This is a genomic window from Flavobacterium pasteuri (genome assembly GCF_048286615.1).
GTDB lineage: Bacteria > Bacteroidota > Bacteroidia > Flavobacteriales > Flavobacteriaceae > Flavobacterium.
The window spans coordinates 346029-576714 of record NZ_JBLVPN010000001.1 but is presented as its reverse complement, the minus strand read 5'-3'; the positions used below and the strand labels follow the sequence as shown (position 1 = coordinate 576714).

Genomic DNA, 230686 nt, shown 5'->3' with positions numbered 1-230686 from the left:
TCAATGGAGGACAACAAAGCAATATGCTTACATCCTAAATCAATTAAATGCTGAGTTGAATTTAAAGCCGAATCAAAATCATCAACAATTACTTTATCACAATCAACGCCGTCTGCAATTCGATCAAACATAACAATAGGAGTTCCATCATTAATGATTGCAGAGAAATGCTCGTAATCCTGGTTTTTTTGCGCTTCTTCGGAAACAGAAACAATAAATCCATCAATGGTTCCATTACTTAACATCTCCAGCGTATGGGCTTCTTTTTCTGATGATTCGTTAGAAATACACATAATAACGTTATACCCTTTTTCGTCTGCAATTTTTTCTATACCACTAAAAACTTTGGCAAAAAAAGAATTTAAAATATTTGGAATAATAACACCAATAGTCTTTGTTTTTCTGTTTTTAAGGTTCAGACCAATGACGTTAGGTTTGTAATTTTTAAGCTTCGCATATTCTTTAATCTTAATCTTCGTCTGCTCACTAATCTCTGGGCTATCGTTCAATGCTTTAGAAACTGTAGAAACAGAAACATTGAGTTCTTTAGCGATTTGTTTTAAAGTTGCTTTAGCTTTCATAAGGAGATATTTGAAGTAATTTTAATAATGTAAAAAAGTAACAAGATATGAATAAGCAGAATATTACCCACTTAAAAGACAAAAATAGCCAATAAAATGTAAAATTTGCTCCTAAAAAACAGAAATGTACAATAATATTAAATCAAAACGACAGCATATTGAGTTCAACTCATCAACAAGTACGAAACACAAATTCAATCTTAGAATATTATTTTAAATATCCATTTGATTATCAGAGTAAAAACAAGAAAAAAATATTCATTTAAGGTATTTGTATTTAAAATAATTAATTGTACTTTTGCAACCCCTTTATTGGGGACGGAATGTTTAATTAAAAATATATTATGGACGCATTAAGCTACAAGACACAATCAGCAAGCAAAGCCACCGTTACAAAAGAGTGGATTGTTGTAGATGCTGATGGTCACAACTTAGGTCGTCTTGCTTCAAAAGTCGCTATGATTTTGAGAGGTAAGTACAAACCAAGTTACACACCACACGTGGACTGCGGTGATAACGTAATCGTTATCAACTCAGAAAAAATCAACCTTACAGGTAACAAAATGGACGAGAAGACTTACATTCGTCACACAGGTTACCCAGGTGGTCAAAGAACTTTAACTGCTAAAGTATTGCAAGCTAAAAATCCTGCATTGTTAGTAGAGAAAGCTATTAAAGGGATGTTACCTAAAAATAAATTAGGAGCGGAGCTTTTTAGAAATTTAAATGTTGTTGTAGGATCAGAGCACAAACAAGGCGCTCAAAAACCTAAAACAGTTAACCTTAACGATCTTAAGTAATGGGAGTTATTCACAAAATCGGTAGAAGAAAAACCGCTGTTGCACGTGTTTATGTTTCAGAAGGAACAGGAGTAATCACTGTAAACAAAAAAGCATTCGAAACGTACTTCCCAACTGCAACTTTACAGTACAAAGTATTACAACCTATGTCTATGACAGAAAATGTAACAAACTTTGACGTAAAAGTTAACGTTTACGGAGGTGGTTCAACTGGTCAAGCAGAAGCTGTAAGAATGGCATTAGCACGCGTTATGTGTGAAGTAAATGCTGAAAACAGAGGGATATTGAAACCAGAAGGTTTATTGACAAGAGATCCAAGAATGGTTGAACGTAAGAAATTCGGTCAGAAGAAAGCTCGTAAGAGATTCCAATTCTCTAAACGTTAATATTACCTGTCTTGTTCAAATGGGACAAGACATCGTTCATTTATTATTGAATTTAAAAAAACAGTTGTTGTTGCTCTCCTACTGAGGTAGGAAATAGTTTAGCATCTAAATGTTTAAAGCCGAGAAATCGCCATTTATTCATTGCTAATCAACAGAACGTAAACTAGAACAAAATGGCAAACAAAGTAGAAGTAAAAGAATTACTAGAAGCAGGTGTTCACTTCGGACACATGACTAGAAAATGGGATCCAAACATGGCTCCTTACATTTATATGGAGCGTAATGGCATTCACATTATCAATCTATATAAAACTGCAGCAAAAATTGAAGAAGCGAATGACGCTTTGAAAAAAATAGCAGCATCAGGTAGAAAAATATTATTCGTTGCTACCAAAAAACAAGCAAAAGACATCGTTGCTGAAAAAGCAAAAGCTGCAAACATGCCTTACATCACTGAAAGATGGCCTGGTGGAATGCTAACTAACTTCGTAACTATCCGTAAAGCTGTAAAAAAAATGGCTACTATTGATAAAATGAAGAAAGATGGTACATTCATGACCCTTTCTAAAAAAGAGCGTTTGCAAGTTGACCGTCTTCGTGCTAAATTAGAGAAAAACTTAGGTTCAATCGCTGACATGTCAAGACTACCAGCTGCATTGTTCGTAGTTGATATCAAAGCGGAACATATCGCAATAAAAGAAGCTCAAAAATTAAACATTCCAGTTTTTGCAATGGTTGATACAAATTCTGATCCTCGTGAAGTAGAATATGTAATTCCTGCAAATGATGATGCTTCTAAATCAATTGATAAAATTTTATCTTTAGTTACAGCTGCAATTGTTGAAGGACTTTCTGATAGAGGTTCTGACAAAGAAACTGAAGCTACTGCTGAAGTTGTTGCCCCTACTACTGAAGCTGTAGAAGTAGTTCCTGCTGTAGAAGCTGCTGCTCCAACTGCAACTGAAGAATAAATAAACATTTAATTCCAAGTTTTAAATTCCTCTCCAAAAATAATTAGAAACAATATGTTGATAATTTAATAAAATTGGAAATTGGATTTAAAACTTGGAATTTTTTACTTTTAACCTTAAAAAATAATACAACATGGCAACAATTACTGCTGCAGACGTTAATAAATTAAGACAAACTACAGGTGCCGGAATGATGGACTGTAAAAAAGCTTTAGTTGAAGCTGAAGGAGATTTTGACAAAGCTATTCAAAACCTTAGAGAAAAAGGACAAAAAGTAGCTGCTAACCGTTCTGACCGTGAATCGTCTGAAGGAGCTGCTGTATCTTTTATTAATGCTGATAAAACTAAAGGAGCTATCATCACTTTAAACTGCGAAACAGATTTCGTGGGTAAAAATGAATCTTTCGTAACTTTAGCTAAAGAATTAGTTGAAAAAGCAATTAACTTCTCCTCTAAAGAAGAATTCTTAGCCTCAGATTTCAACGGAATGACTGTTGCTGAGAAATTGATCGAGCAAACTGGTGTTATCGGTGAAAAAATCGAAATTGGTGGTTTTGAAATTTTAGAAGGTGCTTTCGTTGGATCTTATGTTCACGTCAATAAAATTGCTGCATTAACGGCTATTTCTACTCCTGTTGCTAACGCAGAAGTTCTAACTAAAGATATCTCCATGCAAGTGGCTTCTATGGGAGCTGATACATTATCTTACAAAGATTTTGACCCATCTTTCGTTGATTCTGAACTTGCTGCTCGTATTGCTATCATCGAAAAAGAAAATGAAGAAGCAAAACGTTTAGGAAAAACATTGAAAAATGTTCCTAAATACATTTCTTTCTCTCAATTAACTGAAGAAGTTTTAAAACAAGCTGAAGAGGATGCTAAAGCTGAATTAAAAGCCGAAGGCAAACCAGAACAAATTTGGGATAAAATTATCCCTGGAAAAGTTCAACGTTTCATCTCTGACAACACTACTTTAGATCAAGAGAAAGCCTTATTAGATCAAAACTTCATCAAAGATGACAGTAAAAAAGTTAGCGATTATGTTAAAGGATTCAACGTTGAGATTACAGGTTTCAAAAGAGTTACTTTAGGATAATTTATTGCGAGGAACGAAAGCAATCACATTAGTGAATTTCACAACCCGAATTTATATAAAATCCCATCTTATTTGAAAAAATGAGATGGGATTTTTATTTTAGAAATAAAAAACTAAATTTGAATACTAATTATTTTTTATGTTTAAAACCAAAAAAGAACTTGTCTTTGTTATACTAGCCGGAATATTTATTACTAACGCTGTTACCGCAGAACTCATCGGTGGAAAACTAATACAGATAGGACCGTTTGTAATGAGTATCGGGATTTTACCTTGGCCAATTGTTTTCTTGACAACAGATTTAATCAATGAGTATTTTGGTGAAAAAGGAGTAAAAAAACTATCCCTAATTACAGCTGGATTGATTGCCTATTCCTTCCTTATTTTGCTTTTGGCTATAAGCATTCCCGCAGCAAAAGGAATAAGTCCGGTGAGTGACGCACAGTTTACTGCTGTTTTTGGCCAAAGCATGTGGATTATCGTGGGAAGTATTATTGCTTTTTTAGTTTCACAATTAATCGATGTGACTGTTTTTTGGTTTTTCAAAAATAAAACTGGAAATAATAAGATCTGGCTGAGAGCTACTGGTTCAACTATTATTTCTCAGTTATTCGACTCTTTTATTGTTTTAGGAATTGCTTTTTGGTTGCCCGGAAAAATAAATTTCGATACCTTTCTAACTTCAGCGCTTACGGGTTATACTTTTAAACTGGGTATTGCAATCCTATTGACCCCTTTAATTTATCTGGGTCACTATTTAATAAAAAACTATTTAGCCTCTGAACAGGAATAATTATGGAAGATAAAATAAGATGTGGTTGGTGTTCTTCGAGTAATTTGTACAAAAAATACCATGACGAAGAATGGGGTGTTCCCGTGTATGACGACGCTACTTTATATGAATTTTTGCTACTTGAAACGTTTCAAGCTGGACTCAGTTGGATTACCATCTTGAACAAAAGAGAAAATTTCAAAGCTGCTTTTGACCACTTTAATTATAAAAAAATTGCACAATATTCTGATGATAAAATCCTTGATTTATTGCAAGATGCGGGTATAATACGCAACAAACTTAAAGTCTATTCGGCAGTCACCAACGCACAAGCTTTCCTAAAAATCCAAGAAGAATTTGGTAGTTTTTCGCAATACATTTGGGCTTTTGTAAATCACACACCTGTTAACAACTTCCCAAGAAACTTAAAAGAAGTTCCTGCTACTTCACCAATTTCTGATGCTATAAGTAAGGATCTAAAAAAACGCGGATTCAAATTTGTAGGATCTACCGTTATGTATGCCTTCATGCAAGCCACAGGCATGGTCAATGATCATGTAGAAAATTGTTGGAAACGAAATTCATAATTTACAATTCATAATTCATAATTTTCATTATATTTGTTCCACACTTTAGGGGTGTCTACAACATTGTAGGCTGAGAATTACCCTCTGAACCTGATCTAGTTCATACTAGCGTAGGGAAAAGTAAGATGACTTCCGTGCATATTTATGTGCCATCGTAGCCATTCCTAAAGTATAACTGTATACTAAATTCAAAAGGAATGGAACTAAAAATCAACAACCAAACAAAACATTTTGCCGCAAAGAGCCTAACGGTTCAAGCACTTCTTGACTTGGAAATTCCCGAAAAACAAAACGGAATTGCCGTAGCCATTAACAATACTGTGATTCCACAATCCGATTGGAACTCTCACCTTATACAAGAAACCGACGACATTCTCATCATCTCTGCAACACAAGGAGGATAGTTTGGCTGCTCAGGCGGGCTATTCATTTCAAGTCCGCAGTTGCAATCCTATAAAACATAGTCTTAGTCAAAGCTTCCTTACGGTCGCTTCACTAATCCTTGTTTTATTTGGCTTTCCACTTTACGAGCTTTCCATTTCTATCCCTAGCAGAAGACAAACACTAATCAAAACATAAACTACTGAACAATGAATAACGAAGAAAAAATATCAAGAACTCCTTTCCCAAACTCTACAAAAATTTACGTAGACGGAATCCTTCATCCCATAAAAGTAGCGATGCGAGAAATTGCATTGGCAGATACTAAAATGTCAAACGGACGAATAGAAAAAAACCCGCCAGTAACCGTTTACGATACTTCGGGTCCATTTACCGACCCAAATATTGAAATCGACATTCGAAAAGGATTGCCACGTATTCGCGAACAATGGATTTTGGACCGTAATGATGTGGAAGAATTAACTGAAATCTCATCTGAATATGGAAAAAAACGTTTGCATGACGAAAGACTAAACGAATTGCGTTTTGAATATTTACACAAACCAATGCGTGCCAAAAAAGGAGCCAATGTATCTCAATTGTATTATGCAAAACAAGGAATCATCACTCCCGAAATGGAATACATTGCCATTCGTGAAAACCAACGCTTGGAGCTAATAAACGAACAAACCAAAGCCATGCAATGCCAACACGATGGAAATAGTTGGGGTGCAAACACTCCCTCCTTTTCGGGGAGGGCTGGGGTGGGGAAAATCACACCTGAATTTGTACGTAGCGAAGTTGCCAGAGGCCGTGCCATTATTCCGAATAACATCAACCATCCAGAAAGCGAACCGATGATTGTGGGACGTAACTTCTTGGTGAAAATTAATGCGAATATCGGGAACAGCGCCGTAACCTCAACTATCGAAGAAGAAGTAGAAAAAGCAGTCTGGGCTTGTCGTTGGGGAGCTGACACGATTATGGATTTATCAACAGGTAAAAACATTCACGAAACCAGAGAATGGATTATCCGAAATTCTCCAGTACCTATAGGAACGGTACCCATTTACCAAGCGCTAGAAAAAGTAAATGGCGTGGCCGAGGATCTCACTTGGGAAATCTATCGTGATACATTGATAGAACAAGCCGAACAAGGTGTTTCTTATTTCACTATTCATGCCGGCGTTTTATTGCGTTACATTCATTTAACTGCGGAACGCGTTACTGGTATTGTTTCCCGTGGTGGCTCTATCATGGCAAAATGGTGTCTGTATCACCACAAAGAAAACTTTCTTTACACACATTTTGAAGATATTTGCGAAATCATGAAACAATATGATGTAGCCTTTTCACTAGGAGACGGTTTGCGCCCAGGTTCTATTGCCGATGCTAATGATTCGGCTCAGTTTGCCGAATTAGAAACCCTTGGCGAACTGACAAAAATAGCTTGGAAACACGATGTTCAGGTATTTATTGAAGGTCCTGGTCACGTACCAATGCACATGATTAAGGAAAACATGGACAAACAATTAGAACATTGTGATGAAGCGCCATTTTATACTTTAGGACCATTAACAACTGATATCGCTCCAGGTTATGACCACATTACTTCTGCGATTGGAGCAGCAATGATTGGCTGGTATGGCTGTGCGATGTTGTGTTATGTTACGCCAAAAGAACACTTGGGCTTACCTAACAAAAAGGACGTAAAAGACGGAGTGATCACCTATAAAATTGCGGCTCACGCTGCCGATTTAGCCAAAGGACATCCCGGTTCACAATATCGTGACAATGCCTTGAGCAAAGCCCGTTTCGAATTCCGCTGGGAAGACCAGTTCAATTTATCGTTAGATCCAGACACAGCCCGTGAATTTCACGATGAAACTTTACCTGCTGATGGTGCAAAAATCGCTCATTTTTGCTCTATGTGTGGACCAAAATTTTGTTCTATGAAGATCTCACAAGAAATTCGTGATGTTGCCGAAGCCGAAAAAGGAATGGCAGCCAAATCAGAAGAGTTTATTGAACAAGGGAAAGAAATTTACATTTAAAACTACTAACCTGCAAGGTTTATAAAACCTTGTAGGTTTCTTTCAACAACCAAATTAATACTTTCAAGGTCAAAAAAGATCTTTTAGGAAATTCAGAACTATGATTATAATTTCTAGCCCAACTCCACAAGTCGGTGAAATCGAAACAATTCATTCTCTTTTTGAGAATGGACTGGAGATGCTTCATGTTCGAAAACCAGAATTTACTAAACTCGAGATGAAAGTTTTTGTTTCAGCAATTAGACCAGAATATAGAAACCTACTTTCATTGCACAATCATCATCAATTGGCAGAAGAAGTTGGAATTAATCGCATTCATTTTACAGAAAAAAAACGAAATGAAACATCCGAATATTGTTTGAAGGATTGGAAAGAACGAGGATTTAAACTCTCTACTTCCATTCACAGTATGAGTGACTTTGAAAAATTATCTAATGTTTTTGATTACGCATTTTTTGGACCCGTTTTCGAAAGTATTTCTAAACCAAAGTACGTTTCAGATATTGATTTTGAAAAAGAATTAAAACAAAGAAATAACAACAAAACTACATTAATTGCCCTTGGAGGAGTTACATCTGAGAGAATCAAAACTGCATTGAATTATGGTTTTGATGATGTGGCGCTTTTAGGTACCATTTGGAACAGCAACAACCCAATAGAAAATTATAAACTATGTCAGCAAATCGCCCTTTCGTATTAACAATTGCGGGTTTTGATCCTTCTGGAGGCGCAGGGATTCTGGCAGATGCGAAAACATTTGAGCAGCATCATGTATATGGATTTGCAGTGAATACAGGCAATACCATTCAAACTGAAAATGAGTTCTTCGAAATACAATGGACTGACTTAGATTTTGTTTTGAAATCCTTAGAAAAATTGTTCGAAAATCACACTATTAAAGCCGTCAAAATTGGAATTATTCCTTCATTAAATTATTTAAGAGAAATTGTTTGGGTAGTGAAAAAGCTTTCGCCAAAAACAAAAATCGTTTGGGATACCGTTCTGAAATCCACTACTGAATTCGATTTTATAAACATCAAAAACCAAGCTTTTTTGATTGAAATATTGAAGGAAGTTGATTTGATAACGCCCAATTACGATGAGATTTTACAACTGTCTTCGGAAGAAATTAATGCAGAAACAATTGCAAAAAACCTTTCGGAATATTGCGCGGTTTTACTAAAAGGAGGGCATAATCCGCACGAAATAGGTATTGATTATTTATATACCGGAAATGAAATCTTAAGGCTTGTGCCAAATAGCACTTTAGCTTACGGAAAACATGGCTCTGGCTGCGTATTATCATCCGCTATTACTGCCAATTTAGCCTTAGGACAAGACCTAAAAACAGCATGTAGCAACGCCAAAAAATATATAGAAACCTATTTACAATCGAACCAAACCAAATTAGGATACCATTATGAATAACCAATTACAATATATTTCGCAAGGAAACACTGTCGAAGAACAAGTATACAACATCCACAAAGCATTGGATAATGGTTGCGAATGGATACAAATGAGATTCAAAAAAAATTATTCAGATGATGCTTTCACTTTGGCGGAAGCCGTAAAAATGTTATGCAAAGAATATTTAGCCACTTTTATCATCAATGACAACGTCTATTTAGCAAAACAATTGGATGCGGATGGAGTTCATTTAGGTTTGAGTGACATGAGCGTTGAAGAAGCAAGACTCATTTTAGGAAACAGAAAAATCATTGGAGGCACCGCCAACACTTTTGAAGATGTGCTACAAAGAACAGCCGAGAATTGTGATTATATTGGTTTGGGTCCATTCCAATTTACAACTACCAAACAAAATTTAAGTCCAATTCTAGGACTGGAAGGATATCGATCGATTATCGAACAAATGAAGGCGAAAAATATCCAAATCCCCATTTATGCCATTGGAGGAATCACACTTGAAAATGTAGAAAGTCTAATGAAAACTGGAATTCACGGCATAGCCGTTTCCAGTTTGATTACACAAACCGAAAACGCAATACAACTTATCAATCAACTTAACGACAAATTATATGTTACCATTTAAAATAGGAGATAAAATCCTTGAATCCCGCTTATTTTTAGGGACAGGAAAATTTGGTTCAAATCAACAAATGGAAGAGGCCATTTTAGCATCCGGGAGTGAGTTAGTTACTGTCGCACTAAAACGTATCGATTTAGAAACCGAGACAGATGCTATTTTAGCACATCTTAAACACCCGAAAATTAATTTATTACCCAATACCTCTGGAGCAAGAACTGCTAAAGAAGCCATTTTTGCAGCACAATTAGCCCGCGAGGCATTAGAAACCAATTGGCTAAAACTCGAAATTCATCCTGATCCAAAATATTTACTACCTGATGCGATTGAAACCTTAAAAGCTACAGAGACATTAGCCAAATTAGGATTTATCATTTTGCCTTACATTCATGCGGACCCGGTTTTATGCAAACGTTTGGAAGATGCAGGAACTGCAGCGGTCATGCCTTTGGGCTCACCGATTGGCAGCAACAAAGGATTAAAAACTATCGATTTTTTAGAAATCATTATCGAACAAAGTAGAGTTCCAGTAATTATTGATGCAGGAATTGGCGCTCCTTCTGATGCTGCAAAAGCAATGGAACTTGGAGCTGATGCGGTTTTGATAAATACAGCGATTGCCGTGGCAGGAAATCCAATACTGATGGCAGAAGCTTTCAGAGAAGCTGTTATTGCAGGCCGAAAAGCCTACGAAGCGCAAATAGCACAAAAGGTTAATCGTGCAATAGCTTCAAGTCCTTTGACAGCGTTTTTATACGAATAATTACCAAAACTTAACCACAAAGCACACAAAGAAAGCACTGAGAACACTAAACTTTGTGAACTTCGCGCCTTCTTTGTGCAACTTGTGGTTAAAAACAAAAAACAATGAAAACATTTAAATCGGTTTTTGACAACTACGATTGGAATACCATCAAAACAAAAATATATAGCACAACAACAGTAGAAGTCGAACAGGCGTTAGCCAAAAATAAGCGCAGTCTCGATGATTTTCTAGCTTTACTTTCACCTGCTGCCCAACCCTATTTAGAGCAAATGGCGCAACAAGCCCATGAATTAACTAAAAAAAGATTCGGAAAAACGATTCAGATGTATGCTCCTTTGTATTTAAGTAATGAATGTCAGAACATTTGCACGTATTGTGGTTTTAGTTTAGATAACAAAATCAAGCGAAAAACACTTACCGAAAGTGAAATTACGCTAGAAATTGAGGTCTTAAAAAAAGCGGGATTTGATCACGTTTTGTTGGTGACTGGCGAAGCAAATCATACCGTAAACATTCATTATTTTCTGAGGACAATTGCTCAAATAAAAAATGACTTTTCCACCATTTCAGCCGAAGTGCAACCCTTGTCAACAGAAGAATACGAGCAATTACATGATGCTGGTGTCTATTCGATTTTAGTATACCAAGAAACGTATCATCGTGATGTTTATAAGCAATACCACACAAAAGGAAAAAAATCGAATTTCGATTTTCGCTTAGAAACGCCGGACCGAGTAGGAACTGCAGGTATTCATAAAATTGGATTGGGTGTTTTGTTAGGATTGGAAGATTGGCGTACGGACAGTTTTTTCAATGCCTTGCATTTAGATTATTTACAAAAAACGTATTGGCAAACTAAATATGCGGTTTCTTTCCCCAGATTACGACCAGCAGAAGGAGTTATTGAGCCCAACTTTATCATGGATGATACTGATTTGACCCAACTCATTTGCGCCTACCGTTTGTGGAATGAAGATTTAGAAATCTCCATGTCAACCCGTGAAAATGAAAAATTTCGTGATAATATTATTCCTATTGGTATTACCAGTATGAGTGCCGGTTCTAAAACTAATCCTGGCGGTTATGTTGTTGATCCGCAATCATTGGAACAATTTGAAATCAGTGACGAACGATCGGCTGCTGAGATTGCAAAAGTCATTTCTAGTAAAGGATACGAACCCGTTTGGAAAGACTGGGACAGAAGTTACACGAATATAGATTAACATTTTAGAATACAGAATTATGAGTATTATTCAGGATTTTTTACGCTATAACCGACAAATGATGTTACCGGAAATAGGTGATTCAGGACAGGAAAAACTCAAGAAAGCTAGAGTTCTAGTGATTGGTGCAGGTGGATTAGGGTGCCCTATTTTACAATATATAGCAACGGCCGGAATTGGGACCATAGGAATTGTAGATTTTGACACAATAGAATTACACAATCTGCACCGCCAAATTCTATATACTGAGGAGTACGTTGATCAATCAAAAGCAATTACTGCAAAATTGGTTTTAGAAACTTTAAATCCTTTGATTAAAGTTATTGCCTTTGAAGAAAAACTAACTATGGAAAACGCCACACAAATCATCATGAATTTTGATGTAGTTGTTGATGGGAGCGATAATTTTGCAACTCGTTATTTAGTAAACGATACTTGTGTGATGTTAGGTAAATCCTTAGTCTACGGCAGTATTTTAAACTTTGAGGGTCAAATGACGGTTTTTAATCATAATGGAAATAAAAACCTTCGTGACTTATTCCCTGAAGCACCAAATCCAAAAGATGTTCCCAATTGTAATTTGAATGGCGTACTGGGTACGCTTCCGGGGATGATTGGCACAATGATGGCGCATGAAACTTTAAAGCTGATTATGGATTTACCAACATTGGAAAATGAATTGATTCTTTTTAATACACTGAATTGGAGTTTTAAGAAACTGAAGTTTTAAATGCTAATTACTTTTCAATATTTCAATAAAATCGGTTCTTTCAATTTCTCTACAACCCAAACTTTCTAAATGTGGATTATAAACTTGGCAATCCAATAGCTTGTAATTTTCTTTTTTTAATTGGTTTACCAAAGTAATGAAAGCCACTTTAGAAGCATTCGAAACTTTTGAAAACATACTTTCACCACAAAAAATATGACCCAAATCGATTCCGTATAAACCGCCAACCAAAACCTCATCTTGCCAAACTTCAACTGATTTTGCAATGCCTAATTCATGTAGTTTACAATAGGCTTCAATCATGTCATTGGTAATCCAAGTACCATTTTGACCGTCTCGTTTTATGTTTTGACAATGCAAAATTACGTCCCTAAAATTTTGATTAAATGTAACCTTGAAAATATTTCTATTGAGAATGTTGCGCATACTCTTGGATACAATCAATTCACCCAGAAACAAAACCATTCTGGGATTAGGCGACCACCATGTAATAGGTTCACCATCTTCAAACCATGGAAAAATCCCATTCCTATAGGCAAGCTGTAAACGATCAGTCGACAAATCTCCTCCAAGAGCAAGAATACCTGTAGAATTAGTCTGAGAAACGGGTGGAAAAAATAATGCTGTAGTTAAATAATACATTCTTTATCAAAAAATAAAACCCGACAGTGTTTTGAATACCTGTCGGGTTTGTTTTACTATATCAATCGAAAATCAAATGATTAGAAAGGTAAATCGTCTGCTTCTTCTTCATTTAAGTTTGTTGCTGGTGCAAATGCTTCAGCAGCTGGCATTGGAGGCATTTGCGCAGCTGAAGGAGCTTCAGCTTGTAATTTACCTATTCTCCACCCTTGGATAGTATTAAAATAAACCGTTTCCCCTTGAGGATTTGTCCATTCTCTACCTCTTAAATTAATATCAATTTTCACAGGCTCACCTACTTGAAAACCGTTCAATAAGTCACATTTATCCTGAACAAACTGAACTAGAATATGTTGTGGATATTGCTCATCAGTTGTAACTACAACATCTCTTTTTTTGAAACCTCCAGATCCAACTTCCTTAGTTTGATCGATCATTTTAATTTTTCCTGTAACTTCCATCTTCTATGTTTTAATTGTTTTGCTCTATTTTTTTCTTTCTGCTAAAAGTACTTTCCATGCCGAAAACACATCATTACTATCTAAATATTTTTTAGCTTCTAAGTGTACTTTTAACTCATCATCGGAGCTTAAAACTCCTTTTACCGCGAAATTTTGTTTTACAAATATACTAACTTCTTCCTTGGTAGGCAAGGCTTCAATATTGCCTAAAATTCCTAAATCATTCCCATCAAAAACAGGACTTTCTTTTATAAAATCAGGAATAGCATCCACCCCAATTCCTAATGTGGATAATGGTTTTGGTACTTCAAAAAGACCTTGATTCGACCTGGAATACCAATTGCCGCCTAATCTGGAAACTAGATCAATCTTATGTTGATCAATCGCTCCGTTTTCGTCTAAAATAGATTCGTCAATATGAATGCGCACTACTTCACAAAATACTAAATTTCCGGCTCCTCCTTCAGTTCCCAATGGAATAATCTGAGTGACTTTGCATTCAAATTGAACGGGGGATTCTTTTACCCTAAAAGGCTTTACAACCTCTGAAGCAATTGGCGTCAAGCCAGATTTTATAAACTCATCTACTCCATCAGCATATTCCGTACTGGCCAGAGACGTTTGCTGCACTATATTATAATTTACCACATTAATCACCACTTCGCGAGTCGCTTCGGCATTGATTAAGGTGTGTTTTATCGAATTATCACGAACGCGTCTTGCTGGTGAAAATATCAGAATCGGAGGATTAGCACTGAACACATTGAAGAAACTAAAAGGCGATAAATTAGGATTCCCTTTAGCATCCATCGTACTGGCAAAAGCGATAGGCCTTGGCCCAACAGAACTTTGCAAATACCCTTGCAGTTTTGCTGTTTCGATACTTTTAGGATCAATAGTAATCATACGTTTTTAATTTATTGCTTAAAGATACAAAAGTAGACAAATGAATTAAGTCTAAGAAGTAGTAACCCTAAATTAGAGTAAAATAAAGATTTGATTTGTCTAAAAAAATTCTTTCCTTAAAACTAAAATACAGAAGCATTTATTTCGTTATATTTATACCTCTAAATTATATTTATGCAGTTTTCTGAAAGAAGAAATACGACTCGTTGGGTTATTATTTTCGCATCCTTTTTTATCATTTCATTAATTCTCTGGAACACTTATACTTTTTTTCAAATCTTCAAAAATGAAGAACGTTTAAAAATGAACCTTTGGGCAAAAGCTCAAAAAACGCTCAATAATGCCGGTGAAAATACCGATGTAGAACTTCCCCTTCAGATTTTCAGTAACAATACTTCCATTCCTATTATCGTTACGGAGAATGACCGTATCATAAACACTGTGAACATTGACGATGCAATTGTAAAAAATGAGCTCAAAGCCAAGGATTTTTTATCTAAATTAAAAAGCGAAAATGAACCAATAGTCATTGAATATGTACCAGGTAAATTTCAAAATTTATATTACGGTAATTCCGCATTACTAAATAAACTGAAATATTATCCTGTTGCTTTAGTGCTTATCATTGTACTTTTTGGAGCACTCGTTTACAATTTTTACAGAAGCACGAAAATGGCTACGCAAAATAAACTTTGGGCGGGAATGGCAAAAGAAACGGCACATCAGATAGGAACTCCGCTTTCTTCCTTGATTGGCTGGGTCGAACTCTTGAAATCTGAAAATGTGGACGAAAGCATCACTTTCGAAATTGAAAAAGACATTGAACGTTTACAAACCATAACCGATCGTTTCTCTAAAATAGGTTCAGAACCAAAATTAGAAAATAAAGACATCGTAGCAGAAACCTTTCAATCCTACGACTATTTACAATCCCGATTTTCGAAACAAATTGAATTTTCATTCAAGGCACCAAAATCACCTATCATTGTTTCTTTGAATCCTACTTTACACAGTTGGACCATTGAAAATCTTGTAAAAAATGCCATCGACGCTATGAAAGGAAAAGGGAAATTAGCACTTGAAATTGAACAAGAAGGTGATTCTGTAAAAATAAACGTTACCGATACTGGAAGCGGAATTCAAAAAAACCAATTCAAAAGCATCTTTGAACCAGGATTTACAACTAAAAAACGCGGTTGGGGATTAGGCCTTTCATTGACTAAAAGAATCGTGGAAGAATACCATAAAGGAACCATAAAAGTGTTAAATTCCGAGATTGGAAAAGGAACAACGATGCAAGTCAGTTTTAAAAAAAGCAATTTAGTTTAACGGAACACCAAACCAAGTAACTTTTGAAAACATTGTTTTTCTGACTATTTTAGACTTACTCAAATAATTTTTCACAAACAAGGAATGTTCTTCAGCTTGTGCCAGAGCTGCTCCAATCGATTTTTTAATCGATGCTACATTAGATGCATTTTTGCCGCCAACTGATCCCACGCTGTATATATCGTTTTGGCATTTCACCAGCTGTTCTCTTGGCGTTTCGATCATATTGCTAATTTCATCATCTGATAAAGCAGGCTTGAACTTATTGTTTCGATAATAAATAAAATCATTCAGTTGAACAACTGCCTGATTCATTTCATTCACAATGGAATTCAATTTCTCAATATTTGTATTGTGTCTTAAATAGGTCAATTGTTGCTTTTTCCCTTCATAGCGTTCGAGAATCATAGCATTTTTCAAGCCGTTTTTCTCTATTCTTTCTGCCGAAGCAAATAATTGATCAGCTTCAGACATGGCGCTGTTTTTATTGATTTCTTTCTCAAAATCAAAGTATTTTTTGGTTTTATTGATTTGGATTTTCCCTTCATAAAATTCACCATTGGTTATAGGATAATTCGAAAATTGCCATAAATAATCAAATGAAATGTGTGAAGCAATTATTTTAGCGGGCTCAGCCTTACAATAATAGTTGTTTATTTTTTTATAAAATCTCCCGTTATTGACATAACCAGAACCCCAAGTTGGATCAAATATATACCATTTTTTATCAATTTTTGCGGCTATCCAAGCGTGAGCCAAATCGCTTACTTTTCCGTTTTGCTTTGTATACCCATCAATTATATAGGATTGAATTCCTGTTTTTTGCGAAAGCTCATTAAAAACAACAGCATAATGAATACAAACCCCTTTTTTGGTTTTTAACGTCCTTGCGATTTTTTCCTGTTCGGTTTCATTGAAATTTACGGCAAACATATTAGCAACCTCATAGCTGATATTCGATGCGGTCCAGTAAAAAACAGCTCTGATTTTATCTGTTTCTGTTTTGAAATTACTATTGATATATTTGGCAATTGCATCGGTAGAAGTAGTTGAACTAGCAGGAATAACAGCCATTTTAGCATCAACCAAAGAATAACCTGTGTTGACTTGTCCAAAACTCAGAAACGAGATAAAGAAAAAAAGTACTAAATAAATATTTTTCATAATAATAATGTAGGCTCAAAAATTAAAAGGGGATAGGTTTTCACCTATCCCTTTCTAAACTAAAACCATACCAATTTATTTTATTTATTCAACTATTATAAATTGGTTTTTATGCTTTCTGCCAAAGCTTCAAATTCGTCTTTTGAGAGCGATACTTTATTTTGAAAACGCATTTCATCCATTTCATTCAAGGGAATCAAATGAACGTGAGCATGGGGAACTTCTAGTCCTACAACTGCCATTCCGATTCTTTTACACCGAACCGTTTTTTCCAGGGCAACTGCTATTTTTTTAGAAAACTGCATCAGTCCGATATACAAATCATCTTCCATCTCAAAAATCTTATTTATTTCTTGTTTCGGAATACAAAGTGTGTGTCCTTTTGCATTTGGATTTACATCCAAAAAAGCAAGAAAATTTTCATCCTCTGCAATTTTATAACACGGGATTTCTCCGTTTATAATTTTTGTAAATATACTTGACATTGTTGAATTGGTTAATTGTTTGAATCCGTTAAACCTTTAACTATTTAATCGCGGGAAATCTCTAAAATTTCAAATTTCAACACTCCGTTTGGAACCGTGATTTCTGCCACTTCTCCAACTGATTTCCCTAGTAAACCTTTCCCAATTGGAGAAGTCACCGAGATTTTTCCGGTTTTCAAGTCGGCTTCACTTTCAGCTACCAATGTGTATTTCATTTCCATTCCATTGGTTTGGTTTTTGATTTTCACATTAGACAATACCAATACTTTAGAAACATCTAGATGTGTTTCATCAATCAATCTGGCATTAGAGTGTACTTCTTCCAGTTTAGCAATGCGCATTTCCAGCATACCTTGTGCTTCTTTAGCAGCATCGTATTCAGCATTCTCTGAAAGGTCACCTTTATCTCTTGCTTCGGCTATATCTGCAGATGCTTTTGGACGCATTACGCTTTTTAAATAATCTAATTCTTCTCTTAATTTCTTTAACCCTTCTGCGGTGTAATACGATACTGTACTCATAACTTCATCATTTATATAAATAGAAAAAATCCCATCAGGACGGGATTTCTTTCCACAAAGATACTATTATTATTTTTTCGTCTATAAATATATGTTAATCATATATAAATCAAAGTTAAATAAATTAAATTTGTTTCACTAATACTTTGACACAATTTTAAAATGAAAAAAAACCTGCTGCTTTTCGTTATAATTACTTTCTATTTTTCGTGTAGTGATTCTGGTTTTGATAATACAAATCCATTTGTGCCTAATTATACTTTTACCGTAGATATTAATATGAATTTGCCAGCGTATTCTAATTTAAAATATCCCAGCAATGCAATTTATTATGCAGGAGTGGGCGCGCGCGGTATTATTGTTTTTAATACGGGAAGCGGTTACAATGCTTTTGATGCAGCTTGTCCCAATCAAGCTATAAGCTCTTGTTCTACTATGACCATAGATGGAATAAATGCAGTTTGTGGATGTGACAGTAAAGAATACAGCTTATTTACCGGACAGGGAACTTTACAATATCCTATGAAACAATATCGTGTTCAAGTAAACGGGACGGCACTTAGAGTTTATAATTAAACAAAAAATCCTGACAGCGAACCATCAGGATTTCATCCAATAACAAATAATTTATTTCTTTAAAACTTCAATGTCAAACCAGCAAGGAAATTAATTCCTGCTTGTGGGTAATAGTAAGGGTAAATATCATACATGTATCCATTTGACACGTATTTTTTATCTAAAAAATTATTCACTAAACCTGTCACAATAATCGATTTAAAAACCGATTTTGGTTTAAACTCATAAGCGATATTCAAATCATTGACAAAATATTCCGCCAACTTAGCAGCCGGTAATTCAATGTTATTCATGTATTGTTCGCCCACAAATTTTTGCAACCATGAAATATGAAGATTTTCCACTGGGGTATAGACCAAAATATTTCCGGCAATAATCGATGGTGAATATGCGATATCAGTTGTCCCATAATTCTGTCCCTCTATTGCTAAATCCGTATTTTTATTAGCACTCAAGGTAAAATTAGGGCGTATAATCAATTGATTTGTCAATGCTATTGTAGCATCTACTTCCAGTCCTAAACGGTAACTTTTTTCACTATTAGAACGTATCGGAGCGCCTACATCATCCAGATTTCCAGTCAAAATCAATTGATTTTTATAAGCCATATAATACACATTGGTATTGAATTGTACTTTCTCAGCAACATATCTCCAACCCAATTCAAAGTCATTCAATTTTTCTGGCTTTACGTTTCCGCCTTCATAATCAGTTCTGTTTGGTTCTCTGTTAGCTCTGGCATAGGAAAAATACAAAGCATTATTAGCATTGATGTCATACGTCAACCCAGTCTTTGGATTAAAAAAATTAAATGTATCATCTACTACATCTGCCTGAACCCCGTTGGCTTTATAATTAACCGTACGATATTGTAAATCTCCAAATAAACTTAATTTCTCTGTGATTTGGTAATTGGCTTTGGCAAAAATAGTTCCATCCGTTTTGACAGCATAATCGTCATAATAACGATCTCCTAATTCGCTCTGCGAAGCAAATCGTGCCCAAATAACTTTACCGAAATGGCTACCTTCATACTTATTCCATCCGCCACCAAAAATCATATCCAGTTTTTCTTTCTTGTAATTTGCAGAAAATGTTGTTCCGTAGAAATCGTTATCCAACCATTTTTGACGAATCAAATCAGATGTAGTCACGGTACCAACTGGTTGTAATCCATAATCAGCTAAATCAGCGTCTTCTTTGTAATTTTCATAAAACCCTTTGCCTTTTGTGTAATGCAACGCAAAATTAGTGCTCCAGTTTTCTGATATTTTTTCGTTCCAGTGTAATTGAGAATGATCTTGCTGGTAATTATCTGTTTCATTATCATAAAAACGAGCATTTCCTTGTTCGTCCGTAAAAGCTCCTGCTGAATTAAAAGTGCGATCATCGTTGAGTGTTTCGCCGTCAATTCCATTCCAAGACTGATATGTTTTCTCTTTTCCTCCAAATACCAAGGCTTTTATCAAAGTAGTTTTGCCTACATAGGTACCCTGAAGAAAATAGGATTTCAAATCAGATGCACCGCGGTCCACATACCCATCTGAATTTAAAGCAGACAAACGTCCCGCGATTTCGAAATGATCGTTCATCAAACCCGTACTGAATTTTACGGTGTGTTTTCGAGTATTAAAACTTCCAAAAGAGTTGGAGATTTCTCCAGTGCTTTCTTTGGCAAAATTATCGGTAAGCATATTCAAACTGGCTCCAAAAGCTCCTGCTCCGTTAGTAGAAGTTCCTACGCCGCGTTGCAATTGCAAACTCTCCAGTGATGAGGCAAAATCAGGCATATTTACCCAATACGTCCCATGACTTTCAGAATCATTGTAAGGAATTCCGTTGATAGTAACATTCACTCTTGTAGCATCACTACCACGGACACGAATTCCGGTATATCCCACACCATTTCCCGCATCAGAAGTTGTGACAACCGAAGGCAAATAATTCATCAGAATAGGAATATCCTGTCCTAAATTTCGAAATTTGATTTCCTTTTTGTCCAAATTGCTAAAACTAACAGGAGTTTTTGTCGTCACACGAACTGCCGAAACTAAAACTTCATCGAGTTGGTTTACCTTAGTAGTATCTTTTACTTGTGAGAAAGAGAAAAGTGAAAGGTGAAAGGTGAAGAGTAAAAAAATTACTCTAATTATTTTTTTTGGGTTCTCGGTCATTGACTCTTGACCAATTTTGTAAAATAAAATATTCATCCGTAAAAAGATTACGAATAAAAGGGGGAATTATTCTTTTGTTAAATTAAAAATGATTGTTTCCTATGATAAATAAAGTAGTGTGCACGCTATTTATTTGTCATTTTTTCCCTTGACAACATTACTTGTCCAGGTTCTTTGGGTATAATCTCAGCTCGTTATTTAGAGCACCCCTTTGAGACAGCGCAAAACTAATTATAAATTGTGAATTATAAATTATGAATTGAAATAAATTTTAAAAATCAGGTTTTCTACGTGTCTTTTTAATTTCAGAAACGTTCTTTTTATCCTTTATTCGCTTTCTAATGACAGACTTGGAAATTTTAGTAGGCTTACGTTCTTTAGGAATAAGCAATGCATTTTTTATAAGTTCCAAAAACCTTTTGGTTACAATTTCTTTGTTTCTAAACTGACTTCGATCTTCATCACAATTCAAGATTAATACAGCATCAATAGTCAATCTAGATGCTAATTTGTTCTCCACCAAAAGTTTATCTTCTTCAGTTAGAGCCTGAGAATTTTTCAAATCAAAAGTCAAAACCACTTTAGAGGAAACTTTGTTTACATTTTGTCCACCAGCACCACTACTACGAACAGCTTTGAAGCTCAACTCCGATATGATTTTTTGTTTTTCCAATTTTATTGAGGTTGGTGCGCTGATTTTAATAAATCATTCACGCTTTTCACAGGATTAAATGTAATTAATGGCACCTCAACAAATATAGTAATCCAGTTAGCCATAGCACCATTCCATAAACCCGGTAGTTCATACGATTTAATAGCTCGTCCAAAAGTAGTTTTCTCCACTACAAAACCACTATTGTGATCTACATATTGAATTAAATCAAATTTTTCCTTTTTATAATTTTTAATTCCACACACTAAATCAACGGGATTAAAATGTGTAGAAGCACTCAGTATTTCTCTTTGATTATCATCTGATAAATCTACTTGGGAACTCTCAACAATTTGTAACGAAATTAAACCTTTTTTATCTTTTACCCAAAATGGGCCACCACCGGCTTCACCTTCATTTTTAACCATTCCACAAACTCTAATAGGTCTATCTAAAAAAGCTTTTATTTCGGTGATTTTATCTTCAAAACTAAGCTTGTAAAAGCTGTTTGGGATACTAATATTTAGTTTTTCTTGTAAAAAAAGTAAAACTTCTTCGCTTTCCTCTTGTTGAATTTTATCCGTATCGATTGCATGTGAATATTTAAATACCTGCTGTTGCAATTCTATTAAAATTCCTGCCAATGCCTTTTTATACAAAGAGTTTTTTGCAATATTATTTTGGATAACGTTATCAATATTTTTTATAAAAATAATATCTGCATCAAGATTATTTAAGTTTTCTATCAAAGCTCCATGCCCTCCAGGTCTAAAAAACAACTTGCCGTTTTCATCTCTGAAGGGGTTATTTATAAAATCTACAGCAAGAGTATCCGTGCTCTCATTTTGACAAGAGTAACTAACGGGAATTGCTATTCCTGCATTTTTTTCCAGTTTCCCTTTAACGACATTAATCATAGTTTGAAATTGTGTCAAATGAGATTCTGACACCGTAAAATGCAAGTTTGATTTTGAATTTGAATTAGCATAATGAACACATTCATTGAGATGCTCTTCTACAGGTGTATAAATATGATTTTGATATTTATGAAAAGGAAGTACACCTTTGGGCTTGCCAGCAAAATTAAAATAATCCGGTGCCAAAAGTAATTTTATGAAATAATAATTTTTATAATCTCGATGAAGGAATTCAAAGTCAACAAATTCCTCTCTTAGTTTTTTATCAACTGCCTCGAAAAATGGAAATTTTTCTAAACCAACAATAAAAACAGGAAGTTCTGTTTCTTTTTTTCTATTTATATAAGCATTAATCGTTTCATTTTCGAGATCAAAATCCTTCAAAAAGGCAAGTAAAAACTTAAACATTCTTGTTGCTGCACCAGATGCGGGAACAAATTTCTCTAGTTTAAAATTTGACTTATTCTCATCAAAAAAAACTGCCTTTTCATGGAAATCAATTTCAGATAATTTCAAAATACCATTGAATAAAGTTGCCGGTCCTACCAGATTACTCTTTGTTATTCCATTTCTAAAAAAATCAAGTTGCTCTTGGATGTTTTTTAATGAAACTCCTTTTTCATAAATCTGAATAAAATCAAGCGACGAGAATCCCATTTCTTTAGCCTTTGTTAGATCATTGATAATGGCAACTGCTTTCTTCAGCCGTAATTTTTTATCTCCTGAAAGAATTACAAATGGTTTTTTATTATCGATTAAGGATTGTTTAAAATTTGCAAACACCGACTCTCTTTCGTCTGGACGATCTCTTAAATCATCTTTTTCCCATGGAATGTCAATGTCCGTAAGAAAAAACAGGTCATACTCATGTTCACGAGCTGCTTGATCTAATAATGGATGACAGTAATTATAATATACTTCCGAAAAAACTTTAGTCACCAATAAATTAGTATCACAAAAAAGGTAGTTATTAGCAATTAAAGCGCTTTCATTTTCTAATATGGTTTGGCCATACGCAATAGGAAGCATATCATCAACATTGCATATTTGCTGGTTTTCATCCCATTTTTTTTGAAGATATTCTCTTGCATATTCAGGAACCCATTTGGTTTTATAATATTCAGCAAGCTGTCTAGCCAATGTTGTTTTGCCAGTGCTTTCGGGACCAAATAAGGCTACTTTTATTATTTTTGTAGCTCCGTTTGAGAGCTGTCTGAGATTTTCTTCCATTCTAAATAGCCAAAAATGGCAACTATTGTAAATACTATGTATTGAAAACTTGTAAAAGTAAAACCTTTTGAAAAATATAATGGAATTGAAATTACATCTCCAATAATCCAAAATACCCAATTTTCTACTTTCCTTTTAGCCATGAGCCACATTCCTACAAAGAAAATTCCTGTGATAAATGTATCTACATAAGCAAACCAAGTGGTGAATTTTCCGAAATAATGATATACCGAAACCACAAAAGCGACTGTAAATATAAAAAGAATTATCGCAATTCGTTTTTCAGAACTGGAAATTTTTGAAATTGGGAACTCAACTCTATCACCTTTTTTTCGGGTCCAGTGGTACCAACCGTAAATACTCATTACAAAATAATATGCGTTGATCATCATATCACCCCACAAAGTCCATTTCCAAAGCAGATACACAAAGATGGATGTGCTTACTAATCCTGTTGGAAAAACTAAAATATTGTCTTTTTTGGCATACCAAACACTTAGTAGACCAAAAATGACCGCCACGATTTCTAAAACGATATCTAGGCTTGGGTAATCTCTATACTGAGAAAAAAAGTATTCTATCATTGAAGTATTTTAGGTTTGTGAATTTACGTCCTTATCCCTCGACTGCGCTCGGAATCAATGCCATTAAGTTGAGGAAGAATCCCATGATTGTGTCATTCCTATGAAGGAGGAATCGCAACAAACAGAGATTCCTCCTTCGTAGGAATGACAAATAAACACTCACTTAATGACGTTGCGCTCGAGATGCCAAATAAAACTAATGTCTGTCATTAAAAAAATTAGTATTTTTTTCAAAAGCTGTTCCTATAATCACTAAATCGGCACCGGCATGATACGCATCTTGAATGCCTTGCAAATCTACAATTCCGCCACCAACAAGTAACGGAATCTCAATATTTTGCGCTACTTTTTTAATCATGTCTAATGGTACAGCATGTTTTGCACCACTTCCCGCCTCTAAATAAATCAACTTATTGCCTAACATTTCGCCAGCTTGTGCCGTTTCCAATACTAAATCCAGATTATTTCTATCCAAAGGCTTGGTTTTACTAACGCGTTCAACAGCAGTTTCAGTTCCACTTTCTATCAAAATATACCCTGTAGAGATAATTTCTAAATCTGTTTGTTTTAGTAATGGAACGGCATTTACTTGATGTTCTATCAAATAATCAGGATTTCTTCCTGAAATTAATGACAGAAACAAAATTGCATCGGCTTTATCTGAAATTTGAGATGGATTGCCTGGGAATAAAACAATTGGTAGACTGCAGTTTTGTTTGATTTTTGAAATCAAATCGTCTATGTTAACATTTTCTACTAGGCTTCCGCCAATGAAAATATGACTTGCAGGCGATTGACTGATTTTTGAGACTAAATGATCCAAGTTGTCCAAGATCAATTTGTCTGGATCTAGTAGAATTGCCATCAGTTTTTGATTTTCAGCTTTCGATTGGATGATTTCGTTATAAATGTTTGTCATTTTTTGGCACGCTGATGACGCGGATTTTACAGATTTATACAGATTATTTAACTGATTACTGCGACTAACTATTGATTTTGTGATTACTCCTTCGTGGGAATGACAAACTGCTAGACGGAACACTGAGCATTATTTTCAAAAGCATAGACTAAAGTAAAATCTTCGATTTCTTCAAAATGAATAGTGAAATCCTTGACTAAATTATTAAAATGTAGTTCAGCGATTGTTTGTTTACTTTCTAATTTGAAAGAGGGTACTTTGATATGGTCTTTGAAGCTGATTCCTTTTTCGTTTCTAATTTTGAAAATGGCTTCTTTGGCGCCCCAAATGACTGTTAATTTTCGAATGTATTCGTCACTGTCCTTATCCAAAAATTGAAATTCAGAGTCACTGAATTTATCGGCGATTCGGAGGATTTTGTCTCGATGCAATTCCATATCGATTCCTACGGTTTCGTCACTGATGATAATTGCCGAAAAATTATGGGAATGTGTTATAGAAATATGGTTCTCTCCATGTAGATGTGGTTTCCCGAATTCGTCATAATACAAATCTAAATCAGTGTGGCCCGTTTCCTGTAATAACTTGCGAACACTCAGAAAGGCGCGTTGGTGCATTTCTGATTTCATTCCGTTTAGGCGGAGGCGATTGCTGTCGTTTAAGACCAATTGGTCTAATAATTCGGCATAGGATTCGGTTACTTTCCAAACAAGGATTTGGGTGGTGGTCCCTACGCTTCGGGAGAAATTTATCGTTTTGTAAAGTGGCATCGTATTGTGTTCTTGTTTTTTTAGCCCCGGTAGCAGCGGCATCCTTTTTTCACGCTTTTTTGCGTGGAAAAAGATATAGCGAATAACGGGAAATAGCTCCAGAAACTGAAATAAGTTCAGCTTAAAGAAATTATTTAGTTAATGTTCAAAAGATTAGCGAATTAAACAATTCATAAAACTTCAGGAAAACAGTAAAATTCTAAAGTTATTACGTAAATTTGCAAAAAATTTTACACTTACAAATATACTATAAATGAGTACTACAACTATGCCTTTTGTGGCTTTCAAAGTAAAAGACATTTCTCTAGCGGCTTGGGGAAGAAAAGAAATTGAACTAGCAGAAGCTGAAATGCCAGGTTTAATGGCGCTTCGTGCGGAATACAAAAATGAACAACCACTTGCTGGTGCTCGTATTGCAGGATGTTTGCACATGACAATCCAAACTGCGGTTTTGATTGAAACTTTAATTGCTCTTGGTGCTGAAGTGACTTGGAGTTCTTGCAACATTTTCTCTACTCAAGATCAGGCTGCTGCTGCAATTGCTGCTGCTGGAATTCAAGTTTATGCTTGGAAAGGTTTGAACGAGGAAGATTTTGACTGGTGTATTGAGCAAACTTTATTCTTTGGTGAAGACAGAAAACCATTGAACATGATTCTTGATGACGGTGGAGATTTGACTAATATGGTTATTGACCGTTTCCCGGAATTGGTATCTGGAATCAAAGGATTATCTGAAGAAACTACAACTGGTGTTCACAGATTGTACGAGAGAGTAAAAGCGGGAACATTGCCAATGCCTGCTATCAATGTGAATGACTCAGTTACTAAATCGAAATTTGATAACAAATACGGTTGCAAAGAATCGGCAGTTGATGCGGTTCGTCGTGCAACGGATGTTATGCTTGCTGCAAAAAGAGTAATCGTTTGTGGTTACGGTGACGTAGGTAAAGGAACTGCGGCTTCTTTTAGAGGTGCTGGTTCTATTGTTACGGTTACTGAAATTGATCCAATTTGTGCTTTACAAGCTGCAATGGACGGTTTTGAAGTTAAAAAATTAGATACTGTTATCGCAACTGCTGATATTATTATTACGACTACTGGAAACAAAGATATCGTTTTGGGTTCTCATTTCGAGAAAATGAAAGATAAAACTATCGTTTGTAACATCGGGCATTTTGATAACGAAATTGATATGGCTTGGTTGAACACAAACCACGGTGCATCAAAAATCGAAATCAAACCTCAAGTTGACAAATACACTATTGCTGGAAATGATATTATCGTTTTGGCAGAAGGTCGTTTAGTAAACCTTGGTTGTGCTACAGGTCACCCAAGTTTTGTAATGAGTAACTCATTTACAAACCAAACTCTTGCTCAAATCGAATTGTGGAAAAACAGCGCGGCATACAATAATGATGTGTACATGTTACCAAAACATTTAGATGAGAAAGTAGCAATGTTGCACTTAGCTAAATTAGGTGTTGAATTAGAGACTTTACGTGTTGATCAGGCTGATTATATTGGAGTTCCAGTTGAAGGTCCATTCAAACCAGAATATTACAGGTACTAGATTGCTGATTTTTGATTAGCGATTGCTGATTTTAGATTTAGAACCCTTGCAGTCCCAAAGTTTCGGGAGCAAGGGTTTTTTGTTTTTGGGCGTGACCCTTCGCAAAAACTTCGGGTCGGGCTATACGCTGTATCTTTTATTGCGCTGCGCTTCATAAAAGGATGCCGCTACTATCCCTCATGCAAATAAGCTAAATTTTTTTTAAATAGAAAGCTTTTCCAATACGCTTTACAAAAGCAAATTTAATATTGTAGTTTTTCGTAAAGTACAAAACTAAAAAACCATTGTGACTCCCATAAAACCCTATTTAGTCATACTATTGTCAATTGTTATTCAAAACATAGCAGCACAAGATAACGACAGAAGCTCATACCAAACTCAGTTGTATAAATTAGCAATAAAAACGAGTGAGGGTGGTGATTATTTAGAAGCAATAAGAACTTTTGCAATTAGCAACAACATCAACCCAAAAGCAGATGTTGCAACGCTTGCATTAAAAAAAGCAGATTCATTAAAATTTATCTTACGGCAAAACAAAATTAACGAACTAATTGGAAAATGGAAATGGATCCCCAAAGAAGGCAATTGGGCAATACGAGAAGATAATTTAGTTGGCAAAATGATCCATATTACTGTAGAAGAAATTCAGTTTTTTGAATTATATAAGAATACAAAAGAATGGAAACTAGTACAAACCGACAAGAACCGATTTTCAGAAAATCCAGAATCGTATTCCTTTACTGAATTTTTAAATTCTAATAATGAAGTGTGGGATTATAATATTGATTCCAATACTGGAGAATTAATTGCAACCTATATTGGAGAAAAAATCGAAAACAATTACACTGAATTAGTTTGCGGAAATCAAAAACTTAACTATTTCAAGTTACAATAGTTTCAAAACCTTCAATCCAACAAAAACCATTCGTTTTTTTACTCAAAAACAGTTTTTAAACTGCACTCACAAATAAAAATCACAAATCAATTAAAAACAAAAAATCCGTCTCACAAACAGTGGACGGATTTTTTAAATAATTGAGAAAATCAATTATGCTTCAACTTCGAAAGGAAGTATAGAAACGTATGATTTGTTATCTCTTTTCTTTTGGAAGAAAACAACTCCATCTACTCTTGCGTGTAGTGTGTGATCTTTACTAATGTAAACGTTTGCACCTGGATTATGTTTTGAACCTCTTTGTCTTACGATGATGTTCCCAGCAATAGCAGCTTGACCACCAAATATCTTAACGCCTAGACGTTTTGATTCTGATTCTCTACCATTCTTAGAACTACCGACACCTTTCTTGTGAGCCATGACGTATTAGTTTTATTTTGTTATTATTCTTTTGTATCTTCTTTTTTAGCTTTAGCTACCTTTTTCTTTGGAGCTTCAACTTCTTCTGTAGTGGCTTCAACTGCTGCTTTTTTAGGAGCTGCTTTCTTTGCACCAACACTAGTAATACCTTCAATTACAATTTGAGTAAGATATTGTCTATGACCGTTTCTCTTTTTGTATCCTTTTCTTCTTTTCTTTTTGAAAACGATAACTTTATCTCCTTTTAAGTGTTGTAACACTTTAGCTTCTACTGAAGCACCTTCTATAGCTGGGGCGCCTAAAGTGATTGTTCCGTTATCATCTAATAAAAGAACTTTGTCAAAAGAAACTTTTGAACCTTCTTCATTAGTTAAACGGTGAACATAAACCTTTAAGTCTTTGCTTACTTTGAACTGTTGCCCTGCTATCTCTACGATTGCATACATACTGAATTGTTTTAATAATTTTTAAGGTTGCAAATATACAATTAAATATTTAACCTGCAATTAGTAAAACAAAAAATATTCTTCATCTCTAATATCCTGATTTCTCATGCTTTTAAAGCCAATTAATAAAAAAATGAAATGAACAGTTGTTAAAGTTTTATTCTGTACTATTTTTGATGTAACAATAACTGTTTTTCCGTTACTAATAGAAAATAAAATTATTAATCCAATATGAAAAAATCAATAATGGCCTTAAGTACAGCGCTCATGCTTGGTGGAGTAGCTTCGGCTCAAAAAGTAGTTTTCGAAGAATATAATTTAGATAATGGCATGCATGTTATTTTACATAACGACCCTTCTGCTCCTGTCGTTGTCACTTCCGTGATGTATCATGTAGGTTCCAAAGACGAAAAACCGGACCGAACGGGTTTTGCCCATTTCTTTGAACATTTATTATTTGAAGGAACTGAAAACATAAAACGTGGCGAATGGATGAAAATTGTAAGTTCAAATGGAGGAACAAACAATGCGAACACTTCCGATGACAGAACGTATTATTACGAAGTATTTCCTTCTAATAATTTAGAATTAGCCCTTTGGATGGAATCCGAGAGATTGATGCATCCTGTAATCAATCAAATTGGTGTTGACACTCAAAATGAGGTTGTGAAAGAAGAGAAAAGAACCAGTTTTGACAATCGTCCTTATGGAAATATCCTTACGGTTGTAAAAGAAAATATGTTCAAGAAACATCCGTATCGATGGAACACCATTGGTTCAATGAAAGATTTGGATGCTGCAACCTTAGAAGAATTTCAGGCATTTAATAAAAAATTCTACATTCCAAACAACGCTGTTTTAGTTGTTGCCGGTGATTTCGAAAAAAATCAGGCCAAAGAATGGATTCAGAAATATTTTGGACCAATAAAAAAAGGAACTGCTGTAACGAAACAAACTTTTATTGAAGAACCAATTACTCAAACGTTAAAAGCAACGTATCAGGATGCTAACATCCAGATTCCAATGTTAGTTGCTTCATATAGAACGCCGTCAATGAAAACTAGAGACGCCAGAGTTTTAGATTTCATCTCTTCCTATTTAAGTGATGGAAAAAGTTCTAAATTGTATAAAAAAATAGTTGACGAGAAAAAAATGGCATTACAAATAGGTGCCGTAGGTTTTAGTCAAGAGGATTATGGAATGTATATCTTGTATGGTCTGCCAATGGGAACTAATACAGCTGCTGATGTATTAAAAGAAATTGACGAAGAAATTGTAAAAATTCAAACGGAATTAATTTCGGAGAACGACTTCCAAAAATTACAAAATAAGTTTGACAATAATTTTGTGAATGCAAATTCTAATGTAGAGGGAATTGCCGAAAATTTAGCAACCTATTATATGCTTTACGGCGATATCAATTTAATCAACACCGAAATAGAACTTTTACATTCTATCACTCGTGAGGAAATTAGAGACGTAGCGAAAAAATATTTAAATCCAAACCAAAGATTGCTTTTGGATTATATTCCTTCTACAGAACAGGCTAAAAACTAAGACATTCTAAATCATGAAAAAAACAAATATATTATTATTCATTTTGTTGGTAACAGGAATTATGCAGGCACAAGATCGCACACAACCAAAACCTGGAGCTTCACCAGTAGTAAACATAAAAAAACCACAAACTTTTGTTATGCCAAATGGCTTGAAGGTTATGATTGTTGAAAATCACAAGCTGCCAAAAGTTAGTTTCAGTCTTTCATTAGACAATGCTCCTTATGCTGAAGGCAATAAAAAAGGGGTTGACGAATTAACCAGCAGCATGATAGGAAATGGAAGTAAAAAATTAGCCAAAGATGCTTTCAATGAAGAGATTGATTTTCTGGGAGCTGACATTAGTTTCAACTCACAAGGAGCTTACGCAAGCACCCTTTCTAAATATTCTAAACGAATACTAGAATTGATGGCTGAGGGAGCTTTACATCCAAATTTTACTCAAGAAGAATTCGAGAAAGAGAAAGCAAAATTACTGGAAGGACTTAAATCTCAAGAAAAAAGTGTTCCTGCCATTGCAAACAGAGTTGTTGACGCACTTGCTTTTGGAAAAAACCACCCTTCTGGAGAGTACATGACCGAGGAAACGATTAAAAACGTAACTCTTACGGATATTCAAGCTAATTATGCTAATTATTTTGTTCCCGAAAATGCTTATCTAGTGATTATTGGAGACATCAAATACAAAGAAGCGAAACCAATTATAGAGAAACTATTTGGATCTTGGGAAAAAAGAAGCACGCCAAAACTGACGTACGCAGCACCGGAGAATGTACCTTTCACTCAAATCAATTTTGTTGATGTGCCTAATGCAGTACAATCAGAGATTTCATTAGTGAATACATTGAATTTAAAGATGAGTGACCCTGATTTCTTCCCAGCTGTAATCGCAACGTATATTCTTGGCGGTGACTTTAATAGTTACCTTAATATGAATCTAAGAGAAAAACACGCATGGACTTATGGCGCTAGTTCTGTAATAGGAAGTGGAAAATACGTAACTAAATTAAGATCGACTTCAGCGGTAAGAAACGTTGTTACAGACAGTGCAGTAGTTGAATTTATCAAAGAAATCAAAAAAATACGCACCGAAAAAGTAAGCGAGGAATTATTGAGTAATACTAAAGCAGGTTACATCGGACGATTTGTGATGCAGGTAGAAAAGCCGCAATCAATAGCACGATACGCATTGAATATAGAAACCGAAGATCTTCCAAAAGATTTCTATGAAAACTACATCAAAACCATCAATGCCGTAACTGCCGATGATGTACTTCGTGCAGCCAACAAATATTTCCTTTTGGACAACAAACGAATTATTATTGCCGGAAAAGGATCGGAAGTGATTCCAGCTTTGGAAAAACTAAAAATTCCAATGTTTTATTTTGACAAATATGGTAATCAGTTGGAAAAACCAGTTTTCAAAAAAGACATTCCTGTTGGCGTAACTGCAAAAAGTGTTATTGATAATTACATCAAAGCTATTGGTGGAGAAAAAGCAGCTTCTGCTGTAAAAACAATTGCGATGAATGGAACCACAACAATTCCGCAAGCACCTTCCCCTTTAAATTTTACTACAAAAATTGATGCTAAAGGCAAACTAATGGTTGAATTAGCGATGGGAACCATGAGCCTGATGAAACAAGTGGTAAATGAAAAAGGAGCTTATGTAATGCAACAAGGACAACGCCAGAACATCGAAGGAACAACGCTTACTGATATGAAAGCAAGCGCAACAACTTTTGAAGAATTATTACTTTCTAAAAAAGAAGGGTTAGTATTAAGCGGTATCGAGACAATAAGTGGAAAAGAGGCCTATGCAGTAAAAAACGGAAAAACAACATTCTATTACGATGTGACTTCAGGATTAAAACTGGCTGAATCCAAAATAATAGAACAAGGCGGTCAAACCATAACGCAAACCACAAATTACGGAGATTACAAGGATGTAAAAGGCGTTAAGATTCCTTTTAATATTATTCAAAATATAGGATTTGAATTGGATATTAAAATATCTGACGTTAAAATCAATGAAGGTGTTTCAGATGCTGATTTTCAATAATCAAAACTTGAATTAATAAACAAAGGCTGTCTTTTTAGACAGCCTTTGTTATTTTATACTCTTTAAATTTTTCATACTAAACACTGAATACTACTTCTTAGCCGATAAATACACTCCGATTAAAATAATGAAAGCCCCAAAAAACTGAACTGGCGTCAGCATTTCATTGTCTAATAATCCCCAACAAAATGCAACTACAGGAATCAAATACGTGACCGAAGTAGCAAAAACAGGTGAAGACATTTGGATAAGTTTAAAGAACAAAATATTGGCAATTCCCGTTCCTACAACCCCAAGAATTATAATGAACAAAACCGATTCCTGTACTTTTACATCATGAACCACTTCAAAGAAACCGGAGAAAAACAAGATGATAAATGCCGGAAAAAACAACACCATAAAGTTCCCTGTCGTAATGCTCAACGGACTCAAATCGTGTAAATATTTCTTGATTAAATTCACATTGACGGCATAACATATCGAAGCTATCAAAACCAAAATAGCATAATAATAGTTTTGCTCCGGATGATGAATAGCACCATTCAAAATCAACAAGGCACTTCCTATTAAACCAATTAGAATTCCAAAAATCTGATTCCTTTTAAATTGCAATCCAAAAACCAAAGCTCCTAAAATCAATGTATTCAAAGGAGTCAGAGAGTTCAAAATAGAACTCACGGAACTATCAATTTCCGTCTGTGCAATAGCAAACAGATAAGCGGGAATAAACGTCCCAAACAAAGAAGTTAAAGCAATAAATTTCCATTTATGCAATGGGATTTTAGGCAAACTTTTAAAACCTATCAATACTAAAAAAATAGCTGCAAAAATAATTCGCAACGATCCCAATTGTAAAGCTGTTAAACCAATAAGCCCTTTTTTAATTAATATAAATGAACTTCCCCAAACTAAGGCAAGAACCATCAAGTAAACCCATTTTAACTGCTTCGATTCCATAAAAATAATTTTACCCCAAAATTGTAATTATTTTATGAATTAGTCCTTCTTTTTTTAATTAATTTTGCAGTTCAGAAACACGCTTTTAATATTTAAAATTTATATCATAATGAATTTCAAAAAATCAATCGTAACTCTAGTGCTTACAAGTGTTTTATTTGTAGGTTGTAAAGAAAAAGAAACGAATTTAGTTTCAAAAGAAACTGCTGAAACAGCATCTCCAAAAGTTAAAAAGGAAATTGCTGCCGCTAATCTTCAAACAGCGAGTTTCTCTGTAGAAGGAATGACATGTGCTGTAGGTTGTGCCAAAACGATTCAAGAAGATTTGAACGGACTGGATGGCGTTCAAAAAGCAACTGTAGATTTTGATACAAAATTAGCCACCGTAACTTTTGACAAAACGGTTCAAACTCCAGAAAAACTGACTAAAGTTGTCGAAGCCGCTGCAGATGGTAAAACATACAAAGTTTCGAATATGAAGTCGTAATTCAGACTTTCAAATTGTATAAAAAAAGCATTCGTTACTGGCGAATGCTTTTTTTTGTGAAATATTATTTCCATTTCAAGGTTTCCATCAATCGCTGCATGTCATTTTTAATATAACTCGCGGCCGGCATAATAGAATCATAATTAGGTTTTGCATAAAAGTAAACGGAACCCGTCACAAAATGTTTGGTGCTGTCTGTAGCATAAAACTGTGAATTTGTTGCCGCATTTCCTTCAACCTGATAAAACATTCCATATACTTTTTTATCGGGATTCAAATACGGTTGTTCCAGAATATCATCTGCTTTTATCACGTGTTCATAAGTCAGTTTTTGCGCATCACGCAACAGTTCATTAATGTTTTTCGTGACTGGCTTATAGGTAAGATAAATAGTCGCTTTCATTTTTGGATACGTAATCGTAAAACCACAATTCGTTTCTTTTTTGATAATAGCATCTGAATTCATTTCAAAAGCAAAAGGACATTCGTTTTCAAAATTTACATATTTGGCTTCCGGATAATCCAATCGCAAATAGCTTGATGGTTTTGGTAAAACATCGTCTTTACAACTAAAACTCAACAATGATGTTATTACTATTCCTGAAAAAGCGATTATTTTTTTTAACATTTTTACTTATTCAATTGTTACTTTTATTTGCTTCACCCTTTTTTGGTCCACTGCTTCTATTGTAAACAGGCAGTTTTCGAATGAAATTTTTTGATTTTTTTTCGGAAAATTTCCCAAAATTTCAAGAATAAAACCAGCCAGTGTTTCGGCTTCCCCTTTTTTGACTTCGAATAATTCTTCATCGACATCAATTATTCTGTAGAAATCCTTGAGGTTTATTTTTCCTTCAAAAAGATAATTTCTATCGTCAATTTGGGAAAAATTAATATTTTCATCGTCAAATTCATCACTGATATCCCCTACAATTTCTTCAATAACGTCTTCCAAAGATACCAACCCGGAAGTTCCTCCATATTCATCGACCACAATCGCGAGATGACTTTTCATGCTCTGAAAGTCTTTCAGTAAATTGTCCAGTTTTTTATTTTCCGGGACAAAGAAAGGATCTCGCAACAACGATTTCCAGTCAAATTCATTTGTGTTAATATGCGGAAGCAAATCTTTGACATACAAAACGCCTTCTATCTGATCAATATTGTCTCGGTAAACCGGAATTCTGGAATACCCTTTTTCTATGATTTTGGGACAAATAACGGAAAAGGATTCGTCTATTTCTAAAGCAAAAATATCGATTCTGGGGCTCATCACTTGTCTCGTATCCGTATTTCCAAAGCTTACAATTCCTTCTAATATTTTTTGCTCTTCGGTAGAAGTTTCATCCGAAGCAGTTAATTCTAAGGCTTGTGATAGTTGATCAACAGAGAAATTTGTTTTTTGCTTTCCTAATTTATTATGCAAATAAATCGTGGCAGCGCGCATAGGCAAACTTATTGGCGAAAGCAATTTATCGAGAAAAGCAATCGGATATACAATCAGTTTGGCAAACTTTGTATTATTTCTGCTGGCATATACTTTTGGCAAGACCTGACCGAATAACAAAATTAAAAAGGTAGCAGTCACTACTTCCAGAATAAATTTTAAAAGTGGTGCTGTTACTGCAGAAAAAATAGTTTTCCCAACAACGGAAAACAATAATACTATGGAAATATTGATAAAATTATTAGCTACAAGAAGTGTCGCTACAAGTTTTTTTGGTTTTTCTAAAAGTTCCGAAATAATTTTTCCTTTGGAGTTATTTTCTTGTATCGTTTCATCGATGTCTTTTTGTGACAACGAAAACAAGGCTACTTCAGCACCTGAGATTAAAGCGGAACAAAACAGCAAAATGGCAATTCCTATAAAGCCAAATACTACATTAGCATCAATAGCGTAAGAAAAAAATAAACTGGGCTCTGGGTCCAAATTAGTTAAGATTAATTAAACAATCAAAATGGCAAGTCATTAATAGGCAGGACATTATTTTCCGGGTCAAAATTAGTGTTTTTAGGAACATCAGCTGCAGGAATTTGTTTGTTGTTTTCACTGTCTTGTTTTGTGGAAAGAAAAGTAAATTCGGTTACCTGAATTTCGGTGGTGTGTTTTGTACTTCCATCCTCTGATTGCCATTGACGGGACTTAATACGTCCTTCCACATATATTTTATCTCCTTTAGAAAGGTATTTTTCACAAAGTTCAGCCGCTTTATTGCGTACTACCAAATTATGCCACTCCGTAGAAGTGATTTTTTCATTGGTAGTTTTGTTGATATACACTTCGTTTGTTGCCAGCTGAAATCTTCCGATACAATTGCCTCCATCAAAATAATGCATTTTGATATCATCGCCAAGAAAACCAATTAGCATAACCTTATTTAATGTTCCGTTCATTGTAGGATTTGGTATTTCTACCAAAGATACATTTTTTTAGAAACTCTATAAATCCTTTTCAATAAAATTATGAATCACAATTGAAAGGATTTTAAACTTCTAAAACAAACAATACTCTACTGTTTGCTTGAAATTTTTGTTCTGACAATCGTAGTATTCCCTCTAATTTCAGTGGTAGTTCTGGGTCCTGAGTTAAACTCCCTAATTTTACCCTTAATATAACTCTCAACTTGCGCCATGGTAACGGTTTCTTTAGATATTTCGGGTTTTACTATTTCAATTGGAGTCTTTTCGATTTTCACTGCAGTAGCAAACGTCTCATAATATGCTGAGCCAACATACAATATAAGTCCAGGAAGTCCATCAAATTTTTCTGGTCCAGCATTGATGGCAATCTCCTCCGTAAACCAAGCGATAAAAAAATAACCAAAAGCATTTGACGTTGCTTTTTTACATTTAAAACCAAGAATTTTTTTAGTCTCGTTAGTAATTTTCCAATCCCATTTGAGTAAACTGTCCTTCCCATAAAAATATTTACCATTATAAAAATTAAATAACAGCTCATTCTTATTGAAATCTTTATAATACCATTTCTCTATTAAATAATTAGTTAAATTATATTGCGCTCCAGGTTCTTCAAAACCACCCTCTTCAATCTTTTCAATGTTTTTAGTTTCCGGGCTATTTTTATATAACGAAACACCGTCTTGATATTGCAAAATATAATTATAGGAAGCTAACTTCATTTTTCTTGCAAACTCAGGAGTTGCTTCTAAGCGTTCTTTAGTCAGGATATTCTTCTCAGCATAATCAACCGTGACCGTTTGAGAATATCCAATAATCGACAATAAAAAAAGTAGATACGTGATTTTCATTTTAAAAAGTTTAAAATTAATGATTAGGTTAATTTGGTATACCAAGCACAAATCAACAAAAAAAAAAAAATATTTTCACAAGTTTTTTCTTAAATATTTTAAATTAAATTAAAGAAATAACTTACTGACAATCATAAAAATATTCAAAGATAAGTAAGAAACATCTGTTATTGCTAAGTCTGCAACTCCTTTTCAATAAAATTATGAATCACAATTGGGAACGGAAAAGTTTTCAAAGTTTCTGTATCAATCCCGTTTTCAATTGTTCCTTCAATTTTCACTTTCCAAAACTTAATATGTAAATGCTGGTGCGACAATTTATGAATGATACTTTTCTCGTTATATTCTAACATACTTAAGACAATATTATCTTTAAAATAATCACCTTGAACAGCTTCGCTAACACAATCAAAATCTTCCTCTTTTTCAGTTTCCATCAAAGGAAATTCATATAAGTTGTGCCAAATCCCTTTGTCCGTTCGTTTCTGGATAATTGTATTTCCTATTTCATCGGCAACAACCAAATAATTAAAGTAACGGTTTCTCACTTTTAGTTTTTTGGACTTTACAGGCAATTGATCGACTTTATTTTTTTGCAAAGCAGCGCAACTTTCGTTGAAAACACAAATGCCGCAATTTGGACTTTTAGGAACGCATTGCAAAGCACCAAACTCCATAATGGCCTGATTGAAAGTTGCCGGATTATCCTTTGGCATCAGTTCAAAAGCCAGTGCTGCGAATTCTTTTTTGGCGGAAGCCTGAGCAATATCCGTATCGATATCAAAATAACGTGATAAAACCCGGAATACATTTCCATCAACAACCGGAACGGCTTCATCATAAGAGAAAGAAGCAATCGCCGCTGCGGTATATTCTCCTACTCCTTTTAATTTCAATAAGTCATTATAAGTCCCCGGAAAAATTCCCGATAAATCAAAAGCTATATGCTGTGCTGTTTTGTGCAAATTTCTAGCTCTGGAATAATATCCCAGTCCTTGCCAAAGTTTCAAAACTTGTTCTTCATTAGCTTTCGCCAAATCAAAAACAGTAGGAAAAGCGGTTGTAAAAGATAAAAAATAAGGCATTCCTTGTGCAACACGCGTTTGTTGTAACATGATTTCTGATAACCAAATAGGGTATGGATTAGTGGTATTCCTCCATGGTAAATCGCGTTTATTTTGTAAATACCATTGTATTAGCAAGTTAGAAAAAATCATGTTTTAATTATTTGTTAGCAAAAGTAAAAGTTTATGTGATTAAAATTTAATGAATTAGCTTGAATAATTGTTTTTTAAATTCCTATATTTGCAAACTCAAAAAAATAGTACAACATTATAAATAGGAAAGAAAATGACGAAAGCAGATATCGTAGCAAAAATTTCAGAAAAATTAGGTCTTGAAAAAGGAGATGTACAGGCAACTGTAGAGACCTTTATGAATGAAGTAAAAAATTCATTAGAAACTGGAGACAATGTTTATTTAAGAGGTTTTGGAAGTTTTATAGTGAAGACTAGAGCTGAGAAAACAGGAAGAAATATTTCCAAGAATACAACAATAAAAATTCCTGCACACAACATTCCTGCATTCAAACCTGCAAAAGTTTTTGTAGAAGGAGTGAAAACAAATAACGAAGCAAAATAACAATATTAATTAATCATAAAATCTACAAGATATGCCAAGTGGTAAAAAAAGAAAGAGACATAAGGTAGCAACGCACAAACGCAAGAAAAGAGCGAGAGCTAACCGTCACAAGAAGAAAAAGTAGTTTTAAACTACTTTTTTCTTTTTAAACGTTCATTGAAATTGAAAATTAGTAATCAGTATTCCATTTTTAGTATCCAGTCAACTGCGAACTTTACACTGCAAACTGCCAGCTAATTTTCCCCGGGTTCAATACCTGTTAAAATATTGTTTAATCCATTTGTTCGCCTTGGCGAATAGATAAAAATGTACAGCGTGAATAAAGAATTAATCATTAGATCTAGTTCTGAAGCCGTAGATTTTGCCTTATTAAAAGATGGAAAACTAATTGAATTACACAAAGAAGAAGAAAAAAGCAACTTCCAAGTTGGTGATATTTTTATCGCCAAAATCAGGAAACCAGTTGCCGGACTTAATGCTGCTTTTGTAAATGTAGGCTTCGAAAAAGATGCCTTTTTACATTATCATGATTTAGGCCCTAATTTATCTTCCCAACTGAAATTCATAAAACTTGTAAGCGCAGGTAAATTAAAAGATTTCTCCCTAAAAAACTTTCAGTTTGAAAAAGAAATAGACAAAGATGGCACCATTACTGATGTTTTGAGTTCCAATCAATCTGTTTTAGTACAAGTCGTCAAAGAACCTATATCTACAAAAGGACCAAGAATTAGCGCTGAGCTTTCTCTTGCCGGAAGATTTATAGTTTTGGTTCCGTTTTCTGACCGCGTTTCTATTTCACAAAAAATAGAAGACAAAAAAGAGAAAGAACGCTTGAAACGATTAGTACAATCCATCAAACCAAAAGGATTTGGTGTTATTGTTCGCACAGTAGCCGAAGGCAAAAATACAGCCGAATTAGAAAAAGATTTGCAGAACCTGCTCAGCAGATGGACTGCAATGTGTAAAAAATTACCAACTGCTCATCATCCGTCAAAAGTACTAGGAGAACTCAACAGAGCCTCTTCGATATTAAGAGACGTTTTCAACGATACCTTTAGCGGTATTCAGATAGATGACGAAGAGTTGTACAACCAAACAAAGGATTATTTGCAAGAAATTGCACCATCCAAACAATCAATTGTTAAGTTTTATCAATCAAAAGACACACCTATTTTTGAGAAATACAACATAGAGAGACAAATCAAAACTTCTTTTGGAAAAACAGTATCCATGAGTAAAGGAGCTTATCTTATTATCGAACACACTGAAGCTTTGCACGTTATAGACGTAAACAGCGGAAACCGTTCTAATAAAGCCACCAACCAGGAAGATACCGCCATGGAAGTCAATATGATTGCAGCTGCCGAAATCGCAAGACAATTACGTCTTCGTGATATGGGTGGTATAATTGTAATCGATTTTATCGATATGTCAAATCCTGAAAATCGTAAAGTGTTGTTCGATTTCTTGAAAGAAGAAATGAGCGATGATAAAGCTAAACACAAGATCTTACCCCCAAGTAAATTTGGATTAGTTCAAATTACAAGACAAAGAGTAAGACCAGAAGTAAATATTAAAACTAGAGAAGAAGATCCAAACAATGAAAGTGGCGAAATTGAAGCGCCAATTCAAATCATTGATAAAATTGCTTTTGATCTAGAAAGAGTATTAAAAAACCACAAAGATGTTGTGCTTAATGTACATCCTTTTGTGGCCGCATACCTTACCAAAGGTTTTCCATCATTACGTTCAAAATGGTTTCTTGAACATAAAAAATGGGTGAAAATTATACCTCGTGATGCTTACACGTATTTAGAATATCATTTCTACGACAAAAAAGAAAATGCTGTCATAGAATAAAAATAAAAACCGCCTTTCGTGAGATTGGCGGTTTTTTTGTGCGTCATTGCGAGATTCTTCGAAGCAATCTGTAATTTATAATTTATTTGTTTTTAGGAGCTATTTCCAGCTATCCATTACAATCTTTTCTTTTTTAAAGAAAAAAAGAAAAGGATTTTCACTGCTATCTGGGCTAGGGCATTCGTTTATAATATCACTTCCTTCTCTCCGCAAAAAATCGCTTCATCAACTCCGAAGCTTCATTTGCCAGAACTCCAGAAACAACGGTAGTTTTAGGATGCAATTGCGTTCCCATTTTTACAAAACCGCGATTTTCATCGCTGGCACCATACACAATTTTCGAAATTTGACTCCAGTACAAAGCGCCGGCACACATCTGACAAGGTTCCAGTGTGACATAGAGTGTACAACCTATTAAATATTTCCCACCAAGATAATTAGCAGCAGCAGTGATTGATTGCATTTCGGCGTGGGCCGTAACGTCATGTAATAATTCGGTTAAATTATGACTTCTGGCAATGACCTTATTATCAATGACAATTAGAGCGCCAACAGGAATTTCGCCTTTTTCAAAAGCCATTTCAGCTTCCTGCAAAGCTTTTTTCATGAAGTATTCGTCGGTAAATGAGTTTATCATACAGCAAAAGTAAGGATTTGAAATAATTTTCGTTAGTTTTATAATCAGAAACGTAAAGTATGGTAAGGAAATATAAAATCACAATTTCGGAACCTTGTCAAGAGGATTGGAACAAAATGACTCCAAATGACCAAGGTCGTTTTTGTATGAGTTGCGCTAAAACTGTTGTAGATTTTACTGCAATGTTACCTGAAGAAGTGCAGCATTTTTTCATCCAAAATCAAAACCAGAATATCTGTGGTAGAATGAGAAAATCGCAATTAGATTCGACTACCATTCAAATCCCGAGTCGTGCACTTTATATTCAAACTCAGTATCACAAAATGTTTTTGTTAGCATTGTTTATCACAATGGGAACCACTTTGTTTAGTTGTGCCGATAAAAATGGAAACAAACAAAAAATTGATGCTGTTGAAGTGGTTAAAGACAGTACAAAAGCATCTCGTATAACTGTTGGCATGATGTTGCCAGAAAAAAACAATACCCAAAACCATGTTCAACCTCCAGCACCAGCAACCAAGGTAAATCATGTAAAATTTATAAATCCCCAAACAATTGCTTGCGAAGAAACAACAAAGAACGAGACTGCTGTTGAAGATTTAATTTACAATGGAGGTATTGGTTTCGAATTCCCTCCAGAATACAATGGCGGGATTGAAAAATTTTATACTTTTTTTAAAGAAGAGTTCAAACATCCAGAAAACATAAAAAATAAAATTACCGAAATCTCAATCTCATTCGTTGTCGATAAAGACGGCTCATTAACCTATGTCAAACCCCAATCCGAAATTGACGAAGCTTTAGAAAGTGAAATTGTTAGAGTTTTGAAATTGTGTCCTAAATGGAAACCAGGTGAACAAAATGGTAAAAAAACACGAACATTATACACTGCACCTATTTCTTTGATCCAAACAAAATAGTTTTGACAAAACATATTTATCATAACTAATCGTAGCTGTTTCAAAAAACAGCCAATCTAGCCTTAGTTGACCTATTTAATTAACTACCTCTATATCGTAAGACTGGTATTAGAATCGTCTTAAATTGAAAAAAAGATTCCAATTTAAAACCGTAAATTTGCTTTTTATAAAACAATGAAAAACAGTTTACTTTCAAACATCGATAACCCAACCGATTTACGCCTTCTCGACGAAGCGCAACTTCCTCAAGTTGCCCAAGAATTACGCGATTTTATTATCGACATTGTGGCTGTAAAAGAAGGTCATCTCGGCGCAAGCCTAGGAGTTGTAGAATTGACCATTGCGTTGCATTATGTTTTTGACACACCGAACGATTTATTGATTTGGGACGTAGGCCATCAAGCATATGGACATAAAATACTCACCGGTCGAAGAGAAAATTTTCATACCAATCGTCAACTCGGCGGTATTTCCGGTTTCCCAAAAAGAAGTGAGAGTCTTTACGATGCTTTTGGCGTAGGCCACTCCTCTACTTCTATTTCGGCAGCTTTAGGAATGGCAATTGCTTCTAATTTGAAAGGTGATTTCAACAAACAGCACATTGCAGTGATTGGAGACGCTTCTATCGCTTCAGGAATGGCTTTTGAAGGCTTAAATCACGCCGGGGTTACTGATGCTAATTTACTGGTAATTCTCAATGATAACGCTATCGGGATTGATCCAAGCGTAGGCGCATTAAAACAATACCTCACTGCTGTAAAAGAAGGAAAAAATCCGAGGCAAAACAACATGATTAAGTCTTTGAATTTTAATTATTCAGGACCAATAGACGGTCACGATATTTCTGCAGTAATCAAGGAATTAAAACGATTGCAAAAAATTAAAGGCCCAAAATTCCTTCATATCATTACCACAAAAGGAAAAGGACTGCAACAAGCCGAGGACGATCAGGTGAAATACCATGCTCCTGGAAAATTTGATGCTGCAACAGGAGAAATACATGTTAAATCAGAAGAAAATTTACCTCCAAAATATCAAGATGTTTTTGGCTTGACCGTTTTAGATTTGGCCAGAAAAAACGAAAAAATAATAGGAATTACACCTGCAATGCCGTCAGGAAGTTCGTTGAAATTTATGATGGACGCTTTCCCAAGTCGTGCTTTTGATGTAGGAATTGCTGAACAGCACGCGGTAACTTTAGCCGCCGGAATGGCAACACAAGGAATCGTAGTTTATTGCAATATTTACTCGACATTTTTACAAAGAGCATACGACCAAATAATCCACGATGTGGCGCTACAAAATCTTCCGGTAATTTTCTGTTTGGACAGAGCAGGTTTAGTGGGAGAAGACGGAGCAACGCATCATGGTGTTTTCGATTTGGCTTATTTGCGTTGCATTCCTAACATGATTATTTATGCCCCAATGAATGAAATAGCGTTGCAAAATATTTTATATACTGCTCAATTAGGATTAGATAACCCTATAGCCATTCGCTATCCGAGAGGTCGCGGAGTCATTCAAGATTGGCAAACGAAACATCTTGGGAAGTATGAAAAAATAGCAATTGGAAAAAGTATTTGCATAAAACAAGGTTCAAAAGTTGCTGTTTTATCCAATGGAACTATTGGAAATAATGTCTCTTTGGCTATAGCCAAAATGAAACATCCAGAAACTATTGCGCATTATGATTTTTCCTTTGTTAAACCGATAGACGAAAAGGCATTAAAAGATATAATTAATACCTTTAAAACCATCATTACAATTGAAGACGGAACTGTAAAAGGCGGTTTTGGAAGTGCGATTCTCGAGTTTGCCTCAGAAAATAATTATGCTTCAAAAATTACGGTTATGGGTATTCCTGATGAGTTTATTGAACATGGAACCGTAGCTGAATTGCAACAATATTGCAAAATTGACGTTAAAAGTCTTGAAATACTTTTTTCGAGTTATTAAATAATTGTATCGCAATCTCAAACACAACTAGTACAAAATGAAACTATTAACCTACACATTCTTTTTACTTACCTTTACAATCTCTTTTACTTGTTTCTCTCAAGAAGCAAGAATTACACCGCTATTAGACACCCTTAGACCAATAACAACACTATCAACATCAAACGAACCGTTGAAAGTAACACTGAAAATTCAAACCTTGACACATTATCTTCCATTATCCTATTGGAGTAAAAAAAACAGCTTAGGCTTTGACATCTCTGAGGTAGCCTTTGTAAACTGGAGCGCAGGAGGAACAAGTTCGATTTCAGGATTGTTTAAAGGAAAATTTCATCGAGTTTATGCCAGAAGTAATTACAACTGGTCAAATGAGTTAATCGTTAAATATGGTTTGAATAAACAAGACGGAATTGATATACGAAAAACAGAAGATGCGATACAATTAAACTCTACATTTGGCTATAGAAAAGATACTCTATCTAACTGGTATCATTCGGCTAAATTCAATTTTAATACGCAATTCACAAACGGTTACGCCTATCCAAATACTGAAAAAGCAATCTCAAAACCCTTTGCACCAGCTTATATTTTTATGGGTGTAGGAGCCGAAAATATCGATAAGGACAAAAAAAGAACATTTTACATCTCTCCGTTTACATTTAAAACCACCTTAGTTTTAGATCAAAGATTAGCAAATCAAGGTGCTTTTGGAGTTGCTAAAGCCACCTACGACTTGGATGGAAATTTACTTACCGAAGGAGAAACATCAAAAATGGAACTTGGATTCTTAGTTACCAATAAATACAAAAAAGAAATCTTCAAAAACATTAATCTGGAAAATCGCTTAAGCTTATATTCTGATTATATAAACCGTTTTGGAAATATAGATGTAGATTGTGACTTTCTAGTAGAGCTTGTGGTAAATCAATATGTGAAAGCAAATATTGGAGCTCATGTTATTTATGATGACGATATCAAATCTAAAAGAGAAATCGAAGGAATACAAGTAACAGAGGGTCCAAAAACACAAGTCCGACAAGCTATTGGTGTTGGAATCGAATATATATTCTAAAAATTAATTCTTTTTTCTACCATTAATAGTTTCAAACAATTCAAGTGCATTCCCGTCAGTCAGAAGCGATACATAATGGCAAATATGAAGTAATCTTCCATAAAGATTTTCTTTTTCCAAATGGTGTTTCTCAGGCAACATTTTCATGATTAAAGAGTCGTAATTAGAAGCGGTTCCGTTGAATTTATTATTGAAAGCCGTTATGAATTTATCCAACAAAGTTTGAATAATCTGATAGCCGACAATTTCTTTCTCGATGACTTCTCGGCTTTGGTAAATGTTTTTAACACTGATATTAATAATATCATCCATCTGCGCTTTGTACTTACTTTTATCCATAATTGCAAACGGGAATTTACCTTCCATAATTAATGCTTCATTTTCGATAAAAACTTTCACTGCATCATTAATTAAACTACCAATTGCCAAAGCACGCAAATAACTGATTCTATCTTCTTTGGTTTCTAAAGTCTTGTATTTTGAAGTATCAATGCTGTCTTTTACCAATTTTATCAAATATTCCAACGCAAAATCTTCGGAAACCAATCCTAAATTAATACCGTCTTCAAAATCAATAATGGTGTAACAAATATCATCTGCAGCTTCGACTAAATATGCCAAGGGATGTCTTTCGTAACCTATATTTTCTCCTGATTTATTTGGAATCAAACCCATATCAGAAGCTACATCTTGAAAAAAGGCTTTTTCAGTTTGGAAGAAACCGTATTTTTTATCGGCAATGTCTTTGGTTGGTTTTTTAGGTAAACTTTCTTTTGGATATTTCGTGAAAGCACCAAGAGTTGCATACGAAATTCGAAGTCCGCCTTCAATTCCGGGACGACTGGCCGTCAGTACCGAAAATCCATTTGCATTCCCTTCAAAATCAATCAAATCTTGCCATTCTTTTGCCGTAAGTTGGTCTTTGTATTGCTGTCCTTTTCCAATGGAGAAATATTCGCCAATTGCTTTTTCACCGGAATGTCCAAAAGGCGGATTCCCAATGTCATGCGCTAAAGACGCTGCTGCAACTATAGCCCCAAAATCATTCATATGATAGCCATGAACTTCTTTCAGATGTGGATATTTTTCGATGATTTTTTTACCAACTAATCGTCCTAAAGAACGCCCAACAACCGAGACTTCTAAACTATGAGTCAATCTGGTGTGTACAAAATCAGTTTTTGACAAGGGAATAACTTGTGTTTTATCCTGCAAACTTCTAAAAGCGGACGAGAAAATAATACGGTCATAATCAACTTCAAAACCCAATCGGGTGTCGTCTTGTTCTACACGCAATCTTTTGCCTTTGTCGCCTTGTCGTCTTAGTGATAAAAGTTGTTCCCAGTTCATGATTTCTTTTTAAAATTTCTTTTCAAAGATAGAAGAAATAGACACATTATCAAGTGAAATAAAGTCAGGTATGGCTTTATTTATATGAAAAATATAAAGTATCTCATCCTATTAATACAATATCCTAAAAATAACAAATTAACAAACCTATCGAAAAAAACTTCAAAGGATTAGTGTTACTTTTGTACCGAATTTAAGTTCTTAATTTATTTCTTCATCAACCGATAAAGGTTTTACTTAACTGTAGATTAATAGGGAATCGTGTGTAAATCACGAACTGTCGCGCAACTGTAAGTAACACAAAAAGTTTTTATCTGAAAAAAGATCCACTGTATGCCAATGGCAAATGGGAAGGATGATAAAAATGTTACAAGTCAGGAGACCTGCCTTTTATCGAATTGACAATGCTTTCGCGATTTGAAGCAATAGTCAGGTATGGTGCGTTCTGAACACAATGAGCATGACTATTTATGCCTTATTGTGCATTTCTCTTTTGCAACGTATTCTCCTTTCTACTTTTCATTTCTAACGAGCATTCTGAAATGCATCAAGAGCTTTTAATTGATTTATTCATCATTTAAAAAGCAACAAAATGCTAACAAACAATCTTGGCTACCCGCGAATTGGTAGCAACAGAGAATTAAAAAAAGCCTGTGAATCGTACTGGGCAGGAAAAATTTCAGTAGACGAACTTTTGGCTACAGGCGCAACTATCCGCAAGGAAAACTGGCAATTACAAGTCGAGGCTGGAATCGATTTAATCCCCTCTAACGACTTTTCGTTTTACGATCAAGTACTGGATTTATCACTCACATTAGGTGTTATTCCAAAGCGCTATCAAGAATTAGCAAAAACTAACTCCACTATCGATTTGTATTTTGCCATGGCAAGAGGTTCACAAAAAGATGGACAAGATGTCGTTGCTATGGAAATGACAAAATGGTTTGACACCAATTACCATTACATCGTACCGGAATTTACAAAAGATCAAGAATTCAAATTATTCTCCGAAAAATTAATCAACGAGTTCAAAGAAGCCAATGCCTTAGGAATCGCAACAAAACCAGTTCTAATAGGACCCGTTACTTATTTACTTCTTGGAAAAGAAAAAGAAGTAGGTTTTCATAGAATTGATCTTATCGAAAAATTACTTCCTGTATATTTTGAAATTCTTCAAAAACTGGAAAATGAAAAAGTAGAGTGGATTCAATTTGACGAACCATTTTTAGCTTTGAATCTAACTGATAAAGAAAGAAGTGCCATCACTTATGTCTATACCGAAATCAACAAACGTTTCCCGAAAATCAAATTGATTCTTGCTAATTATTTTGATTGTTTTGGCGAAAATCTCGACACTGTACTCGCCTTACCTGTTCATACTTTGCATTTAGACTTGGTGCGTTGTCATTCTCAATTGGATGACATTCTGGAATCAGGGCAATTATCAGCTAATGTAAATCTTTCGCTTGGTGTTATAGATGGCAGAAATATCTGGAAAAATGATTTCAAAAAATCTTTAGCCCTTATCAAAAAAGCAACGGACGCACTTGGCGAAAACAGAATACTTATTGCGCCATCATGCTCTCTTATTCACTCTCCGTGTGATTTGGAATTAGAAACCAACAACGCAACACTAACTCCTGAAATTAAGCAATGGTTGGCTTTCGCCAAACAAAAAACAGAGGAAATAGTACTGCTTAAATATTTTGCTTCAAATGAAATAGACATCAGTAATTCTATCCGTTTTGAAGAAAACACGATTGCCAATGAAAACCGAAAAACATCAAAATTAATCCATAACGATGCGGTAAAAAATCGTGTTGCCAGCATTACAACCGGCGATGATCAAAGACAAAATCCATTTTCCATTCGTAGAGAAAAACAAATAGACGTATTGAATCTTCCTTTGTTTCCAACAACAACTATTGGTTCTTTCCCTCAAACTGCCGAAGTGCGCAGCTGGAGAGCAAAGTTTAAAAAAGGCGTATTAAATCAACAGCAATACGATGATTTACTCCAAAAAGAAACTGAAGAAACGATTCGCTTTCAAGAAGAAACTGGCATTGATGTTTTGGTTCATGGAGAATTTGAACGCAATGACATGGTGGAATATTTTGGAGAGCAACTCGATGGATTTACGTTTACCAAAAACGGCTGGGTACAAAGTTACGGCAGCCGTTGTGTAAAACCTCCAGTTATTTATGGCGATGTTTCGCGTCCAAATCCAATGACTGTAAAATGGTCTGCTTTTGCACAATCGCTTACACCAAAATGGGTAAAAGGAATGCTAACTGGCCCCGTAACTATTTTGCAATGGTCCTTTGTCCGCAACGATCAACCGCGTTCAGAAACCTGTACTCAAATTGCATTGGCGATTAGAGACGAAGTTGTCGACTTAGAAAATGCAGGAATTAAGATTATCCAAATTGATGAACCTGCTATTCGAGAAGGCTTGCCTTTACGTAAAGAAGAATGGGTAACCTATTTGGATTGGGCAGTAAAAGCGTTTAGAATTTCGGCAAGTGGCGTAAAAGATGACACACAGATTCATACGCACATGTGTTACAGCGAATTCAACGATATCATCCAGAATATTGCCGACATGGATGCCGATGTAATCACCATAGAATGTTCGCGTTCGCAAATGGAATTACTGGATGCCTTTGCCGATTTCAATTATCCAAACGAAATAGGACCTGGCGTATATGACATTCACTCGCCTCGTGTCCCTTCCAGTACCGAAATGGTAAAATTATTAGAAAAAGCTTCAGCAGTGATTCCTGTTGACCAACTTTGGGTTAATCCGGATTGTGGTTTAAAAACCCGTCATTGGGACGAAACTAAAAAGGCTTTAATCGAAATGGTAGCCGCAGCCCAAGAGATGAGAATTGCCGTAGAAAACATTGCAACTATTTAATCATTAAAATAAAAAACCTAGTAAATTTAAAAATTTACTAGGTTTTGTTTTTAAGGGATACTATTGTTAAACTATAATCTCATCAGATGGATCAAGCAATTTCTTTTTTGCAACAAATTCATGCTTTTTCACCACATACGTAACCGATAATGTATCGTGCCATCCTCGATCAGCAGTTAAAAAAGAAAAAGGTTCTAAAGGAATTAATCTAGAAAGTGTTCGTATAATAATGCTTTTCATATTGGGTCTTGAACCATCATGCTTTACAACTAGTGTTTTCGTAAAATACTTCCCGAAGGTTCTGGAGAAATACATTTCAGTCAATCCGTAGTAAAAAAAGAGTATAACTAATCCAAAAAAGAAACTTTCAACTGCGCTTAATGAGGAAACCCAATTTGACGCTGTATCACTTCGAGTCAAATCTCCAATTAGAATTATGGTTGTACCAATAGTGATTTCAATAATATAGATAATCAACACATCGATTATAAAATTCAGCAGACGTTGGCTTTTGGAAGCTAATAAATCATCTGTAACAGTAAATTTTTTATTTTCCATAATAGTTAGTATAAAAACAATTACTTATAATCACTAGTGTCTCAAATATAGTGAATTATTCTTATATTTTTAATCAAAATATCGATGAATATAAATAAAAAGGGAGTACTTGAAAACTCAAATACTCCCTTAACTTTAAAAAAATCAGATGCTAAGCTGCAAAATTTATTAACTCTAGAGAAATTTTTATTAAAGATTCGAAAGTAGCTTCTCCATCTTCAAATTCCACCATAGAACTCACATCAACACTAGTCCGAATTTTCTCTTTATCTTTAATATAAAAGGTCTTTGAAATACCTCTATAACCTATTACAAAAATTATCTCATCAAATTCTCCTTGATTCATAAAAGGAACTTTATCTTCTGAAGAAAAATTATCAAATAACTCAACCAATACATTTTTTATGTTTTCATTATTTGCAGAATTATTCAACTTTATTACACGTTCTTCTCTGCCTAAATTTGAATTTAACGATTCTATACTAGATTGAATTGTAGAATCTATTAATCTAAATTCCTTTAGCTTCCCTAATTTTAAAAAATTATTAATTAGGTATCTAGCTGGCGCTTGTTTCAATTGTAGAAAATAATTTGAAACACCTTTTAATCTCATAAAACTATTAAAGGCATTTTCAAAAACTATCTTTACACCGTGATTTTCTTTTTTCTGAAAAATTAAAAACCCAAACTTGGAATTTTTCGGAACATGAATAAGAAAAAAGAAATCTTTAGAAAATAAATCTTTTTTAGAAATATCATACTTCAAATCATTAGTTGTGCTATCTTTTATCTTACCCTTTTCTCCAGTATATGCAGAATCAAAATAACCAGTAATAATTCTTTTATTTGTATCTTTCTTTTGAACATTAGCAAGTGAGAAAGTTCTAAATTTTCCTTGATTATCTGTATAAGTCTTAATATTTCTATGAATATAACTACAGAAGTCATTCATTGTATCTAATAAGTCTTCTTCTTCGTTATAAAAACTCAAGACTTGTTGTTCTTTTACTTTATTTAAAAGTGAAAATTTGTATATACTTAAATTTGTCATCATCTTCTTATTTAAAAGTTATTAAATTTTATTGTTAATAAATCACAATACTAGAATTCACAACTACTAACGAGTTTTTTTTCGTGAAAAAGGTATTGCCGTGAAAAATTTAACTTGGAAAGAAGATTCAAATTTTATACTTTTGAAGTATAAAATAAGTAGGTGAGGTAACCTCATCATCTTTATAACTTAATTTTTTAAAAGCTTGCCGGCCGTTTTAATTTTAAGTTTCTAAGTTAGGGATGTCACAGATATCCCTTTTTTTATGCGCATTATTTTTTTTCTTTACCTCAGCAAAATAAATTAAAGATTAGTATATTCTTATAAAAGGCTTCAATTAAGAAGCCTTTATTATTTCTATTATAAATTAAGACCCACACATTTCACATTCGTCTGGACCGGCATTTTTAGCTAATTCAATCATTGCTTTGTATTCTTCGGTAGTCATTTCTACCTGTTCTGCTACTACAGGAACAGAGATTGGTTGTTCTTTAATTTCGATTGGCTCCGCTTTTTTATCATTGTTCAATGTAAATTTAATTGCATCCACCGCAGCTTTTGTTCTTAAATAATACATTCCCGTTTTCAATCCGGATTGCCAAGCGTAGAAATGCATCGATGTCAATTTAGAATAATTGGCATTTTGCATGAATAAGTTCAATGATTGTGATTGATCCACAAAATAACCACGTTGACGGGACATATCGATAATGTCTTTCATAGACATTTCCCAAACGGTTTTGTACAATTCTTTCAAGTCCTGCGGAATGTTTAGGTCTTGAACGGAACCGTTATTTCGCATTAATTCTTGTTTCAATGTTTCGTTCCACAAACCACGCTCCACTAAATCGTGTAACAAGTGTTTGTTTACCACAATAAATTCTCCCGAAAGGACTCTTCTGGTGTAAATATTAGAAGTATATGGCTCGAATGCTTCGTTATTACCCAAGATTTGAGAAGTCGAAGCTGTTGGCATTGGCGCCACTAACAATGAGTTTCTCACCCCGTGTTGCATCACTTCTTTTCTCAATGAAGCCCAGTCCCAACGACCTGATAATTCCTCATCTTTCATTCCCCACAAATTGTATTGAAATTCCCCTTGTGACATTGGCGAACCTTCAAAAGTAGAATAAGGCCCTTCTTCTTTGGCCATTTCCATTGAAGCGGTAACGGCTGCAAAATATAAAGTTTCGAAAATTTCTTGGTTCAGTTTCTTCGCTTCGTCGCTCGTAAATGGCAAACGCAACATAATGAAAGCATCGGCCAATCCTTGCACTCCAAGACCAACTGGTCTGTGACGCATATTCGAGTTTTCAGCTTCTTGTACCGGATAATAATTTCTGTCAATAACTTTATTCAAGTTTCTGGTAACGCGTTTTGTAACGGTGTACAACAATTCGTGATTGAATTTTTTATTTTCCACAAACATTGGCAATGAAAGTGAAGCCAAGTTACAAACCGCAATTTCATCTTTCGAAGTGTATTCCATAATCTCGGTACACAAATTCGAAGAACGAATCGTACCTAGATTTTTTTGGTTTGATTTTCTGTTGGCTGCATCTTTGTACAACATGTAAGGCGTTCCAGTTTCAATTTGTGATTCCAGAATTTTCTCCCATAATTCATGTGCTTTGATGGTTTTTCTACCTTTTCCACGTTTCTCGTAATCAATGTACATCGCCTCAAATTCTTCGCCATACACATCATACAATCCTGGACATTCATTAGGACACATCAACGTCCAATAACTGTCTTCTTGTACACGTTTCATGAACAAATCCGAAGTCCACATCGCAAAAAATAAATCTCGTGCACGCATTTCTTCTTTTCCGGTATTCTTTTTCAAGTCCAGGAATTCAAAGATATCCGCATGCCAAGTTTCGATATAAATAGCAAAACTACCTTTACGTTTTCCTCCTCCTTGATCCACATAACGAGCGGTATCATTGAAAACACGTAACATAGGAACAATTCCGTTTGACGTTCCGTTTGTCCCACGTATGTAAGAACCTGTAGCCCTTACATTGTGAATAGAAAGTCCAACTCCACCTGCAGATTGAGAGATTTTAGCCGTTTGTTTCAACGTGTCATAAATACCGTCAATACTATCATCTTGCATTGCCAAAAGGAAACAAGAAGACATTTGAGGTTTTGGCGTTCCGGCGTTGAACAATGTTGGCGTTGCATGCGTAAAGAATTTTTTCGACATTAAGTCGTACGTTTCTATCACAGATTTTAAATCGTCTAAGTGAATCCCGACAGACACACGCATCAACATGTGTTGCGGACGCTCCACGATTTTACCGTTTATTTTCAGCAAATACGATCTTTCCAAGGTTTTAAATCCAAAATAATCGTAATTGAAATCTCTATTGTATATAATATGTGAGTCTAAAAACTCTGCATTATCCATAATCACTTTATGTACTTCCTCAGAAAGTAAAGGAGCATATTGACCGTTTCTTGGGTTTACATAATTGAACATATCACTCATCGTTTCCGAAAATGATTTTTTTGTATTCGAATGTAAATTTGAGATTGCAATACGAGCGGCTAATTGAGCATAATCAGGATGCGCAATAGTCATTGACGCGGCAGTTTCGGCAGCAAGATTATCCAATTCAGATGTTGAAACACCATCATAAAGTCCTTCAATTACGCGCATTGCCACTTTCACGGCATCAACCAAATCATTCAAACCATAACATAGTTTTTTAATTCTATCTGTGATTTTGTCGAACATTACCGGCTCTTTGTGCCCATCTCTCTTAATTACATACATACTTTTGTTTGTTTTTTTAAAACAGAAAATCCCTTCACTGTTTTTCGTTATTTGTAAATTATACTGAACTTATTTCAGCATTTTTTTTGGAGCTTTTCCAGCTATCCATTGCAATCTTTTTATTTTTTAAAGAAAAAATCAAAAAGGATTTTCATTACTATCTGGGCTAATCAGCACCTGAAACATAAAAAAAATCAGTAAATCATTAAGATTTAAAAAATAAAAATGTTTCTTTAACATTAAAATATTTAGAAAAATTAAGACAAACCTTAATAACCCTTAATTCCTTAATGGTTTAAAAAAATCAAAAATCAGCGTCAAAAGATATTTTTTGAGCATCTTCATCGGTATTCATAACACCGGCTTTTTGATATTCGGCGACTTTCTTTTCAAAGAAGTTTGTTTTTCCTTGAAGTGAGATCATGTCCATAAAATCAAAAGGGTTTGAGGTATTGTATTCTCTGTCGCACCCTAATTCCACTAATAATCTATCGGCAACAAATTCTAAATATTGTGTCATTAATACCGCATTCATACCTATTAAACTCACAGGAAGGGATTCAGTGATAAATTCTCTTTCAATATTCAAAGCATCAACAATAATACTTCTAATTCTTTCTTTTGGAACTTTATTTACTAAATGGTGGTTGTGTAAATGCACTGCAAAATCACAATGAACCCCTTCATCTCTAGAAATCAATTCGTTAGAAAAAGTCAATCCTGGCATTAATCCACGTTTTTTCAACCAATAAATAGAACAAAACGCTCCCGAAAAGAAGATTCCTTCCACAGCTGCAAAAGCAATCAAACGTTCCGCAAACGAATCAGATTCAATCCATTTCAAAGCCCAGTCCGCTTTTTTCTTAATTGCCGGAAAAACTTCTAAAGCATTGAATAATTCATCTTTCTCAGCTTCATCTTTCACATAGGTATCAATCAACAACGAATACGTTTCACTATGAATGTTCTCCATCATAATTTGAAAACCGTAAAAGAATTTTGCCTCAGCATATTGCACTTCGTTCACAAAATTTTCAGCTAAATTCTCATTTACAATTCCGTCAGAAGCAGCAAAAAAAGCAAGAATATGTTTTACAAAATAACGTTCCTCATCAGAAAGCTTGTTATTCCAGTCATTTAAATCTTGTGACAAATCGATTTCTTCAGCAGTCCAGAAACTAGCTTCCATACTTTTATAAAATTCCCAAATATCATGGTGTTTAATTGGAAAAATTACGAAACGATTTTTATTTTCTTGTAAAATTGGTTCAAGTTGTGCCATTATAGTAGTTTGTTTTTTTGAGATTTTAACGAAATTTTATGCTTTCTGTGGATTACAAAGATTGTGAAATATTGCCGAAATTAAAAGTCAAACTTATTCACAATCAGCCATAGTTTTTAACAAACGAAAAAAATTGAGGTATTTTTCATGTGGATTTTAAACACTTAATAATCAGTATTTTAAAATTTAAAAAAAGAGTTGAAGTACCGTAAAATATAGGATTTTAAAAACAGCAAACAAGAAAATTTACATTTATTTTAGATTATTTTTTGAGTTCCTGTGCGATTATTTCAAGCTCTGCATACCAGTCCTCTCCAAACTTTCTAACCAATGCTTCTTTGACAAATTTATACACTGGCACCTCAAGCTCCTGGCCTAAAGAACAGGCTGGATCACAAATGTCCCATTTGTCATAATTAACGGCAGCAAACTCCGTGAAATCCTTCACACGAATAGGATATAAATGACATGAAACAGGTTTTTTCCAGTCAATCACACCTTGATTGTACGCTTGCTCGATACCGCACAAAGCTGTTTTACCGTCAAACATTACATAAGCACAATCTTTATTATCAATCAGCGGTGTTTCAAGATCACCATCAGTTCCTTTTGTCCAAGTTCCTTGCGCTTCGATAGCTGCAATCCCTTGTTTACGTAAAAATGGTTTTACTTTGGGATAGATTTCTTCTAATATCTTAGTTTCCTCAACGCTCAATGGAGCTCCCGCATCGCCATCAACACAACAAGCCCCTTTACAGGCTGACAAATTGCAAACAAAATCTTTTTCGAGTATGTCTTCTGAGACGATGGTTTTTCCTAATTGAAACATTATTTTGGGGTACTGAGATTATAAAGCGCAAAGGTAGTCAAAGTAAATTGTAATTTTTTAGATAAAAACCAACTTTAACTTTTCGGAAAACCAACGAAACAACTGACTCTTTTAATACCATAACAAACTAATATTAAACAAGATAGAATTAAAACAAACAAGAAATCAATTGAAAACCAGTATATAAAAAAATGAATCAGAATTGTTGTAATAAAATTTAATTTTAATCAAAAATCTACCGAAAAGTTTAACTTTGCAAACAAAAAAATTATGTTTGAAATCGATTTTAGAGAAATAATCACGGTTGGAATGGTCCTTTTTGCCGTAATTGATATCGTGGGAACCATTCCTATTATTGTTGATTTAAGATCAAAACATGGACACATAGAATCTGAAAAAGCTTCAATAGTAGCTGGTATAATCATGATTGTTTTCCTTTTTGTGGGAGAAGAATTATTGAATTTAATTGGAATTGATGTAAACTCATTTGCAGTTGCGGGTTCATTTGTTTTATTCTTCCTAGCATTAGAAATGATTTTAGGGATTCGCATTTACCGCGATGAAGAAGCGAGTTCAGCATCAATTGTTCCTTTGGCGTTTCCTTTGATAGCCGGAGCCGGAACAATGACTACTTTACTCTCTTTACGCTCCCAGTTTTCTACTATAAATATTGTTATCGCAATAATTTTGAATATTATTCTGGTATATATCGTTTTGAAATCATCCTCTAAAATTGAAAAAATACTAGGAGAAAATGGACTTGGAGTCATTAGAAAGACTTTTGGCGTAGTACTTCTTGCCATTGCTGTTAAATTATTCGCTGCGAATGTTAAAGGTTTGTTCGTCTAAAATAAATTTTCATAAATTTACTCCCTAAGATAATTTTAAAAGACAACCTGATTTTCTTAAAAAAATCTGTTTCTTTTATATCAAAAACAAAAACGTATTATGAAAATTTTCACTAACATCTTGGTGTTTTTAGCAATAGCGCTAATCATATTTAATGTTACTTTGTTGGATTTTAGAAATCCATTTAAAGGAGATAGCGTAGTTGCATTTATTGGAATTGCTGCTTCTTTTTGTGCCGTTTTAATTCTTCTGATTTTTAAAATGGCAAAAAAGATTGAAGAGAAATCAAACGACCAACTGTAATAATGTTTGATGTTCTCATCGTTGGTGGTGGCGTTTCTGGAATTTCATGCGCACTCGTTTTGGGCTCTGCAAAAAACAAATCCTTTGTCACTGACAAAAGAATTGGTATTTTTACCCATCAAAAAACATCAGCTCTTCAAGAGGCACTGTTTAATAATGCTTATGGAATTCCTCCAGGGAAATTAGGTTCTGAATTATTGGAGGAAAGCACCGAACATCTTTCGAAAGCATATCCCCATATCACTCAAATTTTAGATGAAAAAGTACTAAAAATTGAAGGGCAATTTCCGGAATTCATAGTCATTACAAACAGGAATTCTTACCAAACAAAAACAATCGTCATGGGCATAGGTTCCGCAAATACTTTTGCAATTGATGGATTGATGCATTATATAGAGCCTCATCAAAAATCCCTTCCCGAAAAACAACGGATCCAACTTAAAAATAACGACCACAAAGTCGCCGATGGAATTTATGTAATAGGAACTTTGGCAGGATGGAGAAGCCAACTAGCTATTGCTTCCGGAAGTGGTGCCGCTGTTGCAACAGATATTCTGACCCTATGGAATGACGGGGTGCAGACTCATGCTCACGATAGTATCAGGTAAATAGAATTTCATTCTGTAAAATCTCTAGAAAAATAGTGGTAGGTTTACATTTTCAATACACTATTTTATGTTATCACTATTATTGGGCTTGACCAGACTCATCATTTTTATAGTATTTGTTTCCTTTTTTTCTATTATTTTCTATTTGATGAGCTTCTTTTGCAGCAAAGAAATGAATTCCAAAAGAGCACTTCAACTACGCGATTTTTTAATAAGAGGACTTAATGTCATTTTAGGTATTCGCACCATTATTTATGGAGAAAAACCCAATATACAAGGACTTATTGTAGCCAATCATCGTTCCTATTTTGACCCAATCGTTATTGTAAATCAAATACATGCATTTCCTGTAGGCAAAAAAGAAGTTTCATCATGGCCAATGATTGGCTACATCTGTAAAATATCGGGCGTTTTATTTGTAGATAGAAAATGCACAAAAAGCAGACAAGAAACTGCCGAAAATATTCGAGATGTTCTAACCAAAGGATATTCTATTATTAATTTCCCGGAAGGCACTACCGATGTTTTACCAACGACTGTAGCTTTCAATTACGGTTCCTTTGTGATGGCCACGAAGATTAAATCTGCCGTTATTCCTATTGCCATTGATTATAAAGAAAAAACGGATGCCTTTGTGGGAGATGACACTTTCATTCCGCATTTTTTAAAGTGTTTTGGAAAATGGACTACTGAAATTAAAATAACTTTTTTTTCGCCTATTTATTCTGAAGATGCAACCTATTTATTAAACACATCTAAAAAAATGATAGACGAAGAACTAATTCGGTACAGGAAAGATTGGGACAGTGAAAATTAGTTGTTTTTAAAACGAGTTTTTACTTCACAGTCACTTTCTTGGAAATCGCCTTAATCATCGCATCTTCTTTCAATACAATCTCATAATAATAGCTTTCTCCATACAATTGTCGGGCAAATTCAGCAGCCAAGTATCTTTTTACCAATGACTTGCTTTTTCCAAAATTCAGATCCAATCCGTTTCCAAAAATAAATTTTTGAAACGAATTAAAATACAAATCCGTTTCATTCATTTTAGTTTTAAATTGTTCGAAATTAAGTCCTTTAAAAGCGCTTCTATTTTTATCTAATTGTTCGAAAACAAAATTACCCACGATTCCGGATTGCAATAAATAAGCGGTACTTTCATTTCCATGCTCTACTTCTAGCGGTACAAAAACATCAGGAACAATTCCACCACCGCCGTATACAATTTTACCTTTTTTAGTTTTGAATTTTAAAGTATCCGAAACTTTTATACTGTCTTTTTCATACAACTCACCATTTCCAAAACGAGCTTCTGATTCTTTAAAATACGCCTCATTCCCTTTCGAGTATGGTTTTTGAATCGAGCGACCCGTTGGCGTATAATACCTGGCAATAGTCAATCGAACGGCCGAACCATCGGCAAAATCCATTTCACGTTGCACCAATCCTTTTCCAAAAGAACGGCGGCCAACAATAGTTCCACGATCATTATCCTGAATGGCGCCCGCTAGAATTTCACTGGCAGAAGCGCTGTTTTCATTGATTATAACAAATACGTTTCCGGTTTCAAAACTACCTTTTGCAGTTGCAAATGTCTTGTCTATATTCCCATTTTTATTTTTAGTAAAAACAATCAACTGCTTATCTGTCAATAATTCATCGGCAATAGCAATAGCTTCTTCCGTATAACCGCCACCATTATCACGAACATCAATTACAAGTGATTTTGCACCTTGTTTTTTCAGTTTAGTTAAACCCGCCATAAACTCTCTATAGGTAGTTTCGGCAAATCTATTTATTTTTAAATAGCCCGTTTTATTACTCAAAAGTAAAGCGGCATCAACGCTTTTTAGAGGAATAACATCCCTTTTTATTTTTACTTTTAATTTTTTGCCTTCGGATTTTCTGTAGATAGTAAGCTCAATATCAGAACCTATTGTTCCTTTTAATTTTGAATACAAACTGTCACTTGGCAATTTTCGACCAAATAATTTTGTTTTATCAGCATATAAAATTCGGTCGCCTGCCTTTATTCCTGCTTTTGCCGAAGGGCCGTTCTCAACAGGCTTTATAACAGCAACTGAATCATTGTACATGTAAAAATTTACGCCTATTCCCACGAAATTACCTTTCATGCTTTCTAACACTTCCAGCTGATCGCTTGGTGGAATATAAACAGAATGTGGGTCGAGTTGCGCCAGAATATTATCTACGGTAAGGTTTACAATAGAATCCGTATTGACATCATCGACATATTCATTGTCAATAAAATCAATCAGTTTATTGAGTTTGCTCCTAGAATTATTTCTGTCTGCGAAATCAACTGCATTAGGAAAATTCAACATTCCTCCCAGCACAACACCCAGAGCGAGTGTTGAGAAAATAATTATGGGCAAATATTTTACGTTATATTTCATACGAAGACACTAATTACTCTTCTAATACTGGGATATGTTCTACCTCTACTCCTGCTTTTATCAGGAACTGAATTCCTGAATCATCACGGTATCCATTCTGATATACCACTCTTTTTATTCCGGATTGATGAATCAATTTACTGCACTCTTTACAAGGCGATAGCGTAATATACAAAGTTGCTCCTTCACAGGATTGCGTAGATCGTGCCACTTTCAGAATCGCATTTGCTTCAGCATGTAAAACATCCCAACGCGTTAATCCTTCTTCATCTTCACAGCAATTTTCAAAACCAGATGGCGTTCCGTTATAGCCGTCAGAGATTATCATTCTATCTCGCACAATAATCGCACCAACTTGTTTGCGTTTACAATAAGACAGTAAACTCCATTCTTTGGCAATTCTAAGATACGCTTTATCGTATTTATTTAATTTTTTTTCGTTCATTTTTATCTAATCCAGATTTCACTTTCAACAATTAATGGTATCACTACTCCAATTATAAATGCCGACATTACCAATGTCCAATCGCGTTTCGAAAATCTAAAAACGGTTTGAACAATATACGACAGACTCAAAACCACAAAAACCACTACAATCTGTGCCGCTTCGACTCCTAATGCAAATTCCGATAAGGGTACTATTTTAGAAACAGCATCGCCTCCAAGAATCGATTTAAAATAATTTGAAAAACCCAATCCATGAATTATTCCAAAGAAAAGCGTGATAAAAAACACCAAATTTATACTTTCTTTCTTGCTTGATTTTCCCGCCGTAAAAAGATTAAACAACGCCGTTATCAATATGGTTATAGGAATTAATAGTTCTACAACATTTACTTTTATTGCAATTATACCAAAAACAGAAAGCATTAAAGCCATTGTGTGTCCAATCGTAAAAAGTGTCACAAGAAGCACAATTCTCTTCCAATCTTTAAAAGAGAAAGGAATTGCCAAGGCAATCAAAAATAAAACATGATCATATGCATGAATATCTAAAACGTGTTTTAATCCTATTTGAAAGTAAATCCAAAATTCTGACATGGGTAGTTTATTAGGTTGCTAAAGGGGTTGTAAACTTACGATTAATTTTGAAAATGATTGATTTGATTATTTAAATAAATACAATTCAAAAGAGACCAAATTCAATGAAAAAATATAAAAAAATTAAAATCATTAATTTAAAAATAGATTTATCTTTGTAAGATAAAAAAACAATAATTATGTCATTTTCAGATTTATTTGATAGCGAATTCAAACAAAGAAATAAAGGTCATTTTTCAGCTATTGTTCGTGTAGCACTTGCTGACGATACGTTTGCTCCAGAAGAAAAACTATTTTTAGACAAACTGGCCGTTCGATTAGAAATTTCTCAAGCAGAATATGAAGAAATTTTAGAAAATCCATTAAAATATCCTATAAATCCTCCTTATTTACATGAGCAAAGACTGGAGCGTTTGTTTGATTTAGCAAGAATGGTTCATGTAGATCATCAGTTAGGTGACAAACAAGAATTATTATTAAGAAAAATTGGAGTAGCACTAGGCTTTAATGCTGAAAACGTAGACTACATTGTGCACAAAGCACTTAAATTAGTAGATAAAAAAGTAGATTTAGATACTTTCCTTTTCGAAATGCAAAACATGAACAAGTAATTGTAAAGTATAAAAAAAGCTCTCAGATATCTGGGAGCTTTTTTATTAAACCTACGTTTTTAGTATTTACTTAATTTTGCTTTATGCATAAATTCTTCGGCTTTTTCGACCATGTTATAGCTTCCGCAAAAGAACGACACTCTTTCATGTAATTCTGTCGGTTCAATTTCCATGATTCTTTTAAATCCATCCGAAGCTTTTCCTCCGGCTTGTTCAGCAATAAAAGCTAAAGGATTGCATTCATATAATAATCGTAATTTTCCTTTTGGTGCTTTTGAACTTGTAGGATATAAATAGATTCCGCCTTTAATCATATTTCTATGAATATCAGAGACCAAACTTCCTATATATCTTGAAGTATAAGGTCTGTCTCCTTCTTCTAACTGGCAATATTTTATATAATCTTTTACTCCTTGCGGAAAATGAACATAGTTCCCTTCGTTAATGGAATAAATATGACCGTCAGTTGGGAATTGCATTTTTGGGTGTGATAAATAAAAAGTTCCAATGGCCGGATTCAGCGTAAATCCATTTACTCCATGTCCCGTAGTATAAACTAACATCGTCGAGGTTCCATAAATAACATAACCTGCCGCAACCTGATTGATTCCCGGCTGTAAAAAATCTTCAATGGTAACTGGAGTTCCTATTGGAGTAACTCTTCTATAAACCGAAAATATAGTTCCAACCGAAACATTGACATCAATATTTGATGAGCCGTCCAGCGGATCCATTAAAACCACATATTTGTTGTTATGACTGTTGTCACTTCCTTCTACAGTGATAAAATCATCATTCTCTTCGGAAGCGATTCCACATACAATTTCACGATTGATTAAAGTTTGAATAAAAACTTCATTGGCATAAACGTCTAGTTTTTGCTGATCTTCACCCTGTATGTTTTGCTCACCGGCTGCCCCAACAATATCAACTAATCCTGCTTTGTTTACTTTATAATTGACTACTTTGGCAGCCAATCGGATAGAGTTGATGATTCGTGATAATTCGCCTGACGAATATTGAAAAGCATTTTGGTTTTCAATGATAAATTCTCCTAGTGTTTTGTTGCGTTCTTCCATTACGAAATCGTTGTAGTTATTTTGAAGTCACAAATATCGTTTTTTTTGTGAAAACAATTTGAATACTAATTATTTAGTTTGACAGTATTGTATATTTGCTAAATAAAACACAAAATAAATACGTAAAAGTGCAGTTTTATTGCATTTTTGAATCATTAAAATAAAGATTTATGAATATTAGAAAAGGAAACTCGCAGGATATGCAAGCTGTTTTAGGTCTTATCCAAGAGTTGGCTGAATTTGAAAAGGAGCCAGATGCTGTTCTTGTAACTGTTGACGATTTAGTTCGTGATGGTTTTGGTCCTGTTCCTCTATTTCATGTTTTTGTTGCCGAAGTTGATGACGAAATCGTTGGTATTGCTTTGTGGTATTACCGCTATTCAACCTGGAAAGGGAAAACAATTCATTTAGAAGATTTAGTGGTAAAAGACAAAATGCGTGGAACCGGACTTGGATATGCTTTATATTCTGAAATTATAAAACAGGGTAAAAAAGATCAGGTTCGAAGAGTGGAATGGAATGTATTGGACTGGAATACTCCAGCAATAGATTTCTATGAAAAATCAGGTGCAAAAGTGCTAAAAGATTGGCATGTAGTTCAAATGGATGAAATAGGAATCAACCATTTTGTAGAAAATAAATTGAAATAAAGTATAAAGAACAATTTTTGTTTAAAACTATGAGAGTATTTAAATTTGGAGGAGCTTCTGTAAAAGATGCCGCAGGGATTAAAAACGTATATGACGTTTTACAAAAAGTGGGTTACGAAGATGTATTGTTAGTTGTTTCTGCAATGGGAAAAACGACCAATGCACTGGAAATTGTCATAAAAAACTATTTTGACAAATCGGCTGAGTTGAATTCATCAGTCCAAGAAGTAAAAAAATACCACAATCAAATTTTGATGGATTTATTTGAAGATGACAAAAACGAAGTTTTTGCTGCTGTAAACACTCAATTTACTGATTTAGAATATTTCTTGACACATAATAAATCTCCTAATTATAATTTTGTTTACGATCAAATTGTAAGTTATGGCGAATTAATTTCGACAACTATTCTTAGTCATTTCATGAATTTCATGGGAATAAAAACGCAATGGCTGGATGTTCGTAATTTCATAAAAACAGACGCTAATTATAGAGATGCGGAAGTAGATTGGGAATTGACACAAAAAAACATTGCCAAGAACGTAAAACGAAAAATCTTAAATATTACACAAGGGTTCTTGGGTTCTGATGAAAATAATTTCACCACTACTCTAGGCCGTGAAGGTTCTGATTATACTGCTGCAATTTTTGCCTATTGCTTAAATGCTGAAAGTGTAACTATCTGGAAAGATGTTCCTGGAGTAATGAATGCCGACCCAAGATATTTTGAAAACGCCAGTTTATTAAATCAAATTTCGTATCGCGAAGCCATTGAATTAGCTTTTTACGGCGCAACGGTTATTCACCCAAAAACGCTGCAACCTTTACAAAAAAAGGAAATTCCTTTGTATGTAAAATCATTTATAAACCCATTATTAAAAGGAACAAGTGTTTCTAAAGGGGTCGATTTAGAACCGTATTTACCTTGTTTTATTGTCAAAAGAAACCAGCTTTTAATTTCTCTTTCATCAATAGATTTCTCTTTCATCATGGAAGAAAACATCAGCGAGATTTTTGCGTTGTTTCACCAATTCAAAATAAAAGTAAACTTAATTCAGAATTCTGCCATTAGTTTCTCTGTATGTGTAGAGGATAAATTTGATAATTTTAAAGCGCTAAATGCCATTTTATCTAAAAAATTCAAAGTTGAATTTGACGAAAATGTAACCTTATATACTATCCGACATTTCAATGACAAGGCAGCACAAACTGTCGAAGAAAATAAAGTAGTTTTATTGAAACAAGTCAGCCGTGAAACCATGCAAGTGATCACTAAAGAAGTTTAAAACTGTTTCAACAATATTAAAATGGGAATCGAAATTTAATTTTGGTTCCCATTTTTTTTTGATGTTACAAAGCATGAAATCAAGAGTCAAAACCAGAATATATTGATTTAACTTTTCCTTAATTTTCTGATTGGCACATTTTCTAATTATCGAATTATAAATACTACTTTTGGTACTTTCGAGTTATAGTATTTATGTTAAAAAAATTACTTTTTTGGATTGTAATAGGCTGTTTTTCTGCGCTCCATGCTCAGGAAATTAATTCGCTGTACAAAACCAAAAAAATCCTTCTTTCCCGCGACACGATTTATATCGAAAAAGAAAGTATTAATTCCAGCTTTTTCAAACTGCTTGACGCCAATGGCAAATCCATCGACAGTACTTTATTTAAAATAAATTTCAAAAAGGGAACTCTGATTTTAAAGGAAGACAGTTCTTTTACCTCCGATTCACTTACAGTACAGTATCTTAAATTTCCTGAAATACTAACCAAAGAATACCGCATTTACGATCCCAGCAGAGTCGTCAGTAATGAAGTCGGAAATGGGAATTTGTATAAAATTGAAGAGAAAAATCTAAAGAAAAACGTTCCTTTTGACGGGTTGAATACATCAGGAAGTATTACTCGTGGCATAACCATCGGAAACAATCAAAATGCAGTTTTGAATTCTAATTTAGATTTACAAATCACAGGAAAGATTTCCGAAAAAGTAAGTTTGAGAGCCTCCATTCAAGACAGTAATATTCCATTGCAGGAGGGCGGCTATTCTCAAAAACTGGACCAGTTTGACAATGTTTTTATGGAATTGTTCAGCGACGAATGGAACATTCGTGCAGGAGATATTTTTCTAGAAAACAAGAGAACCCAATTCCTGAATTTCAACAAAAAGGTACAAGGACTGGCAACTAATTTCAACTTTGGAACCGAAGAAAATAAAACGAATGTATTTGCATCAGCGGCATTAGTTCGAGGACAATATGCCAAAAGCAATTTTGTGGGACAAGAAGGGAATCAAGGTCCTTATAAATTAAAAGGGCAAAATGGAGAATTATATGTTCTGGTTGTCTCAGGTTCAGAGCGGGTTTATGTAAATGGAATTTTACAGAAACGTGGCGAAAACAATGATTATACGATAGACTACAATGCCGGCGAAATTGTATTTACACCTCTTTTTACCATCACTTCCGAAATGCGTATTGCGATAGAATATCAATATTCCGACAGGAATTACACTCGCTTTGTGACGTATGCCGGCGCTACGCATGAAAATGAAAAATGGAGTTTTGGAGGCTATTTATATTCTGAAAATGACTTGAAAAATCAACCGTTACAACAAAATTTATCACAAGAACAAGCCCAGATATTAGTCAATTCAGGAGACAATCCTAATTTAATGACAGCACCTTCTGCTTATGCTGATTCCTATTCAGAAAACAAAGTATTGTATAGAAAAACGATATTTAACGCCGTAGAAATTTTCGAATATGCAAATGATGCTCAACAGGAATTATTCAACGTCCGTTTCACTTTGGTCGGAGTAAATAATGGGAATTATATCGTGACAAATTCGGCTACCATTACGCGAGTTTATGAATATATTGAACCCATAAACGGTATTCCTCAAGGAAATTACGAACCCATAATTCAGCTTATTGCGCCAACAAAAATTCAAGTCGCCACCTTTTTGGGAAAATACAAACCCAGCGAAAAAACGGCTGTCGATTTTGAAATTGGCCTGAGTAACAATGATCAAAATTTATTTTCATCCATTGATGACCGCAATAATCAAGGCTTGGCCGGAAAAATCAATGCCAAGCAAAGGCTTTTTTCAAAAAAATGGCAGTTAGATGCTTTTACAAATTATCAATTCATTCAGAAAGATTTCAGATCAGTGGAACGACTGTACAATATAGAATTTGACAGAGATTGGAATTTAGGAACTGCGGCTGTTGGGAATCAGAGTTTATTAGTTTCCGGATTACAATTAGACTTAAATCCAAAACCCAAATCCACCAACAAAGGATTAGTAGTGTATCAATTTGAAAAACTGGATTTCTCTGAAAATTTTTCAGGTAGCAGACATATTTTAAATGGTTTGTTTCGAATAAAAAAATGGACTTTTCAAAACCAAGGCAGTTTCCTAAAAAGTGACGGTACTGTTTTATCTTCTAAATTTTTAAGAAACCAATCTCAAATGCGTTTTCATTTTGATAAAAATTGGGTTGGTTCCAGCTTACGATTAGAAGACAATCAAGAAAAAAACAAAGCAACTAATCAGTTTTCGGCTCTAAGCCAAAAATTTACGGAGTATGGTTTTTTTACAGGTCGTGGTGACAGTACTAAAGTTTTTGTAGAATTAGGCTATTTAAGAAGAAACAATGACAGCTTACAATCCCGAAGTGTTGGGAGTTTGATTCAGCGGGTAAATTCCTCCCAGACTTTCATGTTAAAATCTAAATTGATACAAACCAACAGAAGTGATTTATCTATTTATGCAAATTATAGAATCTTGGATTTTGTGGATGCAACCAGAAAAAAAGAACCTACATTAAATTCCAGAATAGTGTACACGGATCGTTTTTTCAATCAATTAATCCAAAGCACAACGGTTTATGAAACGAATTCCGGAACCATTCCGCAACAAGAATTTACGTATCTAGAAGTCTCCGCAGGTCAAGGCGTTTATACCTGGAATGATTATAACGGCAATGGAATTCAAGAATTGCAGGAGTTTGAAGTTGCTCCGTTTATTGATCAGGCAAAATTCATCAGAGTATTTTTACCCAACCGGATTTATATAAAAACACATCAAAATAAGTTCTCCCAATCCGTGACCTTAAACCCGAATCAATGGCAAAATGAAAAAGGATTAAAAAAATTACTTTCCTATTTCTATAATCAAACCGCATTTATAATTGACCGGAAAACGAGAAGTGACGGAGACAATTTTAAATTAAACCCGTTTAGCGGTTCTAATGAAAATGTACTCGGATTGAATTCCAGCTTGAGGAATAGCTTGTTTTACAATCGGGGAAAGCAAAACCATTCGATTACCTATTCTTATCTTCAGAATAAAACAAAAAACTTGTTATCGATAGGTACGCAAGAAGCCACCAACAGTTCGCATCAATTGCAATATGGACATTTATACCAAAAAAGCTGGTTGTTCGGTTTTTTTGCCAAAACAATCCAGACCACTATTCAATCAGAGAATTTCCCAGAAAAAAATTTTGACATAAACGGATATCAATTGGCGCCGAAAGTCAGTTATATATTCTCTAAAAACACCAGCTTGGATCTCTTTTATGAATTGCAAAGCAAAGAAAACCAAATTGGAGTTTTCGAAACATTGTTACAAAACCGTTTTGGAACTTCCTTTTCCTACGCAAGCAATAAAAAAATAACGCTAAATGGCGAAGTCTCTTTTTACCAAAATAAATTTAAAGGAAATGAATTTTCTTCAGTTGGATTTCAAATGCTGGAAGGATTACAAACTGGGCAAAACCTTACTTGGAGATTGCTTCTGCAAAAAAACATCACACAATTTTTAGACATCAATTTCAATTATCAAGGACGAAAAAGCGAATCAAGCCAAACCATTCATACCGGAAATGTTCAATTAAGAGCTTATTTTTAGTACTGGAATTTGGAATAATTTCATTGAACGACTTTCTAAATATGATTATTTTTTATTAATTTTATTACATAAAATTTAAAACCAAACTATTATGAAAAAATTACTGTTGTTATGTTTTGTAATTATTTTATCAGCAAACTTGTATGCACAAGAAACTGCTGCTGAAAACAAAGCTGCAAAAGCTAAAACCGAAAAATTAGCTAAAGCCAAAAAAGAAAAAGCAGAAGCTGCCAAAGACAAGGCTATTATAACCAAAGAAAAAGCAGCCACGGCTAAAAAAACCGCTAAAGACAAAGCGGAAGATGCCAAAGACAAAGCAACTACAGCTAAAGAAAAAACAACAAAAGGTAAAGCAAAAACTGCAAAAGATAAAGCTGCAACTTCTAAAAAAATAGCAAAAGACAAAGCTGAAGCTGCAAAAGACAAAGCGACTACAGCTAAAGAAAAAGCGGAAACTGCTAAAGATAAAGTAGTCAAAGATAAAGCCGAAACCGCAAAAGATAAAGCTGCCATAACTAAAGAAAAAGCAACTGCATCTAAAAAAACTGCTAAAGAAAAAGCAGAAACAGCTAAAGACAAAGCAGCAACGGCTAAAACAACTGTAAAAGAAAAATCTTCAAGTGCAAAATCAATAAAAAACATCAAGGAAACTAACGAAAAAGCACCTAAAGTAGCCGACAAAATAACAGGGGAATACAATGGTAAAAAAGTGTATACTGGTCCTCGAGGCGGAAAATACTATATTAACTCAAACGGAAATAAAACCTATATACAAGAATAATTTGTATTGAAAATATATTTGAAAGGCTATCTTTTTTAGATAGCCTTTATTTATTTTAGTCCATTGTTGCGTCCTGAAATAGTATTTGATAACTTAATGGTTTAGTAATATTTTGCAAATACAAAAAAGGGCTTAACTTATGTATCTTTCAACTATAAAAAACATTTGATACAATTAGAAATGGATATAAAAACCGCCCCTAAAACTATTTTGATTGCGCCTTTAAACTGGGGTTTAGGTCATGCCACCCGTTGCATTCCAATCATCAGGGCTTTACAAGAGAACAACTATATTCCCATAATTGCCTCTGATGGCATTGCTCTTGAATTACTCCGAAAAGAGTTTCCCAACATACAAACTTTGGAACTCCCATCCTATCAAATTGAATATGCTAAAAATGGCGCTAATTTTAAATGGAAACTAATAAAAAATGGCCCAAAAATGATCAGAGCCATTCTGGAAGAAAAAAAAATAATCCAAAATTGGGTTGAAAAATATGCAATAAACGGCATTATTTCAGACAACAGATTAGGCGTTTTTAGCAAAAAAACACCTTCTGTATTTATTACCCATCAATTGAATGTGATGACGGGAAATACCACTTGGATAACCAGTAAAATACATCAATCAATTATAAAAAAATATACGGAATGCTGGGTTCCTGATCTAATAGGAACACCTAATTTAACTGGTAAACTGGGGCATATTGATAATCCAAATCTCAAAACAAAATATATAGGCCCTTTAAGCAGACTCCAAAAGAAACTATTGCCAAAAAAATATGATTTACTAGTTATTCTCTCTGGTCCCGAACCTCAACGTGGTATGCTAGAAAAACATTTAAAAAAAGAAATCGTTAAATACATTGGCAGTGTAATTTTTATTGAAGGAAATATTGAAAATAAACAAAAAACTACCACAATTAAAAATGTGACGTATTACAACTTCATGAATTCAACCGAATTGGAACAAGCTTTTAATGAAAGTGAAATGGTTCTTTGCCGTTCGGGTTACACTACAATAATGGATTTAGCACAACTGAGAAAAAAAGCTTTTTTCATACCAACGCCAGGTCAGTATGAACAAGAATATCTAGCCAAAAAATTAAAGAAAGAAGGTTTGGTTCCTTATGCATCGCAAGATGAATTTAAAATGGAAAACATCCTAGAGATTGACGAATATAAAGGATTACCTAGATTAGATTCTAAAATTGAATGGGCAAATTTGTTCCAAGTTTTTGAAAAATAATCAAACTTTGATTTACAGAAATAAAAAAACCGATTCACAAGAATCGGTTTTTAAACTGTTTTCATCTTTGATTTCATATTGTTTTTTTACTTGTTTTTGTTTTTTCAAGTGTGAAAGAAAATTCAGAACCTATACTGAATGTACTGTCAACATAAATTTTCTCATCATGCGCTTCAATAATATGTTTTACAATGGACAAACCTAAACCTGAACCACCTTCGGTTCTTGCTCCGCTCTTGTCAACTCTATAAAAACGCTCAAAAAGTCTTGGGATATTTTTTTTCTCAATTCCTTCACCATTATCCGTGATTCGAACGATCACCTTTTCATCTGTCAAATCTTCAATACTAACTTCGGTAGAACCCTTTACTTTTCCGTATTTGATTGAATTTACGACAAGATTCATGACTACTTGCTGAATCTTTTCCTGATCTCCAACGACCATAACGGGCCTGTTGTACTTCATATCAAACATTAACAGAATATCTTTCTTGGAAGCTTTCATTTCGAGCAAATCAAACACATTTTGAACTAATTTAACAATATCAAACTCGGCAATTTCTAAGTTCAAATCCCCAATTTCAAGTTTAGAAATCATATCTAAATCTTGTACGATATAAATCAGTCTTTCTACTCCTTTTTCGGCACGTTCTAAATATTTTTTTCGGATTGTTTTATCACTCATGGCTCCGTCGAGCAGCGTTGACAAATACCCTTGTACCATAAAAAGTGGCGTCTTAAGCTCATGAGATACATTCCCAAGAAACTCTCTTCTATATTCTTCACGAACTTTTAAAGTTTCGATTTCTAACTTTTTATCGGTGGCAAACTTTTTCACTTCTCGTGTAAGCGTCGCCATATCTGTTGTAATGGGCTGGTTTCTAAAAGTACTTGACTCTAATAAAGAAACGTCATCGTATATTTTTTTAACTTTTTTGTAGATAAATCGCTCAACTCTGTACTGTATGACAATAAATGAAAAAGCAGCAATAGCAATGGCAAAAAACACACAAAAACGAAAGGAAAAGGTAAAAAATAAATACGTTAGGAAACCAACTAATCCAGTAGAAAAAAGAGTGATGTAAAGCGCTGACTTTACGGCAAAACGATATGTTTTTTTAAAATTTATTGTCATTTATACTTCAAACTTATAACCAACTCCTTTTATTGTTTTAAACAATTCTTCTCCTATTTTCTCTCTTAGTTTTCTGATGTGAACATCAATCGTTCTTCCTCCAACAACTACTTCATTCCCCCATACTTTGTCGAGAATCTCGTCGCGTTTGAATACTTTACCAGGTTTTGAAGCAAGCAGGTAAAACAACTCAAACTCTTTTCTAGGTAATGCAATTTCTATATTATCCTTAACGATTTTATATTCTTCGCGATTTATTTCTATTCCGCCTACGTTAAGTGTTTCGCTGTTTTGCTCCTTTTCTTTTAATCGACGTAATAATGCTTTTACTTTACTAACTAATAATTTAGGTTTAATAGGCTTTGTTATGTAATCATCTGCACCAGCATCAAAGCCTGCAACTTGAGAATAATCTTCGCTTCTGGCTGTCAAAAAAGTGATGATTACATTACTGAGTTCCGGAATCTTTCTAATGTTTTCACAAGCTTCCATTCCATCCATTTCCGGCATCATAACATCCATTATAATAAGGTCCGGCATTTCTTTTTTAGCTTTCGCCAATGCCTCTCTCCCATTTGCGGCCGTAACGATTTGATACCCCTCTTGAGAGAGATTATAGCCTACAATTTCTAAGATATCCGGTTCATCATCTACTAATAGAATCTTTGTGTTTTTTTTCTTCATAAAGCGCCAAAAATTGTTTTTGAGTTGTAAATGTAATAATAAATGGAGTATTCAGATGGTGTTAACGATAATTTAATATTGAGATGATTTTAAGACCCAAAACAAAACATAACCATAACAAGTCAGTAACTTACGTTTTACATTTCAGGCGTTACTTTGCAAAAAATTTAAACCAAATGAAATTCAAGTTACTATTTTTCACGTTATTACTTACAGCGATCTCTTACTCACAAAGTAAAGGTACTATTACTGGAACGTTAACAGACAAAGATGCTAATAATCAGTCATTACCTTTTGCTAACGTTCTTATTAAAGGAACTAATATAGGAACTAATACTGATATTGATGGTAAATACACCATAACAATACTCCCTGGAAGTTATACTTTACAACTTAGTTTTGTAGGTTATGAATCTGTAGAAATTCCTGTGACAGTAGTTGCTGATGAAACAGTAACTATTAACAAAGCACTAGGTTCTGGAAGCTATACTCTAAAAGATGTTGTTGTAAGAAACACAGCAAGTAGAGAAAAGGAAACAGCTCTTTTATTAGACCAAAAACAAGCGGTTGTAATTAAACAAAGTATTGGTGCTCAAGAAATGGCCCGTAAAGGAGTTAGCGATGTTGAGGAGGGTTTGACAAAAATTACCGGAATCACTAAAGTTGACGGAAGAGGTTTGTTCATTAGAGGTCTAGAAGACCGTTACAATAACTTATTGATAAACGATTTACAATCCCCATCAAACAGCCCTTTCAAGAAAATTATCCCATTGGATTTATTCCCTACTGATGTTGTGGGAGTATTAAACATATACAAAACATTCAATCCTAATATTTCTGGAGATTTTGCAGGAGCAACTGTTAATATTGAAACACCTCAACCAAAAAACATCACTAAACTGAATATTGGTTTTGGATATACAACTAACAATAATCTTCAAGATTTCTTACTTTCTAATGATGCAAATTCTACTAAGGGAACTTTAGGAATAATTGGCAACGACAGAGCGCTTCCTGGTATTTTTGGATCAGTTCCAAGCGGACAAAAACTTTCTCCTACTGAATATGAAAATGGGTTTGGTAAAAAATCTTGGGATGTAAACAGTACAAAAAGTCCTTTGAATTCTAGCATTGGATTTTTACATGCTCAAAAATTCAATCTTGAAAAAGAAAGAAACATTAGCTACATCATGTCTTTCAACTTTGACAATAAATATTCTTACAGAGAAGGTGTTGACAGAACTTTCAATCTTGGACAAGGAAACTACGACAATAATTTATACAATACGCAGTACAGCTACCAAACAACTTTTTCTGGTTTAGCAGGTTTGAAATACAAGACAAACCGTTTTAATTTAAACTTTAATACGTTCTTGATTAAAGCGACGGAAAGCAAAATTCAAGACCAAGTGGGTTACACAAACAGTCTAGCAAATCAGACAAACAACCTTATTAGATTAAATCAATACGAAGAATCTAACTATTGGAACTCACAATTGTACGGTGATTATAAATTAACCGAAGACGGAAAACACAGCATAAAAGCTGGAGGTTCTTATGTAAAAACTTCTTTTCAACAACCGGATAGAAAATTTATCACAGGTGTAAAGCTAGATGACACTCAAATAAATATGTCTTATGGTGGTAATAATTTGAACCGTCAATTCCTTGATGTAAAAGGAAACTTTTATTACTCTTCACTTTTAGAGTATAATTTAAAATTTGGAAACAAGGAAGATTCTAATAAATTATCTATTGGATACAACAGTTCGCTGAACGACATGGAATCTTCTTACCGTTTCTTCTCAGGAAGAAGGAATTTAGAAAAAAACTATACTGCTGATTTAAGTACTATAAGCCAAAACATCAATGAAGATATCAACAACGGAATTGTTTATGTTCAAGAAGAATCTAACGGAGATTATAAAGTAAAATTGAATCAGTTTGTTAATGCAGGTTACTTCAATTTGTTTATGAATCTTGGAGAAAAATGGGATTTGAATGCTGGAATTAGAGGTGAAAGTTCAACTCGTACCATAAAATACAGAGAACAAGGAGATCCTTTTGGAAGTGGGTACCGCAAAAAGACAGATGACAAGCTTGACATTTTACCATCTATAAACGCGAAGCGTATTTTGAATGAAAACAGTAATTTGAGAGTATCGTTAGCAAAAACAATAACTCGCCCAGTTGCGATGGAGTTGTTACCAATAAATTACATCAATGCCGATGGAACTTCAGAAAGTGGAAACCCAGATTTGAAAGACAGTGAAAACTATAATGTTGATTTCAAATACGAATTGTTCCCTAACAACAAAGAATTGTTTGCTGTAGGTGTATTTGGAAAAATGATTAATGATCCAATTGAAAGAGTTTTCAAACCAACTGCAAATAGTGGTGGACAAATCACAACTTTCAAAAACTCAGAGCAAGCGGTTATTTATGGTGCCGAAATAGAAATGCTTTTCCAATTGAGCAGAATCAGCAAATCTCTTTCTAATTTCTCTTTAGGTTTTAATACATCATTAATGAGTACTGATGTTAAAATTGATCTTAAAAAACAAGGGAATGAATTAGAAAACAGTACAAACCGTAAGCTTCAAGGTGCTTCTAGCTGGTTAATCAATTCAGATTTGAAGTATGATTTCATCCTTAACAAAGATTGGAAAAACTCAATGACATTAGTCTACAACGTTTATGGAGATCGTATTTTTGCTGTAGGTTCATCAGGAATTGATCACATCTACGAAAAATCATTTAGCAAATTAGATTTTGTTTGGACGAACTCAATTTCAAAAAGTATCGAACTTAAATTTGGAGTAGACAACATCTTAAATCCAAGCTACAAAAAGGAGTTAGGAAGTAAAAGTACTTTAAACATAACAGAAGACTCTTTAATTTTAAGAGAATTCAAAAAAGGTGTCGGGTTCTCCTTTAACATAGGATATACGTTTTAAAAACAACAATAAAAAAGAGCCGTCATGGCTCTTTTTTATGTTTACATAAGTAACATAAACTTTACATCAAATTCATTGTTATATAATACTTTAATAACAATTACATAACTAAATTTCAGAAGCTCGGGAGTACTTTTGACGTAAATAATTAACAAAAAAACTTATAATTTTAAAATCATTAAAAATGAAAAAATTAGTATTCAGTCTTGCATTATTGAGCTTAGTTTTTACAAGTTGTACTTCAAGTGATGACGATGTAGTAACAACTCCACCGACTGCAACGGGTGAAATCACAGGAGATATCACAGCAGCAAAAACATACACAAAAGGGGTTTATACTATCAAAGGTACAGTTAGAGTAAAAAGTGACGCTACTTTAACTTTTGAAGCTGGTTCAGTTATTACTGCTGATGTAGCTGACGGTGCTGACGCTTTATTAGTAGAGAAAGGCGGAAAATTAAATATTTCTGGAACTGCAGCAGAACCTGTTGTATTTACTGAAAAATCTAAAACTGCCGGTTCTTGGGGTGGAATAATCATGTTCGGTGATGCTCCTATCGTTTCTGGAAAAACAGCTGACGGAAGTGCTATTACAACTGCAACTTCTGAAGATGGAACAAATATTGTTTATGGCGGTACAAATCCTACTCATAATGGTGGTTCTTTGAAATATGTACGAGTAGAATATGCAGGTAAAAAAATCCTTGACGGAAACTCAGAGATGAATGGTTTCTCATTCTATTCAGTAGGTTCTGGTACAGTGTTAGAAAACCTTGTTGCTTACAAAGGAGCTGATGATGGTTTTGAATTTTACGGAGGAACTGTAAGTGCTAAAAACCTTATTTCTTACGGAAACACAGATGATTCTTTTGACTGGCAAGATGGATGGCAAGGTCAAGCAAATACTAACTGGTATGCTTATCAAACTGGAGCTGGAAATTTTGGAATGGAAATCGAGTCTAAAAGTGTGAACAATGCATTCTTCCCAAAAGTATCTAATATTACTTTAAGAAGAGCAACTGGCACTGCAACTGAAGCTGGTAACCCACTTGAAATTGATGCAATCCAATTCAAAAAAGAAGGAAACGGAGAATATTCTAATGTAGTAATTTCAGGATACACAAATACTGCAGTTTCAGGAACTACAACAGTAAATGCGGTTGCCGTTAGAATACAAGATGCTGCCACAAACACAAATCAAGTTCTTACTGGTAAAATAAAAATGTTGAATGTAAAAATTTCAGACACTAATACAGCTCAATGGGGCGCTGGTGCATCCACTTTTATTGTAGCTTTCCCTACAGCAAACTTCACAATAGGCGCTGCAACTGGAGCGACATTGACTCCTGGAGCATGGGCTATTGTAGATGGTGTTAGTTTACTATCGAATTTATAAAAAATACCCGCATATATTTATATCAAACATCCTGAAAACTCAGGATGTTTTTTTTGGTACGCTTTTTGAATTATTTTTTGTATATTTACTATTCAATCTAATCCGATGGCAAAAAACTACTTTTACACTACCCTTTTATTGGTTTTTTTATTTTCTATGAGCAGTTATGCTCAGGAAACTAAGCCACAACCAAAAACGCAAGAAACCGCTGTTATCGAAGGTTTAAGCTTGTACCCGAACCCCGTGAGTAATGGAAAAGTTTACATAACTTCAAAAAATGACTTAGATAAAGAAATCATTATCTTTGATGTTTTAGGAAAAAAAGTGTTTCAAACAATGCTTAGCTCTAGAGAGCTAAATGTCTCTAATCTAACTTCTGGTGTTTACATCATAAAAATTAATGAAAAAGAGGCATCTGCGACCAGGAAATTAATCATAAGATAACACATGAATATTTATATACAAAGCTCTAATTACTATTGGGGCTTTTTTTATGCAGAATTCTAATGTAAGCAAGTCCAAAATCGTACTATTGCACTTTTGTTAATGAGCTTCCCTTAAAAAATTTGATTACTTTTGTAAAAAAAATTCTTGATTACATCCTCCGATATATTTGCTATTTCCAGTCAAAAACAGTTTGAGAAAATCGCCTTGAAAGTGTTTCGTTACCAATACGAGAACAACTTGGTCTATCAAGAATTTTGTGATTTTTTGAAAACAGATCCTCACAAAATAAAGTCTTTACAGCAGATTCCCTTTTTACCCATTCAGTTTTTTAAGAGTCATCAAGTGGTTTCTAACATCAATCCCGTTCAGGAAACCTTTACCAGCAGTGGAACAACCGGAACGATTACCAGCAAACATTTAGTTACCGATATTACCTTGTATGAAGAAAGTTACCGCAAAGGATTTTCAGAATTTTATGGCAATATTGAAGACTATGTTGTTTTAGCCTTGCTTCCATCCTATCTAGAAAGGGAAGGGTCTTCCTTAATTTACATGATCAAGGATTTAATTGAACTTTCCAATCATCCTGAAAGTGGTTTTTACCTCCACAATCACGACGAATTGATTGCCAAGCTTATCGCTTTAGATGAAGCCGGTCAAAATGTCATTCTGATTGGTGTTACTTTTGCTTTATTGGATTTAATTGAAAAACACCAGTTTCAATTGCAGCATACCATTATTATGGAAACGGGCGGCATGAAAGGAAAACGCAAAGAAATGATTCGGGAAGAATTACACGAACAATTGTGTAAAGGTTTTGGAGTTTCAGCCATACATTCTGAATACGGAATGACCGAATTGCTTTCGCAAGCCTATTCTTTAGGAAACGGCGTATTTGAGTGCCCTTCTTGGATTCAAATACTTATTCGCGATACCGAAGATGCTTTAACCTATATTGCAGACGGAAAAACAGGCGGAATCAACGTGATTGATTTGGCCAATATTAATTCCTGCTCGTTTATTGCTACCCAGGATTTGGGCAAAAAAAATCCCAACAACTCTTTCGAAGTATTGGGACGTTTTGATAATTCTGATATTAGAGGTTGTAATTTGATGGTGATTTAAACCAATCTCACCACAAAATAATTTTTCTTACCGCTTTGTAACAATACAAATTGTTTGTTGATTAAATCTTTGTTCGAAAGCACAAAATCTTCGGTAACTTTTTCACGGTTTACAGAAATAGAATTAGCTGTTAGAGCGCGTCTTGCCTCACCATTCGATTTTAGAAATCCTGTTTTTTCGTTTAAAACTTCAACTATATTAATTCCTGTTTCTATTTCATTTCTGCTGATTTCCGCTTGAGGAACACCATCAAAAACATCCAAGAAAGTCGCTTCATCTAGTTGTTTCAAATCATCTGAAGTTGAATTCCCGAACAATATATTCGATGCTTTTATCGCATTTTCTAAATCTTCCACTGAATGTACCATTACCGTAGTTTCTTCGGCTAAACGTTTTTGTAACAAACGTAAATGTGGTGCTTCTCTGTGTTTATCAGTTAAAACTTCGATTTCTTCTTTAGATAAAAAAGTAAAAATCTTAATGTATTTTTCCGCATCAACATCCGAAGTGTTCAACCAATATTGGTAAAATTTATAAGGAGATGTTCTAGCTGAATCCAACCAAATATTTCCACCTTCTGATTTTCCAAACTTGGTTCCATCTGCTTTTGTAATCAACGGACAAGTCAAAGCATACGCTTTACCACTGGCAATTCTACGTACTAATTCGGTTCCGGTAGTGATATTTCCCCATTGGTCACTTCCACCCATTTGCAACGTACAATTCTTTTCTCTGTACAAATGCAAAAAGTCATATCCTTGAACCAATTGGTACGTGAACTCTGTAAATGACATTCCTTCGGCAGCTTCAGAAGACAAACGTTTCTTCACAGAATCTTTCGCCATCATATAATTTACGGTAATATGTTTACCTACATCACGAATAAAATCAAGAAAAGAAAAGTGCTGCATCCAGTCGTAATTATTGACTAATTCTGCTGCATTAGCCGCATCCGAAGTAAAATCCAAGAAACGAGCCAATTGTCCTTTTATCGCCTCTTGATTGTGACGCAATGTTGGTTCGTCCAATAAATTTCTTTCATTCGATTTTCCGGATGGATCACCAATCATTCCTGTTGCACCACCTACTAACGCTAAAGGTTTGTGTCCCGATAGTTGAAAATGTTTCAATAACATCACGCCAACTAAGTGTCCTATATGCAATGAATCGGCAGTTGGGTCAATTCCCACATACGCCACACGCATTTGTTCCATCAAATGTTCTTCTGTGCCAGGCATAACATCGTGGAGCATTCCTCTCCAAGTTACTTCTTCAATAAAATTCTTCATCTTTTTAATCAATTTACTTTCGTCAATTCAGCCTTTAAGGCTTCGTGTGCACAAAGATAAAATTTATTGCGGATTAGGTTATTTGTTTAATAGGTTATTCGAAAAAAATTATTCGTATTTTCGTAGCATGATTTTAGTCACAGGAGGAACAGGTTTAGTAGGCGCACATCTATTGCTTCATTTAATTGAATCCCGAAGTATCGGGACAGAAAAAGTGCGTGCTATTTATCGAAGTGTCGCTTCGATGGAGAAAACTAAATCGCTGTTTTCCATGTATAAAAAGGAATCGTTGTTCGATCAAATCGAATGGATTCAAGCTGATATCACTGAAGTTCCTTCTTTAGAAATCGCCTTTCAAAATATCGAAACGGTTTATCATTGCGCTGCTTTGATTTCTTTTGACCCAAAAGATGAAGATATATTGCGAAAAACAAATATTGAAGGTACCGCGAATATTGTAAATTTCAGTATCGCTTATCAAATAAAAAAACTGTGTTTTGTAAGTTCCATTGCCACTTTAGGCGACTTACTGCCTCATGAAAAATTCATCACCGAAGAAACCGAATGGAATCCGGAAAAGTACCATAATGATTATGCCATTTCTAAATATGGTGCCGAAATGGAAATCTGGCGCGGACAGCAAGAAGGTTTAGAGGTGATAATTGTAAATCCGGGTATAATTCTTGGACCAGGTTTTAGAGAGCAAGGAAGTGGACAACTTTTTACGAAAGTAAAAAATGGATTGAAATTTTATACCATGGGTTCCACCGGATTTGTTGCTGTTAGTGATGTTGTTAGAATGGCACATCAATTAATGCAAAGCGAAATTAAAAATGAACGCTTTACCTTGATTGCAGAAAATAGTGTTTTTCGTGACATTCTGAATTCCATGGCCGATTCATTAGGTATAAAACTACCTGAAATCCATGCAAAACCCTTTTTGATGGAAATGCTTTGGAGATTGGATTGGTTTGTTTCGAATGTTTTTCAACAGAAGAGAAGACTAACTCGAACAACTGCTAAAGCTTCGTATGCAACAACTATGTATTCGAACCAAAAGATTAAAGATACCTTGAAAATTGATTTTATAAATATTCACCAGTACATCAAAGAAATCTCTAATCTGTGAGTTCTTTTCTTAGTTTAATTTTGTAGTATCTCTGCTGATTGCAGCTTGTTTTTGTTTTTTGTCAGCAATAGGACTCTTCTTCTTTTTTTTCAATTTGATCAAAGAATCTACACTCTTTGTTTTAGCTAGTAATCGCTTGTTGATTTGCTCAAACATACTTTTGTATTCATTATAATCAGATGCGTAATACACATTGCTTTTAGCAAATTGAACACTGTCAATTTTATATTTTTTAAAAATATAGTCTCTTGAATTTATTTTGAAAGTATCCAAGGAAGCCGGATTTTGATTTCTTATGGCTTCCAAAATAGATAAATCATACATAATACTTACCATAACGTCTTTCTCTATAAGTCGTTCCGGCTTGTTCACCACTTCTTCTTTACAGCTTACAAACAGTGTTATGATTGTTAAAAGTACTATGATTTTTCTCATTGATGAAAATTTTTATCTTTCGAATAATAAACGTTTTCCTGCACGAATATCTTTTACTTTAAAAGCAGTATAAACTAATTGTCCGTTGACAAAAGTATGGGTGATTCTAGATTTAAAAGTAAAACCTTCAAATGGAGACCAACCACATTTAGCCAAAATATTTTCTTTTTTTACGCTCCAAGGCAAGCCTGAATTAACGATAACCAAATCCGCGTAATAGCCTTCTTTGATAAAACCACGTTTTTCTATTTTAAAAATTTTTGCCGGATTATGGCACATTTTCTCCACAATTTTTTCAATGCTTATTTTTCCTTGATGATGCGCTTCAAACATAGCCACTACAGCATGTTGCACTAATGGTCCGCCGGAAGGTGCATTCAAATACGATTGTTTTTTTTCTTCTAATGTGTGTGGCGCGTGATCCGTTGCAACAACATCAATTCTGTCATCCAGTAAGGCTTCCCAAAGCACTTTTCTGTCATTAGCCGTTTTCACAGCTGGATTCCATTTAATCAGATTACCTTTAGTAGCATAATCATCATTGGTAAACCATAAATGATGTACACAAACCTCGGCAGTGATTTTCTTGTCTTCCAAAGGAATTTTGTTTGTAAACAAATCCATTTCTTTGGCAGTCGAAAGATGAAAAATATGCAAGCGAGCACCTGTTTTCTTAGCCAATGCAACCGCTTTGGAAGATGAAATATAACACGCTTCCTCGCTTCGGATAAGGTGATGAACCGTAACAGGAACGTCCTCTCCAAACTCTGCTTTGTATTTCTCTAAATTATTTTTGATAGTGGTTTCATCCTCACAATGCACTGCAATTAGCATGGGTGTACTGGAAAATATTTTCTCTAAAGTAGCTTCATTATCCACCAACATATTCCCTGTTGAGGAACCTAAAAATATTTTTATTCCGGCAACATTCTTTGGATTTGTTTTTAAAACTTCTTCCAAATTATCGTTAGTTGCACCCATCATAAAAGAATAATTCGCATACGATTTTTGGGCAGCCAACTCGTATTTTTGTTCTAATATTTCTTGGGTAACCGCATTTGGAACCGTGTTAGGCTGTTCAATGTAAGAGGTAATTCCTCCTGCAACGGCCGCTTTAGATTCTGATTCTATGTCACCTTTGTGCGTAAGTCCGGGTTCTCTAAAATGCACTTGATCATCAATTGCACCCGGAATTAAATAATTCCCTTCGGCATCAATAATTTTACATTGAGAGGATTTTGCACTAATGCTTTCTGCAATTTCAACAATTAAGTCATTTTCAATTAACACATCGCCCTCAAAAATCACCCCTTCATTTACTATTTTGGCATTCTTAATTAAAACCCTGTTCATCCTGTCTTTTTCTTATAATGTGTTGACTAATCTTTTTAATCTAAGTGCAATAACTCCAAAAACGGCTTCAACAATTATTGAATTACTCATTTTGGATTGCCCTTTTGTTCTATCGGTAAAAATGATGGGAACCTCAGCAATTTGAAATTTCTTACAATACGTTCTGTATTTCATTTCAATTTGAAAAGCATATCCAACAAATTTTATTTTATCTAAATTGATCTCTTCGAGCACCTGTCTTTTGTAACAAACAAAACCTGCTGTGGCATCATGAATTTTCATCCCGGTAATCATTCGTACATAAACCGACGCAAAATACGACATCAAAACGCGGCTCAACGGCCAGTTTACCACATTTACTCCAGTGACATAACGGGATCCAATCGCTAAATCAGCATCGCCAAAATGACACGCATTGTATAATTTCTCTAAATCTTTTGGATTGTGGGAAAAATCAGCATCCATTTCAAAAATGAAATCATATTTATGTGCTAATGCCCATCTAAATCCATGAACATAAGCCGTTCCCAGACCTGATTTTTTTTCTCTTTTTTCCAAAAATAATCTCCCTCCAAATTCAGATTGAAGTAAAACGACCTTATCAGCAGTATGATCCGGTGAATTATCATCAATAATAAGAACATGAAAAGATTTATGCTGGGAAAACACTGATCGAATAATGCTTTCTATATTTTCAATTTCGTTATAGGTAGGAATTATAACAATACAATCATTCATATTTTTAACTAATTTCACCGCAAAAGTAAACTTTTTATGCCATTTCATCCTTAATAAAATTATAATAAAAAGAATGATATAAAAATTAGTAATTTTGCAACGTTATGATCGAAAATATACTTCATCCAAGAATAACTGACAGCAAAGACTGGGCAACCGTGCTTTTTGTTTTGTCATTTGCTATTATTGCTGTTACAAAATCTGTTTTCGAAAATAGATTTGGTGATTTCGCCAATTTAATTTTTTCCAATAAATACAACAAAGTTTACAGAGATAGCAGCCACTTAAAAAGCGGTTTCACCATCTCCTTGTTTTTTGTCCAAGTGATTTCAATTGCTTTCTTTATCCAAATTTCCTTAAATTATTTTGGCCATGCCTCAAAGACAGATTGGATACTTTACATTCAAATTTTTACTTTCCTAACTTTTTTTATTTTATCTAAATATTTGATTGAGAAAATAATAGCCACTTCATTCAATATTGAAGAATTTATGGAGCAGTTTAATCTCCAAAAGGTGACTTACAGAACCTATATTGGACTAATCATACTGCCATTGAATATTATTTTGTTTTATTATGACTCATTTTCAAGAAATATTCCATTGCTAATTATTGCTACAATATTGATAATAAATATATTAACTTATTTGATTTCAATAAAAAACTATCAAAATATAATATTCGGTAAGTTGTTTTATTTTATTTTATATCTTTGCGCTCTTGAAATAGCACCCTATTATTTTATGTATTATTGGTTTACAAAAGGGAGTGCTTAGAAACCGTTAAATATGAAAGTGAAAACAATTTTGGTGTCACAGCCTGAGCCTAAAGTGGAGAATTCCCCTTACTTTGAACTTCAACAAAAGCATAAAGTAAAAATTGATTTCAGACCTTTTATTCATGTAGAAGGAGTTAATGCAAAAGAGATTAGACTTCAAAAAATCGATCTTAATCATTACACCGCAATTATTTTAACGAGTAAAAATGCCGTAGATCATTTTTTTAGAGTGGCTGATGAAATGCGTTATAAAGTTCCAGAAGGATTAAAATATTTCTGTCAATCAGAAGCTATTGCTTTTTACTTGCAAAAATACGTTGTGTATAGAAAACGTAAAATCTACGTGGGACCAAAAGATTTTGCAGATTTATCTCCACTGATAAAAAAATACAAAGACGAAAAATTCTTATTACCTGCTTCAGACCAATTGAATGCCGATGCGCCAATAACGCTAAACGCTTTAAAAGTAGACTGGACTCCAGCTGTTTTTTACAGAACCGTAATGAGTGATTTATCTGATTTAGCCGATGTATATTATGATGTTTTGGCTTTCTTTAGCCCAACCGGAATAAAATCATTGTTTATGAATTTCCCAGATTTCGAACAAAATAATACTCGAATTGCAGTTTTTGGAAGCACTACTCAAAAAGAAGCGTTGGATCATGGATTAAGAGTGGATATTCTTGCACCAACACCAGCAACACCATCTATGACAATGGCTTTGGAAAAATACATTATTGAAGCTAATAAAGGAAAATAAAAAATTACTTTTCAAAATAAAGCCAAAAAGCTATTCGTAATCCGAATGGCTTTTTTTTATGGAGTACGTGGAAAATTAAGTTATAGTTCTTTATCATATATTAATAAGTATAAATTAGTTTTGCTGTAAGTTCCAGCGCAGTAGATAATCATTTTAGCATCTCGACTGCGCTCGATGTGACAAAAAAACATAACAAATACTAAATTCAATCGTTTTTTACTTAAATTTGGTTTTCAATTCAAACTAAAATGCTTTTTTTAGTTTAAAATAATAACTCATGAAAATCAATTCCCTTATAGTAGAAATTGACGGTATCGATAAAGAGATTTTACGTGATCTGATGGAAGATGCCAGAAAACCAATTCTTCAAATCGCCAATAAAATAGGGATTTCAGGAGCTGCAATTCATCAACGCCTGCGAAAACTGGAACAATCCGGCGTTATTTCGGGGTCTAAGTTCACGGTAAACAATAAAATCTTGGGTTACAATACAATGGCTTTTGTTGGAATCTATTTGGACAAAGCCGCCCGAAACCCAGAAGCGGTGCGTGATTTAAAGAAAATCCCCGAAGTTTTGGAATGCCATTACACTACTGGAAACTGGTCGATTCTGATAAAGATTATCTGTCGGGACAATGAACATTTAATGCACTTGCTCAACACCAAAATTCAAGCGATAGAAGGCGTTTCCAGAACAGAAACTTTCATTTCCTTAGACCAACAAATCGATAGGCAGATACAACTATAGAATGTTAGCTAATTAGGAGGTTACATTTATATGAACACAAAAAAGCCGTTTATACTACAAACGGCTCTTTTCTAATTATCTAAAAATCTAACAATCTAATTATTTAGTCTCTTCTGCTTCCACCCATATAAATGGAAACGTAATACAACAGCGTAGCAATTGAACCCAAAGCAGCTACGACATACGTTCTGGCAGCCCATTTCAAGGAATCCTTCGCTCCCGCTTGTTCTTGTTGCGTTAGCATTCTTTTATTCTCTAACCAAGCCAAGGCACGATTACTTGCGTCATACTCGACCGGTAAAGTAACAATCGAAAACAAAGTGGTTGCTGCAAAAATGATAATTCCTACCAATAGCAATTGTGGAAAGGTTTTCATCATTAAGATTCCGGCAAGCAAAATCCATTGCATATAGGTTGATGCCACATTCACCACGGGAACTAATTTAGAACGCATCGTCAGCCATTGATACCCCACAGCGTGTTGCACGGCGTGACCACATTCGTGCGCCGCAACAGCTGCTGCAGCCGCGTTGCGTTGGTTGTAAACCGCCTCACTTAGATTCACTGTTTTATCTGCTGGATTGTAATGATCCGTCAAACGACCCGGTGTCGAGATCACTCTTACATCGCGAATTCCGTTATCGGTAAGCATTTTTTCGGCGATTTCAGCGCCTGACATTCCGTTTTGTAATTGTAATTTAGAATAATGTTCAAATTTGCTTTTTAGTCTTGAACTAACTAACCAGCTGAAAAGCATAATTGCTCCGGCAAGAATCAAATAACCCATTCCCATATTTTTGTTTTTTAATTGTATTGTTAAAGTTATAAAAGATTTATCAAAATCTGAACCAATTTTTTATTTTGTCAATTTGGCATTGAAAAAATGGAACGTGGATAATGCAGATGAAACGGATTGGCACGGATTCTAATACATTAAAAAAAATCCAAATCCCAAAATGATTTTGGAATTTGGATTTTAGAATATTTGTAAATTCGGTTTTACCCCACCAAATTGATAATTTTTCCCGGAACAATAATCACCTTGTTTGGCGTTTTTCCTTCTAATTGTTTGATGGTTCTTTCGTCTTTCATTACAATTTTCTCGATTTGTTCCTTGGTTAAATCCAAAGGTAAAACCAACGTGAAACGCATTTTTCCGTTGAAAGAAACCGGGTATTCTTTACTGCTTTCTACTAAATGTGCTGGTTCAAATATTGGAAAATCAATTGTAGCAATCGAACCTGTATTTCCTAATAATGACCATAATTCTTCGGCAATGTGAGGCGCATACGGCGAAATCACAATTGCTAATGGCTCCAAGATTGCACGAGAATGACAATTTTGAGTTGACAATTCATTCACACAAATCATAAATTGAGAAACCGACGTATTGAAAGAGAAACCTTCAATATCCTCTGCCACTTTCTTGATGGTTTTGTGTAATGATTTTAAGTTGTCTTTGGTTGGTGCGTCATTGGTAACAATCAAACCGTTGTCATCAAAATACAAACGACACAGTTTTTTCAAGAAACCAAAAACTCCCGAAATTCCTGCCGTGTTCCAAGGTTTTGCTTGTTCCAATGGTCCTAAGAACATTTCATACAAACGCAAGGTATCGGCACCGTATTCATTACAAATATCATCTGGCGTTACTACATTGTATTTGGATTTCGACATTTTTTCGATTTCACGACCTACTATGTATTTTCCATTGTCTTCGGTGATGAATTCTGCATTTACATAATCTTCTCTCCAAGCTTTAAACTTTTCAATATCTAATTCATCAGATGAATTTATCATAGAAACATCAACATGAGTAGCAGTTGGTATCGCTCGAAAAAACTGTGTTTTATCAATGTTTAATTTTTCAAAATCTTCAATAGCCGAACTAAATACTTCATTAATGTCTAGTTCATCTTTTTGCAATTTATCGACTATACTTTTTGTTATAAAAAAATTGGTGAAGTAATCAAACTTTTCACTGACTACTCTCAATCTATAAACAAATGCACTCATTCCCAGGATCATTCCTTGATTAATCAGTTTTTTGAACGGTTCTTCAGTTGGCGCAAAACCTTTATCTTTTAAGAATTTATTCCAAAAACGGGAATATAATAAGTGACCAGTTGCGTGTTCGCTTCCGCCAATGTATAAATCTACACTTTCCCAATACGCTAAAGCGTCTTTGCTTGCAAATTCATTCTCATTATGCGCATCCATATAACGCATCCAATACCATGAACTTCCCGCCCAACCCGGCATGGTGTTGAGTTCTAAAGGAAAAATCGTTTGCCCCTCGACTGCGCTCGGGTTGACAAGATCGGTAGAAACAACTTTATTATTTACACTATCCCAAGCCCAAACCAAAGCGTTTCCTAAAGGCGGCAAACCTTCTTCAGTTGGTAAATATTTTTCTACTTCCGGCAAAATGATTGGCAAATGTTGCGCATCAATCATTTGCGGCAAGCCATTCACATAATATACTGGAAATGGCTCTCCCCAATAACGTTGACGAGAGAAAACGGCATCACGCAAACGGTAATTTATTTTTCCTTTTCCTTGGTTTAATTTTTCTAGCTCGGCAATTACTTTTTGAGTTCCTTTTTTATAATCTAATCCATTTAAGAAATCAGAATCAACTAATTGAAAACCCTCTTTGGCTCCAAAAGCAGCTTCAGATATATCTTTATCAAAAATGTTCTTGATTTCCTGCATTCCGTTTTGACCTTTGAAGAAATTCGCAAAAGCATAATCTCTTTCGTCGCCACAAGGAACCGCCATAACAGCGCCTGTTCCATAACCTGCCAAAACATAATCGCCAATCCAAACCGGTATCGGCTCTTTCGTAAACGGATGTTCAGCATACGCGCCTGTAAATACTCCAGAAATGGTTTTTACATCGGCCATACGTTCTCTTTCGGAACGTTTTGACGTTTTTTCTATATAGGCATCCACTTCTGCTTTTTGTTCTGCAGTTGTAATTTGTGAAACTAATTCATGTTCCGGAGCCAATGTCATGAACGTAACCCCGAAAATAGTATCGGGACGCGTTGTAAAAACGGCAATTTTAGGAGAAGTTACCTCGATTGCGCTCGGGATGACATTAAACTCTATAGTAGCACCAACAGATTTTCCAATCCAGTTTCTTTGGCTTTCCTTGATGCTTTCACTCCAATCAATATCATTCAAACCTTGTAACAAACGTTCCGCATAAGCCGAAATTCGCATGCTCCACTGCGTCATTTTCTTGCGAACAACGGTAAAACCGCCACGTTCTGAAACACCATTTACGATTTCGTCATTCGCCAAAACTGTTCCTAATCCCGGACACCAGTTTACTTCGGTTTCGGCTAAATACGTCAATCTGTATTGCAGCAAAATTCTTTCCTGCTGTTCTTTTGCGAAAGCGTTCCATTCTTTTGCTGAAAAAGCTTCTATATTTTCATCACAAACGGCGTTGACACTTGTATTTCCTTCTGTTGAAAAAATGGAAACCAAAGTCGAAATATCTTCGGCTTTATCGCTGTTTTTATTGTACCAAGAATTGAATAATTGGATGAAAATCCATTGTGTATGTTTGTAATAATCCGGATTTGAAGTACGCACTTCTCGGCTCCAATCGAAAGAGAAACCAATTTTGTCCAATTGCTTTCTGTATCCGGCAATTTTATTTCCTTCTTTATCCGTTCCACCGTCAATATTTACTGAAGTCGTATCTTCCGGACGCTGACCCGTTTGAATGGCATATTGTTCCGCAGGCAATCCAAAACTGTCGTAGCCCATGGGGTGCAAAACGTTAAAACCTTGGTGTCTTTTGTATCTTGAATACACATCAGAAGCAATATATCCCAGCGGATGTCCTACGTGTAATCCCGCTCCAGATGGATAAGGAAACATATCAAGTACATAATATTTAGGTTTTGTTGAGTTATTTTCAGCTTTAAACGTTGCGTTGTCTAACCAATATTTCTGCCATTTGGCCTCTATTTCGTTCGGATTGTACTTCATTCTACTTTCTTAATTATTTTTTTAATGGAGTCATGCTGTCGCACACTCAAGTCATATTATAAGATTCAAAGTAACTCTGTTACTCAGTTGCTGTATTATATTTGGAGAAATGATTATTTCAAGGTGCCAAATTTACGTTTATTGTACGAAAGTTGAAACTTTGAGCGTTATTAACTTTAAATAAAGAAATTCTTTATTATTTTTACCCAATAATTTCAGTAAACTATGAGTTCTTCCTTTGATAAATTTCAAAAACGCAGATTAATTTCCTCTTATTTTTCGGTAGTGCTAAGTGTATTCTTAGTTTTATTTCTACTGGGCGTATTGGGTCTTTTTATTATAAATTCTAAAAAACTTGCGGACGATTTCAAAGAAAATATTGCCATGACCGTTTTTTTCAAGAACGAAGCGAATGACAGTATTCTGAAAGCTTTTGGAACTGAATTAAAATCGAGCCGTTTTGCAAAATCATACGATTATGTAACTAAAGAAGCTGCTGCAAAACAACATACAGATATTATTGGAGAGGATTTCATGGAATTTCTTGGTGAAAACCCTTTGCAGAACTCTTACGATATTCACCTGAAAGCCGATTATGTAATCAAGGACAGTATAGCAAAAATAGAAACCCGCTTGCGTAAAAACACTATGGTTTCGGATATTGTGTATGACAAGCAATTAGTGAATTTAGTGAATGATAACATTAAAAAAGTAAGTATGTGGATTCTTATAATCAGCGGATTCTTGGCCGTGATTGCCGTATTACTGATTAATAGTTCGTTGCGTTTATCCATACATTCCAACCGATTTATCATTAAAACCATGCAAATGGTAGGCGCAACCAAAGCCTTTATCAGAAAACCATTTGTGATGCGAAGCATAAAACTGGGAATGATTGGCGCAGGACTTGCCATCATTGCATTAATTGGTCTTTTAATTTACGTGCAAACTAATTTCCCAAATCTTGGTATACTTGACGATAAAGCTTTAATTGGATTGGTATTATTAGCTGTTTTAGGGGTTGGAATATTGATCACCTGGTTAAGCACCTATTTTGCAACACAACGTTTCTTGAATTTAAGAACGGACGATTTATACTAATGTTTATTTGTTGATTTGGTTATTTGTTTATTCGAATTCTCACCATTCAGCTTTTTAAATCAACACCATAAAATGAAAAACGACGAACAGCAACAAGAATTTCTTTTTGACAAAATAAATTATAAAATTCTATTAATTGGGATTGGAGTAATTGCCTTAGGATTTATTCTAATGGCTGGTGGAGGAAGTGATGACCCAAATGTTTTCAATGAAGAAATCTTTAATTTCAGAAGAATTCGATTGGCGCCAACTACCGTTTTAATCGGTTTTGGAATTACCGTTTATGCTATTCTTAAGAATCCAAAAAAATAGTAAACAGTGACGAGTAATAAGTTGCACTACAAAGCAAACTCTATCAACTGAACACTAAAAACTGAACACCGATCACGATATAATGAATACATTACAAGCATTTTTAATTGCTGTTATCGAAGGATTAACAGAATATCTTCCTGTTTCTTCAACAGCTCACATGGTTTTTCTAAGTTCTTATTTTGGAATTCAAGAAGATGATTTTGTGAAACTATTTCAGGTTTCCATTCAATTTGGAGCCATTCTGGCTGTTGTCGCTTTGTATTGGAAGAAATTTTTCGATTTCTCTTCAAAAAGTGTAGCTATCAACTTTTACATAAAACTTATTTGCGCCGTAATTCCAGCTTTGGTTTTAGGGAAATTATTCGATGATAAGATTGAAGCAGTTCTTGGAGATCCTATTCCTATTGCGATTGTATTAATTTTAGGTGGCGTAATTTTACTTTTCATAGACAGTCGTTTTCAAAGCCCAACGGTTCTTCAAGAAGAAGACATTACCATTAAAAAAGCAGTAACCATCGGTTTTTGGCAATGTTTAGCAATGATGCCCGGAACAAGTCGTTCTGCCGCTTCCATAATTGGCGGTATGCAACAAGGGTTAACACGTCACGCTGCAGCGGAATTCTCCTTCTTTTTAGCGGTTCCAACGATGATGGCAGTAACGTGCTATTCTGTATTCTTGAAAACTTATGAGTCTTCACAAATGAAAGGCTACGAATTGATTTTAAAGTCAAACGAAAATATACAATTGTTCTTGATAGGAAACGTGGTTGCTTTTATCGTTGCCATTATAGCCATTAAATTCTTCATTGAAATTATCAAAAAATACGGCTTTAAGCCTTGGGGTTGGTACCGAATAATAGTAGGAATCTTTTTACTGATTTACTTTTCATACTTTAAATAAATTCCTTTGAAGACAGCTGAAGATTACCAAGACGGACAAATTTTACTCATTGACAAACCTTTGAATTGGACTTCTTTTCAGGCGGTAAATAAATTGAAATGGGCTTTAATAACCAAACTGAATCTGCCAAAAAAATTCAAGATTGGTCACGCCGGAACTTTGGATCCTTTGGCAACTGGATTGTTATTAGTTTGTACCGGAAAATTCACCAAAAGAATCACTGAACTTCAGGGTCAAGCCAAAGAATACACTGGAACTTTTTATATTGGAGCCACAACGCCTTCGTATGATTTAGAAACGGAAATCGACAAAACTTTCCCAACAGAACATATTGACGAAGCTTTAATTCATGAAACGGTCAAACAATTTCTGGGCGAAATAGACCAAAAACCACCTATATATTCTGCTATAAAAAAAAATGGCGTTCGCTTGTATGAACATGCCAGAGCAGGAGAAACCATTGAAATTGCCACCAGAAAAACAACCATTCACGAATTTGAAATTACTCGAATCGCACTTCCACAAATAGATTTCAGAGTGGTTTGCAGCAAAGGAACTTACATTCGTTCCCTGGCTTTTGATTTTGGAAAAGCAATGAATTCCGGTTCACACTTAACTGTTTTACGACGAACCAAAATTGGAGATTACGACGTAAATCAAGCTATAGCTGCTGAAACATTCGAGGAAAATTTAGTGCCAAATAATTAATATTTTGAGACTTTTAATCCTAATAGCGTTCTTATTTAGTTTTTCTGCTTTTTCTCAAAATAAAAAATTTACCTACATTCAATTTGATGTAGCCATCCCTATTAAAGGAAATCCGGAACGTGGAGAAACAGATGCGAATGGCAACAAAAACAACTCTTGGTTCCTGCCCGATGGACTGAATAGTAAAATAGGCTATGGATTGCATTACAACAAATGGATTGCTTTGGGAATCAATTCTGGAATAGACTGGAAATGGACTGATAAATTAGTTATTGTTCCAGTTTTTGCTAATTTAAAGTTAAGCCCTAAAATTGGAGATAATACAAGAATCACACTACAACTAGGTTTAGGAAAAGCAATTGCTTTAGGCCGCGGGGATTTAATGGGAGATTATAAAAAAATAAGTTTGGGTGTTCAAACACCTGACGATTTAATTATATTTATTGAACTAAGCCATTACGCGATTCCTATTAATAATCAAAAAGATACCGGAAGCATCAGTTTCGGAATTTCTTTAATCACTTTTTAAAGAATACTTTCTAAGGCTCAATTCGAATAAAAAGCAAAAACACATGATAAATACAAACTTGAATTTATTATGTGTTTTTTCTAAAATTAAAGTACTGTTAATCCATACTCTTTTTTCTACTTGGCTAGGCCAAATGAATTTAATAATGAGGTCTGTTATTACCTCCAAATAGTAAATTAGACAAGTAATCATAAAACTTTTCAAATAGCTTTTTCATAGCGATGTTAATTAAATTGTGAAACAATATATTTAAACACCAAAAAAAAGTAAATCAAATAGCAGAACTAATTGTAAATCAATAATTTACATTTTTTTAATACAAAAAAATAATTATTTGATATAGAGAAACTTATAGCCAAATATGCTTTTCTATTAAAGATTTTGCATCAAATTAATTATTTCTTCTTGAGTACTAATTCCTTTGTCATGCAAATACCATAATTGCAAGTTGGTTTTTGCAGTTTCATCAATAACTCCAAATTCCTTTTTATAATCCGTAATTAAATCCGTTGCACCTTTGGGTCTTGGTCCCCATTTTCCTAGAACACTTCCTGTTTCTTTATCTACAACCACCATCACTGGAATTGATTTTTTTTTATTGGTTAAAAACAACTTCATCAATTCGTCATTTTCATCACGCAAAACAATTTTCAATTCTATATTACCGGAATCAATTGCCATTTTATTAATAATTGGCAACAGTTGGGCTGCATCACCGCACCAACCTTCTGAAATTACTAACCAAATGTATTCGCTTTTTAAATTCTTTAATTCCAGACTATTTTCATCGGTAATTTTAATCGTTTTATCCAAACGATTCATTCGGGTTTCATTTAACTCACTGTAATGTTTTAAATCATCAGATTGTTCGTTACCGGTTGACTTTCCTTCGAGCAATAAATCTGAAACTAGTTTTCTATACTCAGAATAGGAATAACTATTAAACAATGCTTTAGCTACTGGAATTTTCATAATGAATTATTTGTTTTCACAAAGTTACCACAAAATTGGAGCATAAATATGACATATGTCACTTTCAATTCCACAAAAAGAGTAATTTTATCACAAATAAAAAAGATGGATTTAAAAACAAAATCGATAGGATTAGTGCTTTCTGGCGGAGGTTCTAAAGGGATAGCCCATGCTGGTGTGATTAAATTTTTAGAAGAACAAAACATCCGTCCGTCTCAAATGGCAGGAACAAGTGCAGGTTCAATTGTAGGCACCATGTATGCTTGGGGGAAAACTCCCGAAGAAATTCTAGAATTTTTTAAATCAATATACCTTTTTCATTGGAAGCATTTAACGTTCAAAAAAGCAGGATTAATTGATTCTGAATCGTTCAAAACTTATTTTCATAGTATTTTTAAGGATGCCACATTAGGCGATTTGAAAATACCGATTCAAATTACGGCAACAGATATGGTTCGCGGAAAATTAAAAATATTTGATCCGGAAACAAAAATCATCGATGCCATTTTAGCTTCATCTGCATTTCCCGGAATTTTATCACCGTATGAAATTAAAGGAAAAATATTCAGTGACGGCGGAATATTAAATCATTTTCCCACTGATATTTTACAAGGGCAATGCGATACATTAATAGGTGTTTATGTGAGTCCGATTCAAAAAATTGAAGCTAAAGATCTCAATTCTATCAAAGCAGTAACCACACGAGCCTTTGACATTCTTTCGGCAAATTCAAACCTGCATAAATTTAATATTTGCGATTGGGTTATTGAACCAAAGGATTTGTGTCTTTACAGCACCTTTGAAACCAATAAAGTGAAGATGGATGCCGTTTTCAATATTGGCTATGAAGCCGCAAAAAAAGCATACGAAAAACTTAATTTATAAAATTTCAGCAACATTATTTTAAAAAAAAAGAATATTCTATATTTGCACCAATCAACTCAACACACACATGAAATACAAAAGAATTCTTCTAAAACTAAGTGGCGAAGCTTTAATGGGCGACCTGCAATACGGAATTGACCCAAAAAGATTAGCTGAATATGCCGATGAGATCAAGCAAATTCATGATAAAGGAGTAGAAATCGCTATTGTAATAGGTGGTGGAAATATTTTTAGAGGAGTTGCAGGAGCAAGTGCAGGAATGGACAGAGTTCAAGGAGATTATATGGGAATGTTAGCCACTGTAATCAATGGAATGGCACTACAAGGAGCACTTGAAGAAAAAGGAATGAAAACCCGTTTGCAAACGGCATTAAAAATGGAATCCATAGCAGAACCATACATTAAAAGAAGAGCGGATCGTCACCTTGAAAAAGGAAGAATTGTGATTTTTGGAGCCGGAACTGGAAATCCATATTTCACAACGGATACAGCTGCTGTTTTGCGCGGTATTGAGATTAATGCCAATGTGATCCTAAAAGGAACTCGCGTGGATGGTGTGTATGATTGTGATCCAGAAAAAAATGCATCGGCTGTGAAATTCGATTTCATTTCCTTTGAAGATGTCCTTAAAAAAGGATTGAATGTAATGGATACAACTGCATTTACATTAAGTCAGGAAAATAAATTACCAATCGTTGTTTTCGACATGAATAAAGTAGGAAACTTATTAAAAATCTGCGAAGGCGAAAATATAGGAACCGTAGTAAATATATAAATAGACAAATTAGATTGTTAGACTTCTAGATTGTCAGACAGTCTAAAGATTTAAAAATCTAAAAATCCAAAGATCTAAATTATGACTGAAGAAATTGAATTTATATTAGATAGTACAAAAGAATCTATGACAGGTTCTATTGCGCATTTAGAAAAAGAATTTTTGAATATTCGTGCAGGAAAAGCATCTCCGGCTATGCTTGGAAGTGTTTTTGTAGATTATTACGGATCTGCTACACCACTTTCTCAGGTATCAAAAATTAGTGTTCCTGATGCCAGAACAATCACGTTGCAACCTTTTGAAAAAAATATGCTGCAAGTAATTGAAAAAGCAATTATGGTTGCCAACATTGGTTTTAATCCAATGAATAACGGTGATGTAATTATCATAAGCGTTCCCGCATTAACTGAAGAAAGAAGACGCGATCTTGCTAAGCAAGCCAAAGTAGAAGCCGAAGATGCTAAAGTGGGTATTAGAAATGCAAGAAAAGATGCAAATACAGATATTAAAAAATTAGAAAAAGAAGGAACATCAGAAGACATTTGTAAAAGTGCCGAAGAAGAAGTTCAAAACTTAACCAATACGTTTATCCGTAAAATTGATGAACTTTTAGTAGTGAAAGAAGCTGAAATTATGAAGGTGTAATTTCCTTTCAAACTATATTAAAAATCCGTCTTGTTAGTATAACGAGACGGATTTTTTTATTGCTATTTTTGCAATACCAAAATGAGATTATACCCGTTTTGTAGTAAACCCTATTTATGAAGCAATTGTGTTTGTTATTCTTTTTTTTAACGCTTTCGCTACAGGCGCAATTTCAGGTCAATGGAATTGTGAAAGAATCTACTACCAACAAACCGTTGCCGTTTGCCACGATTACCACAAATAACGGCCTAAATGCCATTTCCGATGTCGATGGAAAGTTTAGTATTATAACTGTAATTCCCTTTACAGCTTTTGATATTTCTTATATTGGTTTTACCAAAGCTAGGATTACCATCGAAAAAAACAAAAATTATTATGTAGTTGTTCTTTCCCAAAAAACGGATAATTTGAATGAAGTGAAAATTTCAAATGAAAACCCGGCTTTGGCAATTATCAGAAAGACAATCGAAAACAAAGACAACAATAATCCACAAAAAAAGCTCCGCAGTTTTGAGTTTAAATCCTACAATAAACTCATTGTAACCGCAAATCCTGACTCTATTGATGGAAGAATCGATTCTGTTTTTGTACAAAAGTCTTTTGGAAAACAATTCTCAAAAATTGACTCGTCTGATTATAAATTTAAAGACATCATTAGTAAACAACATCTTTTTCAAACCGAAAAAGTATCACAATATCAATTTTCAAATAGTACATTAAAAGAAACAATATTAGGCACCAAAATGGCGGGTTTCAAACAACCTGTTTATGAAATCATTGCTTTTAACTTGCAGTCTTTCTCTATTTACGATTCCAGCTACGAGCTTTTTGAAACCAAGTACAACAGTCCAATTGCAAATGATGCGCTAAACGATTACAACTACAAACTCTTGGATTCACTTATCATTGACGGTAGAAATACCTATATGATTTACTTCAAAAACAAGAAAAAAAGAAAAGCATCAGGACTGGAAGGCGTACTTTATATTGACCAAAATAACTTTGCTGTCGCCAAAGCGGTAATGCGCATAAAAGGCGTTCTTGACATTAGCGGAATTCATGATTTTAAGTACATTCCAAGTGAAAAATTATGGTTCCCAACGGACAAAACGTTTAAAATTGTAAAAGGCAAGAATGATGACGATATAAAAATCCTTGGCGGAACGATCCAATTTGATGGCGATGTAGAACAAGATTTTAAAGAAAGAAAAAAGGTTGCCTCTGATTTTACATATTTGTTTTCGCACACAAATAATTTTGAAATTCAGTATAATACTCCAATAAAAATTAAAAAATCGGCAATTTATATCGAAATCAAAGACGATGCGATTAACAAACCAGAAGGTTTTTGGAACACCTACAGAAAAGACAGTTTAGACAGCCGAAGCCAAAAAACGTATTTGGCTTTGGACAGTATTTCAGTTAAAAAACGAATTGAAAGTCGCATCCGTTTTGGCCGAAAAATCATCAATGGATACTTACCTATTGGGAAATTCGATTTAGACTTACGTAAATTATTTAGTTATAATAATTACGAAGGATTTAGATTGGGAATTGGCGGAGTCACTAATGAACAATTTTCAAAAAAATTCAGAATCGAAGGCTACACCGCTTATGGAACTAAGGATGGTAATTTCAAATATAATTTAGGGATGGCAACTCGCGTAGGTAAATTTTCTAATTCGTGGATTGGTGTTTCCTATACTGATGACATTCGAGAAATTGCAAGCACCGTGTTTACAATTGATAAAAAAGCATTCAAAATCTATGATCCAAGACCTATAAACATCAGTACATTTTACAATTATGTAAGTTGGAAAACATTTATAGAAACCAAAATTATTCCTAAAACAGAAAGTTTCTGGGAGCTTTCCCGTGCCGCAATAGAACCAAAATTTAATTATATATACAACCTCAACGAGAAATTATATACGAGCTATGTTATGACCACCGCAATGGTTTCTTTGCGTTGGAATCCATTTAGCGATTATATGCAAACGCCTACGGGACGAATTGAAGTAGAAAAACGCTTCCCGAAATTCACTTTTCAATACACACAATCCCTGCCTAAGGTTATGCAAAATGATTTTGAATTCAGCAAATTTGATTTCAAAACTGAGTATGAAAAAAAATATCTAAACGGGCAAAAAACAAGTTTACTTTTCGAAGCCGGTTATGCTCTTGGCGATGTACCGCTGACACATTTGTACAATACGTCTCCTAATAATATTACCAAAGAAACTATTATGCAGAGAATCACTTTTGCTGGAAAAAACAGTTTTGAAACTATGTTTTTTAATGAATTTTTCTCCAGTCAATATGCTTATTTTCAATTCAAACATGGCTTTAGCCGCGTAACATTATTCAAAAAAGTAAAACCTTCCTTAGTTCTTGTTTCAAGAGTGGCTTGGGGAAATTTACGAAAACCCGAACAACATGTTGGATTGGATTACAAAACCTTGGACAAAGGTTATTTCGAATCTGGAATAGAACTGAACCAAATTTACAATGGATTGGGATTAGGCGGATTTTACCGTTACGGACCCAATCAACTGAGTGAATTTCAAGATAACATAGCGGTAAAAATAAGTTTCGTTCTTAATCTGGGGCTTTAATGGCTCGAAACGAATTTCAGTCCAATAATAGAACTGATTAAAGTGGTGATGAAAAATATGCGCCAAAAATCAGCTGGTTCTTTAAACACAAAAATTCCAACAAGAACCGTCCCCACTGCTCCAATTCCGGTCCAAACCGCATAAGCAGTCCCAATTGGCAATGTTTGTGTGGCTTTATAAAGCAACACCATACTTATTGTCAAACAAACCAAAAATCCGCCCAACCATAATGCTGATGTCGTTCCTGAAGTTTCTTTGGCTTTGCCTAAACAAGTAGCGAAACCCACTTCAAAAAGACCGCCAATAATTAATAATACCCAATTCATATTACTGTTTTAAAATTAATACCGACGGAACGCCACTCAACCAATCACTTCTAGAATCCACGAGCGCTTTCCAACTTTCGAGACTAATCAGCATTAAATCCTGCTGCGCCAAAAATTCCTCTTTAATTATTTTGTCGGTTATCAGAACTATATTATTTGGATATTTTTGTTCCAAAGAATCAACAGCGCTATTCATTACAAAGTTCGTCGTAAGATGTCCATTTACATCCAAAATGACAATTTTAGAGTTATTATTGTACACTAATTTCTGAATATAATCAATCACAAAAGAATCTTCGGGACTGAAAATAGGGATAAAAACATGGTTAACGTGCTGCAAATCTTTATCAATCAAAATCCCGATTGGCATTTTGGTTTTAGAAATAATCTGTCTGGTTCTTTCGTCAAAAGGAGAGTTTTCAAACAAACCTTCTTTTCCGGTGAACTTATCAATCAAACGATCCGGATTGATAATTCTGGTGGTAAAACCGATTACTTTTCCAAGAATGGTACCTTCAAATATTGATTTCCCTAAACCTATCAGTAACAAATCATAATCGCCTTGATTGGCTACATCAGCAATCTCAGTTTCAATATCCATCGTTGCTTTAAAAATGGTGGTAATATCCTGTTTTAACAATTGGGATTCTTCAACAATGGGATAAAAACTATTTTTTTCTTTGTCTTCCATGTTAAAAGTATGCACTTCGTCACTTAAAGACAAATGCATCACGGTAATACTAGAGGTGCTTTTCTGTTTTTTCATCAAACTATTGGCTAATCGCAACAAGGATTTTCCTTTTTCATTGTTACCAAATGAGATTAAAATTCGGTATTTATTATGGTTTGTTTGTTCTATAATTTCAACTCCATCTTTAGTTTTAAAGATGTAATTAATTAAATCCAAAGCCGGTCCCGTCATAAAAGTAGTGACCAGCGCCATAATCACCATCATGGTAAAGACTTCTGGAGTCAAAACTTTAAGCTCTAAACCAATGTTCAACACAATCAATTCCATCAAACCTCTAGTATTCATCAAAGCGCCTATTGTTAAACTGTCACGCCAACTCTGACCAACAAATTTGGCTGCCAAGGCACTTCCTAAAAATTTCCCAACTACAGCTACCAAAATAATAAAACCAGTAACTTTCCATAAATACGGATCGTTTAGAAGACCAATTTCTGTTTTCAAACCCGTAAATACGAAGAATAAAGGCAGTAAAAGTATCAACGCCACATCCTCTACTTTTTCTATGAATATGGTTCTGAATTTTGGAACATCAGGCATAATTGCTCCTGCCATAAACGCTCCAAATAAAGCATGAATCCCAATCACTTCGGTAGCATAAGACGAAATAATAAGCACCAGAAAAAAGATGGCCACAACTGGTTTGATAATAGTATCTTTTGAACCATATAAATCTCCAATTCGCTTTAGAAATGGCTTTACAATATAAATCATAGCTATAACATAAAGCACTGCCAACATAATGATGTATAAAGAACTAACGAAAGTTCCTGCTTTGACAATGGCAATTACCACCGCCAAAATACACCATGCCGTAATATCATCGGCAGCAGCACAAGTAATGACAATCGCCCCAAGTTTCGTTTTATGAATTCCTCGTTCCTGCACGATTCTAGCCAATACCGGAAATGCGGTGATACTCAACGCAATTCCCATAAACAAACTAAAGGAAAGAAATTTAACCCCTTCAGGAGCAAATCGATTGTACACAAAATAAGCCAATCCAATCCCAAGAGCAAATGGAATTACGATACTCGCATGACTGATGACCACCGCTTCATTAGCTTTATTTTTCAGCACTTTCAAATCGAGTTCCATTCCGATGACGAACATAAAAAGGATTAATCCTATCTGACTTAAAAATTTTAAATTCCCTAAGGACTCAGCGGGAAATAAAGCCATAGAAAATTCCGGAAAATACAATCCCAATAAAGACGGCCCGAGGACAATTCCAGCAATAATTTCCCCAATTACGGAGGGCTGACCAATTTTCTTGAAAATCCATCCAAAAACACGGGCAACAAGGATTATGGTTATAATTTGAGCCAAAAGAATAGCCAAAGGATCTTGAAAATTGTGTTGCATCGAAGTTAGAAAATCGCCCCAAGAACCCTTTCCGCTTTCAGGTGTAACTATTGTTTCTGCCACTTCTAAACGTTTCCCTTTGGTTATAATCCAATACATCAAAGCAGTAAAACCGCCTGTTATCACCAAATAAAAAACTGTGTTTTTATAATTCTTCATATACTATTTTATGTCAGCATTCTCAACTGTCAACCATGACGATGAGAATTCAAATGTATTAATTATATCTCAAAAAAATATTTAATTACAAATAAAATAAAGTTGCGTTAATATTGGCATTTACATTTAAAAAGTTTCCGTTAAAACAAATGATTTATAGCGGTTTTAACTACCTTTACCGACGTTAAACAGGAAATATGATCAAGTGGTTTAGTTTAGGATTTTGGGAATTAATAGCCCGAATTGTCCTTAGAAATAGAATTTTAATGTTATCCATTATTGTTGTGATAACTGGGCTATTAGCACTACAATGGAAAAATATCCACTTCACTTTTACCGAAGCCAATTTATTACCGGATGACAATATTGTAAATATAGAGTACAACGCCTTTTTGAATAAATTTGGCGAAGAAGGAAATCTGGTCATCATCGGTGTAAAAGATGACGCCATATTTACCCCAAAAGCCTATGCTTCTTGGAGTAAAATGATGAATACGCTGAAAGAAGACAAAGCGGTTGATTTAGTGGTTTCCTTAAATGACTTAAAGAAATTACAAAAAAATGATTCGCTGGAAACCTTTGAACTGGTTCCTTTTGTGGACCAAAGCAAAACCGTTGACCCCGCGTATCTTCAAAAAATAAAAAAAGAACTTTTTAATGATTTGCCTTTTTACGAAGGATTACTATTCAATAAAAGATCTGGAAGCATACGTTCGGCCGTTTACATGGATAAGAAAATTGTAAACACGGCAGCCCGAAAAGATTTTGTCCTTGAAAAATTAGTTCCCGCGGTTGAAACATTCGAAAAAGAAACCGGAATCGACCTGCGTGTCTCAGGAATGCCGTATATCCGAACGCTGAATGCAAAAACCATTACTGATGAAATTAGCATCTTTATTGGAGCTTCATTATTAGTTACTTCACTGCTTTTCTTTTTCTTTTTTAGAAGCTTTAGAGCGACGTTAATATCATTGATTATTGTTATTATTGGCGTGATGTGGTCTTTTGGATTTTTAGGCTTATTGAATTACGAAATCACGGTTTTAACGGCTTTAGTTCCGTCTTTGATTATCGTAATCGGGATTCCGAATTGTATTTTCCTGACCAATAAATACCATCAGGAATATAAAATTCACCACAATAAAGTCAAAGCTTTACAACGTGTCACCACCAAAGTGGGAATGGCTACCTTAATGACGAATCTAACTACAGCGATTGGTTTTGCTACGTTTGTGGCGTCAAACAATCAATTATTATTAGAATTTGGTGTGGTTACTTCTATCAATATCATGGCACTTTTCTTTTTGTGCATTATTGTCATCCCTATTTTTCACAGTTATATTCCAGCTCCTAAAGAACGCCACATTGAGCATTTAGACCGCAATTACGTAAAACTTTTCATGGATTGGATTCTGCGAAATGTAAAATACAATCGTTTTTCAATTTATGTCGTTTCCATTGTTCTTCTTGTAATTAGTATTATAGGAATCTACGAAATGCGCATTTCCGGTAGTTTGATTGAAGATATGCCTAAAAAAGAAGCGTTTTTTGAAGACATTCTTTTCTTCGAAAAAGAATTTGATGGTGTGATGCCACTCGAAATCATGATTGACACCAAGCGCAAAAAAGGAGTTATGAAATTGTCTACGCTGAGGCGAATGGACGAACTGGAGGAAACCATTGACGAAATCCCGGAATTATCTAAACCTATTTCTATTGTGAATCTGGTAAAATATTCCAAGCAAGCGTATTACAACGGGAACCCCGATTATTACGATTTACCAAGTTCACAAGAACAGTCGTTCATCTTGTCCTATGCTAAAAATGCCACCAAAAATTCTAAAGATAATTTGATGAAAAGTTACGTGGATTCCACAGGACAATTTGCCCGAATCACGACTTTCATGCGCGATGAAAACGGCGATAATATTGCCAAAATTGAAGCTGAAATTCGCAAGAAAGCCGATAAAATTTTCCCGTCAGATCAATACAAAGTCACTATCACCGGAAAAGCTTTGGTTTTCCAAAAAGGAACCGGATACCTGCTGGACAATTTACTTTCTTCGCTGGCATTTGCTTTTTTCCTGACTGCGTTTTTGATTGGTTTTATGTTCCGTTCGTTCAAAATGGTACTGGTTTCTATTATTCCAAATTTACTGCCGTTAATGTTAACCGCAGGAATCATGGGCTTTCTGGATATTCCATTGAAACCATCTACGATATTAGTTTTCGGAATTGCATTTGGACTTTCGGTGGATGATACTGTGAGATTCCTTTCCCAATACCGTGAGGAATTAAAGAAAAATAACTGGAAAATCCGCAAATCCGTTTACGCCACATTTACAGATGCCGGTTTGAGCATGTTCTATACTTCTATTGTATTGTTCTTTGGATTTTCGGTGTTTATGTTGTCCAGTTTTGGCGGAACAATTGCACTTGGCGGATTGATTTCGTTGACATTATTATTCGGAATGCTTTCAAATTTGATGTTGTTGCCAGCTTTGGTACTAACCTTGAACAAAACCTTGGCCAACGAACAAGATTTTATCGAACCCAAAATTGATATCATCGAACCAAGTGATGCCGAAATTGACGATTTAGAAAAGAAAAAAATTGGATAATTAAGAACTATTTTTCCGCCAGAATCTTGGAGACATGACGTTTTTTCTGTTTTTCACAAAAAACAAAAACGTTTTCTATTTACACGCATTGTGTTTCTTACCCATATTATTGGGGTAATTTTATTTTATTTTCAACAAAAATTGATAAATTAAGACCTCAAAATTTACGAGATATTTAAATAAAGTTGCCATTGGTAGGTAATTAAACAATAGTAAACCGCTGATTTCGTTCTGCTGAAAAATATAACTTATTTTTACAAGCATAGAAGAACAGAAAACTTACAATAGAATAAAAAAACTCCTGTGCTATTTGTTTAAGAGCAACAGTTCTGTTTTTTAATTTCACAAATAATACTAAGACTGCAAAATATGACGCACCACATTTCTGAGGAACAAAAATTAGCCGTTTCTGATAATTACAGAAATTGGAAAAAATGGGGGCCGTACTTAGCCGAAAGACAATGGGGAACTGTTCGTGAAGACTACAGCCAAAATGGTAATGCTTGGGAATTCATAAACCACGATAGAGCTCGAAGTAACGCCTACAGATGGGGCGAAGAAGGAATTGGCGGTTTTTGTGATTCTCGTGAAATACTATGCTTGGCTCCTGCATTTTGGAACGGAAAAGATCCTATACTCAAAGAACGTTTATTTGGTTTAACCAATAATCAAGGTAATCATGGTGAAGATGTAAAAGAACTATACTTTCATCAAGTTTCAACACCATCTCATTCCTATAATAAATATCTTTACAAATATCCTCAAAACGAGTTTCCTTACGAAGAGTTAATTGTAAAAAATCGACGCAGTCGGGAAGAAACAGAATTTGAATTATTAGATACAGCTAGCTTTACTGATAATGCATATTTTGATTGTTTTATCGAATATGCAAAAGCAGATGTTGATGATATCTTGATGCAAATTACAGTAATCAATAGAGGTGCAACAACCGCTACAATTCATGTACTTCCACATTTATGGTTTCGTAATTTCTGGAAACACAACGATAGACATCCACGACCAAATATGGAATCTGTTGCAAATAACACTATCCTATCCACTAGTAGCCGAAACGGATCCTATTACTTATATCATCTCGAAGGAGAACAACTCTTTTGTGAAAACGAAACCAACAACAAGCGCATATACAATGCTCCTAATGAGTATGAATTTGTAAAAGATGGAATCAATAACCACGTTATTAGCGATGAACCTACCGTAAACCCAGAAAAATTTGGAACTAAAGCTGCCATTTGGCACAAGTTTGTTTTAAAACCAGGAGAAGAAAAAATCGTAAAAATACGGTTGAGTAATGTGCCGCTGGAAAATCCTTTTACTGATTTTGATACTGTTATTGAAGCTAGAAAAGAGGAGTGTGAAACATTTTACAGCGAAAAAATAAGCGCGGAAATTCCTAAAGAGCAACAAAAAATTGTAAAAGATGCTTTTTCAGGATTGTTGTGGACCAAACAATTTTATTATTATGATGTATTCAAATGGCTTTATGGAGGACCAGAAGAGACACCTCCAAATCGCTCAGACAAACGAAATGCCAGCTGGAAACATTTGACAAACAGACACGTAATTTCGATGCCTGACAAATGGGAATACCCATGGTATGCCGCCTGGGATCTTGCTTTTCATATGGCTTCGTTTGTTGAAATTGACCCTTATTTTGCTAAGCAGCAACTCCTACTAGTACTACAAGAAAGCTATATGCATCCTAATGGCCAAATTCCCGCTTATGAATGGAACTTTAGTGATGTGAATCCGCCTGTTCATTCATGGGCAGTATGGACTGTTTATGAAAAAGACTTAAAACGTACTGGTAAAACCGATACTGAATTTTTAGAAACTGCTTTCCAGAAACTCCTCGTGAATTTTACGTGGTGGGTCAATCAAAAAGACACCAGTGGAACAGATTTGTTTGAAGGTGGCTTTTTAGGATTAGACAATATTGGCGTTTTTGATCGCAACCACATGCCGGAAGGAATCAAAAAAATGCAGCAAGCTGATGCTACGAGCTGGATGGCCATGTTTTCCTTAAACATGTTGCGTATGTCACTTGAATTAGCCAAAACCAATAAAATTTACGAAGAAATATCAGCTAAGTTTTTCAGGCATTTCCTCAATATTGCATGGGCAATGCATCACATAGGAAAAAAAGATCTTTCCTTGTGGGACGACCAAGACAATTTTTATTACGATGTTGTTGAAATGTCTGATGGCAGCACAGAACGCTTGAAAGTTCGTTCCCTAGTAGGCGTAATTCCAATGTTCGCTGTAGAAATTATGCACAAAGAGCTATTCGAACAATTGAAAGATTTTCAAAAAAGAGCAAACGAAATTATAAGAACTCGTCCGGATCTAGCCTCATTAATATCCAACTTAGAAACTGCTAACAAAGATGGTAATTTTCTATTTTCGATTATGCGTGGTTTTAGACTAGAGCATCTTTTAATTCGCTTACTGGACGAAAAGGAATTCCTATCGGATTATGGAATTCGATCTCTTTCTAAATATCATAAAGACAACCCTTTTGTTTTTGGAAGAGAAGGACATCATAAAATTCAGTACGAACCTGGCGAAAGCAGGTCTGGTATGTTTGGGGGAAATTCTAATTGGCGTGGACCTATCTGGATGCCACTGAATTATATGATCATACAATCTCTACGCAAATATTACACTTTTTACGGACCTACTTATTTGTATGAATTCCCAACTGGTTCCTCAAATAAACTTAACTTAAATGAAATTGCAAACGAGTTAACAAAAAGGCTAGTCAAACTTTTTGAACGAGATGAAAATGGAAAATACCAGTACCATGCTGATGATTCAAATCATGTTTTCTCTAATGAAGAGCATTTTAAGGACCAGCATTTTTTCTATGAGTTTTTTGATGGAGATACCGGTAAAGGTTTAGGCGCTTCGCATCAAACCGGATGGACCGCTCTTATTGCTAATTTAATTCTAGAAATGGACAATAATCAATAAAAAGCTATAATCAATTACTAAAATTCCCGTTTTTCAGAGCGGGAATTTTTTTATGATCTTGGTTTATTAAGTCCACGATCATAAAGAACAATGCTTCCTGCAACAGAAACGTTTAAACTTTTCTCCGATTTGAATTTTACGAGGTAATGACATTTTGCAATGGCTGCTTTCGATAGCCCATTATCCTCAGCACCCAATAGATATACACAACGTCTTGGATGTTCAAAAGTTTCTAAATCAGTTGCATTTTCATCTAATTCGACACCTACTAGGCGAGCGCCTTTTGGCAAGTTTTTATAGAAATCTTCAAAAGTTTCATAATGAAAGTAAGGGATGGACTTTACAGCATTATGCGTATCGCAAGCCTGCTTCGCGTAGCGATTACCAATTGTAAAAATATAACTTGCACCAAGATTTTGTGCTGTGCGCCATAATACACCCAAGTTCTCAGGAGTTTTACCGTTTTGAATCCCAATACCAAAATACTCTGTTACAAAATTGTCGTTCATGTGGCAAAAATACAAAGTGTTAGTCGGTTTTTCAAATTTTGATTTTCAAAGTGGCTGCAAATAAAATTGCAACCGTAATTTTCAATTATAATTTGCCATTCTGACAAAGGAAGAATCCTCACAAATTGCAAACCAAACAGTGATTCTTTGTTCTTCAGAATGACAAAACAAAAGCAAATATTCTTTTAACCACTACTCCCTAGCCCTGATAGAAATGGAAATCCTTATTGTTTTGCTTGCCAAAAACAATAAGATTGTAATGGATAGCGGGAAAGAGCTCCAAAAAACAGAAACAGCGTTAGAATGCTTCATTTCTCACCGTGACAATTACAAACAAATCATTTATATTTGCAGTTCAGTTACGAGACAATTTTTAATATCAACTATATACATAAAATGAGACATACAAAAGTTAAAGACTTACTAAACAGCACAACAACGCTTCATGAAGTAAATGCAAAAGGATGGGTGAGAACTTTTAGAAACAATCAATTTATTGCCTTAAACGATGGCTCGACCATTGATAATATACAATGTGTTGTCGATTTTGAGAACACGCCAGACGAGACTTTAAAGAGAATTACGACTGGAGCAGCAATATCTGTAACAGGAATTTTGATAGAAAGTAAAGGTGCCGGACAAAAATTTGAAATTCAGGTGGCAAAACTAGAAATCCTTGGAGATTCAGATGCGGAGAAATTCCCGATACAACCTAAAAACAAACCGAGCTTAGATTTCTTGCGCGAAAATGCACATTTAAGAGTTCGTACTAATATGTTTGGAGCGATTATGAGAGTACGCTCTGTATTATCGTATGCGGTTCACAGTTATTTTCAGGAGAAAGGTTTTGTATATGTGAACACCCCAATTATCACGGGATCGGATGCTGAAGGTGCCGGTGAAATGTTTAAAGTTACTGCTTTGCCATTTGACGGAACGCCAAGAACCGAAGATGGAAAAGTGAATTATAAAGAAGATTTCTTCGGAAAAGAGACCAATCTTACGGTTTCGGGACAATTAGAAGGAGAAACTTTTGCGATGGCTTTAGGACAGATTTATACTTTTGGACCGACATTTAGAGCTGAAAATTCGAATACTTCGCGTCACCTTGCGGAATTTTGGATGATTGAGCCAGAAGTGGCTTTCAATGATTTAAATGACAATATGGATTTGGCTGAAGATTTTATTCAGTATGTAATCAAATACACGATGGACAAATGTCCGGAGGATTTGAAATTCTTGGAAACACGATTATTGGATGAAGAGAAATCGAAACCAGTTGCTGAAAGAAGCGAAATGGCTTTGCTTGACAAATTAAACTTTGTTTTGGAAAACAATTTCAAACGTGTTTCATACACCGAAGCAATTGATATTTTAAGAGAATGTACACCAAATAAAAAGAAAAAATTCAACTATATCATCAACGAATGGGGTGCTGATTTACAGTCAGAACACGAGCGTTATTTGGTGGAGAAACACTTTAAATGTCCGGTAATCTTGTTTGATTACCCGGCAAATATCAAAGCATTTTACATGCGTTTGAACGAAGACGGAAAAACAGTTCGTGCCATGGATATCCTTTTCCCAGGAATTGGAGAAATCGTAGGTGGTTCTCAAAGAGAGGAACGTTTTGATGTTTTGGTTGAAAAAATGAAAGCCTTAGGAATTGATGAAGAAGAATTGTGGTGGTATCTTGATACTCGAAGATTCGGTTCAGCGGTTCACTCTGGGTTTGGACTTGGGTTCGAAAGATTGGTATTATTTGTAACAGGAATGACAAACATTCGTGACGTAATTCCTTTCCCAAGAACGCCAATGAATGCGGAATTTTAATAAAAAGTTAATTTGTAGATTTGGTTATTTGTGGATTCGATTCCAAATAACCAAATAAACGGATACCCAAATAAACTAACATGCTAAAGCAATTCTTAAATTTAAAGTTATCACAGAAATTATCTCCACAGCAAATTCAACTGATGAAGTTAATTCAATTGCCTACGCAAGCTTTCGAACAACGTTTATTGGAAGAAATGAACGAAAATCCAGCTTTGGAAGCCGGAAAAGAAGAAGATGAGTATGAAAAGGACGAGTTCGAAAACGAAGATTATGACGATTATGATGATTCAGAATCAGACAGAATTGAAGCCGAAGACATCAACATTGACGAATATTTAAGCAACGACGAAACACCGGATTATAAAACACAGGCTAACAATTACAGCGATGACGATGATGATCGTGAAACGCCTTTTGCAGCACCGGTTAGTTTCCACCAAGATTTAATCAATCAGTTGAATACTTTTATTCTGAATGATGAAGAGCGTGAAATTGCAGAATTTTTGGTAGGAAGTATTGATGACATGGGCTATATCCGCAGAAGCGTTCCAGATATGGTAGATGACATGGCGTTTACCCAAGGCATTTACACTGATGAAAAGATGGTGGAGAAAATGTTGCAGGTGATTCATGAACTCGAACCATCCGGTGTAGGAGCACGTGATTTACAGGAATGCTTGTTGTTGCAATTGAAACACAAAACACCAACGGAATACGTAGAACTAGCCACTGATATTATCGAAAATCAGTTTGATGCGTTTACCAAAAAACATTACGACAAGCTATTACAAAAATACAATGTTTCTAATGAGCAACTTAAAAAAGCGATTCACGAAATAGAAAAACTGAATCCAAAACCAGGCGGGTCGTTTACCGGAAACAACAAAATAACGGAAAATGTGGTTCCTGATTTCGCCATCCGAATTGTGGACGGTGAACTGGAATTGACCTTAAACGGCCGAAATGCTCCTTCCCTACATGTTTCCAAAGATTATCAGGAAATGATGCAAACCTACAAGGATTCCCGTGATAAATCAGCACAGCAAAAAGATGCGGTGCAGTTTATCAAACAAAAACTGGATTCAGCTAAATGGTTTATCGATGCGATACGCCAACGTCAGGAAACGCTTTTTGTAACCATGAATGCGATTATGCATTATCAGGAAGAATATTTTCTGGATGGTGATGAAACCAAGTTGAAACCAATGATTCTGAAAGATATTGCTGATATGGTAGGTCTTGATATTTCTACGATTTCACGCGTCGCAAACAGCAAATATGTGGAAACGCCTTATGGTACTAAACTGATAAAAGAATTCTTCTCGGAAGCGATGAAAAATGATCAAGGCGAAGATGTTTCTACACTGGAAATCAAAAAAATTCTTCAGAACACCATTGAAGAAGAAGACAAGAAAAAACCACTTCCGGATGATCAATTGGCCGAAATCTTGAAAGAGAAAGGCTATCCAATCGCAAGAAGAACGATTGCAAAATACAGAGAACAACTTGATATTCCGGTAGCGAGAATGAGAAAGAAGATGTAATTTAGAATTTAAAAATACTAAAAAGGGGAAATTTGTTTTAAACAAGTTTCCCCTTTTTTATAAAATAACCCTTTCAAAGTTTAAACTTTGAAAGGGTTTCTTCTAAATAATATTTTACTACTCCTGATCTTTCTTCATAGCGTGATAATACGCGGCACGACTCAGCGGTTCGTATTCTTCGGTTTCGCCTAACATGACGAGCTTGTCATTGTCAGTTTTACGGAAACTGTAATTCGCCAGATTTCCGGTGCGGGTACATACGGCATGCACTTTGGTCACATATTCGGCAGTGGCCATTAATGCGGGCATCGGACCAAAAGGATTTCCCTTGAAATCCATATCTAATCCGGCAACAATTACCCGGATTCCCTGATTAGCCAAATCATTACAAATTTTGACAATTTCATCATCAAAAAACTGTGCTTCATCAATGCCTACAACATCGCAACCTTGGGCCAAAATAGCAATATTTGCGGCAGCAGGAACAGGCGTGGAGCGAATTTCGTTAGCATCATGCGACACCACCATTTCATCATCATAACGCGTATCGATTGCCGGTTTAAAAATTTCTACTTTTTGCTTGGCAAATTGCGCTCTTTTCAAACGACGGATCAATTCTTCGGTTTTACCCGAAAACATGGAGCCACAAATGACTTCGATCCAACCAAATTGTTCTTTATGATTTACTGTATTTTCGAGAAACATTTTGTATTTTTCTGACTTAAAAAATGAATAGTTTTTATTACTTTGTAATGGATAAAACCGACATAAAAATTTTATACTTTTACGTCGTTTCAAAAGTATAACATTTTTATTAAATCGGAGATTCGCGAGCTCTTATTTAAAAAATAAATAACGCGAGCAAAGGTTCCTTCTTCCTTATGCTAAACAAAAACTAGGAAGACATTTATAAAAAAGACCCGCCTAACACACTATAATTTCAAAAGTTATGAAAAAAAAATTGGAAGCCGATTTAATCAGCATTGCACACAGAGTATTACAACTAAAAAATAAATCTGACATCAATCAATTATATCTGGAAACGCAGAAATTATATGAAAAACTTTCTGTCTTACGATTTGTAGACGAACACTTTAGTGAGGCAAAACCAACTATTGGTGCTGCTGAAATAGAGCAGAAAATTGAATCCATTTTTAATAAAATAGAATCGGTTCAACCGGAAGCTAAAGCAGTAATCGAAGAAACTGTTGTCGAAGAAATTGCTGAAACGCCTTTGGAACAAGCAACAACAACTGATGAATCTGAATCAGAAACAAATATTGTGGAAGAAGAAACTGTTGAAGTTCCTTTGGAAGAAATAATTTCTAATGAAGAAGTAACTCCGGAAGAAGAAAAAGAAGAAACCATTATTGCGGAAGAAGAAACCGTTGAAACACCTTTGGAAGAAACAATTTCTAATGAAGAAGTAACCGCGGAAGAAGAACCAATTATTGAGAAAGAAATAATTGCTGAGGAAGAAGAAACTTCAGAACCTGAAACGGCTCCATTCACTCCGGCTTTTGAATTATCACAAGAAGAGGGAGTAGAAACAGACCTGGAAGTACCTAAGAAAATGGAACCGGTACAAATTTCTTTCGAAGATTTATTGGGCGGAAATTACCATGACACACAGTTTGTAAAAGTACAACAAATTGAAAATATTCCTACTGCAGTAGTAATCGAAACTCCAAAAGAAATTATTGCAGAGGAAGAAAAAGTAGTACCAGTCAAAGAGGAAGCCGTTGATCCAAAAACAGTCTCGTTAAACGAAAAACTAGCCAAAGGAATCAATATCGATTTAAATGATCGAATTGCTTTTATAAAACACCTTTTTGGAAACAGCAGCGAAGATTACAACCGCGTTTTAAATCAATTAATCACGTTTGATACGTTCTACGAAACCAGAGATTTCATTCAGGAAATGGTAAAACCGGACTATAATAACTGGGAAGGAAAACAAGAATATGAGGAACGTTTTATGGATATTATAGAGAAGAAATTCTTGTAAACTTCCTTAAATTTTCTGAATATACATTTGAACAAATACAGATTTTCTACAGAATTTGTATTTAATTATTTTATCTATGTCAAAATTATACATCGTTCCTACGCCTATCGGCAATCTCGAAGACATGACTTTTCGAGCGATTCGGATTCTTAAGGAAGTCGATTTGATTCTCGCCGAAGACACGCGTACGAGCGGAAAATTGTTAAAGCATTTCGAGATTGGCACACACATGTACAGCCATCACATGCACAACGAACACAAAACCATCGAGAATCTAATTTCGAGATTGAAAGCCGGAGAAAATATCGCCTTGATATCCGATGCGGGAACGCCTGCCATTTCGGATCCGGGTTTTTTATTGACTCGCGCTTGTGTTGAAAACGGAATTGACGTAGAATGTTTGCCTGGTGCAACAGCATTTGTTCCTGCATTAGTCAACAGCGGCTTACCCAATGACAAATTTGTTTTCGAAGGGTTTTTGCCTGACAAAAAAGGACGTCAAACCCGATATTTAGCATTAGCGGAAGAAACAAGAACGATGATTTTATATGTTTCTCCCCATAAATTAGTGAAGACTTTAGCGGAATTCATCACCTATTTTGGCGAAGACCGTCAAATATCGGTTTCCAGAGAATTATCCAAACTGCACGAAGAAAATGTTCGCGGAACAGTTAAAGGAGTGGTCGCTCATTTTGATAAAATAGCGCCAAGAGGAGAAATTGTAGTTGTGGTCAGCGGAAAAACAATCACTAAAGAACCTAAAAAAAGTAAATTTTCAGAAGAAGAATAACCTATAAAAACACCATGAATTTAGAATCCTTTTTAGAAAAATTAAAGCAGACACCCGAATTCATCACTTTTGCAGAAACCATTGCAACAATTGAAGAAAACTACGACTTTACACCCACAGCATTTGAGAATGGTTTGCAACACAATGCAGCTGGAGAAAATTCAGGTTCTAGTAAATTATTTGCTTTTGCCGAAATTCAAAATCTATCAGAAGCAGAAACATTAGCTTGTTTTGGAGCCTATTATTACGAAGATGTTTTACAAAATCCAAACGGAACTGATCATCAAAACATTCGCAATTTCATGAAAACCGGTTGGGATGGAATTGCATTTTACGGAAGTGCTTTAGTAATGAAATAAAAATTACAATTCGATGTCAGGTCGAGCGCAGTCGAGACACATCAATTGGTCTCGACTGCGCTCGACCTGACAAAAAATTCCTAATAAAATCTAAAATCCCAAACCAATATGCGTTGGACCCTTAAATCAAAACCTTCCGAAGATACCGTGAAAAATTTGGCGAAAGCTTTGAATGTTGAGGATTTTGTAGCCACTTTATTAGTGCAACGCGGCATCGAAACTTTTGAAGATGCCAAACGGTTTTTTCGCCCAAGTTTAGATGATTTGCACGATCCATATTTGATGAAAGATATGGAAAAAGCAGTTGCCCGAATCGAAGAAGCGATTGAAAACGAGGAAAATATCCTTGTTTTTGGCGATTATGATGTAGATGGAACCACCGCAGTTTCACTCGTTTCTTCCTATTTAAAAACCTATTATCCAAACGTGGCGACCTACATTCCCGATCGTTATGACGAAGGTTATGGAATATCTTTTAAGGGAATTGACTTTGCTGATGACAATGGATTTTCACTCATCATTGCTTTAGATTGCGGTATAAAGTCTATCGATCATGTGGCTTACGCCAAAGCACGAAACATCGATTTTATCATTTGTGATCACCACAGACCGGGAGATTTTTTACCTGAAGCCGTTGCCGTTCTCGACCCAAAACGAGACGACTGCACTTATCCTTATGATGAATTATGCGGTTGCGGAATAGGTTTCAAATTGATTCAGGCATTGGGGAAAAACAGAAACCAAACAATCGATGATTTGATTCCGTATCTGGATTTAGTTTCGGCTGCGATTGCTGCTGATATCGTCCCGATGACCGGAGAAAATCGGGTGCTGGCTTATTTTGGATTGCAAGTCATCAACACCGACCCGAGACCGGGAATCAAAGCCATCATTCACCAAATAAAAAAACAAACCTTAGATATTACCGATGTTGTTTTCATCATCGCTCCCAGAATAAACGCTGCCGGACGCATCAAACACGGCAACCATGCAGTGGAATTATTAACCGAATTTGATTTTGAGCAAGCCCAACAATTTGCTTCCGAAATTGAAGCGTACAATTCAGAGCGAAAGGATTTAGACAAATTAATCACGAAAGAGGCGTTACAACAAATTGAGGAAAATAATGAAAAAGAACGTTTTACTTCGGTAGTTTTTCAAGAGGATTGGCACAAAGGTGTGATTGGGATTGTCGCTTCCCGATTGATAGAAACCTATTATCGTCCGACACTTGTTTTTACCAAAAGTGGCGATAAATATGCCGCTTCGGCACGTTCCGTAAAAGGATTTGATGTGTATAATGCTCTCGAAGCATGTACCGAACATTTGGAACAATTTGGTGGTCACATGTATGCTGCAGGAATGACTTTGAAGCAAGAAAATTATCAAATCTTCAAAGATGCTTTCGAAAAAGAAGTCGAAAGAACCATTCATCCGGATATGTTGACACCAGAAATTGCGGTTGATGCCGAGATTGATTTTGCGGAAATTACCCCAAAATTAATTCGAATCCTGAAACAATTTGAACCGTACGGACCGCAAAATATGACGCCAATTTTCCTGACCAGAAACATCAAAGATACCGGTTATGGGAAACCGCTTGGACAGGAAGACGAACATTTAAAACTTTTTGTTAAACAAAACAACTCTGAAGGTCTCGCTGCAATTGGTTTTAATTTGGGAAACAAAATCGAAGTGACTACCCATCAAAAACCTTTTCAAGCCGTGTATTGCATCGATGAGAACGAATGGAAAGGCAAATTAAGTTTGCAATTGCGATTGCGAGATATTAAACAATGATTCTGTTGCTATGAAAAAAAATGACCCTTATTCGGCACTGCGTTATAAAGAATTCAATATTTTTTTACTATTACGTTTTGCCATGGTTTTTGGCTGGTCCATGCAGTTTATCGTCATTGAGTGGGAAGTCTACAGTTTGACCAAAAACCCATTATCATTAGGAATCATAGGATTAATGGAAGTTATTCCAGCTATTTCGATGGCATTATTTGCCGGACACATTGTTGATCAAAAGGAGAAAAAAGGATTGCTTTTCAAATGTATTTTAGGGTTTTCAATCATTAGTTTGGGCTTGTTTTTATTTACGTGGCCACCGTTTATCAAAGATTTTTCTACCCAAACTATTTTATACTCCATTTACTTTTTCGTGTTTCTAGGAGGATTGGTGCGTGCTTTTCTTGGCCCAACGATATTTTCTCTTTTGGCATTGATTGTTCCTAAAAAAATATACCCAAATGCTGCCACCTGGAGTAGTTCTGTCTGGCAAATAAGTTCCGTTTTAGGTCCTGCAGTAGCCGGGTTTTCGATTAATTGGATTGGCGTTCATTGGTCCATGTCCATCGTTTTGGGATGTTCACTTTTTGCTTTAATCGCTTTAACCCGTATAGCAACAAAACCTATTTTGAATCCAAAAATTGGTGAACCCATTATGGAAAGTTTGAAAGAAGGCGTAAAATTTGTTTTCAACAATAAGACGATTTTAGGTGCTTTATCATTGGATATGATTGCCGTTCTTTTTGGTGGAGCCGTTGCGCTATTACCCATTTTTGCACAGGATATTTTGAAAGTGGGACCACAGGGATTTGGTGTTTTGAGAGCCGCTCCTGCTGTTGGCGCTTTTTTGATGTTGATAATCTCTGCTTATATTCCTTTTACTAAAAATGCGGGTATGAAACTGCTGTCGGCAATTTTTGCGTTTGGGATTTGTATTATCGTTTTTGGACTTTCGTCAATTTTTTGGTTATCAGTTATTGCTTTATTTTTAAGCGGTGTTTTCGACGGAATTTCGGTGGTGATACGCCAAACTATTTTGCAATTGAAAACTCCCGATCACATGCGAGGTCGAGTTGCAGCTGTGAATTCTATATTTGTGGGTTCTTCCAATGAATTAGGAGCTTTTGAAAGCGGATTAACTGCAAAGCTTATGGGAACTGTTAGCGCAGTGGTCTTTGGCGGAAGCATGACACTGATTACCGTATTTATTACCGGTACCGTATCGCCTACTTTTAGAAAACTGGACTTGCAAAAAGATGTTGAGGAACATGAAAAGAGCGAGTAATAAATAGATTTTTTTTAGAAAAAAACACTTCCTACAGCCAGTCGGTAAAATAATCTCAAGATTACTTACCGACTTTTTTATGTCTTTTTTATGTTTTATTATTTAGAATAAATATAAATAATACTTATATTTGTTTCAAACTGATGACAGATGCAAGAAATAAAACAAATATATCATAACAATTTAGGCACTTCTTTTTACTGGAGAAAGGATAATGGCATTGTACTGGACAAAGTCCAACTGGTTTTTAGAGAAATGGGTTTTTATTTTACCCAACAGGAATTGCAACTATTTAAGCGCTGTATTGAGGACAGCTATTTCCAAAATAAATGTTGCGAGGATTGTGAACTGAAAAACAAATGCCATAAATTTTTACTAAAAACGCCTTGTTCCCAAATTGATTTGGCCGTTTCCATGGAAGAATTAGATGCCGTAAAAGATTTGGTGGAAGGGACTTTGTTTAAAATAAATCTGGATGAATATTTGTATGGAGAGGGAATGAATTAGAGCTTAATACTTTTTAATCTCAAAATTCTCACCATCAAAAACGCCATAGGTAAAATACGTAATCCAGTCACCAAGATTGACGTATTCAGAATTTTCACCTACGGTTACTTTCATAGGCAAATGGCGGTGGCCAAAAATAAGGTAATTGTAGTGCTTGGTTTCCAGTTTTCTTTTGGAATACAGAATCAGCCATTCGTTGTCTTCGCCAAGAAATGTCACATCTTCATCACCAGAAATCAATTTGTTTTTTACGGAAAGGTATTGCGCCAGTTTCACGCCAATATCCGGATGAAGCCATCTAAAAAGCCATTTGAAAAACGGATTTGTAAATATCTTTTTCATGCGTTTGTATCCTAAATCTCCGGGACCTTTTCCGTCTCCGTGGCCAATAAGGAATGTTTTATCTCCAAAAGTATATTCTTGATTGTCATGAAACACGGGAATATTCAGTTCTTCCTGGAAATAATCTTCCATCCATAAATCATGGTTTCCCACGAAAAAATAAATAGGGATTCCGCTGTCTCGGATTTCGGCGAGTTTGCCTAAAACACGAATAAATCCTTTTGGGACTACGGTTTTATATTCGAACCAAAAATCAAATAAATCGCCTAATAAAAAAATAGCTTCGGCATCGCCTTTTACATCATCGAGCCAAGCCACAAATTTTTGTTCTCTCGGAAAACTCAATTCAGGTGTTGGTGCGCCAAAATGCTGGTCGGAGGCGAAATATATTTTTTTTTTATTGGGTAATTGCATGAAGTTACAGTATGGATTTCATATTATCACAGGCAAACCATTCTGCAAAAGAAGATTCGGTTTCTTGTAGTTTTAAGGAGAAAAGAACAATTCCTTCCGGTAATCGGCTGATAATTCTTTGAGAAAAATCAACGACCATGTTTTCGCTTGTTGGTTGGTAATCTACCAAAATAACGTGGTGACCTCGGCTCATTAATTCATTTGCCAATTCGATATGCGGTGTCGTTCCGTTAAAAACAGTTGCATGGTCAAATTGATCTACAATTTCTTCTTTTACAATTTTCTTTAAATCCGTAAAGTCAATCACCATTCCAAATTTCACATTGGAACGATCCGTAATTGGAGTTCCAATTACCGTTACTGACAATTTATAACTATGTCCGTGAACATTTTTACATTTCCCGTCATAGCCATACAAGGCGTGTCCGGTTTCGAAACTAAATTGTTTTGTAATTCTGATATTGCTCATCGGAGTTTAATTTTGATGCAAATTTAGCAAATTGATATGAGAAATAGGCTGGAAATGTAGGGCAAACGATTTTAAGTAATTATTACACGAAGTTTTATAAAGAGGCATAAAAAACATAATAATTAAACCATTAAGAAAAATTAAGTTAAGATCTTGATGAAACATAATTTCTTAAATGTAAACAAAACGAAAATTAGACAAAAAAATGTTCGGATTCCACTGAGAACTAGCCCTGATAGGAGTGAAAATCCTTTTATTACCCTGTCAGGGTTTCGAACCCTGACAGGGTAATAAAAGATTGTAACGGATAGCAGGAAATAGCTCCTAAAAAAAATTACTTTTTGAATTGGGACAACGCTTTTCTGGTAAAATCAGACAATACCAATTTTCCCGAAATCGCGGCGCGTTCTAGCAACAATGTATCCCAATGTTGCGTTCCTTCCCACAACACTTTTTTCATTTCCAGTAAAGCTTCGGGATTATAACTGGATAATTTAGCGCTGAAATCGGCTATTGCGGCATCCAGTTCTTCAACGGTTTCAAAAGTATTGGCGTACAATCCTTTGGCTGCGGCCCATTCAGCGGTTTTCCATTCGTGAGCTGCCAGCGTCATTTCAGTCATTGCCGTCTTTCCGATTTTCTTAGAAACTACGGGCTCAATTACAAAGGGACCAATTCCTATTGCCAATTCTGATAGTTTTATTGATGCATTTTTTGTTGCCAAAGTATAATCACAAGCGGACGCAATTCCTACGCCGCCGCCAACTGCTTTTCCGTGAACGCGGCCCACAATAAGCTTGGAACACGAACGCATCGTATTGATTAAATGCGCAAATCCAGAGAAAAACTGGGTTCCTGCTGTTTCATCAGAAACAGCCAAAAGTTCATCAAAAGAAGCGCCTGCACAAAAAGCTCCCGATCCTTCACTTTCTATAACAATCACCGAAACGGCTGGATTTGTGCTTAAAATAGCGAACTCATTTGTTAAACGATTCAATAATTCTCTTGGAAAAGAATTGCTCGAAGGATGACCAAATGAAACGGTTGCAATTCTATTTTCGATTGTTGTGAAGAGCGAACCTGTTGGGTTTTCTGATACCATAGCGGGGATTTTGATGTAAAGTTAAAAAAAGTAAAGGAGGATTTGACTTTTTTTCAAATAGAATGGATTTGTATTTTGAAATTTGCTTTTTGGAAAATTTATATGCTATATTTGTGAACACGTTTGGGGGATTAGCTCATTTGGCTAGAGTATCCCGAAAGCTTTCGGGAGGGCGATTAGTTCGAAGTTCTTAATTACTTTATAAATAATATTGGGGGGATTAGCTCATTTGGCTAGAGTGCTTGCCTGGCAGGCAAGAGGTGACCGGTTCGAATCCGGTATTCTCCACCAGTAAAATCAAGCCTTACAGAGATGTGAGGCTTTTTTATTTTAAATCCTATGTTTTATACTTATATCATTTTCTCTAAAACTTTAGACAAATATTACACTGGTTCCTGTGAAAATATTGAAAATAGACTTAATGACCATTTAAATAGCAGAAGTACTTACACAAAAGTGGCTAAAGATTGGATAATGGTTTATTTTGAAAGTTTTGATTCACGCTCATTGGCTGTACAAAGAGAAATGGAAATCAAAAAGAAGAAAAGTAGAAAATATATTGAATTTTTAATATCAAAAGAATCATCTGAATAGAGTGTCCCGAAAGCATTCGGGAAGGTGATCGGTTCGAATCCGATATTCTCCACAAAACAAAACCGTAAAATCTTTAATTAAGAGTTTACGGTTTTTTATTTTTAGAAATTGTTTGATTGTGTTATAAGACTGCTATAAACTATTTTGAATAATCTATTTTCCCTACTTGTCGCATCACACGTACAATTTTAGCTTTTCGTCTGTTGATATAAGAAGAAGAACTGGTTGCCGAATATTTTCTTGGATTGGGTAAAATTGCTGCAATTCCTGCTGCTTGCATCGGCGTGAGACTGGAAGCTCCTTTTCTATACCAATGTTCTGCGGCTGCTTGTACTCCATAGACACCATTTCCCATTTCGATGCTATTCAAGTACACTTCCATGATGCGTTCTTTACCCCAAATAATTTCAATTAAAACAGTGAAATACGCTTCAAGTCCTTTTCTCAAATAACTTCGGCCTTGCCAAAGAAATACATTTTTGGCGGTTTGTTGCGATATGGTGCTTCCTCCTTTTATTCTTCGTCCTCTTTCATTGCTTTTATACGCTTTTTGCATCGCGACAAAATCAAAACCATTGTGTTTCAGGAACGTTCCATCTTCACTGGCGATTACGGCTTTTTGAAGATTCATCGAGATGTTTTCAATAGGTTCCCAGTCGTGGCTGAAAAAAACTTCTTTTCCGGCTGTTTTATTTTCAATCCCCCGAATGATCATTAAAGGCGTAAACACAACCGGAACAAATTTAAAAAGTACCACAAAAAACAAAGAGAGTCCGAGGAACCATAAAAATACTTTGAATAAAAAACGAGTTAGTTTGCTCATAAAAGAGATAGGTTCTTTTTTAACGGGTTGTTTTGATTTTCTTGGTGTTATTTTCGTTGCCATTATACTAAATCTGCTAATTCTGTTCCGATTAAACTTCCTATTGCTACTCCCATTCCGCCCAAACGTACACCACAATAGACATTATCAGACAGTTGTGAAACGATTGGATACTTGCTGTTGCCAATACCCATGATCCCGCTCCAACGGTGCGCAATTCGGAAATCCTGATGAGGCAAAATTACTTCTTTTAATAATTGTTCCAATTTTTTTTGGACGATTTCTGTTTGCCCAAATTCTGCTGTGTTCTCTGTCTCAAAATCCAGGTTTCTTCCGCCACCCAATAATATTCTGTCGCCAATATTCCTGAAATAATAATACCCTCTATCCAAGTGAAAAGTTCCTTTTATATCTAAATTTTTAATAGGCTCGGTAATTAAAACCTGTGCTCTGGCTGGTTTTACGGCTACATTTGTCAATGCATTTGCAAAGCCATTCGTCGCAAACAATATTTTTTTAGTACTAAAACTGAAATCACCAAGTGCCACTTCCACTCCATTTCCCTTATCGAAATAAGAAGTAACGGTTTGTTGGTTTAGAATTAAAATATTTTTAGAAACTGCTTCTTTCAACAACGCCTGCATCATATTCCCGGTATCTATTTGTGCTTCAAAAGGATTGAAAACCAAATATTCCTGTATCCCGTTGAACCCAAAACGGTCTACTTCCTTGGCAAAAACATCGGCTTTGAAAAGTGGTCTTAAAATTTCATTGATGAAGGGCAATTTCCCAACACATTCACTGTAACAACTTTCGTCGTCTTTTAAAAACAACTCATATCCGCCATACGGTTTAAAGTCTATCGTGTCGTCACCGAGTCTTTTTCGCAGCAATTGCAAACCTTTCCAACGTTTTTGGATTAGATGAATCACTTCTTCCTCCGAGTGGAATTTTAAATCATCTATGATTTCTGAAAGACTTCCAAAACACGCAAAACCAGCATTTTTAGTACTAGCGCCTTGCGGTAATATTCCTTTTTCCAGGACTATAATTTTGCTCTCGGGGAATCTTTCACGCAAGCGTAACGCAGCATGCAAACCTACAATACCGCTTCCTGTGATAGTATAATCTACATCAGTAAACCAGTTTTTTAATTCCCAATAGCTCAAATCCATGTTCAATTTTTTAATAAAAATAATAATTTTTTAGATTTATTCTGAATTTATTTCAGAAGCTAATCCCACCATCCGTTGTAAATAAACTCACTGAAATCGAATTAAAATAAAAGTAGTGTGAAGTATTGTTTTCTTTTTTAAAGAAAAAAACAAAAGGATTTCTCCCGAAAATTCTGGATTAACGAGACTAAAAGCAAGTGTTAAAAACGAAAAAACATCAAATTAAATTGGCTAATTTTATTGCTTAAAAAAATCAATTATTAAACTAAAAAAATACTGCTTATACCTTTATTAATGATGTGTTTAAATGCTATTGCACAAAATGTAATTACTCCGGAGCTACTTTGGAAATCAGGCAGAAATGATTAAGCCAAAAAAACCTTGCATCGCTGCAAGGTTTTTTACTTAAAGAAAAGTATTTTTTATTCCGGGTCGTTCATTTTGAAGGTATCCATAAATGCAGTTGTATAGTCTCCTGCAATATAACGAGGATCGTCCATTAATTGTCTATGAAACGGAATTGTCGTTTTTATTCCTTCAATTACAAATTCATCCAGGGCTCTTCTCATTTTACTAATCGCTTCCTCACGAGATTGAGCTGTAGTAATCAATTTTGCGATCATTGAATCGTAATTTGGTGGGATAGTATATCCTGAATACACATGAGTATCTAAACGAACTCCATGTCCACCCGGCATGTGTAATGTTGTGATTTTTCCTGGAGACGGACGGAAATCATTATAAGGATCTTCTGCATTAATACGGCATTCGATCGCGTGTAATTGTGGCAAGTAGTTTTTTCCAGAAATAGGTATTCCAGCTGCAACCATAATTTGCTCACGAATCAAGTCATAATCAATAACCTGCTCTGTAATTGGGTGCTCCACTTGAATACGGGTATTCATTTCCATAAAGTAGAAATTACGGTGTTTGTCTACCAAAAATTCTACTGTTCCAGCACCTTCATATTTAATGTATTCGGCTGCTTTTACAGCTGCTTCACCCATTTTTTGACGTAACTCATCTGTCATAAATGGAGATGGTGTCTCTTCGGTTAATTTTTGATGACGTCTCTGTACGGAACAATCTCTTTCAGATAAATGACATGCTTTACCGTAAGAATCTCCTACTACTTGAATTTCAATGTGGCGTGGCTCTTCGATTAATTTCTCCAGATACATTCCATCATTTCCAAAAGCCGCCGCAGATTCCTGACGTGCACCTTCCCAAGCTTTCAACAATTCATCTTCTTTCCAAACAGCTCTCATTCCTTTTCCACCACCACCAGCAGTTGCTTTAAGCATTACTGGGTAACCAAAATCTCTCGATAATTGTAAGGCTTGTTCGTATGATTCTAAAATTCCTACTGAACCTGGAACACAAGGAACACCTGCTTCAATCATCGTAGCTTTTGCGGAAGCTTTGTCTCCCATTCTATCAATCATCTCTGGAGAAGCCCCAATGAATTTGATACCATGTTCTTGACAAATTTTAGAAAATTTAGAATTTTCAGAAAGAAATCCGTATCCTGGGTGTATTGCATCTGCATTTGTAATTTCGGCAGCGGCAATAATATTTGACATTTTTAAATAGGACAAGTTGCTTGGAGGTGGTCCAATACAAACCGCTTCATCAGCAAACTTTACATGTAGACTTTCAGCATCTGCAGTAGAATAAACGGCTACTGTTTTTATACCCATTTCCTTGCATGTTCTAATTACGCGCAAGGCAATTTCCCCTCTATTGGCAATCAATATTTTTTTAAACATCTATTTTGAGTTATGAGTTATGAGTTATGAATTTTTTAAAATTAAGACTGATGATAAAAACCAATTCATAATTTATGATTCATAATTTATAATTCCTTATGATGGATCTACTAAGAATAACGGTTGGTCAAATTCTACTGGAGACATATCGTCAACCAATATTTTTACAATTTTACCAGAAACTTCAGATTCAATTTCATTAAATAATTTCATGGCTTCAATTACACAAAGTACGTCACCTTTAGAAATTGTTTTACCTACTTCAACAAACATTGGTTTATCTGGAGATGGTTTTCTATAAAAAGTTCCAATAATAGGTGATTTTATGGTGATATAGTGCGCATTTTCTACTACTGGAACTTCTGGAGCTGCTGCTACCGGAGCAATTTGTTGTGGTGCTGCTGCTTGTGGAAGTGTAGCTTGAGCTGGCATTTGTTGAACATACGTGGTCTCAGTTACATTTCCTTCTAAAGTTGTTCTGATGGTGATTTTTACATCATCCATCTCTAATTTAACTTCTGCAACTCCTGAATTTGCTACAAACTTGATTAGATTTTGAATTTCTTTTAAATCCATAATTATTTGTTTTTAGTTTAAATTTATTTTTTATCGTATGCCCATTTTAGATAAATAGATCCCCAAGTGAATCCACCTCCAAAAGCAGCTAAAATTATCGTATCTCCTTTTTTGAATAAATGTTCAAAATCATTAAGGACTAATGGTAAAGTCGCAGAAGTTGTGTTTCCGTATTTTTCAATATTCATCAGCACTTTAGAATCTTCTAAATTCATTCTATTTGCTGTTGCATCGATAATACGTTTATTGGCTTGATGAGGAACTAACCAATCAACATTTTCATTAGTTAAATTATTTCTTTTCAGAATTAATTCACTTGAATCAGCCATATTGGTTACAGCATATTTAAATACTGTTTTTCCATCTTGAATAATATTGTGTTTATTATCTCTTACTGTTTCGTAAGAGGAAGGAAGTAGAGACCCACCAGCATCAATCTTTAAAAAATCTCTTCCGATTCCATCACTGCGTAAGTATTCATCTTGCAAACCTAATCCTTCATAATTAGGTTCAAACAATACTGCTCCAGCTCCGTCTCCAAAAATGATACAAGTTGATCTATCTGTGTAATCTACGATAGAAGACATTTTATCAGCACCAATTAAAAGCACTTTCTTGTATCTTCCGGACTGTATGTAAGCTGCTGCTGTTGACATCCCAAATAAGAAACTGGAACATGCTGCTTGCAAATCATATGCAAAAGCATTTAAAGCTCCTATTTCGGTTGCTACATATACACCTGTTGCAGCAACAGGCATATCTGGCGTTGCAGTTGCCATTATCAACAAGTCTATTTCTAGAGGATTGATGTTGGCTTTAGCTAATAAATCTTGTGCAGCTTTTATTGCTAAAAAAGAAGTTCCTTTACCCTCTTCTTTGAGGATCCTTCTTTCCTTTATTCCTGTACGAGAGGTTATCCACTCGTCATTGGTATCAACCATGGCCTCAAGAGCTTTGTTAGTTAAAACAAAGTCTGGAACATAGGCTCCAACAGCGGTTATTGCGGCTGTAATTGTATTCATTATATGCGATTATTTTTTGTCAAATGTTGCCATTTGAAAAATTTTTAAAAGACTTGAAAATTACAAAAAAAATTCCATTCTCATTTGATTTGGAACTTCTTATTTAATGAAAATTATAAACAACAAAAAAACTCTCACGATGTGAGAGTTCGAATATCATTTACAAAAATGTATTAAGCAACAGCTACAGATTTATCTATAACAACTTGCCCTCTGTAATACATTTTCCCTTCGTGCCAGTAAGCTCTATGGTATAAATGCGCTTCTCCTGTGATAGGACAAGTAGCAATCTGTGCTACAGTAGCTTTGTAATGTGTTCTTCTTTTATCTCTTCTTGTTTTGGAGATTTTTCTCTTAGGATGCGCCATTTTACTATATTATTTATCCGTTAATAGTTGCTTTAATTTGTCCCAACGTGGGTCAATATTTTCTTCTTGTTTATTCTCTTTTTTTACTTCTTTTACTATAAGTTCATTAAGTTTAGTCAAAGCTTCCGTTTTTAAACTTCCATCTTTAACACCCGGATGAACCCGCCTTAGAGGTACTGACAATACTATCATTTCATAGATGTATTGTGCAATATCTATTTCAAACTCCCCATGAGGTAAAATCAACAATTCTTCATTGTCATTATTATATTCCTCGCCAAAACGAACAATTAAATTCATTTTGCCTTTAACTGGTAAGTCAAAATCTTCGCTTGTCAAGTCACAAGGTACATTTACTACCCCTTTATGCTTAAAACTTAATTCTAACAGCGTACTTTTTTTCTCTAAAACTACATTTACTTTGATATTTGAATCTTGATATTCATTATAATCAAAGATTTCAAAGAACGAATTATTTATTTGATACTCAAAATGATGTTTTCCTAGCTTTAATCCTATAAAAGGTATTAAAAATTCTTTTGTCTTCTTCATTTCAACAACAATTTGACCCTAAACTTCGGGAGTGCAAAGATATAAAATTATTGCAAATCTAATAATGTTATTCACTTTTTTTTGTTCACAACTGTTTTTCTTTTATTTTCAATGGCTTCACACTAATTTCGACATATTGATTTCTCGAATGATAAATATCAATTGCAAGATAGACAGCCTCCTTGAATGAATTAAAATCAGCCACTCCTTTCCCCGCAATATCATAAGCTGTACCATGATCTGGCGACGTTCTTATTTTATTCAAACCCGCGGTATAATTCACGCCATTCCCAAAAGATAATGTCTTGAAAGGAATTAATCCTTGATCGTGATAGGCCGCAATAATAGCATCGTACTTCTCATATTGACTACTTCCAAAAAAACCATCCGCAGCAAAAGGACCAAAGACCAAAGTTCCTTTGTCAAATATTTTTTTCAATACTGGCTTAATAATTAAATCATCTTCGGTTCCAATAACACCTCCATCACCACAATGCGGATTCAAACCCAAAACAGCTATCTTAGGCTTATTGATACTAAAATCTTGAATCAATGATTGCTTTACGGTTTCGATTTTTCTTTTAATCAATTCTTCCGTAAGATGAGAAGCTACTTCGCTTAACGGAATATGATCCGTCAAGAGCCCAACCCGTAAATTATCCTGAACCATCAACATAAGGGCATTCCCTTCAAGCTCTTGGTCTAAATAATCCGTATGTCCCGGGAATTTAAACTCTTCCGACTGGATATTGTACTTATTTATAGGTGCAGTGACCAATACATCTACAAGACCATCTTTCAAAGCTTTGGTAGCCGCAACAAATGATTTTATAGCATATTCACCTGCTTTAGGATCATTTACCCCTAGATTCAAATCCACTCCTTCTCTCCAAAGATTGAGAACATTAATCTTTCCCGGAACAATTTGATCTAATTTATCAATTCCATGTAATAAGGAAGCCGATTGAAAACTTTTCTTCACGAAAGACAACAACTTAACATTAGCAAAGATAACAGGAGTACACAACTCTAACATACGAGAATCCTCGAATGTTTTTAAAACAACTTCGCTTCCAATACCGTTTAAATCTCCTATAGAAATCCCAACGATTATATTTTCTGCTTTTTTCATCATGACCTAACGTTATTTATTGCTAATTTTGAAGTGCAAATTTAGTAAAATAAAACAAGAAATGTTTACAGGAATCATAGAAACCCTTGGCACTATCCAAGAAATAAAAAAAGAGAACAGTAATGTTCAAATAACGATGAATTCATCGATTACCAGCGAACTACAAATTGACCAAAGCGTTGCTCATAACGGAATCTGCCTTACTGTTGTTGCTGTCAATGACACTTCCTATTCCGTAACCGCAATTGATGAAACAATAAAAAAAACAAATCTGGGCGATTGGAAAATTGGAGATAGCGTTAACTTAGAAAGAGCAATGAAACTTGGCGACAGACTTGACGGACACATCGTACAAGGACACGTAGACCAAACAGGAAACTGCATCTCTGCTGAACAAACTGACGGAAGCTGGCTTTACACCTTTGAATACGATGAAAAACTAAACAACATCACTATCGAAAAAGGTTCAATTACCGTAAATGGCGTGAGCTTAACCGTTGTCAATTCTAAAAAAAACCAGTTTAGCGTAGCCATAATCCCTTATACACATGAGCATACCAATTTCAAAAACTTCGAAGTTGGCACAAAAATAAATCTTGAATTTGATGTGATTGGTAAATACGTTTCTCGATTATACGCTAACAAATAACACCCTTAGATATTAAAAACAAAAACCCCAATTAAATTGGGGTTTTTGTTTTTAACATATTACTATAAACGATATAAATTCCAAATAACAATGCAATTGCAATTATAATAACACCATTTTCATCAATAGACAATCCTGGTGGTGGTGGTGGTGGTTTACTTTTTTGCGTAGGTACAGGAGGGCCAGAGCCACCAGGGCCTGCAAAAACATCCATAATCCCAAAAAGGAAAATGATTAAAAAATAAAATTTATTTGACTTAATCTTCATCGGCATCAAAAATAGTAAATTTACTGAAATAAAAAAATCTATACAGTTATAAATACGAAAGTCTTATCCCTAAGACCATAACAAAGATACGTGTTTTAGTCCAACTTAGTTTTTAGCAAAAAAGAAAACCCTTTAAAACATTTGTTTTAAAGGGTTTTGTGGTCCCACCTGGGCTCGAACCAGGGACCACCTGATTATGAGTCAGGTGCTCTAACCAGCTGAGCTATAGGACCGGTTAAGAGTGTGCAATATTACCACTATTTTTCATTTGCTCCAAATATTTTTGACTTAGATTTGAACATTGTTCCATTATTAGTTTTTTTAAAACAGAAACCAGCTGAATATTAGACTACTACTCATTTACCCATAATAAAATTATTTTATTTCCTGACATAATTCAATCAAAACACCATTGGTGCTTTTTGGATGTAAAAATGCAACAAGCTTATTATCAGCACCTTTTTTAGGAATTTCATTCAAGACTACAAACCCTTCCTTTTTCAAACGCGCTATTTCTGAAACAATATCTTCAACATCAAAAGCAATATGATGAATCCCTTCTCCCTTTTTTTTTATAAACTTGGCAATGGGACTTTCTGGATTGGTTGCGGCAAGAAGTTCAATTTTGTTGGGCCCGTTCATAAAAAAAGAAGTTGTCACCCCTTCGGTTTCTACATCTTCAAATTTATAAGCCGGAGCACCAAAGAGTTTTTCGAAAACTAAATTTGATACTTCTAAATCTTTAACAGCAATCCCTATATGTTCTATTTTTCTCATTATTTATACTATCAATTCAACGTTAGTTTAAAATTCAAGCAGTAAGCCTGCCTTAACAAAACTTATTTGATGTAAAATTAAACATTAAAAAACAAAAAAAGAGAAGCATTCTAGAAAAGTAAGCGGAATTAAATCGCTCATAATAATTCTATAAAAAATTTCGATTGCATGAATTATAATTGTTATTTTGTAGATTCTAATTATGATTTGATATGTTGAAAAACAATTTAAAATACTCCCTCTTTCTATTGCTTTTAATTATTGTTGGATGCGCAAAAAGAGGCTCCATCACTGGCGGTTTGAAAGATACCATTGCCCCTGTTTTAAAAGTAAGTTTTCCTGAAAATTTCAATAAAAATTTCAAAGGAAACGAAATCAAACTAGTTTTTGACGAGAACATTAAACTCAAAAATCTTAACAAGCAATTGATTATTTCACCACCAATGAAATATGAACCGTCAATTCTGCCTACCACTCCAAGCAAAACGATTACTATAAAAATCAAAGATACATTACAGCCTAATACCACTTACAGCTTTAATTTTGGCCAAAGTATCGCTGACAATAATGAAGGAAATCCATTCAATCAATTCAAATATGTGTTTTCAACTGGTGCTTATATCGACTCTTTAAGCCTTGGCGGAACTGTAAAAAGCGCTTATGATAAAGAAGTAGAATCATTCGTTTCGGTTATGCTGTATGACGTGAATGACACTTTTAAAGATTCAGTAGTCTACAATGAAAACCCAAGATATGTGACTAATACTTTAGACAGCTTAAAGACTTTTCGTTTTGAGAATCTAAAAGCTGGAAAATATCTTCTTGTAGCCATGAAAGACTACAACAGCAATAATAAATACAATCCAAAAACAGATAAAATAGGATTCAGCAAAGCGTTTATCACTATTCCAAACGACACGCTTTACGAGTTGGAATTATTCAAGGAAACACTGCCTTTCAAAACTTTTAAACCAAGCCAAGCATCTGGAAACAGACTGTTCTTGGGATACGAAGGCAATGTGAATTCAGCAGCTGCAAGTCCAAAAATAGTACTAAAAAGCAACAATGACATCTTGTCTACGATTATTACTAAATTCCCAAAAAAGGATTCGTTACAAGTCTGGTACAAACCCATCAAAGTTGATTCGCTTAATTTGGCTGTAGCCAAAGACAAATACGAAGCCAATTTCACCTTTAAAATAAAAGACCAAAAAAAGGATACCTTAAGTATCTCTGCCTTACAAACTGGCAACTTAAAATTTCGAGAGCGTTTTACTTTAGAAAGTTCAACTCCATTAATTCGAATTGAGAATTCTAAAATAAGTTTAATCAACAATGCAAAAATCGCAGTCCCTTTTACCACTGAATATGACGAGTTTAATCAAAAATTGTATTTTGACTTTAAAAAGGAACCCTCAGAAAATTACACTTTTGAACTTTTGTCTGGAGCGTTAACTGATTTTTTCGAAAAATCAAATGACACTTTAACATATAAATTAAGCACTAAAAGCACTGCTGATTATGGGAATCTTACCGTAACATTAGAAAATGTAAAACAATTTCCTGTCATTGTAGAACTGACGAATCTAAAGGGCGATGTTTTGGCAACTGAATACACCGAAAAAAACACCACGTTAGAATTTAATTTAATCGAACCTGCGCTTTATACATTACGTGCTATTTATGACACTAATAAAAACAAGGAATGGGATTCCGGTAACTATTTAGAAAGACGCCAGGCGGAGGAAATGATCTATTTTTCCAAAGAAATCGATGTTCGATCCAACTGGGATGTAAATCAAATTTTTGACTTGAGTATTCCTTACACTCCCGAACCTAAAAAGAAAACAGACAAGAAAACTGATAAGAAAAACTAGAGCTAAATATTTTTTATTTCAAAAGAATCTCTGTCGTTCAAAAAACCTAATTTTCGTCTGGTTTCCAGCATTTTTTCTTTATCTAATACTACTAAAAAAGAACTTTCAGATTCTTCTGGCTCCAAGACATAATTCCCAAGAAAATCGACTGCTTGCGAGTGACCAATGTATTCGTAACCATTCGCATCAGTTCCTATTCTATTCACACCAATCGCATAACTCATGTTTTCTATCGCTCGGGCTTTCAATAAAGCATCCCAAGCATTTGTTCTGATTTTTGGCCAACTTGCCACGTAAATTAACACGTCATAATCGTCTGAATTTCTGGAAAAAGCAGGAAATCTTAAATCATAACAAATCAATGGACAGATTTTCCAACCCAAGTACTCTACAACTATTTTTTGGTCACCACTTGTATAGACTTTGTCTTCGCCAGCCAAAGTAAACAAATGCCTTTTGTCATAAAACTGCATTTCTCCGGAAGGAAATACAAACACTAATCGATTGTAGAAATTTCCGTTTTCCACTATAACTAAGCTTCCTGTAATGGCACAGTTTCTGGCTTTCGCCAATCCTTTAAGCCAAGTTATTGTTTCCCCTTCCATTGTTTCAGCAACATTTTCAGGACTCATTGTAAAACCGCTTGTAAACATTTCCGGCAATACAAATAAATCAATATTTTCAGTAATTGAATTGATTTTCGCTTCGAAATAATCACGATTTGAATTTGGGTTTTCCCAAATTAAAGGAGCTTGAATTAGGGTGACTTGCATGATTTTATTTTTTATAAAAATAAGAAATATCACAATACCATAAGTTCATTATATTAGCAAAAACAACTTTATGAAAAAGATACTTCTTGTCTTCTCACTGTTATGTTCTATTCTGATTTTTGGACAAGAAAAATCAGGAGCAAAACAATTTTGGGAAAACCTGCAAAAACAATGTGGAAAATCCTTTGAAGGAGAAGTCAAAGAAGGAGCTGCCAATGGCACTTTTCGGGATAAAAAACTAGTAATGCACGTTCGCAATTGCGATGAGAATACGATTCGAATTCCGTTTTTTGTAGGAGATGACAAATCGAGAACTTGGGTGTTAACCTATAAAAATGACCGTATTCAATTGAAACACGACCACCGCCACGAAGATGGTTCCGAGGATAAAGTGACTCAATACGGTGGAACAGCCTCTAATTCTGGTTCATCAACGCTTCAGTTTTTTCCGGCAGATCAACAAACTTGTGATTTGATTCCAAATGCTTCCGCAAATGTATGGTGGATCACTTTAGACGAAACTTCTTTTACTTATAATCTAAGACGCATCGGTTCAGACCGATTGTTTACCGTAAAATTTGACATTACAAAAGCAGTCGCAACACCTTCAGCACCTTGGGGATGGAAAGATTAATTTAAGATTGATATTTTGCACAAAAAAAATGCATTCAACTTTGACATTGAATGCGTTTTTTAATTATATACTTTGAATTTTTATCCTTTTAAACTTGCAGATAAATATTCTCTATTCATTCTGGCAATATTTTCAAGAGAAATTCCTTTTGGACATTCTACTTCACAAGCTCCAGTATTGGTACAGTTACCAAAACCTTCTGCATCCATTTGAGCAACCATGTTCATTACACGGTCAACAGCTTCTACTTTCCCTTGCGGTAATAAAGCAAACTGAGACACTTTTGCAGAAACAAATAACATAGCAGAAGAGTTTTTACAACTCGCCACACAAGCTCCACAACCAATGCATGTAGCTGCATCAAAGGCTCTGTCAGCATCATGTTTAGGAATAGGAATTGTATTAGCATCGATAGTGTTTCCAGATGTGTTTACAGAAATAAACCCACCAGATTGCTGAATTCTATCGAATGCACCTCTATCAACTACTAAATCTTTAATTACCGGGAAAGCTTTTGCTCTAAACGGCTCTATAAAAATAGTGTCTCCATCTTTAAATTTACGCATGTGTAACTGACAAGTCGTAACCAAACGGTCAGGACCATGTGCTTCACCATTGATGTATAACGAACACATTCCGCAAATTCCTTCACGACAATCATGGTCAAATGCAACGGTATCTTCTCCCTTTACGATTAACTCATCGTTCAAAATGTCAAGCATTTCAAGAAAAGACATATCTGGTTCAATTCCGTCAATTGGATATTCAACTATTTTTCCTTCTGCAGCGGCATTTTTCTGACGCCATATTTTTAATGTAAGTTTCATTTTTTTTGTAAGTATTAAGTATTAAGAATTAAGTATCGAGACTTTTCTAAATACTATTTATAACTTCTTTGAACTAGTTTAACATTCTCGAATTTCAACTCTTCTTTGTGCAACACTGCATCGCTAGGGCTACCTTTGTATTCCCATGCTGCAACATATGCAAAATTTTCGTCGTCACGCTGTGCTTCTCCTTCTGGCGTTTGATACTCTTCACGGAAGTGACCTCCACAAGATTCATTTCTATGTAAAGCATCTTTAGCAAACAACTCTCCCAATTCAAGGAAATCTGCTATACGAAGCGCCTTGGCTAGTTCCGTATTAAAACTATTAGCTGTTCCAGGAATTTTCACCTCTTTGTAAAATTCTTCTCTAATTGCTGCAATTTCACTTTGTGCTTCGGTTAAACCTTTAGCATTACGAGCCATTCCAACTTTGTCCCACATGATTTTTCCTAATTTCTTATGAAAATAATCTGCTGGTTTAGAACCGCCGTTATTCATTAAAGCTTCAATCTGTTGCTTAACGTTGTTTTCCGCTTGCTCAAATTCTGGAGAATCTGTTGAGATAGTCCCCATTTTAATGTCTGGCGCTAAATAATCTCCGATAGTATATGGAAGAACGAAATATCCATCAGCTAAACCTTGCATCAATGCAGAAGCTCCTAATCTATTCGCTCCGTGATCTGAAAAGTTAGATTCTCCAATAGAGAAACAACCCGGAATTGTAGTTTGTAAGTTATAATCAACCCAAGTTCCTCCCATTGTGTAGTGTACAGCTGGGTAAATCATCATAGGAGTTGAATATGGATTCTCATCCACAATTTTCTCATACATTTGGAACAAGTTACCATACTTATTAGCAACAACTTCAGTTCCTAATTTAATAACTAAAGCTTTATCATTCTCGTCTAAATGCTTTAATCTTGCTTGATCCACTCCGTATCTTTCAATTGCCGCAGCAAAATCAAGGTAAACAGCTTCTCCTGTTTTATTAACACCAAAACCTGCATCACATCTTTCTTTAGCAGCACGAGAAGCGATATCTCTAGGTACTAAATTTCCAAAAGCAGGATATCTTCTTTCTAAATAATAATCTCTGTCCGCTTCTGCAATTTGAGTTGGTTTCAATTTCCCTTCTCTAATCGCCTTAGCATCTTCTAATTTTGCAGGTACCCAAATACGTCCGTCATTACGCAACGATTCTGACATTAATGTCAATTTTGCCTGATGATCTCCGGATACCGGAATACAAGTTGGGTGAATTTGCGTGTAACAAGGATTTGCAAAATACGCTCCTCTTTTGTGAATTTTCCACGCTGCTGTAACATTACTTCCCATCGCGTTAGTCGAAAGGAAAAACACGTTTCCGTATCCTCCTGAAGCAATAACTACGGCATGAGCAGAATGTCTTTCGATTTCTCCTGTAACCAGGTTACGAGCGATAATTCCTCTTGCTTTCCCGTTTACGATAACTAAATCCAGCATCTCGTGACGGTTGTGCATTTTTATTTTCCCACGACCTATTTGACGATTCATTGCTGAATACGCTCCTAATAATAATTGTTGTCCTGTTTGCCCTTTAGCATAGAAAGTTCTAGAAACTAATGTACCTCCAAAAGAACGATTGTCTAATAATCCTCCATATTCACGGGCAAAAGGAACTCCTTGAGCCACACATTGGTCAATAATATTAGTAGAAACCTCAGCCAAACGGTGAACGTTTGCTTCACGTGCGCGGTAATCTCCTCCTTTTACAGTGTCATAAAACAAACGGAAAGTTGAATCTCCATCTCCTTGATAGTTTTTTGCAGCGTTAATTCCCCCTTGTGCAGCAATCGAGTGCGCACGACGAGGTGAATCTTGAAAGCAAAAAGCTTTTACGTTATATCCTAATTCTGCTAAAGTTGCAGCAGCAGAACCTCCAGCAAGACCTGTACCAACTATAATTATATCTAAATTACGTTTGTTAGCAGGGTTTACTAAATTAATATGATCTTTATAATTTGTCCATTTGTCCGCAATTGGACCATTTGGAATTTTTGAATCTAATGCCATTATAATTGAATATTAATGATTGAAATGATGAAAAAGCGCAATAAAAATAAATCCGAAAGGAACTACATAAGCAAATCCTAATCCGAAATTTTTCAATCCTCTAGAATATTTATTATTGAATCCTACCGATTGAAAAGAAGAACTAAATCCATGATTTAAGTGTATTGCTAACAATACAAAAGATAAACAATACAATCCTGTACGAACTGGACTTTCAAATTTTGCAACTAGTTCATGGAAATACCTTGTTTCATCCAATGGACTAACATCTACATACTTGTACACCATTTCAGGAACCCAAAAATCGTAAAAATGCAGTGCCAAAAATGCTAAAATCACTGAACCAGAAATAATCATATTTCTTGATGCCCAAGAAGAATTTGCCGCTCCATTATTCTTTGCATAAGCAATTGGTCTGGCACTTCTATTTTTGAAATCCAAAACAAAACCCATGATAAAGTGAAAAACCACTCCTACTATCAAAATAGGCTGTATTACGAATTGAACTAATGGATTATTTCCCATAAAATGAGAAATTGAATTAAAAGTATCGGAACTAAAGACCGATGTCATATTGATAAAAAAATGCTGTGCTAGAAACAACATCAAAAAAAGTCCTGAAAGTGCCATAGCTACTTTTTTTGCTATTGACGATTTCAATAATGCAGATTTTGCCATAAGTTTTATATAATTTGTTTTAAAAAATTCTACAAAAATAAAGCAATTAGACAGTAACTACAACCTTTTCGCTGTTATTTATAATGATTTTAAAGTGTTTTACACAAAATATCAAGAAATCCTTAAATATCAAACATAAATCCAAAAACACCCTGAAAATCAGTTAAACAAAAAAGAAAAAAATCTTAAATAATAGACCGCGAAATTGACCGAAAACCAACCCCTAAATAGCTCAAAATTACTAATTCAATAATTTTTATTGTTCTTTATTTCTAAATCAATAAAAACACCAGGCGCCATCATTTTATGTCCCTAAAATAATTGTATCAAGCCTCTGCGTTTTTAACTTTACAAGCTAAAAATTGAAGAATGAAAACAGGAATTGACGCCATCTCTTTTGATGTTGCAAAAATACATTTACCAATAAATACTTTGGCAAAAGCCAGAAATATCGAACCTGAAAAACTGGAAAAAGGACTGGGTTTAATCAAAATGACATTGCCGGACACACATCAAGACACAGTTGTTTTTGGTGCCAATGCATTAACAAAATTAATTTCAGACAATAATATCAACCTAAACGAAATCGCCCGAATTTATGTAGGAACCGAAAGCGCCATTGACAGCTCAAAACCAATAAGCTCGTTTTTGATTGCATTGATGGAACAAAAATTTGGAGAAAACACTTTATCAGGATGTGATGTGGTTGATTTTACTTTTGCTTGTATTGGCGGAGTTGATGCCATGCAAAACTGTATTGATTTTGTAACATTGAATCCAACCAAAAAAGCAATTGTGGTCACTACTGATTTTGCAAAATACGATTTAAATTCTACCGGAGAATACACGCAAGGCGCAGGTGCTTTGGCTATGTTAATTACTTCAAATCCAAAAATTATTGCTTTCGAAAACAATTGGGCAACCAGCACAAAAGGAGTTTTTGACTTTTTCAAACCGTACCGAACGGTTTCGAAAACAGCAATAACTGGAAATTCGACTAACGACCCTTGGTTTGAAAATTTAGAAAGTGAAGTTGAAATTCACAAAGACCAACCCGTTTTTGACGGACAATATTCGAATCAATGTTATATGGATCGAACGAAAGACGCTTATTTTTCATTCAAAAAATTAAAAAACACTACCGAAACCGTTTACGATTCCTGGAAAAGTATCGTCATGCACTTGCCTTATGCTTTTCAGGGACGCCGAATGTTGTCTGAAATCTATGCTTTGGACGCTTCCAATACTACTATTTCTGGTAATGAAGACGCATCAGAATACCAAAACAAATTGAAAGAAATCAGTAAATCAGATGCCTACAAAGAGTTTGTGAACGAAAAATTAATGCCTGCTGAAATTGCTTCTTCCATAATAGGAAATCTATATACAGGTTCTATTTTCATGGGATTACTATCAACTTTGGCTCATTTTTACGATACTAAAAAAGAAATAAGCGACCGTAAATTTGGCTTTCTAGCGTATGGAAGCGGTTCAAAATCAAAAGTTTTCGAAGGAACAATTCAACAAGACTGGAAATTAGCCTTTGCTAAGGTCAATCTTTTTGAAACATTAGAAGAAAGTCTCGAAATTGACTTTGAAACCTACAATAAACTACACAAAAAGGAACAAAAAACCAGCATTAGAACCCCAAAAAACGAATGGATTTTAGACCGAATTGAAAATGAAATTCCTAATTTAATTGGTGCTCGTTATTACAAATGGGTGGATTAATTTTATATTCCTAAAAAAAGCACCGACAATTCATACTTGAACTTTCGGTGCTTTTTTTTAAAGACAGCATTTCGCTAACTGAATTTTGCCATATATTGTTGCACAATTAAATCCGTGCTTTCGTTGCGCATTTTTTGCTCTAATTGTATTGGTGGCGAAGCTCTTTCCAAACAATTTTTAACTGCACAGGTTTCACAGGTAACCCCAACTACTTGTTTCTTGATTGAATCATTTTCGATAAACTTGAATTTTTTCTTCATTCCCGGTGTAATCAATATCCCTACAGAAATACTGCGGATACAATCTATTTTAAACGGATCCGGCGTTGCCGATGAAAAAACAAGATATTCATTTTTACTATTTTCATAACTGGAAATTTGCGCATCAAAAAAGTGATTTTTCTTTTGCTTCAAAGATTCCTCAATAGTACGTATAGAAACCCATCTTCGGCAGTAATGTTCATTCATTTCATTCGCATGCGGCTCCTGTTGATTGGTAATGTGTAATTCTTTTTTTATTTGATATGTATCGGCACCTATCTGATGTGACAATCGTAGGAAAAAGAGGTTTTTTAACTGAAAGTCTTTTGGCAAAATATTAGTCAACCTTTGATAGAACGATTCGGGCGAAACATTAAATCCGCTCATCAAAGCAATCATTTCTTGAGGCTTCGGGTCAGTTTTTGACAAAAATAAATTCAGTTCATCTATCAATTTTTGCCTTGGAATAAGCAATGCTCCGGCAAAATAGGAAGCATAAAAATTATTCAGGACTTGGTCAAAATTATCAAACTTAATCCAGCTGAACGTGTATAACCTTTCGGTGATTTCAAGGTAATTATACGCAATTTCTTTGGCTAGAATAAATGCCTTTTGAGGCTCTTCAATATCTAATGAAAGCAATAGCGTCTTACTTTTTGGTACAAATATCGATCTCAAATCTCCCAATTGTTCTTGCTCCGAAAAAACGAGTTCTTTTATTGTATACCCGTACTCCTCAATCAATATCGCTGTTAATTCTTCAATCGAAATCATAGCATCAATATTCACGTGAAATGCTTTAGAAAATTGCAACACTTTCTGTTCTAAATCTTCAAAATAGTTTGTATGCGCTTCTTGGTACGAACGCAATGAGGCCAGAAAGAAACTCTCTCTTGTCAAATTATAATGTTGCGCTATTTCAATAATGGTGCTAATAAACGCATTGACTTTTGCAGGTGCATTAGCAATAATGTCGATAAGATCGTTTTCCTGAATCCCAAAAATCTCCAGAGGAATCTCTTTTAGAATTCCCGATTTGAGGATTTCTCCAATGGGCGCCAAATTATTATCCAGTTTCAAAGAAACCATATTGTCATAAGAAACATCCAATTTTTCAGACAAGAGAATGATTTTATCCGTTTTGGGATATTTTTTTCCTTTTTCAATTTCGTTCAAGTACGATTTTGAAAGGTCAGTGATTTTTGCCAAACCAAATAACGACAGATTCTTATTAGTTCGAGCCTGCTTGAGTTTAAGCCCAAAAATTAACTTGATATAATCCTTTTCTATGTTCATATCTCAAAGATAAGCTAAAAAATATTTACGTCAAAAAAAATATTTTTCATTTTTAGCGTACGTTCGCTTTTTTAATCAAAAACTTTTTGTATCATTGCAGTATTAAAAAAAATTATTGACAATAAAAAAAGATATTTAGCTATGAAAACAAGTCAAAATACAGAAATTAAACAAATATATTCAACCAATATGTTAAATTTTTCAATAGAGACTGCAGATCGTTATCCTGAAATTTTAACCGATGAAGCAATAACATTCCTTTCTATACTTCATGAAAATTTCAATAATGAACGTTTGTTGTTATTACAAAACAGAATAAAGCAACAAGATTTATTTGATCAAGGTGCCTTACCCTCTTTTCCTGCTGAAACTAAAAACATCAGAGAAAGTAATTGGCGTGCAGCAGCCATACCAACCGATTTATTAGATAGAAGAGTGGAAATAACTGGTCCTGTAAATCGAAAAATGGTTATTAACGCACTTAATTCTGGTGCTAAAACCTTCATGGCTGATTTTGAAGACAGCACATCACCAACATGGAGCAATTTAATGATGGGACAACAAAATTTAAAAGACGCCGTAAACAAAACCATAAGTCTAGAGGATACTGTAAAAAACAAAAAATACAACTTAAAAGATAAAACTGCAGTGCTGCTCGTGCGCCCAAGAGGCTTGCATTTATCAGAAAAAAACATACTTGTAAATGGCCAGCCCCTTTCAGGTTCTCTAGTTGATTTTGGCTTGTACGCGTTTCACAATCACTTAGAACTAACTAAAAACGGAACGGCACCTTACTTTTATTTGCCCAAACTCGAGCATTATTTAGAAGCAAGATGGTGGAATGAGGTTTTTGAATTTGCACAGGATTATTTGGGCGAACAAAATGGAACGTTCAAAGCCACCGTTCTAATCGAAACGATAACGGCTAGTTTTCAGTTGGATGAAATTATTTATGAACTTAGGGATCATATTGTTGGCTTGAACTGCGGACGATGGGATTACATCTTCTCTTACATCAAAAAATTACGAAATAATCCCGCATTTATAGTTCCTAACCGCGACCAAGTGACCATGACTTCGCCTTTTATGAATGCTTATTCCCAGCTGGTGATTCAAAGATGTCATAAACGAAATATTCATGCAATTGGGGGAATGGCAGCACAAATCCCAATAAAAAACAATGAAGAAGCCAATAAAATTGCTTTCGACAAAGTAATAGCCGATAAAGAACGGGAAGTCAAAAATGGTCATGACGGCACTTGGGTCGCACATCCGGATTTAGTTTCGCTAGCTATGACAGTTTTCGATAAATACATGCCAACTAAAAATCAGATTCATGTAAAAAAAGAAGACGTACACGTTACCGAAAGTGATTTGCTCGAAACTCCAAAAGGAACCATTACAGAAGAAGGTGTTCGAAAAAACATAAGTATTTCCGTTCTATATATTGCTTCCTGGCTTAACGGACAAGGCGCCGCAGCATTGCACAATTTAATGGAAGATGCCGCTACCGCTGAAATTTCGAGATCCCAATTGTGGCAATGGCTACAAAACAAAGTGGTTTTAGACAATCAAAAAGTGTTGAATGAAAAATACTACCACCGACTAGCTATGGAGGAATTTGAAAAAATAAGAAAGCTCGTTGGAGATGAAAATCATGAAAAACAAAAATACAGATTAGCGGAACAATTATTAGATATTCTAGTCGTGAACGACAATTTTATCGAATTTTTGACTATTCCTGGATACAAATACATTTAAAAATCAATTGTAATACCTATTAACAAACAACCAAAAAAAAGAAAAAATGAAAACTACAGAAACAAGAATTCAAGAATTAGTTACCGACTGGATTACGAACCCAAGATGGAATGGCATTGAGCGCCCTTATACTGCTGAAGAAGTGGTAAAATTGCAAGGTTCTTATCAAATAGAGCACAGTGTAGCTAGAATTGGAGCGAATACTTTATGGAATAAACTTAATTCTCAGGATTTTGTAGCCGGACTTGGCGCACTTACTGGAAACCAAGCCATTCAAGAGGTAGAAGCTGGATTAGACGCTATTTATTTGAGTGGTTGGCAAGTTGCCGCTGATGCAAATGTAGCTGGAGAAATGTATCCTGACCAATCTTTATATCCTGCTAACAGTGTTCCATTAGTAGTAAAACGAATCAACAATGCGCTTTTGAGAGCGGATCAAATACAAGTGGTTAACGGAACTCTTGACAAAAAAGAATACTTAGTTCCTATTGTGGCTGATGCCGAAGCTGGTTTTGGTGGAAACCTGAACGCTTTCGAATTAATGAAATCGATGATTGAAGCGGGAGCTGCAGGAGTTCACTTTGAAGACCAATTGAGTTCTGCAAAAAAATGCGGACACTTAGGCGGAAAAGTATTGGTTCCTACCCAAGAAGCTATCAATAAATTGATTGCAGCTCGATTGGCAGCTGATGTAATGGGAACACCAACTATTGTTGTTGCCCGTACAGATGCAGATGCAGCCAACTTATTGACTAGCGATATTGACCCTAGAGACGCTAAATTCATCACAGGTGAAAAAACCGGAGAAGGCTTTTTCTATGTAAATTGTGGTGTGGAGCAGGGAATTGACAGAGGATTGAGTTATGCACCTTATGCTGATTTAATTTGGATGGAAACCAGCAATCCAGATCTTGATTACGCAAGAAAATTTGCTGAAGGAATTCATGCAAAATTCCCAGGAAAAATGTTGGCTTACAACTGTTCTCCATCTTTTAACTGGGCTGCTAAATTATCAGTTGCTGAAATGGAAACATTCCGCGAAGATCTTGCAGCAATGGGATACAAATTCCAATTCATCACTTTAGCCGGATTCCACGCATTGAATACGAGTATGTTCGAATTGTCTAAAGCCTACAAAGAAAGAGGAATGGCAGGGTATTCTGAATTACAAGAAAGAGAATTTGCTTTGCAAAAACATGGTTTCAAAGCCGTAAAACACCAAGGTTTCGTAGGGACATCCTATTTTGATGCGGTACAAAATACCGTAACAATAGGGAAATCTTCTACTACTGCAATGAAAGATTCTACAGAAGTAGCACAGTTTTAGAAAAATAGCAACCATAAAAAAACACGATTTCAGATGAAATCGTGTTTTTTGTTTTTAAAATAAAAGGACCGTTTATTTTGATTCTATAATTTCAAAATCAGTAACCACTTTCTCTTTTCCTTTTTGAATACTTATTTTATTGATTGAAATTGGAAGGTAATATTTACCGTTTTTGGCTTGATCCAATTTTAGTTTTTTATCTTTCTTCTTCCAATTGTCAACCGTTGATTTGCTTAAGGAAAGATCGTAAACGTGCTTATTTAGTCCTTTTGATGTTTTCACCTTCTGAGAATAAATAACTTCTTTCAAACTGTTTTCAATTTGCAAAAGCACTTCTGAATCCCCATTCGAATAAAACCAAATCTCTGCTTTTGGCTCTGAAGCTTTAGCCCAAGAACTCCAGCTGTTTCCCCATTCTCTTGCTTTTTTGATTTTTTTAAGTTCAAAAATATGAAGATTTTCCGCTACCACTTTATCATTCAATTGTTGTACTTGATCCAAATTAACTTTATAAATAGAACGACCGTGTGTTCCCACCACTAAATCTTTTGCTTTCTTTTGAATCACTAAATCGTGAACGGCTACACTCGGAATTCCATTCGAAAAATCATCCCAAGATATTCCTTTATTTAAGGAAACATACAATCCGTTATCCGTTCCCAGATACAAAACATTCTCGTTTACATTATCTTCCACTATTACATTCACCGGACTTGAAGGTAAATTATTGGCTATATTTTTCCAAGTTTGTCCAAAATCATCTGACAAATACACATAACTGGTGAAATCATCATTACGGTATCCGTTCAAAGTCGCATAGACTCTTTCTTTCTTATGTACCGAAGCCACAACTCTGGAAACCCATCGGTTTTGAGGTAAATCTCCTGAAATTTTATTCCAAGTTGTCCCGCCGTCTTTAGAAACATGAATCAATCCATCATCACTTCCCGTGTAGAGCAAACCAAACTGCAATTGACTTTCGCTGATGGCAGCGATTGTTCCAAAAGCTACATTTCCTTCTTTAGCTCCTTGCGTTAAATCTGGTGAAATAGCTGTCCAAGTTTGTCCTTGATTCATCGAACGGTGCAAGAAATTAGATCCCATGTATAAAATATCTTGGTTGTGCGAAGACAATAAAATAGGGGTTTGCCAATTGAATCGAAATGGTTTTTCGTCCTTATTTGGCTTTGGCGAAATATATTCTCGCTTGTTAGTTGCACGATCAATTCTGTAATAATTTCCAAATTGGAAACCGGTAAAAACAATGTTAGAATTTCTTTTGTCGATTTGAGTTTGCATTCCGTCGCCTCCCATCAAATTTTCGTACGGGTATTTCCCGGTTTGGTACCATTCTGAGGAATATTTGTAAGTGCTTGGCCCAACCCAAACGCCATTATCCTGCATCCCGCCATAGATATTATACGGTTCTTGCTCATCCACATTCACTGCATAAAACTGACTTACGGAATGCGAATTACTTTTCACCCAATGTGCTCCATCATCATATGAAATGTTCAAACCGCCGTCATTTCCATTAATTAAATGCCCAGATTTATTTGGGTTCACCCAAACTACGTGATGATCTGCGTGAACATTCTCTTCGCTTATGGAGGTGAATGTTTTCCCGCCATCATTTGATTTGATAATGGGCACACCCGATAAATAAATTTTATTCACATCGTTTGGATCAACAGAAATGACGCTGAAATAATAGCCATACGAATAAAAGAAATCATCAATGAAATCTTGATGCGTCTTCGTCCAATTTTTTCCTCCGTTACTTGATTTGTATACTTCGGCTCCAATAACTTCTGTTTCGGCTAAACTATTTATAGCTTCCAAAACCACTTTTGCAGCTTCATTAGGCTGCAAATACCCGTTTTGAACCCAGTGTTTGATGTTTTCGGCTCTGTATTTTTCGGTTAAACCGTAATTCTTTAAAATAGAATTCAAGCTTTTATTGGGTAATTTCAAGAATTCGTCTCCCGGCATAGAAAATGCAACCGGTAACGAATTGCTTTTTTTGGATTGCAACGGTCTTTTGAATTGGTTATCCAAAACAGCATACACGTTATTGTCATCATATACCGCTAAACCAATTCTCCCAACACCTTCGCCAACAGGAAATCCGCTTTCAGCATTCGAAAAAAGTTTCCAAGTCAATCCTGCATCTTCACTTTTATAAATTCCCGAAGTAGCTCCGCTTCCTATAAAATCCCACGCTTTTCTATCTTTGCTCCAAGAAGCCGCAAATTGAACTTTGAAGTTTTTTGGCGAAACAGCCACATCAATAATACCGGTTTCGTCATCGATATAAAGGGTTTTACTCCACGTTTTTCCGCCATTTGTTGTTTTGTAAATTCCTCTTTCTTCATTTTTAGAATACAAATGACCCACTGCGCCTACAATAACTTCATCAGGATTTGATGGATTTATCAGGATTCTGCTGATGTGATGGCTGTCTTGCAATCCCATATTTTGCCAAGTCTTTCCTTTATCTTCGGATTTCAAAACTCCAATTCCTGCATAAGATGATCGGGACGAATTTACTTCACCCGTTCCTACCCAAATCGTTCCTCGTTTCCAATCTATCGCGATATCACCTACATTTTGCGTTGGCGCTGCATCCATAACAGGCAAAAAACTCATTCCGTTATTATTCGTGTACCAAAGTCCACCCGAAGCATATCCCACATAAAACTCGGTTGGATTTTCCGGATTTACATCCACATCCACCACTCTACCGCTCATCACCGTTGGACCTACATTTTCAAAAGCAACATTCTGAAAAAGCGATTGATTTTCCATTTGTTTTTTGGCTTCTAATGATTGCTGAATCGCTTCCGCAGAAACTTGTCCCCAAGACACACTTTGTACGATAAGTGCTGAGAAGAGTACTATTTTTTTCATAAAAACTGATTTGAATTGGAAAATTAATCATAAAAATAGTTATCTGAAAATTTTATAGTGTAATTAACATCCGTTTCTCTCAAAGTTAGTATTTTTGAATATTCAATGTATAAAAACGAATTGTTATGAAATATCATCAAATTGACCGTAGTTTATTTATAAAAAATAGAGAAAAATTCATGGCTCAGATGAAGCCAAAAAGTGTTGCCATCTTCAATTCTAATGATATTTATCCCGTTTCTGCCGATAGTACTTTGCCATTTGCACAACACCGCGACATATTTTATTTAAGCGGAGTCGATCAAGAAGAAAGTATTTTATTGCTTTTCCCGGATGCGCCATACGAGCACCAAAGAGAAATGGTATTCTTGAAAGAAACCAGCGAACACATTGCGATTTGGGAAGGTGAAAAACTGACTAAAGAGCGTGCTTTTGAAGTAACAGGAATCAGAACCGTGCATTGGTTACAGGATTTCGAAAAAGTCTTATTCGAAATGATGACGCACGCTGAAACAATTTACATCAATACAAACGAGCATTACCGTGCCACTGTAGAAACTGAAACGCGTGAAGCCCGTTTTGTAAAATGGTGGAAAGAGAAATATCCGGCACATGCTGTTGCAAAAAGTAACCCGATATTGCAACGCCTTCGTTCTGTAAAAGAAACCGAAGAATTGGATTTAATCCAAAAAGCCTGTAATATAACCGAACTTGGTTTTAGAAGATTATTGTCTTTCGTGAAACCAAACGTTACCGAATACGAAATCGAAGCCGAGTTGATTCACGAATTCATTCGCAACCGTTCCAGAGGTTTCGCCTACACGCCAATAATCGCTTCCGGTAACAATGCCAATGTATTGCATTACATCGAAAACAACCAACAATGCAAAGCCGGCGATTTGATTTTACTGGATGTTGCGGCTGAATATGCCAATTATTCAAGTGACATGACGCGTACCATTCCCGTTTCAGGAAAGTACACCAAAAGACAAAAAGAAGTGTACAATGCTGTTTTAAATGTAAAAAACGAAGCGACAAAAATGCTGACTACAGGCACACTTTGGAAACAATACCATATCGAAGTGGGGAAATTAATGACTTCCGAATTGTTAGGTTTGGGTCTGATTGACAAAGCCGATGTACAAAACGAAAACCCGGAATGGCCCGCTTATAAAAAATATTTCATGCACGGAACTTCCCACCACATGGGATTGGACACGCACGATTACGGTATCCTGAGTGAACCTATGCAAGCCAATATGGTGTTCACCGTAGAGCCTGGAATTTACATTCCTGCCGAAGGTTTCGGAATCCGTCTGGAAGATAACATCATCGTTCAAGAAAGCGGTGAACCATTCAACATGATGCGCAACATCCCAATTGAAGTGGATGAAATCGAAGAATTAATGAACAGTTAATTCCATAAATACATACAACCAAATCGGTTTACAGCAATGTGAACCGATTTTTTTTTTGGGGCGCAACCCAGCTTCCGTAAACTCCAGCTGCGTCGGGCTATCCGCTATAAGTCCTCGTCTCGTCCAAAAAGACAAGACTGTGGGCTTCCCGCTTCTATCCCTTGCGCGCTACAACGAGAAAATCTGTAATTCCAAAACACGAATTCCAAAATTCATGGTAAAACTGTAACTTTATAATCACCCTTCCGACTTATTTAAAACAACAACTATTTTTTAAAACATATTCAATATCTGATTTGAACCATTAAGAAATTAAGAACGATTAAGCTCTGATTCTTAATGGTGAAAAAAATTAATTAAAAACCTTAAAGTACAGAAATCATGCAAGCACACGAAATAGACTATCACATTTACGGCGAGGAAATGCAATATGTGGAAATAGAACTGGACCCACAGGAAATTGTAATTGCCGAAGCGGGAAGTTTTATGATGATGGACAATAATATCCAAATGGAAACAATTTTTGGAGACGGTTCCGAACAAGAAAACGGATTGTTCGGTAAACTTTTAAGCGCAGGAAAAAGAGTTCTGACAGGCGAAAGTCTTTTTATGACAGCGTTCATCAATCAAAACAATACCAAAAGCAAAGTTTCATTCGCATCGCCTTATCCAGGGAAAATTATCCCAATTGACTTAACACAATTTGGCGGAAAATTCATTTGCCAGAAAGATTCTTTCCTTTGCGCTGCCAAAGGTGTTTCTGTTGGAATCGAATTCTCTAAAAAACTCGGTCGTGGATTGTTTGGTGGCGAAGGTTTCATCATGCAAAAAATAGAAGGCGACGGAATGGCGTTTGTACATACCGGCGGAACATTAGCTAAAAAAAAATTAGCCGCAGGCGAAATCCTAAAAGTCGATACGGGTTGTATCGTAGGCTTTACAAAAGATGTTGATTATGACATTGAGTTTATTGGCGGTATCAAAAATTCCATTTTTGGTGGCGAAGGCTTATTTTATGCCACACTTCGTGGTCCGGGAACAGTTTATGTACAATCGTTACCTTTCAGCCGACTCGCCGACAGAATCATCGCATCTGCTCCGAGAGCTGGCGGAAACAGTCGTGACGAAGGCAGTTTGTTAGGCGGATTAGGAAGTTTGCTCGATGGAGATAAACGATTTTAAATAATTAAAATGGCTTTCAGAAATGGAAGCCGTTTTTTATTATTTATCGATCTTACAAAAGTTAAATAAAAAGTATATTTTTGCTTTATGATTGACCTATCTGACATATCTATTTGGAAAAAAAGTTTTGGACTCTTACCAATCCACTTAAAACCTACAAACAACGAATCAAATTTCGTAATGTTAAATGGGGGATATGGTGATTTTTGTTTGCAAACAAAAAAAGACGAAAGTGATGTTAAAGATTATTTCTCAAAATCTTGGTCTAGTAACACTAAAAATTTTGTAGTTCTCGATAAAGACAATGTAAGAATTTACAACTGGTTAAAAAACAAACCAGAAGAAGTAATCTCACAAAAACAAGTTTCAGATAATTTTGATAAATTTTACAACTATTTATTATCAAAAAGTATTAAATCTGAAAAGGATGTTGTTCCTGTGATTATTGATATTTTTAGACAATTCAGGAATATTACTCTAGAAAAAACAAATCCAGTAGAAGCTTTAAATTTGCTATTTGTTTTATTAACAAGTCTTGAAGATGATTATAACAATATCGATATAACTAAATGGAACATAAATAGTGTTCATATTCCAAATGGATTTGACAACTTCACTGAAAAACTACAAATTGGAATTGACAATATTAAACCTGAACTTGACTTAATAATCAGACACTCAGCTGGTGTGCTTTTTCAAGAAGCACAAAAAGAAGTCTTATTTTTTAATCCTCAAAGAGATTTATTTGGAGGAGTTTCCAATAAAATACAAACTCTAAACAACTTATATTCTAGTATCCATTACACTCCACCTTATTTAGCAAGGACAATAGTTGAAAACGCACTCCGAATAATTAATCTAAAAAAACCTAATTTAAAAATATTTGATCCTGCTTGTGGATCTTCTGAGTTTTTAATTGAAACGCTAAAACAATTAAAAGAACTAAATTATTCTGGAAACATAATCATTAAGGGTTGGGACACTTCAGAAACTGCTATTAATACATCTAACTTTTTACTTAAATATGAACAGAGAACTATCTGGAAAGAAAGACTCAGTTTTGAGATTAAATTGGTAGATGATTCTCTTACAGAATTTTGGAATGCTGACTATGATTTAATTTTAATGAACCCCCCTTTTGTTTCTTGGGAACAATTAAATACTAAAAATTTGAGAGACGCAGTTAAAGACACTTTAGGCTCAAATTTCAACGGAAAACCTAATCAAGCTAGTGCCTTTTTTTATAAATCAATACAATGTTTAAATGACGATGGAGTAATTGGTTGCGTCATCCCATCATCTTTGTTAACTTTAGATGCCTACAAAAATCTGCGTAATAACATTTATGATTTGATAACAATAAATTTAATAGGCAAACTCGGGAATTTTGTTTTTGAAGATGCTTTAACAGATGTAAGTTTAATAATCGGACACAAACCCAAGTCGCATTTTACTCCAACAGTATTATGGACAAGAAACGAAAAAGGTATTGTGCAAAATGCACTTCGTGATTTACGTAAAATGACATATTCTAATTTATCAACCGTAAACGAAAAAGATTACAGCGTATTTCAGCCGGTTCAGTTTCCCATTATAAAAGAAAGTTGGAAACCAATATCTTTAAAGGAAAATGAACTATTAAAAACGATTGAAAGATTTATCTCAGAACAAAAATTATCAAGAGTAGAAGATGTCTTTAATGTTCAACAAGGAATACGACAAGGTGTTAAAGATGTTTTCAAAATATCAGAGGATACATTTAAAAGTTTACCTGAAAACGAAAAAAAATACTTTAGATTGGTTATTGATAACGAGTCTATTAAACATGGAAGTCTTTTTAATAAAAAATTTATTTGGTATCCTTACGACAAACAGGGAATAATGCTTCATAACGAAGAGGAGTTAGACATAAATGCAAATACATTTTACACAACCAAACTGAAACCAAGTGAGGCAATCTTAAAGAAAAGAAAAGGAATTTCTGAATGGTGGGGACTTACTAGACCTCGAAATTGGCAATTTGAAAAAAAACCTAAACTTGTTTCCACAGAGTTTGGAAAATCTGACTCATTCGCTTTTGACGTAAATGGTTCTTTTGTTGTAGAAAGAGGAAATGCTTGGATTCCTAAAAATAATTTTGAGAATTCTGATTATTATTTTTATTTAGCACTTTTTTCTAGCACTTTTTTCGATAAGTTATTGTCTATTTATTCAAAACAATTAGCCGGCGGAAATTGGTATGATTTAGGTAAAATGTATACGAGTCAAATTCCTATTCCAAGTGTAAATTCCGAAGACGTGAAAAATTCGGATGGTTACAGCAAATTAGTAGAAATAGGAAAAGAATTATCTATCGGTAACTCATATATAAAATCTGTTTCAGACGAGATTTTAATTAAATACTTTTATCCTGAAGTATAATTTCATATGCTAAACAAATCTAATCTTATTTCAGAAATAAATAAACATTGTAAAATACTATTTACAGAATCCTCATTTATTCTTAGTCCAAGTAGCGCAAATAGATTTAAAATCACTGGTGATAACACTTCAAAAGCAATTAACAACTACAATAATTCACTCGAAGAGATTAATGTAATTAAATGGTTTGGTGATTTCTGGATTTATATTATTATTAAATTTGAAGATCAAAATACTTTTATTTCTCTATCGGTTTTTCAAGGTTTGGGAAATGATAACAGAAAAAATCAATTATTTCGTGCTGAATGGGACGATTACAACAATGCCAGCGAGAAACACCCTCAACCTCATTGGCATATTACTTCTAATCAAGCAATTGAAAATACATTTGACGAATATGCCAATTCCTTCCAAGAAGAGGGTTTTATGGCTATTTTGAAAGAAGAAAAATCAAAAATCATTGATGTTAATAGGATTCATTTTGCAATGAATGGGAATTGGATTAATGATGAAAAAGATGTTCATGTTTTAAACAATGAATTGAAAATTGTTAAATGGTTTCAAGGTTTATTGGCACATATAAAAGTACAACTCGAATATGCAAAATAATTTTTGAAGATTTAAAATTAAAATCATTATTTTGAAACAAATTCTCTTTAAAAATACCAACATCTCCTATTCCGATACCGGGAAAGGAACCGCTATTGTCTTGCTTCATGGTTTCTTGGAAAACAAAGGCATGTGGGATTTTTATATTCCGGAGTTTGCTAAAAAAAGCCGCGTCATCACGATTGATTTATTGGGACATGGCGAAACAGAATGTTTGAGTTACGTGCAAACGATGGAAGATAATGCCGATGCTGTTCACGCTGTTTTATCGGAATTACGCATCCGGATAGCAATTTTTGTCGGGCATTCTATGGGCGGTTATGTTGCTTTGGCTTTCGCCGAATTATATCCTGATACGATAAAAGGATTGGTACTACTAAACTCGACCGCAAGAGCCGACAGCGAGGAACGAAAAACAAATCGGGATCGAGCTATCAAAGCGGTAAAACAATCTTTTATGAACTTTGTTTCACTTTCTATTGCAAACTTATTCAGCGAATCTAACAGAGAACGACTTTCATTAGAGATTGAAAGCGTAAAAAAAGAAGCTCTAAAAACACCGCTTCAAGGAATCGTTGCGTCACTGGAAGGAATGAAAATACGACAAGATCGGGAAGTGTTGTTGCACCTTACACCCTATCCAAAATTATTAATTCTGGGCGAAAAAGATCCTGTCCTGAATTACGAGGAAACCAAAGAACAAATTGAAAACACAACAGTAAAATTAGTGACTTTTCCGGACGGACACATGAGTCATATTGAAAACCAAGACCAGTTATTGATTGTATTGTTGGCTTTTTTCAAAAGCATCTAAATCATTCCTGATTTCAAATATCCTTTTTCAACCAATTCGCTTTTGTCTTTCAAATGGTGCATTTTTCCTTCTTTCATCAACGCTAGTTTTGTGGAAACCTTAATCACATTCTCATAGTTATGATCCGTGATAATAATGCCTTTTACACTTGACATTGTAGTGATTAATTCATTAATTTTTTCAATCATTATGGGCGACAAACCATTATAAGGCTCGTCCAACAAAACAAATTTTGACGCATTATTCAGTATTAATTTAATCTCTAAATACCGTAATTCTCCGCCGGATAAATGTTTTATTTTTTTATCCAACATCGATTGAATCATTTCATCAGCATAGAAATCCTGTAATTTCTCTTTGGCGATCGATAATAAGATTGTCTTTTGTATCGAGAATGAATTTGGAATAAAATTATCTTGAGGCAAATAACTGATTTCATTTAGCAAATTGCCGGTTTTTGATTTCACGACGCCATCAACTCGAACAAATTTAAAATCGGCAGTTACAATTCCGAAAATGATTTTCAACAAAGTAGATTTTCCGGAACCATTTCTTCCTAAAATACCAATGATATCTGCGGTTTCGCATTTCAAGTACACATCGGAAACTATGATTTTTCCATCATATTGTTTTTGAACACTGTCTACTTCTAAAATATTTTTAGTCATACGAGTTTCAGTACTACATTAATGAATAAAATCAGTACCATCGAAAAAACAAAATTCATCAGAAAACCATAGATGAATAAATTCAGTTTTGAGATTCCGTTATTGTAATAAAACAGGTATTCATTTTTAGCATTCACTTCTTTTATCAAAATACTGATGAAGAAACCAAAAATAATAACCACGTATTTGAAGGTTTCAAATCCTCCAAAAACCCATGCCAAAACACTTATTGACATGTTTATCGTCAAAGTGCTTTTGTAAAATTCAAAGATGTTGGCTAATTTTCTGATTGTGAATTCTATTTAAATTATTTTCTCTTCGAAAGGAATGCTTTCATCCAAAATTTCGCTTAATAAAAGAACCATTTGTTCTAAATAATTACTCAAAATTTCTTCATTTATAATTGAATTTATTTCTTTGTCTTCTTTAAAATTAAATGGAAGAAACCCTGCTTTTAAATTCTTAAAAGAGATAATTCCGGCTTCAATTGGCTTTCCTTTTGCCTCATGTTCATACATATAAGCATACGCGAGCACCTGAATGATTTTGTCGCTTTTAATATCTTCGGTTAATCGGTTCCAAGATTTCAAAGTGACACTCGCTTTTTCTACTTTACCCGTTTTGTAATCGATAATTCGAATGACTCCGTTGCGTTCTTCAATTCGGTCCACATTTCCTTTTATCAATACAGGAAAAGGCAAATTAGGATGATTTAAAGTTCTTCCAAAAGTTTGTTCTAAAGCTATAATTTTTATCGCATCACCATTTTTAATACTTTCTAATTCCACTTTCAGGAAATTCGAAACATTTCGTTTAGCCACTTCAAACGCCAATAAATTTCGACCTTTTTTGATTTCACCTTCTTTGTAAACCAATTTAAACTGTTTCAAAACCTCAGCGTCAATTTGTTTGAAACAATTTAGAATATCACTTTCAGAAATAAATTTACCAATGAAAGGCTCGTACAAAACTTTCAACGTTTCGTGGATAATGGTTCCCAAGGTATTCAAGGCAATGTTCTCCTCTACTTCTTCGACTTCGCTGATGCGTAAAATCTTCTGAAAATAAAACTGAATCGGATTCCGAATATAACTCGTCAATGCCGATGGAGAAAACCCTTTTTCTGCAATTTCTTTCAATCGTACCATCACACTTTCCGATTTTGGAATCACCATCGGTTGGTACGCCGTTTCAGGTAAAACAGCATTATAAATTTCGTGGGTCAACGTGTGATTTTTTTGCTTTTCGACTTCGAGTTGGGTTATGAATCGACTTTTTTCACCCGCATCTAAACCTTCACTTTCAGTATTATACAGTAAACAAATATTTTTGGCACGTTGCAATAAATGATAGAAATGGTAGGTATAAATGGCATCTTTTTCTTTGAATGTAGGCAAACCTAGTTCGCGTTTCACATCATACGGAATAAAAGAATTTTGTGATTTCCCCGCCGGAAATTTGCCTTCATTCATTGAAGTGACAATAACAGTGTCAAAATCCAAAACACGGCTTTCTAAGACTCCCATAATTTGCAAACCATTCAAAGGTTCTCCTTCAAAAGAAACTTCAGCCAAATCAATTACTTGTTTGTAAATCGCATAAAGCGTTTCTATTTTATCGATGTGTTCATGCTTGGAATAGTAATTAATCAGTTTATTGATGACTTTGAAAATAGCAAAAACAAAAGCCTTAGTGATTTTTTCTTCTTGGTTGTCGTTACTTAAATTTTCTTTTATAGTTTGCAATAATTTAGAAATAGTCTCTAATACCGGAATCGAACCATTTTCCCATTTTTGGAATAACAAGAGAAACAACTCGCTTGGAATTACATTCAATTCCATCAATTTATGATGCGTAATAAATGTATAATTATTTTGATTGATGGTATGGACAAGCGCGCTGGTTTTCGCATACGGCTCCACCAAAGGATGCGTCAAAATATCCAAAACATCTTTGTAATACAAGACATAACTTTTGGCATTTCTGGACAACGCATTCGTGTGCATTTTGAATAATTTGGCAATCAAAATCTGGGCTGGATTGTTCTTACTCGAATACCCCATTGTAATATTCAAAGCTCCAACGCTTGCGGGTAATGAATATAAAAGCGGGACTAACAGATTTTCCTCGCCCAAAACCACAGCCACTTTATCCAACTTGCCGTTGGGATTTTTATTAATGACATTCTCAATAATACTTCCGGCTATTTTGGCTTGGCCAATTGTTTTTGGTGTTCCAATAATCTGAATATTTTTAGTTTGCGAAAAATCATTTACAATCCATTCAAACGGATGTAGTTTATAATGTTTCCAACTTTCTTTGAAACGTCGCACAAACAGCCCTGCATCGTGATACGGATCATTGAGAAAGGTTTGGTCTACGTCCCAATATATTTTGGCCTGATCAGAAGCGATAAGGTGTTGAATTATTTTTTCTTCAGCGGCATTCAATGCGTTAAAACCAGCAAAAAGAAATTGTTTATTTTGTACAGAATTCGAAAAATGGTTTAAATTGTTTACCGCTTCACGATAAATTAATCCCTGATATCCGATTCCTTTATTCAGTAAATGAGTATAAAGGGATTGATAATAATTGGGTAGTAATTTCCAAAAATCGATATATTTCTCTAATAATACCGTTTTATTTTCGACTTCAATTCCCCATTTTTTAATATCCTCGATATCTTTCAAATACGAAAGAACATGTGATGGCTCTAATAAATAGCGGTCAATTTCATTAAAATCTTGTAACAGCGTTTTTGCCCAATTGGCAAACAATTCAAACGTTTGTTGGTTTGCTTTATCGGTAATGGATAAGTAGACTTCATAGAATTCAAATAATAGTTCAATGGGATCTATGGTGCGAATACCTGCAATATTTTGAACAAAATCTTCAATACTTATAATTTCGGGAGAAAGTATATTAGTTGAAACTTGATTTTTTAACGCTTCAATAAGAAATATTTTAGCTCGTTTGTTTGGTAAAACTACAATGGTATTCGAAAGATTGCCTGAGTAATTTTCAATTAAAACTGTGGCTATTTTATCTAAAAAAGAAGTATTTGTCATTTTATAAAAATAAAAAAACGCCCCGATAAATCGAGGCGTTTTCAAAAATATTTTAGAAAGAAATTATTCTTTAATCAAAGATATTTCAACTCTTCTGTTCATTGCTTTTCCTTTTGCATTTTTGTTAGTTGCAATTGGTTTAGTTTCTCCAAAACCTGAAGATCTAAGTCTATCAGCAGCAATTCCGTTTTCAATTAAATAATTTTTAACTGCAGCAGCTCTGTTCTCAGATAACGTTTGGTTAAGTTCATTACTACCATCACTATCACAATGTCCTTCGATCATAAATCTTGAATAAGGATATTCTTTTAATATTGAAGTGATTGATTGTAAAACTGTGTAAGTTCCTTTTTGGAAAGTAGATTTACCAGAATCAAACAAGATAATTTTACCATAGTTGTTTAAAGTCTTCATAACTTCTTCTGAAACTTCTGGACAACCTTGATTAGCAACAGTACCTCTTACATCTGGACATTTGTCATCTTTGTCTAAAACACCATCTCCATCAGTATCTGGCCAAGGACAACCTGCGTTTTCTTTAGGACCTGCAACAGCTGGACATTTGTCATCTTTGTCAGCTACTCCATCTCCATCAGTATCAGGACAACCTTTCAATGCAGCTAAACCAGCAACTTCTGGACAAGCATCATCTTTATCAGCAATTCCATCTCCATCTGTATCAGGACACCCGTTTAATGCAGCTAAACCAGCAACTTCTGGACAAGCATCAGCACTATCTTGAATTCCATCTCCATCTGTATCAGGACATCCGTTAAATTGTTTTAAACCAGCAACTTCTGGACAAGCATCATCTTTATCATAAATTCCATCTCCATCTGTATCTTTACCTCCAAATTTGAAGATAAGTCCAGCTGAATGTTGAAAATGTGATGGAGCATCTGGAGTTCCAGAAGCATCTACTCTATCACCAAAAGATTTTTTATATTTAGTAGCAAGTTCTAAACCTACATTTTCAGTAAACCATAAAGTTAAACCAGCACCCGGGTTTAAAGTTCCGTAGCTACTATCACCAAAGAAAGTATAACCTCCTCCAACAGATAAAGAGGGATCAATGATTTTAGAACTAATCAAATTCATGAAACTATATTTAACAGTTGCATCTACACCATAATACATTAAATCTCCAGGATTAGATACTACATAACCACGTGAATCATGACCTAATGCAGTTGGAGCAAATCTCACAAATTTGTCAATTTTATTCACAGAACCAGAAACTCCGAAAGAGAAATTATCTCCTACATATCTAGATAAAGTTAAATAAGACACCGAAGGAAGAATGTTCCAGTTGTCTTTAACTGCAAAAGGTTGAGAGAAATGTTGATCTAGCCAATTATGTCCTCCACCAGCACTAGCTTTAGTGTCTACGGCATTAACTCCAAAAGAGAGTGCCCATGGATTGTTACTGTCTTGTGCCTGAGAACTTAATCCCATCACCATCATTACAGCAACTAAAAGTTTGTTAAGATGTTTCATACTTAAATTTTTTAATTACAATTTAGTTAATTATAAACAAAAGTAATGCGTAAATTTTTAACTACAAAACTAAATGTTAAAAAAAACCCATAAAAACCGCCAAAAGTGGAAATTATATAACTTCAATTAAAAATTATATAACATTTAACATTCTACCAACTTCAACAAAAGCACTGATAGCCTTATCTAGATGCTCTTTTGTATGTGCTGCAGATAACTGTACTCTAATTCTCGCTTTATCTTTAGGAACTACAGGGAAAAAGAATCCAATAACATAAATTCCTTTTTTTAAGAGTTCATCTGCCATTTTTTGTGACAATTTTGCATCATACAACATAACTGGAACTATTGCTGAATCACCGTCAATGATGTCAAAACCTGCGTTCTTCATTCCTTCTTTGAAATAATTAGTATTCGATTCTAATTTATCACGTAATGAAGTATCCTTTTCTAATAATTCAAAAACTTTTATAGATGCACCAACAATTGCAGGCGCTAAAGAATTAGAGAATAAGTAAGGTCTTGAGCGCTGACGCAATATTTCGATAATTTCTTTTTTAGCAGTCGTATAACCTCCCATTGCACCGCCAAGTGCTTTACCTAATGTTCCAGTAATAATATCTACTCTTCCCATTACACCTTTTGCCTCGAGCGTTCCTTTTCCGGTTGCACCAATGAATCCGGCAGCATGACATTCATCTACCATAACCATCGCATCATACTTATCGGCTAAATCACAGATTTTATCCAAAGGAGCTACAACGCCATCCATCGAGAAAACACCGTCTGTGACAATTAATTTGAAACGAGTTCCAGCTTCTGTAGCCTTGATTAATTGTTGTTCCAGGTCTTCCATGTTACTATTTTCATAACGATAACGAGCCGCTTTACACAAACGAACTCCGTCTATAATGGATGCGTGATTCAAACTATCTGAAATTATCGCATCGTTTTCTCCTAATAAAGGTTCAAAAACCCCTCCGTTAGCATCAAAAGCTGCAGCGTAAAGAATAGTATCTTCGGTTCCGTAAAATTCAGAAATCTTTTTCTCCAATGTTTTGTGAATATCCTGAGTTCCACAAATAAAACGCACGGATGACATTCCGAAGCCATGGGTGTCCAAAGCATCTTTAGCAGCCTGAATCACTTCTGGGTGCGATGATAATCCAAGATAATTATTGGCACAAAAATTCAATACCGTTTCTCCTGTAGAAATAGTTATTTCTGCTCCTTGAGGTGAAGTTATAATTCTCTCTTTTTTGAAAATTCCATTATCTTCAATAGTCTGTAATTCTGCTTGAAGATGTTCTTTTATTTTTCCGTACATTTTTATATTTTTAAAAGTTCAATTTTGCGAATAATTCATTTTTAAGGCTACAAATTTACTACATCGATTTCTTTTCCGATGTAAATAAGTGCTTTTTTTATCACTTTATAACCCATTAACTCAATTGCTGTTTGATAATTTTCCAATTGTTGCTGGTATTTCACATTGTGTGTACCTGTTTTATAATCCAATAACAAAACTTCTTTGTTTTTTGTCAAAACCATTCGGTCCGGCTTAATAGTTGTGCCTTCTTTTTGAATAATAGTTTGCTCATTCAAAACTTCATTTCCTTCAGCAAAACAAATTTCTAATTCACTGTGATTAACAATTTCCTGAATCGTATTAAAAACAGTTTCTTTCTGACCAAAAGTTATCAATCCGTTTTCAATAGACTTTGTAATTGCCAAATCAACATCGTTTTTAGTTTTTACAAAAGATAAAATTTCATGAATCACATTTCCGTATTCTATAGCTTCCTGCTGATGCGTTCCCCACATTAATGCTTCTCGTTGCGCAATCTTTATGTTTTTAGGATTTAAAATTTCAGAAACCAAAGGAATCGTTTTTGAAGTATCGACATGTTGTTTTACGGAAGATAGTTTTGCTGCATTTCCAAATTCGTATTCTAATTTATCTTCGAAAAATTCGCCTTTGTTACCTAAATAATTAATGAAAAAGCTACACATATTATTCTTTGGCAATTCCCCCTTACTGGATAAATTCATGTTTGAGATAACATATAATTGTTCTTCGGCACGCGTTAAAGCCACATACAGAACATTAATGTTGTCCAATAATTCTTCCTGTTTCTTTTGGTTGTAAACCTCAGCAGCTTCCTCTCCAAAACCTTCCACCGCACTACTATTGTCTATTAAAACCTTTGGCAAACCAAAATCTTGTTCTTCAGCATTCAGCCATAATTTATCTTTTGGCTTTCTATTGTAATCTTCTTCGGCAAAAGGAAAAATCACGACTGGAAATTCCAATCCTTTCGATTTGTGAATCGTCATAATCCGAACGGCATTTGTCCCTTCCGGAGAGGGAATACTGAATTTCTCCGCATTTTTATCCCAGAAATTCAAGAAATCTGAAATTCCTGCCTGGTTCCGAATGTCGCGCTCGAGAACGATATCTAGAAAATATTGAACGTAAGCATTCCCCTCCCCGACCCTCCCCGAAGGAGAGGGAGCCGAAACTGGAGCAACAGAATCTAGAAAAATTTCTTGACTCGCTAACTCCTTTTTTATTTCTTTCAAAACTTCCGAAATGTTCTTTATAACTTGCTCATTAGTAAATCGAATTACTTTATACCCTAATTCAATTAGAGTCTGGGTTCTATATATGTCTAACTCAATCTGTTCTTCTGTAAAATGATAATCGCCATCCACTTCAACTACCAGTTTTTTTGACAAACAAACAAAATCAACAATAAAATCATCTATTAAATGTTGCTGCCTAAATTTATAATCTTCTAGTGCTTTCGATTTAAGCTCCATCCAAAGAACTTTCTCAGCATGCGTTGGATCCTTTCTCTTCTCTTTTGCTTTTTCAATTAAAAGATGAGAATAATTCCCGCCTGTCATGTATGCTAATTTACTCACACTGTTCACTATTACGTCACCCCTTCCTTCGGAGGGGGCTGGGGGAAGGAACTTTGCTATTATTGTCTCCACCGCTTCATACAATGATTTTTTTCGAATGTTTTGAAACGAAAGTGAGACATCAAAACTCATCAACCAATTTTCGAAATCAGTTTCCTGAAACAACGCCATTCCTTGAGCAACAAAATCGTGAATCGGTAATTTATCCTGACTATTTTGCGCTAAATATTGAAGAAAATTTGCTTTGGATTCTAAATCAGAACTGTTTTTCAAATATTTCAATAAATGAATAATTAATCGAACTTCGGTGGCATTTTGAATCATCAAGGTTTCCGAAGACAACAGCGGAATTCCCTGCTCCGTCAAATAATTCGCAATCGCAATTCCCTGACTTCGTTTTCGAGTCAGAATCACAATGTCTTTGTATTGAAAGCCTTGTTGTAGTACTTTTTGAATCGTATTTAATGTCGCTAAAACATACAAATCCGTTTTATCCAAAGTTTCTTCGTCATCTTCCGAAGTTTCTACTTTTGGAATAAAAGAAATATTTACATAACCGCCCGTTTTATCATTCGTTTTTTGATGGCTGTGGTTTTCATACAAATCTTTATAATCCAAATGCTCGAATTCATTCGATAACAATTTAAAAAAATCATTGTTAAATTCGATTATCTGCGAATAAGACCTGTAATTTTTATCTAAATGTTCGAGTCTTTTATCTGGATTGTTGAATGGGTTTTGGTCTTTGCTCAACTCAATGAATTGTTCCGCTTTTCCGCCACGCCATCTGTAAATGGATTGTTTGGGATCGCCCACAATCATCAAAGTCCCTTTTACACCGTAGTCATCCTGACCCGAAAGCGCATTATCAATTAGCGGAATCAGGTTCTGCCACTGCATTTCGGACGTATCCTGAAATTCATCAATAAAAAAATGACGGTAGCGCTCGCCCAATCGTTCGTATATAAAAGGTGCCGGCTGATTTTGAATCTCTCGGTGAATGATGGCGTTAAATTCTGAAATAGAAAGTACATTTTGTTCTTCCTGAATTTTGGCTAATTCATTACTTACGGTATTTAGTAATGATAATGGCGTAATGTTTTTCAGGAACGCTTTATAGAAATTTATCTTTTCGAAAGCCGTATAAACTTTAGTAAGAATTAGCAAAAATTCAGGAATAAGGTTTTCGATAATCGCTCGATCTTTTGCCGTTTTATTGATTGCAATATCATCAAACTCATGAAAAGTTTTATTCTTGGGATTGAATTTTCCTTGCTGAATACTATTAATATGATTTGGAAAAGTCCCTCTGGAAAAAGATTTTACATCAATTCCGTTTTTATCAATTACCGTTAGCGCTTCTTCTGCAAAAATAATAGTTTGCTTTTCTAAGTCTTTACAGGCTTCGGATAGTTTGTTTTTAATTTCGACAAATTCAGTGATGGATTTATCTTGAAAATGCGTGATTTCATTTCTGTTATTTTCGTTTAAAACCAACCGACCGGTTTCGAGAATTTCACGAGAAATATCCCAAGACTTATCATCATCGGTTTTTTCCATCGTGAAATCAATTAACAATTTTGTTAATGTTTCATCTTCTCCAGCTTGAGCAATAATAGCATCGACGGCTTCTATCAATAAATTTTCGGTATCCAAAGTGACTTCAAAAGTCATGGGCAAATTCAAATCATGCGCAAAAGCCCGAATCACTTTATGCGTAAACTTATCAATGGTCGAAATATCAAAAGCGGCATAATTATGAATAATGTGCTTGATGATTTGTTGCGATTTGGTTTTGATTTGGATAATAGACAATTCGGTATCTATCGCTAAATCCTGCATTAAATCCTGCGCTTTTGAACTAGGTTCCTCTTTGGCAAATTCAGAAAGACTGCCTACGATTCTACTTTTCATTTCGTGAACCGCTTTGTTGGTAAACGTAATAGCGAGAATGTTGCGATAAGCATCATTTTTTGGAGCAACAAGGATAATTTTCAGGTATTCTTTGACAAGCGCATAGGTTTTTCCGGAGCCGGCCGATGCGTCGTATATGGAAAAGGAAGGTCTTTGCATTGCGATTTTAGATTTCTGATTAACGATTTTAGATTTCTGATTTAGAATTAGCGTCCTAATTTCCCAAATCCCCTAGCCCTGATGGAAACGGCATCCTTTTTATAAGGTGATTTTTCTTCACCTTATAAAAAGATATAGTGAACAGCAGGAAATAGCTTCTAAAAACACACGTATTAATAGGTTACTTTTAAAATTTGTCCCGAAACTTCGGGATAAAACTTAAAAGTAGTATTTTTGCAGCATGGAAACAAATAGACAGAAAAAAATAGGTGGGGTTATCCAAAAAGATTTGGTTGATATTCTGCAAGGTGAAGTGAGAAAAAACGGATTGGCTAATTTAATCATTTCGGTATCCAAGGTTACGGTGACTACAGATTTATCAGTAGCGACAGTTCATTTAAGCGTTTTCCCTCAGGACAAAGCAAAAGAGATTTTAGAGGCGGTGAAGTCCAATGCTAAAAACATTAAGCATGATTTATCACAACGTGTTCGTTTGCAATTAAGAAAAGTTCCAAATTTAGTTTTCTTTATTGACGACTCTTTAGATTACATTGAAAAAATTGACAATGCTTTAGCAAATAGAGATAATCCTATAGAAAACAGAGATCTTTTGGACAAACGCAGATTTCAATAAAATTTGAATTTTCCCCTTTACATAGCCAAACGCTACATTCTTAGCAATAGTAAAAATAATGCTATCAATATTATCAATCGTATTGCCAGCATGGGAATTATTGTTGGCGCAATGGCTTTGTTTGTGGTTTTATCTGTTTTTAGCGGGTTGAAAGTTTTTAGTCTTTCGTTTACGAATGAGATTGATCCCGACCTAAAAATAAGCAGCACTCTAGGGAAATCTTTCTTGGTTTTACCAAGTCAGGAAAACCAAATAAAAAAAATTGATGGCATCGTTTCCTATTCTAAAATTATTGAAGAGCGCGTTTTGTTTACCTTTGATGGAAAACAGGAAGTTACTTACTTGAAAGGTGTTGATTCTAATTTCAGTAAAGTAAATGCCATAGAAACAAAACTTTTTAACGGACAATGGCTAAAACCCGACACCTATCAAGTGGTGGTGGGTTACGGAATTTCCCAAAAATTCTCCATGGGATTGCTTGATTTTAATCGTCAATTAGAAGTTTTAGTTCCAAAACCCGGAAAAGGCGCTATCGAAAATCCGGAACAAGCTTTTAACAAAACGGATCTAATTCCTGTTGGGATTTATGCCATTAGCGAAGATTTAGATTCGAAATATGTTTTTGCCGATTTAGGTTTAGCGCAGGAATTATTGGAGTACAAAACCAATCAAGTTTCTGGGATTGAAATCAAGACAAAAACCGATGCTGACGAAAGTGCCATTACAGAACAACTTCAAACCATTTTCGACAATAAAATCACCGTGAAAAACAGGGCACAACTCAACGAATCACTCTACAAAATGTTGAATACGGAGAATATTGCGGTTTATTTAATTTTTACATTAGTGATAGTTGTGGCACTTTTCAACCTGATTGGCGCACTGATAATGATGATTTTAGACAAAAAAGGAAACCTAAAAACCCTTTTTAATCTTGGAACTGAAATCAAGGATTTGCGAAAAATATTCTTACTTCAAGGTACTTTATTGAGTGTTTTTGGCGGAATTATTGGCTTAGTTCTAGGAATTATAATCGTTTTACTGCAAGAGTATTTTCAACTGATTATGATTACTCCTACACTGGCGTATCCAGTGATTTTCTCTCTAGAAAATGTATTGATTGTTATGGGAACAATTGTCACACTTGGCTTTATTGCTTCATTAATTGCAAGTAGTCGAGTAAGTAAGAAATTATTGGATTAATTTTTTTAATTAAAAAGAATATTTACATTTACCTTTCTTAAAATCTAAACGCTATGATAGTTTCTGTCTAGTCCTTCTTTATTTATAAAATAATTAGGGCCACTTTATTTACTTTTAGGTCCAGCTAATACGTCTGGACTGTCCATCTTATTAATCCTAATTTATCATGACAGAAACAACATTAGAAAAAAACTTATTTTCTCGAATTTTCTCAACATTAAAACAAGCTATCAAAGGAGATGAATCTTTTGATTACACGTCTGGAAGCATCAAAAAAGGAGTAATTCTTCTAGCCATTCCGATGGTATTGGAAATGCTTATGGAATCCGTTTTCGCTCTTGTCGATTTATATTTTGTTGGTCATTTAGAGCAAAGCAGTTATGCTATTCAAGCGGTTGGTTTAACCGAATCAGTAATCACGATTGTTTATTCTATTGCTATCGGGATTAGTATGGCTGCTACCGCGGTTGTTGCTCGTCGAATTGGCGAAAAAGATCCTGTTGCTGCTGCAAAAGCTGGAATGCAAGCCATCATTATTGCATTTGTCATCAATACAATAATTAGCATTTTTGGTTTTATTTACGCCAAAGATATTTTGTTATTTATGGGAGCTTCCGTTGAAGCAGCTGAATACGGGGTAAACTTCACTCGAATTATGATGGGCGGAAGTTTATGTATTATGCTTCTGTTTCTTATTAACGGAATATTCCGTGGTGCAGGAAATGCTGCTATTGCCATGAAAAGTCTTTGGCTAGCTAACATTTGCAACATTATTTTATGTCCCTTATTAATTAATGGATTTGGACCCATTCCTGCTTTTGGATTGATGGGTGCTGCAATGGCAACGACTATCGGAAGAAGTATTGGTGTTTTATACCAATTGTATCATTTATTTAATGGCAGAGGAATATTAAAAATTATACCTTCTTATTTTATTCCAGATTTGAAACAAATTAAAGCAATAGTAAAAATCGCTGCTCCTGGAGTATTACAGTTTGTAATTGCATCCTGCAGTTGGATATTTCTGGCTCAATTGGTCGCCACAACCGGTGGAGATCATGGTTCAGCTGGATATCAAACGGCATTGCGCATCATGATGTTTTTTATTCTTCCAGCTTGGGGGTTAAGTAATGCCGCAGCAACTTTAGTAGGTCAAAACTTAGGTGCCGAAAAAGTTGAACGTGCCGAAAAATCAGTTTTTACCACTGCAAAATACAATGTGATTTTTATGGCTATTATTACGGTTATTACACTGATTTTTTCCAGTTCCCTGATTTCATTTTTTACTAACGACCTTATTATTCGGAAGATTGCCGTTGAAGCATTGCAAACCATGTGTTTGGGATATGTTTTTTACGGAATAGGAATGGTGTTAATTAATACATTCAATGGCGCTGGTGATACCTGGACTCCAACAATGATTAATTTTTTCGGATTCTGGTTGTTCCAAATTCCGTTGGCTTATTTATTGTCCAAATATTATAAAATGGGACCAACAGGTGTTTTTATAGCGATTCCTATAGCCGAAACTGCAATTACTTTAGCAAGCATCATTCTCTACAAAAGAGGAAAATGGAAACGTATAAAAGTATAAGACAAAAGGCTTAACAAATTTGTTAAGCCTTTTATATTTTAAACAACCTCGTATCCCACGTACGCTTCTTCGATTTCATTCAAAGCGGCGAATAATTCTTCAGGACGATCTAATGTTACTAATTTTTGTTTGTGGGTTTTAAAAGAATGAATTCCTTTGAAATAATTGGTGTAATGAGGACGCGTTTCCACAATTCCTAATCGTTCGCCTTTCCATTCCATCGCCCAAGTGAGGTGATTTCGAACGGCTTCTACTCTGTCTATAACAGTTGGTTTTGCTAAATGTTCTCCCGTTTTGAAATAATGTTTGATTTCGTCAAAAATCCAAGGATAACCAATGGCAGCGCGACCAATCATGATTCCGTCGATGCCGTATTCATTTTTATATTGTAATGCTTTTTCCGGAGAATCGATATCTCCATTACCGAAAATTGGCATTGTAATTCTAGGATTATTTTTTACTCGGGCAATGTGCGACCAATCAGAATGACCTTTATACATTTGAGCACGAGTTCTAGCGTGTATGCTTAAAGCGGCAACACCAATGTCTTGCAAACGCTCTGCAACCTCATCAATATTAATGGAATTATCGTCCCAACCCAAACGCGTTTTTACGGTTACCGGCAAATGGGTACTATCAATTACAGCCTGAGTCAAACGAATCATTAAATCAACGTCCTTAAGAACTCCCGCTCCGGCACCTTTGCAAACGACTTTCTTAACGGGACAACCAAAATTAATATCGATTATATCTGGGTTTACCGTGGAAACAATTTTGGAAGACAACGCCATAGCTTCTTCGTCACCACCAAAAATCTGGATGCCTACAGGGCGTTCGTAATCGAAAATATCTAATTTCATTCGGCTTTTGATGGCATCCCGAATTAATCCTTCGGAAGAAATAAATTCAGAATACATCATATCGGCACCATGCATTTTACACAATCTGCGGAAAGGCGGATCGCTCACATCTTCCATAGGTGCGAGAAGTAAGGGGAAATCTGGTAATTCTATGTTGCCTATTTTTATCAAGGGATTTTTTTTGCAAAAATACGTAAATGTTTGTAAGTCTAAAACATTTTCTTTTCGGTTAGGTATTTCCAATAACGCTTGGGAACGTGTTGAACGTGCAACTTGGTATTTTTCCGTTCTTTTATATTGGTATGATCAAAATATTCCCACCATAGTTTTTGATAATTGATTTCAGTATCTGAGAAAACTTGATTGTTTTTATCATCCAATGATTTGATGTCTAAATCCATCATCACAATTTCAGCATCATTCAAATCATAATACACACCATATTTGCGACGAAAATCATAAATAATCCATTTTTGATCTTGGTATCGATTTTTAAAATGTCTAATTATTAAAGTCAATACATCGAAATCAGGATCAATTTTAGCAAAATAAATACCGTCTTTCAATTGTTCGAAACGAATAAAGGCTTCCATTCGATGCTTCTCACGACCAACATTTTTAGTGAGTTGAGAAATTTGCAAAACACTTTCATTCGAAAAATCTTTCATGATATTAATAGTAGGATTTTGAACCGCGTAATTAATTACATCGAAAATCACATCTTCAACACTTGATTTTTCAGAGAGAAAAGCCCAAATAATGCAACGAACACCATCACTTCCAATTTGTGCATTGAGTTTTTTAATCACCCTATCCGATTTAGAAACATCAGTAATGATTTCTATTTTTTTTGCAAATAAATTCTGCTGTAGATCGTTTTTTTTACTGATTTTGGGGTCTAGATATTTGTATTCATAAATTTCAAAAACCGCAGTCAATAAACCCTCAAAAGTATTATCGTAAAAAAGTTGTGTCATTGAGTAATGATAATTGATTATCAAATGGTTTTTCAAATTTGGACTTCATATCGCCCAGAATAATTTCTTTAAGATTCAAGGCGTTTAAGAATTTTAAATGTGTGTTTTCATTGCTTACCGATATAAAATACTTGGCTCTATTTACAGAAACTCCAATTTTCTTGAGGTGTTCCATTGATAGATTTTGAAAACGGCGTGCATACACAATTTTGTGCGCTGATTTAACTCCGATTCCAGGAACACGCAAAATCATTTCTAACGGAGCATGCTGAATTATTACTGGAAAATGCGTGATATTCCGCAACGCCCAACCCATTTTTGGGTCGACTTCTAAATCGAGAAACGGATTATTTTTTTCTAGAATTTCATTGGCTTTAAAGCCATAAAAACGCATGAGCCAATCGGCTTGATATAACCGGTTTTCACGTACCAACGGCACTTGAGCTCCTATTGCCGGCAAACGAGCATCATTAGAAACCGGAACGTAACCTGAATAATACACTCGCTTAAGATTAAAATTATTATAAAAATGATCCGCAACTTGAATGATTTGAAAATCGTTTTCCTGTGTTGCCCCTACAATCACTTGGGTACTTTGACCAGCTGGAGCAAACTTGGGCGTACTTTTGAATTTTTTCTTTTCTTCTTTATATTGAATCAACTCATTTTTCACAAAACGCATCGGTTTAATCATATCCTGATGGTTTTTATCTGGCGCCAATAATTTCAATCCGGATTCAGTGGGGATTTCAAGATTCATACTCAACCTATCCGCGTATAAACCTGCCTCTCGCATCAATTCATCGCTAGCGCCCGGAATACTTTTCAAGTGAATGTATCCGTTAAAATTGTGTTCTAACCTTAATTTTTTGGCCACACGAACCAAACGTTCCATGGTATAATCGGCATTTTTGAAAATTCCCGAACTTAAAAAAAGCCCTTCTATATAATTTCTTCTATAAAAATTGATGGTCAAATCAACGACTTCGTCTACGGTAAAAGCAGCGCGCTGAATGTCATTACTTTTTCGAGTAACGCAATAGGCACAATCGTAAATACAAAAATTTGTCAACAGAATTTTTAATAACGAAACACAACGTCCATCCTCCGTATATGTGTGACAAATTCCCGAACTGGACGAATCGCCAAGTCCTTTATTAGTATTTTTTCGATTGCCACCACTGGAGGAACATGACACATCATATTTAGCTGCATCTGCGAGAATTTCTAATTTTTCTTTAATTTTATCGAAGTTCAAATTAAGTATATTTTAATTTTAAAGGAAGACAAAGTTAGTTATAAAACACTTGTTATAGTTTTATTTTGAGTTAATTAACACGCGAAAAAAGTAATACCAAGTATAACAATCGATTACAAATTAATACTATTTTTACAAAAACACACAGATGCATTTTGATTTTGGATTTTATAGTTCAGTTTTACTTATTTCTTTTACTCAAGGCATTATTTACAGTTGTCTATTACTTGCTAAAGCTATTAAAACCGAAAATAAATCTAATTATTGGCTGAGTCTTTTTATTTTTCTATGTAGCCTCTACATTGCTCCTTGGCTACTTGGTTTTGGTGGTTGGTATGACAATCAACCGTACCGAGATATTTTGTTTTACACACCGTTACAACACCTCTTTTTTATTGGACCCGTAATCTTTTTTTACACGCAAAGTTTATTGAATCCTTCATTTAAATTTTCAAAAAAAGACATTATTCATTTACTTCCCGGTTTTATTTACTTTATCTATATCATCTCCATTTTTATTTACGATACGTTTATTTATGGTGATTACTACTTTTATAAAGACGGAATGGACAAGGATTTTGACGCATCATATCAAAAACTAGGATTGACTTCCATGATTGTTTATTTTATCTTAAGTATTCGATACTATAATGTGTATAAAAAACTAATGTTTCAGGTGGTAAGTTTCGCTGATTCCATTTTGTTTAAATGGATAAAAACCTACTTGATTGCCTTTCTGATAATGCTTGTACTGCCAATTATTTTTGACATTATTGAATTTATTTATCCAGAAATGAAATCTTACAAAGGTAGCTGGTGGTTTTATTTATTCTTTTCGATTGTCATGTATTATATTGCAGTTATGGGATATTCTAATCCTGTGCTGTCATCCATTCCATATAAAATGTCATTATTTGATAAAAACCCCGTTCTTTTATCGGGTGAAAATCAACCTAGCGAGACAGAGACGATTATTAATATTCAGCATGAAACTTTTAAAGAAACTATTTCGCCCGAAATCGAGCACTGGAAATCTAAAATTGAAACGCTGATTCAAGAACAAAAACTATATCAAAATCCTGAATTAACACTTACGGATTTAGCAAAAAAATTAGAAACCAACGCTTCAATAATTTCTAAAACCATCAATCAAGGTTTTCAAATGAACTTTAACGATTGCATCAACACTTACCGCATTGAAGCTGTAAAAAATAGTTTTGAAAATGGCGAACATAAAAAATCGACCTTACTGGGAATTGCTTTCGATTGCGGATTTAACTCAAAAGCAACTTTTAACCGCGCTTTCAAAAAAAATACCGGAAAAACACCCAAAGAATATCTCGCTTTTCTATAAAACACACCTGACTAACGATTTATATACTTTAAAAATGAGTGTCAAATTATAATTTGAAGCGCTCAACAGTTTTTTATGCTCCAACTTTGCCTTGTTGTTAATTACTAACAGCATGAAAACCTAAAGCATAAATTATGAAAAAAATCTTCTTCGCAATCGTACTAACAATTACGTCGTTTGCAAATGCGCAACTAAAGGGTTCCGGAAAATTAGTTACAAAAACCTTAGAGTACAAAAACTTTGACAAAGTCTATTTTGAAGATTTAGATGGAAAAATCGAAATCGAAATTGGTAAACCTTGGAGTGTTTTAATTACAATTGATGACAACCTAGAAAGTCTTTTACGTCTATCAGAAAATGTTTCAGAGAATGAGTTAAAAATTCAATTCAAAGGAAACAAAGACAATCAAATGTATGTTGAAAACACCAATTTGAAAATTAAAATTACAATGCCGGAAGCGAGTGTCATTAAGAATTCCGGAAACAGTAATTTGAATGTTCAGAATATTTCAGGTCATTACTTTAAACTAGAAAATACTGGAAATGGTAGTAGCAATATTAGTGGTACAGTTGATGTTTTGGACATTATCAAAATTGGAAATGGCGATGTTGATGCTTCTAATCTTAACGTTAAAAAAGCAGAATTAAAAAGCATGGGAAACGGAGATTTGACCGTAAATGTTTCTGAAACGCTTTCAGCAAAATTAACCGGAAATGGCGATATTATAAATACAGGCAAAGCAAATTTTGATTCAGATTCAAAAAAATTAGGCAATGGAGTTTTAATTCTAAACCACTAACAAATTCAAATCTAAAAATATGAAACTAAGAACTAGAATTACAAAACCTACACTATTACCAAATTGGTCACAAGATTTATTTTTAACAATTCCGCGAATTATATGTGGATATTTACTCGCCTTCAATTTTGGAGCAGCAAAATTCGGAATGCCTTGGTCGCCTATCGATAATAACTTAGGATTATTTGAAGTCGCTTTTTGGTTCCCCAATGATGTTGCAAAGTATGGCGGAATTTTTGCCATCGCTCCAGCGTTCTTTGCTTGGACAGGTGCCTTTGTAGAAGCAGTGGGTGGTATATTTTTACTACTGGGACTGCAAACAAGAGTAACATCACTCCTTGTAATTTGTACGATGCTGGTTGCTATTTTCATGCAACAAATCAACAACGGATTATGGAATTGTCTTGCTGCAATGGGATTTCTCTGGGTGTCTATGTTCTATTTAATCCTTGGTTCAGGAAGATTTGGAATTGATTATTTATTAACTAAAAACAACGCGTAATATGAAAACTAAACTAGCAATACTACTACTACTTTCTTTAATTTTGACCAGTTGCGTTCAAAAAACTTATCAAAAAACGGTTGTTTTTACATTGGATGCATCCGAAATAAAAAACATCAAAAATGTAGGTATAAAGGGGAATGACAAACCCTTATCATGGAGCAAAAGCAGTGAAATGAGGACCGTAAAAAAAGATAGTCTGTACCAGTTAACTACTACTTTTGAAACTGGCTATACCTTTACCGAAATAAAATTTATTGTAAATGACAGTTTAGAATTTGAAAACCAAGACAACAGAAGAATCAATTTCTCAACAAAAGACACTACTTTTTACAGAGCAAAATTCAATTTAAAGCATACAAATCCTTAATTCTAAAGTTTTCAAACCCCACAGAATTAAATCGAATTCAACTGTCAAACTTTTACCTTATATTTGCAAATTAAATGCGAGAGCATCAGTAAAATTGACAGATACAGAAAATGAAACACATAAGGAATTTTTGCATTATTGCACATATTGATCACGGAAAAAGTACGCTTGCTGACCGATTACTGGGCGCAACACAAACCGTTACTGCTCGTGAAGAAAAAGCACAATTGCTAGATAATATGGACTTGGAGCGCGAACGTGGGATTACCATAAAAAGTCATGCTATCCAGATGGAATACACCTATAAAGGGCAAGAATACATCCTGAATTTGATTGATACTCCCGGACACGTAGATTTTTCGTATGAAGTTTCTCGTTCAATTGCAGCTTGTGAAGGTGCACTTTTGATTGTAGATGCAGCACAAAGTATCCAGGCACAAACGATTTCGAATTTATATTTGGCTTTAGAGAATGACTTGGAAATTATTCCGGTTTTGAATAAAGTAGATTTACCAAGTGCGAATCCAGAGGAAGTAAGTGATGATATTATTGATTTATTGGGCTGTAAATTAGAGGATATTATTCACGCTTCGGGGAAAACTGGTTTTGGTGTAGAAAATATATTAGCAGCAATTATCGAAAAAATTCCGCCTCCATCAGGAAACATCGATGAGCCATTGCAAGCGTTAATTTTTGACTCGCATTACAATCCTTTTCGAGGAATCGAAGTTATTTTTCGTGTAAAAAACGGGCAGATTAAAAAAGGCCAGAAGATAAAATTCATGGCTACCGGAAACGAATATTTTGCAGATGAAATTGGTACTTTGAAACTAAATCAAGTTCCGAAACAAGTAATTTCAGCTGGTGATGTTGGGTATTTAATTTCTGGAATTAAAGAAGCAAAAGAAGTAAAAGTAGGTGATACGTTGACCGATGCAAAAACGCCAACAACAAATATAATCACTGGTTTTGAAGATGTTAAACCAATGGTTTTTGCGGGAATTTATCCTGTGGATACTGAAGATTACGAAGAGTTGAGAAACTCGATGGAAAAACTGCAGTTGAATGATGCGTCATTAGTGTTTTTACCGGAAAGTTCAGCAGCTTTGGGATTTGGTTTCCGTTGCGGATTCTTGGGAATGTTGCACATGGAAATCATCCAGGAACGTTTAGAGAGAGAGTTCAACATGACTGTTATTACAACAGTTCCCAACGTTTCGTATTTGGCCTATACCAAAAAAGACCCTACAACACCGCTTATTGTAAATAATCCTTCGGACTTACCGGAGCCTTCTCGTTTAGACCATGTTGAAGAACCTTTTATTAAAGCAACTATCATTACAAAATCTGATTATGTTGGAAATGTAATGAGTTTATGTATCGAAAAACGTGGGTTGATTACCAATCAAACATATTTGACTACTGAACGCGTAGAGTTGACTTTTGACATGCCGTTGGCAGAGATTGTATTTGACTTTTATGACCGTTTGAAAACCGTTTCTAAAGGATATGCCTCCTTTGATTATACGCCTATTGGAATGCGAACTTCTAATTTGGTTAAAGTTGATATCTTATTGAATGCAACAATAGTAGATGCTTTGTCCTCGTTGATGCATGCCGACAATGCATATTCTATTGGTAAAAAAATGTGTGAAAAACTGAAAGAATTAATTCCGCGCCAGCAATTTGACATTCCTGTTCAAGCTGCAATTGGGGTAAAAGTAATTTCACGTGAAACCATAAAAGCGTTGCGTAAAGATGTTACCGCTAAATGTTATGGTGGAGATATTTCTCGTAAACGTAAATTACTTGAAAAACAGAAAAAAGGTAAAAAACGTATGAGATTAGTGGGGAATGTTGAAATTCCACAAGAAGCGTTTATGGCTGTTTTGAAGTTGAATGATTAAATCCCCCTAACCCCCGAAGGGGGAACTAGGAATAAATATAGTAGAAACCTGAGGATTTAAAATCATCAGGTTTTTTTGTTTTTATTTATTCTTCAACCATTCAAATAATCGGTTGGCGTCTTCGAATTTAAACAATTGGGTTCCTTCATTCATGGTTGCTGCTGAACCGCAAGCGACTCCCCAACGGATGACTTCTTTCAGGCTTTTATTTTGCGAAAGCGCCCAAACCATCCCACCAACCATACTGTCACCGGCACCTACTGTGCTTTTTTTGGCAACGTTGGGAGCTGGTACAAAATCATAGGAATCTTTTGCAACCAATACTGCACCTTGCGGACCAAGGGAAACAACTACGATTTCGGCACCGCCTTTAGCGATGATTTGTTTTGCGGCTTCATTTACTTCTTCCAGTTCCAATCGCTCCACACCAATTAGCTTTGCAAGTTCACCAACATTAGGTTTGATCATATAAACACCAATTTCTAATGCTTTTTTTAATGATTCACCAGAGGTATCCACAATTAATTTAGCATTTGATTTTTTTGCAATTTCAGCAATTTTTTGATAAAAATCATCAGATAAACCTTCATTCAAGCTACCGCTGGCTACTAAGAATTTTGGTTTTAAAGCTGCTATGGTTTCCTGTATTCTATTGCTTTCCTCTTCGGAAATTTTTCCACCGGTAAATCCAAATCGGTATTGAGAATTGGTATTGTCATCCACGGCAACAAAACTTTCTCTGGTCCAAGTTTGGACTTCGATTGCTTCAAATTCAACTGATTCTTTACTAACCAATTCCTCAAGCATTTTCCCCATTGGTCCACCAGAAGTAAACACCGCTAAAGACGTTCCTCCCAGACGGGATATTGCCTTAGAAACATTGATTCCTCCTCCTCCCGCATCATAACGCGGTTCATCACATCGTATTTTTTGTTCCGGGACTAATCCTTTAAAATGAGTGCTTTTATCTAAAGCAGGATTAACTGTAAGCGTAACTATATCAAATACCTTCATTTTTTTACAAATTTAATACTCTAAAGGTCGGATAAAATTCATAAAAATTGTTACAAATCAAGGCGAATATTTCTTTGTATATTTGCAACCTCAAAAACAATTAAAATAATGATTGAAGATAAAACACCACAACGTACAAGTATTGCTCAATTAGGAGAATTTGGATTGATAGATCATTTAACAAAAAACTTTGAAATCAACCAACCTTCGACTTTAAAAGGGATTGGCGATGACGCTGCCGTTTTGGATTTCAAAGATAAAAAAGTAGTTGTTTCAACTGATTTGTTGATTGAAGGCGTACATTTTGATTTGGCTTATATGCCCTTAAAACATTTAGGATATAAAGCTGTTGTGGTCAATGTTTCTGACATCTGCGCCATGAATGCAAAGCCAACACAAATCACAGTTTCTATAGCGGTATCTAATCGTTTTCCTTTGGAAGCATTAGATGAATTATTTGCTGGAATTACGCATGCAGCCCGTGAATATAATGTAGATGTTATAGGTGGTGACACCACTTCGTCTCAAAAAGGATTAATCATCAGTATAACTGCCATTGGAGAAGCAGATGCAGCCGAGATTGTTTATAGAAACGGTGCCAAAGAAACTGATTTATTAGTGGTTACCGGAGATATTGGTGCTGCTTACATGGGATTACAAGTTTTGGAACGTGAAAAGCAAGTTTTTCAGGTTAATCCAAATTCACAACCAGATTTAGATGCTTATACATATCTAATCGAACGTCAATTGAAACCAGAAGCACGAAAAGATGTTCGTACTTTATTGCACGCTTTAGAAATAAAACCAACTTCAATGATTGACATATCTGATGGATTATCATCTGAGATTATGCATTTATGCAAACAGTCTAAAGTGGGTTGTAATTTATATGAAGACAAATTACCTATCGACCCTACATTTATTAATGTTTGTGAAGAATTCAATATTGACAGTACAACAGTAGCAATAAATGGCGGAGAAGATTACGAATTGCTTTTCACCATTGCTATGGAAGATTTTGAAAAAATCAAAGCAAATCCAAATTTCACAATTATTGGCCATATGACACAAGAGAGTGAAGGAATCCATTTAGTTACTCGAGCGAATACCAAAATTGCTTTAAAAGCTCGTGGTTGGGACGCTTTAACTGAATAAAACTTCATCAAAGAAAAATGACACTTATTAAGTGTCATTTTTTATTTAAGAAATTTAAAAAAGCAATCCTTTATTTTTGGCTTCTCGAACTAAATCAATATCGCTGCCTTTTTCTATTTTTAATAATTCTTTTAATTTTATTTTTCTTCTCTCAATAGCTCCTAATGAAATTGGAATATATTGCGGGATATCATTCAGCTTAGTTCCTTTAGAAATATGAAATAAAATTTCTTTGTCAAATTGATCAATTTCTACACTATCTTCTTCCGATTGGGCTAACATTTTTAGAACCGACTGACTATAATATTTTTCATTTTTTATAACTTTATCAAAGGCGAAAAGTAACTCATCAAATGTTAAGTCATTTTTTATGACCAATCCGTTAGGATTTATAGTTTTGATAATCGTTTTTATCTTTAATAATTCTGTATACATAGTAAGCAAAATTATTTTACAGTTTGGCATAAATTCCGATATCAATCTTGCCAAATCCTCGCCGTTATAAATGCCTTTTTCTTCATAAGAAGGCATACTAATATCTAAAAAAGCAATATCAAAAGCTATAGTATCTGGGTTTGTAATGATATTATACGCCGATTCACAATCTTTGGCCTGACTAATTAAAAATTCAAATTCTTGAGGATTATATCTTGTAATCGCATTTTTGTATCCTTCAATAATAAAAGGGTGATCATCAACGATTAATATATTATTTTTAGTTGTTGTCTTTACATCTGAGGCAATTGTCATTTCTATGTAAGTATTTGTTTGTTTTCAAATGGAACTGCAATTGTAATAATTGTTCCATTTCCTTTTTTTGATTTTATGTCAACCGTTCCATTGCATTCTATGGTGCGAGATTGTATATTTTGCAAACCAATGCCCTTTTTTGATCTGTTTACATCAAATCCATTACCATCATCACTTATGGTTAAAAATAAATCATCTTCCATTTTTTTAAGTTCTACTTTAATAGTATTTGCTTCAGCATACTTATTAATGTTTTGAAGTGACTCTTGAATAATTCTGTATAAATTTATTTTGACTGAATTACTTACTAATTCCCATTTTATACCTGAGTCAATAATTGAAACTAATTTTGACTTAAATGTCTTTTTCTGTTCTTCAAGTAAATTATCTACAATAGCAACGAAGTTATTAATTAATTCTGATTTTTCTCTATTTAAATCATGAGAAATTTCACGAATATCCTGCTCAATACTTTTCAACTCTGTTAAGTAGTTGTTTCTTTTTTCAACAGCAGTTCCGTCGTGAATTTTATTTAAACTATCTAAGTTCATCCGAATACCAAACATTCTCCCTAAAACTCCATCATGCAATTCTTGAGCCACTCTTTTTTTCTCTTTAATTCTAATCCCCTCAATGGTATTCTGTTGCGAAATCATTAAATTATAAATTTCCTCATTTGCTTTTTGCTGTTGTTGTTTGAACAGTAACTCTCGATTTTTAGCTTTCTGCGTTTTAATTACGAAAGTAAATAATCCCAACATCGCTAATCCACTGAAGATATAAACTAAGTTCCTATTCTGCTCTACTAAATCAGTATTTTCACTCTCTATTTGATCCGTTTCATATTCTATGCGGGTAAATTTTTCCCCCATACTCCGTTCCGCCTTTTGCAAACTATCATTGATGTGAATATATTCTTTAGTATAAACTGATGCTTTTTTGGGCTCAATAATTGCTAATTGTTTAAGACCTCCTAAAACATTTCTGAAGTTTTTAGTTCTTCTAGAAAGTTCAAGCGCCTCTTTAGAATAATTTATTGCTTTAACAGTATCTTTTTTGGAAGCAAAATATTCTGATAAATGAATTTTATTCAGAAAAATACCCGTCGTTAATTTTAGACTGTCTCTAATTTTTAAGGACTTGTAAAACATATCAGGAAGACCATCAGTCTCTTTTAATTTACTTTTAGAATAAGCTAAATTATCCAACAACATAGCATATAAAGAAACTTTATCAATACTTAAATTTTGTTGCTCTAATCCTTGCTGAAAATTGATTTTAGCTTGTTTATGTTCATTTAAATTTTGATAAACTAGCCCCATATTATTCAGAGAAGTCGCTTTTGATTGAAACTGTAATGCTATTACATTATCATCTATACTAGACAAGGCTTTTTTATGGTAAGTAATGGCATTATCATATTCTCCAATTTCATTATATATTACGCCCAATAAATTATAGGACTCATATAAAATATCATTAGCTTTTTCACCTTTTATAACGCGTAAAGCATCAAACACTTCTAATTCACTTCCCGAAAAATCATTTTCACCATATCTTAGATAAGCTTTACTTAGACGCGTTTTAGCTAAATTATAAGTGTCGTCTAATTTATCATAAATTTTTTCAGCATTGGAATAATTTAAAAAAGCACTTTCTGAGATGGTTTGTGTACTGTAATAGTCTCCTAAATAAGTATAAGCCTTAGCTATGTTTACAGAGTCCTTACTACTAACTGAATTTTCTAGAACTAGATCTACTGTAATTTTAAAATCCTTCCAATTATCCATGTTATAATAACGGTTGGCAACTCTGAACAAATTAACTCTATTTAAAGAGTCATTTGATTGGAGTTTAATAATGTTTAACGCTTTCCGATTAAACTGTTCTCTCTTCTCTCTAGTTGATTGAAAGTCATTTGCTAAAGTTAGATACGATGAAAGACTGTCTTTAGACGTTATTACATTATTCCCTATTTCATTTTTTTTGGAACAACCAAACAAAACAAAAACCAGCAATAATACTTTATATATGTTATAAGTCTTTTTCAATAATTAATTTTGAATTTCATCAAAAATACTAAAACTATTGACATAAAAAAAGGCTATCAAAAATTTGATAGCCTTATTATTATTTTTAAATTAAATTTAAAAAATTTAATCAATTTTCTTGTTTCCTCCAACACTAGCTCCGCCTGTTAAATCTATTTTTTTATTTCCTCCAACACTAGCTCCGCCTGTCAAATCTATTTTTTTATTTCCTCCAACACTAGCTCCGCCTGTTAAATCAATTTTTTTGTTTCCTCCAACACTAGCTCCTCCTGTTAAATCTACTGAAAAAGAATTTGTTAAAACTGTATTAGTTTTTTCTCGCGTAGTAAAAGATGTTAATACCATCACTAAAGAGAATAATCCGATTGTTAAGATTGCTTTTTTCATAATTTTGAGGTTTTTATGTTGTTGTTTTGTTTTACTTGTTTTGAACCACGATAACTTTGGTTTCTTCCGTAAAACTACAGAGACAACTTCAAAAATTCCTACAAAAAAAGGCATTTATGGTAAAATACGGCTGTTTGATAGTGAATGACCATCAAATTACAGTGGATGACTGTTTTTTAAATTTCCAGATAATTTCCATTGGAAAAATCAGAAATAATTAGGTCGATATTTACTTTATATGATTTGGAGAAAGGAAGTTTCATAGCACTGTTCTTAATATAACATACTGAATTCCCACTATGAATCCTAGAAATATAATTACGACTGACTATATAACTGTTATGAATTCTAATGAAAGGAAATGATAAGACACCTTCAAAATGCTTTAATGTCTTGAAAGCTGTTATCATTTCTCCATTATTTAGGTGTATATCCGTTGAATTATTATCAGCTTGAAAATAGCAAATATCTTTAGCATCAATATACCTGTAATCACCATAGGATTTGATACACAGAATTAGAGGCTGATCTTGACTTGGCTTTTCTTGTCTAACTAAAACTGTCGGTTCTTTATCAGCAACTGATGACTGTTCTAAAAAAAATTCTTTAGTGGCAATTGATTTGTTTAATTTTAAAACCGATTTTACAACATCTATTCGTGCCAATGGTTTTATTAAATAATCGAAAACCTCATACTTTATAGCATAAAAAGCTAAATCTTTCCTAGCCGTTGTGATGATAATTTTAGGAATTACTTTCAAATATCTGTATAACTCATTAATTAAAGTCAATGACAAATTACTGGCCACATTAACTGGGTCGATTTCCAAAAAAATTATTTGTGGAGTATGTTCTAATATTAGATTCAAACCCTCTTCATAATTATTAGCCGATGCTACAAAATCAAGTTCTGAAAAACTATCAGCTATGGCTTTAGTTTTCAAAACACTTTCTTGATCGTCGTCAATAATAATGTACGAATAATTCATCAATGGTTTTTCCTGGAATTGTTAGGCATTACATTATAAGTTTAAAGTAAAATATACTTTAAATTGTTCAGTAGCAATGGTAGTTTTGGGAAACTAGTTAAACAGAAAATTTCTATTTAACATTCTAAAAATAAGAATTTAACAATTTTTTCTTATAGGTTGTTAATATGTTTTTAACAAATGTTGACACATTGAGACGAAGTGCAAATATATCCGATAAAGAGCGTTATTTTTATTTTTAAACCAGTTAAAAATAAAAATTATCTAGTGAACCACGCAAAAAACACCTCGTTACTATCATAAAAAATCTCTTAGAAAGGAGGTTCCTTCTAGTGTTAATTACGTAAAGAGTAACAACATCAAATACTATTTATTGTAACCGAATTAACCGACAAAAAAATGATAACTAAAAATACTTTTTTTACAAATTTATCTTACTTTTATGCGAAAAATTAACCCTATGAAAAAAATATTTGTCTTAATTTGCTTAACTTCATCTTTATTGGGTTTTAGCCAAGAAAAAGAAACAACAGATTTTAAAAAAAATGAATTAAAAGGAAATGCACTTTTTTTAGTACTGGGCGCAGTTGAAATTAATTATGAACGAATTATTAATCAAGATACTGGACTTGGAGTTTCCTTATTCTTTGTGTCTGAAGATGATTTTGAAACTAACTTAAGTCTAACTCCATATTATCGCGCTTATTTTGGTAAAAAACCTGCTGCTGGATTTTTTGTAGAAGGTTTTGCAATGTTTAATTCATACATAGACCACGGCTACACAACATACTATTATGAAAATGGAACGACTGTAACTAATTTTGTAGCAGATGAAACAGGAGCTGACTTTGCTCTTGGTTTTGGCTTAGGATCTAAATGGATTCACAGAAAAGGATTTGTCTTTGAAATCAATGCTGGAATAGGACGCAATTTATTTAGTGATAATAGTCCAGAGATTGTTGGACGAGGTGGAATAACACTAGGCTACCGATTTTAATACGTACTAAAAAGGGCTTCTCAATCGAGAAGCCCTTTTTATATAAATGAATGTGTGATTACATTTTCATCAACCAATTTTTCATCGAAACTTCATTTTCGATAATTGATTTTAAATCCGCAATTGCTACACGGTCTTGTTTCATAGTGTCTCTGTGACGAATGGTTACCGTTTGATCTTCGATAGTTTGGTGATCTACTGTGATACAGAAAGGAGTTCCCAAAGCATCTTGTCTTCTATAACGTCTTCCTACTGCATCTTTTTCATCATAGGAAACATTGAAATCCCAACGTAAATCGTCAATGATTTTGTGTGCGATTTCTGGTAATCCGTCTTTCTTTACCAATGGTAAGATGGCTGCTTTTGTTGGAGACAAAACCGACGGTAATTTTAGCACTGTTCTTGTAGATCCATCTTCTAAAGTTTCTTCTTTTAACGAAGTTGCAAAAACTGCCAAGAACATTCTATCTAATCCTACTGAAGTTTCCACTACATAAGGAACGTAATTCTGATTCAATTCGGCATCAAAATACTGTAATTTTCTACCTGAAAATTGTTCATGTGCTTTCAAATCAAAATCAGTTCTTGAGTGAATTCCTTCTAATTCTTTGAATCCAAAAGGAAAGTTAAACTCAATATCAGCAGCTGCATTCGCATAATGTGCTAATTTTTCGTGATCGTGAAAACGGTAATTTTCTTTTCCTAAACCAAGTGACAAGTGCCAATTAAGTCTAGCTGTTTTCCAATGCTCGTACCATCTCATTTCATCGCCTGGACGTACAAAAAATTGCATTTCCATTTGTTCAAACTCACGCATTCGGAAAATAAATTGTCTCGCAACAATTTCATTTCTGAAGGCTTTCCCAGTTTGTGCAATTCCAAAAGGAACTTTCATTCTTCCTGATTTTTGAACATTCAAGAAGTTAACAAAAATACCTTGAGCTGTTTCCGGACGTAAATACAAATCCATTGCTGAATCCGCTGAAGCTCCAAGTTTTGTCCCAAACATCAAGTTGAATTGACGTACTTCGGTCCAGTTTCTTGAACCTGATTCCGGGCAAGCAATTTCTAATTCTTCAATTAATGCTTTTACATCTTCCAAATCTTCGTTACCAAGAGAGCGAGCCATTCTTTCCAGAATTTCTCTTTCTTTGGATTTGTATTCCATCACACGGGCATTTGTTGTTACAAATTCCTGTTCGTTGAACGCATCTCCAAAACGAGCTCTGGCTTTTTCGATTTCTTTGATTGCTTTCTGATTTAGTTTTTCAGCATAATCTTCAATCAAAACATCGGCTCTATATCTTCTTTTTGAATCTTTGTTATCAATTAATGGATCATTGAAGGCATCTACGTGACCCGATGCTTTCCAAGTCGTTGGATGCATCAATATTGCCGCGTCAAGACCAACGATGTTATCGTTCATTTGAACCATTGCTTTCCACCAATATTCGCGTATGTTCTTTTTTAATTCTACTCCGTTTTGTGCATAATCATAGACTGCACTTAAACCATCGTAAATTTCGCTTGACGGAAAAATAAATCCGTATTCTTTTGCGTGCGAAATTACATTCTTAAATAAATCTTCTTGTTTTGCCATAATAGTGCAAAAATATAAAAAGTGAACTTAAAAAAAAGAAAATTATTAAAGATTGAAGCATTGATTTGTCTATTTTTATAAATAAATCCCTGATTACATGTTTGAAAGCATTATTAATCTCTTTTTTCCAAAAGTCTGTTCCGGTTGCAACTCTTTTTTATTGTCTAATGAAAATGCAATTTGCACGGTTTGCAGACACGAGATTCCGCTGACTCATCATCACTTGAATCCAGAAAATGATGCTTTCAAAAAATTTTATGGACGAATTCCCGTAGTACATACTTCGGCATTATTTTACTTCCATAAAAAGGGAATTGTCCAAGAACTCATTCATAATTTGAAATACAAAGGACATGAGGAAGTAGGTGCAATTCTTGGTGAATGGTACGCCGAAGATTTAAAAACAATCGGATTACTAGAGTCTGTAGATGAAATTATTCCAGTTCCATTGCACCGAAGAAAATTAAAAGAAAGAGGATACAATCAAGTTACTGCTTTTGGAAAAGCACTTTCTTCGAGTTTAAATATCGATTATAATGATTCGCTTTTGGTTCGGAATGTGTACTCAAAAACGCAATCCAAGAAAAACTTATCAGGAAGAACAGAAGGTATTGAAAGCATTTTTGATGTTGCTTTTACTGAAAAAGACCACCACAAGCATTTCCTTTTAATAGATGACGTTATTACAACTGGAGCTACATTAGAAGCCTGTTCGCGTGCTTTACTGAAAATTCCCAATGCAAAAATCAGTATCGTTTGTATGGCAATGGCGCAATCATAATTTGGGAATTTTATTTCTAAAACGGGTATTTAAAACAAAATGACAATTTAGAGCACAACGTTTTTTAGCCCTGATTACTTCACCTAACTCTTACACTCATTGGAGTTCAGTGAACTTCGTTTGAAGTGAAAATCCTTTTATGAGCCTTTTCGGCGAATAAAAAGATTTTAACGAAAAGCAGGAAATAGCTCCTGAAAATAAGTCCGTTACAATCCCAAAGAGCACACTATCAATTAATTTAATGAAATTATAACGAAATAGAATTTCCGTTTCCAAAGTTTAATGTTTAAATTTGGATAAATTTTTATAAATCATTAAACAATCATATTATGGCTTTTGAATTACCACAATTACCTTATGCGTACGACGCATTAGAACCTTATATTGATGCGCGCACGATGGAAATTCATCATACGAAACATCACAACGCTTACATTACCAACGTTAATGCTGCTATTGCAGGGACGGATATGGAAGGTAAGACGATTGAAAATATTTTGATCAATCTTGATATGAAAAATATGCCAGTTCGTAACAACGGTGGTGGTTTTTACAACCACAACTTGTATTGGACTGTAATGACACCGAATGGTGGTGGACTTCCGACTGGAGATGTATTGGCTGCTATTGAAGCTGCTTTTGGAACTTTTGAAGAGTTTAAAGCAAGTTTCAGCAAAGCTGGAGCAACACAATTTGGTTCTGGATGGGCTTGGCTTTGTGTTCATAAAGGTGGGAAAGTAGATGTTTGTGGAACTCCAAACCAAGACAATCCATTAATGCCTGGTGTAGGTTGTGGCGGAACTCCAATTTTAGGAATGGATGTTTGGGAACACGCTTACTATTTGCATTATCAAAACAGAAGACCAGATTATATTGAAGCTTTTTTCAGTGTAATTAACTGGACTGAAGTGGCTAGAAGATACGCTCTAGAGAAATAAGCCCCCTAAACCCCCAAAGGGGGAATTAGCACAATAGCCAAGAAGAAAGATTTTATTAGTCTTTTTTCTTGGCTATATTTTTTGCTGGTCCACAAATTTATTCTTGTATGCTTGTTGTTTATTCCCCCTTCGGGGGCTAAGGGGCTTTGACTTTATTCCAATAAAAAAGGTGGAATTTCCTCCACCTTTTTTGCCCCAAATCTACCATAAACTTAACCTACTAATGTTATGGTAATTCAAATCTATATCAGTTGTCAGTTGTCACCAAATAAATTAGATGAACAACTTAGAAAACCGATTAAAAACCCATCATCGGCTATATTAGTACGCTCTGGCATCTTTCCCTTCATAGAAATTCATGAATGCTCGGTTTACTACGCGGTTTCCTCCTGGGGTAGGATAATCTCCCGTAAAATACCAATCTCCTAAATTTTTAGGACATGCAATATGCAAATCTTCTACGGTTTGGAAAATAATTTTCACCTCGGCTTTTATCTCCGAAGAGCTCAACATTTGTGCAATTTTATCTGAAACCTCTTGTGGCTGAAAAGGCGCATATACTGCTGTTACGTAATTTACGACATCAATGTCCTTGAAGTTTTCTTGTGCTTTACATTTCACATATACTTCATCAACAATATGGTATAAGTTTCTTTCTTTAAGCAATTCTAAAGCTGCTTTAAAAGCGACCAAACCTTCTAGTTTTGCCATGTCAATTCCGTAACAATCCGGATAGCGTATTTGCGGCGCTGATGACACGACAACAATTCGCTTTGGATTCAAACGATCCATCATTTTGATAATACTCATTTTCAAGGTTGTACCTCGAACAATACTATCATCAATTATTACCAAATTATCCGTGGGTTTTATAACACCATACGTAACATCATATACGTGAGCTACTAAATCATCCCGACTGCTATCCTCTGTAATAAAGGTCCTTAATTTAGCGTCTTTAATGGCTACTTTTTCGGTACGGATTTTTACTGAAAGTAATTCCTGCAAAGTATCTTTTGTCAAAGTATCTTTATTTTCCAGAATATAGTTGTTCTTTCTTTGATTCAAGAAATCTTGAGCCGCTTCAACTAATCCATAAAATGAAGTCTCGGCCGTATTTGGTATATAAGAGAAAACGGTATTGTCTGTATCTTCGTCTATTGATTTTAAAACGGCAGGCAAAATAAGTTTTCCTAAATTTTTTCTTTCTTGATATATTTCGGCATCACTTCCTCTGGAGAAATAAATTCGCTCAAAAGAGCAAGCTTTTTTAACCGTTGGCGGAAGAATTTCCTGCATAGAAACCGTTCCGTTTTTCTTGATGATTAATGCGTTTCCAGGTTCAATTTCTTGAACTTTTTCGAAAGGAACATTAAAAACAGTTTGAATTACAGGTCTTTCTGAAGCCACTACAACTATTTCATCATCTTGATAAAAATAAGCGGGACGAATTCCTGCAGGATCTCTAAACACAAATGAATCTCCATGCCCCAAAAGTCCTGCCATAGCATAACCTCCATCTAAGCTTTTAGACGAACGTCTCAAAATCTTAGCTACATCCAGCTTTTCAGCAATTACTGGTGAAGCTTCTCTTTTTGTCAATCCATTAACTTTACATTCTTGATACAAATCAGTCACTTCATCATCCAGGAAATGACCAATTTTCTCCATTACGGTAACCGTATCCGCCATTTCTTTTGGATGCTGACCTAGTTCAACTAAACTTTGAAAAAGTTCTTTAACATTCGTCATGTTAAAGTTTCCGGCCAAAATCAAGTTTCTGTGCATCCAGTTATTCTGACGTAAAAAAGGATGAACACTTTCAATACTGTTTTTACCAAAAGTCCCATAACGCACGTGTCCTAAAAACAATTCTCCTAAATATGGGATTTTTTGTTTTTGAAGCGCTACATCATCCGCATATTCTGGATGAGCAGCCATTTCCTCATTTATTCTGTCGTTTATTTGAGCAAAAACATCTTGAATAGGTTGCGCATGATTAGAACGAACTCTACTAATATAACGTTCTCCCTGTTCTACATCTAGTTTTATGCTTGCAAAACCTGCTCCGTCTTGCCCGCGATTGTGCTGCTTTTCCATAAGAAGATACATTTTTTGTATTCCGTAGAAAGCAGTTCCGTATTTCTCTTTATAAAATTCAAGCGGTTTGAGTAGTCTAATTAAGGCTATACCACACTCGTGTTTTAAAGCATCGCTCATTGTAAGGTTGTTTGTGTTGTTGTGTTATTCTAAAAAATAAATTGAACTGATTTAAAAAAAATCGATAAATCAGATGTAATTCCCTGCTAATTTTATTTAACAAAAAAACCTCGTTTCCGAGGTTTCAGTGCATTATAATTCTATGTCGAATTGTGTCAGTGATTTGAATTGTTTCAATCTGGACACAACTTCCTGTTTATCTAAATTAACCATCCTTTCTGTTCCAAATTTTTCCACACTAAATGAAGCTAAATTAGAACCATATATAACGGCATTTTTCATGTTCTCAAAAGAGATGTTTTCGCTTTGCGTTATAAATCCGGCAAATCCGCCTGCAAAAGTATCTCCAGCTCCTGTTGGATCAAAAACTTCTTCTAATGGTAATGCTGGAGCAAAAAATACTTCTTTTTTATGAAACAAAAGCGCACCGTGCTCTCCTTTTTTTATCACCACATATTCCGGTCCCATTTCATGAATTTTTGCTGCTGCTTTCACTAAAGAATATTCTCCAGACAACTGTCTTGCTTCTTCATCATTAATCGTGATTACATCAATACGTTTCATTACATCAAGCAGTTCTGGTAAAGCACAATCCATCCAGAAATTCATAGTGTCTAAAACTACTAATTTTGGTTTGCTTTCCATTTGATCCAAAACACTGCTTTGTACCAATGGATGTAAGTTTCCTAGCATCACCACATCAGCATTTTTATAATTTTGAGGAACTCTTGGTTGAAAATCACCCAAAACATTAAGTTCCGTTGCCAATGTATCTCTTGAATTCAAATCATTATGGTAAAGACCGCTCCAAAAAAAAGTTTTGCCGCCTTTGACAACTTCAAGGCCTGAAATATCAATGTTTCTTGCTGTTAATAAATCTAAATATTCTTGTGGAAAATCATCGCCAACTACAGAAACTATGGCAGATTGTAAATTAAAAAAAGAAGCCGAAAGTCCTATATAAGGCGCAGCTCCACCTAAAATTTTATCAGTTTTGCCAAAAGGCGTTTCTATGGCATCAAAAGCAACGCTTCCAACAATCAATAATTTATTCATTTTCTGAGTTTCGAATTAAGGCGCAAAGATAGTTTATAACTTGTAAAGTTGCAAAGGGTCTTTATTGTAAAGTTTTGCCAATTTATTTCACTGAATCACATCACTTTACAACAACTTTCCTTCTTCTTTTTCATAGAAAGCATCGACAGAAAGTTGTTTTTGCATCGAAGCCATAACGGCTAATTCATCACATCTTTCATTTTGAATATGATTGTTATGTCCTTTAATCCATTTAAAATTTACTTTGTGTTTTCTATAAACAACTAGAAAACGTTTCCACAAGTCGGAATTTTTCCTATCAACAAAACCTTTTTTCTCCCAACCTAAAACCCATTTTTTCTCTACTGAATCTACTACATATTTAGAATCAGATACCACTAAAACTCTAGTGTTCGGGTTTTTCAATTTTTCGAGACCTACAATTACCCCCAGCAATTCCATTCTATTATTGGTAGTCCGACGAAAACCTTCATAAAATTCTTTCTTATACGGTTTCCCTACCCATTCCATTACTATTCCATAACCACCATTCCCTGGATTTCCTTTGGCAGCGCCATCAGTGTATATATGTACGTCATGTTCCATTTTAGATTTCTAAACTTAGAGATTATTAGATTTTTATAATATTATAATAGCTTTTCTAACAATTTCTCGATTACCTCCGGAAAATATTTTTGTTCTAATTCATGAATTTTTCCGGCCACTTCTTCTGGTGTTTCGTCGCCCGACAAGGCTACCTTTTTTTGAAAAATAATATTACCCTCATCATAATTTTCATCAACAAAATGAATGGTTATTCCTGTTTCCACCTCTTTATTACCAACAATTGCTCTATGGATATACATACCATACATTCCTTTTCCGCCATATTTTGGCAGTAATGCAGGATGAATGTTTATGATCTTATTTGGATAGACTGTAATGATATTTTCGGGAAATTTTAATAAAAATCCTGCTAAAACAATCAAATCAGGCTGGATTTTATTTATTTTATGTAATACAATTCCTTCAATTAATTCATCTTTTGAGAAAATAATGGATGGAACTCCATAGTTTTTTGCTCTTTCAATCACTTGAGCACTTTGGTTATTTGTAAACACCGCTTCGACAGTTCCAATTTCTGTTTTTGCAAAATACTTTATGATATTTTCAGCATTCGTACCCGATCCAGAAGCAAAAATCACAATTTTTTTCATAACCTATCAAATTTTAATTGCACAAAAAAAGGCATAAAAATCGAAAATAAATAACATTGCGACAGCTTTGTTAAAATAAATTTCATAAATTAGATGTCACATTTATTAACTAAATAGTTGTTTTAAAATAAAGTTTTTTATTTTTGCCAACAAATTAAATTCTAAAATTAAAGATTATGTCAGACATTGCATCAAGAGTAAAAGCGATTATCGTAGACAAATTAGGTGTTGACGAAAACGAAGTTGTAACAGAAGCAAGCTTCACTAATGATTTAGGAGCTGACTCATTAGACACTGTTGAGCTTATTATGGAATTCGAAAAAGAATTTGACATTCAAATTCCAGACGATCAAGCAGAAAACATCGCTACTGTAGGTCAAGCAATCTCTTATATCGAGGAAGCTAAAAAATAATAAATTACACACCCGTCTGCAATCTTGCTTACGGGTGTTATTATTTTTTTTAAAATTAAATTCGAGATTGAATTTCAATCAAAACTATATTTATTGTAATACCCATGGCTCTTTCGTAATAGTAATACAGTAAAGAAAGCATGGGTTTTATTTGTTTAAAGATAACAAAAATAAAGAATTTATGGTATTAAGACGAGTTGTTGTAACAGGTTTAGGCGCTCTTACACCCATTGGAAATAACATTGAAGAATATTGGAACGGACTTATTAACGGCGTTAGTGGAGCTGCTCCAATCACTTATTTTGACGCTTCAAAATTTAAAACTCAATTTGCATGCGAATTGAAAAATTTTAATGCTGAAGATTTCTTAGACAGAAAAGAGGCTAGAAAAATGGACCGATATGCACAATACGCAATGGTATCATCTGACGAAGCTGTAAATGATGCAGGTTTCAATTTTGAAAAATTAGATAAAGACAGAGTGGGAGTAATATGGGGATCTGGAATAGGCGGATTAGAAACTTTTCAAATAGAAGTTCTTAATTTTGCTGATGGTGACGGTACCCCAAAATTTAATCCTTTCTTCATCCCTAAAATGATTGCCGATATAGCTGGTGGTCATATTTCAATAAAATATGGCTTTAGAGGACCTAATTTCACAACTGTTTCAGCTTGTGCTTCTTCTACAAATGCTATTATTGATGCTTTCAATTATATTAGATTAGGTCACGCAGATGCTATGGTAACCGGAGGATCTGAAGCTGCCGTTACTATAGCAGGCATGGGTGGATTTAACGCCATGCATGCTTTATCAACAAGAAATGACGATCCAAAAACAGCTTCCAGACCTATGGATAAAGACCGTGATGGATTTGTTTTAGGAGAAGGTGCTGGTGCTCTAGTCCTTGAAGAATACGAACATGCTATTGCTCGTGGCGCAAAAATATATTGCGAAATTGGCGGTGGTGGTATGTCAGCAGATGCCCATCATATTACTGCACCACATCCTGATGGATTAGGTGCTAAAAATGTAATGCTTAACTGCTTGAGAGACGCTGGTTTAAAACCAACCGATGTTGACGGAGTAAATATGCACGGAACTTCAACACCTTTAGGTGATATGGCAGAATCCAAAGCTATACTTCATGTTTTTGGCGATCATGCATATACAATGAATCTAAATTCAACAAAATCCATGACGGGTCATTTACTTGGCGCAGCAGGTGCTGTTGAAACAATTTCTTCAATTCTTTCCATGAAACATGGAATTGTACCACCTACAATAAATCATTTTACAAATGACGAAAGCATTGATTCTAAATTAAATTTTACTTTCAACAAAGCTCAAAAAAGAGAAATGAATGTTGTTATGAGTAATACTTTTGGTTTTGGCGGTCACAATGCTTGTGTATTGGTAAAAAAATTAGAAATCTAATAATTATATATGCGTATAATCAGAAAAATATTTTCAAAATCCCGTTCTCCAGAAGACGGGATTTTTTTTGATTCTATTCAGAAAATCTTGGGTTTCGACCCAGTAAACTTAGACAATTACAAGAAAGCCTTCACGCATCGTTCCTCAAATCGATTAGATGTTTTAGGAAATCCAATTAATTATGAACGATTAGAGTTTTTAGGTGACGCGATGCTAAGCTCCGTAATTGCAGCCCATTTATTTAGCAAAGCGCCCGCTGGAGACGAAGGTTATCTTACTAAAATGCGTTCAAAAATTGTAAGTAGAGAACATTTGAACGAATTAGGGAAAGACCTAAACTTAATACAATACATAGAAAGCAAAGTGCCGATACAGCATTTTGGAGAAAACATACATGGTAATATCTTTGAGTCACTCGTAGGAGCAATTTATCTGGATAGAGGTTATGTATATTGTGAAAAATTCATTCAAAAAAGAGTTATAATTCCTTACGTAGATATCGCTAGACTCGAAGGAAAAGTAATTAGTTATAAAAGTTTGGTAATAGAATGGTGCCAAAAAGAAAAGAAAATATTTCATTATGATATTTTCGAAGATAACGCAATTGATGGTCAGCGTTTATTTGGTGTAAAACTGAGCATTGATGACAAAGTGATTGCAAGAGCAAGAGCAACCTCAAAGAAGAAAGCCGAAGAAAAAGCATCCCAACGCGCTTATTTTGCATTTCAAGAAAAAATGGATAGAAAATAATATCAATTTTCACAAAACTATATCGTTTTCGTTCATAAATTAACAAAAACATCTTATTTTGAGAGGTCTACGCTTCAATAGAAATACTATATTTACATCTTATTTTTTCATGAAATGGCAATTCATAAATTGGATCTTGGCGACTTTGACGAAATAGATTACTATCTCATCGCTATTCATACTTCATTAGAAGACTATAGATTGGCTTATTTTATAAATCAAAAGTTGCCTATAAATTTGAGTAAAAGTAAAAATGAAATTCAAATTAATATAAAGGAAGGAGAGACAAATTTTTCGAGATTTTATTATAATGATGCCGAAAAAGACGTCTCTTGGAATTTGATTCAAAATAAAAATGAAGTGATTCAATATAAAAAAGGGAGCACTTTAAATTTATTTTCAAATGTAATGATGGAAGTTTCAACAAAAGTTTTTTTACTTCCAGAATTTAAAAAAGTAGATTACTTCTTAAAAATAGAAAACAATGAAGATACTATGAATGTATCAAAAATACAGATACTATTAAATACCATAGATAACGTATCAACAGTTTATACGGTTGATACAAATCAAATAAAATCAAAAAACAATTTAATTTTTTAATACAAATGCTTACAAACAAAAAAACAAAAATTGTAGCCACACTTGGGCCCGCATGTAGTACAAGAGAAATCATAAAAGACATGATTGATGCCGGTGTAAATGTATTTAGAGTGAATTTTTCACATGCTGACTACAATGATGTAAAAGAAAAAATAAATATCATACGAGGTCTTAATGAAGAATTTGGCTACACAACTGCAATCTTGGGTGATTTACAAGGACCTAAACTTCGCGTAGGAGTTATGGAAGAAGGCGTAGTTGTACATGACGGTGATTTAATTACATTTACTACTGCCGAAGACATTCTTGGAACAGCTAAGAAAGTATTCATGAAATACCAAAACTTTCCAAATGATGTAAATCCTGGAGAAAGAATTTTGCTTGATGATGGAAAACTTATCTTTGAAATCGTTGAAACTGATAAAAAATCAGAAGTGATAGCAAGAGTAATTCAAGGTGGTGAATTGAAATCAAAAAAAGGTGTAAATCTGCCTAACACAAAAATTTCTCTTCCTGCAATGACTGAGAAAGATATAGCTGATGCTATTTTTGCTATTGGACAAAACGTCGATTGGATTGCACTATCTTTTGTGAAAACACCAAGAGACTTACAAGATTTACAGGAATTAATTGCGCAACATTCTGACTATAAAATTCCAATTATCGCCAAAATAGAAATGCCGGAAGCATTAGAAAATATTGACAAAATTGTTGCATATTGCGATGCTCTGATGGTTGCTCGTGGAGATTTAGGAGTTGAACTTCCTGCACACGAAGTCCCTTTAGTTCAAAAAGAATTGATTCGCAGAGCTAAAACAGCTCGTATTCCTGTTATCGTTGCTACACAAATGATGGAAACAATGATTACTAGCTTAACACCAACACGTGCAGAGGTAAATGATGTTGCAAACTCAGTTATGGATGGTGCAGATGCTGTAATGCTTTCTGGAGAAACTGCCACTGGAAATTATCCTGTTCAAGTTATCCAAAAAATGACTCAAATCATTGAAGCTGTAGAAGACTCTCCGCTAATTCAAGTGCCACAAAACACACCACAGATCAAAACAAAACGTTTTATCACTAAAACAATTTGTCATCATGCAGCAACTATGGCTAACGTCATCAAAGCAAAAGCTATCTGTACATTAACAAATAGTGGCTATACTGCTTTCCAAATTTCGGCCTGGAGACCTAATGCACATATTTTAGTCTTTACTTCCAATAAAAGAATCCTTACACAACTTAATTTATTATGGGGTGTAAAATCCTTCATGTACACAAAAGATGTAAGCACAGATGATACTGTAACTGACATAAACGAAATTGTAAAACAAAAAGGTTTTGTTCAAAAAGGAGATTTCCTTATCAATCTAGCAGCAATGCCAATTAAAGATAAAGGAATGGTTAACACCTTGAGAGTGTCAGAAATAGAATAGTAAAAGCTATTTCATTAAATATTAAAAATCCGTCTCGTTAGATAAATGAGACGGATTTTTTTATTCAATTAATTAATGTAAAACGATTTTCTTCTTAAAAAAATTTAAGATTATTTAAACAATCATCTGCAAAATAAAATTTATATTTGAACAACAAATAACCCTACAAATTATGAGTTTCAATTCTAAAAATCCATTTTTAAACAACAAAACTTTTTCTACTGCAGTTTCAAAAAATGACGAAGTCCATCAAGCTACTATCATTGATTATAACAACGAGATGACTTTGTCTGGCACTATAAATAAAAGTTTAATCTTATTTTTACTTCTTACCGCTTCTGCAACTGTAATTTGGTGGTTGGCATTTAACGGAATGAATCCAATGGTTCCAGCAATTGGCGGTGCTATTGTTGGATTAGTTTTAGTGCTTATTTCTACTTTCAAACCACAGTACTCTCCATATTTAGCTCCAGGATATGCTTTGTTCGAAGGATTATTTATTGGTGGAATTTCAGCAATATTTGAAGCTATGTATCCTGGAATCGTAATTCAAGCCGTAGGCGCCACTTTTGTAACTTTTATGGTTTGCCTTGGATTGTATAAATACAAAATTGTAAAAGTAACAGAGCAATTCAAATCAGTTGTTGTGGCTGCTACATTGGCTATTGCAACGTATTATCTTATATCTTGGGTGTTTTCTATGTTTACCAGTTTTGTTCCCGTGCATTATGGAAACTCAATGATGAGTATTGGAATCAGTATTTTTGTTATTGTAATTGCCGCTTTAAATTTATTTTTAGATTTTGACCGAATAGAAAAAGGAACAGTACAGAAAATGCCAAAATACATGGAATGGTATGGCGCAATGGGATTAATGATTACACTGGTTTGGTTGTATATAGAATTTTTAAGATTACTGTCAAAACTGAACAGTAAAAATTAAAACCATCATCATAATTTATAAAAAGAGAAAACCTTTCCTATTTGGAAAGGTTTTCTCTTTTATGCTGCTTTCTCAAAAGCTATGTAGTGGCTTAACTGCCCTTTAATATTGAAAACTGGAAATCCTTTTATCAAACAGGCATAGACATCTCCATTTTTTTTATAATTCATCACCGTTTTTTCAAAAGGTTGTTGAAGCGATATAGCTGTCCTGATTTCATTCGAAACTGTCAAATCAGTTGCAGAACCTTGAAAAATCTTAGGATTTTTACCCAAAACTTCTGCTTCTGCGTAACCATTCATTTTTATCATATTGTGCGAGGCAAAAACAATATTTAGTTTAGTATCTGTCAAAATTACTACCTCTTCTCTCAATCTTGTTTTCAAATCCCAATTATCATTAATCCATTTACTTTGAGAAGCCAAAGAGTTCAGTTTTTTTAAATCTACAAAAATATTTTTTATTAAACCTAAAAAATCATTATGGAAATTCCAAGAAGACACAGGTACAGTTCTCACACTTAAACCACTGTGATATCTGGCAATAGCCTCTTCATATTCTTTAAAATTATTCATGTCATTTCTTTTTAAAAAACCAAATATAATTTTATTTACAAAAAGAAAGCAACATATTCCAGACTTTAACCATTGTTGAACGAACTGATTAGTTTCTAAAAATCAAATTTTAGCTGCACAACAACAAACTTTTTTTCTTCAGTGTTTAAATTACTGACTGAAATTCCGAGTAAACGAACAGAATCTTTCATCCGCTCTTGATACAACAACCCCTTCACAATTTCTAAAATCAATCCTTTATCTGAAATAAAATAAGGCAACGTTTTACTCCGAGTTTGTTGCGTAAAATCACTGTATTTTATTTTTAAAGTAATTGTTTTACCGGCTACATTGTATCTTTTTAATCTTTTTTCCAATGCCGCGGCAATAATCTCTAATTTCTCAATCATAAAAATTTCAGAAGAAAGATTGACATCAAAAGTGTGTTCAGCAGCAACTGATTTAGTAATTCGGTTAGATTTCACTTCGCTGTTATGAATTCCTCTCACAACATTGTAATAAAAATTTCCAGATTTCCCGAAATGCTTCTCCAGGAATTCCAATGTTTTGTTTTTTAATTCTACTCCGGTAAAAATCCCAAGTTGGTACATTTTTTCAGTGGTTACTTTTCCAACACCATGAAATTTCCGAATAGGCAATTCTTCCAAAAACGAAATTACTTCATGCGGATTGACTGTTTTTTGACCATTTGGTTTGTTGTAATCACTGGCAATTTTAGCCACAAACTTATTCACTGATATTCCTGCTGAGGCCGTCAAGCCCACTTCGTCAAAAATACGCTGTCTTATTTCCTGTGCCAATAACGTAGCACTGGGATTCCCTTTTTTATTATTAGTAACGTCTAAATAAGCCTCATCGAGTGACAATGGCTCAACCAAGTCCGTATATTCATAAAAAATCTTTTGAATTTTACTCGAAATTTCCTTATATCTGTCAAAACGTGGTCGTACAAAAATAAGTTCTGGACAATTTTTTTTGGCCATAACGCCACTAATAGCGCTTCGAACTCCAAATTTTCTGGCTTCATAACTTGCCGCAGCAACAACGCCTCGGTTTTCTGAGCCACCTACAGCTATAGGCTTCCCACGCAATAATGGATTATCCATTTGCTCTACTGAAGCATAGAAAGCATCCATGTCAACGTGTATGATTTTTCTATTTGGAATTAATTCCTGCATCTAAACTGGTTGAATATGTACTGTTTTTTCGAATGATTTAGTAATGCTAAAAATTATTTATGATCTTCCACATGCAAATAATTCTCTACAACTTCCGATTTATTTTTCTTTTCTGTTGGGAAAAAAAAGCTAACGGGTCTCGACTTGAAATGATTCCAAATAGAAACTGTGACAAATCGCAATTCAAATAATGAAATAGCTCTAGAACGAAATGCAAGCCCTAGTGAAAGACTAAAACTTACTATAAAGTTAACCAATCCCATAATACCAATCCCAAAAACACCCCAGAATAACATGGAATTACTTACGGCATAATTAGCGCCATATAAAGCCAAAGCAAGATTTCCGCTACCAAAAGTGATGTGTCTAATATCAAGATTCAACCCTAAAAACAAACCTATAGAGGCAGTACTTCCCATGAATATTCCAAACCAGAAATTTGAAATAATCCCAGCCCATCTTTTTCTATATAATTTAGCTAATTTAATCGTTCTATCTTTCCCCAAACTCCTTTTCAGCAAAGGGTGTTCAGTAATTCGGAAATACACTTGATTGTGCTTATCCCTGTTTGCAATACTTCCGGAGATGATTCCTGATAAAAACAAAAATACTCCGGCAATGGCCGCATGAAATATGGCTAAAGAATGAATAGGACTCAAATCAATAAGTAACCCTTCCCATTTAGTGGCAGCAATATTATACTGAAACGCATAATCAATACCCCAGATTCCAAGTAGCGAAACCGGAAAAGCCATGATCACATTCCCCACAAAAGCGATAAACTGAGACCGAAACACACGTGCAAAAAGAATTGCAAAAGCTTTGTACTTTTCAGCATCTTTGCCTTTTTTTATGACACCTTCCTCTAACGCTTTAATTAAAGCAGAGGCTGTCATTGCCGGTTGTTTTGTCGCCAGCGTAAAACCTAAAAGATAAATAGCAATAAATCCAAAAGCATAATTCATACTGTACAGAAAAGCATGCCCAAAAAAACTTGTATCAGCTTTAGAAAGTAACACTTTAATAATGCATAAAATCCCTACTATAAATCCTCCTCCTAAAGCCGTCCTAAACATCTTGAAATACTCCTGTTTACTCTCGGTGATATAATGCTCCCCGGTTTTAGCTGTATGTTGCGTTATTTCATAGGAAATGAGTTGGGTGCTTTCACCAATAAACTTCCTGACATTATTCTTATAGCAATTGTACTTAATTAAGTGCAGAGCCAATGCAATTCCATTATTTTTTTTATCAGTCCCTTTTTCTATAATTAACAACGAAACTAAAAATTTAAGTCGCACTAATTGCTGTCTAATTTTCAATAAATTTTGATTTACACGAAGCGAAATCCCATATTTTGAACTGTTGTGAAATGCTTTCTCCACAAAGTCTTCACATTGCTTATGTAAAACTAATAACTGCGCATAGGACAAATCATCGGGTTTAATAAAATGATTTTCAGAATTTCTTATTCTGTCTTCAATAAGGAATAATTCCTTTTCAAAAGCTGTAAAAGGGCTTTCGTAATCATCAAATTCCGGCACCATTTTGATAACATCCGTTTCCAAGGCTCGACCACTAATGCGTTGCGTGATTAAATCCATTGCAACTAATACTTCCGATAAAACTGAATTAGGTTCAACACTTTCATAAATTGATTTGAATTTTAAAATTCCATATAATTCTTCCAATTGATTGGATGGAATTTTGTTAATCCAAATGGTATCATTAGCTAAATAGAAAACCTGATTCAAGATATATTCTAAAGTATCTTTTTGGGGCTGATACGGTAAAAATTTAGCGAATATTCTTTTTTTGACTTCAAATATAAAATCTACATCTTGCAGAATAGCAGCATCAGAAAGTATTTTATTGAATTTCTTGTCTTTTAGTATTTCTTTCAGATATATTGAGAATTGTTCCCTACAATAAACATTTTCATTGAAAAAGGAAATGATTTCTTGCAAATTGACCGTTTCCAGATTTTTTATTTTCAAAGGTCTTATCTGCCTAATTAATTCGATTAAAGGTTCTAAATTATCATCTGTTTCACGCCATGATTGACTTTCTCCAAAAAACTTGATAAGTAGTGTTGGAGGTGTTGGCTTAGATTTTACTTTAAAAATTGGCATGTTTAAATTCATTCGGTTTTTGTAAAAATACAAATCGACGCAGTAACTTCCATTAACTTATTCATAAAATAACTGTTAAACTAGATGCAAACTATCCTTTATACACAATTAAGGCACTAAAATATATTCGCTCGAAAACTAATTCATAATATAATTAAGACCATTGTTTTTGATTATACAATCTTAACGGAAGATATTAAAGCCCGAAAATGGAAATATTTGATACCTTTGAGCTTCTGGATTAGCCCAGATAGAAGTGGAAATCTTCGATTAAAAAAAACTATTTTTTCTTTTAAAAAAAGAGCGACCCAAGAAGCTCCTTTTTTAAAAATAGAAAAAAAGTTTTATGATTGAGAAATTGAAACGACTAGCTGGATAAAGCTCCAAAATATTTATAAAAAATGATTGAAATAGAAAGAAAATTTTTAGTTTTAAACGATTCATTCAAAGCTGAAGCTTTCGCACAAAATCATATTGCGCAAGGGTATTTGAGTTCGGCCCCAGAACGTACGGTGCGTGTACGCATAAAAGGCGACAAGGGATATTTGACCATAAAAGGGATTTCGAATGATTCCGGCATGTCCCGTTTTGAATGGGAAAAAGAAATTCCTGTTGCTGAAGCAAAGGAATTACTATTATTATGCGAGAAAGGTGTTATTGATAAAACCCGTTTTGAGGTAAAACAAGGCAATCATGTTTTTGAGGTTGATGAATTTTATGGAGAAAATGAAGGCTTGATTGTCGCTGAAATTGAACTTGATTCTGAAATGGAAACTTTTGAAAAACCAAGTTGGCTGGGTGAAGAAGTAACTAACATCAATCGCTATTACAATGCTTATTTAAGTTCTAATCCATACAAAAACTGGTAATTTAATTACTTAATACCGCTATTGTAACTTGCATTCCTCCGCTGCTTTTATTAGAGGCAATATCCATAAATGCTCGTTTTGAAAGGTCGATTTCTCTTGATTTAACAAATGGTCCTCTATCAGTAATTTCCACAATTACTGATTTTCCATTTTTTTCATTGGTCACTTTTACTTTAGTGCCAAAAGGAAGTTTTTTATGTGCAGCAGTGTATTTATTATTATCAAATTTCCTACCGCTTGTTGTGCGTTTCCCATTAAATTTGTCAGCATAATATGATGCATGTGCTTCTTTTTTATAGATTTTAAATTTCCCTAATGAGGTTATTAAAGAATCTATTTTATTTTCTTGTAATTCAACAGTTGCTTTACCCTTCTTAAGTGTGTCTTTTTGTATTGCTGCTTTTTGTTTTTCTATGATTGAACTTTGGCTGCTGACTAAGCTAATAATTGCAAGTAAAAAAAATAATGTTATTGCTTTTTTCATATATATTGTATTAGTTAAATCTATTTTACAAAAACCATACCTAGATAAAAAAAGCCCTATTTCTAGAGCTTTAATTGGTTTTTAAAACCAAATTTTCCATGGAATCCTACTTAAAATAAGCACTAATCCTAAACCATAAAAAATAGAGAAAGTTTTGAATTTTGATTCACTAGCTATTATTTTTTTATGTTTTGACCAGCCTATAGTGATTAAAACAATTGCAATAATATTTATTAAAGGATGTTCTAAAGCAAGTAGCCTGCTTTCAGTTGTTAATCCACCCATTCCTACTGCTTTTATCATATTTAACCCATTTGGAGATACGAAATATAAAATCAACCCAACTAATAATTGAGTATGAATTGCTATTAATGCAAATAATGCAATTTTTCTGTCTTTCGAAGTAAAATCTTTTTTAGAAGACAATCCAATAAAGGAATTAACAACTGCAATCACTAATACTAAAAGTGCTAAATAGCCCCAACCTGAATGGAATTTTTGAATAATATCGTACATAAATACTGTTTTTGTTTTAACAAATATAAGAAAAAAAGGCATAAAAAAACCACGTCTTTCAACGTGGTTTTTAACATTAAATATATTGAATCTATTTTCCAAAAATATATCTCAAAGTAAACTGTGCTTGCCAAACATCAAACGTTGATGCATTTTTCTGGAAAGTGTCTTTGATTAAAACTCTGCTTCCATTAGGCTCAACTTGAGTTGCCAATTGATAAAAAGGAACATTTGCAGTAGTAGTTCTATAATTTAAAACGTTTGCATTAGTAACTCTTTGGGAAATACCCCAATCTTTATTAATAAAATTAGTAAAGTTTAAGATATCAGCTCTGAACTGGAAATTATTCTTTTTACCTGCAATTGTAATATAAAAATCTTGAGTTGCTGATAAATCTAACCTATGTAACATTGGAAGAACTCCACCATTTCTCTCTACATACATTCCTCTTCTTGTAGAAAGGTACTTGTCTTGGTCAATGTATTGATCAAACGCGGCAACTTGTTGTGCCGGTGTAAAAACTACTACATTCCCAGCTGGAGTTCCTCTTAAAGAAGAGTTTAAATCCGCAGCTATAATATTCGTAAAACGAATGTCCGATGCTTGAACAGGAACATATATCAAATCATTATTGTTTACTCTGTCTCCATTCATATCACCTCCATAAGAGTAAGAAAATGGTCCAGCTTGCTCACCAATATATCCTAAGTTGATTGAAGTGGCAGCTCCTACATTTTTACCGTATTCGATTTTGTATCCTAAAATACCAACTAATCTGTGTGGTGTATTATTGTTAGACAATGCTAGTGGTAAGTCATTATTTCCATTTACAGATCTAGCACCGGTCCAAGAACCAGATGCAATAGAGCCAGGAGATAATAAATCATTAGCGCTAGAGTGTGTGTATGCAAATGATCCCCAAAGACCTTTTTTGTAAGGATACTCTAATTTAAAAGTTGTAGAATAAAAAGTTCCTTTATCAGTATTAGTTAAAACAACTGCACTAGAAACATTATCATTTACACGAACACCTGCGTCTGTACGAGCATATCTTGGTCTGTTATCCGGACCACTGAAAGTTCCTACTGGAGCATCAAAATTAGCATTATAATAATCGATAGCATTTATGTTTCTTTGAAAAATACCTTCAACAGTTGCTACAAAACCAAAAGGAAGTTTTTGATCAACTGCAATGTTAGTTTTCCATACTTGAGGGAATTTAAATTTTTTGTCTGAGAAAGCCAACTCAAAAGTTGTAGGAAGAGTTGGAGTATCAGGTATGAAATAATCATTAGGATTTGGAGTAAAACCATACCCACCTGAAGCTAGTGCAGCTCCACTAACATCAACAAAACCAGTAAGTACACCATTATTTCCAATAGCATTAGACAAGTAAACAGATGGTGCTCTTCCTGTAAACACACCACTACCTCCACGAAGAAGCGTAGATGAATCTCCATTTAAGTCTAAGTTAAAACCAACTCTAGGCTCAAATAAATATTGTGTTTCAGGCATAACCCCTGTATTAAATTTTTCTCCTTGAGCAAACGTTAGCGCAGTAACTGCCGGGTTTTCAAGAGCGGTATCAGCAAACCATACTGATGTTGCGCGAAGACCTACTGTCAATTTAAATCTATCGGTCAATTTCATTTCATCTTGCACATACAAATCAAGTTTATTAGACTTGAATATTTGCAAAGGTTCTTGAGCACCCGGTAAAGCTGAATATCTAAATTGCAATCTAGCCGGAAGTGCCGTTGTTGAAGGAATACCTCCTGTGTTAGCTGATTGATTAGCAGCTGCGTAAAAATCATTCAATGAATTAAAAGTATAAACACCATTAGATCCGGAGAAAAACAAGTTACTTGATTTAAAATACTCAAAATTAGCTCCAAACAATAAAGAGTGTTTTCCTATTGTTTTTGTTAAATTATTAGTAAAGTGCAATGTAGAATAGGAAAGTTTATTCCCTTGTGTAAATGGATCTAAACCAGCTGATATAGCTGTTGTAGCCCCATCTAATATATCAATAGTTGGGAACAACCCACCACCTTGTAAAGCTCTGTCTTCTATTTGTTTATCATAACCTGCGATGAAGTTATTATACCAAGAATTACTTAATTTACTATTTAATTCTAAAACAGCAGATCTAGTGTTGTCTTGTATCACATAACCACTATTCTTGAAAGACATTGCTAGTGGACTAGTTCTTCTGTTACCAAAACCTAAAGAATTAGAATTAGAAGTCAATTCATCCGAATTAGAATCATGATGCACATAACGAACTGTTATTTGATGATTATCGTTAATATTCCAGTCAACTCTTGCTAAGAATTTTTTAGAAATCCTTTCAGCATCATAATTCTCCCACGGTCCAGTTGTATAGTTAAACTTTTCTTGTAAAAAATTAGAAAGAGTTTGCATCTGTTCAAAAGTAGGTCTAGAAACCTGAGCACTAGGCTGTGGAGATCCTGTAGAAGTCCAAGTAGTTGCTGGGCTTATGTTTTCTAAAGTTTCAAAATTTCCAAAGAAAAATAATTTGTCTTTAATGATTGGCGCCCCAATTCTAGCTCCCCAAATTTTTTCTTCAAATTTCCCAGGAATTATAACGTTTTCTCCAGCTTTAGTTCCAATAAAATCTTTTTTATTACTACGGAATGAATTATAAACCGATCCTTCAACTTCATTTGTTCCACTTTTAGTAACTGCATTTATTCCAGATCCTAAAAACCCTGACTGTCTTACATCATAAGGCGCAATACTTACTTGCAATTGTTCAATAGCATCTAAAGAAATGGCTGTTGAACCTGTTCTACCTCCTGCTTGTGAATCACTTCCTAAACCAAATCCATTGTTAAAAACAGAACCATCAATAGTAAAGTTATTTAATCTTGAATCCTGTCCTCCAAAAGTACCATTACTTCCCGCATTAGCGTTGTATTTTGTGATAGAATTTATTGAGCGAGCTCCAGTTACGGGAACTGCAGTAATCTCTCTATTAGAAAACTGTTGAGAAGCTCCAGTTCTTCCTTTATTGAATGCTCCATTAGATTTTGTTGAAACTACAACAACTTCTTTAAGTAGATTAGATTCTTCTTCAACAACAACATTTACTGTTAAGCTGTTTCCAAGAGGAGCATTAATTTCTGTGATTTCTGTTGTTTTGTAACCAACATAAGTAACTCTAACTGTATACGGACCTCCAGGTCTAATACCTTGTACCGCATATCTTCCATTACCATCAGTAGTAGAAAAATATTTCGTTCCTGTAGGTTTGTGCACAACCTCAACTGTAGCTCCTGGCAGAGTCTCTCCAGCGTTAGATTTAACAGCTCCAGACATAGCAGAGCTAGTAACCTGCGAATGACCTACAACTGATAAAAAAATAATCAAAATAAAAATAATTCTTTTCATTTTTGTTTTTCTGTTTAGTTTATTAATGTTTGGCAAAAATATAACATTTTTAGTTTAAAAAGTTAACACAACGTTAAGAAAAGCATATTTTCAAACAGGTTTTTTACCTTAAATTTATTTTGGGTGTTTTTTTATTAAAAAATATAATTATTAATTATTCTAGTGGTTTTTTGTTACTATTTTAACGTAAAACGTAAAAATAAATTTAAGCAAAATTCGGGGCTATTTTTGGAAAAACAACTATAAGAGAGCAACTTATAAATAAAAAGCCCTGATTTAGATAAAATCAGGGCTTTAGACTTCTTTTTAAATATTAAAAAAGGTACTACATTTTTAAATTGTAAAAAAAATTATAAAATTGTAAAAACAAACAGCATAAATTACTCTATTTATTCATCAGAAAATGATTCAATAAGTAAGTAGTAGAACTGTCATGATTTTTGACCATTTTAGTATTAATTTCATCCAAAATAGAATTAGCTAATTGTTTTCCTAACTCAACACCCCATTGATCAAAACTAAAAATATTCCAGATAATTCCTTGCACAAAAATCTTGTGTTCATACAAAGCTATCAAAGAACCTAATGTTTTTGGAGATAATTTCTGGATTAAAATAGTATTAGTAGGCTTATTACCGGTGAAAACTTTAAACGGTAAAAGAAATTTAGCTCTTTCTGTTGAAACTCCTTGTTTATCAAATTCCGCCTGAACTTGTTCTCCAGATTTCCCATGCATCAAAGCCTCTGTCTGCGCAAAAAAGTTAGACATTAGTTTATCGTGATGATCATTATCGCCATATAAAGGAGTTATAAACCCAATAAAATCCGCAGGAATTAATTTGGTGCCTTGGTGAATTAACTGAAAAAAGGCATGCTGAGCATTCGTTCCTGGCTCTCCCCAAATGATAGTTCCCGTTTGATAATTTACCGGCTTTCCATCACGACCCACACTTTTACCATTGCTCTCCATTGTTCCTTGCTGTAAATAAGGAGCTAATTTTTGTAAATATTGTGTGTAAGGAATTAAAGCTTCACTTTCGGCACCGAAAAAATTATTGTACCAAACACTCAATAAAGCTAATATTACAGGCATATTTTTGTCGAAATCAGCTGTCTTAAAATGTTCGTCCATTTCATTGGCTCCTTCCAATAATTCATCAAAATTATCGTATCCAACAGCTAAGCTTATTGTAAGCCCAACAGCACTCCACAAAGAGAACCTTCCACCAACCCAATCCCACATAGGGAATACATTATCAGGATTTATCCCAAACTCTGTTACTTTGTAGATATTGGTTGAAACCGCAACAAAATGCTTAGCCACATCTTCTTGAGTAGCTGATTCTAAAAACCATTTTCTGATAGTTTCAGAATTAGTAAGCGTTTCTTGTGTGGTAAATGTTTTAGAAACAATCACAAAGAGAGTCGTTTCTGGATTTAATTTTTTTATAATCTCATTCACATGATCGCCATCCACATTTGAAACAAAATGAACGTTAAGATGATTTTTATAAAATTGCAAAGCCTCAACAGCCATAACAGGACCCAAATCCGAACCTCCTATACCTATATTAACTACATCCGTGAACGGTTTTCCCGTGTAACCAGTTCTTTCACCCGAAGTAACTTCATTAGTAAATGCTTTTATTTTACTTTTTACTTCATAAACTTCAGAAACCACATTATCTCCATCAACATTAATAACTGCTGATTCTTTGGCTCGCAATGCGGTATGAAGCACCGCTCTATTTTCGGTTTGATTGATTATTGCACCATCAAAATAATCAGCAATAGCACTTTTTAGTCCCACCTCATCCGCTAATTCTAATAATAAATGAAGCGTTTCTTGAGTGATAATATTTTTTGAATAGTCAATTAAAAAATCATTCCATTTCAAATTGAATTTTTCAGTTCTAGTTGCGTCCAATTGAAATAATTCTTGCATTGAAGCTTTTTGCATTTCGTTGTAATGCATTTCAAGTTTCTTCCAAGCGCTCGTTTCTGTTGGGTTTATTGTATTTAAAGCCATTTATTAGGTAGTTTGTAGTATTATTTAAATTTGGCAAAAATACTGAAATTAGTTTTAATGCTAAATGAGTTTACGATTATATAACAATTTAGCAGGAAAAACACTAAATAGTGCCCATACCAGAATCAGCTTAGTGTTTCTATTTTGATGTCTAAAAATCTTTTTAGCTTATTTGTAGGCGCAGAATTATAAATTAGCAACGCTATCTAATTGGAATTTTAACGGAGTTATTTGTTTAATAAAACGATTTTTATTATTTCCAGTCATAGGTTCGCCAGTTGGCAATTTTAATCGCAATGCATCAACCTGCACGCCATTTTTCCAAAATCGATAACATACATGCGGGCCAGTTGCCAAACCTGTGCTTCCTACTAAACCGATAACCTGTCCTTGACTTACACGTTGCCCTCGTCTCACTAATATTTTTGACATGTGCAAGTATTGTGTCGAATAGGTCCCATTGTGTTTCACCTTTACAAAATTCCCGTTTCCGGCAGTAAAACCACTTTGTCCCACAACTCCTCCTGCGGTTGCAGTAATAGGAGTACCGCGTGGTGCTGCATAATCCGTTCCTTTATGTGCTTTCCATCTGTGTTGAACAGGATGAAACCTACTGGTTGAAAATCTAGAGGATATTCTACTGAATTTTATTGGAGACTTAAGAAAGAAATTTTTCAAGGTTTTTCCATCTTCATCATAATATTCTATTTTGTCTGAATCCGGATTTTGGGCAAAAGGAAATGCATAAATAATTTTTCCCTTGTATTCAAAAAAGGAAGCTTCCAGTTCTTCTACACCGTCATAAACAGTGTCATTTATGAATCGCTCCGTAAAAGTTATCGCAAAACGATCTCCTTTTTTGAGTTTCATAAAATCGATAGAATAGGCGTAAATTTTAGAGATTTTACTTGCCAATGCTCCTTCAATCTTGGCATTTCCCAAGGTTTCTGATAACGATTCTTTCAAAACCCCACCAATGGTGCGACGTTTAATCGTAATGGGTTTTGTTTTTTTATAAGCAACAACAGCCGTGTCACGTAAATCAACTACATAATAGTTTAACGCATCCGGCTGATAGATAAAAAACTGTAAATCATTCTTTTTATTTTTTGACCGAAGCATAGTAAAAGGCTTATCTATTCTGATGGTTCTCACATCAAAAGTGTCTTTTACTTTAGCGATAATATCATATACTTCGCGCTCTCCAATATTTTGTGCTTCAAGTAAAGTCCCAAAAGTATCTCCCTTTTGTACAGTATCCTGAACAACATTAAAATCAGAATATTTAAACCCAAACTCTATCTTCTTAACTGCTGGTTTAATAATTTCTTTTTCTAGAATCTCATCAGATTTATTACAAGAACTCAAAGAAAATAATACTATAAATACTAATAATACTTGTTTCAAACTATGTTTTTTTATTCAAATTATTTTTCTTCTCCCCAATGTAAGAGTTCTTCTACCGACCATAATTCCGGAAAAAATATTCTGCGCTGGTACTTTGGATGCATGTACTTTTTCCAGTCACTTCCTCCTGTCGCTTCACCATCTCCTTTACCGCTCTGATCTATATATTTCTTTGCCGTATTTAAATGTTGCATTACCCAAGTAATATTCACTGTATGGTCATAATGACGCATCGCTAAAATTAACTCTGGATTTTTTTGATCTAAATCTGGAAGTTGTTTGAATTTTTGCCAAATATTTATGGTGTTATATTCTTCCATATGATTCAGGAACATCTTCTTGTATTTTCTTTCGAATTCCTCCAATAAAAACGATTTTTTACCCGTATGATAATTTTTTCCGGCTGCTTGCCAATACAAATGCTCCAATGCAAATTCATAAGGCGTATTCCTGTCTATTGAATTTCTATAACGGTGATCAATAAGATTTATTAGGTCTGTAGAGGAAAATTCTATTAAACGGTATTGTGCGCTTTGAAAACCGCTGGCAGGTGTTAGCGTATTTCTAAATTTCATATATTGATCTACTTCCATTCCGTCTCCCATAATGCTAAAAGAAGTCGTTAGCATATCAAAATAACGGCTAATTCTCATTAACCTTTCAGTAAAAAAATCAGTTTCAATATTTTCACAATAGGAAATTTGGCGCATTTCCCAAAGTATCATCTTAAATATAAGCTCATTCACTTGATGGTACATAATAAAAACCATCTCATCAGGAAGCGTTGTTCTTTGAACTTGAAGACTTAACAATGCATCTGTTTGTATATAATCCCAATACGTAATTGGTTTTGACCATAATAATCCTTCCAGTTGCGTCTCTGTTTTTTGATTTATTGCTTGGTATTTTATTTCAATTTCTTTTAAAATCCCTTCTGAACTATCAATATTATTCATTATTTATTTGTTTTAAAAGGATACTTCAATCCTCTATATGCATCTATATCTGCTTTTATTGAACCTACTGCCAAGCTGGCTTTTATTCTTATTGGTAATTTATTATCATCGTCTGAAATCCAAACGGTAAGACTTTCTTGTTCTTTAAAAACACGTCCTGATTGTACCAAAGGTCTAAAAACCATCGTTGATACCACCCCAAATTTAGTTGCAATGTTTTCACGACCTATAAACTTAAGTTTAAATTTTGTCGTTTCATCATCAAAAAACATATCAATCGCAACAGACTCTCCAATTTTTAACTTATCGATTCCAGGATAATTCCTTAGATAATAAAAGGTAGACAAAATGTCTTGTGTGTTCTTAGGAACGTAAATTGTTTTCTCTGTTTTATGTTTGTAATCTTTGACAAGAACTTTATTAGTAGACTGATTAAAAAAGCCTTCTTGGTTTTTAGTATACCCGCCTTCATTAATTTTTCGGACAAACTGATATGGATTTCTGGTATCCTTATCAATATAACTTTCGTATAAATCGTCTACTTTAAAGAAAAATCGAGACATTCCGGTAGTATATCCTCTACCTACAACATGAAACGTTTTTTTGTTATTTACTGCAGCATCTTTCACCTCTAATGTAGCGTAACCGGCATTTACTATTCCATAATGAATGCGAAATTTAAACCACTCACCCACGTCATAAGCATCCTCTTTTGGAGAATCAAAACTTACGGTCAATATCACTACAAAGAATAGTATTATTTTTTTCATCATTACTTTATTCGTCAATTTATTGACTCTAACAGCAAATTTTGTTCCAAATATATTAAAACAAAAAAACTCAGTCAAATAATGACTGAGTTTTTATGCTATTAACTAACCAAAAAACTATAAACTATGAAATTTATATGAAATCAGGAAGGAAACCACCCCTTCCCTTTTTGCGAGTGCAAAGGTAACTAACAAATTCAGTTATTTTAGTTAAAAAAAAAGTTTAACACAACATTTACAAAAAAACACGCTGTTCATCGGTTATTTTTTCACAATGTGTAAAAATAATACGTTTCTATAGCGTTCCTCGCAATTGCTGTTCTCTCTCGATTGATTCAAATAGCGCTTTAAAGTTACCCGCACCAAATCCTTTGGCTCCCATTCTTTGTATAATTTCAAAAAATAAGGTTGGTCTGTCTTGTACCGGTTTTGTAAATATTTGCAGTAAATATCCTTCTTCATCGGCATCGACCATAATGGCCAGTTTCTCGATTTCGTTTAAATCTTCTTTCATCATTTTCATGTGCTCTCCCAATCGCTCCGGAATTGCTTCATAATATGTATGTGGAGGAGCAGATAAAAATTCGATCCCTCTTGCTTTCAATTGTGATACCGTTTTGATAATATCATCCGTTGCAATAGCGATATGCTGAATTCCGGGCCCGCCATAAAAGTCCAGATATTCCTCGATTTGGGACTTTTTCTTTCCTTCGGCTGGTTCGTTGATTGGAAATTTAATTCTACCGTTTCCATTAGACATTACTTTACTCATCAACGCCGAATATTCCGTATTAATTTGTTTGTCATCAAAAGAAAGGAAATTTACAAATCCCATGACATCTTCATAGAACTTAACCCAAGTATTCATTTCGTTCCAACCCACATTTCCCACCATGTGGTCTATGTATTTTAATCCTGTTGGCTCCGGATTGTAATCGGATTTCCATTCCTTATATCCAGGTAAGAAAACACCCGTATAGTTTTTTCGCTCTACAAAAATATGTACGGTTTCCCCGTAAGTATAAATCCCGGAACGTACTACTTCTCCAAATTCATCTTTCTCCACCGTAGGTTCCATAAAAGAGCGCGCGCCACGTTTCATTGTTTCTTCGTACGCACTTTTGGCATCTTCTACCCAAAGTGCCGCTACTTTTACTCCGTCACCATGTTTTCTCAAATGTTCATGAATTGGAGAATCCTGCGTTAACGGTGTCGTAAGTACAATACGGATTTTATCTTGTTTCAGCACGTACGACGTTCGGTCTCGTACCCCAGTTTCTAATCCGGCATACGCCAAGGATTGGTACCCGAAAGCTGTTTTATAATAATGTGCGGATTGTTTTGCGTTTCCTACGTAGAATTCTACATAATCGGTTCCTAATAACGGAAGGAAATCTTGTGCTCCTTCGAATATTTTTTCTAGTCCGTATTCTACTGATTTTACTTCTTTTGACATGGTATTTATTTTTTGATTCGGTACATCTAATTCTGGAACGCCGTTGATGGTGATACAATAGATTTACGCGGATTTATTAATTTAAAAAAATGTTGTTATTTACTCTAAAATCCTAGCCCTGATGGAAACGGCATCCTTTTTCTGGTCTCGTTTTTTTAACGAGACCAGAAAAAGATAAAGTGCACAGCAGGAAATAGCTCCTTATTATTCTACCCAAGATTTGTAATATTGACCGTCGTCTAATCCCATAGCCTCTTCGGTGACCATTAACGGGCGAAAGGTATCGACCATTACGGCTAATTCGTGAGTTTCAGTATGACCGATACTACGCTCCATGGCTCCCGGTGCGGGCCCGTGCGGTATGCCTTTTGGATGCAATGTAATGTGTCCTTGCTCGATATTGTTGCGGCTCATGAAATCCCCATCTACATAATACAAAACCTCATCACTATCGATATTGCTGTGATTGTAAGGAGCCGGAATGGCTTTTGGGTGGTAATCGTACAATCGTGGACAAAACGAACAAACTACAAATGTTGCTGTTTCAAAGGTTTGATGAACTGGTGGTGGCTGGTGCACGCGACCTGTAATAGGTTCAAAATTGTGAATGCTGAATCCGTACGGAAAATTATATCCGTCCCAACCTACTACATCAAAGGGATGCGTGGCGTAAACGAATTCATGTATCATTCCTTCTTTTTTGATTTTGATCAGGAAGTCTCCTTTTTCATCATGCGTTTCTAATTCTGTTGGCAAAATAAAGTCGCGCTCGCAAAATGGGGAATGTTCTAAATGTTGACCTGATTCATTCTTATAACGTTTTGGCGTATAAAATGGCGCAAATGATTCGACATAGAAAAGTCTATTTTCGATTGTTTCAAAATCAATTTGATAAATCATTCCGCGAGGAATAATCAAGTAATCCCCATATTCGAAAGGAATATTTCCCATCATCGTGCGCAATTTCCCTTTTCCTTTATGGATGAAAATCATTTCATCGGCATCGGCATTTTTATAGAAATAGTTGCACAACGATTGTCTTGGCGCTGCCAATCCTATCGTACAATCTTTATTGACTAACATGGGTTTGCGACTGTCCAGAAAATCATCTTCGGGCTTTAGCTCAAAGCCTTTTAATAACAATGATTTTATGTTTTTTCCAATGGCAATTTTAGGCTCAACCGAATAGGATTTTAGAATTTCCTTTACTTGTGTTGGTCTATGAACGTGATATAATAATGAGGAATGGCCGTGAAAACCCTCGGTTCCAAAAAGCTGCTCGTAGTATAAACCACCATTTGGTTTTTCAAATTGCGTATGTCTTTTTTGGGGAAAATTTCCCAATTTATGATATAAAGGCATGATTTTTTTGCTTAAAAGTTAAAGTTTAAAAGTTTAAAGTTATATTGAACTAAACTTATTTAATTAAATCAAAAAAAATGTAATCTATTCAGGATTCCTCTTGATGAGAAATTGCAGATATCCTAATAAACCGCTCCAAGTTGTTTTCATGATAACAAATATCGGAATTATTATTGAATTAAATTACAATTAAAACATAAACCCGATGCTAAACCAAGTAAGTCCTTTTGCATTTTCCGGAGACCAAGAATGTTTTATTTCTATGGGCCCAATTCTTGTTTCTAAACCATAACCTACTGCATAACCTGAATATTTTGGGATTGAAATCCAATCTACTGTTTCGAAAATTCTGTCTCCAACATTAGCAAAGTTTGCCGAGAAATTAAAATGATTGTTCTTATAAAACTCATAATCAATAGTTCCTGTTGATTTTATATAACTATTGGCCGCAATACTCAAATAATCATACCCATAAAAATATTTAAAATTATTTATAGGATTGTATCCGTAGCCTCCCAAAATAAAATTGAAAAAAGAAACGCTTTCATTACCAAAGGAGAAACCAGCATCTGTATTAAATTTAACAGTAGTATTTTTAAAAAGTGTTGCCGCCACTCCAAAATCAGCCTTTGCAATGGAAAAAGGCTGAAAATCTCCAGTATAATTTGAAGAAATCAAATATGTTTGTATATCTCCCGAGAAACACCATCCTTTTTTAGGAAAATATTTATTATCAAAAGAATCAAATTTCATGTAACCAAAAAGACTTAAGTAACTACTGTTGTCAATTATTGGATCCGCATTTGCCAATGTCTCTGACTTTATTTTCAAATATTTCAATTCAACACCTCCTCCAACTAAAAATTTCTGAACAAACAGCGATTGAAAATATGCCTGATTTGTCAAGTCATGAAAATCTACATTAATAGCATTTATGCCCAAAGTACCTAAATCTAAACTGCTAATTTCTTTGGCTACGTTTCTATTAAATTGATTGAACTGCGATTTGAAACCAAAACTTAAATTAAATCCATTCTCTATATAATAATCTAAATTATACCTGATATTATCTCCCAAAACGATATCCAGAGAAGTTCTGTCATTTTTAAAAAAAGTTTTTTTATGTGTCAGGTTAATCAAAACAGCACTCTTGAATAAATTGTCATAGTGCATTCCAAATTTTAAATACGTTTTTGAAGGGTTTTCTTTTAACGTTAAATTTAAATTATCACCGTTTTTATTTTTATCTAGTGAATAAGATATAGCACTGAAGTTTTGAGTTGCGTTGATATTATTTATTCCCTTCAACAAATCATCATAACAGGTTTTAACTCCTGGTTTAAACCTTAATTTACCAATCACATATTCTTTAGTGTAATTATCTAATTCATTGCTATTAATATCTACAATCTGCAAGCTGTCTGTTGCTAATTTTAGACTCGGCTTCTTGTATGGATTGGACTCATCAACCAGCAACTTTATTTGTTCATAAACGGAAAATGTGGCTTCTTCTCCTTTTCTAATGATTTCCTTTCCTTTATCGAAAGATACTACGCCGTAATTTTTAATATCCGGCTTAATATAGACGTCAGTTTCTTTTACATTTTTCTTCATCCTTTCAATAGATTGAAGATTTGTAATTTGAACCAAAATTCTCGTTGCATCTTTAAGTTGATTTCTGTCTAATAAATCATCTTGCACATCAACTCCTATGATAATATCCGCGCCTAATTTTCGAACCTCCTCAATTGGATAATTATTAATGACACCGCCATCTACAAGCAGTTTTCCGTCAATTTCCACAGGAGAAAATAAAGATGGAAATGCGGAACTGGCAATCATTGCTTGCGCCAAATTCCCTTTATTTAACAACACTTCTTCTCCGGTTTCAATATTAGTTCCAATACACAAAAAAGGAATCGGAAGCTTATTGAAATCTTTGATATGCCTTACGTTTCTAGTAATCCTGCTCAATAAATTATAATTGTACATTCCTTTAGACAATGCTTCCGGAATTCCAATCTTCATTTTATTAAACGGCAAAACGAGCGCGTATAATTCGTCATTTCTTTTTTCGTAAAAATTTTTTGAGGATCTGGGAATAAAATCGTTTAATAATTCATTGAAATTTGTGGCTTGAAAAATAGAATCAATTTGACTGGCATTATAACCAGAAGCATAAAGACCACCAATAACGGCTCCCATACTTGTTCCGCCGATGTAATCAATCTTGACACCAGCTTCTTCCAACACTTTCAAAACTCCAATATGCGCAAATCCTTTTGCTCCGCCACCACTTAAAACTAAACCAATTTTTGGTTTCTTTTGCTCCTGCGAAAACACAGTCAAACTAGCAAAAACAAGGAGTAACAGCGCAATTTTCTTCATAAACAGCAATTTGGTAGTAATAGAATTTGGCAAGATCAGATAGTATCTGCCCAAATATCAATAATCTAAATTAATCATTCATTTGTAGCCTTGTAAAATTCGGTAATTTTTTTGGCTTTAGACATACCTATAACGTCCGAAATTTCTTTTTCTGACGCTAATTTCAATCTTTTAACACTTTTAAAATGCTGAATTAAAGTCAGCATTGTTTTTTCTCCAATGCCAGGAATGCTTTCTATCGAAGAATTCAGTGCTGCTTTACTCCTTTTATCTCTGTGATGTGTAATCCCAAAACGGTGTGCTTCGTTTCGCAATTGCTGGATTACTTTCAAGGTTTCTGATTTTTTATCTAAATATAAAGGAATAGAATCGCCCGGATAAAAGAGCTCTTCCAGTCTTTTGGCAATACCAATTATAGCAATCTTTCCTCTAAGACCCAATTCATCAATACTTTTCAACGCTGATGATAATTGCCCTTTTCCACCATCAATAATTATCAAATTGGGCAAAGGTTGATTTTCATCCAGCAATCGTTTGTATCTTCGGTAAACGACTTCGGTCATGGAAGCAAAATCATCCGGTCCTTCGACCGTTTTTATATTAAAATGGCGGTAATCTTTTTTGCTTGGTTTTCCATCTTTAAAAACCACACAGGCCGCAACGGGATTCGTTCCCTGAATATTCGAGTTATCAAAACATTCGATATGTCGTGGCTCTACCGGCAATCGCAAGTCTTTTTGCATTTGCGCCATAATTCTTTTCGTGTGGCGATCTGGATCTACAATTTGCAATTGTTTCAACTGTTCGATTCGGTAAAATTTAGCATTCCGAATGGACAAATCCAAAATTTGCTTTTTGTCTCCCAATTGTGGAACGGTAATTTTTATGTTTTCACCCAAATCCACGTGAAACGGAACAATTACTTCTCGTGACAACAATTGAAAACGTTCTCTCAACTCAACAATTGCCAATTCTAATAATTCTTCATCGGATTCGTCGAGTTTCTTTTTGATTTCCATCGTGTGCGAACGAATAATCGAACCGTGCGAAATTTGCAGGAAATTCACATAGGCTGCGCTTTCATCCGAAACAATCGAAAAGACATCAATATTGGTGATTTTTGGATTTACAATCGTAGAACGTGATTGGTAGTTTTCCAGAACTTCTATTTTCTCTTTTATTTTTTGTGCTTCTTCAAAATGCATATCAGCAGCCAGATTGGTCATGACACGCTTGAAATCCTTCATGCTTTCCTTGAAATTCCCTTTTAAAATTTCGCGAATCGCATCCACTTGTTTCTGGTAATTTTCTAAAGTTTCATGACCTTCACAAGGGCCCATGCAATTCCCAATATGATATTCGAGACAAACCTTGAATTTCCCGCTTTCGATATTACTTTTATTCAAATCATAGTTGCAAGTCCGTAGCGGATACAACTCTTTAATCAATTCTAAAATAGTACTTACCGTTTTAAAACTGGTGTACGGTCCAAAATATTCCGAGCCGTCTTTGACCATTCTTCGGGTAGCAAAAATGCGCGAGAAAGGCTCTTTCTTGATACACAACCACGGGTAACTTTTATCATCCCGCAACAATACGTTGTAACGCGGTTGCAAAGTTTTTATCAGGTTATTTTCTAATAACAGCGCATCGGTTTCCGTAGGAACAACAATGTGTTTTATAGAGACAATTTTCTTTACGAGCACATTAGTTTTGGCCGTATCATGAATTTTATTAAAATAAGAAGAGACTCTTTTTTTTAGGTTTTTGGCTTTGCCTACGTACAGAATTTTTCCTTCCTTATCGTAATATTGATATACGCCGGGACCGTCTGGCAAGGTTTGAATTTGTAAGGCTAAAGTAATTGGATTCATGTAACAAAGTTAATCTCAAAAATCACGAAATACAAATCAATACTCTTGAAATCTTTCTGCCGAAAATTTTATCAAAATTTTAGTTTCTAATTCGTTATTATCGTTATTTTTATCTTTTCAAGAACCTATGATAAAAACCAATACTACACCAATCGTAATTTTCGGCGAAAGCATTATTCCCGGGGAGAGCAAAACTATCAATGTCGAAATTGCCAGATTACACACCACTACAAAATTAAACATACCCGTTATTGTTAGACGGTCTAAAATCGATGGTCCTGTCGTACTTTTTTCAGCAGGAATTCATGGAGATGAAATTAATGGTGTCGAAATCGTTCGACAACTTATCAGTAAGAAAATAAACCGACCAAAAAAAGGTACAATCATTTGTATTCCTATCATAAACGTATATGGATTTGTCAATAAATCCAGAGAATTTCCTGATGGCAGGGATTTAAACCGGGTTTTCCCAGGTAGCAAAACAGGTTCTTTAGCAAGCAGGTTTGCCTTTCATATTTTAACGGAGATTATGCCAATTGTACAATATGCTGTTGACTTTCATGCCGGTGGCGCCAGCCGTTTCAATGCACCACAAATACGCCTCACTCAGAACAATGAGCCGTTAAAAATATTAGCCGATGTTTTTAATGCTCCGTTTACTTTATATTCCAAAAACATTTCAGGTTCTTTCAGAAGTTCCAGTGAAAAAATGAATGTAAAAATGCTTCTTTTTGAGGGAGGAAAATCACTGGATATTAATAATTCCGTTGCCGATGAAGGCGTTAATGGTGCAAAACGTCTCTTGTCTCACCTTGGTATGTTAGATCCAAAACATACGGTAATCAAACCAAAATCACCTTCCATCTATATTGAAAAATCAGGCTGGATTAGAGCCAAATGTTCCGGATTGTTGCACGATTATAATACTATTGGTAATTTTGTAAAAAAGGGAACAATTCTAGCCACCATAACAGATCCATACGGAAAGTTTGAACGAAAAGTTAAAGCGCCAAATGATGGTTACGTAATCAACGCCAATCATTCCCCTATTGTTTACGAAGGTGATGCTATTTACCACATGTCAAACACTAATGAAGAGGATGAAGAATAAAACAGCATTACGACAAAAATACAAAGCCTTACGAAATGCACTTTCCGAAAATGAAATTGAGGAAATGAGTTTGGCTGTTGCCAATAAAATACTGACACTGCCTATTTGGGAGAAAACCTATTTTCATATTTTCTTACCTATTACAGAACAAAAAGAAGTCAATACTGAATTCATTCTTCACTTATTATCCGGAAAAGACAAAGAGATTATTGTTTCCAAAGCTGATTTTACAACCCGAAATATGACTCATTTCCTATTGACGGACAACACCCGAATCAAGAAAAACGCATACAATATCCCAGAACCCATAGACGGTATTGAAGTCCATTCACAGAAAATTGATGTGGTTTTTGTACCGCTTTTGACTTTCGACAAAAAAGGACATCGCGTGGGTTACGGCAAAGGATTTTATGACAAATTCTTGTCTGAATGTAAACCGGATGCAATTAAAATTGGGCTTTCCTTTTTTGAACCTGAAGAATTGATTACCGATGTTTTTGAATGCGATGTAAAGCTAGACTATTGCGTGACTCCGAATGCAGTTCACTTATTTTAATTTTTAATCCGTACTTTAGCAACAGATAAAATCTAATCAAGTTATGAGAACATTTAAAAATTCAAGATTTGCCGTAAGCGTTATGGTTATTCTATTTGCAGTTTCATTTTCAAACTGTAGCATCCACACCGGAACCAGCAGATCTACTTATAAAGCTAAGAAACTTCCGCCAGGACAAGCTAAAAAAATATATGGAGGAAAAAGTGCTAAACGTTACGCACCCGGACAAAATAAAAATTAAATAAAAAAGACCTGTTCAAATTAATGAACAGGTCTTTTTTTATAGTGTGAATAATTATGAATCTAATTGTGATGAAATGCTTTTTTATTAAAAAAAATCAAGATTCCAACTCCTGTTGAAATCGCCATATCGGCAACATTGAAAATAGCGTTGAAGAAAGTAAATTCTTTTCCGCCCCAAATAGGCAACCAACTTGGTAAAGTTCCGTGCCAAAAAGGGAAATAAAGCATATCAACTACTTTTCCGTGAAACCAAGTTCCATAAGGTTGATCCGAGAATAAAGTAGCTAATTGTTGTTGACTGTCATCAAAAATAACTCCGTAAAAAACAGAATCGATGATGTTCCCGAAAGCTCCAACAAGAATTAAAGAAATCGCAACAATTAAATAATCTGAACTCTTCTTTTTCACTGAATCCCATAACCAATATCCAATTCCACCAACAGCGGCGATTCTAAATAGAGTTAAAAATAATTTTCCATAAGCCCCAGGGATTTGAACTCCCCACGCCATTCCCTCGTTTTCGATGAACAGAATTTTGAACCATTTGAATACTTCAACCTCTTCACCTAAAATAAAATTAGTTTTTATGTAAATTTTAGAAACTTGATCAACAAGCAATAAGATAAAAATAAGGAGATACGCTTTTCGTAATGACATTTTATAAATTTTAATGGCGCAAAAATAACAATTTAATCAAAAAAAACGCTCCCAATGGAGCGTTAAATATTGTTTAACAAGAGGTTTATCGTTGCAAGTTCTTTGCTTCAATACTCATTGTTGCATGAGGAACGATTTTTAATCTCTCTTTCCCAATTAGTTTGCCTGTAACTTTACAAACTCCGTACGTTTTATTTTCTACACGAAAGAGTGCATTTTTCAAATCACGAATGAATTTCTCCTGACGAATAGCTAGTTGTGAGTTTGCTTCTTTAGACATTGTTTCGCTTCCTTCTTCGAAAGCTTTAAATGTTGGCGAAGTATCGTCAGTCCCGTTATTTAAATCGTTCATGTAGGCACTTTTTATCAGATCTAAATCAGCTTGTGCTTTATGAATTTTGTTCAGGATTATTTCTTTGAACTCTGCTAAATCAGCGTCAGAGTACCTTGTTGCTTCATCTACCATCTTTATATTATTTTGAAATTAAAATCATTGTTTTTATATCGTCAAATTCAATTTCTGTACCGTTTTCTAATTCATCTACAAAAACCAAATCGCTGGTTAATGTTTCTGATTTTATGTACGCTTCATTTTCAAGAATCGCCTCTTCTAAAATTCCATTTCTCTTCAATTGAACTTTAATTTTATCAGTAACTTCAAATCCAGAATCTTTACGAATATTCTGAATTCTGTTTACTAATTCTCTGGAAATCCCTTCCTGTTTTAATGCTGAAGAAATTGTAATGTCAAGCGCAACCGTTATTCCGTTTGAATTGGCTACTAACCAACCCTCAATATCTTGTGATGTTATTTCTACATCTTCTAAAGTTAAAATTACGTTATTTCCTGCAATAACAATATTCAGACTTCCTTCCTTGTCTAATTGGCTGATTTGCTCTTTTGAAAACCCTTGTATTTCCTTAGAAATCAAACTCATATCCTTTCCAAAACGGGGTCCGAGTGTCTTAAAATTAGGCTTAATCTGCTTCACCAAAACACCAGAAGCATCATCCAAAAGTACGATTTCCTTCACGTTTACCTCTGCTTTTATGAGGTCAGAAACAGCCTCAATTTCAGCTCTTTGATTCTCATCAAGTACTGGAATCATTACCTTTTGCAACGGTTGACGCACTTTTATCATTTCCTTTTTTCGGAGTGATAAAACTAATGATGAAATGGTCTGTGCTTTCTGCATTTTACTCTCTAACGTTTTATCAACATAGTTTTCAACCGAAATTGGAAACTCCGCCAAATGTACACTGTCGTATTTTTCCGACTGTGTCGCTAAAGTTAAATCTCTGTAAAGTTTATCCATAAAGAACGGAGCGATTGCCGCACCCAGTTTACTTATGGTTAACAAACAAGTATATAAAGTTTGATACGCCGCGATTTTGTCTTGTGCATACTCCCCTTTCCAGAAACGTCTTCTGCACAAACGAACGTACCAATTGCTTAAATTTTCCTGTACAAATTCTGAAATTGCACGAGCGGCTTTTGTTGGTTCATAATCAGCATAATAGCCATCAACATCTTTTATCAAAGTATTCAATTCTGAGATAATCCATTGGTCAATTTCCGGTCTTTCGTTCAACGGAATCTCCGCTTCTTCAAATTTGAAACCATCAATATTAGCATACAAACTAAAGAACGAATACGTGTTGTACAAGGTTCCAAAGAATTTCCTGCGTACTTCAGCAATTCCTTCTAAATCAAATTTCAAGTTATCCCAAGGATTCGCATTGGAAATCATATACCAACGCGTCGCATCTGGACCGTATTCTTTTAAGGTTTCAAATGGATCTGCGGCATTTCCTAAACGTTTGGACATTTTTTGTCCGTTTTTGTCTAAAACCAATCCGTTTGAAACTACATTTTTGTAGGCCACTTTATCAAAAACTAATGTTCCAATGGCGTGCAACGTATAAAACCAACCACGCGTCTGATCCACTCCTTCTGCGATGAAATCAGCAGGGAAATCTTTATTTTGGTCAATTTTATCTTTGTTTTCAAAAGGATAATGCCACTGCGCATAAGGCATGGAACCGGAATCAAACCAAACATCAATCAAGTCTGCTTCTCGCGTCATCGGTTTTCCAGAAGCCGAAACCAAAGTGATTTCATCGACTACATTTTTATGCAAATCAACTAAATCGTAATTGGACTCCGCCATATTTCCAATTTCAAAACCTTTGAAAGGATTGTTTTTTTGGAAACCTGCAGCGATAGATTTTTCAATTTCATTGTATAGCTCTTCAACAGAACCTATTAAGATTTCTTCTTGTTTGTCCTCGGTTCTCCAAATTGGTAATGGAATTCCCCAGAATCTTGAACGTGATAAGTTCCAGTCATTAGCATTTTTCAACCAATTCCCAAAACGTCCTTCTCCAGTCGCTTTTGGCTTCCAGTTGATGGTTTCGTTCAAGTCAAACATTCTGTCTTTAACTTCAGAGATTTTTATAAACCAAGAATCCAAAGGATAATATAGAATAGGTTTGTCTGTTCTCCAGCAATGTGGGTAACTGTGGACATATTTCTCTACTTTAAACGCTCTATTTTCTTCTTTTAATCGAATGGCGATTTCAACATCTACAGAACGTTCCGGTGCTTCACCTTCGTTATAATATTCATTTTTCACATATTTACCGGCATATTCCCCCACATGCGAAGTGAATTTTCCTTGTAAATCTACTAAGGGAACCGGAGTTCCATTTTCGTCAAGAACTAACATAGGCGGGATTTCTGGTGTTGCTTCTTTAGCCACTTTTGCATCATCTGCACCAAAAGTAGGCGATGTATGCACAATCCCTGTTCCATCTTCAGTAGTTACAAAATCTCCTGAAATTACTCTGAAAGCATTTTCAGCATTTTGATACGGAAGCACTAATGGCATTAATTGTTCGTAACGAATGTCAACCAAATCAGCTCCTTTGCATTCCGCCAAAACCTGATATGGGATTTTCTTGTCGCCTGCTGCGAAATTTTCAAAATCAGCAGGTTCTGTACTTTCAAAGAAACCTTTCCCGAATTGTTTTCCAACTAAATTCTTAGCCAAAATTAATGTTGCGGGACGAAATGTATACTGATTGAATGTTTTTACTAAAGCATATTCAATTTTTGGACCTACAGTCAAAGCCGTATTACTTGGCAATGTCCAAGGCGTGGTTGTCCAAGCTAGGATAAAGATTTCGTCTAAATCCAACGCTTCTAACTTATAATGCAGTAAATTATTAGAACTGATGTAATCGTAAAACTTTGAAAACAATAATTCTTTGTGCGCGTCAATCACTTTAAATTGCGCCACAACTGTCGTATCCGTAACATCACGGTAACTTCCCGGCTGGTTCACTTCGTGAGAAGACAATCCTGTTCCTGCTTTTGGAGAATATGGCTGAATTGTGTAGCCTTTGTACATCAAATCCTTGTTGTAGATTTGTTTCAAAATCCACCAAACCGTTTCCATGTATTTGGATTTGTAGGTCACATACGGATCTTCCATATCTACCCAATACCCCATTTTTTCGGTCAAATCATTCCATACATCCGTATAACGCATCACGGTTTTTTTACACGCTTCGTTGTATTCTTCGATGGAAATCGTTTTTCCAATATCTTCTTTGGTGATTCCTAATTCTTTTTCAGTACCTAATTCCACAGGCAAACCGTGGGTGTCCCAGCCCGCTTTACGCTTTACTTGGAACCCTTTTTGAGTTTTATATCTGCAAAAAATATCTTTAATGGCACGCGCCATCACGTGGTGAATTCCTGGTAATCCATTTGCCGAAGGAGGCCCTTCAAAAAACACGAATGGAGGGTTTCCTTCACGAGTGGTTACGCTTTTCTCGAATATATTTTCTTTCTTCCAAAAATCTAGAACTTCTGACGCCACAGTTGGTAAGTCAAGTCCTTTGTATTCAGTAAATTTTGTGCTCATTTTATCCTTTTCTAAATCGAGGTGCGAAAGTAAGGAATTTTGAATAAAAGAAAGAAAAGATGAGAGAAAATAGACGAAATTGATTAGAGAATTCGATAAAACTCATCTTAAGTTCGAAAACATTCTATTTTAAGCAAAGACTTCTTTTAAAACGTCCAGTGATTTTGACTTTTTGACCTTTAATTTCTACTGAATCTTGTAAAGTATATTTGTTTTTAAAGACTTTTATTCAATAGAATTTCTTAGGAATTTAAAGTATTTAACCCTTATTTGTCATCATCATCCAGATCGAAAAAATCATTAACTGGTTTTCCAAAAAACCTTGATAATTTTAATGCCAGAACCGTTGATGGCACAAAACGATTGGTTTCAATTGAATTTATCGTTTGCCTAGAAACGCCTATTTTGTCCGCTAATTCTTCTTGGGTTAAGTTTAAAATGGCGCGTTCAACTTTTAGTCTATTCTTCATTATACGCTTTTTTTAACTTGCGGAAAGTAAAAATCTGTGCCATAAGCAAAACACCTAATACCGAAACGTCCTTACTACCTTCTATTTTAGGCATTGATGAAAAAATGGATACAATGGTAAAGTGAATAAATGGCAATATTAAATAGATTAGCACTGTCACTATTACAGCATAATTATAGGATTGCATTCTGATTTTTCCAATTAATTCATCTTCAATTTTCTCTCTTGAAATTGAAATTATAAGCAATCCTAAAACTGAACCTGACAAAGCGATTCTTTCAAATAATTCGTGGTACTTAATATCTAACATATAAAGCTTAAGAGACGTAATAATTGATAAAATCGAAGTAATAAATAACACCAAACCAACAATTTTAAATTTATTAGGCAATTGATAACCTGTAAACTTATCAATTTTTTCAATATCTCCTTCTTGTTTAGCTTTTGGTTCCATAAAATAAATTATTTAAAGCTTGCTTTCCATAAAGAACAACAAACTTGATTAAAAGACAAATATACTTTACTTTTTGATGCAAAATTAAATTACGAAGAAATTTTTTTGTCCTATGAAAAAACCTCTTTTAAAACATCAAGTGATTTTGGTTTTTTAAAGCCATCTAAATGAAAACTGTAGTAATCTATTAATATTCTCAAAACGATTTGTCTTTCAATGACATGAAATGTTTTTTGATTGTTATCGAATCTCAAATCGATCAGTTTTTTAAACAAATTACTTTCATGTTCCGTAAGTGAGCTGACGGCATGAAAAGGCGTAAAAATACCTTCGTTCATTTCGAAAAAAGGCATATCCATGTCGGAAATGTCAGGGTAAAAACCCAAATATTTTGTAGTTTCCAATAATAAAATCAGATGAAAATTAGCAATTTCATCATGATTATCGAGCCAATGCAATGCGGTTTCCAGAAACGTAAACAAATGCTCATTTGTTTCTTCTTCGTGAATGGAATGATGTAGCATTTCTGAGATAAACATCACAATAGTACTCTTATAAATATCTGAATGAATCGAATGAAAAGCTGAGGCAATTTTTATTTCCTTGAAATTTTCTAAAGTCCCTTTATTTTTGTGAACCGCTTCAATTTCGAGAATGGTCAACGGCTGAAAATAGGCGATTTTTTGATTGGCTTTTCGGCTCGAAAAAGCATCGCGAACGAAATACGATTTCAAACCATGAGACAGCGTAAAACATTTCACAATCAAGCTTTTTTCTTGAAATTTTAAAGACGAAAGAACGATGGCTTTGGTTTTTACGAGCACAATTTTAATTTAAAGATTGAAAAAATTAAAGATTGAAAAATTCATTCTTCTAAATTATCTGATTATCATTACTTTTTTAACTTTGGTTTCTACTCCGTCTTGTGCCGAAATAAATATCATATACACACCGGAAGCGACTTTGTATTTCCCAAAAGCAGTGGTATCCCATTCTATTGTCCCGCCTTCAGAAATGGTTTCATAAACCAAATTTCCTTCAATATCGGTGATTTTAATATTGGCTTTATCTAGTAATCCGGCAATTTTAACCGTTCCTTGGTATTCTGGCCGCACTGGATTTGGATACACCAAGGCATTACTTAAATCATCATTTGGCGCAGTCGCAGTTCCTTTGAAAGAAACTAACCCTTTAGCAGTAGCTATAAAAACTTCGCCCGTAGCGCTATTGATATCAATGTCATTGATCACATTGCTTGGTAACGGCGAATTATTTATCGTAAAATGATATTTGGTTTCCTGACCGTTTGGTGAGACCAAAAACAAACCTGAATCAGCAGTACCAATCCATTTATTGTTTGCTCCATCAACAGCAATATCAGTAATAAATTGTTCGTACAAGAGTTCTTGTGCCAGATTATCCTCTAAAATAATAATGGGATTAGCTGTCATCTGGTCTTCTGTTTGAAAGCTGCCTACATTCGGCAAAACCCGCAATCCTTTTGTTGTTCCTATCCAAAGCTGGTTTCTAGTATCTACTGCAACTACTTTCACATTTGAAATAGGTAAATTTCCGGTATCTGGTCCTGTTGTTATTTTTTTGAATACATTGCTACTTTCATTAAAACCAACAACCCCATTTTCACTCGTTGAAAGCCATTTAGTTCCATTTTTATCAATGGCAATTGTTCCAAAATTATTATCAATAGCCGAATCCAGAATATTTTCCATATCATAACTTTGCCATTGACCATTAGATTTAAATACTTTCAATCCGTTTTTTATTCGGCTGGTAGTAACCCAAAGATTTCCTAATTTGTCAAATGCCGTTCCGTTAACCCTGATATCTATATAAGTAGGACCCGCAAAGGTCAAAGACTCTAAGCCACTATTGGTTTGATTGTATAAAATTGTAGGGATATCATTTTCTATTTTTAGTAAACCAGAGAAAAAAGAACTTGCGTATACTTCATTTTCATTGCTTGGATTAACCGTAATTCTGGTCATCGATTGTGCTCCTAAAACTTCTTCATAAGGAATATTCAACCATCCGGTTGCGCTAAATTTACTGATACCGTAACTATCTAAGGGATATGGATTATAATCTGCTGAATAATCTCCGTAAACCGTCCAAAGTGCACTTGTCGTGGCTTGAAGCGCAAATATATTGTTACGCGAAGGACCAATAGGTGTTATATTCTCAAAAGTTCCTGCCGAAGAAAGCGAAGCTGTAATCAATCCATCTTCTTTTGTTCCAATAAAAATAGCATTTCCTATTATAGTTGCACAAGTAAAACTTGTATTACTATCAGTAATTTGATTTGTATTTATTTGACGCACCAAAGCCATTTGATTGTTGTAAATATAAACACTCCTAGAAGTTGTCACTATCAAATAATCTACTGTTGCTCTCATGTCTAGAGAAGACTGAGAAAGAGTAATAAATCCTGCAAAAGAACTAGAACCCGAATTAAATTTATGAATGTATCCCGCAGCATTAATGGCATACAAATCCGTACCAAAAGTCACTACACTTGACCAGTTTCCCGTAGCAATAGTTTCCCATTGCTTGTAATCGATTAAATTTTTATTAGAACTATTGGCTCTTCTTATACCGCTATTTGTAGCAGCATAAATAAATCCGTTAAAAAGTGCTGTTTGATTCACTCTAATTTCGGCTCCGTTGTCGCCAATAAAATAAGTGTCCCCAAATTGCATGGCAGCCAAATTAAATTGAACAATTCCAAAATCACAGGAAACATAGGCAATACCTTCAAATTCCATGAAGTGATTAATTTTTTTGATATTCGGAGGAAGTTGTTTGTTGATTATATCGACCACATTCAGCATACTTCCATCAGCTTCATTAATCACTATTATCAGTCCGTTTTCGTAACCAACAATTGTTTTATTGAATGATGTGCTATGGTATACCGATGAAATTGTTTGTCCAGAAAGCCCGTCAATAGTATTGGTAGTTTTAATTACGTTTGTTGCTAAATTCTTTGAAAATAAAGCATTTTCGGATGCTGCAAAAACAGCCGTTCCAGATTCTGATACATCTTTAATTTCATTGTAAGAGAAATAACCTCGCCACGACAAGTTACTTTGGGCAAAACCCATTTGGATAAAAAGAAAAAAATATAAAAGGCTCTTTTTCATTATTCGCATCAATATTGGTTTACAAATATAGAACAAACGAAAGTCTTAGCATTTTGTTACGCAAAAAAAAGCCTTTCATCCAATCCCGAGCTTCGGAATGGTGAAAGGCTTTTTAAATTATAATAAATCTGATTTATACCACTCCTTGAGCTAGCATAGCATCAGCTACTTTAACAAATCCGGCAATGTTTGCACCTTTTACATAGTTTACATAGCCTTCCTCATCAGTACCATATCTTTTACACTGATTGTGTATGCCAACCATGATTTCTTTTAATCTTGAATCTACTTCTTCACTGGTCCAGTTCAAACGAATAGAGTTTTGAGTCATCTCTAATCCTGATGCTGCTACACCACCAGCATTTGCTGCTTTTCCTGGCGCAAAAAGTACTTTAGCTTTCAAGAATTGTTTGATTGCCTCTAGTGTACATGGCATATTTGCTGCTTCTGTTACACAGATAACACCATTTGCAATTAACTTTTTAGCATCTTCCTCATTCAACTCATTTTGAGTAGCACAAGGTATTGCAACATCAACTTTTACTTCCCATACACTTTTCCCTTTGTGGAAAACTGCATTTGGATATTTTTCTAAATAGGCTTCGGCTCTATTATCTCCTCTTGCTCTCAATTCAAGCATAAAATCAATTTTATCTCCAGAAATTCCTTCTTCGTCATAAATATAACCATCAGGACCAGAAATAGTAACTACTTTCCCTCCTAGATCATTTACTTTCAAGGCTACACCCCAAGCAACGTTTCCAAATCCAGAAATAGAAACTCTTTTTCCTTTGATGTTTTGACCAATAGTATTCAACATTTGTTCTGCAAAATAAACTACTCCGTAACCTGTTGCTTCCGGTCTGATTAAAGAACCTCCATAAGCCAATCCTTTTCCAGTTAAAACTCCGGTAAATTCATTTCTTATTCTCTTGTATTGACCAAATAAATATCCGATTTCTCTGGCTCCAACTCCGATATCTCCAGCAGGAACATCTAATTGTGGTCCAATGTGTCTGCACAATTCAGTCATGAAAGACTGGCAAAAACGCATTACTTCTCCATCAGATTTTCCTTGTGGATCAAAATCTGACCCTCCTTTTCCTCCACCCATTGGCAAAGTAGTCAAACTGTTTTTGAATACTTGCTCAAAAGCCAAAAATTTTAGAACAGATAAATTTACAGTATGGTGAAAACGTATTCCACCTTTGTAAGGTCCAATTGCTGAATTCATTTGAATTCTGAAACCTCTATTTACCTGAATTTCTCCTTTATCATCTACCCAAGGAACACGAAATATAATTGAACGCTCCGGCTCCGCTATTCTGAGAAGCAAATTTTTTCCGTCGTATTTTTTTTGCTCTGCAATAAATGGAATTACAGTCTCTGCAAATTCCCTAACAGCTTGAATAAATTCAGGTTCATTTGGATTCTTGGCCTCAACTTGAGCCATAAAATCATTTATTTTTAGTAACATAGATTATAAATAATTAATTAAGAAAACGATTTCGTTATAATATACAAAGATACATTTTATAAAAATATTCGGACTCTATTTTTTTTAATTTCTAAATAGAATTATCTTTTTATTACCCATTTTTAAACAATAGTGTATATCATATCCTCATTTAAACTAAATAACTACCACTTTCGTAAGTAAATAAGAATTTGTCTGCTTATTTTTAATTTCCATTTTATTTTTATATGTATATGATGTTTTTATATATTTGTCAAGATTAGAAAAACAACCGTAATGATTAAACAAGCAATCCTCTTTTTATTAATCTGTTTTGGATTTTCACTTGATGCAAGCGCACAGTTTGGTGGATTTTCACACGAAATAGGCGTAATAGCGGGACCTGTTGCTTTTCAATCTGATTATGGGGAACGATATGATTTATCTACAAACGCAGGAAACACTGGATTCGGTATCGGAATTATTCATTATCTTAACTTTTCTTACAAAGCAGAATGTAACTGTTATACACCCGAAACTTATTTTAACGACCATTTTAAACTAAGATCTGAACTGTCATATAATAAAACCGAATTAGAACATTTTGGACGATGGACTGAAGGTAAACCTTCGTTAGGAAAAGAGCAATTGAAAGCAATGACTGGAAGTACCGCCGTGACTAATGTAGGGATGCAACTTGAATTTTTCCCTTGGAGCATTCGTGATTTCACAGCAAGAACAGGAAATTTGGGACCATTTGTCAGTCTTGGCGGACAATTTAGTTATTACAATGCAAAATCCTCATCAACACTGGGTCCATTAGGAACTCCTTTGACCACATTTCCTAAATATTTAACTCCTACAGACGGTCGACCTTATGGGTTTTCTAATGAAGGAGGAACCGTTTGGTCCGTTGTTTCTAGTGTGGGAACTCGTTATAAATTAGCGCCTTTATCGGATTTAATGGTCGACTTACGATTTCAGTATTTTTTCTCGAACTGGGTCGATGGTTTAAATCCTAATCCGGACATTTATAAAGAAAATAAAGCAAATGACTGGTTAGTTTGGTTCAATGTGGGTTACATTTATTACTTACAATAGCCCTTTAAACAACCATATATAAAAAACAAAACCCCCAATTCTAATCTCGAAGTGTCGGGATTAGAATTGGGGGTTTCTTTTTGTCAATTTATACTAATGCTTGTTTCAAATCTTCGATTAAATCATCAGCATCTTCAATACCTACACTTAATCGAACCAAATCATCAGCAATTCCAACTTCCTTTCGTTTGTCTTCCGGAATCGATGCGTGCGTCATCAAAGCAGGGTGATTTGCTAATGACTCCACTCCGCCTAAAGATTCAGCCAAGGTAAAAACTTTTAATTTTTCCAAAAAATCAATTGCGTCTTCTTTTTTACCGGAAACAAAAGTAAAGGAAACCATTCCTCCAAAACCGCTCATTTGTTTTTTAGCAATTTCATGATACGGATGGCTTGGTAATCCTGGGTAATAAACTGTTTTCACTTTTGGGTGATTGTTTAAAAACTCCACCACTTTTCCTCCATTTTCACAATGTCTTTCCACGCGCAAATGCAAGGTTTTAATTCCTCTAAGAACTAAGAAACTATCCATTGGTCCTAATGTAGCTCCTGTCGCAAATTGTTGAAAGTGCAATTTTTCTCCAAGTGCTTCATCTTTCACAATCAAGGCCCCTGCAATAACATCAGAATGACCTCCTAAATATTTAGTCGCCGAATGCATTACAATATCAGCTCCTAAATCCAATGGTTTTTGCAAATAAGGTGTTGCAAAAGTATTATCAACTGCAAAAAGGATTTTATTTTCCTTAGTGATTTTTGCGATTTCTTGAATATCAGCAAGTTTCATCAAAGGGTTTGTTGGTGTTTCTACCCAAACCAGTTTTGTATTCTCGTTGATCAATGACTTGAATTTCTCGATGTCATTCATATCTACAAAATGAAATTTAATTCCAGAATCCTTATAAATACGGGTAAACATTCTGTACGTTCCGCCATACAAATCGTCCATAGCAATGATTTCATCACCAGATTTAAATGAACGCAAAACACAATCCGTTGCCGCTAATCCTGATGAAAAAGCCAATCCTCGAGTTCCGTTTTCGATACTTGCCAAAGCGTTTTCAAGCGCGCTTCGAGTAGGATTTGCAGCCCTG

The 230686-nt window shown here is 34.5% G+C and carries 205 protein-coding genes, 2 tRNA genes and 2 riboswitches (2 of these 209 only partly in view); of the genes, 100 read left to right on the top strand and 107 right to left on the bottom strand.

Annotated elements, in window-relative coordinates:
* Positions 1 to 581: the 5' portion of a LacI family DNA-binding transcriptional regulator gene (locus tag ACNQF6_RS02680; RefSeq protein ID WP_417962971.1), read on the bottom strand. The gene continues 442 nt to the left of window position 1, outside the view; only the first 581 of its 1023 coding nucleotides appear in the window; its start codon is at positions 579 to 581; its stop codon lies off the left edge, out of view.
* A gap of 344 nt (positions 582 to 925) precedes the next feature.
* On the opposite strand from ACNQF6_RS02680, the gene rplM reads away from it, so the two are divergent.
* From rplM to ACNQF6_RS02610, 14 genes are all read left to right on the top strand, one after another.
* A complete protein-coding gene (rplM, locus tag ACNQF6_RS02675) occupies positions 926 to 1381 on the top strand; it encodes a 50S ribosomal protein L13 (protein WP_073204674.1) in 456 nt (151 codons plus the stop codon).
* The gene (rpsI, locus tag ACNQF6_RS02670) at positions 1381 to 1767 is read left to right on the top strand and encodes a 30S ribosomal protein S9 (protein WP_039108715.1); all 387 of its coding nucleotides are present in this window, start codon (positions 1381 to 1383) and stop codon (positions 1765 to 1767) included. The genes rplM and rpsI overlap by 1 nt, the downstream gene beginning before the upstream one ends.
* Before the next feature lie 173 nt (positions 1768 to 1940).
* Positions 1941 to 2738 carry a 30S ribosomal protein S2 gene (gene rpsB, locus ACNQF6_RS02665; RefSeq protein WP_417962968.1) on the top strand — a complete coding sequence of 266 codons (798 nt, stop codon included), beginning with the start codon at positions 1941 to 1943 and terminating at the stop codon, positions 2736 to 2738.
* Positions 2739 to 2871: 133 nt separating this feature from the next.
* Positions 2872 to 3834, top strand: coding sequence for a translation elongation factor Ts (gene tsf, locus ACNQF6_RS02660; protein ID WP_417962966.1), 963 nt, complete (start codon positions 2872 to 2874; stop codon positions 3832 to 3834).
* Positions 3835 to 3973: 139 nt separating this feature from the next.
* Entirely contained in the window at positions 3974 to 4627 is a 654-nt protein-coding gene (locus tag ACNQF6_RS02655) for a queuosine precursor transporter (protein ID WP_417962964.1), read from the top strand.
* Positions 4628 to 4629: 2 nt separating this feature from the next.
* Positions 4630 to 5193, top strand: coding sequence for a DNA-3-methyladenine glycosylase I (locus ACNQF6_RS02650; protein ID WP_417962962.1), 564 nt, complete (start codon positions 4630 to 4632; stop codon positions 5191 to 5193).
* 37 nt (positions 5194 to 5230) lie between these two features.
* Positions 5231 to 5327, top strand: a riboswitch (TPP riboswitch).
* A gap of 63 nt (positions 5328 to 5390) precedes the next feature.
* Positions 5391 to 5597 carry a sulfur carrier protein ThiS gene (thiS, locus tag ACNQF6_RS02645; protein WP_417962960.1) on the top strand — a complete coding sequence of 69 codons (207 nt, stop codon included), beginning with the start codon at positions 5391 to 5393 and terminating at the stop codon, positions 5595 to 5597.
* Positions 5598 to 5783: 186 nt separating this feature from the next.
* Entirely contained in the window at positions 5784 to 7628 is a 1845-nt protein-coding gene (thiC, locus tag ACNQF6_RS02640; RefSeq protein ID WP_417962958.1) for a phosphomethylpyrimidine synthase ThiC, read from the top strand.
* A gap of 100 nt (positions 7629 to 7728) precedes the next feature.
* Positions 7729 to 8328 carry a thiamine phosphate synthase gene (locus tag ACNQF6_RS02635; RefSeq protein WP_417962956.1) on the top strand — a complete coding sequence of 200 codons (600 nt, stop codon included), beginning with the start codon at positions 7729 to 7731 and terminating at the stop codon, positions 8326 to 8328.
* Positions 8301 to 9056 carry a hydroxymethylpyrimidine/phosphomethylpyrimidine kinase gene (locus ACNQF6_RS02630; protein ID WP_417962954.1) on the top strand — a complete coding sequence of 252 codons (756 nt, stop codon included), beginning with the start codon at positions 8301 to 8303 and terminating at the stop codon, positions 9054 to 9056. The genes ACNQF6_RS02635 and ACNQF6_RS02630 overlap by 28 nt, the downstream gene beginning before the upstream one ends.
* Positions 9049 to 9681 carry a thiamine phosphate synthase gene (locus ACNQF6_RS02625; RefSeq protein WP_417962952.1) on the top strand — a complete coding sequence of 211 codons (633 nt, stop codon included), beginning with the start codon at positions 9049 to 9051 and terminating at the stop codon, positions 9679 to 9681. The genes ACNQF6_RS02630 and ACNQF6_RS02625 overlap by 8 nt, the downstream gene beginning before the upstream one ends.
* On the top strand, positions 9668 to 10438 hold the full coding sequence (locus tag ACNQF6_RS02620) for a thiazole synthase (protein WP_417962951.1): 771 nt from the start codon (positions 9668 to 9670) through the stop codon (positions 10436 to 10438). The genes ACNQF6_RS02625 and ACNQF6_RS02620 overlap by 14 nt, the downstream gene beginning before the upstream one ends.
* Before the next feature lie 104 nt (positions 10439 to 10542).
* Positions 10543 to 11664, top strand: a complete 1122-nt coding sequence (thiH, locus tag ACNQF6_RS02615) for a 2-iminoacetate synthase ThiH (RefSeq protein ID WP_417962949.1) — start codon at positions 10543 to 10545, stop codon at positions 11662 to 11664.
* 19 nt (positions 11665 to 11683) lie between these two features.
* Positions 11684 to 12394, top strand: coding sequence for a HesA/MoeB/ThiF family protein (locus ACNQF6_RS02610; protein ID WP_417962947.1), 711 nt, complete (start codon positions 11684 to 11686; stop codon positions 12392 to 12394).
* Between the two features lie 3 nt (positions 12395 to 12397).
* On the opposite strand, the gene aat is transcribed toward ACNQF6_RS02610, so the two are convergent.
* From aat to ACNQF6_RS02595, 3 genes are all read right to left on the bottom strand, one after another.
* Positions 12398 to 13036 (bottom strand): leucyl/phenylalanyl-tRNA--protein transferase, encoded by a 639-nt coding sequence (gene aat / locus ACNQF6_RS02605; RefSeq protein ID WP_417962945.1) that lies wholly within the window; start codon positions 13034 to 13036, stop codon positions 12398 to 12400.
* Positions 13037 to 13116: 80 nt separating this feature from the next.
* The gene (locus ACNQF6_RS02600; protein WP_099714265.1) at positions 13117 to 13497 is read right to left on the bottom strand and encodes a DUF3127 domain-containing protein; all 381 of its coding nucleotides are present in this window, start codon (positions 13495 to 13497) and stop codon (positions 13117 to 13119) included.
* A 24-nt stretch (positions 13498 to 13521) separates the two neighbouring features.
* Positions 13522 to 14403 carry a flavin reductase family protein gene (locus ACNQF6_RS02595; RefSeq protein ID WP_417962943.1) on the bottom strand — a complete coding sequence of 294 codons (882 nt, stop codon included), beginning with the start codon at positions 14401 to 14403 and terminating at the stop codon, positions 13522 to 13524.
* 174 nt (positions 14404 to 14577) lie between these two features.
* Here ACNQF6_RS02595 and ACNQF6_RS02590 point away from each other — a divergent pair, with 174 nt between their 5' ends.
* A complete protein-coding gene (locus tag ACNQF6_RS02590) occupies positions 14578 to 15732 on the top strand; it encodes a sensor histidine kinase (protein ID WP_417962941.1) in 1155 nt (384 codons plus the stop codon).
* Here the strand turns inward: ACNQF6_RS02590 and ACNQF6_RS02585 are convergent.
* From ACNQF6_RS02585 to greA, 3 genes are all read right to left on the bottom strand, one after another.
* Positions 15724 to 16896: a transglutaminase domain-containing protein gene (locus ACNQF6_RS02585; RefSeq protein ID WP_417962939.1), complete on the bottom strand. Its 1173-nt coding sequence runs from the start codon at positions 16894 to 16896 to the stop codon at positions 15724 to 15726. The two genes, ACNQF6_RS02590 and ACNQF6_RS02585, sit on opposite strands and share 9 nt — an antisense overlap.
* Before the next feature lie 95 nt (positions 16897 to 16991).
* The gene (locus ACNQF6_RS02580; RefSeq protein ID WP_417962937.1) at positions 16992 to 17381 is read right to left on the bottom strand and encodes an HIT family protein; all 390 of its coding nucleotides are present in this window, start codon (positions 17379 to 17381) and stop codon (positions 16992 to 16994) included.
* Between the two features lie 44 nt (positions 17382 to 17425).
* Positions 17426 to 17902 carry a transcription elongation factor GreA gene (gene greA / locus ACNQF6_RS02575; RefSeq protein WP_091165910.1) on the bottom strand — a complete coding sequence of 159 codons (477 nt, stop codon included), beginning with the start codon at positions 17900 to 17902 and terminating at the stop codon, positions 17426 to 17428.
* Between the two features lie 162 nt (positions 17903 to 18064).
* Here greA and ACNQF6_RS02570 point away from each other — a divergent pair, with 162 nt between their 5' ends.
* The gene (locus ACNQF6_RS02570; protein ID WP_417962935.1) at positions 18065 to 18478 is read left to right on the top strand and encodes a Rieske (2Fe-2S) protein; all 414 of its coding nucleotides are present in this window, start codon (positions 18065 to 18067) and stop codon (positions 18476 to 18478) included.
* Between the two features lie 59 nt (positions 18479 to 18537).
* Here the strand turns inward: ACNQF6_RS02570 and ACNQF6_RS02565 are convergent, their stop codons facing one another.
* The 6 genes from ACNQF6_RS02565 to ACNQF6_RS02540 all read right to left on the bottom strand — a co-directional run bounded on the left by ACNQF6_RS02565 (position 18538) and on the right by ACNQF6_RS02540 (position 25724).
* Positions 18538 to 20652, bottom strand: a complete 2115-nt coding sequence (locus ACNQF6_RS02565) for a TonB-dependent receptor (protein WP_417962933.1) — start codon at positions 20650 to 20652, stop codon at positions 18538 to 18540.
* A 271-nt stretch (positions 20653 to 20923) separates the two neighbouring features.
* Positions 20924 to 21325 (bottom strand): alternative ribosome rescue aminoacyl-tRNA hydrolase ArfB, encoded by a 402-nt coding sequence (gene arfB, locus ACNQF6_RS02560; RefSeq protein ID WP_417962931.1) that lies wholly within the window; start codon positions 21323 to 21325, stop codon positions 20924 to 20926.
* Between the two features lie 2 nt (positions 21326 to 21327).
* On the bottom strand, positions 21328 to 23451 hold the full coding sequence (locus ACNQF6_RS02555) for a DUF4301 family protein (RefSeq protein ID WP_417962929.1): 2124 nt from the start codon (positions 23449 to 23451) through the stop codon (positions 21328 to 21330).
* Positions 23406 to 24035: a nicotinamide riboside transporter PnuC gene (pnuC, locus tag ACNQF6_RS02550; RefSeq protein ID WP_417962927.1), complete on the bottom strand. Its 630-nt coding sequence runs from the start codon at positions 24033 to 24035 to the stop codon at positions 23406 to 23408. Before pnuC ends, ACNQF6_RS02555 begins: the two co-directional genes overlap by 46 nt.
* A gap of 196 nt (positions 24036 to 24231) precedes the next feature.
* Positions 24232 to 24954, bottom strand: a complete 723-nt coding sequence (locus tag ACNQF6_RS02545) for a phosphoglycerol geranylgeranyltransferase (protein WP_417962925.1) — start codon at positions 24952 to 24954, stop codon at positions 24232 to 24234.
* A gap of 110 nt (positions 24955 to 25064) precedes the next feature.
* Entirely contained in the window at positions 25065 to 25724 is a 660-nt protein-coding gene (locus ACNQF6_RS02540; protein WP_417962992.1) for a 4'-phosphopantetheinyl transferase family protein, read from the bottom strand.
* Between the two features lie 253 nt (positions 25725 to 25977).
* Between ACNQF6_RS02540 and ahcY the strand changes: the two genes are divergently transcribed.
* Both ahcY and ACNQF6_RS02530 read left to right on the top strand, forming a co-directional pair.
* Positions 25978 to 27294, top strand: coding sequence for an adenosylhomocysteinase (ahcY, locus tag ACNQF6_RS02535; protein WP_417962923.1), 1317 nt, complete (start codon positions 25978 to 25980; stop codon positions 27292 to 27294).
* A 286-nt stretch (positions 27295 to 27580) separates the two neighbouring features.
* A complete protein-coding gene (locus tag ACNQF6_RS02530) occupies positions 27581 to 28189 on the top strand; it encodes a hypothetical protein (protein ID WP_417962921.1) in 609 nt (202 codons plus the stop codon).
* 153 nt (positions 28190 to 28342) lie between these two features.
* Here ACNQF6_RS02530 and rpmA read toward each other — a convergent pair whose 3' ends face one another.
* Positions 28343 to 28609, bottom strand: a complete 267-nt coding sequence (gene rpmA / locus ACNQF6_RS02525) for a 50S ribosomal protein L27 (RefSeq protein ID WP_086453627.1) — start codon at positions 28607 to 28609, stop codon at positions 28343 to 28345.
* 23 nt (positions 28610 to 28632) lie between these two features.
* Entirely contained in the window at positions 28633 to 29055 is a 423-nt protein-coding gene (rplU, locus tag ACNQF6_RS02520) for a 50S ribosomal protein L21 (RefSeq protein WP_417962919.1), read from the bottom strand.
* Between the two features lie 231 nt (positions 29056 to 29286).
* Here rplU and ACNQF6_RS02515 point away from each other — a divergent pair, with 231 nt between their 5' ends.
* Both ACNQF6_RS02515 and ACNQF6_RS02510 read left to right on the top strand, forming a co-directional pair.
* Positions 29287 to 30612 carry a M16 family metallopeptidase gene (locus tag ACNQF6_RS02515; protein ID WP_417962917.1) on the top strand — a complete coding sequence of 442 codons (1326 nt, stop codon included), beginning with the start codon at positions 29287 to 29289 and terminating at the stop codon, positions 30610 to 30612.
* Between the two features lie 13 nt (positions 30613 to 30625).
* Positions 30626 to 32674: a M16 family metallopeptidase gene (locus ACNQF6_RS02510; protein WP_417962915.1), complete on the top strand. Its 2049-nt coding sequence runs from the start codon at positions 30626 to 30628 to the stop codon at positions 32672 to 32674.
* 90 nt (positions 32675 to 32764) lie between these two features.
* Here ACNQF6_RS02510 and ACNQF6_RS02505 read toward each other — a convergent pair whose 3' ends face one another.
* Positions 32765 to 33631: a DMT family transporter gene (locus ACNQF6_RS02505; RefSeq protein WP_417962913.1), complete on the bottom strand. Its 867-nt coding sequence runs from the start codon at positions 33629 to 33631 to the stop codon at positions 32765 to 32767.
* A 109-nt stretch (positions 33632 to 33740) separates the two neighbouring features.
* On the opposite strand from ACNQF6_RS02505, the gene ACNQF6_RS02500 reads away from it, so the two are divergent.
* Entirely contained in the window at positions 33741 to 34118 is a 378-nt protein-coding gene (locus ACNQF6_RS02500) for a heavy-metal-associated domain-containing protein (protein WP_417962911.1), read from the top strand.
* A 64-nt stretch (positions 34119 to 34182) separates the two neighbouring features.
* On the opposite strand, the gene gldD is transcribed toward ACNQF6_RS02500, so the two are convergent.
* The 5 genes from gldD to mutY all read right to left on the bottom strand — a co-directional run bounded on the left by gldD (position 34183) and on the right by mutY (position 38604).
* Positions 34183 to 34746 carry a gliding motility lipoprotein GldD gene (gldD, locus tag ACNQF6_RS02495; RefSeq protein WP_417962909.1) on the bottom strand — a complete coding sequence of 188 codons (564 nt, stop codon included), beginning with the start codon at positions 34744 to 34746 and terminating at the stop codon, positions 34183 to 34185.
* Between the two features lie 6 nt (positions 34747 to 34752).
* Positions 34753 to 36048, bottom strand: a complete 1296-nt coding sequence (locus tag ACNQF6_RS02490) for a gliding motility-associated protein GldE (RefSeq protein ID WP_417962907.1) — start codon at positions 36046 to 36048, stop codon at positions 34753 to 34755.
* A gap of 23 nt (positions 36049 to 36071) precedes the next feature.
* Positions 36072 to 36512 carry a single-stranded DNA-binding protein gene (locus ACNQF6_RS02485; RefSeq protein WP_417962990.1) on the bottom strand — a complete coding sequence of 147 codons (441 nt, stop codon included), beginning with the start codon at positions 36510 to 36512 and terminating at the stop codon, positions 36072 to 36074.
* A gap of 116 nt (positions 36513 to 36628) precedes the next feature.
* Positions 36629 to 37387, bottom strand: coding sequence for a GLPGLI family protein (locus ACNQF6_RS02480; RefSeq protein ID WP_417962905.1), 759 nt, complete (start codon positions 37385 to 37387; stop codon positions 36629 to 36631).
* Between the two features lie 173 nt (positions 37388 to 37560).
* Positions 37561 to 38604, bottom strand: a complete 1044-nt coding sequence (mutY, locus tag ACNQF6_RS02475) for an A/G-specific adenine glycosylase (protein WP_417962903.1) — start codon at positions 38602 to 38604, stop codon at positions 37561 to 37563.
* Between the two features lie 133 nt (positions 38605 to 38737).
* Here mutY and ACNQF6_RS02470 point away from each other — a divergent pair, with 133 nt between their 5' ends.
* Together ACNQF6_RS02470 and ACNQF6_RS02465 are read left to right on the top strand one after the other, a co-directional pair.
* Complete coding sequence (locus ACNQF6_RS02470; protein WP_066080765.1) at positions 38738 to 39028, top strand: HU family DNA-binding protein; 291 nt, start codon at positions 38738 to 38740, stop codon at positions 39026 to 39028.
* A 315-nt stretch (positions 39029 to 39343) separates the two neighbouring features.
* Positions 39344 to 40888: an Rne/Rng family ribonuclease gene (locus tag ACNQF6_RS02465; protein WP_282743406.1), complete on the top strand. Its 1545-nt coding sequence runs from the start codon at positions 39344 to 39346 to the stop codon at positions 40886 to 40888.
* Between the two features lie 193 nt (positions 40889 to 41081).
* On the opposite strand, the gene ACNQF6_RS02460 is transcribed toward ACNQF6_RS02465, so the two are convergent.
* On the bottom strand, positions 41082 to 41525 hold the full coding sequence (locus ACNQF6_RS02460) for a nucleoside deaminase (protein ID WP_417962901.1): 444 nt from the start codon (positions 41523 to 41525) through the stop codon (positions 41082 to 41084).
* 59 nt (positions 41526 to 41584) lie between these two features.
* Here ACNQF6_RS02460 and ACNQF6_RS02455 point away from each other — a divergent pair, with 59 nt between their 5' ends.
* From ACNQF6_RS02455 to ACNQF6_RS02445, 3 genes are all read left to right on the top strand, one after another.
* Positions 41585 to 42445, top strand: a complete 861-nt coding sequence (locus ACNQF6_RS02455; RefSeq protein ID WP_417962899.1) for an energy transducer TonB — start codon at positions 41585 to 41587, stop codon at positions 42443 to 42445.
* 174 nt (positions 42446 to 42619) lie between these two features.
* Complete coding sequence (locus tag ACNQF6_RS02450) at positions 42620 to 44401, top strand: 1-deoxy-D-xylulose-5-phosphate synthase (RefSeq protein WP_417962897.1); 1782 nt, start codon at positions 42620 to 42622, stop codon at positions 44399 to 44401.
* Between the two features lie 37 nt (positions 44402 to 44438).
* On the top strand, positions 44439 to 45473 hold the full coding sequence (locus ACNQF6_RS02445; protein ID WP_417962895.1) for a DUF3078 domain-containing protein: 1035 nt from the start codon (positions 44439 to 44441) through the stop codon (positions 45471 to 45473).
* Positions 45474 to 45476: 3 nt separating this feature from the next.
* Here ACNQF6_RS02445 and ACNQF6_RS02440 read toward each other — a convergent pair whose 3' ends face one another.
* Complete coding sequence (locus tag ACNQF6_RS02440) at positions 45477 to 46823, bottom strand: deoxyguanosinetriphosphate triphosphohydrolase (protein WP_417962893.1); 1347 nt, start codon at positions 46821 to 46823, stop codon at positions 45477 to 45479.
* Positions 46824 to 47034: 211 nt separating this feature from the next.
* Positions 47035 to 47228: riboswitch (cobalamin riboswitch) on the top strand.
* 187 nt (positions 47229 to 47415) lie between these two features.
* Between ACNQF6_RS02440 and metE the strand changes: the two genes are divergently transcribed.
* Complete coding sequence (gene metE / locus ACNQF6_RS02435; RefSeq protein WP_417962891.1) at positions 47416 to 49740, top strand: 5-methyltetrahydropteroyltriglutamate--homocysteine S-methyltransferase; 2325 nt, start codon at positions 47416 to 47418, stop codon at positions 49738 to 49740.
* 66 nt (positions 49741 to 49806) lie between these two features.
* On the opposite strand, the gene ACNQF6_RS02430 is transcribed toward metE, so the two are convergent.
* From ACNQF6_RS02430 to ACNQF6_RS02410, 5 genes are all read right to left on the bottom strand, one after another.
* On the bottom strand, positions 49807 to 50298 hold the full coding sequence (locus ACNQF6_RS02430) for an RDD family protein (RefSeq protein ID WP_417962889.1): 492 nt from the start codon (positions 50296 to 50298) through the stop codon (positions 49807 to 49809).
* A gap of 151 nt (positions 50299 to 50449) precedes the next feature.
* Positions 50450 to 51352: a hypothetical protein gene (locus ACNQF6_RS02425; protein ID WP_417962887.1), complete on the bottom strand. Its 903-nt coding sequence runs from the start codon at positions 51350 to 51352 to the stop codon at positions 50450 to 50452.
* A gap of 364 nt (positions 51353 to 51716) precedes the next feature.
* The gene (locus ACNQF6_RS02420; RefSeq protein WP_417962885.1) at positions 51717 to 54131 is read right to left on the bottom strand and encodes a ribonucleoside-diphosphate reductase subunit alpha; all 2415 of its coding nucleotides are present in this window, start codon (positions 54129 to 54131) and stop codon (positions 51717 to 51719) included.
* A 304-nt stretch (positions 54132 to 54435) separates the two neighbouring features.
* Complete coding sequence (locus tag ACNQF6_RS02415) at positions 54436 to 55413, bottom strand: ribonucleotide-diphosphate reductase subunit beta (protein WP_417962883.1); 978 nt, start codon at positions 55411 to 55413, stop codon at positions 54436 to 54438.
* Positions 55414 to 55675: 262 nt separating this feature from the next.
* Positions 55676 to 56242: a DUF3109 family protein gene (locus ACNQF6_RS02410; protein ID WP_417962881.1), complete on the bottom strand. Its 567-nt coding sequence runs from the start codon at positions 56240 to 56242 to the stop codon at positions 55676 to 55678.
* 270 nt (positions 56243 to 56512) lie between these two features.
* On the opposite strand from ACNQF6_RS02410, the gene ACNQF6_RS02405 reads away from it, so the two are divergent.
* From ACNQF6_RS02405 to ACNQF6_RS02390, 4 genes are all read left to right on the top strand, one after another.
* Positions 56513 to 57091, top strand: a complete 579-nt coding sequence (locus ACNQF6_RS02405) for a MarC family protein (protein ID WP_099714233.1) — start codon at positions 56513 to 56515, stop codon at positions 57089 to 57091.
* 99 nt (positions 57092 to 57190) lie between these two features.
* Complete coding sequence (locus tag ACNQF6_RS02400) at positions 57191 to 57394, top strand: hypothetical protein (protein ID WP_417962879.1); 204 nt, start codon at positions 57191 to 57193, stop codon at positions 57392 to 57394.
* A gap of 2 nt (positions 57395 to 57396) precedes the next feature.
* Entirely contained in the window at positions 57397 to 58002 is a 606-nt protein-coding gene (locus ACNQF6_RS02395; RefSeq protein ID WP_417962877.1) for an FAD-dependent oxidoreductase, read from the top strand.
* A gap of 67 nt (positions 58003 to 58069) precedes the next feature.
* Positions 58070 to 58819: a lysophospholipid acyltransferase family protein gene (locus ACNQF6_RS02390; RefSeq protein ID WP_417962875.1), complete on the top strand. Its 750-nt coding sequence runs from the start codon at positions 58070 to 58072 to the stop codon at positions 58817 to 58819.
* A gap of 19 nt (positions 58820 to 58838) precedes the next feature.
* Here ACNQF6_RS02390 and ACNQF6_RS02385 read toward each other — a convergent pair whose 3' ends face one another.
* From ACNQF6_RS02385 to ACNQF6_RS02375, 3 genes are read right to left on the bottom strand one after another with little or no spacing between them, the layout of a single operon-like run.
* Positions 58839 to 60422 (bottom strand): S41 family peptidase, encoded by a 1584-nt coding sequence (locus ACNQF6_RS02385; RefSeq protein ID WP_417962873.1) that lies wholly within the window; start codon positions 60420 to 60422, stop codon positions 58839 to 58841.
* 13 nt (positions 60423 to 60435) lie between these two features.
* Positions 60436 to 60867, bottom strand: coding sequence for a deoxycytidylate deaminase (locus tag ACNQF6_RS02380; RefSeq protein WP_417962871.1), 432 nt, complete (start codon positions 60865 to 60867; stop codon positions 60436 to 60438).
* A gap of 2 nt (positions 60868 to 60869) precedes the next feature.
* A complete protein-coding gene (locus ACNQF6_RS02375; protein ID WP_417962869.1) occupies positions 60870 to 61463 on the bottom strand; it encodes a HupE/UreJ family protein in 594 nt (197 codons plus the stop codon).
* A 179-nt stretch (positions 61464 to 61642) separates the two neighbouring features.
* On the opposite strand from ACNQF6_RS02375, the gene ACNQF6_RS02370 reads away from it, so the two are divergent.
* Positions 61643 to 62074 (top strand): tellurite resistance TerB family protein, encoded by a 432-nt coding sequence (locus tag ACNQF6_RS02370; RefSeq protein ID WP_417962867.1) that lies wholly within the window; start codon positions 61643 to 61645, stop codon positions 62072 to 62074.
* 59 nt (positions 62075 to 62133) lie between these two features.
* Here the strand turns inward: ACNQF6_RS02370 and fbp are convergent, their stop codons facing one another.
* Complete coding sequence (gene fbp / locus ACNQF6_RS02365) at positions 62134 to 63153, bottom strand: class 1 fructose-bisphosphatase (RefSeq protein ID WP_417962865.1); 1020 nt, start codon at positions 63151 to 63153, stop codon at positions 62134 to 62136.
* A 170-nt stretch (positions 63154 to 63323) separates the two neighbouring features.
* On the opposite strand from fbp, the gene ACNQF6_RS02360 reads away from it, so the two are divergent.
* From ACNQF6_RS02360 to ACNQF6_RS02340, 5 genes are all read left to right on the top strand, one after another.
* Entirely contained in the window at positions 63324 to 63803 is a 480-nt protein-coding gene (locus ACNQF6_RS02360; protein ID WP_417962863.1) for a GNAT family N-acetyltransferase, read from the top strand.
* Positions 63804 to 63832: 29 nt separating this feature from the next.
* A complete protein-coding gene (locus tag ACNQF6_RS02355) occupies positions 63833 to 65089 on the top strand; it encodes an aspartate kinase (protein ID WP_417962859.1) in 1257 nt (418 codons plus the stop codon).
* A gap of 194 nt (positions 65090 to 65283) precedes the next feature.
* Positions 65284 to 68727 (top strand): hypothetical protein, encoded by a 3444-nt coding sequence (locus ACNQF6_RS02350; protein WP_417962857.1) that lies wholly within the window; start codon positions 65284 to 65286, stop codon positions 68725 to 68727.
* Between the two features lie 91 nt (positions 68728 to 68818).
* Positions 68819 to 69508, top strand: coding sequence for a hypothetical protein (locus tag ACNQF6_RS02345; protein ID WP_417962855.1), 690 nt, complete (start codon positions 68819 to 68821; stop codon positions 69506 to 69508).
* A gap of 180 nt (positions 69509 to 69688) precedes the next feature.
* Complete coding sequence (locus ACNQF6_RS02340) at positions 69689 to 70756, top strand: glycosyltransferase (protein WP_417962853.1); 1068 nt, start codon at positions 69689 to 69691, stop codon at positions 70754 to 70756.
* Between the two features lie 73 nt (positions 70757 to 70829).
* Here ACNQF6_RS02340 and ACNQF6_RS02335 read toward each other — a convergent pair whose 3' ends face one another.
* A complete protein-coding gene (locus ACNQF6_RS02335) occupies positions 70830 to 71891 on the bottom strand; it encodes a sensor histidine kinase (protein WP_417962851.1) in 1062 nt (353 codons plus the stop codon).
* Positions 71892 to 72575 (bottom strand): response regulator transcription factor, encoded by a 684-nt coding sequence (locus ACNQF6_RS02330; protein WP_417962849.1) that lies wholly within the window; start codon positions 72573 to 72575, stop codon positions 71892 to 71894.
* Between the two features lie 176 nt (positions 72576 to 72751).
* On the opposite strand from ACNQF6_RS02330, the gene ACNQF6_RS02325 reads away from it, so the two are divergent.
* The 4 genes from ACNQF6_RS02325 (at position 72752) to ACNQF6_RS02310 (ending at position 78500) form a co-directional block, all read left to right on the top strand.
* Positions 72752 to 75532 carry a TonB-dependent receptor gene (locus tag ACNQF6_RS02325; RefSeq protein ID WP_417962847.1) on the top strand — a complete coding sequence of 927 codons (2781 nt, stop codon included), beginning with the start codon at positions 72752 to 72754 and terminating at the stop codon, positions 75530 to 75532.
* A gap of 184 nt (positions 75533 to 75716) precedes the next feature.
* The gene (locus ACNQF6_RS02320; protein WP_417962845.1) at positions 75717 to 76928 is read left to right on the top strand and encodes a hypothetical protein; all 1212 of its coding nucleotides are present in this window, start codon (positions 75717 to 75719) and stop codon (positions 76926 to 76928) included.
* Between the two features lie 105 nt (positions 76929 to 77033).
* Positions 77034 to 77372 carry a T9SS type A sorting domain-containing protein gene (locus ACNQF6_RS02315; protein WP_417962843.1) on the top strand — a complete coding sequence of 113 codons (339 nt, stop codon included), beginning with the start codon at positions 77034 to 77036 and terminating at the stop codon, positions 77370 to 77372.
* Between the two features lie 147 nt (positions 77373 to 77519).
* Positions 77520 to 78500 (top strand): LuxE/PaaK family acyltransferase, encoded by a 981-nt coding sequence (locus ACNQF6_RS02310; protein WP_417962841.1) that lies wholly within the window; start codon positions 77520 to 77522, stop codon positions 78498 to 78500.
* Here ACNQF6_RS02310 and tyrS read toward each other — a convergent pair.
* Positions 78497 to 79789, bottom strand: coding sequence for a tyrosine--tRNA ligase (gene tyrS, locus ACNQF6_RS02305; protein ID WP_417962839.1), 1293 nt, complete (start codon positions 79787 to 79789; stop codon positions 78497 to 78499). The genes ACNQF6_RS02310 and tyrS overlap by 4 nt on opposite strands.
* Positions 79790 to 79916: 127 nt before the next feature.
* Between tyrS and ACNQF6_RS02300 the strand changes: the two genes are divergently transcribed.
* On the top strand, positions 79917 to 80918 hold the full coding sequence (locus ACNQF6_RS02300) for an NAD-dependent epimerase/dehydratase family protein (RefSeq protein ID WP_417962837.1): 1002 nt from the start codon (positions 79917 to 79919) through the stop codon (positions 80916 to 80918).
* A 9-nt stretch (positions 80919 to 80927) separates the two neighbouring features.
* On the opposite strand, the gene ACNQF6_RS02295 is transcribed toward ACNQF6_RS02300, so the two are convergent.
* From ACNQF6_RS02295 to ACNQF6_RS02285, 3 genes are read right to left on the bottom strand one after another with little or no spacing between them, the layout of a single operon-like run.
* On the bottom strand, positions 80928 to 81353 hold the full coding sequence (locus tag ACNQF6_RS02295; RefSeq protein ID WP_417962835.1) for a DUF4296 domain-containing protein: 426 nt from the start codon (positions 81351 to 81353) through the stop codon (positions 80928 to 80930).
* 12 nt (positions 81354 to 81365) lie between these two features.
* Entirely contained in the window at positions 81366 to 82706 is a 1341-nt protein-coding gene (locus ACNQF6_RS02290; protein WP_417962833.1) for a dihydroorotase, read from the bottom strand.
* Between the two features lie 12 nt (positions 82707 to 82718).
* A complete protein-coding gene (locus ACNQF6_RS02285) occupies positions 82719 to 83444 on the bottom strand; it encodes a polyprenol monophosphomannose synthase (RefSeq protein ID WP_417962988.1) in 726 nt (241 codons plus the stop codon).
* Positions 83445 to 83548: 104 nt separating this feature from the next.
* Between ACNQF6_RS02285 and ACNQF6_RS02280 the strand changes: the two genes are divergently transcribed.
* From ACNQF6_RS02280 to ACNQF6_RS02270, 3 genes are all read left to right on the top strand, one after another.
* A complete protein-coding gene (locus tag ACNQF6_RS02280; protein WP_417962832.1) occupies positions 83549 to 84220 on the top strand; it encodes a DUF4271 domain-containing protein in 672 nt (223 codons plus the stop codon).
* Positions 84221 to 84232: 12 nt separating this feature from the next.
* The gene (locus tag ACNQF6_RS02275) at positions 84233 to 84982 is read left to right on the top strand and encodes a uroporphyrinogen-III synthase (RefSeq protein WP_099714209.1); all 750 of its coding nucleotides are present in this window, start codon (positions 84233 to 84235) and stop codon (positions 84980 to 84982) included.
* A 277-nt stretch (positions 84983 to 85259) separates the two neighbouring features.
* Positions 85260 to 85730 carry an Lrp/AsnC ligand binding domain-containing protein gene (locus ACNQF6_RS02270; protein WP_099714208.1) on the top strand — a complete coding sequence of 157 codons (471 nt, stop codon included), beginning with the start codon at positions 85260 to 85262 and terminating at the stop codon, positions 85728 to 85730.
* A gap of 103 nt (positions 85731 to 85833) precedes the next feature.
* Here ACNQF6_RS02270 and ACNQF6_RS02265 read toward each other — a convergent pair whose 3' ends face one another.
* On the bottom strand, positions 85834 to 86523 hold the full coding sequence (locus ACNQF6_RS02265; protein WP_417962831.1) for a zinc metallopeptidase: 690 nt from the start codon (positions 86521 to 86523) through the stop codon (positions 85834 to 85836).
* A 206-nt stretch (positions 86524 to 86729) separates the two neighbouring features.
* Entirely contained in the window at positions 86730 to 89738 is a 3009-nt protein-coding gene (locus ACNQF6_RS02260; RefSeq protein WP_417962829.1) for a class I tRNA ligase family protein, read from the bottom strand.
* A gap of 225 nt (positions 89739 to 89963) precedes the next feature.
* Here ACNQF6_RS02260 and ACNQF6_RS02255 point away from each other — a divergent pair, with 225 nt between their 5' ends.
* The 5 genes from ACNQF6_RS02255 to ACNQF6_RS02235 all read left to right on the top strand — a co-directional run bounded on the left by ACNQF6_RS02255 (position 89964) and on the right by ACNQF6_RS02235 (position 93292).
* On the top strand, positions 89964 to 90839 hold the full coding sequence (locus tag ACNQF6_RS02255; RefSeq protein WP_417962827.1) for a cell division protein FtsX: 876 nt from the start codon (positions 89964 to 89966) through the stop codon (positions 90837 to 90839).
* 72 nt (positions 90840 to 90911) lie between these two features.
* A complete protein-coding gene (locus tag ACNQF6_RS02250) occupies positions 90912 to 91151 on the top strand; it encodes a DUF3098 domain-containing protein (RefSeq protein ID WP_417962826.1) in 240 nt (79 codons plus the stop codon).
* 82 nt (positions 91152 to 91233) lie between these two features.
* The gene (locus ACNQF6_RS02245) at positions 91234 to 92055 is read left to right on the top strand and encodes an undecaprenyl-diphosphate phosphatase (protein WP_417962825.1); all 822 of its coding nucleotides are present in this window, start codon (positions 91234 to 91236) and stop codon (positions 92053 to 92055) included.
* A gap of 6 nt (positions 92056 to 92061) precedes the next feature.
* Positions 92062 to 92763 (top strand): tRNA pseudouridine(55) synthase TruB, encoded by a 702-nt coding sequence (gene truB / locus ACNQF6_RS02240; protein ID WP_417962824.1) that lies wholly within the window; start codon positions 92062 to 92064, stop codon positions 92761 to 92763.
* Positions 92764 to 92767: 4 nt separating this feature from the next.
* Entirely contained in the window at positions 92768 to 93292 is a 525-nt protein-coding gene (locus ACNQF6_RS02235; RefSeq protein ID WP_417962823.1) for a hypothetical protein, read from the top strand.
* A gap of 372 nt (positions 93293 to 93664) precedes the next feature.
* Here the strand turns inward: ACNQF6_RS02235 and ACNQF6_RS02230 are convergent, their stop codons facing one another.
* Positions 93665 to 94264, bottom strand: a complete 600-nt coding sequence (locus tag ACNQF6_RS02230; RefSeq protein WP_417962822.1) for a thioredoxin family protein — start codon at positions 94262 to 94264, stop codon at positions 93665 to 93667.
* A gap of 105 nt (positions 94265 to 94369) precedes the next feature.
* Between ACNQF6_RS02230 and ACNQF6_RS02225 the strand changes: the two genes are divergently transcribed.
* The 4 genes from ACNQF6_RS02225 (at position 94370) to ACNQF6_RS02210 (ending at position 99184) form a co-directional block, all read left to right on the top strand.
* Positions 94370 to 95149: a patatin-like phospholipase family protein gene (locus ACNQF6_RS02225; RefSeq protein WP_417962821.1), complete on the top strand. Its 780-nt coding sequence runs from the start codon at positions 94370 to 94372 to the stop codon at positions 95147 to 95149.
* Positions 95150 to 95216: 67 nt separating this feature from the next.
* Positions 95217 to 95924 (top strand): UMP kinase, encoded by a 708-nt coding sequence (gene pyrH / locus ACNQF6_RS02220; RefSeq protein WP_113634118.1) that lies wholly within the window; start codon positions 95217 to 95219, stop codon positions 95922 to 95924.
* Between the two features lie 81 nt (positions 95925 to 96005).
* The gene (gene frr, locus ACNQF6_RS02215; protein ID WP_113634119.1) at positions 96006 to 96569 is read left to right on the top strand and encodes a ribosome recycling factor; all 564 of its coding nucleotides are present in this window, start codon (positions 96006 to 96008) and stop codon (positions 96567 to 96569) included.
* Between the two features lie 116 nt (positions 96570 to 96685).
* On the top strand, positions 96686 to 99184 hold the full coding sequence (locus ACNQF6_RS02210) for a DUF5686 family protein (protein ID WP_417962820.1): 2499 nt from the start codon (positions 96686 to 96688) through the stop codon (positions 99182 to 99184).
* On the opposite strand, the gene ACNQF6_RS02205 is transcribed toward ACNQF6_RS02210, so the two are convergent.
* Together ACNQF6_RS02205 and ACNQF6_RS02200 are read right to left on the bottom strand one after the other, a co-directional pair.
* Positions 99181 to 99510, bottom strand: a complete 330-nt coding sequence (locus tag ACNQF6_RS02205) for a DMT family transporter (RefSeq protein ID WP_417962819.1) — start codon at positions 99508 to 99510, stop codon at positions 99181 to 99183. The two genes, ACNQF6_RS02210 and ACNQF6_RS02205, sit on opposite strands and share 4 nt — an antisense overlap.
* A gap of 1 nt (position 99511) precedes the next feature.
* Positions 99512 to 101782, bottom strand: coding sequence for a cation:proton antiporter (locus ACNQF6_RS02200; protein WP_417962817.1), 2271 nt, complete (start codon positions 101780 to 101782; stop codon positions 99512 to 99514).
* Between the two features lie 197 nt (positions 101783 to 101979).
* Here ACNQF6_RS02200 and ACNQF6_RS02195 point away from each other — a divergent pair, with 197 nt between their 5' ends.
* The gene (locus tag ACNQF6_RS02195; RefSeq protein WP_417962816.1) at positions 101980 to 104403 is read left to right on the top strand and encodes an efflux RND transporter permease subunit; all 2424 of its coding nucleotides are present in this window, start codon (positions 101980 to 101982) and stop codon (positions 104401 to 104403) included.
* Between the two features lie 369 nt (positions 104404 to 104772).
* A complete protein-coding gene (locus ACNQF6_RS02190) occupies positions 104773 to 107397 on the top strand; it encodes an MGH1-like glycoside hydrolase domain-containing protein (RefSeq protein WP_417962814.1) in 2625 nt (874 codons plus the stop codon).
* Between the two features lie 50 nt (positions 107398 to 107447).
* Here the strand turns inward: ACNQF6_RS02190 and ACNQF6_RS02185 are convergent, their stop codons facing one another.
* Positions 107448 to 107906, bottom strand: a complete 459-nt coding sequence (locus tag ACNQF6_RS02185) for an RNA methyltransferase (protein WP_113634124.1) — start codon at positions 107904 to 107906, stop codon at positions 107448 to 107450.
* A gap of 396 nt (positions 107907 to 108302) precedes the next feature.
* On the opposite strand from ACNQF6_RS02185, the gene asnS reads away from it, so the two are divergent.
* The gene (gene asnS / locus ACNQF6_RS02180; protein ID WP_417962812.1) at positions 108303 to 109739 is read left to right on the top strand and encodes an asparagine--tRNA ligase; all 1437 of its coding nucleotides are present in this window, start codon (positions 108303 to 108305) and stop codon (positions 109737 to 109739) included.
* Between the two features lie 80 nt (positions 109740 to 109819).
* Positions 109820 to 111286 (top strand): RNA polymerase factor sigma-54, encoded by a 1467-nt coding sequence (gene rpoN / locus ACNQF6_RS02175; RefSeq protein WP_417962810.1) that lies wholly within the window; start codon positions 109820 to 109822, stop codon positions 111284 to 111286.
* Between the two features lie 117 nt (positions 111287 to 111403).
* Here the strand turns inward: rpoN and ACNQF6_RS02170 are convergent, their stop codons facing one another.
* On the bottom strand, positions 111404 to 111991 hold the full coding sequence (locus tag ACNQF6_RS02170) for a thymidine kinase (protein WP_315209505.1): 588 nt from the start codon (positions 111989 to 111991) through the stop codon (positions 111404 to 111406).
* Between the two features lie 244 nt (positions 111992 to 112235).
* On the opposite strand from ACNQF6_RS02170, the gene ACNQF6_RS02165 reads away from it, so the two are divergent.
* From ACNQF6_RS02165 to ACNQF6_RS02140, 6 genes are all read left to right on the top strand, one after another.
* Positions 112236 to 113294 (top strand): hypothetical protein, encoded by a 1059-nt coding sequence (locus ACNQF6_RS02165; protein ID WP_417962808.1) that lies wholly within the window; start codon positions 112236 to 112238, stop codon positions 113292 to 113294.
* A 76-nt stretch (positions 113295 to 113370) separates the two neighbouring features.
* Positions 113371 to 114084, top strand: a complete 714-nt coding sequence (gene rsmI, locus ACNQF6_RS02160; RefSeq protein ID WP_417962806.1) for a 16S rRNA (cytidine(1402)-2'-O)-methyltransferase — start codon at positions 113371 to 113373, stop codon at positions 114082 to 114084.
* Positions 114085 to 114098: 14 nt separating this feature from the next.
* Positions 114099 to 114443, top strand: a complete 345-nt coding sequence (locus ACNQF6_RS02155) for a HopJ type III effector protein (RefSeq protein ID WP_417962804.1) — start codon at positions 114099 to 114101, stop codon at positions 114441 to 114443.
* Positions 114444 to 114551: 108 nt separating this feature from the next.
* The gene (gene recJ / locus ACNQF6_RS02150) at positions 114552 to 116243 is read left to right on the top strand and encodes a single-stranded-DNA-specific exonuclease RecJ (RefSeq protein WP_417962802.1); all 1692 of its coding nucleotides are present in this window, start codon (positions 114552 to 114554) and stop codon (positions 116241 to 116243) included.
* 10 nt (positions 116244 to 116253) lie between these two features.
* Positions 116254 to 117522 (top strand): MFS transporter, encoded by a 1269-nt coding sequence (locus ACNQF6_RS02145; RefSeq protein ID WP_417962800.1) that lies wholly within the window; start codon positions 116254 to 116256, stop codon positions 117520 to 117522.
* Between the two features lie 150 nt (positions 117523 to 117672).
* Entirely contained in the window at positions 117673 to 118029 is a 357-nt protein-coding gene (locus tag ACNQF6_RS02140; protein WP_282715140.1) for a hypothetical protein, read from the top strand.
* A gap of 3 nt (positions 118030 to 118032) precedes the next feature.
* Here the strand turns inward: ACNQF6_RS02140 and ACNQF6_RS02135 are convergent, their stop codons facing one another.
* From ACNQF6_RS02135 to ACNQF6_RS02125, 3 genes are all read right to left on the bottom strand, one after another.
* Positions 118033 to 118785, bottom strand: a complete 753-nt coding sequence (locus tag ACNQF6_RS02135) for a UDP-2,3-diacylglucosamine diphosphatase (RefSeq protein WP_417962798.1) — start codon at positions 118783 to 118785, stop codon at positions 118033 to 118035.
* A 4-nt stretch (positions 118786 to 118789) separates the two neighbouring features.
* The gene (locus tag ACNQF6_RS02130; protein ID WP_417962797.1) at positions 118790 to 119254 is read right to left on the bottom strand and encodes a 6-pyruvoyl trahydropterin synthase family protein; all 465 of its coding nucleotides are present in this window, start codon (positions 119252 to 119254) and stop codon (positions 118790 to 118792) included.
* 334 nt (positions 119255 to 119588) lie between these two features.
* On the bottom strand, positions 119589 to 120356 hold the full coding sequence (locus tag ACNQF6_RS02125; RefSeq protein WP_417962795.1) for an enoyl-CoA hydratase/isomerase family protein: 768 nt from the start codon (positions 120354 to 120356) through the stop codon (positions 119589 to 119591).
* Between the two features lie 214 nt (positions 120357 to 120570).
* On the opposite strand from ACNQF6_RS02125, the gene ACNQF6_RS02120 reads away from it, so the two are divergent.
* Both ACNQF6_RS02120 and ACNQF6_RS02115 read left to right on the top strand, forming a co-directional pair.
* Positions 120571 to 120647, top strand: a tRNA-Ala gene (locus tag ACNQF6_RS02120).
* 48 nt (positions 120648 to 120695) lie between these two features.
* On the top strand, positions 120696 to 120950 hold the full coding sequence (locus ACNQF6_RS02115; RefSeq protein WP_099714182.1) for a GIY-YIG nuclease family protein: 255 nt from the start codon (positions 120696 to 120698) through the stop codon (positions 120948 to 120950).
* A gap of 139 nt (positions 120951 to 121089) precedes the next feature.
* Here ACNQF6_RS02115 and mtgA read toward each other — a convergent pair whose 3' ends face one another.
* The 8 genes from mtgA to pdxA form a co-directional block, all read right to left on the bottom strand.
* Complete coding sequence (gene mtgA, locus ACNQF6_RS02110) at positions 121090 to 121836, bottom strand: monofunctional biosynthetic peptidoglycan transglycosylase (protein WP_417962793.1); 747 nt, start codon at positions 121834 to 121836, stop codon at positions 121090 to 121092.
* Positions 121836 to 122948, bottom strand: a complete 1113-nt coding sequence (locus tag ACNQF6_RS02105; protein ID WP_417962791.1) for an NAD(P)/FAD-dependent oxidoreductase — start codon at positions 122946 to 122948, stop codon at positions 121836 to 121838. Before ACNQF6_RS02105 ends, mtgA begins: the two co-directional genes overlap by 1 nt.
* 422 nt (positions 122949 to 123370) lie before the next feature.
* The gene (accC, locus tag ACNQF6_RS02100) at positions 123371 to 124717 is read right to left on the bottom strand and encodes an acetyl-CoA carboxylase biotin carboxylase subunit (protein WP_417962789.1); all 1347 of its coding nucleotides are present in this window, start codon (positions 124715 to 124717) and stop codon (positions 123371 to 123373) included.
* Positions 124718 to 124813: 96 nt separating this feature from the next.
* Positions 124814 to 125293: an acetyl-CoA carboxylase biotin carboxyl carrier protein gene (gene accB / locus ACNQF6_RS02095; RefSeq protein WP_099714177.1), complete on the bottom strand. Its 480-nt coding sequence runs from the start codon at positions 125291 to 125293 to the stop codon at positions 124814 to 124816.
* Between the two features lie 23 nt (positions 125294 to 125316).
* Entirely contained in the window at positions 125317 to 126315 is a 999-nt protein-coding gene (locus ACNQF6_RS02090; RefSeq protein ID WP_417962788.1) for a beta-ketoacyl-ACP synthase III, read from the bottom strand.
* Between the two features lie 173 nt (positions 126316 to 126488).
* Complete coding sequence (rpmF, locus tag ACNQF6_RS02085) at positions 126489 to 126683, bottom strand: 50S ribosomal protein L32 (RefSeq protein WP_007137315.1); 195 nt, start codon at positions 126681 to 126683, stop codon at positions 126489 to 126491.
* A 9-nt stretch (positions 126684 to 126692) separates the two neighbouring features.
* Complete coding sequence (locus ACNQF6_RS02080) at positions 126693 to 127235, bottom strand: YceD family protein (protein ID WP_417962786.1); 543 nt, start codon at positions 127233 to 127235, stop codon at positions 126693 to 126695.
* Between the two features lie 85 nt (positions 127236 to 127320).
* Entirely contained in the window at positions 127321 to 128370 is a 1050-nt protein-coding gene (pdxA, locus tag ACNQF6_RS02075) for a 4-hydroxythreonine-4-phosphate dehydrogenase PdxA (protein ID WP_417962784.1), read from the bottom strand.
* A 58-nt stretch (positions 128371 to 128428) separates the two neighbouring features.
* On the opposite strand from pdxA, the gene ACNQF6_RS02070 reads away from it, so the two are divergent.
* Positions 128429 to 129016 carry a riboflavin synthase gene (locus tag ACNQF6_RS02070; protein WP_417962782.1) on the top strand — a complete coding sequence of 196 codons (588 nt, stop codon included), beginning with the start codon at positions 128429 to 128431 and terminating at the stop codon, positions 129014 to 129016.
* A gap of 31 nt (positions 129017 to 129047) precedes the next feature.
* On the opposite strand, the gene ACNQF6_RS02065 is transcribed toward ACNQF6_RS02070, so the two are convergent.
* From ACNQF6_RS02065 to mce, 3 genes are all read right to left on the bottom strand, one after another.
* On the bottom strand, positions 129048 to 129284 hold the full coding sequence (locus ACNQF6_RS02065; RefSeq protein ID WP_417962780.1) for a hypothetical protein: 237 nt from the start codon (positions 129282 to 129284) through the stop codon (positions 129048 to 129050).
* Between the two features lie 159 nt (positions 129285 to 129443).
* Positions 129444 to 129517 (bottom strand) — tRNA-Ile (locus ACNQF6_RS02060).
* A 142-nt stretch (positions 129518 to 129659) separates the two neighbouring features.
* The gene (gene mce, locus ACNQF6_RS02055) at positions 129660 to 130061 is read right to left on the bottom strand and encodes a methylmalonyl-CoA epimerase (RefSeq protein WP_417962778.1); all 402 of its coding nucleotides are present in this window, start codon (positions 130059 to 130061) and stop codon (positions 129660 to 129662) included.
* 212 nt (positions 130062 to 130273) lie between these two features.
* Here mce and ACNQF6_RS02050 point away from each other — a divergent pair, with 212 nt between their 5' ends.
* Positions 130274 to 131938, top strand: coding sequence for an Ig-like domain-containing domain (locus ACNQF6_RS02050; protein WP_417962776.1), 1665 nt, complete (start codon positions 130274 to 130276; stop codon positions 131936 to 131938).
* A 2-nt stretch (positions 131939 to 131940) separates the two neighbouring features.
* Here the strand turns inward: ACNQF6_RS02050 and ACNQF6_RS02045 are convergent, their stop codons facing one another.
* Positions 131941 to 132711 (bottom strand): nitrilase family protein, encoded by a 771-nt coding sequence (locus tag ACNQF6_RS02045; protein WP_417962774.1) that lies wholly within the window; start codon positions 132709 to 132711, stop codon positions 131941 to 131943.
* 70 nt (positions 132712 to 132781) lie between these two features.
* On the opposite strand from ACNQF6_RS02045, the gene ACNQF6_RS02040 reads away from it, so the two are divergent.
* Positions 132782 to 133345 carry a hypothetical protein gene (locus ACNQF6_RS02040; protein WP_417962772.1) on the top strand — a complete coding sequence of 188 codons (564 nt, stop codon included), beginning with the start codon at positions 132782 to 132784 and terminating at the stop codon, positions 133343 to 133345.
* A gap of 80 nt (positions 133346 to 133425) precedes the next feature.
* Here the strand turns inward: ACNQF6_RS02040 and ACNQF6_RS02035 are convergent, their stop codons facing one another.
* From ACNQF6_RS02035 to ACNQF6_RS02025, 3 genes are read right to left on the bottom strand one after another with little or no spacing between them, the layout of a single operon-like run.
* Complete coding sequence (locus ACNQF6_RS02035) at positions 133426 to 134172, bottom strand: succinate dehydrogenase/fumarate reductase iron-sulfur subunit (RefSeq protein WP_417962770.1); 747 nt, start codon at positions 134170 to 134172, stop codon at positions 133426 to 133428.
* 53 nt (positions 134173 to 134225) lie between these two features.
* The gene (locus tag ACNQF6_RS02030; protein WP_417962768.1) at positions 134226 to 136226 is read right to left on the bottom strand and encodes a fumarate reductase/succinate dehydrogenase flavoprotein subunit; all 2001 of its coding nucleotides are present in this window, start codon (positions 136224 to 136226) and stop codon (positions 134226 to 134228) included.
* Between the two features lie 12 nt (positions 136227 to 136238).
* Positions 136239 to 136904 carry a succinate dehydrogenase cytochrome b subunit gene (locus tag ACNQF6_RS02025; RefSeq protein WP_315209586.1) on the bottom strand — a complete coding sequence of 222 codons (666 nt, stop codon included), beginning with the start codon at positions 136902 to 136904 and terminating at the stop codon, positions 136239 to 136241.
* A 369-nt stretch (positions 136905 to 137273) separates the two neighbouring features.
* Between ACNQF6_RS02025 and ACNQF6_RS02020 the strand changes: the two genes are divergently transcribed.
* Positions 137274 to 138635, top strand: coding sequence for a hydroxymethylglutaryl-CoA synthase family protein (locus tag ACNQF6_RS02020; protein ID WP_417962766.1), 1362 nt, complete (start codon positions 137274 to 137276; stop codon positions 138633 to 138635).
* A 74-nt stretch (positions 138636 to 138709) separates the two neighbouring features.
* On the opposite strand, the gene ACNQF6_RS02015 is transcribed toward ACNQF6_RS02020, so the two are convergent.
* Positions 138710 to 140191, bottom strand: a complete 1482-nt coding sequence (locus ACNQF6_RS02015) for a helix-turn-helix domain-containing protein (RefSeq protein WP_417962765.1) — start codon at positions 140189 to 140191, stop codon at positions 138710 to 138712.
* Between the two features lie 141 nt (positions 140192 to 140332).
* Here ACNQF6_RS02015 and aceB point away from each other — a divergent pair, with 141 nt between their 5' ends.
* Both aceB and aceA read left to right on the top strand, forming a co-directional pair.
* On the top strand, positions 140333 to 141952 hold the full coding sequence (gene aceB, locus ACNQF6_RS02010; RefSeq protein WP_417962763.1) for a malate synthase A: 1620 nt from the start codon (positions 140333 to 140335) through the stop codon (positions 141950 to 141952).
* Between the two features lie 46 nt (positions 141953 to 141998).
* A complete protein-coding gene (gene aceA, locus ACNQF6_RS02005; protein WP_417962761.1) occupies positions 141999 to 143279 on the top strand; it encodes an isocitrate lyase in 1281 nt (426 codons plus the stop codon).
* A 72-nt stretch (positions 143280 to 143351) separates the two neighbouring features.
* Here the strand turns inward: aceA and ACNQF6_RS02000 are convergent, their stop codons facing one another.
* Positions 143352 to 146189, bottom strand: coding sequence for a WD40/YVTN/BNR-like repeat-containing protein (locus ACNQF6_RS02000; protein WP_417962760.1), 2838 nt, complete (start codon positions 146187 to 146189; stop codon positions 143352 to 143354).
* Between the two features lie 125 nt (positions 146190 to 146314).
* Between ACNQF6_RS02000 and ACNQF6_RS01995 the strand changes: the two genes are divergently transcribed.
* From ACNQF6_RS01995 to ACNQF6_RS01975, 5 genes are all read left to right on the top strand, one after another.
* A complete protein-coding gene (locus ACNQF6_RS01995) occupies positions 146315 to 147607 on the top strand; it encodes an aminopeptidase P family protein (protein WP_417962758.1) in 1293 nt (430 codons plus the stop codon).
* A gap of 381 nt (positions 147608 to 147988) precedes the next feature.
* Positions 147989 to 148789, top strand: coding sequence for a TIGR00266 family protein (locus tag ACNQF6_RS01990; protein ID WP_417962756.1), 801 nt, complete (start codon positions 147989 to 147991; stop codon positions 148787 to 148789).
* Between the two features lie 87 nt (positions 148790 to 148876).
* Entirely contained in the window at positions 148877 to 151210 is a 2334-nt protein-coding gene (locus ACNQF6_RS01985; RefSeq protein WP_417962754.1) for an HsdM family class I SAM-dependent methyltransferase, read from the top strand.
* Between the two features lie 6 nt (positions 151211 to 151216).
* Positions 151217 to 151819 (top strand): hypothetical protein, encoded by a 603-nt coding sequence (locus tag ACNQF6_RS01980; protein WP_417962752.1) that lies wholly within the window; start codon positions 151217 to 151219, stop codon positions 151817 to 151819.
* 31 nt (positions 151820 to 151850) lie between these two features.
* Positions 151851 to 152633, top strand: coding sequence for an alpha/beta fold hydrolase (locus ACNQF6_RS01975; protein WP_417962750.1), 783 nt, complete (start codon positions 151851 to 151853; stop codon positions 152631 to 152633).
* On the opposite strand, the gene ACNQF6_RS01970 is transcribed toward ACNQF6_RS01975, so the two are convergent.
* The 6 genes from ACNQF6_RS01970 to ACNQF6_RS01945 all read right to left on the bottom strand — a co-directional run bounded on the left by ACNQF6_RS01970 (position 152630) and on the right by ACNQF6_RS01945 (position 162867).
* Positions 152630 to 153301, bottom strand: a complete 672-nt coding sequence (locus ACNQF6_RS01970) for an ATP-binding cassette domain-containing protein (RefSeq protein ID WP_417962748.1) — start codon at positions 153299 to 153301, stop codon at positions 152630 to 152632. The two genes, ACNQF6_RS01975 and ACNQF6_RS01970, sit on opposite strands and share 4 nt — an antisense overlap.
* Positions 153298 to 153537, bottom strand: a complete 240-nt coding sequence (locus ACNQF6_RS01965) for a hypothetical protein (protein WP_417962746.1) — start codon at positions 153535 to 153537, stop codon at positions 153298 to 153300. Before ACNQF6_RS01965 ends, ACNQF6_RS01970 begins: the two co-directional genes overlap by 4 nt.
* Before the next feature lie 66 nt (positions 153538 to 153603).
* Positions 153604 to 156369, bottom strand: coding sequence for a PD-(D/E)XK nuclease family protein (locus tag ACNQF6_RS01960; protein ID WP_417962744.1), 2766 nt, complete (start codon positions 156367 to 156369; stop codon positions 153604 to 153606).
* Positions 156370 to 156432: 63 nt separating this feature from the next.
* Entirely contained in the window at positions 156433 to 157866 is a 1434-nt protein-coding gene (locus ACNQF6_RS01955) for an OmpA family protein (RefSeq protein WP_417962742.1), read from the bottom strand.
* Positions 157867 to 157999: 133 nt separating this feature from the next.
* Positions 158000 to 159193, bottom strand: coding sequence for a glycine C-acetyltransferase (gene kbl / locus ACNQF6_RS01950; RefSeq protein ID WP_417962740.1), 1194 nt, complete (start codon positions 159191 to 159193; stop codon positions 158000 to 158002).
* A gap of 47 nt (positions 159194 to 159240) precedes the next feature.
* Positions 159241 to 162867 carry a UvrD-helicase domain-containing protein gene (locus ACNQF6_RS01945; protein WP_417962738.1) on the bottom strand — a complete coding sequence of 1209 codons (3627 nt, stop codon included), beginning with the start codon at positions 162865 to 162867 and terminating at the stop codon, positions 159241 to 159243.
* 241 nt (positions 162868 to 163108) lie between these two features.
* On the opposite strand from ACNQF6_RS01945, the gene rbfA reads away from it, so the two are divergent.
* The 3 genes from rbfA (at position 163109) to ACNQF6_RS01930 (ending at position 166298) form a co-directional block, all read left to right on the top strand.
* The gene (rbfA, locus tag ACNQF6_RS01940) at positions 163109 to 163501 is read left to right on the top strand and encodes a 30S ribosome-binding factor RbfA (protein ID WP_099714149.1); all 393 of its coding nucleotides are present in this window, start codon (positions 163109 to 163111) and stop codon (positions 163499 to 163501) included.
* Positions 163502 to 163504: 3 nt separating this feature from the next.
* Entirely contained in the window at positions 163505 to 164704 is a 1200-nt protein-coding gene (locus ACNQF6_RS01935) for an ABC transporter permease (protein ID WP_417962736.1), read from the top strand.
* A gap of 166 nt (positions 164705 to 164870) precedes the next feature.
* The gene (locus ACNQF6_RS01930; RefSeq protein ID WP_417962734.1) at positions 164871 to 166298 is read left to right on the top strand and encodes an MATE family efflux transporter; all 1428 of its coding nucleotides are present in this window, start codon (positions 164871 to 164873) and stop codon (positions 166296 to 166298) included.
* A gap of 38 nt (positions 166299 to 166336) precedes the next feature.
* Here the strand turns inward: ACNQF6_RS01930 and dusB are convergent, their stop codons facing one another.
* The 3 genes from dusB to ACNQF6_RS01915 are packed head-to-tail and all read right to left on the bottom strand — an operon-like array spanning position 166337 to position 169393.
* Positions 166337 to 167329 (bottom strand): tRNA dihydrouridine synthase DusB, encoded by a 993-nt coding sequence (dusB, locus tag ACNQF6_RS01925; protein ID WP_113664890.1) that lies wholly within the window; start codon positions 167327 to 167329, stop codon positions 166337 to 166339.
* 38 nt (positions 167330 to 167367) lie between these two features.
* Positions 167368 to 168135 (bottom strand): TIGR03915 family putative DNA repair protein, encoded by a 768-nt coding sequence (locus ACNQF6_RS01920; protein WP_417962732.1) that lies wholly within the window; start codon positions 168133 to 168135, stop codon positions 167368 to 167370.
* A complete protein-coding gene (locus ACNQF6_RS01915) occupies positions 168113 to 169393 on the bottom strand; it encodes a putative DNA modification/repair radical SAM protein (protein ID WP_417962730.1) in 1281 nt (426 codons plus the stop codon). Before ACNQF6_RS01915 ends, ACNQF6_RS01920 begins: the two co-directional genes overlap by 23 nt.
* 148 nt (positions 169394 to 169541) lie before the next feature.
* Between ACNQF6_RS01915 and ACNQF6_RS01910 the strand changes: the two genes are divergently transcribed.
* The 5 genes from ACNQF6_RS01910 (at position 169542) to lepA (ending at position 174326) form a co-directional block, all read left to right on the top strand.
* Entirely contained in the window at positions 169542 to 170747 is a 1206-nt protein-coding gene (locus ACNQF6_RS01910) for a helix-turn-helix domain-containing protein (protein WP_417962728.1), read from the top strand.
* Between the two features lie 134 nt (positions 170748 to 170881).
* Positions 170882 to 171547: a GIN domain-containing protein gene (locus tag ACNQF6_RS01905; protein WP_417962726.1), complete on the top strand. Its 666-nt coding sequence runs from the start codon at positions 170882 to 170884 to the stop codon at positions 171545 to 171547.
* A 19-nt stretch (positions 171548 to 171566) separates the two neighbouring features.
* A complete protein-coding gene (locus tag ACNQF6_RS01900; protein WP_417962724.1) occupies positions 171567 to 172049 on the top strand; it encodes a DoxX family protein in 483 nt (160 codons plus the stop codon).
* 1 nt (position 172050) lies between these two features.
* Positions 172051 to 172419, top strand: coding sequence for a hypothetical protein (locus ACNQF6_RS01895; protein ID WP_417962722.1), 369 nt, complete (start codon positions 172051 to 172053; stop codon positions 172417 to 172419).
* 110 nt (positions 172420 to 172529) lie between these two features.
* Positions 172530 to 174326, top strand: a complete 1797-nt coding sequence (lepA, locus tag ACNQF6_RS01890) for a translation elongation factor 4 (RefSeq protein WP_417962720.1) — start codon at positions 172530 to 172532, stop codon at positions 174324 to 174326.
* A gap of 81 nt (positions 174327 to 174407) precedes the next feature.
* Here lepA and ACNQF6_RS01885 read toward each other — a convergent pair whose 3' ends face one another.
* Positions 174408 to 175340, bottom strand: a complete 933-nt coding sequence (locus ACNQF6_RS01885) for a 1-phosphofructokinase family hexose kinase (RefSeq protein ID WP_417962718.1) — start codon at positions 175338 to 175340, stop codon at positions 174408 to 174410.
* Positions 175341 to 175448: 108 nt separating this feature from the next.
* On the opposite strand from ACNQF6_RS01885, the gene thiL reads away from it, so the two are divergent.
* Complete coding sequence (gene thiL / locus ACNQF6_RS01880) at positions 175449 to 176495, top strand: thiamine-phosphate kinase (RefSeq protein WP_417962716.1); 1047 nt, start codon at positions 175449 to 175451, stop codon at positions 176493 to 176495.
* A gap of 54 nt (positions 176496 to 176549) precedes the next feature.
* On the opposite strand, the gene ACNQF6_RS01875 is transcribed toward thiL, so the two are convergent.
* The 4 genes from ACNQF6_RS01875 to ACNQF6_RS01860 all read right to left on the bottom strand — a co-directional run bounded on the left by ACNQF6_RS01875 (position 176550) and on the right by ACNQF6_RS01860 (position 180672).
* Complete coding sequence (locus ACNQF6_RS01875; RefSeq protein WP_417962714.1) at positions 176550 to 177245, bottom strand: response regulator; 696 nt, start codon at positions 177243 to 177245, stop codon at positions 176550 to 176552.
* A gap of 2 nt (positions 177246 to 177247) precedes the next feature.
* The gene (locus ACNQF6_RS01870; protein WP_417962712.1) at positions 177248 to 179296 is read right to left on the bottom strand and encodes a tetratricopeptide repeat-containing sensor histidine kinase; all 2049 of its coding nucleotides are present in this window, start codon (positions 179294 to 179296) and stop codon (positions 177248 to 177250) included.
* Between the two features lie 105 nt (positions 179297 to 179401).
* Positions 179402 to 179683 carry a 3-oxoacyl-ACP reductase gene (locus ACNQF6_RS01865; RefSeq protein ID WP_417962710.1) on the bottom strand — a complete coding sequence of 94 codons (282 nt, stop codon included), beginning with the start codon at positions 179681 to 179683 and terminating at the stop codon, positions 179402 to 179404.
* Positions 179684 to 179859: 176 nt separating this feature from the next.
* Complete coding sequence (locus tag ACNQF6_RS01860) at positions 179860 to 180672, bottom strand: LytR/AlgR family response regulator transcription factor (RefSeq protein ID WP_417962708.1); 813 nt, start codon at positions 180670 to 180672, stop codon at positions 179860 to 179862.
* A gap of 460 nt (positions 180673 to 181132) precedes the next feature.
* Here ACNQF6_RS01860 and ACNQF6_RS01855 point away from each other — a divergent pair, with 460 nt between their 5' ends.
* Entirely contained in the window at positions 181133 to 181669 is a 537-nt protein-coding gene (locus ACNQF6_RS01855; protein ID WP_417962706.1) for a DUF3575 domain-containing protein, read from the top strand.
* Positions 181670 to 181727: 58 nt separating this feature from the next.
* Here ACNQF6_RS01855 and ACNQF6_RS01850 read toward each other — a convergent pair whose 3' ends face one another.
* Positions 181728 to 183269 carry a glycine--tRNA ligase gene (locus ACNQF6_RS01850; RefSeq protein WP_417962704.1) on the bottom strand — a complete coding sequence of 514 codons (1542 nt, stop codon included), beginning with the start codon at positions 183267 to 183269 and terminating at the stop codon, positions 181728 to 181730.
* A gap of 97 nt (positions 183270 to 183366) precedes the next feature.
* Here ACNQF6_RS01850 and ACNQF6_RS01845 point away from each other — a divergent pair, with 97 nt between their 5' ends.
* Positions 183367 to 184050 (top strand): ComF family protein, encoded by a 684-nt coding sequence (locus ACNQF6_RS01845; protein ID WP_417962702.1) that lies wholly within the window; start codon positions 183367 to 183369, stop codon positions 184048 to 184050.
* Between the two features lie 329 nt (positions 184051 to 184379).
* Positions 184380 to 184988: a superoxide dismutase gene (locus ACNQF6_RS01840; RefSeq protein ID WP_417962700.1), complete on the top strand. Its 609-nt coding sequence runs from the start codon at positions 184380 to 184382 to the stop codon at positions 184986 to 184988.
* Between the two features lie 321 nt (positions 184989 to 185309).
* On the opposite strand, the gene ACNQF6_RS01835 is transcribed toward ACNQF6_RS01840, so the two are convergent.
* The 4 genes from ACNQF6_RS01835 to purN form a co-directional block, all read right to left on the bottom strand.
* Positions 185310 to 187208, bottom strand: coding sequence for an amidophosphoribosyltransferase (locus ACNQF6_RS01835; protein ID WP_417962698.1), 1899 nt, complete (start codon positions 187206 to 187208; stop codon positions 185310 to 185312).
* 132 nt (positions 187209 to 187340) lie between these two features.
* Positions 187341 to 188264, bottom strand: a complete 924-nt coding sequence (locus tag ACNQF6_RS01830) for a PfkB family carbohydrate kinase (protein WP_417962696.1) — start codon at positions 188262 to 188264, stop codon at positions 187341 to 187343.
* 105 nt (positions 188265 to 188369) lie between these two features.
* Positions 188370 to 188849 (bottom strand): ribonuclease HI, encoded by a 480-nt coding sequence (gene rnhA / locus ACNQF6_RS01825; protein ID WP_417962694.1) that lies wholly within the window; start codon positions 188847 to 188849, stop codon positions 188370 to 188372.
* Positions 188850 to 188890: 41 nt separating this feature from the next.
* Positions 188891 to 189460: a phosphoribosylglycinamide formyltransferase gene (gene purN, locus ACNQF6_RS01820; RefSeq protein ID WP_417962692.1), complete on the bottom strand. Its 570-nt coding sequence runs from the start codon at positions 189458 to 189460 to the stop codon at positions 188891 to 188893.
* Positions 189461 to 189636: 176 nt separating this feature from the next.
* Here purN and ACNQF6_RS01815 point away from each other — a divergent pair, with 176 nt between their 5' ends.
* From ACNQF6_RS01815 to ACNQF6_RS01790, 6 genes are all read left to right on the top strand, one after another.
* A complete protein-coding gene (locus tag ACNQF6_RS01815; RefSeq protein WP_007137004.1) occupies positions 189637 to 189873 on the top strand; it encodes an acyl carrier protein in 237 nt (78 codons plus the stop codon).
* 181 nt (positions 189874 to 190054) lie between these two features.
* Positions 190055 to 191308, top strand: a complete 1254-nt coding sequence (gene fabF / locus ACNQF6_RS01810; RefSeq protein ID WP_417962690.1) for a beta-ketoacyl-ACP synthase II — start codon at positions 190055 to 190057, stop codon at positions 191306 to 191308.
* Between the two features lie 9 nt (positions 191309 to 191317).
* Positions 191318 to 192058: a ribonuclease III family protein gene (locus ACNQF6_RS01805; protein ID WP_417962688.1), complete on the top strand. Its 741-nt coding sequence runs from the start codon at positions 191318 to 191320 to the stop codon at positions 192056 to 192058.
* 114 nt (positions 192059 to 192172) lie between these two features.
* Positions 192173 to 192661: an IPExxxVDY family protein gene (locus ACNQF6_RS01800; RefSeq protein WP_417962686.1), complete on the top strand. Its 489-nt coding sequence runs from the start codon at positions 192173 to 192175 to the stop codon at positions 192659 to 192661.
* A gap of 5 nt (positions 192662 to 192666) precedes the next feature.
* Positions 192667 to 194097 (top strand): pyruvate kinase, encoded by a 1431-nt coding sequence (gene pyk, locus ACNQF6_RS01795; protein WP_417962684.1) that lies wholly within the window; start codon positions 192667 to 192669, stop codon positions 194095 to 194097.
* 172 nt (positions 194098 to 194269) lie between these two features.
* The gene (locus ACNQF6_RS01790) at positions 194270 to 195040 is read left to right on the top strand and encodes a Bax inhibitor-1/YccA family protein (RefSeq protein WP_417962682.1); all 771 of its coding nucleotides are present in this window, start codon (positions 194270 to 194272) and stop codon (positions 195038 to 195040) included.
* A 59-nt stretch (positions 195041 to 195099) separates the two neighbouring features.
* Here the strand turns inward: ACNQF6_RS01790 and ACNQF6_RS01785 are convergent, their stop codons facing one another.
* The 3 genes from ACNQF6_RS01785 to ACNQF6_RS01775 form a co-directional block, all read right to left on the bottom strand.
* Positions 195100 to 195615, bottom strand: a complete 516-nt coding sequence (locus tag ACNQF6_RS01785) for a PAS domain-containing protein (RefSeq protein ID WP_282711050.1) — start codon at positions 195613 to 195615, stop codon at positions 195100 to 195102.
* 95 nt (positions 195616 to 195710) lie between these two features.
* Positions 195711 to 196793: a DNA polymerase IV gene (dinB, locus tag ACNQF6_RS01780; RefSeq protein ID WP_417962680.1), complete on the bottom strand. Its 1083-nt coding sequence runs from the start codon at positions 196791 to 196793 to the stop codon at positions 195711 to 195713.
* Between the two features lie 53 nt (positions 196794 to 196846).
* The gene (locus ACNQF6_RS01775; RefSeq protein WP_417962678.1) at positions 196847 to 198937 is read right to left on the bottom strand and encodes a recombinase; all 2091 of its coding nucleotides are present in this window, start codon (positions 198935 to 198937) and stop codon (positions 196847 to 196849) included.
* 389 nt (positions 198938 to 199326) lie between these two features.
* Here ACNQF6_RS01775 and ACNQF6_RS01770 point away from each other — a divergent pair, with 389 nt between their 5' ends.
* Entirely contained in the window at positions 199327 to 199794 is a 468-nt protein-coding gene (locus tag ACNQF6_RS01770) for a CYTH domain-containing protein (protein ID WP_417962676.1), read from the top strand.
* Between the two features lies 1 nt (position 199795).
* Here the strand turns inward: ACNQF6_RS01770 and ACNQF6_RS01765 are convergent, their stop codons facing one another.
* The 11 genes from ACNQF6_RS01765 to uvrC all read right to left on the bottom strand — a co-directional run bounded on the left by ACNQF6_RS01765 (position 199796) and on the right by uvrC (position 216451).
* Positions 199796 to 200278 carry a septal ring lytic transglycosylase RlpA family protein gene (locus ACNQF6_RS01765; protein WP_417962674.1) on the bottom strand — a complete coding sequence of 161 codons (483 nt, stop codon included), beginning with the start codon at positions 200276 to 200278 and terminating at the stop codon, positions 199796 to 199798.
* Positions 200279 to 200359: 81 nt separating this feature from the next.
* Positions 200360 to 200794: a hypothetical protein gene (locus tag ACNQF6_RS01760; RefSeq protein WP_417962673.1), complete on the bottom strand. Its 435-nt coding sequence runs from the start codon at positions 200792 to 200794 to the stop codon at positions 200360 to 200362.
* A gap of 91 nt (positions 200795 to 200885) precedes the next feature.
* Positions 200886 to 204209 (bottom strand): TonB-dependent receptor, encoded by a 3324-nt coding sequence (locus ACNQF6_RS01755; RefSeq protein ID WP_417962671.1) that lies wholly within the window; start codon positions 204207 to 204209, stop codon positions 200886 to 200888.
* 385 nt (positions 204210 to 204594) lie between these two features.
* A complete protein-coding gene (gene pgi, locus ACNQF6_RS01750; RefSeq protein ID WP_417962669.1) occupies positions 204595 to 206238 on the bottom strand; it encodes a glucose-6-phosphate isomerase in 1644 nt (547 codons plus the stop codon).
* 186 nt (positions 206239 to 206424) lie between these two features.
* On the bottom strand, positions 206425 to 207645 hold the full coding sequence (locus ACNQF6_RS01745) for a M23 family metallopeptidase (RefSeq protein WP_417962667.1): 1221 nt from the start codon (positions 207643 to 207645) through the stop codon (positions 206425 to 206427).
* A gap of 20 nt (positions 207646 to 207665) precedes the next feature.
* Positions 207666 to 208601: a tryptophan 2,3-dioxygenase family protein gene (locus ACNQF6_RS01740; protein ID WP_417962665.1), complete on the bottom strand. Its 936-nt coding sequence runs from the start codon at positions 208599 to 208601 to the stop codon at positions 207666 to 207668.
* On the bottom strand, positions 208601 to 209371 hold the full coding sequence (locus tag ACNQF6_RS01735; protein ID WP_417962986.1) for a DUF3108 domain-containing protein: 771 nt from the start codon (positions 209369 to 209371) through the stop codon (positions 208601 to 208603). The genes ACNQF6_RS01740 and ACNQF6_RS01735 overlap by 1 nt, the downstream gene beginning before the upstream one ends.
* Positions 209372 to 209666: 295 nt before the next feature.
* Positions 209667 to 210827, bottom strand: a complete 1161-nt coding sequence (gene hppD, locus ACNQF6_RS01730) for a 4-hydroxyphenylpyruvate dioxygenase (protein WP_417962663.1) — start codon at positions 210825 to 210827, stop codon at positions 209667 to 209669.
* Positions 210828 to 211031: 204 nt separating this feature from the next.
* Positions 211032 to 212189 carry a homogentisate 1,2-dioxygenase gene (locus tag ACNQF6_RS01725; protein WP_417962661.1) on the bottom strand — a complete coding sequence of 386 codons (1158 nt, stop codon included), beginning with the start codon at positions 212187 to 212189 and terminating at the stop codon, positions 211032 to 211034.
* A gap of 189 nt (positions 212190 to 212378) precedes the next feature.
* Positions 212379 to 214577, bottom strand: a complete 2199-nt coding sequence (locus ACNQF6_RS01720) for a patatin-like phospholipase family protein (protein ID WP_417962659.1) — start codon at positions 214575 to 214577, stop codon at positions 212379 to 212381.
* 74 nt (positions 214578 to 214651) lie between these two features.
* Positions 214652 to 216451 carry an excinuclease ABC subunit UvrC gene (gene uvrC / locus ACNQF6_RS01715; protein WP_417962657.1) on the bottom strand — a complete coding sequence of 600 codons (1800 nt, stop codon included), beginning with the start codon at positions 216449 to 216451 and terminating at the stop codon, positions 214652 to 214654.
* 127 nt (positions 216452 to 216578) lie between these two features.
* Here uvrC and ACNQF6_RS01710 point away from each other — a divergent pair, with 127 nt between their 5' ends.
* From ACNQF6_RS01710 to ACNQF6_RS01700, 3 genes are read left to right on the top strand one after another with little or no spacing between them, the layout of a single operon-like run.
* The gene (locus ACNQF6_RS01710; protein WP_282714198.1) at positions 216579 to 217562 is read left to right on the top strand and encodes a succinylglutamate desuccinylase/aspartoacylase family protein; all 984 of its coding nucleotides are present in this window, start codon (positions 216579 to 216581) and stop codon (positions 217560 to 217562) included.
* Positions 217552 to 218118: a 5-formyltetrahydrofolate cyclo-ligase gene (locus ACNQF6_RS01705; protein WP_417962655.1), complete on the top strand. Its 567-nt coding sequence runs from the start codon at positions 217552 to 217554 to the stop codon at positions 218116 to 218118. The genes ACNQF6_RS01710 and ACNQF6_RS01705 overlap by 11 nt, the downstream gene beginning before the upstream one ends.
* A 43-nt stretch (positions 218119 to 218161) precedes the next feature.
* Positions 218162 to 218359 (top strand): hypothetical protein, encoded by a 198-nt coding sequence (locus ACNQF6_RS01700; protein ID WP_131990566.1) that lies wholly within the window; start codon positions 218162 to 218164, stop codon positions 218357 to 218359.
* A 62-nt stretch (positions 218360 to 218421) separates the two neighbouring features.
* Here ACNQF6_RS01700 and ACNQF6_RS01695 read toward each other — a convergent pair whose 3' ends face one another.
* The 8 genes from ACNQF6_RS01695 to gdhA all read right to left on the bottom strand — a co-directional run bounded on the left by ACNQF6_RS01695 (position 218422) and on the right by gdhA (position 228512).
* Positions 218422 to 219018: a lipoprotein signal peptidase gene (locus tag ACNQF6_RS01695; protein WP_099714109.1), complete on the bottom strand. Its 597-nt coding sequence runs from the start codon at positions 219016 to 219018 to the stop codon at positions 218422 to 218424.
* 85 nt (positions 219019 to 219103) lie between these two features.
* Positions 219104 to 219484, bottom strand: coding sequence for a TraR/DksA family transcriptional regulator (locus ACNQF6_RS01690; RefSeq protein ID WP_417962653.1), 381 nt, complete (start codon positions 219482 to 219484; stop codon positions 219104 to 219106).
* A 7-nt stretch (positions 219485 to 219491) separates the two neighbouring features.
* Positions 219492 to 222950: an isoleucine--tRNA ligase gene (gene ileS, locus ACNQF6_RS01685; protein WP_417962651.1), complete on the bottom strand. Its 3459-nt coding sequence runs from the start codon at positions 222948 to 222950 to the stop codon at positions 219492 to 219494.
* Positions 222951 to 223216: 266 nt separating this feature from the next.
* Positions 223217 to 223420: a helix-turn-helix transcriptional regulator gene (locus tag ACNQF6_RS01680; RefSeq protein WP_417962649.1), complete on the bottom strand. Its 204-nt coding sequence runs from the start codon at positions 223418 to 223420 to the stop codon at positions 223217 to 223219.
* Positions 223410 to 223874: a hypothetical protein gene (locus ACNQF6_RS01675; RefSeq protein ID WP_417962647.1), complete on the bottom strand. Its 465-nt coding sequence runs from the start codon at positions 223872 to 223874 to the stop codon at positions 223410 to 223412. Before ACNQF6_RS01675 ends, ACNQF6_RS01680 begins: the two co-directional genes overlap by 11 nt.
* Positions 223875 to 223984: 110 nt before the next feature.
* Complete coding sequence (recO, locus tag ACNQF6_RS01670; RefSeq protein WP_417962645.1) at positions 223985 to 224698, bottom strand: DNA repair protein RecO; 714 nt, start codon at positions 224696 to 224698, stop codon at positions 223985 to 223987.
* A gap of 54 nt (positions 224699 to 224752) precedes the next feature.
* Positions 224753 to 227035 carry a type IX secretion system anionic LPS delivery protein PorZ gene (gene porZ / locus ACNQF6_RS01665; RefSeq protein WP_417962643.1) on the bottom strand — a complete coding sequence of 761 codons (2283 nt, stop codon included), beginning with the start codon at positions 227033 to 227035 and terminating at the stop codon, positions 224753 to 224755.
* A gap of 133 nt (positions 227036 to 227168) precedes the next feature.
* Positions 227169 to 228512 carry an NADP-specific glutamate dehydrogenase gene (gene gdhA, locus ACNQF6_RS01660; protein WP_417962641.1) on the bottom strand — a complete coding sequence of 448 codons (1344 nt, stop codon included), beginning with the start codon at positions 228510 to 228512 and terminating at the stop codon, positions 227169 to 227171.
* Between the two features lie 276 nt (positions 228513 to 228788).
* Between gdhA and ACNQF6_RS01655 the strand changes: the two genes are divergently transcribed.
* On the top strand, positions 228789 to 229592 hold the full coding sequence (locus ACNQF6_RS01655) for a THC0290_0291 family protein (protein WP_417962639.1): 804 nt from the start codon (positions 228789 to 228791) through the stop codon (positions 229590 to 229592).
* Between the two features lie 88 nt (positions 229593 to 229680).
* Here the strand turns inward: ACNQF6_RS01655 and ACNQF6_RS01650 are convergent, their stop codons facing one another.
* Positions 229681 to 230686, bottom strand: the 3' portion of a protein-coding gene (locus ACNQF6_RS01650) for a cystathionine gamma-synthase (RefSeq protein WP_417962637.1). It continues 140 nt past the right edge of the window; the window shows 1006 of its 1146 coding nt (coding positions 141-1146); its start codon lies beyond the right edge, outside the window; it ends in the stop codon at positions 229681 to 229683.

What these genes read in the sequence shown, in the direction of transcription:
- rplM (WP_073204674.1), top strand. Translation starts at nt 926, where the DNA reads ATGGACGCATTAAGCTACAAGACACAATCAGCAAGCAAAGCCACCGTT.
- rpsI (WP_039108715.1), top strand. Translation starts at nt 1,381, where the DNA reads ATGGGAGTTATTCACAAAATCGGTAGAAGAAAAACCGCTGTTGCACGT.
- rpsB (WP_417962968.1), top strand. Translation starts at nt 1,941, where the DNA reads ATGGCAAACAAAGTAGAAGTAAAAGAATTACTAGAAGCAGGTGTTCAC.
- tsf (WP_417962966.1), top strand. Translation starts at nt 2,872, where the DNA reads ATGGCAACAATTACTGCTGCAGACGTTAATAAATTAAGACAAACTACA.
- ACNQF6_RS02655 (WP_417962964.1), top strand. Translation starts at nt 3,974, where the DNA reads ATGTTTAAAACCAAAAAAGAACTTGTCTTTGTTATACTAGCCGGAATA.
- ACNQF6_RS02650 (WP_417962962.1), top strand. Translation starts at nt 4,630, where the DNA reads ATGGAAGATAAAATAAGATGTGGTTGGTGTTCTTCGAGTAATTTGTAC.
- thiS (WP_417962960.1), top strand. Translation starts at nt 5,391, where the DNA reads ATGGAACTAAAAATCAACAACCAAACAAAACATTTTGCCGCAAAGAGC.
- thiC (WP_417962958.1), top strand. Translation starts at nt 5,784, where the DNA reads ATGAATAACGAAGAAAAAATATCAAGAACTCCTTTCCCAAACTCTACA.
- ACNQF6_RS02635 (WP_417962956.1), top strand. Translation starts at nt 7,729, where the DNA reads ATGATTATAATTTCTAGCCCAACTCCACAAGTCGGTGAAATCGAAACA.
- ACNQF6_RS02630 (WP_417962954.1), top strand. Translation starts at nt 8,301, where the DNA reads ATGTCAGCAAATCGCCCTTTCGTATTAACAATTGCGGGTTTTGATCCT.
- ACNQF6_RS02625 (WP_417962952.1), top strand. Translation starts at nt 9,049, where the DNA reads ATGAATAACCAATTACAATATATTTCGCAAGGAAACACTGTCGAAGAA.
- ACNQF6_RS02620 (WP_417962951.1), top strand. Translation starts at nt 9,668, where the DNA reads ATGTTACCATTTAAAATAGGAGATAAAATCCTTGAATCCCGCTTATTT.
- thiH (WP_417962949.1), top strand. Translation starts at nt 10,543, where the DNA reads ATGAAAACATTTAAATCGGTTTTTGACAACTACGATTGGAATACCATC.
- ACNQF6_RS02610 (WP_417962947.1), top strand. Translation starts at nt 11,684, where the DNA reads ATGAGTATTATTCAGGATTTTTTACGCTATAACCGACAAATGATGTTA.
- aat (WP_417962945.1), bottom strand. Translation starts at nt 13,036, where the DNA reads ATGTATTATTTAACTACAGCATTATTTTTTCCACCCGTTTCTCAGACT.
- ACNQF6_RS02600 (WP_099714265.1), bottom strand. Translation starts at nt 13,497, where the DNA reads ATGGAAGTTACAGGAAAAATTAAAATGATCGATCAAACTAAGGAAGTT.
- ACNQF6_RS02595 (WP_417962943.1), bottom strand. Translation starts at nt 14,403, where the DNA reads ATGATTACTATTGATCCTAAAAGTATCGAAACAGCAAAACTGCAAGGG.
- ACNQF6_RS02590 (WP_417962941.1), top strand. Translation starts at nt 14,578, where the DNA reads ATGCAGTTTTCTGAAAGAAGAAATACGACTCGTTGGGTTATTATTTTC.
- ACNQF6_RS02585 (WP_417962939.1), bottom strand. Translation starts at nt 16,896, where the DNA reads ATGAAAAATATTTATTTAGTACTTTTTTTCTTTATCTCGTTTCTGAGT.
- ACNQF6_RS02580 (WP_417962937.1), bottom strand. Translation starts at nt 17,381, where the DNA reads ATGTCAAGTATATTTACAAAAATTATAAACGGAGAAATCCCGTGTTAT.
- greA (WP_091165910.1), bottom strand. Translation starts at nt 17,902, where the DNA reads ATGAGTACAGTATCGTATTACACCGCAGAAGGGTTAAAGAAATTAAGA.
- ACNQF6_RS02570 (WP_417962935.1), top strand. Translation starts at nt 18,065, where the DNA reads ATGAAAAAAAACCTGCTGCTTTTCGTTATAATTACTTTCTATTTTTCG.
- ACNQF6_RS02565 (WP_417962933.1), bottom strand. Translation starts at nt 20,652, where the DNA reads ATGACCGAGAACCCAAAAAAAATAATTAGAGTAATTTTTTTACTCTTC.
- ACNQF6_RS02555 (WP_417962929.1), bottom strand. Translation starts at nt 23,451, where the DNA reads ATGGAAGAAAATCTCAGACAGCTCTCAAACGGAGCTACAAAAATAATA.
- pnuC (WP_417962927.1), bottom strand. Translation starts at nt 24,035, where the DNA reads ATGATAGAATACTTTTTTTCTCAGTATAGAGATTACCCAAGCCTAGAT.
- ACNQF6_RS02545 (WP_417962925.1), bottom strand. Translation starts at nt 24,954, where the DNA reads ATGACAAACATTTATAACGAAATCATCCAATCGAAAGCTGAAAATCAA.
- ACNQF6_RS02540 (WP_417962992.1), bottom strand. Translation starts at nt 25,724, where the DNA reads ATGCCACTTTACAAAACGATAAATTTCTCCCGAAGCGTAGGGACCACC.
- ahcY (WP_417962923.1), top strand. Translation starts at nt 25,978, where the DNA reads ATGAGTACTACAACTATGCCTTTTGTGGCTTTCAAAGTAAAAGACATT.
- rpmA (WP_086453627.1), bottom strand. Translation starts at nt 28,609, where the DNA reads ATGGCTCACAAGAAAGGTGTCGGTAGTTCTAAGAATGGTAGAGAATCA.
- rplU (WP_417962919.1), bottom strand. Translation starts at nt 29,055, where the DNA reads ATGTATGCAATCGTAGAGATAGCAGGGCAACAGTTCAAAGTAAGCAAA.
- ACNQF6_RS02515 (WP_417962917.1), top strand. Translation starts at nt 29,287, where the DNA reads ATGAAAAAATCAATAATGGCCTTAAGTACAGCGCTCATGCTTGGTGGA.
- ACNQF6_RS02510 (WP_417962915.1), top strand. Translation starts at nt 30,626, where the DNA reads ATGAAAAAAACAAATATATTATTATTCATTTTGTTGGTAACAGGAATT.
- ACNQF6_RS02505 (WP_417962913.1), bottom strand. Translation starts at nt 33,631, where the DNA reads ATGGAATCGAAGCAGTTAAAATGGGTTTACTTGATGGTTCTTGCCTTA.
- ACNQF6_RS02500 (WP_417962911.1), top strand. Translation starts at nt 33,741, where the DNA reads ATGAATTTCAAAAAATCAATCGTAACTCTAGTGCTTACAAGTGTTTTA.
- gldD (WP_417962909.1), bottom strand. Translation starts at nt 34,746, where the DNA reads ATGTTAAAAAAAATAATCGCTTTTTCAGGAATAGTAATAACATCATTG.
- ACNQF6_RS02485 (WP_417962990.1), bottom strand. Translation starts at nt 36,512, where the DNA reads ATGAACGGAACATTAAATAAGGTTATGCTAATTGGTTTTCTTGGCGAT.
- ACNQF6_RS02480 (WP_417962905.1), bottom strand. Translation starts at nt 37,387, where the DNA reads ATGAAAATCACGTATCTACTTTTTTTATTGTCGATTATTGGATATTCT.
- mutY (WP_417962903.1), bottom strand. Translation starts at nt 38,604, where the DNA reads ATGATTTTTTCTAACTTGCTAATACAATGGTATTTACAAAATAAACGC.
- ACNQF6_RS02470 (WP_066080765.1), top strand. Translation starts at nt 38,738, where the DNA reads ATGACGAAAGCAGATATCGTAGCAAAAATTTCAGAAAAATTAGGTCTT.
- ACNQF6_RS02460 (WP_417962901.1), bottom strand. Translation starts at nt 41,525, where the DNA reads ATGATAAACTCATTTACCGACGAATACTTCATGAAAAAAGCTTTGCAG.
- ACNQF6_RS02455 (WP_417962899.1), top strand. Translation starts at nt 41,585, where the DNA reads ATGGTAAGGAAATATAAAATCACAATTTCGGAACCTTGTCAAGAGGAT.
- ACNQF6_RS02450 (WP_417962897.1), top strand. Translation starts at nt 42,620, where the DNA reads ATGAAAAACAGTTTACTTTCAAACATCGATAACCCAACCGATTTACGC.
- ACNQF6_RS02445 (WP_417962895.1), top strand. Translation starts at nt 44,439, where the DNA reads ATGAAACTATTAACCTACACATTCTTTTTACTTACCTTTACAATCTCT.
- ACNQF6_RS02440 (WP_417962893.1), bottom strand. Translation starts at nt 46,823, where the DNA reads ATGAACTGGGAACAACTTTTATCACTAAGACGACAAGGCGACAAAGGC.
- metE (WP_417962891.1), top strand. Translation starts at nt 47,416, where the DNA reads ATGCTAACAAACAATCTTGGCTACCCGCGAATTGGTAGCAACAGAGAA.
- ACNQF6_RS02430 (WP_417962889.1), bottom strand. Translation starts at nt 50,298, where the DNA reads ATGGAAAATAAAAAATTTACTGTTACAGATGATTTATTAGCTTCCAAA.
- ACNQF6_RS02425 (WP_417962887.1), bottom strand. Translation starts at nt 51,352, where the DNA reads ATGATGACAAATTTAAGTATATACAAATTTTCACTTTTAAATAAAGTA.
- ACNQF6_RS02420 (WP_417962885.1), bottom strand. Translation starts at nt 54,131, where the DNA reads ATGTATGTAATTAAGAGAGATGGGCACAAAGAGCCGGTAATGTTCGAC.
- ACNQF6_RS02415 (WP_417962883.1), bottom strand. Translation starts at nt 55,413, where the DNA reads ATGGCACAACTTGAACCAATTTTACAAGAAAATAAAAATCGTTTCGTA.
- ACNQF6_RS02410 (WP_417962881.1), bottom strand. Translation starts at nt 56,242, where the DNA reads ATGTTTCAATTAGGAAAAACCATCGTCTCAGAAGACATACTCGAAAAA.
- ACNQF6_RS02405 (WP_099714233.1), top strand. Translation starts at nt 56,513, where the DNA reads ATGTTTGAAATCGATTTTAGAGAAATAATCACGGTTGGAATGGTCCTT.
- ACNQF6_RS02400 (WP_417962879.1), top strand. Translation starts at nt 57,191, where the DNA reads ATGAAAATTTTCACTAACATCTTGGTGTTTTTAGCAATAGCGCTAATC.
- ACNQF6_RS02395 (WP_417962877.1), top strand. Translation starts at nt 57,397, where the DNA reads ATGTTTGATGTTCTCATCGTTGGTGGTGGCGTTTCTGGAATTTCATGC.
- ACNQF6_RS02390 (WP_417962875.1), top strand. Translation starts at nt 58,070, where the DNA reads ATGTTATCACTATTATTGGGCTTGACCAGACTCATCATTTTTATAGTA.
- ACNQF6_RS02385 (WP_417962873.1), bottom strand. Translation starts at nt 60,422, where the DNA reads ATGAAATATAACGTAAAATATTTGCCCATAATTATTTTCTCAACACTC.
- ACNQF6_RS02380 (WP_417962871.1), bottom strand. Translation starts at nt 60,867, where the DNA reads ATGAACGAAAAAAAATTAAATAAATACGATAAAGCGTATCTTAGAATT.
- ACNQF6_RS02375 (WP_417962869.1), bottom strand. Translation starts at nt 61,463, where the DNA reads ATGTCAGAATTTTGGATTTACTTTCAAATAGGATTAAAACACGTTTTA.
- ACNQF6_RS02370 (WP_417962867.1), top strand. Translation starts at nt 61,643, where the DNA reads ATGTCATTTTCAGATTTATTTGATAGCGAATTCAAACAAAGAAATAAA.
- fbp (WP_417962865.1), bottom strand. Translation starts at nt 63,153, where the DNA reads ATGGAAGAACGCAACAAAACACTAGGAGAATTTATCATTGAAAACCAA.
- ACNQF6_RS02360 (WP_417962863.1), top strand. Translation starts at nt 63,324, where the DNA reads ATGAATATTAGAAAAGGAAACTCGCAGGATATGCAAGCTGTTTTAGGT.
- ACNQF6_RS02355 (WP_417962859.1), top strand. Translation starts at nt 63,833, where the DNA reads ATGAGAGTATTTAAATTTGGAGGAGCTTCTGTAAAAGATGCCGCAGGG.
- ACNQF6_RS02350 (WP_417962857.1), top strand. Translation starts at nt 65,284, where the DNA reads ATGTTAAAAAAATTACTTTTTTGGATTGTAATAGGCTGTTTTTCTGCG.
- ACNQF6_RS02345 (WP_417962855.1), top strand. Translation starts at nt 68,819, where the DNA reads ATGAAAAAATTACTGTTGTTATGTTTTGTAATTATTTTATCAGCAAAC.
- ACNQF6_RS02340 (WP_417962853.1), top strand. Translation starts at nt 69,689, where the DNA reads ATGGATATAAAAACCGCCCCTAAAACTATTTTGATTGCGCCTTTAAAC.
- ACNQF6_RS02335 (WP_417962851.1), bottom strand. Translation starts at nt 71,891, where the DNA reads ATGACAATAAATTTTAAAAAAACATATCGTTTTGCCGTAAAGTCAGCG.
- ACNQF6_RS02330 (WP_417962849.1), bottom strand. Translation starts at nt 72,575, where the DNA reads ATGAAGAAAAAAAACACAAAGATTCTATTAGTAGATGATGAACCGGAT.
- ACNQF6_RS02325 (WP_417962847.1), top strand. Translation starts at nt 72,752, where the DNA reads ATGAAATTCAAGTTACTATTTTTCACGTTATTACTTACAGCGATCTCT.
- ACNQF6_RS02320 (WP_417962845.1), top strand. Translation starts at nt 75,717, where the DNA reads ATGAAAAAATTAGTATTCAGTCTTGCATTATTGAGCTTAGTTTTTACA.
- ACNQF6_RS02315 (WP_417962843.1), top strand. Translation starts at nt 77,034, where the DNA reads ATGGCAAAAAACTACTTTTACACTACCCTTTTATTGGTTTTTTTATTT.
- tyrS (WP_417962839.1), bottom strand. Translation starts at nt 79,789, where the DNA reads ATGAAGAATTTTATTGAAGAAGTAACTTGGAGAGGAATGCTCCACGAT.
- ACNQF6_RS02300 (WP_417962837.1), top strand. Translation starts at nt 79,917, where the DNA reads ATGATTTTAGTCACAGGAGGAACAGGTTTAGTAGGCGCACATCTATTG.
- ACNQF6_RS02295 (WP_417962835.1), bottom strand. Translation starts at nt 81,353, where the DNA reads ATGAGAAAAATCATAGTACTTTTAACAATCATAACACTGTTTGTAAGC.
- ACNQF6_RS02290 (WP_417962833.1), bottom strand. Translation starts at nt 82,706, where the DNA reads ATGAACAGGGTTTTAATTAAGAATGCCAAAATAGTAAATGAAGGGGTG.
- ACNQF6_RS02285 (WP_417962988.1), bottom strand. Translation starts at nt 83,444, where the DNA reads ATGAATGATTGTATTGTTATAATTCCTACCTATAACGAAATTGAAAAT.
- ACNQF6_RS02280 (WP_417962832.1), top strand. Translation starts at nt 83,549, where the DNA reads ATGATCGAAAATATACTTCATCCAAGAATAACTGACAGCAAAGACTGG.
- ACNQF6_RS02275 (WP_099714209.1), top strand. Translation starts at nt 84,233, where the DNA reads ATGAAAGTGAAAACAATTTTGGTGTCACAGCCTGAGCCTAAAGTGGAG.
- ACNQF6_RS02270 (WP_099714208.1), top strand. Translation starts at nt 85,260, where the DNA reads ATGAAAATCAATTCCCTTATAGTAGAAATTGACGGTATCGATAAAGAG.
- ACNQF6_RS02265 (WP_417962831.1), bottom strand. Translation starts at nt 86,523, where the DNA reads ATGGGAATGGGTTATTTGATTCTTGCCGGAGCAATTATGCTTTTCAGC.
- ACNQF6_RS02260 (WP_417962829.1), bottom strand. Translation starts at nt 89,738, where the DNA reads ATGAAGTACAATCCGAACGAAATAGAGGCCAAATGGCAGAAATATTGG.
- ACNQF6_RS02255 (WP_417962827.1), top strand. Translation starts at nt 89,964, where the DNA reads ATGAGTTCTTCCTTTGATAAATTTCAAAAACGCAGATTAATTTCCTCT.
- ACNQF6_RS02250 (WP_417962826.1), top strand. Translation starts at nt 90,912, where the DNA reads ATGAAAAACGACGAACAGCAACAAGAATTTCTTTTTGACAAAATAAAT.
- ACNQF6_RS02245 (WP_417962825.1), top strand. Translation starts at nt 91,234, where the DNA reads ATGAATACATTACAAGCATTTTTAATTGCTGTTATCGAAGGATTAACA.
- ACNQF6_RS02230 (WP_417962822.1), bottom strand. Translation starts at nt 94,264, where the DNA reads ATGAAAATTCCAGTAGCTAAAGCATTGTTTAATAGTTATTCCTATTCT.
- ACNQF6_RS02225 (WP_417962821.1), top strand. Translation starts at nt 94,370, where the DNA reads ATGGATTTAAAAACAAAATCGATAGGATTAGTGCTTTCTGGCGGAGGT.
- pyrH (WP_113634118.1), top strand. Translation starts at nt 95,217, where the DNA reads ATGAAATACAAAAGAATTCTTCTAAAACTAAGTGGCGAAGCTTTAATG.
- frr (WP_113634119.1), top strand. Translation starts at nt 96,006, where the DNA reads ATGACTGAAGAAATTGAATTTATATTAGATAGTACAAAAGAATCTATG.
- ACNQF6_RS02210 (WP_417962820.1), top strand. Translation starts at nt 96,686, where the DNA reads ATGAAGCAATTGTGTTTGTTATTCTTTTTTTTAACGCTTTCGCTACAG.
- ACNQF6_RS02205 (WP_417962819.1), bottom strand. Translation starts at nt 99,510, where the DNA reads ATGAATTGGGTATTATTAATTATTGGCGGTCTTTTTGAAGTGGGTTTC.
- ACNQF6_RS02200 (WP_417962817.1), bottom strand. Translation starts at nt 101,782, where the DNA reads ATGAAGAATTATAAAAACACAGTTTTTTATTTGGTGATAACAGGCGGT.
- ACNQF6_RS02195 (WP_417962816.1), top strand. Translation starts at nt 101,980, where the DNA reads ATGATCAAGTGGTTTAGTTTAGGATTTTGGGAATTAATAGCCCGAATT.
- ACNQF6_RS02190 (WP_417962814.1), top strand. Translation starts at nt 104,773, where the DNA reads ATGACGCACCACATTTCTGAGGAACAAAAATTAGCCGTTTCTGATAAT.
- ACNQF6_RS02185 (WP_113634124.1), bottom strand. Translation starts at nt 107,906, where the DNA reads ATGAACGACAATTTTGTAACAGAGTATTTTGGTATTGGGATTCAAAAC.
- asnS (WP_417962812.1), top strand. Translation starts at nt 108,303, where the DNA reads ATGAGACATACAAAAGTTAAAGACTTACTAAACAGCACAACAACGCTT.
- rpoN (WP_417962810.1), top strand. Translation starts at nt 109,820, where the DNA reads ATGCTAAAGCAATTCTTAAATTTAAAGTTATCACAGAAATTATCTCCA.
- ACNQF6_RS02170 (WP_315209505.1), bottom strand. Translation starts at nt 111,991, where the DNA reads ATGTTTCTCGAAAATACAGTAAATCATAAAGAACAATTTGGTTGGATC.
- ACNQF6_RS02165 (WP_417962808.1), top strand. Translation starts at nt 112,236, where the DNA reads ATGAAAAAAAAATTGGAAGCCGATTTAATCAGCATTGCACACAGAGTA.
- rsmI (WP_417962806.1), top strand. Translation starts at nt 113,371, where the DNA reads ATGTCAAAATTATACATCGTTCCTACGCCTATCGGCAATCTCGAAGAC.
- ACNQF6_RS02155 (WP_417962804.1), top strand. Translation starts at nt 114,099, where the DNA reads ATGAATTTAGAATCCTTTTTAGAAAAATTAAAGCAGACACCCGAATTC.
- recJ (WP_417962802.1), top strand. Translation starts at nt 114,552, where the DNA reads ATGCGTTGGACCCTTAAATCAAAACCTTCCGAAGATACCGTGAAAAAT.
- ACNQF6_RS02145 (WP_417962800.1), top strand. Translation starts at nt 116,254, where the DNA reads ATGAAAAAAAATGACCCTTATTCGGCACTGCGTTATAAAGAATTCAAT.
- ACNQF6_RS02140 (WP_282715140.1), top strand. Translation starts at nt 117,673, where the DNA reads ATGCAAGAAATAAAACAAATATATCATAACAATTTAGGCACTTCTTTT.
- ACNQF6_RS02135 (WP_417962798.1), bottom strand. Translation starts at nt 118,785, where the DNA reads ATGCAATTACCCAATAAAAAAAAAATATATTTCGCCTCCGACCAGCAT.
- ACNQF6_RS02130 (WP_417962797.1), bottom strand. Translation starts at nt 119,254, where the DNA reads ATGAGCAATATCAGAATTACAAAACAATTTAGTTTCGAAACCGGACAC.
- ACNQF6_RS02125 (WP_417962795.1), bottom strand. Translation starts at nt 120,356, where the DNA reads ATGGTATCAGAAAACCCAACAGGTTCGCTCTTCACAACAATCGAAAAT.
- ACNQF6_RS02115 (WP_099714182.1), top strand. Translation starts at nt 120,696, where the DNA reads ATGTTTTATACTTATATCATTTTCTCTAAAACTTTAGACAAATATTAC.
- mtgA (WP_417962793.1), bottom strand. Translation starts at nt 121,836, where the DNA reads ATGGCAACGAAAATAACACCAAGAAAATCAAAACAACCCGTTAAAAAA.
- ACNQF6_RS02105 (WP_417962791.1), bottom strand. Translation starts at nt 122,948, where the DNA reads ATGGATTTGAGCTATTGGGAATTAAAAAACTGGTTTACTGATGTAGAT.
- accC (WP_417962789.1), bottom strand. Translation starts at nt 124,717, where the DNA reads ATGTTTAAAAAAATATTGATTGCCAATAGAGGGGAAATTGCCTTGCGC.
- accB (WP_099714177.1), bottom strand. Translation starts at nt 125,293, where the DNA reads ATGGATTTAAAAGAAATTCAAAATCTAATCAAGTTTGTAGCAAATTCA.
- ACNQF6_RS02090 (WP_417962788.1), bottom strand. Translation starts at nt 126,315, where the DNA reads ATGAATACAATTACAGCCGCAATAACCGCTGTTGGAGCCTATGTTCCA.
- rpmF (WP_007137315.1), bottom strand. Translation starts at nt 126,683, where the DNA reads ATGGCGCATCCTAAGAGAAAAATCTCCAAAACAAGAAGAGATAAAAGA.
- ACNQF6_RS02080 (WP_417962786.1), bottom strand. Translation starts at nt 127,235, where the DNA reads ATGAAGAAGACAAAAGAATTTTTAATACCTTTTATAGGATTAAAGCTA.
- pdxA (WP_417962784.1), bottom strand. Translation starts at nt 128,370, where the DNA reads ATGATGAAAAAAGCAGAAAATATAATCGTTGGGATTTCTATAGGAGAT.
- ACNQF6_RS02070 (WP_417962782.1), top strand. Translation starts at nt 128,429, where the DNA reads ATGTTTACAGGAATCATAGAAACCCTTGGCACTATCCAAGAAATAAAA.
- ACNQF6_RS02065 (WP_417962780.1), bottom strand. Translation starts at nt 129,284, where the DNA reads ATGAAGATTAAGTCAAATAAATTTTATTTTTTAATCATTTTCCTTTTT.
- mce (WP_417962778.1), bottom strand. Translation starts at nt 130,061, where the DNA reads ATGAGAAAAATAGAACATATAGGGATTGCTGTTAAAGATTTAGAAGTA.
- ACNQF6_RS02050 (WP_417962776.1), top strand. Translation starts at nt 130,274, where the DNA reads ATGTTGAAAAACAATTTAAAATACTCCCTCTTTCTATTGCTTTTAATT.
- ACNQF6_RS02045 (WP_417962774.1), bottom strand. Translation starts at nt 132,711, where the DNA reads ATGCAAGTCACCCTAATTCAAGCTCCTTTAATTTGGGAAAACCCAAAT.
- ACNQF6_RS02040 (WP_417962772.1), top strand. Translation starts at nt 132,782, where the DNA reads ATGAAAAAGATACTTCTTGTCTTCTCACTGTTATGTTCTATTCTGATT.
- ACNQF6_RS02035 (WP_417962770.1), bottom strand. Translation starts at nt 134,172, where the DNA reads ATGAAACTTACATTAAAAATATGGCGTCAGAAAAATGCCGCTGCAGAA.
- ACNQF6_RS02030 (WP_417962768.1), bottom strand. Translation starts at nt 136,226, where the DNA reads ATGGCATTAGATTCAAAAATTCCAAATGGTCCAATTGCGGACAAATGG.
- ACNQF6_RS02025 (WP_315209586.1), bottom strand. Translation starts at nt 136,904, where the DNA reads ATGGCAAAATCTGCATTATTGAAATCGTCAATAGCAAAAAAAGTAGCT.
- ACNQF6_RS02020 (WP_417962766.1), top strand. Translation starts at nt 137,274, where the DNA reads ATGAAAACAGGAATTGACGCCATCTCTTTTGATGTTGCAAAAATACAT.
- ACNQF6_RS02015 (WP_417962765.1), bottom strand. Translation starts at nt 140,191, where the DNA reads ATGAACATAGAAAAGGATTATATCAAGTTAATTTTTGGGCTTAAACTC.
- aceB (WP_417962763.1), top strand. Translation starts at nt 140,333, where the DNA reads ATGAAAACAAGTCAAAATACAGAAATTAAACAAATATATTCAACCAAT.
- aceA (WP_417962761.1), top strand. Translation starts at nt 141,999, where the DNA reads ATGAAAACTACAGAAACAAGAATTCAAGAATTAGTTACCGACTGGATT.
- ACNQF6_RS02000 (WP_417962760.1), bottom strand. Translation starts at nt 146,189, where the DNA reads ATGAAAAAAATAGTACTCTTCTCAGCACTTATCGTACAAAGTGTGTCT.
- ACNQF6_RS01995 (WP_417962758.1), top strand. Translation starts at nt 146,315, where the DNA reads ATGAAATATCATCAAATTGACCGTAGTTTATTTATAAAAAATAGAGAA.
- ACNQF6_RS01990 (WP_417962756.1), top strand. Translation starts at nt 147,989, where the DNA reads ATGCAAGCACACGAAATAGACTATCACATTTACGGCGAGGAAATGCAA.
- ACNQF6_RS01985 (WP_417962754.1), top strand. Translation starts at nt 148,877, where the DNA reads ATGATTGACCTATCTGACATATCTATTTGGAAAAAAAGTTTTGGACTC.
- ACNQF6_RS01980 (WP_417962752.1), top strand. Translation starts at nt 151,217, where the DNA reads ATGCTAAACAAATCTAATCTTATTTCAGAAATAAATAAACATTGTAAA.
- ACNQF6_RS01970 (WP_417962748.1), bottom strand. Translation starts at nt 153,301, where the DNA reads ATGACTAAAAATATTTTAGAAGTAGACAGTGTTCAAAAACAATATGAT.
- ACNQF6_RS01965 (WP_417962746.1), bottom strand. Translation starts at nt 153,537, where the DNA reads ATGTCAATAAGTGTTTTGGCATGGGTTTTTGGAGGATTTGAAACCTTC.
- ACNQF6_RS01960 (WP_417962744.1), bottom strand. Translation starts at nt 156,369, where the DNA reads ATGACAAATACTTCTTTTTTAGATAAAATAGCCACAGTTTTAATTGAA.
- ACNQF6_RS01955 (WP_417962742.1), bottom strand. Translation starts at nt 157,866, where the DNA reads ATGAAACATCTTAACAAACTTTTAGTTGCTGTAATGATGGTGATGGGA.
- kbl (WP_417962740.1), bottom strand. Translation starts at nt 159,193, where the DNA reads ATGTACGGAAAAATAAAAGAACATCTTCAAGCAGAATTACAGACTATT.
- ACNQF6_RS01945 (WP_417962738.1), bottom strand. Translation starts at nt 162,867, where the DNA reads ATGCAAAGACCTTCCTTTTCCATATACGACGCATCGGCCGGCTCCGGA.
- rbfA (WP_099714149.1), top strand. Translation starts at nt 163,109, where the DNA reads ATGGAAACAAATAGACAGAAAAAAATAGGTGGGGTTATCCAAAAAGAT.
- ACNQF6_RS01930 (WP_417962734.1), top strand. Translation starts at nt 164,871, where the DNA reads ATGACAGAAACAACATTAGAAAAAAACTTATTTTCTCGAATTTTCTCA.
- ACNQF6_RS01920 (WP_417962732.1), bottom strand. Translation starts at nt 168,135, where the DNA reads ATGACACAACTTTTTTACGATAATACTTTTGAGGGTTTATTGACTGCG.
- ACNQF6_RS01910 (WP_417962728.1), top strand. Translation starts at nt 169,542, where the DNA reads ATGCATTTTGATTTTGGATTTTATAGTTCAGTTTTACTTATTTCTTTT.
- ACNQF6_RS01905 (WP_417962726.1), top strand. Translation starts at nt 170,882, where the DNA reads ATGAAAAAAATCTTCTTCGCAATCGTACTAACAATTACGTCGTTTGCA.
- ACNQF6_RS01900 (WP_417962724.1), top strand. Translation starts at nt 171,567, where the DNA reads ATGAAACTAAGAACTAGAATTACAAAACCTACACTATTACCAAATTGG.
- ACNQF6_RS01895 (WP_417962722.1), top strand. Translation starts at nt 172,051, where the DNA reads ATGAAAACTAAACTAGCAATACTACTACTACTTTCTTTAATTTTGACC.
- lepA (WP_417962720.1), top strand. Translation starts at nt 172,530, where the DNA reads ATGAAACACATAAGGAATTTTTGCATTATTGCACATATTGATCACGGA.
- ACNQF6_RS01885 (WP_417962718.1), bottom strand. Translation starts at nt 175,340, where the DNA reads ATGAAGGTATTTGATATAGTTACGCTTACAGTTAATCCTGCTTTAGAT.
- thiL (WP_417962716.1), top strand. Translation starts at nt 175,449, where the DNA reads ATGATTGAAGATAAAACACCACAACGTACAAGTATTGCTCAATTAGGA.
- ACNQF6_RS01875 (WP_417962714.1), bottom strand. Translation starts at nt 177,245, where the DNA reads ATGACAATTGCCTCAGATGTAAAGACAACAACTAAAAATAATATATTA.
- ACNQF6_RS01865 (WP_417962710.1), bottom strand. Translation starts at nt 179,683, where the DNA reads ATGAAAAAAGCAATCTTAACAATCGGATTATTCTCTTTAGTGATGGTA.
- ACNQF6_RS01860 (WP_417962708.1), bottom strand. Translation starts at nt 180,672, where the DNA reads ATGAATTATTCGTACATTATTATTGACGACGATCAAGAAAGTGTTTTG.
- ACNQF6_RS01855 (WP_417962706.1), top strand. Translation starts at nt 181,133, where the DNA reads ATGAAAAAAATATTTGTCTTAATTTGCTTAACTTCATCTTTATTGGGT.
- ACNQF6_RS01850 (WP_417962704.1), bottom strand. Translation starts at nt 183,269, where the DNA reads ATGGCAAAACAAGAAGATTTATTTAAGAATGTAATTTCGCACGCAAAA.
- ACNQF6_RS01845 (WP_417962702.1), top strand. Translation starts at nt 183,367, where the DNA reads ATGTTTGAAAGCATTATTAATCTCTTTTTTCCAAAAGTCTGTTCCGGT.
- ACNQF6_RS01840 (WP_417962700.1), top strand. Translation starts at nt 184,380, where the DNA reads ATGGCTTTTGAATTACCACAATTACCTTATGCGTACGACGCATTAGAA.
- ACNQF6_RS01835 (WP_417962698.1), bottom strand. Translation starts at nt 187,208, where the DNA reads ATGAGCGATGCTTTAAAACACGAGTGTGGTATAGCCTTAATTAGACTA.
- ACNQF6_RS01830 (WP_417962696.1), bottom strand. Translation starts at nt 188,264, where the DNA reads ATGAATAAATTATTGATTGTTGGAAGCGTTGCTTTTGATGCCATAGAA.
- rnhA (WP_417962694.1), bottom strand. Translation starts at nt 188,849, where the DNA reads ATGGAACATGACGTACATATATACACTGATGGCGCTGCCAAAGGAAAT.
- purN (WP_417962692.1), bottom strand. Translation starts at nt 189,460, where the DNA reads ATGAAAAAAATTGTGATTTTTGCTTCTGGATCGGGTACGAATGCTGAA.
- ACNQF6_RS01815 (WP_007137004.1), top strand. Translation starts at nt 189,637, where the DNA reads ATGTCAGACATTGCATCAAGAGTAAAAGCGATTATCGTAGACAAATTA.
- fabF (WP_417962690.1), top strand. Translation starts at nt 190,055, where the DNA reads ATGGTATTAAGACGAGTTGTTGTAACAGGTTTAGGCGCTCTTACACCC.
- ACNQF6_RS01805 (WP_417962688.1), top strand. Translation starts at nt 191,318, where the DNA reads ATGCGTATAATCAGAAAAATATTTTCAAAATCCCGTTCTCCAGAAGAC.
- ACNQF6_RS01800 (WP_417962686.1), top strand. Translation starts at nt 192,173, where the DNA reads ATGGCAATTCATAAATTGGATCTTGGCGACTTTGACGAAATAGATTAC.
- pyk (WP_417962684.1), top strand. Translation starts at nt 192,667, where the DNA reads ATGCTTACAAACAAAAAAACAAAAATTGTAGCCACACTTGGGCCCGCA.
- ACNQF6_RS01790 (WP_417962682.1), top strand. Translation starts at nt 194,270, where the DNA reads ATGAGTTTCAATTCTAAAAATCCATTTTTAAACAACAAAACTTTTTCT.
- ACNQF6_RS01785 (WP_282711050.1), bottom strand. Translation starts at nt 195,615, where the DNA reads ATGAATAATTTTAAAGAATATGAAGAGGCTATTGCCAGATATCACAGT.
- dinB (WP_417962680.1), bottom strand. Translation starts at nt 196,793, where the DNA reads ATGCAGGAATTAATTCCAAATAGAAAAATCATACACGTTGACATGGAT.
- ACNQF6_RS01775 (WP_417962678.1), bottom strand. Translation starts at nt 198,937, where the DNA reads ATGAATTTAAACATGCCAATTTTTAAAGTAAAATCTAAGCCAACACCT.
- ACNQF6_RS01770 (WP_417962676.1), top strand. Translation starts at nt 199,327, where the DNA reads ATGATTGAAATAGAAAGAAAATTTTTAGTTTTAAACGATTCATTCAAA.
- ACNQF6_RS01765 (WP_417962674.1), bottom strand. Translation starts at nt 200,278, where the DNA reads ATGAAAAAAGCAATAACATTATTTTTTTTACTTGCAATTATTAGCTTA.
- ACNQF6_RS01760 (WP_417962673.1), bottom strand. Translation starts at nt 200,794, where the DNA reads ATGTACGATATTATTCAAAAATTCCATTCAGGTTGGGGCTATTTAGCA.
- ACNQF6_RS01755 (WP_417962671.1), bottom strand. Translation starts at nt 204,209, where the DNA reads ATGAAAAGAATTATTTTTATTTTGATTATTTTTTTATCAGTTGTAGGT.
- pgi (WP_417962669.1), bottom strand. Translation starts at nt 206,238, where the DNA reads ATGGCTTTAAATACAATAAACCCAACAGAAACGAGCGCTTGGAAGAAA.
- ACNQF6_RS01740 (WP_417962665.1), bottom strand. Translation starts at nt 208,601, where the DNA reads ATGAATAATATTGATAGTTCAGAAGGGATTTTAAAAGAAATTGAAATA.
- ACNQF6_RS01735 (WP_417962986.1), bottom strand. Translation starts at nt 209,371, where the DNA reads ATGAAAAAAATAATACTATTCTTTGTAGTGATATTGACCGTAAGTTTT.
- hppD (WP_417962663.1), bottom strand. Translation starts at nt 210,827, where the DNA reads ATGTCAAAAGAAGTAAAATCAGTAGAATACGGACTAGAAAAAATATTC.
- ACNQF6_RS01725 (WP_417962661.1), bottom strand. Translation starts at nt 212,189, where the DNA reads ATGCCTTTATATCATAAATTGGGAAATTTTCCCCAAAAAAGACATACG.
- ACNQF6_RS01720 (WP_417962659.1), bottom strand. Translation starts at nt 214,577, where the DNA reads ATGAAGAAAATTGCGCTGTTACTCCTTGTTTTTGCTAGTTTGACTGTG.
- uvrC (WP_417962657.1), bottom strand. Translation starts at nt 216,451, where the DNA reads ATGAATCCAATTACTTTAGCCTTACAAATTCAAACCTTGCCAGACGGT.
- ACNQF6_RS01710 (WP_282714198.1), top strand. Translation starts at nt 216,579, where the DNA reads ATGATAAAAACCAATACTACACCAATCGTAATTTTCGGCGAAAGCATT.
- ACNQF6_RS01705 (WP_417962655.1), top strand. Translation starts at nt 217,552, where the DNA reads ATGAAGAATAAAACAGCATTACGACAAAAATACAAAGCCTTACGAAAT.
- ACNQF6_RS01700 (WP_131990566.1), top strand. Translation starts at nt 218,162, where the DNA reads ATGAGAACATTTAAAAATTCAAGATTTGCCGTAAGCGTTATGGTTATT.
- ACNQF6_RS01695 (WP_099714109.1), bottom strand. Translation starts at nt 219,018, where the DNA reads ATGTCATTACGAAAAGCGTATCTCCTTATTTTTATCTTATTGCTTGTT.
- ACNQF6_RS01690 (WP_417962653.1), bottom strand. Translation starts at nt 219,484, where the DNA reads ATGGTAGATGAAGCAACAAGGTACTCTGACGCTGATTTAGCAGAGTTC.
- ileS (WP_417962651.1), bottom strand. Translation starts at nt 222,950, where the DNA reads ATGAGCACAAAATTTACTGAATACAAAGGACTTGACTTACCAACTGTG.
- ACNQF6_RS01680 (WP_417962649.1), bottom strand. Translation starts at nt 223,420, where the DNA reads ATGAAGAATAGACTAAAAGTTGAACGCGCCATTTTAAACTTAACCCAA.
- ACNQF6_RS01675 (WP_417962647.1), bottom strand. Translation starts at nt 223,874, where the DNA reads ATGGAACCAAAAGCTAAACAAGAAGGAGATATTGAAAAAATTGATAAG.
- porZ (WP_417962643.1), bottom strand. Translation starts at nt 227,035, where the DNA reads ATGAAAAAGAGCCTTTTATATTTTTTTCTTTTTATCCAAATGGGTTTT.
- gdhA (WP_417962641.1), bottom strand. Translation starts at nt 228,512, where the DNA reads ATGTTACTAAAAATAAATGATTTTATGGCTCAAGTTGAGGCCAAGAAT.
- ACNQF6_RS01655 (WP_417962639.1), top strand. Translation starts at nt 228,789, where the DNA reads ATGATTAAACAAGCAATCCTCTTTTTATTAATCTGTTTTGGATTTTCA.